142 protein-coding genes and 7 tRNA genes (2 of these 149 running past the window's edge) are annotated in these 230,686 nt (G+C 48.0%); 94 read left to right on the top strand and 55 right to left on the bottom strand.

Translation table 11 applies throughout. The features are described from left to right. The 18 genes from ACOMG9_RS18905 to grxD all read left to right on the top strand — a co-directional run. On the top strand, positions 1-1,603 hold the end of the coding sequence (locus ACOMG9_RS18905; RefSeq protein WP_494529242.1) for a hypothetical protein. The gene continues 3,197 nt to the left of window position 1, outside the view; 1,603 of the gene's 4,800 nt are visible here — the last part of the coding sequence; its start codon lies beyond the left edge, outside the window; it ends in the stop codon at positions 1,601-1,603. Positions 1,604-2,235: 632 nt separating this feature from the next. Beyond that, complete coding sequence (locus ACOMG9_RS18900; RefSeq protein WP_448218031.1) at positions 2,236-6,732, top strand: hypothetical protein; 4,497 nt, start codon at positions 2,236-2,238, stop codon at positions 6,730-6,732. Between the two features lie 382 nt (positions 6,733-7,114). Next, a complete protein-coding gene (locus tag ACOMG9_RS18895) occupies positions 7,115-11,620 on the top strand; it encodes a hypothetical protein (RefSeq protein WP_494529241.1) in 4,506 nt (1,501 codons plus the stop codon). 628 nt (positions 11,621-12,248) lie between these two features. Next, positions 12,249-16,481: a hypothetical protein gene (locus ACOMG9_RS18890; RefSeq protein WP_448218029.1), complete on the top strand. Its 4,233-nt coding sequence runs from the start codon at positions 12,249-12,251 to the stop codon at positions 16,479-16,481. A 632-nt stretch (positions 16,482-17,113) separates the two neighbouring features. Next, positions 17,114-21,229: a hypothetical protein gene (locus tag ACOMG9_RS18885; RefSeq protein WP_448218028.1), complete on the top strand. Its 4,116-nt coding sequence runs from the start codon at positions 17,114-17,116 to the stop codon at positions 21,227-21,229. Between the two features lie 617 nt (positions 21,230-21,846). Further along, positions 21,847-25,965, top strand: a complete 4,119-nt coding sequence (locus tag ACOMG9_RS18880; protein ID WP_448218027.1) for a penta-EF hand family protein — start codon at positions 21,847-21,849, stop codon at positions 25,963-25,965. Positions 25,966-26,345: 380 nt separating this feature from the next. Beyond that, the gene (locus ACOMG9_RS18875) at positions 26,346-31,265 is read left to right on the top strand and encodes a hypothetical protein (RefSeq protein ID WP_448218026.1); all 4,920 of its coding nucleotides are present in this window, start codon (positions 26,346-26,348) and stop codon (positions 31,263-31,265) included. Between the two features lie 647 nt (positions 31,266-31,912). Next, a complete protein-coding gene (locus ACOMG9_RS18870) occupies positions 31,913-36,226 on the top strand; it encodes a hypothetical protein (protein WP_494529240.1) in 4,314 nt (1,437 codons plus the stop codon). Between the two features lie 380 nt (positions 36,227-36,606). Next, on the top strand, positions 36,607-41,094 hold the full coding sequence (locus ACOMG9_RS18865) for a hypothetical protein (protein ID WP_448218024.1): 4,488 nt from the start codon (positions 36,607-36,609) through the stop codon (positions 41,092-41,094). A gap of 380 nt (positions 41,095-41,474) precedes the next feature. Then, positions 41,475-45,923 carry a hypothetical protein gene (locus ACOMG9_RS18860; protein ID WP_448218023.1) on the top strand — a complete coding sequence of 1,483 codons (4,449 nt, stop codon included), beginning with the start codon at positions 41,475-41,477 and terminating at the stop codon, positions 45,921-45,923. A 423-nt stretch (positions 45,924-46,346) separates the two neighbouring features. Further along, complete coding sequence (locus ACOMG9_RS18855; protein WP_448218022.1) at positions 46,347-46,523, top strand: hypothetical protein; 177 nt, start codon at positions 46,347-46,349, stop codon at positions 46,521-46,523. 29 nt (positions 46,524-46,552) lie between these two features. After that, positions 46,553-51,289 (top strand): hypothetical protein, encoded by a 4,737-nt coding sequence (locus tag ACOMG9_RS18850; protein ID WP_494529239.1) that lies wholly within the window; start codon positions 46,553-46,555, stop codon positions 51,287-51,289. A 378-nt stretch (positions 51,290-51,667) separates the two neighbouring features. Beyond that, complete coding sequence (locus ACOMG9_RS18845) at positions 51,668-56,185, top strand: hypothetical protein (protein ID WP_494529238.1); 4,518 nt, start codon at positions 51,668-51,670, stop codon at positions 56,183-56,185. A 557-nt stretch (positions 56,186-56,742) separates the two neighbouring features. Next, entirely contained in the window at positions 56,743-61,458 is a 4,716-nt protein-coding gene (locus ACOMG9_RS18840; RefSeq protein ID WP_494529237.1) for a hypothetical protein, read from the top strand. A gap of 380 nt (positions 61,459-61,838) precedes the next feature. Then, positions 61,839-66,788: a hypothetical protein gene (locus ACOMG9_RS18835; RefSeq protein ID WP_448218017.1), complete on the top strand. Its 4,950-nt coding sequence runs from the start codon at positions 61,839-61,841 to the stop codon at positions 66,786-66,788. 380 nt (positions 66,789-67,168) lie between these two features. Next, positions 67,169-72,175: a hypothetical protein gene (locus tag ACOMG9_RS18830; protein WP_494529236.1), complete on the top strand. Its 5,007-nt coding sequence runs from the start codon at positions 67,169-67,171 to the stop codon at positions 72,173-72,175. A 378-nt stretch (positions 72,176-72,553) separates the two neighbouring features. Continuing rightward, a complete protein-coding gene (locus ACOMG9_RS18825) occupies positions 72,554-77,524 on the top strand; it encodes a hypothetical protein (protein ID WP_448218015.1) in 4,971 nt (1,656 codons plus the stop codon). Positions 77,525-77,820: 296 nt separating this feature from the next. Next, on the top strand, positions 77,821-78,153 hold the full coding sequence (grxD, locus tag ACOMG9_RS18820) for a Grx4 family monothiol glutaredoxin (protein ID WP_422134994.1): 333 nt from the start codon (positions 77,821-77,823) through the stop codon (positions 78,151-78,153). 41 nt (positions 78,154-78,194) lie between these two features. On the opposite strand, the gene bfr is transcribed toward grxD, so the two are convergent. After that, the gene (gene bfr / locus ACOMG9_RS18815; protein WP_448218014.1) at positions 78,195-78,668 is read right to left on the bottom strand and encodes a bacterioferritin; all 474 of its coding nucleotides are present in this window, start codon (positions 78,666-78,668) and stop codon (positions 78,195-78,197) included. 483 nt (positions 78,669-79,151) lie between these two features. On the opposite strand from bfr, the gene ACOMG9_RS18810 reads away from it, so the two are divergent. From ACOMG9_RS18810 to ACOMG9_RS18780, 7 genes are all read left to right on the top strand, one after another. Further along, positions 79,152-79,754: a peroxiredoxin gene (locus ACOMG9_RS18810; RefSeq protein ID WP_422134992.1), complete on the top strand. Its 603-nt coding sequence runs from the start codon at positions 79,152-79,154 to the stop codon at positions 79,752-79,754. 253 nt (positions 79,755-80,007) lie between these two features. Next, positions 80,008-80,083 (top strand) — tRNA-Asn (locus ACOMG9_RS18805). Between the two features lie 67 nt (positions 80,084-80,150). Next, positions 80,151-80,226, top strand: a tRNA-Lys gene (locus tag ACOMG9_RS18800). 6 nt (positions 80,227-80,232) lie between these two features. Next, positions 80,233-80,308 (top strand) — tRNA-Asn (locus ACOMG9_RS18795). 56 nt (positions 80,309-80,364) lie between these two features. Beyond that, positions 80,365-80,440, top strand: a tRNA-Lys gene (locus ACOMG9_RS18790). 7 nt (positions 80,441-80,447) lie between these two features. Further along, positions 80,448-80,523: transfer RNA gene (locus ACOMG9_RS18785), tRNA-Asn, on the top strand. Positions 80,524-80,580: 57 nt separating this feature from the next. Then, a tRNA-Lys gene (locus ACOMG9_RS18780) sits at positions 80,581-80,656 on the top strand. 59 nt (positions 80,657-80,715) lie between these two features. On the opposite strand, the gene ACOMG9_RS18775 is transcribed toward ACOMG9_RS18780, so the two are convergent. Further along, a complete protein-coding gene (locus tag ACOMG9_RS18775; protein ID WP_494529235.1) occupies positions 80,716-82,035 on the bottom strand; it encodes an NAD(P)/FAD-dependent oxidoreductase in 1,320 nt (439 codons plus the stop codon). Positions 82,036-82,163: 128 nt separating this feature from the next. Beyond that, complete coding sequence (locus tag ACOMG9_RS18770; RefSeq protein WP_422134933.1) at positions 82,164-82,349, bottom strand: DUF3094 family protein; 186 nt, start codon at positions 82,347-82,349, stop codon at positions 82,164-82,166. A 197-nt stretch (positions 82,350-82,546) separates the two neighbouring features. Between ACOMG9_RS18770 and ACOMG9_RS18765 the strand changes: the two genes are divergently transcribed. After that, a complete protein-coding gene (locus tag ACOMG9_RS18765) occupies positions 82,547-83,239 on the top strand; it encodes an SAM-dependent methyltransferase (protein WP_422134932.1) in 693 nt (230 codons plus the stop codon). Here ACOMG9_RS18765 and ACOMG9_RS18760 read toward each other — a convergent pair. From ACOMG9_RS18760 to ACOMG9_RS18750, 3 genes are all read right to left on the bottom strand, one after another. Next, a complete protein-coding gene (locus tag ACOMG9_RS18760; protein ID WP_494529234.1) occupies positions 83,205-83,996 on the bottom strand; it encodes a hypothetical protein in 792 nt (263 codons plus the stop codon). The genes ACOMG9_RS18765 and ACOMG9_RS18760 overlap by 35 nt on opposite strands. Before the next feature lie 419 nt (positions 83,997-84,415). Continuing rightward, positions 84,416-85,429, bottom strand: coding sequence for an IS110 family RNA-guided transposase (locus tag ACOMG9_RS18755; RefSeq protein ID WP_448215063.1), 1,014 nt, complete (start codon positions 85,427-85,429; stop codon positions 84,416-84,418). 127 nt (positions 85,430-85,556) lie between these two features. Next, entirely contained in the window at positions 85,557-86,555 is a 999-nt protein-coding gene (locus tag ACOMG9_RS18750) for a nucleoid-associated protein (protein WP_422134930.1), read from the bottom strand. Positions 86,556-86,988: 433 nt separating this feature from the next. Here ACOMG9_RS18750 and ACOMG9_RS18745 point away from each other — a divergent pair, with 433 nt between their 5' ends. Then, a complete protein-coding gene (locus ACOMG9_RS18745; RefSeq protein WP_448218010.1) occupies positions 86,989-90,519 on the top strand; it encodes an AAA family ATPase in 3,531 nt (1,176 codons plus the stop codon). Positions 90,520-90,643: 124 nt separating this feature from the next. Here ACOMG9_RS18745 and ACOMG9_RS18740 read toward each other — a convergent pair whose 3' ends face one another. After that, positions 90,644-91,246: a TetR/AcrR family transcriptional regulator gene (locus tag ACOMG9_RS18740; RefSeq protein ID WP_448218009.1), complete on the bottom strand. Its 603-nt coding sequence runs from the start codon at positions 91,244-91,246 to the stop codon at positions 90,644-90,646. 102 nt (positions 91,247-91,348) lie between these two features. Between ACOMG9_RS18740 and ACOMG9_RS18735 the strand changes: the two genes are divergently transcribed. Then, the gene (locus tag ACOMG9_RS18735) at positions 91,349-91,903 is read left to right on the top strand and encodes a thioredoxin family protein (RefSeq protein ID WP_494529233.1); all 555 of its coding nucleotides are present in this window, start codon (positions 91,349-91,351) and stop codon (positions 91,901-91,903) included. Here ACOMG9_RS18735 and ACOMG9_RS18730 read toward each other — a convergent pair. The 4 genes from ACOMG9_RS18730 to ACOMG9_RS18715 all read right to left on the bottom strand — a co-directional run bounded on the left by ACOMG9_RS18730 (position 91,830) and on the right by ACOMG9_RS18715 (position 95,019). Further along, complete coding sequence (locus tag ACOMG9_RS18730) at positions 91,830-93,287, bottom strand: ArnT family glycosyltransferase (RefSeq protein WP_448218008.1); 1,458 nt, start codon at positions 93,285-93,287, stop codon at positions 91,830-91,832. The genes ACOMG9_RS18735 and ACOMG9_RS18730 overlap by 74 nt on opposite strands. A 224-nt stretch (positions 93,288-93,511) precedes the next feature. After that, positions 93,512-94,123 (bottom strand): tRNA-uridine aminocarboxypropyltransferase, encoded by a 612-nt coding sequence (locus ACOMG9_RS18725; protein WP_422134925.1) that lies wholly within the window; start codon positions 94,121-94,123, stop codon positions 93,512-93,514. Beyond that, positions 94,095-94,715 (bottom strand): alpha-ketoglutarate-dependent dioxygenase AlkB family protein, encoded by a 621-nt coding sequence (locus ACOMG9_RS18720; protein WP_422134924.1) that lies wholly within the window; start codon positions 94,713-94,715, stop codon positions 94,095-94,097. Before ACOMG9_RS18720 ends, ACOMG9_RS18725 begins: the two co-directional genes overlap by 29 nt. A gap of 19 nt (positions 94,716-94,734) precedes the next feature. Beyond that, positions 94,735-95,019 carry a DUF406 family protein gene (locus ACOMG9_RS18715; protein ID WP_494529232.1) on the bottom strand — a complete coding sequence of 95 codons (285 nt, stop codon included), beginning with the start codon at positions 95,017-95,019 and terminating at the stop codon, positions 94,735-94,737. Between the two features lie 412 nt (positions 95,020-95,431). Here ACOMG9_RS18715 and ppc point away from each other — a divergent pair, with 412 nt between their 5' ends. The 13 genes from ppc (at position 95,432) to ACOMG9_RS18650 (ending at position 109,254) form a co-directional block, all read left to right on the top strand. Continuing rightward, positions 95,432-98,065 (top strand): phosphoenolpyruvate carboxylase, encoded by a 2,634-nt coding sequence (gene ppc, locus ACOMG9_RS18710; RefSeq protein WP_448218006.1) that lies wholly within the window; start codon positions 95,432-95,434, stop codon positions 98,063-98,065. Positions 98,066-98,273: 208 nt separating this feature from the next. Beyond that, on the top strand, positions 98,274-99,398 hold the full coding sequence (locus tag ACOMG9_RS18705; RefSeq protein WP_448218005.1) for a beta-ketoacyl-ACP synthase III: 1,125 nt from the start codon (positions 98,274-98,276) through the stop codon (positions 99,396-99,398). 181 nt (positions 99,399-99,579) lie between these two features. Beyond that, the gene (gene ubiE, locus ACOMG9_RS18700) at positions 99,580-100,341 is read left to right on the top strand and encodes a bifunctional demethylmenaquinone methyltransferase/2-methoxy-6-polyprenyl-1,4-benzoquinol methylase UbiE (RefSeq protein WP_317145435.1); all 762 of its coding nucleotides are present in this window, start codon (positions 99,580-99,582) and stop codon (positions 100,339-100,341) included. A gap of 5 nt (positions 100,342-100,346) precedes the next feature. Continuing rightward, positions 100,347-100,934 carry a ubiquinone biosynthesis accessory factor UbiJ gene (locus ACOMG9_RS18695; protein WP_448218004.1) on the top strand — a complete coding sequence of 196 codons (588 nt, stop codon included), beginning with the start codon at positions 100,347-100,349 and terminating at the stop codon, positions 100,932-100,934. Positions 100,935-101,028: 94 nt separating this feature from the next. Next, the gene (gene ubiB / locus ACOMG9_RS18690) at positions 101,029-102,630 is read left to right on the top strand and encodes a ubiquinone biosynthesis regulatory protein kinase UbiB (protein WP_494529231.1); all 1,602 of its coding nucleotides are present in this window, start codon (positions 101,029-101,031) and stop codon (positions 102,628-102,630) included. 17 nt (positions 102,631-102,647) lie between these two features. Beyond that, positions 102,648-103,061: a phosphoribosyl-AMP cyclohydrolase gene (gene hisI / locus ACOMG9_RS18685; protein WP_422134917.1), complete on the top strand. Its 414-nt coding sequence runs from the start codon at positions 102,648-102,650 to the stop codon at positions 103,059-103,061. Then, the gene (locus ACOMG9_RS18680; RefSeq protein ID WP_422134916.1) at positions 103,054-103,386 is read left to right on the top strand and encodes a phosphoribosyl-ATP diphosphatase; all 333 of its coding nucleotides are present in this window, start codon (positions 103,054-103,056) and stop codon (positions 103,384-103,386) included. The genes hisI and ACOMG9_RS18680 overlap by 8 nt, the downstream gene beginning before the upstream one ends. Before the next feature lie 136 nt (positions 103,387-103,522). Further along, positions 103,523-103,741, top strand: coding sequence for a Sec-independent protein translocase subunit TatA (gene tatA / locus ACOMG9_RS18675; RefSeq protein WP_422134915.1), 219 nt, complete (start codon positions 103,523-103,525; stop codon positions 103,739-103,741). A gap of 94 nt (positions 103,742-103,835) precedes the next feature. Further along, on the top strand, positions 103,836-104,210 hold the full coding sequence (tatB, locus tag ACOMG9_RS18670) for a Sec-independent protein translocase protein TatB (protein ID WP_422134914.1): 375 nt from the start codon (positions 103,836-103,838) through the stop codon (positions 104,208-104,210). Then, positions 104,207-104,944: a twin-arginine translocase subunit TatC gene (gene tatC / locus ACOMG9_RS18665; protein WP_448218002.1), complete on the top strand. Its 738-nt coding sequence runs from the start codon at positions 104,207-104,209 to the stop codon at positions 104,942-104,944. Before tatB ends, tatC begins: the two co-directional genes overlap by 4 nt. 109 nt (positions 104,945-105,053) lie before the next feature. After that, complete coding sequence (locus ACOMG9_RS18660; RefSeq protein WP_494529230.1) at positions 105,054-107,582, top strand: hypothetical protein; 2,529 nt, start codon at positions 105,054-105,056, stop codon at positions 107,580-107,582. 96 nt (positions 107,583-107,678) lie between these two features. Then, positions 107,679-108,389, top strand: a complete 711-nt coding sequence (locus ACOMG9_RS18655) for a 16S rRNA (uracil(1498)-N(3))-methyltransferase (RefSeq protein ID WP_422134911.1) — start codon at positions 107,679-107,681, stop codon at positions 108,387-108,389. Between the two features lie 70 nt (positions 108,390-108,459). Continuing rightward, entirely contained in the window at positions 108,460-109,254 is a 795-nt protein-coding gene (locus ACOMG9_RS18650; RefSeq protein WP_448218000.1) for a DUF2059 domain-containing protein, read from the top strand. On the opposite strand, the gene ACOMG9_RS18645 is transcribed toward ACOMG9_RS18650, so the two are convergent. After that, positions 109,251-111,470 carry a primosomal protein N' gene (locus tag ACOMG9_RS18645; protein ID WP_422409778.1) on the bottom strand — a complete coding sequence of 740 codons (2,220 nt, stop codon included), beginning with the start codon at positions 111,468-111,470 and terminating at the stop codon, positions 109,251-109,253. The two genes, ACOMG9_RS18650 and ACOMG9_RS18645, sit on opposite strands and share 4 nt — an antisense overlap. 301 nt (positions 111,471-111,771) lie before the next feature. Here ACOMG9_RS18645 and rpmE point away from each other — a divergent pair, with 301 nt between their 5' ends. The 3 genes from rpmE to ACOMG9_RS18630 all read left to right on the top strand — a co-directional run bounded on the left by rpmE (position 111,772) and on the right by ACOMG9_RS18630 (position 114,435). Then, a complete protein-coding gene (rpmE, locus tag ACOMG9_RS18640) occupies positions 111,772-111,987 on the top strand; it encodes a 50S ribosomal protein L31 (protein ID WP_257279891.1) in 216 nt (71 codons plus the stop codon). A gap of 135 nt (positions 111,988-112,122) precedes the next feature. After that, on the top strand, positions 112,123-112,944 hold the full coding sequence (locus tag ACOMG9_RS18635; RefSeq protein ID WP_422134908.1) for a thermonuclease family protein: 822 nt from the start codon (positions 112,123-112,125) through the stop codon (positions 112,942-112,944). A 240-nt stretch (positions 112,945-113,184) separates the two neighbouring features. Beyond that, positions 113,185-114,435 carry a malic enzyme-like NAD(P)-binding protein gene (locus ACOMG9_RS18630; protein WP_422134907.1) on the top strand — a complete coding sequence of 417 codons (1,251 nt, stop codon included), beginning with the start codon at positions 113,185-113,187 and terminating at the stop codon, positions 114,433-114,435. 89 nt (positions 114,436-114,524) lie between these two features. On the opposite strand, the gene ACOMG9_RS18625 is transcribed toward ACOMG9_RS18630, so the two are convergent. Next, positions 114,525-117,002: a penicillin-binding protein 1A gene (locus tag ACOMG9_RS18625; RefSeq protein WP_422138711.1), complete on the bottom strand. Its 2,478-nt coding sequence runs from the start codon at positions 117,000-117,002 to the stop codon at positions 114,525-114,527. A gap of 532 nt (positions 117,003-117,534) precedes the next feature. Here ACOMG9_RS18625 and ACOMG9_RS18620 point away from each other — a divergent pair. The 11 genes from ACOMG9_RS18620 (at position 117,535) to hemE (ending at position 132,749) form a co-directional block, all read left to right on the top strand. Next, a complete protein-coding gene (locus tag ACOMG9_RS18620) occupies positions 117,535-118,599 on the top strand; it encodes a pilus assembly protein PilM (RefSeq protein WP_422134905.1) in 1,065 nt (354 codons plus the stop codon). Next, on the top strand, positions 118,599-119,165 hold the full coding sequence (locus tag ACOMG9_RS18615) for a PilN domain-containing protein (protein ID WP_422134904.1): 567 nt from the start codon (positions 118,599-118,601) through the stop codon (positions 119,163-119,165). Before ACOMG9_RS18620 ends, ACOMG9_RS18615 begins: the two co-directional genes overlap by 1 nt. Then, complete coding sequence (locus ACOMG9_RS18610) at positions 119,162-119,776, top strand: type IV pilus inner membrane component PilO (RefSeq protein ID WP_494529229.1); 615 nt, start codon at positions 119,162-119,164, stop codon at positions 119,774-119,776. Before ACOMG9_RS18615 ends, ACOMG9_RS18610 begins: the two co-directional genes overlap by 4 nt. Then, on the top strand, positions 119,776-120,303 hold the full coding sequence (locus ACOMG9_RS18605; RefSeq protein ID WP_494529228.1) for a pilus assembly protein PilP: 528 nt from the start codon (positions 119,776-119,778) through the stop codon (positions 120,301-120,303). The genes ACOMG9_RS18610 and ACOMG9_RS18605 overlap by 1 nt, the downstream gene beginning before the upstream one ends. A 265-nt stretch (positions 120,304-120,568) precedes the next feature. Further along, positions 120,569-122,650: a type IV pilus secretin PilQ gene (locus tag ACOMG9_RS18600; RefSeq protein ID WP_422134901.1), complete on the top strand. Its 2,082-nt coding sequence runs from the start codon at positions 120,569-120,571 to the stop codon at positions 122,648-122,650. A gap of 89 nt (positions 122,651-122,739) precedes the next feature. Beyond that, the gene (locus ACOMG9_RS18595; RefSeq protein ID WP_494529227.1) at positions 122,740-123,231 is read left to right on the top strand and encodes a DUF29 domain-containing protein; all 492 of its coding nucleotides are present in this window, start codon (positions 122,740-122,742) and stop codon (positions 123,229-123,231) included. A 124-nt stretch (positions 123,232-123,355) separates the two neighbouring features. Beyond that, entirely contained in the window at positions 123,356-123,874 is a 519-nt protein-coding gene (gene aroK, locus ACOMG9_RS18590) for a shikimate kinase AroK (protein ID WP_422134899.1), read from the top strand. 81 nt (positions 123,875-123,955) lie between these two features. Continuing rightward, the gene (gene aroB, locus ACOMG9_RS18585) at positions 123,956-125,047 is read left to right on the top strand and encodes a 3-dehydroquinate synthase (protein WP_448218658.1); all 1,092 of its coding nucleotides are present in this window, start codon (positions 123,956-123,958) and stop codon (positions 125,045-125,047) included. Positions 125,048-125,464: 417 nt separating this feature from the next. Then, entirely contained in the window at positions 125,465-129,922 is a 4,458-nt protein-coding gene (gene gltB, locus ACOMG9_RS18580; RefSeq protein ID WP_448217993.1) for a glutamate synthase large subunit, read from the top strand. Between the two features lie 145 nt (positions 129,923-130,067). Beyond that, positions 130,068-131,495 (top strand): FAD-dependent oxidoreductase, encoded by a 1,428-nt coding sequence (locus ACOMG9_RS18575; protein ID WP_422134896.1) that lies wholly within the window; start codon positions 130,068-130,070, stop codon positions 131,493-131,495. Between the two features lie 186 nt (positions 131,496-131,681). After that, on the top strand, positions 131,682-132,749 hold the full coding sequence (gene hemE / locus ACOMG9_RS18570) for a uroporphyrinogen decarboxylase (RefSeq protein ID WP_448217992.1): 1,068 nt from the start codon (positions 131,682-131,684) through the stop codon (positions 132,747-132,749). Between the two features lie 212 nt (positions 132,750-132,961). Here hemE and ACOMG9_RS18565 read toward each other — a convergent pair whose 3' ends face one another. The 12 genes from ACOMG9_RS18565 to ppa form a co-directional block, all read right to left on the bottom strand. Continuing rightward, a complete protein-coding gene (locus ACOMG9_RS18565) occupies positions 132,962-135,415 on the bottom strand; it encodes a response regulator (protein WP_448217990.1) in 2,454 nt (817 codons plus the stop codon). A 217-nt stretch (positions 135,416-135,632) separates the two neighbouring features. Then, complete coding sequence (gene purD / locus ACOMG9_RS18560; RefSeq protein WP_448217989.1) at positions 135,633-136,916, bottom strand: phosphoribosylamine--glycine ligase; 1,284 nt, start codon at positions 136,914-136,916, stop codon at positions 135,633-135,635. Between the two features lie 102 nt (positions 136,917-137,018). Next, entirely contained in the window at positions 137,019-138,605 is a 1,587-nt protein-coding gene (gene purH, locus ACOMG9_RS18555) for a bifunctional phosphoribosylaminoimidazolecarboxamide formyltransferase/IMP cyclohydrolase (protein WP_422134892.1), read from the bottom strand. A 261-nt stretch (positions 138,606-138,866) separates the two neighbouring features. Further along, on the bottom strand, positions 138,867-139,169 hold the full coding sequence (gene fis, locus ACOMG9_RS18550; protein WP_422134891.1) for a DNA-binding transcriptional regulator Fis: 303 nt from the start codon (positions 139,167-139,169) through the stop codon (positions 138,867-138,869). Next, a complete protein-coding gene (gene dusB, locus ACOMG9_RS18545) occupies positions 139,166-140,107 on the bottom strand; it encodes a tRNA dihydrouridine synthase DusB (RefSeq protein ID WP_494530397.1) in 942 nt (313 codons plus the stop codon). The genes fis and dusB overlap by 4 nt, the downstream gene beginning before the upstream one ends. Before the next feature lie 528 nt (positions 140,108-140,635). Further along, positions 140,636-141,493, bottom strand: a complete 858-nt coding sequence (locus tag ACOMG9_RS18540) for a DUF3426 domain-containing protein (protein ID WP_448217987.1) — start codon at positions 141,491-141,493, stop codon at positions 140,636-140,638. Positions 141,494-141,639: 146 nt separating this feature from the next. Continuing rightward, entirely contained in the window at positions 141,640-142,524 is an 885-nt protein-coding gene (gene prmA / locus ACOMG9_RS18535; protein WP_448217986.1) for a 50S ribosomal protein L11 methyltransferase, read from the bottom strand. A gap of 154 nt (positions 142,525-142,678) precedes the next feature. Next, positions 142,679-144,022 (bottom strand): acetyl-CoA carboxylase biotin carboxylase subunit, encoded by a 1,344-nt coding sequence (accC, locus tag ACOMG9_RS18530; RefSeq protein WP_448218657.1) that lies wholly within the window; start codon positions 144,020-144,022, stop codon positions 142,679-142,681. Between the two features lie 10 nt (positions 144,023-144,032). Continuing rightward, positions 144,033-144,506, bottom strand: coding sequence for an acetyl-CoA carboxylase biotin carboxyl carrier protein (gene accB, locus ACOMG9_RS18525; RefSeq protein WP_448217985.1), 474 nt, complete (start codon positions 144,504-144,506; stop codon positions 144,033-144,035). Positions 144,507-144,723: 217 nt separating this feature from the next. Continuing rightward, entirely contained in the window at positions 144,724-145,170 is a 447-nt protein-coding gene (aroQ, locus tag ACOMG9_RS18520; protein WP_448217984.1) for a type II 3-dehydroquinate dehydratase, read from the bottom strand. A gap of 138 nt (positions 145,171-145,308) precedes the next feature. Further along, positions 145,309-147,132 carry a protein-disulfide reductase DsbD gene (gene dsbD, locus ACOMG9_RS18515; RefSeq protein WP_448217983.1) on the bottom strand — a complete coding sequence of 608 codons (1,824 nt, stop codon included), beginning with the start codon at positions 147,130-147,132 and terminating at the stop codon, positions 145,309-145,311. Between the two features lie 157 nt (positions 147,133-147,289). After that, a complete protein-coding gene (gene ppa, locus ACOMG9_RS18510) occupies positions 147,290-147,817 on the bottom strand; it encodes an inorganic diphosphatase (RefSeq protein ID WP_422134885.1) in 528 nt (175 codons plus the stop codon). A 202-nt stretch (positions 147,818-148,019) separates the two neighbouring features. Here ppa and ACOMG9_RS18505 point away from each other — a divergent pair, with 202 nt between their 5' ends. The 16 genes from ACOMG9_RS18505 to frdD all read left to right on the top strand — a co-directional run bounded on the left by ACOMG9_RS18505 (position 148,020) and on the right by frdD (position 163,480). Next, the gene (locus ACOMG9_RS18505) at positions 148,020-148,439 is read left to right on the top strand and encodes a CBS domain-containing protein (RefSeq protein WP_317145470.1); all 420 of its coding nucleotides are present in this window, start codon (positions 148,020-148,022) and stop codon (positions 148,437-148,439) included. Positions 148,440-148,695: 256 nt separating this feature from the next. Beyond that, on the top strand, positions 148,696-150,483 hold the full coding sequence (locus tag ACOMG9_RS18500; protein WP_448217982.1) for a hypothetical protein: 1,788 nt from the start codon (positions 148,696-148,698) through the stop codon (positions 150,481-150,483). Between the two features lie 94 nt (positions 150,484-150,577). Continuing rightward, entirely contained in the window at positions 150,578-151,414 is an 837-nt protein-coding gene (locus ACOMG9_RS18495) for a hypothetical protein (protein ID WP_422134883.1), read from the top strand. A 3-nt stretch (positions 151,415-151,417) separates the two neighbouring features. After that, entirely contained in the window at positions 151,418-151,909 is a 492-nt protein-coding gene (locus tag ACOMG9_RS18490; protein WP_448217980.1) for a SycD/LcrH family type III secretion system chaperone, read from the top strand. 16 nt (positions 151,910-151,925) lie between these two features. Then, positions 151,926-153,482 carry a type III secretion system translocon subunit SseC family protein gene (sctE, locus tag ACOMG9_RS18485; RefSeq protein WP_494529226.1) on the top strand — a complete coding sequence of 519 codons (1,557 nt, stop codon included), beginning with the start codon at positions 151,926-151,928 and terminating at the stop codon, positions 153,480-153,482. A gap of 18 nt (positions 153,483-153,500) precedes the next feature. Beyond that, a complete protein-coding gene (locus ACOMG9_RS18480; protein WP_494529225.1) occupies positions 153,501-154,994 on the top strand; it encodes a hypothetical protein in 1,494 nt (497 codons plus the stop codon). 59 nt (positions 154,995-155,053) lie between these two features. After that, complete coding sequence (locus ACOMG9_RS18475; protein WP_494529224.1) at positions 155,054-156,412, top strand: TyeA family type III secretion system gatekeeper subunit; 1,359 nt, start codon at positions 155,054-155,056, stop codon at positions 156,410-156,412. Between the two features lie 78 nt (positions 156,413-156,490). Next, a complete protein-coding gene (locus ACOMG9_RS18470; RefSeq protein ID WP_448217976.1) occupies positions 156,491-156,862 on the top strand; it encodes a type III secretion system chaperone family protein in 372 nt (123 codons plus the stop codon). 62 nt (positions 156,863-156,924) lie between these two features. After that, on the top strand, positions 156,925-157,341 hold the full coding sequence (locus tag ACOMG9_RS18465) for an EscF/YscF/HrpA family type III secretion system needle major subunit (protein ID WP_422134877.1): 417 nt from the start codon (positions 156,925-156,927) through the stop codon (positions 157,339-157,341). 78 nt (positions 157,342-157,419) lie between these two features. Beyond that, a complete protein-coding gene (sctJ, locus tag ACOMG9_RS18460; RefSeq protein WP_448217975.1) occupies positions 157,420-158,211 on the top strand; it encodes a type III secretion system inner membrane ring lipoprotein SctJ in 792 nt (263 codons plus the stop codon). Further along, entirely contained in the window at positions 158,208-158,915 is a 708-nt protein-coding gene (locus ACOMG9_RS18455) for a SctK family type III secretion system sorting platform protein (RefSeq protein WP_448217974.1), read from the top strand. The genes sctJ and ACOMG9_RS18455 overlap by 4 nt, the downstream gene beginning before the upstream one ends. Next, a complete protein-coding gene (locus tag ACOMG9_RS18450; protein ID WP_448217973.1) occupies positions 158,894-159,559 on the top strand; it encodes an HrpE/YscL family type III secretion apparatus protein in 666 nt (221 codons plus the stop codon). Before ACOMG9_RS18455 ends, ACOMG9_RS18450 begins: the two co-directional genes overlap by 22 nt. A gap of 609 nt (positions 159,560-160,168) precedes the next feature. Beyond that, a complete protein-coding gene (gene frdA, locus ACOMG9_RS18445; protein ID WP_448217972.1) occupies positions 160,169-161,971 on the top strand; it encodes a fumarate reductase (quinol) flavoprotein subunit in 1,803 nt (600 codons plus the stop codon). A gap of 14 nt (positions 161,972-161,985) precedes the next feature. Then, positions 161,986-162,732: a succinate dehydrogenase/fumarate reductase iron-sulfur subunit gene (locus ACOMG9_RS18440; protein WP_448217971.1), complete on the top strand. Its 747-nt coding sequence runs from the start codon at positions 161,986-161,988 to the stop codon at positions 162,730-162,732. Continuing rightward, entirely contained in the window at positions 162,732-163,118 is a 387-nt protein-coding gene (locus tag ACOMG9_RS18435; protein WP_448217970.1) for a fumarate reductase subunit C, read from the top strand. The genes ACOMG9_RS18440 and ACOMG9_RS18435 overlap by 1 nt, the downstream gene beginning before the upstream one ends. 11 nt (positions 163,119-163,129) lie before the next feature. Beyond that, positions 163,130-163,480, top strand: coding sequence for a fumarate reductase subunit FrdD (gene frdD / locus ACOMG9_RS18430; protein ID WP_448217969.1), 351 nt, complete (start codon positions 163,130-163,132; stop codon positions 163,478-163,480). Positions 163,481-163,550: 70 nt separating this feature from the next. Here frdD and ACOMG9_RS18425 read toward each other — a convergent pair whose 3' ends face one another. Then, positions 163,551-164,270, bottom strand: coding sequence for a hypothetical protein (locus ACOMG9_RS18425; protein ID WP_448217968.1), 720 nt, complete (start codon positions 164,268-164,270; stop codon positions 163,551-163,553). Positions 164,271-164,470: 200 nt separating this feature from the next. On the opposite strand from ACOMG9_RS18425, the gene ACOMG9_RS18420 reads away from it, so the two are divergent. Next, positions 164,471-165,475 (top strand): adenosine deaminase, encoded by a 1,005-nt coding sequence (locus tag ACOMG9_RS18420; RefSeq protein WP_494529223.1) that lies wholly within the window; start codon positions 164,471-164,473, stop codon positions 165,473-165,475. After that, positions 165,468-166,157: an SDR family oxidoreductase gene (locus ACOMG9_RS18415; protein ID WP_448217966.1), complete on the top strand. Its 690-nt coding sequence runs from the start codon at positions 165,468-165,470 to the stop codon at positions 166,155-166,157. Before ACOMG9_RS18420 ends, ACOMG9_RS18415 begins: the two co-directional genes overlap by 8 nt. A 42-nt stretch (positions 166,158-166,199) precedes the next feature. On the opposite strand, the gene ACOMG9_RS18410 is transcribed toward ACOMG9_RS18415, so the two are convergent. From ACOMG9_RS18410 to ACOMG9_RS18390, 5 genes are all read right to left on the bottom strand, one after another. Next, positions 166,200-166,892, bottom strand: a complete 693-nt coding sequence (locus ACOMG9_RS18410) for an anti-sigma factor (protein WP_422134867.1) — start codon at positions 166,890-166,892, stop codon at positions 166,200-166,202. Further along, positions 166,877-167,449 (bottom strand): sigma-70 family RNA polymerase sigma factor, encoded by a 573-nt coding sequence (locus tag ACOMG9_RS18405; protein WP_422134866.1) that lies wholly within the window; start codon positions 167,447-167,449, stop codon positions 166,877-166,879. Before ACOMG9_RS18405 ends, ACOMG9_RS18410 begins: the two co-directional genes overlap by 16 nt. A gap of 246 nt (positions 167,450-167,695) precedes the next feature. Then, positions 167,696-168,019, bottom strand: a complete 324-nt coding sequence (locus ACOMG9_RS18400; RefSeq protein ID WP_422134865.1) for an Hpt domain-containing protein — start codon at positions 168,017-168,019, stop codon at positions 167,696-167,698. 65 nt (positions 168,020-168,084) lie between these two features. Continuing rightward, positions 168,085-170,415, bottom strand: coding sequence for a DUF1631 family protein (locus tag ACOMG9_RS18395; RefSeq protein WP_494529222.1), 2,331 nt, complete (start codon positions 170,413-170,415; stop codon positions 168,085-168,087). Positions 170,416-170,582: 167 nt separating this feature from the next. After that, complete coding sequence (locus ACOMG9_RS18390; RefSeq protein WP_422134863.1) at positions 170,583-170,861, bottom strand: hypothetical protein; 279 nt, start codon at positions 170,859-170,861, stop codon at positions 170,583-170,585. Between the two features lie 235 nt (positions 170,862-171,096). On the opposite strand from ACOMG9_RS18390, the gene ACOMG9_RS18385 reads away from it, so the two are divergent. Both ACOMG9_RS18385 and ACOMG9_RS18380 read left to right on the top strand, forming a co-directional pair. Beyond that, complete coding sequence (locus ACOMG9_RS18385; RefSeq protein ID WP_448217964.1) at positions 171,097-171,402, top strand: hypothetical protein; 306 nt, start codon at positions 171,097-171,099, stop codon at positions 171,400-171,402. Positions 171,403-171,480: 78 nt separating this feature from the next. Beyond that, entirely contained in the window at positions 171,481-172,008 is a 528-nt protein-coding gene (locus ACOMG9_RS18380; protein ID WP_448217963.1) for a GNAT family N-acetyltransferase, read from the top strand. Between the two features lie 112 nt (positions 172,009-172,120). On the opposite strand, the gene sctV is transcribed toward ACOMG9_RS18380, so the two are convergent. Genes sctV through sctX form a run of 3 tightly spaced genes read right to left on the bottom strand, consistent with a single transcriptional unit; the run spans position 172,121 to position 174,949 of the window. Beyond that, entirely contained in the window at positions 172,121-174,208 is a 2,088-nt protein-coding gene (sctV, locus tag ACOMG9_RS18375; RefSeq protein WP_422134861.1) for a type III secretion system export apparatus subunit SctV, read from the bottom strand. Between the two features lie 51 nt (positions 174,209-174,259). Next, positions 174,260-174,553 (bottom strand): tetratricopeptide repeat protein, encoded by a 294-nt coding sequence (locus ACOMG9_RS18370; protein WP_317145497.1) that lies wholly within the window; start codon positions 174,551-174,553, stop codon positions 174,260-174,262. 24 nt (positions 174,554-174,577) lie between these two features. Next, entirely contained in the window at positions 174,578-174,949 is a 372-nt protein-coding gene (sctX, locus tag ACOMG9_RS18365) for a type III secretion apparatus assembly protein SctX (RefSeq protein ID WP_422134860.1), read from the bottom strand. A gap of 254 nt (positions 174,950-175,203) precedes the next feature. On the opposite strand from sctX, the gene sctC reads away from it, so the two are divergent. The 3 genes from sctC to ACOMG9_RS18350 all read left to right on the top strand — a co-directional run bounded on the left by sctC (position 175,204) and on the right by ACOMG9_RS18350 (position 179,301). Beyond that, positions 175,204-177,366, top strand: a complete 2,163-nt coding sequence (sctC, locus tag ACOMG9_RS18360; RefSeq protein WP_448217962.1) for a type III secretion system outer membrane ring subunit SctC — start codon at positions 175,204-175,206, stop codon at positions 177,364-177,366. Between the two features lie 163 nt (positions 177,367-177,529). Further along, positions 177,530-179,086, top strand: a complete 1,557-nt coding sequence (gene glpD, locus ACOMG9_RS18355) for a glycerol-3-phosphate dehydrogenase (protein WP_448217961.1) — start codon at positions 177,530-177,532, stop codon at positions 179,084-179,086. Between the two features lie 59 nt (positions 179,087-179,145). Further along, positions 179,146-179,301: a hypothetical protein gene (locus ACOMG9_RS18350; RefSeq protein ID WP_448217960.1), complete on the top strand. Its 156-nt coding sequence runs from the start codon at positions 179,146-179,148 to the stop codon at positions 179,299-179,301. A 20-nt stretch (positions 179,302-179,321) separates the two neighbouring features. On the opposite strand, the gene ACOMG9_RS18345 is transcribed toward ACOMG9_RS18350, so the two are convergent. Genes ACOMG9_RS18345 through ACOMG9_RS18335 form a run of 3 tightly spaced genes read right to left on the bottom strand, consistent with a single transcriptional unit; the run spans position 179,322 to position 182,969 of the window. Beyond that, positions 179,322-179,960, bottom strand: a complete 639-nt coding sequence (locus tag ACOMG9_RS18345) for a sugar transferase (RefSeq protein ID WP_448217959.1) — start codon at positions 179,958-179,960, stop codon at positions 179,322-179,324. A 32-nt stretch (positions 179,961-179,992) separates the two neighbouring features. Continuing rightward, on the bottom strand, positions 179,993-180,892 hold the full coding sequence (locus ACOMG9_RS18340) for a hypothetical protein (RefSeq protein ID WP_494529221.1): 900 nt from the start codon (positions 180,890-180,892) through the stop codon (positions 179,993-179,995). Then, positions 180,867-182,969 (bottom strand): putative bifunctional diguanylate cyclase/phosphodiesterase, encoded by a 2,103-nt coding sequence (locus tag ACOMG9_RS18335; protein WP_448217957.1) that lies wholly within the window; start codon positions 182,967-182,969, stop codon positions 180,867-180,869. Before ACOMG9_RS18335 ends, ACOMG9_RS18340 begins: the two co-directional genes overlap by 26 nt. A 455-nt stretch (positions 182,970-183,424) precedes the next feature. On the opposite strand from ACOMG9_RS18335, the gene ACOMG9_RS18330 reads away from it, so the two are divergent. Further along, positions 183,425-183,757, top strand: a complete 333-nt coding sequence (locus tag ACOMG9_RS18330; RefSeq protein WP_422134853.1) for an STAS domain-containing protein — start codon at positions 183,425-183,427, stop codon at positions 183,755-183,757. 24 nt (positions 183,758-183,781) lie between these two features. Here ACOMG9_RS18330 and ACOMG9_RS18325 read toward each other — a convergent pair whose 3' ends face one another. The 6 genes from ACOMG9_RS18325 to ACOMG9_RS18300 form a co-directional block, all read right to left on the bottom strand. Next, a complete protein-coding gene (locus tag ACOMG9_RS18325) occupies positions 183,782-184,552 on the bottom strand; it encodes a substrate-binding periplasmic protein (RefSeq protein WP_448217956.1) in 771 nt (256 codons plus the stop codon). 13 nt (positions 184,553-184,565) lie between these two features. Further along, on the bottom strand, positions 184,566-185,180 hold the full coding sequence (locus tag ACOMG9_RS18320) for a SanA/YdcF family protein (RefSeq protein ID WP_422476179.1): 615 nt from the start codon (positions 185,178-185,180) through the stop codon (positions 184,566-184,568). 112 nt (positions 185,181-185,292) lie between these two features. Continuing rightward, the gene (locus tag ACOMG9_RS18315) at positions 185,293-186,468 is read right to left on the bottom strand and encodes a hypothetical protein (protein ID WP_494529220.1); all 1,176 of its coding nucleotides are present in this window, start codon (positions 186,466-186,468) and stop codon (positions 185,293-185,295) included. Between the two features lie 125 nt (positions 186,469-186,593). Then, positions 186,594-187,679 (bottom strand): tRNA (uridine(54)-C5)-methyltransferase TrmA, encoded by a 1,086-nt coding sequence (gene trmA, locus ACOMG9_RS18310; RefSeq protein WP_422134849.1) that lies wholly within the window; start codon positions 187,677-187,679, stop codon positions 186,594-186,596. Between the two features lie 74 nt (positions 187,680-187,753). Further along, positions 187,754-189,046, bottom strand: a complete 1,293-nt coding sequence (locus ACOMG9_RS18305) for an NCS2 family permease (protein WP_448217954.1) — start codon at positions 189,044-189,046, stop codon at positions 187,754-187,756. Between the two features lie 483 nt (positions 189,047-189,529). Continuing rightward, complete coding sequence (locus tag ACOMG9_RS18300) at positions 189,530-190,540, bottom strand: GIY-YIG nuclease family protein (protein ID WP_448217953.1); 1,011 nt, start codon at positions 190,538-190,540, stop codon at positions 189,530-189,532. 290 nt (positions 190,541-190,830) lie between these two features. On the opposite strand from ACOMG9_RS18300, the gene ACOMG9_RS18295 reads away from it, so the two are divergent. Beyond that, a complete protein-coding gene (locus ACOMG9_RS18295) occupies positions 190,831-192,192 on the top strand; it encodes an RICIN domain-containing protein (protein ID WP_494529219.1) in 1,362 nt (453 codons plus the stop codon). On the opposite strand, the gene rimI is transcribed toward ACOMG9_RS18295, so the two are convergent. The 3 genes from rimI to ACOMG9_RS18280 all read right to left on the bottom strand — a co-directional run bounded on the left by rimI (position 192,182) and on the right by ACOMG9_RS18280 (position 195,105). Further along, the gene (gene rimI, locus ACOMG9_RS18290; RefSeq protein ID WP_448217951.1) at positions 192,182-192,637 is read right to left on the bottom strand and encodes a ribosomal protein S18-alanine N-acetyltransferase; all 456 of its coding nucleotides are present in this window, start codon (positions 192,635-192,637) and stop codon (positions 192,182-192,184) included. The genes ACOMG9_RS18295 and rimI overlap by 11 nt on opposite strands. A gap of 93 nt (positions 192,638-192,730) precedes the next feature. After that, positions 192,731-193,552 carry a uracil-DNA glycosylase family protein gene (locus tag ACOMG9_RS18285; RefSeq protein WP_448217950.1) on the bottom strand — a complete coding sequence of 274 codons (822 nt, stop codon included), beginning with the start codon at positions 193,550-193,552 and terminating at the stop codon, positions 192,731-192,733. 5 nt (positions 193,553-193,557) lie between these two features. Continuing rightward, entirely contained in the window at positions 193,558-195,105 is a 1,548-nt protein-coding gene (locus tag ACOMG9_RS18280; protein WP_448217949.1) for a 2-isopropylmalate synthase, read from the bottom strand. A 569-nt stretch (positions 195,106-195,674) separates the two neighbouring features. Between ACOMG9_RS18280 and ACOMG9_RS18275 the strand changes: the two genes are divergently transcribed. The 3 genes from ACOMG9_RS18275 to ACOMG9_RS18265 all read left to right on the top strand — a co-directional run bounded on the left by ACOMG9_RS18275 (position 195,675) and on the right by ACOMG9_RS18265 (position 198,180). Further along, positions 195,675-196,244 (top strand): YajG family lipoprotein, encoded by a 570-nt coding sequence (locus tag ACOMG9_RS18275; protein ID WP_494529218.1) that lies wholly within the window; start codon positions 195,675-195,677, stop codon positions 196,242-196,244. 271 nt (positions 196,245-196,515) lie between these two features. Further along, complete coding sequence (locus ACOMG9_RS18270; protein WP_448217947.1) at positions 196,516-197,214, top strand: hypothetical protein; 699 nt, start codon at positions 196,516-196,518, stop codon at positions 197,212-197,214. Between the two features lie 18 nt (positions 197,215-197,232). Continuing rightward, positions 197,233-198,180 carry a hypothetical protein gene (locus tag ACOMG9_RS18265; RefSeq protein WP_448217946.1) on the top strand — a complete coding sequence of 316 codons (948 nt, stop codon included), beginning with the start codon at positions 197,233-197,235 and terminating at the stop codon, positions 198,178-198,180. A gap of 40 nt (positions 198,181-198,220) precedes the next feature. Here ACOMG9_RS18265 and hemH read toward each other — a convergent pair whose 3' ends face one another. The 4 genes from hemH to hemA all read right to left on the bottom strand — a co-directional run bounded on the left by hemH (position 198,221) and on the right by hemA (position 202,737). Then, a complete protein-coding gene (gene hemH / locus ACOMG9_RS18260) occupies positions 198,221-199,243 on the bottom strand; it encodes a ferrochelatase (RefSeq protein ID WP_448217945.1) in 1,023 nt (340 codons plus the stop codon). Positions 199,244-199,398: 155 nt separating this feature from the next. Next, positions 199,399-200,268, bottom strand: a complete 870-nt coding sequence (gene prmC / locus ACOMG9_RS18255; RefSeq protein ID WP_448217944.1) for a peptide chain release factor N(5)-glutamine methyltransferase — start codon at positions 200,266-200,268, stop codon at positions 199,399-199,401. Beyond that, positions 200,261-201,352, bottom strand: coding sequence for a peptide chain release factor 1 (gene prfA / locus ACOMG9_RS18250; protein WP_422134836.1), 1,092 nt, complete (start codon positions 201,350-201,352; stop codon positions 200,261-200,263). The genes prmC and prfA overlap by 8 nt, the downstream gene beginning before the upstream one ends. 98 nt (positions 201,353-201,450) lie before the next feature. Beyond that, complete coding sequence (gene hemA, locus ACOMG9_RS18245; RefSeq protein ID WP_448217943.1) at positions 201,451-202,737, bottom strand: glutamyl-tRNA reductase; 1,287 nt, start codon at positions 202,735-202,737, stop codon at positions 201,451-201,453. 748 nt (positions 202,738-203,485) lie between these two features. On the opposite strand from hemA, the gene ACOMG9_RS18240 reads away from it, so the two are divergent. From ACOMG9_RS18240 to ACOMG9_RS18220, 5 genes are all read left to right on the top strand, one after another. After that, complete coding sequence (locus ACOMG9_RS18240; RefSeq protein WP_422452422.1) at positions 203,486-205,258, top strand: tetratricopeptide repeat protein; 1,773 nt, start codon at positions 203,486-203,488, stop codon at positions 205,256-205,258. Positions 205,259-205,326: 68 nt separating this feature from the next. After that, positions 205,327-205,974 carry a lipoprotein insertase outer membrane protein LolB gene (gene lolB / locus ACOMG9_RS18235; RefSeq protein ID WP_422134833.1) on the top strand — a complete coding sequence of 216 codons (648 nt, stop codon included), beginning with the start codon at positions 205,327-205,329 and terminating at the stop codon, positions 205,972-205,974. An 81-nt stretch (positions 205,975-206,055) separates the two neighbouring features. Next, positions 206,056-206,940 (top strand): 4-(cytidine 5'-diphospho)-2-C-methyl-D-erythritol kinase, encoded by an 885-nt coding sequence (gene ispE, locus ACOMG9_RS18230; RefSeq protein ID WP_422138680.1) that lies wholly within the window; start codon positions 206,056-206,058, stop codon positions 206,938-206,940. A 40-nt stretch (positions 206,941-206,980) separates the two neighbouring features. Beyond that, positions 206,981-207,055: transfer RNA gene (locus ACOMG9_RS18225), tRNA-Gln, on the top strand. Between the two features lie 219 nt (positions 207,056-207,274). Further along, positions 207,275-208,216, top strand: a complete 942-nt coding sequence (locus tag ACOMG9_RS18220; RefSeq protein ID WP_317145524.1) for a ribose-phosphate pyrophosphokinase — start codon at positions 207,275-207,277, stop codon at positions 208,214-208,216. Between the two features lie 77 nt (positions 208,217-208,293). Here the strand turns inward: ACOMG9_RS18220 and ACOMG9_RS18215 are convergent, their stop codons facing one another. Then, entirely contained in the window at positions 208,294-209,718 is a 1,425-nt protein-coding gene (locus ACOMG9_RS18215; RefSeq protein WP_448217942.1) for an HlyD family type I secretion periplasmic adaptor subunit, read from the bottom strand. 4 nt (positions 209,719-209,722) lie between these two features. Continuing rightward, positions 209,723-211,870, bottom strand: coding sequence for a type I secretion system permease/ATPase (locus tag ACOMG9_RS18210; protein ID WP_448217941.1), 2,148 nt, complete (start codon positions 211,868-211,870; stop codon positions 209,723-209,725). Positions 211,871-212,243: 373 nt separating this feature from the next. On the opposite strand from ACOMG9_RS18210, the gene ACOMG9_RS18205 reads away from it, so the two are divergent. After that, positions 212,244-213,527, top strand: a complete 1,284-nt coding sequence (locus ACOMG9_RS18205) for a hypothetical protein (protein WP_448217940.1) — start codon at positions 212,244-212,246, stop codon at positions 213,525-213,527. A gap of 405 nt (positions 213,528-213,932) precedes the next feature. On the opposite strand, the gene ACOMG9_RS18200 is transcribed toward ACOMG9_RS18205, so the two are convergent. After that, entirely contained in the window at positions 213,933-214,607 is a 675-nt protein-coding gene (locus ACOMG9_RS18200; protein WP_448217939.1) for a cysteine peptidase family C39 domain-containing protein, read from the bottom strand. A 422-nt stretch (positions 214,608-215,029) separates the two neighbouring features. On the opposite strand from ACOMG9_RS18200, the gene ACOMG9_RS18195 reads away from it, so the two are divergent. Both ACOMG9_RS18195 and ACOMG9_RS18190 read left to right on the top strand, forming a co-directional pair. After that, positions 215,030-216,313 carry a hypothetical protein gene (locus tag ACOMG9_RS18195; RefSeq protein ID WP_448217938.1) on the top strand — a complete coding sequence of 428 codons (1,284 nt, stop codon included), beginning with the start codon at positions 215,030-215,032 and terminating at the stop codon, positions 216,311-216,313. Positions 216,314-216,520: 207 nt separating this feature from the next. Further along, a complete protein-coding gene (locus tag ACOMG9_RS18190; RefSeq protein WP_448217937.1) occupies positions 216,521-217,909 on the top strand; it encodes a hypothetical protein in 1,389 nt (462 codons plus the stop codon). A gap of 261 nt (positions 217,910-218,170) precedes the next feature. On the opposite strand, the gene ACOMG9_RS18185 is transcribed toward ACOMG9_RS18190, so the two are convergent. Next, a complete protein-coding gene (locus ACOMG9_RS18185; protein ID WP_448218656.1) occupies positions 218,171-218,365 on the bottom strand; it encodes a hypothetical protein in 195 nt (64 codons plus the stop codon). Between the two features lie 215 nt (positions 218,366-218,580). Between ACOMG9_RS18185 and ACOMG9_RS18180 the strand changes: the two genes are divergently transcribed. Both ACOMG9_RS18180 and ACOMG9_RS18175 read left to right on the top strand, forming a co-directional pair. Continuing rightward, a complete protein-coding gene (locus ACOMG9_RS18180; RefSeq protein ID WP_494529217.1) occupies positions 218,581-219,588 on the top strand; it encodes a HipA domain-containing protein in 1,008 nt (335 codons plus the stop codon). Next, a complete protein-coding gene (locus tag ACOMG9_RS18175; protein ID WP_448217935.1) occupies positions 219,575-220,291 on the top strand; it encodes an HIRAN domain-containing protein in 717 nt (238 codons plus the stop codon). Before ACOMG9_RS18180 ends, ACOMG9_RS18175 begins: the two co-directional genes overlap by 14 nt. 321 nt (positions 220,292-220,612) lie before the next feature. On the opposite strand, the gene ACOMG9_RS18170 is transcribed toward ACOMG9_RS18175, so the two are convergent. Next, complete coding sequence (locus tag ACOMG9_RS18170; protein WP_494529216.1) at positions 220,613-222,670, bottom strand: hypothetical protein; 2,058 nt, start codon at positions 222,668-222,670, stop codon at positions 220,613-220,615. 282 nt (positions 222,671-222,952) lie between these two features. On the opposite strand from ACOMG9_RS18170, the gene ACOMG9_RS18165 reads away from it, so the two are divergent. Further along, on the top strand, positions 222,953-230,686 hold the beginning of the coding sequence (locus ACOMG9_RS18165) for an anthrax toxin-like adenylyl cyclase domain-containing protein (RefSeq protein WP_494529215.1). 22,077 nt of this gene lie beyond the right edge of the window; 7,734 of the gene's 29,811 nt are visible here — the first part of the coding sequence; the start codon lies at positions 222,953-222,955; its stop codon lies beyond the right edge, outside the window.

Below are 230,686 nucleotides of genomic sequence, written 5' to 3'. Positions count from 1 at the left end.
GAATCACGGCCAAGGCTTGCCCAAACATGAGCCTGTGAAAAAAGTGCTGGACTGGATAGATTGCCGTGGGGCGCCCAATCACAGGCTACTGCAAATCATGTCCAGGCTCTGGGTATCAGCAGGGCTACCTGCTATCAAGCTGCTGCAACACCGGGAAACACAACTGAAACAGTTACTGCTTACAGAACTTACCGGAGAACACAGCAACCGGGATAATGAAGGAGATGATAAATACAATTGCCAGATAAAAACAGTCGCTCTTTATCTTTCCACCCCTAAGCCAGACTGGTCGCTAAAATGGACGGTTTTAAAACAGTTCTGCCAATTGCATAAAGAGACTAAAACGCTTCTGATGCTGGAATCATTGATAGGATTTTTATCTTCTTCCGGAGGGAAAAGCGTCAAACGTTACCTTCAGGCTAATCAACTGGATCGGCATTTTTTGTGGCGTCATTCAATGAAAGCCGTGCCTTTGCGGGTGTTAAATAGAGCAATGTTTCTGTGTTCTTCCGATGAAGACAGGGAGCGTTTTGTCTATTTTGCCAAGCGGCTGAAGTCGTTGCCAGATAAAAGATTATGGGAGCAATACTCAGCCCTGTTACAACCATTATCGGCGGTGCTGAAACTCGACTCTATGCAAAGGCTCTATCTGGAAATCCTGCAACCCTTAACAAAGGATCATCAGCTGCGTTTTCTGGATGCCAGCCATGCCCAGGCTGTATTCGACCTGTTTCCCTCGTTGAGTGCTCTGCAAAAACTCAGCAAAGAGCATTCTTCCCATTGGTTAAACAAGCTGCTTAAAGCCTGCCTGCAACTAAAAACCCATGACATTACCAAAGAAGGTATCCAGATACTGTTCGAAGCGCTGCTCAAAACCCATAGTCTTCTACCCTGGGATAACGAGATCCCCGATCACTTTTTGTCCGGGATGCAAACGACCGACAACAACCATGTTGAGATACCTGTCTCCGGACTTATCCAATCTGGAGAACAGTTGGCCCTGAGCTATATCTCTGTTTTGATGCAGAACCTCAATGAGATGTCTTTTACCGTCAAAGGGCAATGGCTTGAGGTTGAATTACCAAGTGGCAGAGTTCAAAACTACCGCTTTCCAATGCCACAGCTGAAAATACAGGATGAAAAAATGGCCATCAGCAACTGGTCAGAGGAGCAGTTCAGGACTGTATTGAAAATCACCGGGATAGCTGAACACTATTATTTGACTGCAGATCAATGGCAGAAACTGGATAACGTACAATCCAGGCAAGCTGAAGCATGTCAGCCAGAGAATGAATTGGAACCACAAAAACAGGCGTTTGGCAGTTTATGGTTAAAGCTCAACCAGACAGAAATTTTTGGCAGCGAAATACTGAATTTACTGGAGGAGTACGAGAGCGAAATGGAGCTTATGCATACAGTGACTCTCCTTAAAAAAGCCAAAATCGATAGCGCTACCCACATATTGGAAGTGTGGAGGCAACGGGCGTGCAGCAAAATAGAACAGTTAAAAAAGCAAGACCCTTTATTATCAGATGTTGATCCTGATGTTTATAAAGGTTGTCAGGAACTGGAGTTGCTTGATGGGTGTGGGAGTATTTTCTAAAAAGACTTGTGTCGCCTGATAAAGCTTCTAAAAACAAACTGTCTGCCAAATCCGTTTATGGCAAGCTCGCCAGTGAGCTGCTATAAAGTCTGCCGCAAACGTCAATCAATAGGCCTGAGCCGGACGACGCACAAATTTTTCCCAATGGCTAATGGATTCACAGAAGCTGATTTTTTAAGCCAGGATCTATGAAACGCTCACAAAAAAACAAAACGGCCATATCGAGAGTTCGATCACTGCTGGTGACGATAATATTTGGTGGGCCGCTGCATGCAGTGGAATTAGTCGGCTCAAGTCCGCTACCCGCCTATTTTCTGTATTCCCATAAGTTGGCTGAATCTGAACAGCCCCACCCTCTTCGATGGCATCAAAAAAACCTGACTCCCATGCTTTTAGGCCCTGTGGGCCCTAGACGTGGGGACCTGTATGTTATCTCAAGTCGCAGTATCCGGCTTTCAGGGGGGATATGCATTCCCACGCCGGATGACGATAAGCCACCTGACAGAAACAGCAGGAGTCCTTACCCAAAGCCCCAACCTGTCCTTACCCTTGTTCCTGATCCTGTCCAAACTTGTCTGCAGCAAAAAAAGCAACTGCTTGTAATATTACAAATCAAACGACTATGGGCGATTATGACAGGCCAGACCACCCTGTCCCGGATTTTGTCAGACCGGATCATGGTGATTGAAGCCGATCTTCTTGATCTGGAAAGGTCAGACCTTGGCACGATTCAACCGGGGCTGGTTCAGAAATGGATGGCAGAGGATGGCCAGGAACTCACAGTTTACCGTGAGATGGTTTCTGGCAAATACTCTGGCCGACAGGCGGGTAACGGGAAAAAGAATTCATCCTCCCGAACGACCAAAGCATCAACGACCGCAACAACAGTTCAGACCGGCCAGACAAGTGGATCTTCTGCCCGTAACTTGGGAACCGGTTCGACAGGCGCCAATGGTCGTGGAGGCGATGACCCACTGAAACCCTCAGCTGAGCAGAATACCGGAAATTCGGTTGTTACTTGTTCGAAGTGTGACAAGGCATTGAATCCACAGGAATTAGGACGTGTAGCAAATCAGACAGCAGCTTCAGCGTTGTTGTGCAACAAGTGCCTGTCGGGCATTCAAGGTAACAAAAGGGTAAGACAAATCAGGGAAGAAGCAGAACCGGATTCACCAGAACCCGCTCCGAAAAAAAAGAAGGAGTCAGGTAGAAAGAGAAATAATTCAACAGCTGTTACTGAACCACCGGCCAAAAAAAAGAAACCGCCAGACACTCAAATTGCCGATGATCCGCTAGAAAAAATAAAAGCAAATATCAAGTACGAATTAAGTCAGGAAGAGCTGAAAAAAGTGCAAACCCTGATGGCGATATTCAAGAAAAAAAACATCACTGTAAAAAACACTTTTTATAAGCTGCTTGGTTTCGTAGATAGAGATTCTTTTAATGGCTTCTTCGATAATGCCGTCGGCTTTTTTGGGCACCTTTCTGAAAACTTCAAAAATACAGGCATGCTGACCGGCATGCTGAACAATAGCAAAAAACATATCCGTAGCTTTGCAGAGCGTAGCCAGGATGAACTCGAATATTTAGCGAATTTAGATGTAGTGACTTCTTTCTCGTCCATGAATAATGGCAAAGGCGTGCCCACACATGAACAAGTGAAAGGAATACTGGGCTGGCCAGAGTGGAAAGACAGGGATGGTGAGTTTAATACGAAGTTGTTCCGATCCTTCTCGTCAATGAATTGTGGCAAAGGCATGCTGAAACATGAACAAGTAAAAGAGGTGCTGGGCTGGCCGGAGTGGAAAGACAAGGATGGCGAGTTCAGTATGGAACTGTTCCGCTCCTTATCATCCATGAACAGTAGTAAAGGCATGCTCAAACATGAGGAAGTGAAAGAGGTGCTGGCCTGGTCGGAATGGAAAGACAAGGATGGTGAGTTCAGTATGGAACTGTTCCGCGCCTTCTCATCCATGAACAGTGGTAAAGGCATGCTCAAACAAGAGGAAGTGAAAGAGGTGCTGGGCTGGCCGGAATGGAAAGGCGAGGATGGTGAGTTCAGTATGGAATTGTTCCGATCCTTCTCGTCTATGAACCATGGCAAGGGCATCCTGAAACATGAGCAAGTGAAAGAGGTGCTGGGTTGGTCGGAATGGAAAGACAAGGATGGTGAGTTCAGTATGGAGCTGCTCCGCTCCTTCTCATCCATGAACAATGGCAAGGGCATGCTCAAACATGAGCAAGTGAAAGAAGTGCTGAGCTGGCCGGAATGGAAAGACAAGGATGGTGAGTTCAGTATGGAGCTGCTCCGTTCCTTCTCGTCTATGAGTCATGGCAAAGGCATCCTCAGACATGAGGAAGTTAGAGAGGTTCTGGGTTGGCCGGAATGGAAAGACAAGGATGGCGAGTTCAATATGGAGCTGTTCCGCTCCTTCTCATCCATGCATAGTCAGAAAGGCATGTTCAAACACAGGGAAGTGAAAGAGGTGCTGGGCTGGCCGGAATGGAAAGATGAGGATGGCGAGTTCGGTATGGAGTTGTTCCGTTCCTTCTCGTCTACGAACCATGGCAAAGGCATCCTGAAACATGAGCAAGTGAAAGAGGTGCTGGGTTGGTCGGAATGGAAAGGCAAGGATGGCGAGTTCAGTATGGAGCTGTTCCGCACCTTCTCATCTATGAATCATGGCAAAGGCATGCTCAAACATGAGCAAGTGAAAGAGGTGCTGGGCTGGCCGGAATGGAAAGACAAGGATGGCGAGTTCAGTATGGAGCTGTTCCGCGCCTTCTCGTCTATGAATAACGGCAAAGGCATGCCCAAACAAAAGGAAGTGAAAGAGGTGCTGGGCTGGCCGGAATGGAAGGACAAGGATGGCGAATTCAATATGGAGCTGTTCCGCTCCTTCTCATCTATGAATCATGGCAAAGGCATGCTCAAACATGAGCAAGTGAAAGAGGTACTGGGCTGGCCGGAATGGAAAGACAAGGATGGCGAGTTCAGTATGGAGCTGTTCCGCTCCTTCTCATCCATGAATAATGGCAAAGGCGTGCTCAAACATGAGGAAGTGAAAGAGGTGCTGGGCTGGCCGGAATGGAAAGACAAGGATGGCGAGTTCAGTATGGAGCTGTTCCGCGCCTTCTCATCTATGAATTATGGCAAAGGTATGCTCAAACATGAACAAGTGAAAGAGGTGCTGGGTTGGCCAGAATGGAGAGACAAGGATGGCGAGTTCAATATGGAGCTGTTCCGCGCCTTCTCGTCTATGAATCATGGCAAAAGCATGCTCAAACATAAGCAAGTGAAAGAGGTGCTGGGCTGGCCGGAATGGAAAGACAGAGATGGTGTGTTCAATACGAAGTTATTACGCGCTTTCTCGTCGATGAATCATGGTCAGGGTGTGCTCTGGCATCAGCAAGTGAAAGAGGTGCTGGGCTGGCCGGAATGGAAACACAGGGGTGACCAGTTCAATCTGAAGTTGTTCCGGGCTTTTTCGTCCATGAATAATGGCCAGGGCTTGCCCAAACATGAGCCTGTGAAAAAAGTGCTGGGCTGGATAGGTTACCGGCGGGCACCCAATCATAGTCTGCTGCAAATTATGACCAGGCTGTGGGCATCAGCAGGACTACCTGTTACTGAGGTGCTGCAACACCGGGAAACACAACTGAAACAGTGGCTGTTTACAGAATTTACCGGAGAACATAACAACTCGAATAATAAAGGAGATGACCAATACGATAGCGATTCAGAGAATGAAGAGGATGACAAATGCAATCGCCAGATAAAAACAGTCGCTCTTTATCTTTACACCCCTAAGCCAGACTGGTCACTGACATGGACGGTTTTAAAACAGTTCTGCCAATTGCATAAAGAGACTAAAACGGCTCTGATGCTGGCATCATTGATAGGGCTTTTATCTTCTTCTGGAGAGAAAAGTGTCGAGCGCTACCTTCAGGCTAATCAACAGGATCGGCATTTTTTGTGGCGTCATTCAATGAAAGCCGTGCCTTTGTGCGTGTTAAATAGAGCAATGTTCCTTTGTTCTTCTGATGAAGACAGGGAGCGTTTTGTCTTTTTTGCCAAGCGGCTGAAGACATTGCCGGATAAAAGACTATGGGAGCTGTATTCAGCTCTGTTGCAATCATTGTCAGGAGTGCTGAAACTCGAATATATGCAAGGGCTCTATCTGGAAATCCTGCAACCCTTAACAAAGGATGATCAGCTCCGTTTTCTGGATGCCAGCCATGCCCGGGTTGTGTTGGACCTGTTTCCCTCGTTGAGCGCCCTGCAAAAACTCAGCAAAGAGCATTCTTGCCATTGGTTAAAGAAGCTGCTTGAAGCCTGCCTGCAACTAAAAAACCATGACATCACCAAAGAAGGCATCCAGATACTGTTTGAAGCGCTGCTCAAAACCCATAGTCTTCTACCCTGGGATCACAATATCCCCGATCACTTTCTGTCCGGGATGCGAACAACCGACAATAACCATGCTGAGATACCTGTCTCCGGACTTATCCAGTCAGGAGAACAGTTGGCCCTGAGCTATATTGCTGTATTGATGCAGAACCTCAATAAGATGTCTTTCACCGTCAAAGGTCAGTGGCTTGAGGTTGAAGTGCCAGGTGACGGAGTTCAAAACTACCGCTTTCCAATGCCACAGCTGGAAATACAGGATGAAAAAATGGCCATCAGCAACTGGTCAGAAGAGCAGTTCAGGACTGTTTTGAAAATCACCGGGATATCTGAACACTATTATTTAACTGCAGATCAATGGCAGAAACTGGATAACGTTCAATCCACTGTGGCATGTCAGCCAGAAAATGAATTGGAACCACAAAAACAGGCATTTTCCAGTTTATGGTTAAAGCTGAACCAGACAGAAATTTTTGGCAGCGAAATACTGAATTTACTGGAGGAGTACGAGAGCGAAATGGAGCTTATGCATACAGTGACCCTCCTTAAAAAAGCCAAAATTGATAGCGCTACCCACATACTGGAAGAATGGCGGCAACGGGCGTGCAACAAAATAGAACAGTTAAAAAAGCAAGACCCTTTATTATCAGATGTTGATCCTGATGTTTATAAGGGTTGTCAGGAACTGGAGTTGCTTGATGGGTGTGGGAGTATTTTCTAAAAAGACTTGTGTCGTCTGATAAAGCTTCTAAAAAAAACTATCTGCCAAATCCGTTTATGGCTAGCTCGCCAGTGAGCTGCTATAAAGTCTGCCGCAAACGTCAATCAATAGTTCTGAGCCGGACGACGCACAAATTTTTCCCAATAGCGAATGGATTCACAGAAGCTGATTTTTTAAGCCTGGATCTATGAAACGCGCACAAAAAAACAAAACGGCCTTATCGAGGGTTCGATCACTGCTTCTGCTGGTGTCGATAATATTTGCTGGGCTGCTGCATGCACTGGAATTAGTCGGCTCAAGCTCGCTACCAGCCTATTTCCTGTATTCACATAAGTTAGCTGAACCTGAACAGCCCGATCCTCTTCGATGGACCCTGACTCCCATGCTTTTAGACCCTGTGGGTCCCAAACGCGGGAACCCGTATGCTATCTCAAATTGCAGTATCCAGCTTTCAGGGGGGATATGCATTCCCACTCCGGATGACGATAAGCCACCTGACGGAAACAGCGGGAGTCCTGAACCAGAGCGCCAACCTGATCTTACCCTTATTCCTGATCCTGTCCAAACTTGTCTGCAGCAAAAAAAGCAACTACTTGTAATATTACAAATCAAACGACTATGGGCGATTATGGCAGGCCAGACCACCCTGTCCCGGATTTTGTCAGACCGGATCATGGTGATTGAAGCCGATCTTCTTGATCTGGAAAGGTCAGACCTTGGCACGATTCAACCGGGGCTGGTTCAGACATGGCTGGCAGAGGATGGCCAGGAACTCAGAGTTTACCGTGAGATGGTTTCTGGCAAATATTCTGGCCGACAGAAGGGTAACAGGAAAAAGAATTCATCCTCCCGAACGGCCAAAGCATCAACGACTGCGACAACAGGTCAGACCGACCAAACAAGCAGATCTCCTGCCCGTAACAGAAGAACCGGTTCGACAGGCGCCAATGGTCGTGGAGGCGATGACCCACCGAAACCCTCAGCTGAGCAGATTACCGGAAATTCGGCTGTCGTTTGTTCGAAGTGTGACAAGGCATTGAATCCACAGGAACTAGAACGCGTAGCAAATCAGACAGCAGCTTCAGCGTTGTTGTGCGACAAGTGCCTGTCGGGCAATCAAGGTAACAAAAGGGTAAGACGAATCCGGGAAGAAGCAAAACCGGATTCACCAGAACCCGCTCCGAAAAAAAAGAAGGGCCCGGGTAGAAAGAGAAATAGTTCAACAGCTGTTGCTGAACCAGCGGCCAAAAAAAAGAAACCGGCAGATACTCAAATTCCCGATGATCCGTTGGAAAAAATAAAAGCAAATATCAAGTACGAATTAAGTCAGGAAGAGCTGGAAAAAGTGCAAACCCTGGTGGCGGTATTCAAGAAAAAAAACATCACTGTAAAAAACACTTTTTATAAGCGGCTTGGTTTTGTAGATAGAAAGTCTTTTAATGGTTTCTTCGATAATGCTGCCGCCTTTTTTGGACACCTTTCTGAAAACTTCAAAAATACAGGCATGCTGACCGGCATGCTGGGTAATAATAAAAAACATATCCTTAGTTTCGCAGAACGTAGCCTGAGTGAACTCGAATATTTAGCAAGTCTGGATGTATTGAATTCCTTCTCGTCCATGAATAATGGCAATGGCGTGCCCACACATGAACAAGTGAAAGCAATATTGGGCTGGCCAGAATGGAGAGACAGGGATGGCGAGTTTAATACGAAGTTGTTCCGCTCCTTCTCGTCAATGAACAATGGCAAAGGCATGCTCAAACATGAGCAAGTGAAAGAGGTGCTGGGCTGGCCGGAATGGAAGGACAAGGATGGCGAGTTCAGTATGGAGCTGTTCCGCTCCTTCTCATCCATGAACAATGGTAAAGGCGTGCCCACACATGAACAAGTGAAAGAGGTGCTGGGCTGGCCGGAATGGAAGGACGAGGATGGTGAGCTCAACATTGAGCTGTTCCGTGCCTTCTCGTCCATGAATAGCAGCAAGGGCATGATTAAACATGAGGAAGTGAAAGAGGTGCTGGGCTGGCCGGAATGGAAGGACAAGGATGGCGAGTTCAGTATGGAGCTGTTCCGCTCCTTCTCATCCATGAACAATGGTAAAGGCGTGCCCACACATGAACAAGTGAAAGAGGTGCTGGGCTGGCCGGAATGGAAAGACAAGGATGGCGAGTTCAGTATGGAGCTGTTCCGCTCCTTCTCATCCATGAACAATGGTAAAGGCGCGCTCAAAAAAAAGGAAGTGAAAAAGGTGCTGGGCTGGCCGGAATGGAAAGACAGGGATGGCGAGTTTAATACGAAGTTGTTCCGATCCTTTTCGTCAATGAATAGTGGCAAAGGCATGCTCAAACAAGAACAAGTGAAAGAGGTGCTGTCCTGGCCGGAATGGAAGGACAAGGATGGCGAGTTCATTAAAGAGCTGTTCCGCGCCTTCTCGTCTATGAACAATGGCAAAGGCATGCTCAAACATGAGCAAGTGAAAGAGGTGCTGGGTTGGCCGGAATGGAAAGATGAGGATGGCGAGTTCAGCATGGAGCTGTTCCGCTCCTTCTCATCCATGAATAGTGGCAAAGGCATGCTCAAACAAGAGGAAGTGAAAGAGGTGCTGAACTGGCCGGAATGGAAAGACAGGGATGGCGAGTTTAATACGAAGTTGTTCCGATCCTTCTCGTCAATGAACAATGGCAAAGGCATGCTCAAACATGAGCAAGCGAAAGAGGTGCTGGGCTGGCCGGAATGGAATGACAAGTATGGCGAGTTCAGTATGGAGCTGTTCCGCTCCTTCTCCTCCATGAATAGTGGCAAAGGCATGCTCAAACAAAAGGAAGTGAAAGCGATGTTGGGCTGGCCGGAATGGAAAGACAAGGATGGCGAGTTCAATATGGAGCTGTTCTGCGCCTTCTCGTCCATGAATAGTGGCAAAGGCATGCTCAAACATGAGGAAGTAAGAGAGGTACTGGGCTGGCCGGAGTGGAAAGACAAGGATGGTGAGTTCAGTATTGAGCTGTTCCGCGCCTTCTCGTCCATGAATAATGCCAGAGGCATGCTCAAACAAAATGAAGTAAAAGAGATGTTGGGTTGGCCTGAATGGAAAGACAAGGATGTCGAGTTCAGCATGGTGCTGTTCCGTGCCTTTTCATCCATGAAAAATGGCAGAGGCATGCTCAAACATGAGGAAGTAAGAAAGGTACTGGGCTGGCCGGAGTGGAAAGACAAGGATGGTGAGTTCAGTATTGAGCTGTTCCGCGCTTTTTCGTCCATGAATAATGGCCAGTGTTTGCCCAAATATGAGTCTGTGAAAAAAGTGCTGGACTGGATAGGTTACCAGGGGGCACTGAACCATTGGCTACTGCAAATTATGACCAGGCTCTGGGCATCAGCAGGGCTACCTGCTATCAAGATGCTGCAACAACGGGAAACACAACTGAAACAGTTACTGCTTAAAGAGCTTACAGGAGAACACAGCAACCCGGATAATGAAGGAGATGATGAATACAATAGCGACTCAGATGATGAAGAGGATAAATACAAACGCCAGATAAAAACAGTCGCTCTTTATCTTTCCACCCCTAAGCCAGACTGGTCGCTAAAATGGACGGTTTTAAAACAGTTCTGCCAATTGCATAAAGAGGCTAAAACGCTTCTGATGCTGGAATCATTGATAGGATTTTTATCTTCTTCTGGAGGGAAAAGCGTCAAACGCTACCTTCAGGCTAATCAACAGGATCAGCATTTTTTGTGGCGTCATTCAATAAAAGCCGTGCCTTTGCACATGTTAAATAGAGCAATGTTCCTGTGTTCTTCCGATGAAGGCAGGGAGCGTTTTGTCTATTTTGTCAAGCGGCTGAAGTCATTGCCGGATAAAAGACTATGGGAGCAGTACTCTGCCCTATTGCAAGCATTGTCAGGGGTGCTGAAACTCGAATATATGCAAGGGCTCTATCTGGAAATTCTCCAACCCTTAACAAAAGATGATCAGCTGCGTTTTCTGGATGCCAGCCATGCCCGGGCTGTATTCGATTTGTTTCCCTCGTTGAGCGCCCTGCAAAAACTCAGCAAAGAGCATTCTTCCCATTGGTTAAACAAGTTGCTTGAATCCTGCCTTCGACTTAAAACCCATGACATCACCAAAGAAGGCATCCAGATACTGTTCGAAGCGCTGCTCAAAACCCATAGTCTTCTACCTTGGGATCACGATATCCCCGATTACTTTCTATCCGGGATGCGAACAACCGACAATAACCATGTTGAGATACCTGTCTCCGGACTTATCCAGTCAGGAGAACAGTTGGCCCTGAGCTATATCGCTGTGTTGATGCAGAACCTTAATGAGATGTCGTTTACCGTCAAAGGGCAGTGGCTTGAGGTTGAGGTGCCAGGTGACGGAGTTCAAAACTACCGCTTTCCAATGCCACAGCTGGAAATACAGGATGAAAAAATGGTCATCAGCAACTGGTCAGAAGAGCAGTTCAGGACTGTTTTGAAAATCACCGGGATATCTGAACACTATTATTTAACTGCAGATCAATGGCAGAAACTGGATAACGTTCAATCCACTGTGGCATGTCAGCCAGAAAATGAATTGGAACCACAAAAACAGGCATTTTCCAGTTTATGGTTAAAGCTGAACCAGACAGAAATTTTTGGCAGCGAAATACTGAATTTACTGGAGGAGTACGAGAGCGAAATGGAGCTTATGCATACAGTGACCCTCCTTAAAAAAGCCAAAATTGATAGCGCTACCCACATACTGGAAGAATGGCGGCAACGGGCGTGCAACAAAATAGAACAGTTAAAAAAGCAAGACCCTTTATTATCAGATGTTGATCCTGATGTTTATAAGGGTTGTCAGGAACTGGAGTTGCTTGATGGGTGTGGGAGTATTTTCTAAAAAGACTTGTGTCGTCTGATAAAGCTTCTAAAAAAAACTATCTGCCTAATCCGTTTATGGCTAGCTCGCCAGTGAGCTGCTATAAAGTCTGCCGCAAACGTCAATCAATAGTTCTGAGCCGGACGACGCACAAATTTTTCCCAATAGCGAATGGATTCACAGAAGCTGATTTTTTAAGCCTGGATCTATGAAACGCGCACAAAAAAACAAAACGGCCTTATCGAGGGTTCGATCACTGCTTCTGCTGGTGTCGATAATATTTGCTGGGCTGCTGCATGCACTGGAATTAGTCGGCTCAAGCTCGCTACCAGCCTATTTCCTGTATTCACATAAGTTAGCTGAACCTGAACAGCCCGATCCTCTTCGATGGACCCTGACTCCCATGCTTTTAGACCCTGTGGGTCCCAAACGCGGGAACTCGTATGCTATCTCAAATTGCAGTATCCAGCTTTCAGGGGGGATATGCATTCCCACTCCGGATGACGATAAGCCACCTGACGGAAACAGCGGGAGTCCTGAACCAGAGCGCCAACCTGATCTTACCCTTATTCCTGATCCTGTCCAAACTTGTCTGCAGCAAAAAAAGCAACTACTTGTAATATTACAAATCAAACGACTATGGGCGATTATGGCAGGCCAGACCACCCTGTCCCGGATTTTGTCAGACCGGATCATGGTGATTGAAGCCGATCTTCTTGATCTGGAAAGGTCAGACCTTGGCACGATTCAACCGGGGCTGGTTCAGACATGGCTGGCAGAGGATGGCCAGGAACTCAGAGTTTACCGTGAGATGGTTTCTGGCAAATATTCTGGCCGACAGAAGGGTAACAGGAAAAAGAATTCATCCTCCCGAACGGCCAAAGCATCAACGACTGCGACAACAGGTCAGACCGACCAAACAAGCAGATCTCCTGCCCGTAACAGAAGAACCGGTTCGACAGGCGCCAATGGTCGTGGAGGCGATGACCCACCGAAACCCTCAGCTGAGCAGATTACCGGAAATTCGGCTGTCGTTTGTTCGAAGTGTGACAAGGCATTGAATCCACAGGAACTAGAACGCGTAGCAAATCAGACAGCAGCTTCAGCGTTGTTGTGCGACAAGTGCCTGTCGGGCAATCAAGGTAACAAAAGGGTAAGACGAATCCGGGAAGAAGCAAAACCGGATTCACCAGAACCCGCTCCGAAAAAAAAGAAGGGCCCGGGTAGAAAGAGAAATAGTTCAACAGCTGTTGCTGAACCAGCGGCCAAAAAAAAGAAACCGGCAGATACTCAAATTCCCGATGATCCGTTGGAAAAAATAAAAGCAAATATCAAGTACGAATTAAGTCAGGAAGAGCTGGAAAAAGTGCAAACCCTGGTGGCGGTATTCAAGAAAAAAAACATCACTGTAAAAAACACTTTTTATAAGCGGCTTGGTTTTGTAGATAGAAAGTCTTTTAATGGTTTCTTCGATAATGCTGCCGCCTTTTTTGGACACCTTTCTGAAAACTTCAAAAATACAGGCATGCTGACCGGCATGCTGGGTAATAATAAAAAACATATCCTTAGTTTCGCAGAACGTAGCCTGAGTGAACTCGAATATTTAGCAAGTCTGGATGTATTGAATTCCTTCTCGTCCATGAATAATGGCAATGGCGTGCCCACACATGAACAAGTGAAAGCAATATTGGGCTGGCCAGAATGGAGAGACAGGGATGGCGAGTTTAATACGAAGTTGTTCCGATCCTTCTCGTCAATGAACAATGGCAAAGGCATGCTCAAACATGAGCAAGTGAAAGAGGTGCTGGGCTGGCCGGAATGGAAAGACGGGGATGGCGAGTTCAGTATGGAGCTGTTCCGCTCCTTCTCGTCTATGAATAGTTGCAAGGGCATGATTAAACATGAGGAAGTCAAAGAGGTGCTGGGCTGGCCGGAATGGAAGGACAAGGATGGCGAGTTCAGTATGGAGCTGTTCCGCTCCCTCTCGTCTATGAATCATGGCAAAGGCATCCTCAAACATGAGGAAGTTAGAGAGGTGCTGGGCTGGCCAGAATGGAAAGACAAGGATGGCGAGTTCAACATTGAGCTGTTCCGCGCCTTCTCGTCCATGAATAGCAGCAAGGGCATGATTAAACATGAGGAAGTGAAAGAGGTACTGGGCTGGCTGGAATGGAAAGACAAGAATGGCGAGTTCAATATGGAGCTGTTCCGGTCCTTCTCGTCTATGCATCATGGCAAAGGCATTCTCAAGCAAAAGGAGGTAAAAGAGGTGCTGGGCTGGCCGGAATGGAAAGACGAAGATGGCGAGTTCAGTATGGAGCTGTTCCGCACCTTCTCATCCATGAACAGTGGTAAAGGCGTGCTCAAAAAAAAGGAAGTGAAAGAGATGCTGGGCTGGCCGGAATGGAAGGACAAGGATGGCGAGTTCAATATGGAGCTGTTCCGCGCCTTCTCGTCTATGAATAGCAGCAAGGGTATGATTAAACATGAGGAAGTCAAAGAGGTGCTGGGCTGGCCAGAATGGAAGGACAAGAATGGCGAGTTCAGTATCGAGTTGTTCCGTTCCTTCTCATCCATGAACAACGGTAAAGGCATCCTCAAACATCAGCAAGTGAAAGAGGTGCTAAGCTGGCCGGAATGGAAAGACAAGGATGGTGAGTTCAGTATGGAGCTTTTCCGCGCCTTCTCATCTATGAACCATAGCAAAGGCATCCTCAAACAAGAGGAGGTGAAAGAGGTGCTGGGCTGGCCGGAATGGAAAGACAAGGATGGCGAGTTCAGTATGGAGCTGTTCCGAGTCTTCTCGTCCATGAATAGTGGCAAAGGCATGCTCAAACAAAAGGAAGTGAAAGAGATGTTGGGTTGGCCTGAATGGAAAGACAAGAATGGAGAGTTCAGTATGGAGCTGTTCCGTTCTTTCTCATCCATGAATAGTGGCAAGGGTATGCTCAAACATGAGGAAGTGAAAGAGGTGCTGGCCTGGTCGGAATGGAAAGACAGGGATGGCGAGTTCTATATGGAGCTGTTCAGCGCCTTCTCGTCCATGAACAGTGGCAGAGGCATGCTCAAACAAAAGGAAGTGAAAGAGATATTGGGCTGGCCGGAATGGAGCGACAAGGATGGCGAGTTCATTATGGAGCTGTTCCGCGCCTTTTCATCCATGAATAATCGCAGAGGTATGCTCGAACATGAAAAAGTGAAAGAGGTGCTCAGCTGGTCTGAATGGAAACACAAGGGCGGCGAGTTCAATATGAAGCTGTTCCGCGCCTTTTCGTCCATGAATAATAAGAGAGGTATGCTCAAACATGAGCCTGTGAAAAAAGTGCTGGACTGGATAGGTTACTGTGGGGCACGCAATCACAGGCTACTGCAAATCATGTCCAGGCTCTGGGTATCTGCTGGGCTGCCTGCTATCAAAGTACTGGAAAATCAGGAAACACAACTGAAACAGTTACTGCTTACAGAACTTACCGGAGAACACAGCAATCCGGATAATGAAGGAGATGATAAATACAATCGCCAGATAAAAACAGTCGCTCTTTATCTTTCCACCCCTAAGCCAGACTGGTCACTAACATGGATGGTTTTAAAACAGTTCTGCCAATTGCATAAAGAGACTAAAACGGCTCTGATGCTGGAATCATTGATAGGATTTTTATCTTCTTCTGGAGGGAAAAGCGTCAAACGCTACCTTCAGGCTAATCAAAAGGATAGGCATTTTTTGTGGCATCATTCAATGAAAGCCGTGCCTTTGCGCGTGTTAAATAGAGCAATATTTCTGTGTTCTTGCGATGAAGACAGGGAGCGTTTTGTCTATTTTGTCAAGCGGCTGAAGTCATTGCCGGATAAAAGACTATGGGAGCAGTACTCTGCCCTGTTGCAATCCTTGTCGGCGGTGCTGAAACTCGAATATATGCAAGGGCTCTATCTGGAAATCCTGCAACCCTTAACAAAGGATGATCAGTTGCGTTTTCTGGATGCCAGTCATGCCCGGGCTGTGTTCGACCCGTTTCCCTCGTTGAGCGCCCTGCAAAAACTCAGCAAAGAGCATTCTTCTCATTGGTTAAAGAAGCTGCTTGAAGCCTGCCTGCAACTAAAAACCCATGACATCACCAAAGAAGGCATCCAGGTACTGTTCGAAGCGCTGCTCAGAACCCATAGTCTTTTACCCTGGGATAACGATATCCCCGATCACTTTTTGTCCGGGGTGCGAACAACCGACAATAACCATGTTGAGATACCTGTCTCCGGACTTATCCAATCGGGTGAACAGTTGGCCCTAAGCTATATTGCTGTGTTGATGCAGAACCTCAATGAGATGTCTTTTACCGTCAAAGGGCAGTGGCTTGAGGTTGAAGTGCCAGGTGACGGAGTTCAAAACTACCGCTTTCCAATGCCACAGCTGGAAATACAGGATGAAAAAATGGTAATCAACAACTGGTCAGAGGAGCAGTTCAGGACTTTTTTGAAAATCACCGGGATATCTGAACACTATTATTTGACTGCAGATCAATGGCAGAAACTGGATAACGTTCAATTCAGGCAAACTGTAGCATGTCAACCAGAGAATGAATTGGAACCACAAAAACAGGCGTTTGGCAGTTTATGGTTAAAACTGAACCAGACAGAAATTTTTGGCAGCGAAATACTGAATTTACTGGATGAGTATGAGAGCGAAATGGAGCTTATGCATACAGTGACCCTCCTTAAAAAAGCCAAAATCGATAGCGCTACCCACATACTGGAAGCATGGAGGCAACGGGCGTGCAACAAAATAGAACAGTTAAAAAAGCAAGACCCTTTATTATCCGATGTTGATCCTGATGTTTATAAAGGTTGTCAGGAACTGGAGTTGCTTGATGGGTGTGGGAGTATTTTCTAAAAAGACTTGTGTCGCCTGATAAAGCTTCTAAAAACAAACTGTCTGCCAAATCCGTTTATGGCAAGCTCGCCAGTGAGCTGCTATAAAGTCTGCCGCAAACGTCAATCAATAGGCCTGAGCCGGACGACGCACAAATTTTTCCCAATGGCGAATGGATTCACAGAAGCTGATTTTTTAAGCCAGGATCTATGAAACGCTCACAAAAAAACAAAACGGCCATATCGAGAGTTCGATCACTGCTGGTGACGATAATATTTGGTGGGCCGCTGCATGCAGTGGAATTAGTCGGCTCAAGTCCGCTACCCGCCTATTTTCTGTATTCCCATAAGTTGGCTGAATCTGAACAGCCCCACCCTCTTCGATGGCATCAAAAAAACCTGACTCCCATGCTTTTAGGCCCTGTGGGCCCTAGACGTGGGGACCCGTATGTTATCTCAAGTCGCAGTATCCGGCTTTCAGGGGGGATATGCATTCCCACGCCGGATGACGATAAGCCACCTGACAGAAACAGCAGGAGTCCTTACCCAAAGCCCCAACCTGTCCTTACCCTTGTTCCTGATCCTGTCCAAACTTGTCTGCAGCAAAAAAAGCAACTGCTTGTAATATTACAAATCAAACGACTATGGGCGATTATGACAGGCCAGACCACCCTGTCCCGGATTTTGTCAGACCGGATCATGGTGATTGAAGCCGATCTTCTTGATCTGGAAAGGTCAGACCCTGGCACGATTCAACCGGGGCTGGTTCAGAAATGGATGGCAGAGGATGGCCAGGAACTCAGAGTTTACCGTGAGATGGTTTCTGGCAAATACTCTGGCCGACAGGCGGGTAACGGGAAAAAGAATTCATCCTCCCGAACGACCAAAGCATCAACGACCGAAACAACAGGTCAGACTGGCCAGACAAGCGGATCTGCTGCCCGTAACAGAAGAACCGGTTCGACAGGCGCCAATGGTCGTGGAGGCGATGACCCACTGAAACCCTCAGCTGAGCAGAATACCGGAAATTCGGTTGTTACTTGTTCGAAGTGTGACAAGGCATTGAATCCACAGGAATTAGGACGTGTAGCAAATCAGACAGCAGCTTCAGCGTTGTTGTGCAACAAGTGCCTGTCGGGCATTCAAGGTAACAAAAGGGTAAGACAAATCAGGGAAGAAGCAGAACCGGATTCACCAGAACCTGCTCCGAAAAAAAAGAAGGGCCCGGGTAGAAAGAGAAATAATTCAACAGCTGTTGCTGAACCAGCGGCCAAAAAAAAGAAACCGGCAGACACTCAGATCCCCGATGAGCCATTGGAAAAAATAAAAGCAAATATCAGGTACGAATTAAGTCAGGAAGAGCTGAAAAAAGTGCAAACCCTGGTGGCGGTATTCAAGAGAAAAAACATCACTGTAAAAAACACTTTTTATAAGCGGCTTGGTTTTGTAGATAGAAAGTCTTTTAATGGTTTCTTCGATAATGCCGCCGCCTTTTTTGGACACCTTTCTAAAAACGTCAAAAATACAGGCATGCTGACTAGCATGCTGGGTAATAGTAAAAAACATATCCGAAGTTTTGCAGAGCGTAGCCAGGATGAACTCGAATATTTAGCGAGTTTAGATGTAGTGACTTCTTTCTCGTCCACGAATAATGGCAAAGGTGTGCCCACACATGAACAAGTGAAAGCAATACTGGGCTGGCCAGAATGGAAAGACAAAGATGGCGAGTTCAATATCGAACTGTTCCGCTCTTTCTCGTCCATGAATAATGGCCAAGGCGTACCCAAACATGAGGAAATGAGGGAGGTGCTGGGCTGGCCGGAATGGAAAGACAAGGATGGTGAGTTCAATATGGAACTGTTCCGCACCTTCTCATCCATGAACAATGGCAAAGGCATGCTCAAACATGAGCAAGTGAAAGAGGTGCTGGGCTGGCCGGAATGGAAAGACAAGGATGGCAAGTTCAATATGGAGCTGTTCCGCTCCTTCTCATCAATGAACAATGGTAAAGGTGTGCTCACACATGAGCAAGTGAAAGAGGTGTTGAACTGGCCGGAATGGAAGGACAAGAATGACGACTTCAGCATGAAGCTGTTCCGCGCCTTCTCATCCATGAACAATGGCAAAGGCATGCTCAAACATGAGCAAGTGAAAGAGGTGCTGAGCTGGCCGGAATGGAAAGACAAGGATGGTGAGTTCAGTATGGAGCTGCTCCGTTCCTTCTCGTCTATGAGTCATTGCAAAGGCATGCTCAAACATGAGCAAGTGAAAGAGGTGCTGGGTTGGCCGGAATGGAAAGACAAGGATGGCGAGTTCAGTATGGAGCTGTTCCGCTCCTTCTCATCCATGAATAGTCGCAAAGGCATGCCCAAACAAAAGGAAGTGAAAGAGGTGCTGGGCTGGCCCGAATGGAAGGACAAGGATGGCGAGTTCAGTACGAAGTTGTTCCGCGCCTTCTCATCTGTGAATAGAGGCAAAGGCATGCTCAAACGTGAGGAAGTGAGAGAGGCGCTGGGCTGGCCGGAATGGAAGGACAAGGATGGCGAGTTCAGTATGGAGCTGTTCCGCGCCTTCTCATCCATGAATAGTGGCAAAGGCATGCTCAAACATGAGGAAGTGAGAGAGGTGCTGGGCTGGCCGGAATGGAAGGACAAGGATGGCGAGTTCAGTATGGAGCTGTTCCGCTCCTTCTCATCCATGAACAATGGCAAAGGCGTGCTCAAACATGAGCAAGTGAAAGAGGTGCTGAGCTGGCCGGAATGGAGAGACAAGGATGGCGAATTCAGTATGGAGCTGTTCCGCTCCTTCTCATCCATGAACAACCGTAAAGGCATCCTCAAACATGAGCAAGTGAAAGAGGTGCTGGGCTGGCCGGAATGGAAAGACAAAGATGGCGAGTTCAATATGGAGCTGTTCCGCTCCTTCTCATCTATGAGTCATGGCAAGGGTGTACTCAAACATGAGGAAGTGAAAGAGGTGCTGGTCTGGTCGGAATGGAAAGACAGGGATGGCGAGTTCAGTATTGAGCTATTCCGCTCCTTCTCATCCATGAACAGTAGTAAAGGCATGCTCAAACAAGAGGAAGTGAAAGAGGTGCTGGGCTGGCCGGAATGGAAACACAAGGGTGGCGAGCTCAATATAAAGCTGTTCCGCGTTTTCTCGTCCATGAGTCACGGCCAAGGCTTGCCCAAACATGAGCCTGTGAAAAAAGTGCTGGACTGGATAGGTTGCCGGGGGGCGCCCAATCACAGGCTGCTGCATATCATGCCCAGACTCTGGGTATCAGCAGGGCTACCTGCTATCAAGCTGTTGCAACACTGGGAAACACAACTGAAACAGTTACTGCCTGCAGAACTTACCGGAGAACACAGCAACTCGGATAATGAAGGAGAGGATAAATACAATCACCAGATAAAAACAGTCGCCCTTTATCTTTCCACCCCCAAGGCAGACTGGTCGCTAAAATGGACGGTTTTAAAACAGTTCTGCCAATTTCATGAACAGACTAAAACGGTTCTGAGGCTGGGATCATTGATAGGACTTTTATCTTCTTCCGGAGGGAAAAGCGTCAAACGCTCCCTTCAGGCTAATCAACTGGAGCGGCATTTTTTGTGGCGTCATTCAATGAAAACCGTGCCTTTGCGCGTGTTAAATAGAGCAATGTTCCTGTGTTCTTCCGATGAAGACAGGGAGCGTTTTGTCTATTTTGCCAAGCGGCTGAAGTCATTGCCAGATAAAAGATTATGGGAGCAGTATTCAGCTCTGTTGCAACCATTGTCAGGAGTGCTGAAATTCGAATATATGCAAGGGCTCTATCTGGAAATCCTGCAACCCTTAACAAAGGATGATCAGCTGCGTTTTCTGGATGCCAGCCACGCCCGCGTTGTGTTCGACCTGTTTCCCTCGTTAAGCGCCCTGCAAAAACTCAGCAAAGAGCATTCTTCCCATTGGTTAAGCAAGCTGCTTGAAGCCTGCCTGCAACTAAAAACCCATGACATCACCAAAGAAGGCATCCAGATACTGTTTGAAGCGTTGCTCAAAACCCATAGTCTTCTACCCTGGGATCACGATATCCCCGATCACTTTTTGTCCGGGATGCAAACGACCGACAATAACCATGTTGAGATACCTGTCTCCGGACTAATCCAGTCAGGAGAACAGTTGGCCCTGAGCTATATCGTTGTGTTGATGCAGAACCTCAATGAGATGTCTTTTACCGTCAAAGGGCAGTGGCTTGAGGTTGAGGTGCCAGGTGACGGAGTTCAAAACTACCGCTTTCCAATGCCACAGCTGGAAATACAGGATGAAAAAATGGCCATCAGCAACTGGTCAGAAGAGCAGTTCAGGACTGTTTTAAAAATCACCGGGATATCTGAACACTATTATTTGATTGCAGATCAATGGCAGAAACTGGATAACGTTCAATCCAGGCAAGCTGAAGCATGTCAGCCAGAGAATGAATTGGAATCACAAAAACAGATGTTTGGCAGTTTATGGTTAAAGCTGAACCAGACAGAAATTTTTGGCACCGAAATACTGAATTTACTGGAGGAGTACGAGAGCGAAATGGAGCTTATGCATACAGTGACACTCCTTAAAAAAGCCAAAATCGATAGCGCTAGCCACATACTGGAAGCATGGAGGCAACGGGCGTGCAACAAAATAGAACAGTTAAAAAAGCAAGACCCTTTATTATCAGATGTTGATCCTGATGTTTATAAAGGTTGTCAGGAACTGGAGTTGCTTGATGGGTGTGGGAGTATTTTCTAAAAAGACTTGTGTCGTCTGATAAGGCTTCTGAAAACAAACTGTCTGCCAAATCCGTTCATGGCAAGCTTGCCAGTGCGGTGCTATAAAATCTAGCGTAAACGTGAATCATCAGGCTTAAGCCGGATGACGTACGAATTTTTTCCACTGGCGAATGGATTCACAGAAGCTGATTTTATTAGCCTGGATCTATGAGACGCTCACAACAAAAAAAAGCTGCCTGCTCGATGGTCCGATCACTGCTTCTGCTAGTGACGATGTTGTTTGGGGATTCGCTGCATGCATTGGAATTATTCGGGTCAAGCCCGCTACCCGCTCATTTCCTGTATTCCCATAAGTTGGCTGAACCTGAACAGCCCGATCCTCTTCGATGGACCCTGACCCCCACGCTTTTAGGCCGACGTGGGAACCCGTATGTTATCTCAAGTTGCAGTATCCGGCTTTCAGGGGGGGTATGCATTCCCACGTCGGATGACGATAAGCCACCTGACGGAAACAGCGGGAGTCCTGACCCAGAACCCCAACCTGTCCTTACCCTTATTCCTGATCCTGTCCAAACTTGTCTGCAGCAAAAAAAGCAACTACTTGTAATATTACAAATCAAACGACTATGGGCGATTATGGCAGGCCAGACCACCCTGTCCCGGATTTTGTCAGACCGGATTATGGTGATTGAAGCCGATCTTCTTGATCTGGAAAGGTCAGACCTTGGCACGATTCAACCGGGGCTGGTTCAGAAATGGATGGCAGAGGATGGCCAGGAACTCAGAGTTTACCGTGAGATGGTTTCTGGCAAATACTCTGGCCGACAGGCGGGTAACGGGAAAAAGAATTCATCCTCCCGAACGACCAAAGCATCAACGACCGCAACAACAGTTCAGACCGGCCAGACAAGTGGATCTTCTGCCCGTAACTTGGGAACCGGTTCGACAGGCGCCAATGGTTGTGGAGGCGATGACCCACTGAAACCCTCAGCTGAGCAGAATACCGGAAATTCGGTTGTCACTTGTTCGAAGTGTGACAAGGCATTGAATCCACAGGAATTAGGACGTGTAGCAAATCAGACAGCAGCTTCAGCGTTGTTGTGCAACAAGTGCCTGTCGGGCATTCAAGGTAACAAAAGGGTAAGACAAATCAGGGAAGAAGCAGAACCGGATTCACCAGAACCTGCTCCGAAAAAAAAGAAGGGCCCGGGTAGAAAGAGAAATAATTCAACAGCTGTTGCTGAACCAGCGGCCAAAAAAAAGAAACCGGCTGACACTCAAATTCCAGATGATCCGTTAGAAAAAATAAAAGCAAATATCAAGTACGAATTAAGTCAGGAAGAGCTGAAAAAAGTGCAAACCCTGATGGCGATATTCAAGAAAAAAAACATCACTGTAAAAAACACTTTTTATAAGCTGCTTGGTTTCGTAGATAGAGATTCTTTTAATGGCTTCTTCGATAATGCCGCCGCCTTTTTTGGGCACCTTTCTGAAAACTTCAAAAATACAGGCATGCTGACCGGCATGCTGAACAATAGCAAAAAACATATCCGTAGTTTTGCAGAGCGTAGCCAGGATGAACTCGAATATTTAGCGAGTTTAGATGCAGTGACTTCTTTCTCGTCCATGAATAATGGCAAAGGTGTGCCCACAAATAAGGAAGTGAAAGCAACACTGGGCTGGCCGGAATTGAAAGACAAGGATGGCGACTTCAGTATAGAGCTTTTCCGCTCCTTCTCATCCATGAACACTTGTAAAGGCGTGCTCAAACAAGAGGAAGTGAAAGAGGTGCTGAGCTGGCCGGAATGGAAAGACAAGGATGGCGGGTTCAACATGGAGCTGTTCCGCTCCTTCTCATCCATGAATCATGGCAAAGGCATGCTCAAACATGAGCAAGTGAAAGAGGTGCTGGGTTGGTCGGAATGGAAAGACAGCGAGGGCGAGTTCAGTATGGAGCTTTTCCGCTCCTTCTCATCCATGAATAGTTGCAAAGGCATGCTCAAACAAAAGGAAGTGAAAGAGGTGCTGGGCTGGCCGGAATGGAAGAACAAGGATGGCGAGTTCAGTATGGAGCTTTTCCGCTCCTTCTCATCCATGAATCATGGCAAAGGCATGCTCAAACAAAAGGAAGTGAAAGAAGTGCTGAACTGGCCGGAATGGAAGGACAGGGATGGCGAGTTCAATATGGAGCTGTTCCGCTCCTTTTCGTCTATTAATCATAGTAAAGGTATCCTGAAACATGAGCAAGTGAAAGAGGTGCTGGGTTGGTCGGAATGGAAAGACAGGGATGGCGAGTTCAGTATGGAGCTTTTACGCTCCTTCTCATCCATGAATAGTGGCAAAGGCATGCTCAAACAAAAGGAAGTGAAAGAGATGCTGGGTTGGCCTGAATGGAAAGACAAGTATGGAGAGTTCAATATCGAGCTGTTCCGCGCCTTCTCGTCTATGAATCATGGCAAAGGCATCCTCAAACATGAGCAAGTGAAAGAGGTGCTCGCCTGGCCGGAATGGAAAGGCAAGGATGGCGAGTTCAGTATGGAGCTGTTCCGCTCCTTCTCATCCATGAATAGCGGCAAGGGCATGATTAAACATGCGGAAATGAAAGAGGTGCTGGGCTGGCTGGAATGGAAAGACAAGGATGGCGTGTTCAATATGGAGTTGTTCCGATCTTTCTCATCCATGAATAGCAGCAAGGGCATGATTAATCATGAGGAAGTGAAAGAGGTGCTGGGCTGGCTGGAATGGAAAGACAAGGATGGCGAGTTCAACATTGGGCTGTTCCGCTCCTTCTCATCCATGCACAATGGTAAAGGCATGCTCAAACAAGAGGAAGTGGAGGATGTGCTGGGCTGGCCGGAATGGAAAGACAGGGATGGCGAGTTTAATACGAAGTTGTTCCGATCCTTCTCGTCAATGAATAGTGGCAAAGGCATGCTGCTCAAACATGAACAAGTGAAAGAGGTGCTGGGTTGGCCGGAATGGAAGGATAAGGATGGCGAGTTCAACATGGAGCTGTTCAGCTCCTTCTCGTCTATGAATCATGGCAAAGGCATGCTCAAACAAAAGGAAGTGAAAGAGATGTTGGGTTGGCCTGAATGGAAACACAAGGGTGGCGAGTTCAATATGGAGCTGTTCCACGTTTTCTCGTCCATGAATCACAGCCAAGGCTTGCCCAAACATGAGCCTGTGAAAAAAGTGCTGGACTGGATAGATTGCCGGGGGGTACCCAATCACAGGCTACTGCAAATCATGCCCAGGCTCTGGGTATCAGAAGGGCTACCTGCTATCAAGATGCTGCAACACCGGGAAACAAAACTGAAACAGTTACTGCTTAAAGAACTTACCAGAGAACACAGCAACCCGGATAATGAAGGAGATGATAAATATAATCGCCTGATAAAAACAGTCGCTCTTTATCTTTCTACCCCTAAACCAGAGTGGTTGCTAAGATGGACAGTTTTAAAACAGTTCTGCCAATTACATAAAGAGACTGAAACGCTTCTGATACTGGAATCATTGACAGGACTTTTATCTTCTTCTGGAGGGAAAAGTGTCAAACGCTACCTTCAGGCTAATCAACAGGATCGGCATTTTTTGTGGCGTCATTCAATGAAAGCCGTGCCTTTGCGCGTGTTAAATAGAGCAATGTTGCTTTGTTCTTCCGAAGAAGACAGGGAGCGTTTTGTCTTTTTTGCCAAGCGGCTGAAGTTATTACCGGATAAAAGACTATGGGAGCAGTACTCTGCCCTGTTGCAATCATTGTCAGGAGTGCTGAAACTCGAATATATGCAAAGGTTCTATCTGGAAATCCTGCAACCCTTAACAAAAGATGATCAGCTGCGTTTTCTGGATGCCAGTCATGCCCGGGCTGTATTCGATTTTTTTCCCTCGTTGAGCGCCCTGCAAAAACTCAGCAAAGAGCATTCTTCCCATTGGTTAAACAAGCTGCTTGAAGCCTGCCTGCAACTAAAAACCCATGACATCACCAAAGAAGGCATCCAGATACTGTTTGAAGCGCTGCTCAAAACCCATAGTCGTCTACCCTGGGATAACGATATTCCCGATCACTTTCTGTCCGGGATGCAAACGACCGACAACAGCCATGTTGAGATACCTGTCTCCGGACTTATCCCATCAGGAGAACAGTTGGCCTTGAGCTATATCTCTGTGTTGATGCAGAACCTCAATAAGATGTCTTTTACCGTCAAAGGTCAGTGGCTTGAGGTTCAAGTATCGGGTGATGATGTTCAGACCTATCGCTACCCAATGCCACAGCTGAAAATACAGAGTGAAAAAATGGCCATCAGCAACTGGTCAGAGGAGCAGTTCAGGACTTTTTTGAAAATCACCGGGATATCTGAACACTATTATTTGACTGCAGATCAATGTCAGAAACAGGATAACGTTCAATCCAGGCAAGCTGAAGTATGTCAAACAGAGAATGAATTGGAGCCACAAAAACAGGCGTTCGGCAGTTTATGGTTAAAGCTCAACCAGACAGAAATTTTTGGCAGCGAAATAGTGAATTTACTGGAGGAGTATGAGAGTGAAATGGAGCTTATGCATACAGTGACCCTCCTTAAAAAAGCCAGAATTGATACCGATAACTGCATACTGGAAGAATGGCGGCAACGGGCATGCAGTAAGATAGAACAGTTAAAAAAGCAAGACCCTTTATTATCCGATGTTGATCCTGATGTTTATCAGGGTTGTCTGGAACTGGAGTTGCTTGATGGATGCGGGAGTATTATCTAAAAAGACTTGTGTCGTCTTATAAAGCTTCTAAAAATCAACTGTCTGCCAAATCCGTTTATGGCAAGCTTGCCAGTGCGGTGCTATAAAATCTAGCGCAAACGTGAATCATCAGGCCTAAGCCGGATGACGTACGAATTTTTTCCACTAGCGAATGGATTCACAGAAGCTGATTTTATTAGCCTGGATCTATGAGACGCTCACAGCAAAAAAAAGCTGCCTGCTCGATGGTCCGATCACTGCTTGTGCTAGTGACGATGTCGTTTGGGGATTCGCTGCATGCATTGGAATTAGTCGGCTCAAGCCCGCTACCAGCTCATTTCCTGTATTCCCATAAGTTAGCTGTACCTGAACAGCCCGATTCTCTTCGAGGGTGTCACGAGTTGACTCCCGTCATTCCCGGCTTAATTGTCGTCATTCCCGCGAAGGCGGGAATCCACACTGACTCACCACCAGAACCATACTGCCCGGTGCCCCCCTGGCCTTGTCATCCCCGAGAAGGCAGGGATCCACCGTTGGCGCTGGATTCCCGCCTTCGCGGGAATGACGACCTCAGAGCATGGGAACGAGCTGTTGGAGTTTTGCGACAGCCTCCGGAGTGTGGGAACGAGTTGTTGGAGTTTTACGTGCCCCCTGAAGTTTTGGAGAACACTTCTAATGGTCTGATCGCCAGGGGCACTGACGGAGGAAGTGATGACGATAAGCCACCTGACGGAAACAGCGGGAGTCCTGACCCAGACCCCCAACCTGACCTTACCCTTGTTCCTGATCCTGTCCAAACTTGCCTGCAGCAAAAAAAGCAACTGCTTATAATATTACAAATCAAACGACTATGGGCGATTATGGCAGGCCAAACAACGCTGGCCCGGATTTTGTCAGACCGGATCATGGTAATTGAAGCCGATCTTCTTGATCTGGAAGGGTCAGACCCTGCTACGATTCAACCGGGGCTGGTTCAAACATGGCTGGCAGAGAATGGTCAGGAACTCAGAGTTTACCGTGAGATGGTTTCTGGCAAATATTCTGGCCGACAGACGGGTAACGGGAAAAAGAATTCATCCTCCCGAACGACCAAAGCATCAACGACCGCCGCAACAGGTCAGACAGGTCAGACAAGGGGACCTGCTGCCCGTAAAAGGGGAACCGGTTCGACAGGCGCCAATGGTCGTGGAGACGATGACCCACTAAACCCCTCAGCCGAGCAGAATACCGGAAATTCGCTTGTCGCTTGTTCGAAGTGTGACAAGACATTGAATCCACAGGAGTTAGGACGTGTAGCAAATCAGACAGCAGCTTCAGCGTTGTTGTGCGACAAGTGCCTGTCGGGCATTCAAGGCAACAAAAGGGTAAGACGAGTCCGGGAAGAAGCAGAACCGGATTCACCAGAACCCGCTCCGAAAAAAAAGAAGGGCCCGGGTAGAAAGAGAAAAAATTCAACAGCTGTTGCTGAACCAGCGGCCAAAAAAAAGAAACCGGCAGACAATCAGATCCCCGATGACCCATTGGAAAAAATAAAAACAAATATCAAGTACGAATTAAGTCAGGAAGAGCTGAAAAAATTGCAAACCCTGATGGCGGTATTCAAGAAAAAAAACATCACTGTAAAAAATACTTTTTATAAGCTGTCTGGTCTTGTAGATAGAAAGTCTTTTAATGGTTTCTTCGATAATGCCGCCACCTTTTTTGGTCACCTTTCTGAAAACGTCAAAAATACAGGCATGCTGACCAGCATGCTGAATAATAGAAAAAACCATATCCGTAGTTTTGCGCAGCGTAGCCAGGATGAACTCGAATATTTAGCGAGGTTAGATGTAGTGACTTCTTTCTCGTCTATGAATAATTACAGGGGTGTGCCTACAAATAAGGAAGTGAAAGCAATATTGGGCTGGCCAGAATGGAAAGACAGGGATGGCAAGTTTAATACGAAGTTGTTCCGATCCTTCTCGTCAATGAATAGTGGCAAAGGCTTGCTCAAACATGAACAAGTGAAAGAGGTGTTGGGCTGGCCGGAATGGAAAGACAAGGATGGCGAGTTCAGTATGGAGCTGTTCCGCTCCTTCTCATCCATGAATAGCAGCAAGGGCATGATTAAACATGAGGAGGTGAAAGAGGTACTGGGCTGGCCGGAATGGAAGGACAAGGATGGCGAGTTCAGTATGGAGCTGTTCCGCGCCTTCTCGTCTATGAATCATGGCAAAGGTATCCTCAAACATGAGCAAGTGAAAGAGGTGCTGGGTTGGCCGGAATGTAAAGACAAGGATGGCGATTTCAACATGGAGCTGTTCCGCTCCTTCTCGTCTATGAATCATAGCAAAGGCATCCTCAAACATGGGCAAGTGAAAGAGGTGCTGGGTTGGCCGGAATGGAAAGACAAGAATGGCGATTTCAACATTGAGCTGTTCCGCTCCTTCTCGTCTATGAATCATAGCAAAGGCAACCTCAAACATGGGCAAGTGAAAGAGGTGCTGGGCTGGCCGGAATGGAAAGACAAGGATGGCGATTTCAACATGGAGCTGTTCCGCTCCTTCTCATCCATGAACAATGGTAAAGGCATGCTCAAACATGGGCAAGTGAAAGAGGTGCTGGGCTGGCCGGAATGGAAAGACAAGGATGGCGAGTTCAGTATGGAGCTGTTCCGCTCTTTCTTATCCATGAACAGTGGTAAAGGCGTGTTCAAAAAAAAGGAAGTGAAAGAGGTGCTGGGCTGGCCGGAATGGAAGGACAAGTATGGCATGTTCAGTATGAAGCTGTTCCGCTCGTTCTCATCCATGAATCATGGCAAAGGCATGCTCAAACAAAAGGAAGTGGAAGAGGTGCTGAACTGGCCGGAATGGAAAGACAGGGATGGCGAGTTTAATACGAAGTTGTTCCGATCCTTCTCGTCTATGAATCATGGTAAAGGCATGCTCAAACATGAGCAAGTGAAAGAGGTGCTGGGCTGGCCGGAATGGAAAGACGAGGATGGCGAGTTCAGTATGGAGCTGTTCCGTTCCTTCTCATCCATGAATAGCAGCAAGGGCATGATTAAACATGAGGAAGTGAAAGAGGTGCTGGGCTGGGTGGAATGGAAAGACAAGGACGGTCAGTTCAGTATGGAGCTGTTCCACGCCTTCTCGTCCATGAATCATGGCAAATGCATCCTCAAACATGAGAAAGTGAAAGAGGTGCTGGGCTGGCTGGAATGGAAAGACAAGGATGGCGAGTTCAATATGGAGTTGTTCCGCTCTTTCTCATCCATGAATAGCAGCAAGGGCATGATTAAACATGAGGAAGTGAAAGAGGTGCTGGGTTGGTTGGAATGGAAAGACAGGAATGGCGATTTCAATATGGAGCTGTTCCGCTCCTTCTCGTCCATGAATCATGGCAAATGCATCCTCAAACATGAGAAAGTGAAAGAGGTGCTGGGCTGGCTGGAATGGAAAGACAAGGATGGCGAGTTCAATATGGAGTTGTTCCGCTCTTTCTCATCCATGAATAGCAGCAAGGGCATGATTAAACATGAGGAAGTGAAAGAGGTGCTGGGTTGGTTGGAATGGAAAGACAGGAATGGCGATTTCAATATGGAGCTGTTCCGCTCCTTCTCGTCCATGAACAATGGTAAAGGCATGCTCAAACAAAAGGAAGTGAAAGAGGTGCTGGGCTGGCCGGAATGGAAACAGAAGGGTGGCGAGCTCAATATGAAGCTGTTACGCGTTTTCTCGTCCATGAATCACAGCCAGGGCTTGCCCAAACATGAGCCTGTGAAAAAAGTGCTGGACTGGACAAGTTGCCGGGGGGCGCCCAATCACAGGCTACTGCAAATCATGCCCAGGCTCTGGGTATCAGAAGGGCTACCTGCTACCAAGATGCTGCAACATTGGGAAACACAACTGAAACAGTTACTGCTTACAGAACTTACCGGAGAATGCAGCAATCCGGATAATGAAGGAGATGATAAATACAATCGCCAGATAAAAACAGTCGCTCTTTATCTTTCCACCCCTAAGCCAGACTGGTCGCTAAAATGGACGGTTTTAAAACAGTTCTGCCAATTGCATAAAGAGACTAAAACGGCTCTGATGCTGGAATCATTGATAGGATTTTTATCTTCTTCTGGAGGGAAAAGCGTCAAGCGCTACCTTCAGGCTAATCAACTGGATCGGCATTTTTTGTGGCGTCATTCAATGAAAGCCGTGCCTTTGCGCGTGTTAAATAGAGCAATGTTCCTTTGTTCTTCCGATGAAGACAGGGAGCGTTTTGTCTATTTTGCCAAGCGGCTGAAGTCATTGCCGGATAAAAGACTATGGGAGCAGTACTCTACCCTATTGCAAGCATTGTCAGGGGTGCTGAAACTCGACTCTATGCAAAGGCTCTATCTGGAAATCCTGCAACCCTTAACAAAGGATGATCAGCTGCGTTTTCTGGATGCCAGCCATGCTCAGGCTGTATTCGATCTGTTTCCCTCGTTGAGCGCCTTGCAAAAACTCAGCAAAGAGCACTCTTCCCATTGGCTAAACAAGCTGCTTGAAGCCTGCCTGCAACTAAAAACCCATGACATCACCAAAGAAGGTATCCAGATGCTGTTTGAAGCGCTGCTAAAAACCCATAGTCTTCTACCCTGGGATTACGATATCCCCGATCACTTTCTGTCCGGGATGCGAACAACCGACAACAACCATGTTGAGATACCTGTCTCCGGACTTATCCAATCAGGAGAACAGTTGGCCCTGAGCTATATCGCTGTGTTGATGCAGAACCTTAATGAGATGTCTTTTACCGTCAAAGGGCAGTGGCTTGAGGTGCCAGGTGACGGAGTTCAAAACTACCGATTTCCAATGCCACAGCTGGAAATACAGGATGAAAAGATGGCAATCAACAACTGGTCAGAGGAGCAGTTCAGGACTTTTTTGAAAATCACCGGGATATCTGAACACTATTATTTGACTGCAGATCAATGGCAGAAACTGGATAACGTTCAATCCAGGCAAGCTGAAGCCTGTCAGCCAGAGAATGAATTGGAACCACAAAAACAGGCGTTCGGCAGTTTATGGTTAAAGCTCAACCAGACAGAAATTTTTGGCAGCGAAATACTGAATTTACTGGAGGAGTACGAGAGTGAAATGGAGCTTATGCATACAGTGACCCTCCTTAAAAAAGCCAAAATCGATAGCGCTACTCACATATTGGAAGTATGGAGGCAACGGGCGTGCAGTAAAATAGAGCAGTTAAAAAAGCAAGACCCTTTATTATCCGAGGTTGATCCTGATGTTTATCAGGGTTGTCTGGAACTGGAGTTGCTTGATGGATGCGGGAGTATTATCTAAAAAGACTTGTGTCGTCTTATAAAGCTTCTAAAAATCAACTGTCTGCCAAATCCGTTTATGGCAAGCTTGCCAGTGCGGTGCTATAAAATCTAGCGCAAACGTGAATCATCAGGCCTAAGCCGGATGACGTACGAATTTTTTCCACTAGCGAATGGATTCACAGAAGCTGATTTTATTAGCCTGGATCTATGAGACGCTCACAGCAAAAAAAAGCTGCCTGCTCGATGGTCCGATCACTGCTTGTGCTAGTGACGATGTCGTTTGGGGATTCGCTGCATGCATTGGAATTAGTCGGCTCAAGCCCGCTACCAGCTCATTTCCTGTATTCCCATAAGTTAGCTGTACCTGAACAGCCCGATTCTCTTCGATGGACCCTGACCCCCACGCTTTTAGGCCGACGTGGGAACCCGTATGTTATCTCAAGTTGCAGTATCCGGCTTTCAGGGGGGGTATGCATTCCCACGTCGGATGACGATAAGCCACCTGACGGAAACAGCGGGAGTCCTGACCCAGACCCCCAACCTGACCTTACCCTTGTTCCTGATCCTGTCCAAACTTGCCTGCAGCAAAAAAAGCAACTGCTTATAATATTACGAATCAAACGACTATGGGCAATTATAACAGGCCAAACAACGCTGGCCCGGATTTTGTCAGACCGGATCATGGTGATTGCAGCCGATCTTCTTGATCTGGAAAGGTCAGACCCTGGCACGATTCAACCGGGGCTGGTTCAGACATGGCTGGCAGAGAATGGTCAGGAACTCAGAGTTTACCGTGAGATGGTTTCTGACAAATATTCTGGCCGGCAGGTGAGTAACGGGAAAAAGAATTCATCCTCCCGAACGACCAAAGCATCAACGACCGCAGCAACAGGTCAGACTGGCCAGACAAGCGGATCTGCTGCCCGTAACAGAAGAACCGGTTCGACAGGCGCCAATGGTCGTGGAGGCGATGACCCACTGAAACCCTCAGCTGAGCAGAATACCGGACATTCGGTTGTCACTTGTTCGAAGTGTGACAAGGCATTGAATCCTCAGGAATTAGAACGTGTAGCAAATCAGACAGCAGCTTCAGCGTTGTTGTGCAACAAGTGCCTGTCGGGCATTCAAGGTAACAAAAAGGTAAGACGAATCCGGGAAGAAGCAGAACCGGATTCATCAGAGCCCGCTCCGAAAAAAAAGAAGGGCCCGGGTAGAAAGAGAAATAATTCAACCGCTGTTGCTGAACCAGCGGCCAAAAAAAAGAAACCGCCAGACACTCAAATTCCCGATGACCCATGGGAAAAAATAAAAGCAAACATCAAGTACGAATTAAGTCAGGAAGAGCTGAAAAAAGTGCAAACCCTGGTGGCGGTATTCAAGAAAAAAAACATCACTGTAAAGTACACTTTTTATAAGCTGCTTGGTTTCGTAGATAGAGATTCTTTTAATGGCTTCTACGATAATGCCGCCGCCTTTTTTGGGCACCTTTCTGAAAACGTTAAAAATACAGGCATGCTGACCGGCATGCTGAATAATGGCAAAAAACATATCCGTAGTTTTGCAGAGCGTAGCCAGGATGAACTCGAATATTTAGCGAGTTTAGATGTAGTGACTTCTTTTTCGTCCATGAATAATGGCAAAGGTGTGCCCACAAATAAGGAAGTGAAAGCAATACTGGGCTGGCCGGAATGGAAAGACAGGGATGGCGGGTTTAATACGAAGTTGTTCCGATCCTTCTCGTCAATGAATTGTAGCAAAGGCATGCTGAAACATGAACAAGTGAAAGAGGTGCTGGGCTGGCCGGAGTGGAAAGACGGGGATGGCGAGTTCAGTATGGAACTGTTCCGCTCCTTATCATCCATGAACAGTAGTAAAGGCATGCTCAAACATGAGGAAGTGAAAGAGGTGCTGGCCTGGTCGGAATGGAAAGACAAGGATGGCGAGTTCAGTATTGAGCTATTCCGCTCCTTCTCATCCATGAACAGTGGTAAAGGCATGCTCAAACAAGAGGAAGTGAAAGAGGTGCTGAGCTGGCCGGAGTGGAAAGACGAGGATGGCGAGTTCAGTATGGAGTTATTCCGTTCCTTCTCGTCCATGAACCATAGCAAAGGCATCCTGAAACATGAGCAAGTGAAAGAGGTGCTGGGTTGGTCGGAATGGAAAAACAAGGATGGTGAGTTCAGTATGGAGCTGCTCCGCTCCTTCTCATCCATGAACAATGGCAAGGGCATGCTCAAACATGAGCAAGTGAAAGAGGTGCTGAGCTGGCCGGAATGGAAAGACAAGGATGGTGAGTTCAGTATGGAGCTGCTCCGTTCCTTCTCGTCTATGAGGCATGGCAAAGGCATCCTCAGACATGAGGAAGTTAGAGAGATTCTGGGTTGGCCGGAATGGAGAGACAAGTATGGCGAGTTCAATATGGAGCTGTTTCGCTCCTTCTCGTCTATGAACCATGGCAAAGGCATCCTGAAACATGAGCAAGTGAAAGAGGTGCTGGGTTGGTCGGAATGGAAAGACAAGGATGGTGAGTTCAGTATGGAGCTGCTCCGCTCCTTCTCATCCATGAACAATGGCAAGGGCATGCTCAAACATGAGCAAGTGAAAGAGGTGCTGAGCTGGCCGGAATGGAAAGACAAGGATGGTGAGTTCAGTATGGAGCTGCTCCGTTCCTTCTCGTCTATGAGTCATGGCAAAGGCATCTTCAGACATGAGGAAGTTAGAGAGATTCTGGGTTGGCCGGAATGGAAAGACAAGGATAGCGAGTTCAACATTGAGCTGTTCCGCGCCTTCTCGTCGATGAATAGCAGCAAGGGCATGATTAAACATGAGGAAGTGAAAGAGGTGCTGGGCTGGCCGGAATTGAAAGACAAGGATGGCGAGTTCAACATTGAGCTCTTCCGCTCCTTCTCATCTATGAGTCGTTGCAAAGGCGTGCTCAAACATGAGGAAGTGAAAGAGGTGCTCGGCTGGCCTGAATGGAAAGACAAGGATGGCGAGTTCATTATGGAGCTGTTCCGCTCCTTCTCGTCTATGAATCATGGCAAAGGCATGCCCAAACAAGAGGAAGTGAAAGAGGTGCTGGGCTGGCCGGAATGGAAAGACAAGGATGGCGAGTTCATTGTAGAGCTGTTCCGCGCCTTCTCATCCATGAATAGTGGCAAAGGCATGCTCAAACAAGAGGAAGTGAAAGAGGTGCTGGGCTGGCCGGAATGGAAAAACAGGGATGGTGAGTTCAATATAGAGTTGTTCCGCTCCTTCTCGTCTATGAATAGCAGCCAGAGCATGATTAAACATGAGGAAGTCAAAGAGGTGCTGGGCTGGCTGGAATGGAAAGACAAGGATGGCGAGTTCAATATTGAGCTGTTCCGCGCCTTCTCATCTATGAATAGTGGCAAAGGCATGCTCAAACATGAGGAAGTGAAAAAAGTGCTGGACTGGATAGATTGCCGGGGGACGCCCAATCACAGGCTACTGCAAATCATGCCCAGGCTCTGGGTATCAGAAGGGCTACTTGCTATCAAGCTGCTGCAACACTGGGAAACACAACTGAAACAGTTACTGCCTGCAGAACTTACCGGAGAACACAGCAACCCGGATAATGAAGGAGATGATAAATATAATCGCCTGATAAAAACAGTCGCTCTTTATCTTTCTACCCCTAAACCAGAGTGGTTGCTAAGATGGACAGTTTTAAAACAGTTCTGCCAATTACATAAAGAGACTGAAACGCTTCTGATGCTGGAATCATTGACAGGATTTTTATCTTCTTCCGGAGGGAAAAGCGTCAAACGCTACCTTCAGGCTAATCAACAGGATCGGCATTTTTTGTGGCGTCATTCAATGAAAGCCGTGCCTTTGCGTGTGTTAAATAAAGCAATGTTCCTGTGTTCTTGCGATGAAGACAGGGAGCGTTTTGTTTATTTTGCCAAGCGGCTGAAGTCATTGCCGGATAAAAGATTATGGGAGCAGTATTCAGCTCTGTTGCAACCATTGTCAGGAGTGCTGAAACTCGACTCTATGCAAAGGCTCTATCTGGAAATCCTGCAACCCTTAACAAAAGGTGAGCAGCTGCGTTTTCTGGATGCCAGCCATGCCCAGGCTGTATTCGATCTGTTTCCCTCGTTGAGCGCCCTGCAAAAACTCAGCAAAGAGCATTCTTCCCATTGGTTAAACAAGCTGCTTAAAGCCTGCCTGCAACTAAAAACCCATGACATCACCAGAGAAGGCATCCAGATACTGTTTGAAGCGCTGCTAAAAACCCATAGTCTTCTACCCTGGGATAACGATATTCCCGATCACTTTCTGTCCGGGATGCGAACAACCGACAACAACCATGTTGAGATACCTGTCTCCGGACTTATCCAATCAGGAGAACAGTTGGCCCTGAGCTATATCGCTGTGTTGATGCAGAACCTTAATGAGATGTCTTTTACCGTCAAAGGGCAGTGGCTTGAGGTGCCAGGTGACGGAGTTCAAAACTACCGATTTCCAATGCCACAGCTGGAAATACAGGATGAAAAGATGGCAATCAACAACTGGTCAGAAGAGCAGTTCAGGACTTTTTTGAAAATCACCGGGATATCTGAACACTATTATTTGACTGCAGATCAATGGCAGAAACTGGATAACGTTCAATCCAGGCAAGCTGAAGCCTGTCAGCCAGAGAATGAATTGGAACCACAAAAACAGGCATTTTCCAGTTTATGGTTAAAGCTGAACCAGACAGAAATTTTTGGCAGCGAAATACTGAATTTACTGGAGGAGTACGAGAGCGAAATGGAGCTTATGCATACAGTGACCCTCCTTAAAAAAGCCAAAATCGATAGCGCTACTCACATATTGGAAGTATGGAGGCAACGGGCGTGCAGTAAAATAGAGCAGTTAAAAAAGCAAGACCCTTTATTATCCGATGTTGATCCTGATGTTTATCAGGGTTGTCTGGAACTGGAGTTGCTTGATGGATGCGGGAGTATTATCTAAAAAGACTTGTGTCGTCTTATAAAGCTTCTAAAAATCAACTGTCTGCCAAATCCGTTTATGGCAAGCTTGCCAGTGCGGTGCTATAAAATCTAGCGCAAACGTGAATCATCAGGCCTAAGCCGGATGACGTACGAATTTTTTCCACTAGCGAATGGATTCACAGAAGCTGATTTTATTAGCCTGGATCTATGAGACGCTCACAGCAAAAAAAAGCTGCCTGCTCGATGGTCCGATCACTGCTTGTGCTAGTGACGATGTCGTTTGGGGATTCGCTGCATGCATTGGAATTAGTCGGCTCAAGCCCGCTACCAGCTCATTTCCTGTATTCCCATAAGTTAGCTGTACCTGAACAGCCCGATTCTCTTCGAGGGTGTCACGAGTTGACTCCCTTCATTCCCGGCTTCATTCCCGCGAAGGCGGGAATCCACACTGACTCACCACCAGAACCATACTGCCCGGTGCCCCCCTGGCCTTGTCATCCCCGAGAAGGCAGGGATCCACCGTTGGCGCTGGATTCCCGCCTTCGCGGGAATGACGACCTCAGAGCATGGGAACGAGCTGTTGGAGTTTTGCGACAGCCTCCGGAGTGTGGGAACGAGTTGTTGGAGTTTTACGTGCCCCCTGAAGTTTTGGAGAACACTTCTAATGGTCTGATCGCCAGGGGCACTGACGGAGGAAGTGATGACGATAAGCCACCTGACGGAAACAGCGGGAGTCCTGACCCAGACCCCCAACCTGACCTTACCCTTGTTCCTGATCCTGTCCAAACTTGCCTGCAGCAAAAAAAGCAACTGCTTATAATATTACAAATCAAACGACTATGGGCGATTATGGCAGGCCAAACAACGCTGGCCCGGATTTTGTCAGACCGGATCATGGTAATTGAAGCCGATCTTCTTGATCTGGAAGGGTCAGACCCTGCTACGATTCAACCGGGGCTGGTTCAGACATGGCTGGCAGAGAATGGTCAGGAACTCAGAGTTTACCGTGAGATGGTTTCTGGCAAATATTCTGGCCGACAGAAGGGTAACGGGAAAAAGAATACAACCTCCCAAACGACCAAAGCATCAACGACCGCGACAACAGGTCAGGCCCGTGAGACAAGCGGATCTGCTGCCCGTAACAGGGGAACCCGTTCGACAGGCGCCAATGGTCGTGGAGGCGATGATCCACTGAGTCCATCAGTTGAGCAGGATACGGGTAACTCAATTGTCACTTGTTCAAAATGTGACAAAGCACTGAATCAACAGGAATTAAGACGTGTAGCCAATAAGGCAGAAGCTTCAGCGTTTTTATGCAACAAATGCCTGTCAGGCACTTACGGTAAAAAAAGAGCAAAACGAGCCCGGCAGGAAACAGAGCCGGATTCATCAGAACCTGCTCAGAAAAAAAAGAAGGAGCCAGCTAGAAAGAGAAATAATTCAAAAGCAGCAGCTACTGCACCACCGGCCAAAAAAAAGAAACCACCAGACACACAGATCCCCGATGACCCATTGGAAAAAATAAAAGCAAATATCAAGTACGAATTAAGTCAGGAAGAGCTGGAAAAAGTGCAAACCTTAATGGCGGTATTCAAGGAAAAAAACATCACTGTAAAAAACACTTTTTATAAGCTGCTTGGTTTTGTAGATAGAGATTCTTTTAATGGCTTCTTCGATAATGCCATCGTTTTTTTTGGGTATCTTTCTGAAAACGTCAAAAATACAGGCATGCTGACCGGTATGCTGGGTAATAGAAAAATACATATCCGTAGTTTTGCAAAGCGTAGCCAGAATGAACTCGAATATTTAGCGAGTTTAGATCTAGTGACTTCTTTCTCGTCCATGAATAGTCGCAAAGGTGTGCCCACACGTAAGGAAGTGAAAGCAATACTGGGGTGGCCGGAATGGAAAGACAAGGAAGGCGAGTTCAATATCGAACTGTTCCGCGCTTTTTCGTCCATGAACAATGGCCAGGGCTTGCCCAAACATGAAGTAGTGAAAGAGGTCCTGGGCTGGCCGGAATGGAAGGGCAAGGATGGCGAGTTCAGTATGGAGCTGTTCCGCTCCTTCTCATCTATGAATAGTGGCAGAGGCATGCTCAAACGTGAGCAAGTGAAAGAGGTGCTGGGCTGGCCGGAATGGAAAGACAAGGATGGCGATTTCAGTACGGAGCTGTTCCGCGCCTTTACGTCTATGAATCATTGCAAAGGTATGCTCAAACATGAACAAGTGAAAGTGATGCTGGGCTGGCCGGAATGGAAAGGCAAGGATGGCGAGTTCAGTATGGAGCTGTTCCGCTCCTTCTCGTCTATGAATAATGGCAAAGGCATGTTCAAACATGAGCAAGTGAAAGAGGTGCTGGGTTGGCCGGAATGGAAAGATAAGGATGGCAGGTTCAGTATGGAGCTGTTCCGCTCTTTCTCATCCGTGAATAATAGCAAAGGCATGCTTAAACATGGGGAAGTGAAAGCGGTGCTGAGCTGGCCGGAGTGGAAAGACAAAGATGACAATTTCAGTACGGAGCTGTTCCGCTCCTTCTCATCTATGAATCGTGGCAAAGGCATGCTCAAACAAAAGGAAGTGAAAGAGGTTCTGGGCTGGCCGGAATGGAAAGACAAGGATGGCGAGTTCAGTATGGAGCTGTTCCGCTCCTTCTCGTCTATAAATCACGGCAAAGGCATGCTCAAACATGAGCAAGTGAAAGAGGTGCTGGGCTGGCCGGAATGGAAAGACAAGGACGATGAGTTCAGTATGGAGTTGTTCCGCGCCTTCTCATCCATGAATAGTGGCAAAGGCATGCTCAAACAAAAGGAAGTGAAAGAGGTGTTGGGCTGGCCGGAATGGAAAGACAACGATGAAGAGTTTAATACGAAGTTGTTCCGCTCCTTCTCGTCTGTGAATCATTGCAAAGGCATGCTTAAACAAAAGGAAGTGAAAGCGGTGCTGGGCTGGCCAGAATGGAAAGGCCAGGATGGCGAGTTCAATATGGAGCTGTTCAGCTCCTTCTCATCCATGAATTGTAACAAAGGCATGCTCAAACAAAAGGAAGTGAGAGAGCTACTGAGCTGGCCGGAATGGAAAGACAAGGATGGCGAGTTTAATACGAAGTTGTTCCGATCTTTCTCGTCCATGAATAATGGCCAGGGCATGCACAAACATGAGCAAGTGAAAGAGGTGCTGAACTGGCCGGAATGGAAACACAGGGGTGACCAGTTCAATATGCAGTTGTTCAGGGCTTTTTCGTCCATGAATAATGGCAAGAGCTTGCCCAAACATGAGTCTGTGACAAAAGTGCTGGGCTGGATAGGTTACCGGGGGGCACCCAATCATGGTCTGCTGCAAATTATGACCAGGCTCTGGGCATCAGCAGGGCTACCTGCTACTGAAGTGCTGCAACATCAGGAAACACAACTGAAACAGTGGCTGTCTACAGAATTTACCGGAGAACATAACAACTCGAATAATAAAGGAGATGACCAATACGGTAGCGATTCAGAGAATGAAGAGGTTTACAAGTGCAATCGCCTGATAAAAACAGTCGCTCTTTATCTTTCCACCCCTAAGCCAGACTGGTCACTAACATGGACGGTTTTAAAAGAGTTCTGCCAATTTCATGAACAGACTAAAACGCTTCTGATGCTGGAATCATTAACAGGACTTTTATCTTCTTCTGGAGGGAAAAGTGTCAAACGTTACCTTCAGGCTAATCAACAGGATCGGCATTTTTTGTGGCGTCATTCAATGAAAGCCGTGCCTTTGCGCGTGTTAAATAGAGCAATGTTTCTGTGTTCTTGCGATGAAGACAGGGAGCGTTTTGTCTTTTTTGTCAAGCGGCTGAAGTCATTGCCGGATAAAAGACTATGGGAGCAGTACTCTGCCCTGTTGCAACCATTGTCGGCGGTGCTGAAACTCGAATATATGCAAGGGCTCTATCTGGAAATCCTGCAACCCTTAACAAAGGATGATCAGCTGCGTTTTCTGGATGCCAGCCATGCCCGGGTTGTGTTCGACCTGTTTCCCTCGTTGAGCGCTCTGCAAAAACTCAGCAAAGAGCATTCTTGCCATTGGTTAAAGAAGCTGCTTGAAGCCTGCCTGCAACTAAAAAACCATGACATCACCAAAGAAGGCATCCAGATACTGTTCGAAGCGCTGCTCAAAACCCATAGTCTTCTACCCTGGGATAACGAGATCCCCGATCACTTTTTGTCCGGGATGCGAACAAGCGACAATAACCATGTTGAGATACCTGTCTCCGGACTTATCCCATCAGGAGAACAGTTAGCCCTGAGCTATATTGCTGTGTTGATGCAGAACCTCAATGAGATGTCTTTCACCGTCAAAGGTCAGTGGCTTGAGGTTGAGGTGCCAGGTGACGGAGTTCAAAACTACCCCTTTCCAATGCCACAGCTGGAAATACAGGATGAAAAAATGGCCATCAGCAACTGGTCAGAAGAGCTGTTCAGGACTGTTTTGAAAATCACCGGGATATCTGAGCACTATTATTTGACTGCAGATCAATGGCAGAAACTGGATAACGTTCAATTCAGGCAAGCTGAAGCATGTCAGCCAGAGAATGAATTGGAACCACAAAAGCAGGCATTTGCCAGTTTATGGTTAAAGCTCAACCAGACAGAAATTTTTGGCAGCGAAATACTGGATTTACTGGAGGAGTACGAGAGTGAAATGGAGCTTATGCATACAGTGACCCTCCTTAAAAGAGCCAAAATCGATACCGATAACCGCATACTGGAAGAATGGCGGCAACGGGCGTGCTGTAAGATAGAACAGTTAAAAAAGCAAGACCCTTTATTATCCGATGTTGATCCTGATGTTTATCAGAGTTGTCAGGAACTGGAGTTGCTTGATGGGTGTGGGAGTATTTTCTAAAAAGACTTTTGTCGTCTGATAAAGCTTCTAAAAACAAACTGTCTGCCAAATCCGTTTATGGAAAGCTCACCAGTGCGGTGCTATAAAATCTAGCGCAAACGTGAATCATCAGGCCTAAGCCGGATGACGTACGAATTTTTTCCACTAGCGAATGGATTCACAGAAGCTGATTTTATTTGCCTGGATCTATGAGACGCTCACAACAAAACAAAGCTGCCTGCTCGATGGTCCGGTCACTGATTCTGCTAGCGATGGTGTTGTTTAGGGATTCGCTGCAGGCATTGGAATTAGTCGGCTCAAGCCCGCTACCAGCTTATTTCCTGTATTCCAATAAGTTGGCTGAACCTGAACAGCCCGATCCTCTTCGAGGGTGTCACGAGTTGACTCCCGTCATTCCCGGTTTCATTCCCGCGAAGGCGGGAATCCACACTGACTCACCACCAGAACCTTACTGCCCGGTGCCCCAATGGCCTTGTCATCCCCGAGAAGGCAGATATTCACCGTTGGCGCTGGATTCCCGCCTTCGCGGGAATGACGACCTCAGAGCATCCGAACGAGCTGTTGGAGTTTTGCGACACCCTCCGGAGCGTGGGAACGAGTTGTTGGAGTTTTACGTGCCCCCTGAAGTTCTGGAGAACACTTCCAATGCGTTGATCGCCGGGGGCACCGCCGGTGGAGATGATGGCAATAAGCGACCTGACGGAAACAGCGGGAGTCCTGAACCAGAGCGTCAACTTGACCCTACCCTTGTTCCTGATCCTGTCCAAACTTGTCTGCAGCAAAAAAAGCAACTGCTTCTAATATTACGAATCAAACGACTATGGGCGATTATGGCAGGCCAGACCACCCTGGCCCGGATTTTGTCAGACCGGATCATGGTGATTGAAGCCGATCTTCTTGATCTGGAAAGGTCAGACCCTGGCACGATTCAACCGGGGCTGGTTCAGACATGGCTGGCAGAGAATGATCAGGAACTCAGAGTTTACCGTGAGATGGTTTCTGGCAAATATTCTGGCCGACAGACGGGTAACGGGAAAAAGAATACAACCTCCCGAACGACCAAAGCATCAACGACCGAAACAACAGGTCAGACCGGCCAGACAAGCGGATCTGCTGCCCGTAACAGAAGAACCGGTTCGACAGGCGCCAATGGTCGTGGAGGCGATGACCCACTGAAACCCTCAGCTGAGCAGAATACCGGAAATTCGGTTGTTACTTGTTCGAAGTGTGACAAGGCATTGAATCCACAGGAATTAGAACGTGTAGCAAATCAGACAGCAGCTTCAGCGTTGTTGTGCAACAAGTGCCTGTCGGGCATTCAAGGTAACAAAAGGGTAAGACGAATCAGGAAAGAAGCAGAACCGGATTCATCAGAACCTGCTCCGAAAAAAAAGAAGGGCCCGGGTAGAAAGAGAAAAAATTCAACAGCTGTTGCTGAACCAGCGGCCAAAAAAAAGAAACCGGCAGACAATCAGATCCCCGATGACCCACTGGAAAAAATAAAAGCAAATATCAAGTACGAATTAAGTCAGGAAGAGCTGAAAAAAGTGCAAACCCTGATGGCGGTATTCAAGGAAAAAAACATCATTGTAAAAAACACTTTTTATAAGCTGCTTGGTTTCGTAGATAGAGATTCTTTTAATGGCTTCTTCGATAATGCCATCGCTTTTTTTGGGCATCTTTCTGAAAACGTCAAAAATACAGGCATGCTGACCGGCATGCTGGGTAATAAAAAAAAACATATCTGTAGTTTCGCAGAACGTAGCCTGAGTGAACTCGAATATTTAGCAAATTTGGAAGTATTGAATTCCTTCTCGTCCATGAATAATGGCGAAGGCGTGCCCACACATGAGCAAGTGAAAGCAATACTGGGCTGGTCAGAATGGAAAGACAGGGATGGCGAGTTTAATACGAAGTTTTTCCGAGCCTTCTCGTCAATGAATAGTGGCAAAGGCTTGCTCAAACATGAACAAGTGAAAGAGGTGCTGCGCTGGCCGGAGTGGAATGACGAGGATGGCGGGTTCAGTATGGAGCTGTTCCGCTCCTTCTCATCCATGAATAGCAGCAAGGGCATGATTAAACATGAGGAAGTGAAAGAGGTACTGGGCTGGCCGGAATGGAAGGACAAGGATGGCGAGTTCAGTATGGAGCTGTTTCGCTCCTTCTCGTCTATGAAGCATGGCAAAGGCATCCTCAAACATGAGCAAGTGGAAGAGGTGCTGGGCTGGCCGGAATGGAAGGACAAGGATGGCGAGTTCAACATTGAGCTGTTCCGCGCCTTCACGTCCATGAATCACGGCAAAGGCATCCTCAAACATGAGCAAGTGAAAGAGGTGCTGGGCTGGCCGGAATGGAAAGACAAGGATGGTGAGTTCAATATGGAGCTGTTCCGCTCCTTCTCGTCTACGAATCATAGCAAAGGCATCCTCAAACATGGGCAAGTGAAAGAGGTGCTGGGCTGGCCGGAATGGAAAGACAAGGATGGCGATTTCAACATGGAGCTGTTCCGCTCCTTCTCATCCATGAACAATGGTAAAGGGATGCTCAAACATGAGCAAGTGAAAGAGGTGCTGGGCTGGCCGGAATGGAAAGACAAGGATGGCGAGTTCAGTATGGAGTTGTTCCGTTCCTTTACGTCTTTGAACCATGGCAAAGGCATCCTCAAACATGAGCAAGTGAAAGAGGTGCTGGGTTGGTCGGAATGGAAAGACAAGGATGGCGAGTTCAGTATGGAGCTATTCCGCTCCTTCTCATCCATGAACAATGGCAAAGGCATGTTCAAACATGAGCAAGTGAAAGAGGTGTTGAGCTGGCCGGAATGGAAAGACAAAGATGGTGAGTTCACTATGGAGCTGCTCCGTTCCTTCTCGTCTATGAGTCATGGCAAAGGCATCCTCAGACATGAGGAAGTTAGAGAGATTCTGGGCTGGCCGGAATGGAACGACAAGGATGGCGATTTCAGTATGGAGCTGTTCCGCTCTTTCTCATCTATGAATAGTAGCAAAGGCATGCTCAAACATGAGGAAGTGAGAGAGGTGCTGGGCTGGCTGGAATGGAAAGACAAGGATGGCAAGTTCAATATGGAGCTGTTCTGCGCCTTCTCGTCCATGAATAGTTGCAAAGGCATGCTCAAACTTGAGAAAGTGAAAGAGGTGCTCGGCTGGCCTGAATGGAAACACAAGGGGGGCGAGCTCAATATAAAGCTGTTCCGCGTTTTCTCGTCTATGAATCACGGCCAAGGCTTGCCCAAACATGAGCCTGTGAAAAAAGTGCTGGACTGGACAAGTTGCCGGGGGGCGCCCAATCACAGGCTACTGCAAATCATGCCCAGGCTCTGGGTATCAGAAGGGCTACCTGCTACCAAGATGCTGCAACATTGGGAAACACAACTGAAACAGTTACTGCTTACAGAACTTACCGGAGAACACAGCAACACGGATAATGAAGGAGATGATAAATACAATCGCCAGATAAAAACAGTCGCTCTTTATCTTTCCACCCCTAAGCCAGACTGGTCACTGACATGGACGGTTTTAAAACAGTTCTGCCAATTGCATAAAGAGGCTAAAACGCTTCTGATGCTGAAATCATTGATAGGGCTTTTATCTTCTTCCGGAGGGAAAAGTGTCAAACGTTACCTTCAGGCTAATCAACTGGATCGGCATTTTTTGTGGCGTCATTCAATGAAAGCCGTTCCTTTGCGCGTGTTAAACAGAGCAATGTTCCTATGTTCTTCCGATGAAGACAGGGAGCGTTTTGTCTTTTTTGTCAAGCGGCTGAGGTCATTGCCGGATAAAAGACTATGGGAGCAGTATTCAGCCCTGTTGCAACCATTGTCAGGAGTGCTGAAACTCGTATATATGCAAGGGCTCTATCTGGAAATTCTGCAACCCTTAACAAAAGATGATCAGCTGCGTTTTCTGGATGCCAGCCATGCCCGGGCTGTATTCGATCTGTTTCCCTCGTTGAGTGCCCTGCAAAAACTCTGCAAAGAGCATTCTTCCCATTGGTTAAACAAGCTGCTTGAATCCTGCCTTCGACTTAAAACCCATGACATCACCAAAGAAGGCATCCAGATACTGCTTGAAGCGTTGCTCAAAACCCATAGTCTTCTACCCTGGGATCACGATATGCCCGATCACTTTCTGTCCGAGATGCGAACAACCGATAATAACCATATTGAGATACCTGTCTCCGGACTTATCCCATCAGGAGAACAGTTGGCCCTGAGCTATATCGCTGTGTTGATGCAGAACCTCAATAAGATGTCTTTTACCGTCAAAGGGCAGTGGCTTGAGGTTGAGGTGCCAGCTGACAGAGTTCAAAACTACCGCTTTCCAATGCCACAGCTGGAAATACAGGATGAAAAAATCGCCATCAGCAACTGGTCAGAGGAGCAGTTCAGGACTGTATTGAAAATCACCGGGATATCTGAACACTATTATTTGACTGCAGATCAATGGCAGAAACTGGATAACGTACAATTCAGGCAAGCTGAAGCATGTCAGCCAGAAAATGAATTGGAACCACAAAAACAGGCGTTCGGTAGTTTATGGTTAAAGCTCAACCAGACAGAAATTTTTGGCACCGAAATACTGAATTTACTGGAGGAGTATGAGAGCGAAATGGAGCTTATGCATACAGTGACCCTCCTTAAAAAAGCCAAAATTGATAGCGCTACCCACATACTGGAAGAATGGCGGCAACGGGCGTGCAGTAAGATAGAACAGTTAAAAAAGCAAGACCCTTTATTATCCGATGTTGATCCTGTTGTTTATCAGGGTTGTCAGGAACTGGAGCTGCTTGATGGATGTGGGAGTATTTTCTAAAAAGACTTGTGTCGTCTGATAAAGTTTCTAAAAACAAACTGTCTGCCAACCCCGTTCATGGCAAGCTGGCCAGTGCGGTGCTATAAAATCTAGCGCAAACGTGAATCATCAGGCCTAAGCCGGATGACGTACGAATTTTTTCCACTAGCGAATGGATTCACAGAAGCTGATTTTATTAGCCCGGATGTATGAGACGCTCACAACAAAACAAAGCTGCCTGCTCGATGGTCCGATCACTGCTTGTGCTAGTGACGATGTTGTTTGGGGATTCGCTGCATGCATTGGAATTAGTCGGCTCAAGGCCGCTACCAGCTCATTTCCTGTATTCCAATAAGTTAGCTGCACCTGAACAGCCCGATCCTCTTCGATTGACCCTGACTCCCATGCTTTTAGGCCCTGTGGACCCCAGCCGTGGAAACCCGTATGTTATCTCAAGTTGCAGTATCCGGCTTTCAGGGGGGCTATGCATTCCCACGCCGGATGACGATAAGCCACCTGACGGAAACAGCGGGAGTCCTGACCCAGAGCCCCAACCTGACCTTACCCTTGTTCCTGATCCTGTCCAAACTTGCCTGCAGCAAAAAAAGCAACTGCTTCTAATATTACGAATCAAACGACATTGGTCAATTATGACAGGCCAGACAACGCTGGCCCGGATTTTGTCAGACCGGATCATGGTGATTGAAGCCGATCTTCTTGATCTGGAAAGGTCAGACCCTGGCACGATTCAACCGGGGCTGGTTCAAACATGGCTGGCAGAGAATGGTCAGGAACTCAGAGTTTACCGTGAGATGGTTTCTGGCAAATATTCTGGCCGACAGGCGGGTAACAGGAAAAGGAATACAACCTCCCGAAAGACCAAAGCATCAACGACCGCAACAACAGGTCAGACCGGCCAGACAAGCGGACCTTCTGCCTGTAACAGGGGAACCGGTTCGACAGGCGCCAATGGTCGTGGAGGCGATGACCCACTAAAACCCTCAGCTGAGCAGAATACCGGAAATTCAGTTGTCGTTTGTTCGAAGTGTGACAAAGCACTGAATTCACAGGAATTAGGACGTGTAGCAAATCAGACAGCAGCTTCAGCGTTGTTGTGCGACAAGTGCCTGTCGGTCATTCAAGGTAACAAAAGGGTAAGACGAATCCGGGAAGAAACAGAACCGGATTCATCAGAACCCGCTCCGAAAAAAAAGAAGGGTCCGGGTAGAAAGAGAAATAATTCAACCGCTGTTGCTGAACCAGCGGCCAAAAAAAAGAAACCGCCAGACACTCAAATTCCCGATGATCCGTTAGAAAAAATAAAAGCAAATATCAAGTACGAATTAAGTCAGGAAGAGCTGGAAAAAGTGCAAACCCTGGTGGCGGTATTCAAGAAAAAAAACATCACTGTAAAAAACACTTTTTATAAGCTGTCTGGTTTCGTAGATAGAGATTCTTTTAATGGCTTCTTCGATAATGCCGCTGCTTTTTTTGGGCACCTTTCTGAAAACGTCAAAAATACAGGCATGCTGACCAGCATGCTGGGTAATAGCAAAAAACATATCCGTAGTTTTGCCGAAAGTAGCCAGAGTGAACTCGAATATTTAGCAAGTTTGGATCTCTTGACTTCCTTCTCGTCCATGAATAATAACAAAGGCGTGCCCACACACAAGGAAGTGAAAGCAATCCTGGGTTGGCCAGAATGGAAAGATGAGAATGCCGAATTCAATACGGAGCTGTTCCGCGCCTTCTCGTCCATGAATCATGGTCAGGGCCTGCCCAGACATGAGAAAGTCAAAGAGGTGCTGAGCTGGCCGGAATGGAAAAACAGGGATGGTGAGCGCAATATGGAGCTGTTCCGCTCGTTCTCATCCATGAATAGCAGCAAGGGCATGATTAAACATGAGGAAGTGAAAGAGGTACTGGGCTGGCCGGAATGGAAGGACAAGGATGGCGAGTTCAGTATGGAGCTGTTTCGCTCCTTCTCGTCTATGAAGCATGGCAAAGGCATCCTCAAACATGAGCAAGTGGAAGAGGTGCTGGGCTGGCCGGAATGGAAGGACAAGGATGGCGAGTTCAACATTGAGCTGTTCCGCGCCTTCACGTCCATGAATCACGGCAAAGGCATCCTCAAACATGAGCAAGTGAAAGAGGTGCTGAGCTGGCCGGAATGGAAAGACAAGGATGGCGAGTTCAATATGGAGCAGTTCCGCGCCTTCTCATCCATGAACAGTGGTAAAGGCATGCTCAAACAAGAGGAAGTGAAAGAGGTGCTGGGCTGGCCGGAATGGAAAGACGAGGATGGCGAGTTCAGTATGGAACTGCTCCGTACCTTCTCATCTATGAATCATTGCAAAGGCATCCTCAAACATGAGCAAGTGAAAGAGGTGCTGGCTTGGCCGGAATGGAAAGACAAGGATGGCGAATTCAGTATGGAGCTGCTCCGCGCCTTCTCATCCATGAATCATGGCAAAGGCATGCTCAAACAAAAGGAAGTGAAAGATATGTTGGGTTGGCCTGAATGGAAAGACAAGAATGGTGAGTTCAGTATGGAGCTGTTCCGCGCCTTCTCATCCATGAACAGTGGAAAAGGCATGCTCAAACATGAGGAAGTGAGAGAGGTGCTGGCCTGGTCGGAATGGAAGGACAAGCATGGCGAGTTCAACATTGAGCTGTTCCGCTCCTTCTCATCCATGCACAGTGGTAAAGGCATACTCAAACAAGAGGAAGTGAAAGAGGTGCTGGGCTGGCCGGAATGGAAAGACAAGGATGGCGAGTTCAGTATGGAGCTGTTCCGCTCCTTCTCGTCTATGAACAATGGTGAAGGCGTCCTCAAACATGAGGAAGTGAAAGAGGTGCTGGGCTGGCCGGAATGGAAAGACAAGGATGGCGAGTTCAGTATGGAGCTGTTCCGCTCCTTCACATCCATGAACAATGGTAAAGGCATCCTTAAACATGAGCAAGTGAAAGAGGTGCTGGGCTGGCCGGAATGGAAAGACAAGGATGGCGAATTCAGTATGGAGCTGCTCCGCGCCTTCTCATCCATGAATAGCAGCAAGGGTATGATTAAGCATGAGGAAGTGAAAGAGGTGCTGGGCTGGCCGGAATGGAAAGACAAGGATGGCGAGTTCAGTATGGAGCTGTTCCGCCCCTTCACATCCATGAACAGTGGTAAAGGCATCCTTAAACATGAGCAAGTGAAAGAGGTGCTGGGCTGGCCGGAATGGAAAGACAAGGATGGCGAATTCAGTATGGAGCTGCTCCGCGCCTTCTCATCCATGAATAGCAGCAAGGGTATGATTAAGCATGAGGAAGTGAAAGAGGTGCTGGGCTGGCTGGAATGGAAAGACAAGGATGGCAAGTTCAACATTGAGCTGTTCCGCGCATTCTCGTCCATGAATAGCCGCAAGGGCATGATTAAACATGAGGAAGTGAAAGAGGTGCTGGGCTGGCCGGAATGGAAGGACAAGTATGGCGAGTTCAATATGGAGCTGTTCCGCGCCTTCTCATCTATGAGTCATAGCAAGGGCGTGCTTAAACATGAGGAAGTGAAAGAGGTGCTGGGCTGGCCGGAATGGAAGGACAAGTATGGCGAGTTCAATATGGAGCTATTCCGCTCCTTCTCATCCATAAACAATGGTAAAGGCATGCTCAAACAAAAGAAAGTGAAAGAGGTGCTAGGCTGGCCGGAATGGAAACACAGGGATGACCAGTTCAATCTGAAGTTGTTCCGGGCTTTTTCGTCCATGAATAATGGCCAGGGCTTGCCCAAACATGAGCCTGTGAAAAAAGTGCTGGGCTGGATAGGTTACCGGCGGGCACCCAATCATAGTCTGCTGCAAATTATGACCAGGCTGTGGGCATCAGCAGGACTACCTGTTACTGAGGTGCTGCAACACCGGGAAACACAACTGAAACAGTGGCTGTTTACAGAATTTACCGGAGAACATAACAACTCGAATAATAAAGGAGATGACCAATACGATAGCGATTCAGAGAATGAAGAGGATGACAAATGCAATCGCCAGATAAAAACAGTCGCTCTTTATCTTTACACCCCTAAGCCAGACTGGTCACTGACATGGACGGTTTTAAAACAGTTCTGCCAATTGCATAAAGAGACTAAAACGGCTCTGATGCTGGAATCATTGATAGGGCTTTTATCTTCTTCCGGAGGGAAAAGTGTCAAACGTTACCTTCAGGCTAATCAACTGGATCGGCATTTTTTGTGGCGTCATTCAATGAAAGCCGTGCCTTTGCGCGTGTTAAACAGAGCAATGTTCCTGTGTTCTTCCGATGAAGACAGGGAGCGTTTTGTCTTATTTGTCAAGCGGCTGAAGTCATTGCCGGATAAAAGACTATGGGAGCAATACTCTGCCCTGTTGCAACCATTGTCGGCGGTGCTGAAAATCGACTTTATGCAAGGGCTCTATCTGGAAATTCTGCAACCCTTAACAAAAGATGATCAGCTGCGTTTTCTGGATGCCAGCCATGCCCAGGCTGTGTTCGACCTGTTTCCCTCGTTGAGTGCCCTGCAAAAACTCAGCAAAGAGCATTCTTCCCATTGGTTAAACAAGCTGCTTGAAGCCTGCCTGCAACTAAAAGCCCATGACATCACCAAAGAAGGCATCCAGATACTGTTCGAAGCGCTGCTCAAAACCCATAGTCTTCTACCCTGGGATAACGAGATCCCCGATCACTTTTTGTCCGGGATGCAAACGACCGACAACAACCATGTTGAGATACCTGTCTCCGGACTTATCCAATCTGGAGAACAGTTGGCCCTGAGCTATATCTCTGTGTTGATGCAGAACCTCAATGAGATGTCTTTTACCGTCAAAGGGCAATGGCTTGAGGTTGAATTACCAAGTGGCAGAGTTCAAAACTACCGATTTCCAATGCCACAGCTGGAAATACAGGATGAAAAAATGGCCATCAGCAACTGGTCAGAGGAGCAGTTCCGGACTTTTTTGAAAATCACCGGGATATCTGAACACTATTATTTGACTGCAGATCAACGGCAGAAACTGGATAACGTTCAATTCAGGCAAGCTGAAGCATGTCAGGTAGAGAATGAATTGGAACCACAAAAACAGGCGTTTGGCAGTTTATGGTTAAAGCTCAACCAGACGGAAATTTTTGGCACCGAAATACTGAATTTACTGGAGGAGTACGAGAGCGAAATGGAGCTTATGCATACAGTGACCCTCCTTAAAAAAGCCAAAATCGATACCGCTACCCACATACTGGAAGCATGGCGGCAACGGGCGTGCAACAAAATAGAACAGTTAAAAAAGCAAGACCCTTTATTATCCGATGTTGATCCTGATGTTTATCAGGGTTGTCAGGAACTGGAGTTGCTTGATGAATGCGGGAGTTTTTTTTAAAAAGACTTTCGTCGTTTGATAAGGCTTCTAAAAACAAACTGTCTGCCAACTCCGTTCATAGCAAGCTTGCCAGTGCGGTGCTATAAAATCTAGCGCAAACGTGAATCATCAGGCCTAAGCCGGATGACGTACGAATTTTTTCTACTAGCAGGGATTCACAGAAGCTGATTTTATTAGCCGGGATCTATGAGACGCTCACAACAAAAAAAAGCTGCCTGCTCGATGGTCCGATCACTGCTTGTGCTAGTGACGATGTTGTTTGGAAATTCGCTGCAGGCATTGGAATTAGTCGGCTCAAGCCCGCTACCAGCTCATTTCCTGTATTCCAATAAGTTGGCTGAACCTGGACAGCCCGATCCTCTTCGAGGGTGTCACGAGTTGACTCCCTTCATTCCCGGCTTCATTCCCGCGAAGGCGGGAATCCACACTGACTCACCACCAGAACCATACTGCCCGGTGCCCCCCTGGCCTTGTCATCCCCGAGAAGGCAGGGATCCACCGTTAGAGCTGGATTCCCGCCTACGCGGGAATGACGACCTCGGAGCTATTCCTGATCCTGTCCAAACTTGTCTGCAGCAAAAAAAGCAACTGCTTATAATATTACAAATCAAACGACTATGGACGATTATATCAGGCCAGACCACGCTGGCCCGGATTTTGACAGACCGGATCATGGTGATTGAAGCCGATCTTCTTGATCTGGAAAGGTCAGACCCAGGCACGATTCAACCGGTGCTGGTTCAAACATGGCTGGCAGAGAATGGTCAGGAACTCAGAGTTTACCGTGAGATGGTTTCTGGCAAATATTCTGGCCGACAGGCGGGTAACGGGAAAAGGAATACAACCTCCCGAAAGACCAAAGCATCAACGACCGCAACAACAGGTCAGACCGGCCAGACAAGCGGACCTTCTGCCTGTAACAGGGGAACCGGTTCGACAGGCGCCAATGGTCGTGGAGGCGATGACCCACTAAAACCCTCAGCTGAGCAGAATACCGGAAATTCAGTTGTCGTTTGTTCGAAGTGTGACAAAGCACTGAATTCACAGGAATTAGGACGTGTAGCAAATCAGACAGCAGCTTCAGCGTTGTTGTGCGACAAGTGCCTGTCGGTCATTCAAGGTAACAAAAGGGTAAGACGAATCCGGGAAGAAACAGAACCGGATTCATCAGAACCCGCTCCGAAAAAAAAGAAGGGTCCGGGTAGAAAGAGAAATAATTCAACCGCTGTTGCTGAACCAGCGGCCAAAAAAAAGAAACCGCCAGACACTCAAATTCCCGATGATCCGTTAGAAAAAATAAAAGCAAATATCAAGTACGAATTAAGTCAGGAAGAGCTGGAAAAAGTGCAAACCCTGGTGGCGGTATTCAAGAAAAAAAACATCACTGTAAAAAACACTTTTTATAAGCTGTCTGGTTTCGTAGATAGAGATTCTTTTAATGGCTTCTTCGATAATGCCGCTGCTTTTTTTGGGCACCTTTCTGAAAACGTCAAAAATACAGGCATGCTGACCAGCATGCTGGGTAATAGCAAAAAACATATCCGTAGTTTTGCCGAAAGTAGCCAGAGTGAACTCGAATATTTAGCAAGTTTGGATCTCTTGACTTCCTTCTCGTCCATGAATAATAACAAAGGCGTGCCCACACACAAGGAAGTGAAAGCAATCCTGGGTTGGCCAGAATGGAAAGATGAGAATGCCGAATTCAATACGGAGCTGTTCCGCGCCTTCTCGTCCATGAATCATGGTCAGGGCCTGCCCAGACATGAGAAAGTCAAAGAGGTGCTGAGCTGGCCGGAATGGAAAAACAGGGATGGTGAGCGCAATATGGAGCTGTTCCGCTCGTTCTCATCCATGAATAGCAGCAAGGGCACGATTAGACATGAGGAAGTGAAAGAGGTGCTGAGCTGGCCGGAATGGAAAGACAAGGATGGCGAGTTCAATATGGAGCAGTTCCGCGCCTTCTCATCCATGAACAGTGGTAAAGGCATGCTCAAACAAGAGGAAGTGAAAGAGGTGCTGGGCTGGCCGGAATGGAAAGACGAGGATGGCGAGTTCAGTATGGAACTGCTCCGTACCTTCTCATCTATGAATCATTGCAAAGGCATGCTCAAACATGAGCAAGTGAAAGAGGTGCTGGCTTGGCCGGAATGGAAAGACAAGGATGGCGAATTCAGTATGGAGCTGCTCCGCGCCTTCTCATCCATGAATCATGGCAAAGGCATGCTCAAACAAAAGGAAGTGAAAGATATGTTGGGTTGGCCTGAATGGAAAGACAAGAATGGTGAGTTCAGTATGGAGCTGTTCCGCGCCTTCTCATCCATGAACAGTGGAAAAGGCATGCTCAAACATGAGGAAGTGAGAGAGGTGCTGGCCTGGTCGGAATGGAAGGACAAGCATGGCGAGTTCAACATTGAGCTGTTCCGCTCCTTCTCATCCATGCACAGTGGTAAAGGCATACTCAAACAAGAGGAAGTGAAAGAGGTGCTGGGCTGGCCGGAATGGAAAGACAAGGATGGCGAGTTCAGTATGGAGCTGTTCCGCTCCTTCTCGTCTATGAACAATGGTGAAGGCGTCCTCAAACATGAGGAAGTGAAAGAGGTGCTGGGCTGGCCGGAATGGAAAGACAAGGATGGCGAGTTCAGTATGGAGCTGTTCCGCTCCTTCACATCCATGAACAATGGTAAAGGCATCCTTAAACATGAGCAAGTGAAAGAGGTGCTGGGCTGGCCGGAATGGAAAGACAAGGATGGCGAATTCAGTATGGAGCTGCTCCGCGCCTTCTCATCCATGAATAGCAGCAAGGGTATGATTAAGCATGAGGAAGTGAAAGAGGTGCTGGGCTGGCTGGAATGGAAAGACAAGGATGGCAAGTTCAACATTGAGCTGTTCCGAGCCTTCTCGTCCATGAATAGCCGCAAGGGCATGATTAAACATGAGGAAGTGAAAGAGGTGCTGGGCTGGCCGGAATGGAACGACAAGGATGGCGATTTCAGTATGGAGCTGTTCCGCTCTTTCTCATCTATGAATAGTAGCAAAGGCATGCTCAAACATGAGGAAGTGAGAGAGGTGCTGGGCTGGCCGGAATGGAAGGACAAGTATGGCGAGTTCAATATGGAGCTATTCCGCTCCTTCTCATCCATAAACAACGGTAAAGGCATGCTCAAACAAAAGAAAGTGAAAGAGGTGCTAGGCTGGCCGGAATGGAAACACAGGGGTGACCAGTTCAATCTGAAGTTGTTCTGGGCTTTTTCGTCCATGAATAATGGCCAGGGCTTGCCCAAACATGAGCCTGTGAAAAAAGTGCTGGGCTGGATAGGTTACCGGCGGGCACCCAATCATAGTCTGCTGCAAATTATGACCAGGCTGTGGGCATCAGCAGGACTACCTGTTACTGAGGTGCTGCAACACCGGGAAACACAACTGAAACAGTGGCTGTTTACAGAATTTACCGGAGAACATAATAACTCGAATAATAAAGGAGATGACCAATACGATAGCGATTCAAAGAATGAAGAGGATGACAAATGCAATTGCCAGATAAAAACAGTCGCTCTTTATCTTTCCACCCCTAAGCCAGGCTGGTCGCTAAAATGGACAGTTTTAAAACAGTTCTGCCAATTGCATAAAGAGGCTAAAACGCTTCTGATGCTGAAATCATTGATAGGGCTTTTATCTTCTTCCGGAGGGAAAAGCGTCAAACGCTACCTTCAGGCTAATCAACTGGATCGGCATTTTTTGTGGCGTCATTCAATGAAAGCCGTGCCTTTGCGCGTGTTAAACAGAGCAATGTTCCTGTGTTCTTCCGATGAAGACAGGGAGCGTTTTGTCTTATTTGTCAAGCGGCTGAAGTCATTGCCGGATAAAAGACTATGGGAGCAATACTCTGCCCTGTTGCAACCATTGTCGGCGGTGCTGAAACTCGAATATATGCAAGGGCTCTATCTGGAAATTCTGCAACCCTTAACAAAAGATGATCAGCTGCGTTTTCTGGATGCCAGCCATGCCCAGGCTGTATTCGATCTGTTTCCCTCGTTGAGTGCCCTGCAAAAACTCAGCAAAGAGCATTCTTCCCATTGGTTAAACAAGCTGCTTGAAGCCTGCCTGCAACTAAAAGCCCATGACATCACCAAAGAAGGCATCCAGATACTGTTCGAAGCGCTGCTCAAAACCCATAGTCTTCTACCCTGGGATAACGAGATCCCCGATCACTTTTTGTCCGGGATGCAAACGACCGACAACAACCATGTTGAGATACCTGTCTCCGGACTTATCCAATCTGGAGAACAGTTGGCCCTGAGCTATATCTCTGTGTTGATGCAGAACCTCAATGAGATGTCTTTTACCGTCAAAGGGCAATGGCTTGAGGTTGAATTACCAAGTGGCAGAGTTCAAAACTACCGATTTCCAATGCCACAGCTGGAAATACAGGATGAAAAAATGGCCATCAGCAACTGGTCAGAGGAGCAGTTCCGGACTTTTTTGAAAATCACCGGGATATCTGAACACTATTATTTGACTGCAGATCAACGGCAGAAACTGGATAACGTTCAATTCAGGCAAGCTGAAGCATGTCAGGTAGAGAATGAATTGGAACCACAAAAACAGGCGTTTGGCAGTTTATGGTTAAAGCTCAACCAGACGGAAATTTTTGGCACCGAAATGCTGAATTTACTGGAGGAGTACGAGAGCGAAATGGAGCTTATGCATACAGTGACCCTCCTTAAAAAAGCCAAAATCGATACCGCTACCCACATACTGGAAGCATGGCGGCAACGGGCGTGCAACAAAATAGAACAGTTAAAAAAGCAAGACCCTTTATTATCCGATGTTGATCCTGATGTTTATCAGGGTTGTCAGGAACTGGAGTTGCTTGATGGGTGTGGGAGTATTTTCTAAAAAGACTTTTGTCGTCTGATAAAGCTTCTAAAAACAAACTGTTTGCCAACTCCGTTCATGGCAAGCTTGCCAGTGCGGTGCTATAAAATCTAGCGCAAACGTGAATCATCAGGTCTAAGCCGGATGACGTACAAATTTTTTCCACTAGCGAATGGATTCACAGAAGCTGATTTTATTAGCCGGGATCTATGAGACGCTCACAACAAAAAAAAGCTGCCTGCTTGATGGTCCGATCACTGATTCTGCCAGTAATGATGTTGTTTTGGGATTCGCTGCATGCATTGGAATTAGTTGGCTCAAGACCGCTACCAGCTCATTTCCTGTATTCCAATAAGTTGGCTGAACCTGGACAGCCCGATCCTCTTCGAGGGTGTCACAAAACTCTGGTTCCCATGCTTTTAGGCCCTGTGGGCCCCAGGCGTGGGAATCCATACCTATCTCGAGCTGCAGAGTCCGCTTTTCAGGGGAGGTATGCATTCCCACGCAGAGCGTGGGAACGAGTTGTTGGGCTTTTGCGACAGCCTCCGGAGCGTGGGAACGAGTTGCTGGAGTTTTACGTGCCCCCTGAAGTTCTGGAGAACACTTCTAATGGACTGATCGCCAGGGGCGCCGCCGGAGGAGATGATGACGATAAGCCTCCTGACGGAAACAGCACGAGTCCTGACCCAGAGCGCCAACCTGTCCTTACCCTTATTCCTGATCCTGTCCAGACTTGTCTGCGGCAAAAAAAGCAACTCCTTATAATATTACAAATCAAACGACTATGGGCGATTATGACAGGCCAAACCACGCTGGCCCGGATTGTGTCAGACCGGGTTATGGTGATTGAAGCCGACCTTCTTGATCTGGAAAGGTCAGACCCTGGCACGATTGAACCGGGGCTGGTTCAGACATGGCTGGCAGAGAACGGTCAGGGACTCAGAGTTTACCGTGAGATGGTTTCTGGCAAATATTCTGGCCGACAGACGGGTAACGGGAAAAAGAATTCATCCTCCCGAACGACGAAAGCATCAACGACCGCGACAATGGGTCAGACCGGCCAAACAAGCAGATCTGCTGCCCGTAACAGGGGAACCGGTTCGACAGGCGCCAATGGTCGTGAAGGCGATGACCCACTAAAACCCTCAGCTGAGCAGAATACCGGAAATTCAGTTGTCGTTTGTTCGAAGTGTGACAAAGCAATGAATCCACAGGAATTAGGACGTGTAGCAAATCAGACAGCAGCTTCAGCGTTGTTGTGCGACAAGTGCCTGTCGGGCATTCAAGGTAACAAAAGGGTAAGACGAATCCGGGAAGAAACAGAACCGGATTCATCAGAACCCGCTCCGAAAAAAAAGAAGGGTCCGGGTAGAAAGAGAAATAATTCAACCGCTGTTGCTGAACCAGCGGCCAAAAAAAAGAAACCGCCAGACACTCAAATTCCCGATGATCCGTTAGAAAATATAAAAGCAAATATCAAGTACGAATTAAGTCAGGAAGAGCTGGAAAAAGTGCAAACCCTGGTAGCGGTATTCAAGAAAAAAAACATCACTGTAAAAAATACTTTTTATAAGCTGTCTGGTCTTGTAGATAGAAAGTCTTTTAATGGTTTCTTCGATAATGCCATCGTTTTTTTTGGGTATCTTTCTGAAAACGTCAAAAATACAGGCATGCTGACCGGCATGCTGGGTAATAGCAAAAAACATATTCGTAGTTTTGCAGAGCGTAGCCAGGATGAACTCGAATATTTAGCGAGTTTAGATATAGTGACTTCTTTCTCGTCCATGAATAATGGCAAAGGCGTGCCCGCACATGAGCAAGTGAAAGCAATACTGGGCTGGTCTGAATGGAAAGACAAAGATGGCGAGTTCAATATCGAACTGTTCCGCTCTTTCTCGTCCATGAATAATGGCCAAGGCGTACCCAGGCATGAGGAAGTGAGAGAGATGCTGGGCTGGCCGGAATGGAAAGACAAGGATGGTGAGTTCAGTATGGAGCTGTTCCGCGCCTTCTCATCCATGAACAATGGCAAAGGCATGCTCAAACATGAGCCAGTGAAAGAGGTGCTGAGCTGGCCGGAATGGAAAGACAAGGATGGTGAGTTCAGTATGGAGCTGCTCCGCCCCTTCTCGTCTATGAATAATGGCAAAGGCATGCTCAAACATGAGCAAGTGAAAGAGGTGCTGGGCTGGCCCGAATGGAAGGACAAGGATGGCGAGTTCAGTATGGAGTTGTTCCGCGCCTTCTCATCCATGAATAATGGTAAAGGCGTGCTCAAACAAAAGGAAGTGAAAGAGGTACTGGGCTGGCCGGAATGGAAAGGCAAGGATGGCGAGTTCAGTATGGAGCTGTTCCGCGCCTTCTCATCCATGAACAATGGTAAAGGCATGCTCAAACATGAGCAAGTGAAAGAGGTGCTGGGCTGGCCGGAATGGAAAGGCAAGGATGGCGAGTTCAGTATGGAGCTGTTCCGCACCTTCTCATCTATGAATCATTGCAAAGGCATGCTCAAACATGAGCAAGTGAAAACGATGCTGGGCTGGCCGGAATGGAAAGACAAGGATGGCGAGTTCAGTATGGAGCTGTTCCGCGCCTTCTCATCCATGAACAATGGCAAAGGCATGCTCAAACATGGGCAAGTGAAAGAGGTGCTGAGCTGGCCGGAATGGAAAGACAAGGATGGTGAGTTCAGTATGGAGCTGCTCCGCGCCTTCTCGTCTATGAATAACGGCAAAGGCATGCTCAAACAAAAGGAAGTGAAAGAGGTGCTGGGCTGGCCGGAATGGAAGGACAAGGATGGCGAATTCAATATGGAGCTGTTCCGCTCATTCTCATCTATGAATCATGGCAAAGGCATGCTCAAACATGAGCAAGTGAAAGAGGTGCTGGGCTGGCCGGAATGGAAAGACAAGGATGGCGAGTTCAGTATGGAGCTGTTCCAGACCTTCCCGTCTATGAATCATGGCAAAGGCATGCTCAAACATGAGCAAGTGAAAGATGTGCTCGCTTGGCTGGAATGGAAAGACAAGGATGGCGAGTTCAGTATGGAGCTGTTCCGCGGCTTCTCGTTTATGAATAGAGGCAAAGGCATGCTCAAACAAAAGGAAGTGAAAGAGATGTTGGGTTGGCTGGAATGGAAAGACAAGGATGGCGAGTTCAGTATGGAGCTGTTTCGCGCCTTCTCATCTATGAATTATGGCAAAGGTATGCTCAAACATGAACAAGTGAAAGAGGTGCTGGGCTGGCCGGAATGGAGAGACAAGGATGGCGAGTTCAATATGGCGCTGTTCCGCGCCTTCTCGTCTATGAATCATAGCAAAGGCATGCTCAAACATAAGCAAGTGAAAGAGGTGCTGGGCTGGCCGGAATGGAAAGACAGAGATGGTGTGTTCAATACGAAGTTATTACGCGCTTTCTCGTCGATGAATCATGGTCAGGGTGTGCTCGGGCATCAGCAAGTGAAAGAGGTGCTGGGCTGGCCGGAATGGAAAGACAAGGGCGAGTTCAATATGGAGCTGTTCCGCGCCTTCTCGTCCATGAAAAATACCAAAGGCATGCTCAAACATGAAAAAGTGAAAGAGGTGCTGAGCTGGCCGGAATGGAAAGACAAGGGCGAGTTCAATATGAAGTTGTTCCGCGCTTTCTCGTCCATGAATAATGGCCGGAGCTTGCTCAAATATGAGCCTGTGAAAAAAGTGCTGGGCTGGATACGTTACCAGGGGGCACCCAGTCATCTGCTATTGCAAATTATGTCCAGACTCTGGAAATCAGAGGGGCTACCTGCTATTCAAGTGCTTCAACATCGGGAAACACAAATGAAACAGTGGCTGTCTACAGAATTTACTGAAGAACATAACAGCCCGGATAATGAGGAAAATGACGAATACAATAGCGATTCAGAGGATGAAGAAGATGACGAAAAATTCAATCGCCAGATAAAAACAGTCGCTCTTTATCTTTCCACCCCTAAGCCAGACTGGTCACTAACATGGACGGTTTTAAAAGAGTTCTGCCAATTTCATGAACAGACTAAAACGGTTCTGATGTTGGAACCATTGATAGGGCTTTTATCTTCTTCTGGAGGGAAAAGCATCAAACGCTACCTCCAGGCTAATCAACAGGATCGGCATTTTTTGTGGCGTCATTCAATGAAAACCGTGCCTTTGCACGTATTAAATAGAGCAATGTTCCTTTGTTCTTCCGATGAAGACAGGGAGCGTTTTGTCTTTTTTGCCAAGCGGCTGAAGTCATTGCCGGATAAAAGACTATGGGAGCAGTACTCAGCCCGGTTGCAACCCTTGTCGGCGGTGCTGAAACTCGACTCTATGCAAAGGCTCTATCTGGAAATCCTGCAATCCTTAACAAAGGATCAACAGTTGCGTTTTCTGGATGCCAGCCATGCCCGGGTTGTGTTCGACCTGTTTCCATCGTTGAGCGCCCTGCAAAAACTCAGCAAAGAGCATTCTTCTCATTGGTTAAAGAAGCTGCTTGAAGCCTGCCTGCAACTAAAAAACCATGACATCACCAAAGAAGGCATCCAGATACTGTTCGAAGCACTGCTCAAAACCCATAGTCTTCTACCCTGGGATAACGATATTCCCGATCACTTTCTGTCCGGGATGCGAACAACCGACAATAACCATGTTGAGATACCTGTCTCCGGACTTATCCAATCAGGAGAACAGTTGGCCCTGAGCTATATCGCTGTGTTGATGCAGAACCTTAATGAGATGTCTTTTACCGTCAAAGGTCAGTGGCTTGAGGTTGAAGTATCGGGTGATGATGTTCAGACCTATCGCTACCCAATGCCACAGCTGAAAATACAGAGTGAAAAAATGGCCATCAGCAACTGGTCAGAGGAACAATTCAGGACTTTTTTGAAAATCACCGGGATATCTGAACACTATTATTTGACTGCAGATCAATGGCAGAAACTGGATAACGTTCAATCCAGGCAAGCTGAAGCATGTCAGGCAGAGAATGAATTGGAAACACAAAAACAGGCGTTCGGCAGTTTATGGTTAAAGCTCAACCAGACAGAAATATTTGGCAGCGAAATACTGAATTTACTGGAGGAGTATGAGAGCGAAATGGAGCTTATGCATACAGTGACCCTCCTAAAAAAAGCCAAAATCGATACCGCTATCTACATACTGGAAGTATGGAGGCAACGGACGTGCAACAAAATAGAGCAGTTAAAAAAGCAAGACCCTTTATTATCCGATGTTGATCCTGATGTTTATCAGAGTTGTCAGGAACTGGAGTTGCTTGATGGATGCGGGAGTATTTTCTAAAAAGACTTGTGTCGTCTTATAAAGCTTCTAAAAATCAACTGTCTGTCAACTCCGTTCATGGCAACCTTGCCAGTGCGGTGCTATAAAATCTAGCGCAAACGTGAATCATCAGGCCTAAGCCGGATGACGTACGAATTTTTTCCACTAGCGAATGGATTCACAGAAGCTGATTTTATTAGCCGGGATCTATGAGACGCTCACAACAAAAAAAAGCTGCCTGCTCGATAGTCCGATCACTGCTTGTGCTAGTGACGATGTTGTTTGGAAATTCGCTGCAGGCATTGGAATTAGTCGGCTCAAGCCCGCTACCAGCTTATTTCCTGTATTCCAATAAGTTGGCTGAACCTGGACAGCCTGATCCTCTTCGAGGGTGTCACGAGTTGACTCCCTTCATTCCCGGCTTCATTCCCGCGAAGGCGGGAATCCACACTGACTCACCACCAGAACCATACTGCCCGGTGCCCCCCTGGCCTTGTCATCCCCGAGAAGGCAGGGATCTACCGTTGGAGCTGGATTCCCGCCTACGCGGGAATGACGACCTCGGAGCTATTCCTGATCCTGTCCAAACTTGTCTGCAGCAAAAAAAGCAACTGCTTATAATATTACAAATCAAACGACTATGGGCGATTATATCAGGCCAGACCACGCTGGCGCGGATTTTGTCAGACCGGATCATGGTGATTGAAGCTGATCTTCTTGATCTGGAAAGGTCAGACCCTGGCACGATTCAACCGGGGCTGGTTCAGACATGGTTGGCAGAGAATGGTCAGGAACTCAGAGTTTACCGTGAGATGGTTTCTGGCAAATATTCTGGCCGACAGGCGGGTAACGGGAAAAGGAATACAACCTCCCGAAAGACCAAAGCATCAACGACCGCAACAACAGGTCAGACCGGCCAGACAAGTGGACCTTCTGCCTGTAACAGGGGAACCGGTTCGACAGGCGCCAATGGTCGTGGAGGCGATGACCCACTAGAACCCTCAGCTGAGCAGAATACCGGAAATTCAGTTGTCGTTTGTTCGAAGTGTGACAAAGCACTGAATCCACAGGAATTAGGACGTGTCGCAAATCAGACAGCAGCTTCAGCGTTGTTGTGCAACAAGTGCCTGTCGGGCATTCAAGGTAACAAAAGGGTAAGACGAATCCGGGAAGAAACAGAACCGGATTCATCAGAACCCGCTCCGAAAAAAAAGAAGGGTCCGGGTAGAAAGAGAAATAATTCAACCGCTGTTGCTGAACCAGCGGCCAAAAAAAAGAAACCGCCAGACACTCAAATTCCCGATGATCCGTTAGGAAATATAAAAGCAAATATCAAGTACGAATTAAGTCAGGAAGAGCTGGAAAAAGTGCAAACCCTGGTGGCGGTATTCAAGAAAAAAAACATCACTGTAAAAAACACTTTTTATAAGCTGTCTGGTTTCGTAGATAGAGATTCTTTTAATGGCTTCTTCGATAATGCCGCTGCTTTTTTTGGGCACCTTTCTGAAAACGTCAAAAATACAGGCATGCTGACCAGCATGCTGAATAATAGCAAAAAACATATCCGCAGTTTTGCAGAGCGTAACCAGGATGAACTCGAATATTTAGCGAGTTTAGAGGTAGTGACTTCTTTCTCGTCCATGAATAATAGCAAAGGCGTGCCCACACATGAACAAGTGAAAGCAATACTGGGCTGGTCTGAATGGAAAGACAAAGATGGCGAGTTCAATATCGAACTGTTCCGCTCTTTCTCGTCCATGAATAATGGCCAAGGCTTACCCAAACATGAGGAAGTGAAAGAGATGCTGGGCTGGCCGGAGTGGAAAGACAAGGATGGCGAGTTCAGTATGGAGCTGTTCCGCGTCTTCTCGTCTATGAATAGCAGCAAGGGCATGATTAAACATGAGGAAGTGAAAGAGGTACTGGGCTGGCTGGAATGGAAAGACAAGGATGGCAAGTTCAATATGGAGCTGTTCCGTTCCTTCTCATCCATGAATCATAACAAAGGCATCATCAAACATAAGCAAGTGAAAGAGGTGCTGGCCTGGTCGGAATGGAAAGGCAGGGATGGCGAGTTCAGTATTGAGCTATTCCGCTCCTTCTCATCTATGAATCATGGCAAAGGCATGATTAAACATGAGCAAGTTAAAGAGGTGCTGGGCTGGCTGGAATGGAAAGACAAGGATGGCAAGTTCAATATGGAGCTGTTCCGCTCCATCTCATCCATGAACAATAGTAAAGGCGTGCCCACACATGAGCATGTGAAAGAGGTGCTGGGCTGGCCGGAATGGAAAGACAAGGATGGCGAGTTCAATATGGAACTGTTCCGTTCCTTCTCGTCTATGAGCAATCGTAGAGGCATCCTCAAACATGAGCAATTGAAAGAGCTGCTGGGCTGGCCGGAATGGAAGGACAAGAATGGCGAGTTCAACATTGAGTATTTCCGCTCCTTCTCATCCATGAACAATGGTAAAGGCATGCTCAAACATGAGCAAGTGACAAAGATGCTGGGCTGGCCGGAATGGAAAGACAAGGATGGCGAGTTCAATTTAGAGCTGTTCCGCTCCTTCTCATCCATGAGCAGTGGTAAAGGCGTGCCCACACATGAGCAAGTGAAAGAGGTGCTGGGCTGGCCGGAATGGAAAAACAAGGATGGCGAGTTCAATATCGAGCTGTTCCGCTCCTTCTCATCCATGCACAGAGGTAAAGGCATCCTCAAACATGAGCAAGTGAAAGAGGTGCTGGGCTGGCCGGAATGGAAAGACAAGGATGGCGAGTTCAATATGGAGCTGTTCCGCTCCTTCTCATCCATGAACAATGGTAAAGGCATGCTCAAACGAAAGGAAGTGAAAGAGGTGCTGAACTGGCCGGAATGGAAAAACAGGGATGGCGAGTTTAATACGAAGTTGCTCCGATCCTTCTCGTCAATGAATAGTGGCAAAGGCATGCTCAAACATGAGGAAGTGAAAGAGTTACTGGGCTGGCCGGAATGGAAGGACAAAGAAGGCGAGTTCAACATTGAGCTGTTTCGCTCCTTCTCATGCATTAACAATAGTAAAGGCGTGCCCAAAAAAAAGGAAGTGAAAGAGATTTTTGGTTGGCCTGAATGGAAGGACAAGGATGGTGAGTTCAGTATGGAGCTGTTCCGCTCCTTCTCATCCATGAATCATGGCAAAGGCGTGCTCAAACATGAGCAAGTGAAAGAGGTGCTGGGCTGGCCGGAATGGAAAGACAAGGATGGCGAGTTCAGTATTGAGCTATTCCGCTCCTTATCATCCATGAACAATGGTAAAGGCATGCTCAAACATGAGCAAGTGAAAGAGGTGCTGGGCTGGCCGGAATGGAAAGACAGGGATGGCGAGTTCAGTATGGAGCTGTTGCGCTCCTTCTCATCCATGAACAATGGTAAAGGCATCCTCAAGCATGAGCAAGTGAAAGAGGTGCTGAGCTGGCCGGAATGGAGGGACAAGGATGGCGAGTTCAATATGGAGCTGTTCTGCGCCTTCTCGTCCATGAATAGTGGCAAAGACATGCTCAAACAAAAGGAAGTGAAAGAGATGTTGGGCTGGCCGGAATGGAAAGGCAAGAATGGCGAGTTCAATATGGAGTTGTTCCGCGCCTTTTCATCCATGAATAATAACAGAGGTATGCTCAAACATGAAAAAGTGAAAGAGGTGCTCGGCTGGTCTGAGTGGAAACACAAGGGTGGCGAGCTCAATATGAAGCTGTTCCGCGTTTTCTCGTCTATGAATCATGGCCAAGGCTTGCCCAAGCATGATCCTGTGAAAAAAGTGCTGGACTGGATAGGTTGCTGCAGAGCGCCCAATCACAGGCTACTGCAAATCATGTCCAGGCTCTGGGTATCAACAGGGCTACCTGCTATCAAGATGCTGCAACACTGGGAAACACAACTGAAACAGTTACTGCTTACAGAACTTACCGGAGAACACAGCAACCCGGATAATGAAGGAGAGGATAAATACAATCGCCAGATAAAAACAGTTGCTCTTTATCTTTCCACCCCTAAGCCAGACTGGTCGCTAAAATGGAGGGTTTTAAAAGAGTTCTGCCAATTGCATAAAGAGACTAAAACGCTTCTGATGCTGGAATCATTGATAGGATTTTTATCTTCTTCTGGAGGGAAAAGCGTCAAACGCTACCTTCAGGCTAATCAACAGGATCAGCATTTTTTGTGGCGTCATTCAATAAAAGCCGTGCCTTTGCACATGTTAAATAGAGCAATGTTCCTGTGTTCTTCCGATGAAGGCAGGGAGCGTTTTGTCTTTTTTGCCAAGCGGCTGAAGTCATTGCCGGATAAAAGACTATGGGAGCAGTACTCAGCCCGGTTGCAACCCTTGTCGGCGGTGCTGAAACTCGACTCTATGCAAAGGCTCTATCTGGAAATTCTGCAACCCTTAACAAAAGATAATCAGCTGCGTTTTCTTGATGCCAGCCATGCTCAGGCTGTATTTGATCTGTTTCCCTCGTTGAGTGCCCTGCAAAAACTCAGCAAAGAGCATTCTTCCCATTGGTTGAAGAAGCTGCTTGAAGCCTGCCTGCAACTAAAAACCCATGACATCACCAAAGGAGGCATCCAGATACTGTTCGAAGCACTGCTCAAAACCCATAGTCTTCTACCTTGGGATAACGATATTCCCGATCACTTTCTGTCCGGGATGCGAACAACCGACAATAACCATGTTGAGATACCTGTCTCCGGACTTATCCAATCAGGAGAACAGTTGGCCCTGAGCTATATCTCTGTGTTGATGCAGAACCTCAATAAGATGTCTTTTACCGTCAAAGGTCAGTGGCTTGAGGTTGAAGTATCGGGTGATGATGTTCAGACCTATCGCTACCCAATGCCACAGCTGAAAATACAGAGTGAAAAAATGGCCATCAGCAACTGGTCAGAGGAGCAGTTCAGGACTTTTTTGAAAATCACCGGGATATCTGAACACTATTATTTGACTGCAGATCAATGGCAGAAACTGGATAACGTTCAATCCAGGCAAGCTGAAGCCTATCAGCCAGAGAATGAATTGGAACCACAAAAACAGGCGTTTGGCAGTTTATGGTTAAAGCTCAACCAGACAGAAATTTTTGGCACCGAAATACTGAATTTACTGGAGGAGTATGAGAGCGAAATGGAGCTTATGCATACAGCGACCCTCCTTAAAAAAGCCAGAATCGATAGCGCTACCCACATACTGGAAGCATGGAGGCAACGGGCGTACAACAAAATAGAACAGTTAAAAAAGCAAGACCCTTTATTATCCGATGTTGATCCTGATGTTTATCAGAGTTGTCAGGAACTGGAGCTGCTTGATGAATGCGGGAGTATTTTTTAAAAAGACTTTCGTCGTTTGATAAGGCTTCTAAATACAAACTGTCTGCCAACTCTGTTCATAGCAAGCTTGCCAGTGCGGTGCTATAAAATCTAGCGCAAACGTGAATCATCAGGCCTAAGCCGGATGACGTACGAATTTTTTCCACTAGCGAATGGATTCACAGAAGCTGATTTTATTAGCCGGGATCTATGAGACGCTCACAACAAAAAAAAGCTGCCTGCTCGATGGTCCGATCACTGCTTGTGCTAGTGACGATGTCGTTTGGGGATTCGCTGCATGCATTGGAATTAGTCGGCTCAAGCCCGCTACCAGCTCACTACCTGTATTCCAATAAGTTGACTGAACCTGGACAGCCCGATCCTCTTCGAGGGTGTCACGAGTTGACTCCCGTCATTCCCGGCTTCATTCTCGTCATTCCCGCGAAGGCGGGAATCCACACTGACTCACCACCAGAACCATACTGCCCGGTGCCCCCCTGGCCTTGTCATCCCCGAGAAGGCAGGGATCCACCGTTGGCGCTGGATTCCCGCCTTCGCGGGAATGACGACCTCGGAGCTATTCCTGATCCTGTCCAAACTTGTCTGCAGCAAAAAAAGCAACTGCTTATAATATTACAAATCAAACGACTATGGGCCATTATGACAGGCCAAACCACGCTGGCCCGGATTTTGTCAGACCGGATCATGGTGATTGAAGCCGATCTTCTTGATCTGGGAAGGTCAGACCCTGGCACGATTCAACCGGGGCTGGTTCAGACATGGCTGGCAGAGAATGATCAGGAACTCAGAGTTTACCGTGAGATGGTTTCTGGCAAATATTCTGGCCGACAGACGGGTAACGGGAAAAAGAATTCATCCTCCCGAACGACCAAAGCATCACCGACCGCGACAATAGTTCAGACCGGCCAGGCAAGCGGATCTGCCGCCCGTATCAGGGGAACCGGTTCGACAGGCGCCAATGGTCGTGGAGGCGATGACCCACTGAAACCCTCAGCTGGGCAGGATGCCGGACATTCGCATGTAGCTTGTTCGAAGTGTGACAAGGCATTGAATCCGCAGGAGTTAGGACGTGTAGCAAATCAGACAGCAGCTTCAGCGTTGTTGTGCGAGAAGTGCCTGTCGGGCATTCAAGGTAACAAAAGGGTAAGACGAATCCGGGAAGAAGCAGAATCGAATTCACCAGAGCCCGCTCCGAAAAAAAAGAAAGGCCCGGGTAGAAAAAGAAATAATTCAACCGCTGTTGCTGAACCAGCGGCCAAAAAAAAGAAACTGCCAGACACTCAAATTCCCGGTGATCCGTTAGAAAAAATAAAAGCAAATATCAAGTACGAATTAAGTCAGGAAGAGCTGAAAAAAGTGCAAACCCTGATGGTGATATTCAAGAAAAAAAACATCACTGTAAAAAACACTTTTTATAAGCTGCTTGGTTTCGTAGATAGAGATTCTTTTAATGGCTTCTTCGATAATGCCATCGCTTTTTTTGGGCATCTTTCTGAAAACGTCAAAAATACAGGCATGCTGACCGGCATGCTGGGTAATAGAAAAAAACATATCCGTAGTTTCGCAGAACGTAGCCTGAGTGAACTCGAATATTTAGCAAGTTTGGATGTATTGAGTTCCTTCTCGTCCATGAATAATGGCAAAGGCGTGCCCACACATGAACAAGTGAAAGCAATACTGGGCTGGCCAGAATGGAAAGACAGGGATGGCGAGTTTAATACGAAGTTGTTCCGATCCTTCTCGTCAATGAATAGTGGCAAAGGCATACCCAAACATGAACAAGTGAAAGAGGTGCTGGGCTGGCCGGAATGGAAAGACAAGGATGGCGAGTTCAGTATGGAACTGTTCCGCTCCTTCTCATCCATGAACAGTGGCAAAGGCATGCTCAAACATGAGGAAGTGAAAGAGGTGCTGGCCTGGTCGGAATGGAAAGACAAGCATGGCGAGTTCAACATTGAGCTGTTCCGCTCCTTCACATCCATGCACAGTGGTAAAGGCATGCTCAAACAAGAGGAAGTGAATGAGGTGCTGGGCTGGCTGGAATGGAAAGACGAGGATGGCGAGTTCAGTATGGAGCTGTTCCGCTCCTTCTCATCCATGAACAATGGTAAAGGCATGCTCAAAAAAAAGGAAGTGAAAGAGGTGCTGGTCTGGCCGGAATGGAAGGACAAGTTTGGCGAGTTCAGTATGGAGCTGTTCCGCGCCTTCTCATCCATGAACAGTGGTAAAGGCATGCTCAAACAAAAGGAAGTGAAAGCGGTCTTGGGCTGGCCGGAATGGAAGGACAAGTTTGGCGAGTTCAGTATGGAGCTGTTCCGCGCCTTCTCGTCCATGAATAGCAGCAAGGGCATGATTAAACATGAGGAAGTCAAAGAGGTGCTGGGCTGGCTGGAATGGAAAGACAGGGATGGCGAGTTAAACATTGATCTGTTCCACTCTTTCTCATCCATGAACAATGGTAAAGGCGTGCTCACACATGAGCAAGTGAAAGAGGTGCTGGGTTGGCCGGAATGGAAAGATGAGGATGGCGAGTTCAGTATGGAGCTGTTCCGCTCCTTCTCATCCATGAACAGTGGCAAAGGCATGCTCAAACAAGAGGAAGTTAAAGAGGTGCTGAACTGGCCGGAATGGAAAGACAGGGAAGGCGAGTTTAATACGAAGTTGTTCCGATCCTTCTCGTCAATGAACAATGGCAAAGGCATGTTCAAACATGAGCAAGTGAAAGAGGTGCTGGGCTGGCCGGAATGGAAAGACAGGGATGGCGAGTTCAGTATGGAGCTGTTCCGCTCCTTCTCATCCATGAATAGTGGCAAAGGCATGCTCAAACAAAAGGAAGTGAAAGAGATGTTGGGTTGGCCTGAATGGAAGGACAAGCATGGCGAGTTCAGTATGGAGCTGTTCCGCTTTTTCTCATCCATGAATAGTAGGAAAGGTATGCTCAAACATGAGCAAGTGAAAGAGGAGCTGGGCTGGTCGGAGTGGAAAGACAAGGATGGCGAGTTCAGTATGGAGCTGTTCCGCTCCTTCTCATCTATGAATCATGGCAAAGGCACCCTCAAACAAGAGGAAGTGAAAGAGGTGCTGGGTTGGCCGGAATGGAAAGACAAAGATGGCGAGTTCAACATTGAGCTGTTCCGCGCCTTCTCGTCCATGAATAGCAGCAGGGGCATGATTAAACATGAGGAAGTGAAAGAGGTGCTGAGCTGGACGGAATGGAAAGACAAGGATGGCGAGTTCAGTATGGAGCTGTTCCGCGCCTTCTCATCCATGAACAGTGGTAAAGGCATGCTCAAACAAGAGGAAGTGAAAGAGGTGCTGGGCTGGCCGGAATGGAAAGACAAGGATGGCGAGTTCAGTATGGAGCTGTTCCGCGCCTTCTCATCTATGAATCATGGCAAAGGCATCCTCAAACAAGAGGAAGTGAAAGAGGTGCTGGGCTGGCCGGGATGGAAAGACAAGCATGGCGAGTTCAACATTGAGCTGTGCCGCGCATTCTCGTCCATGAATAGTAGGAAAGGGATGCTCAAACATGAGGAAGTGAAAGAGGTGTTGGGTTGGCCAGAATGGAAAGACAAGGATGGCGAGTTCAGTATGGAGCTGTTCCGTGCCTTTTCATCCATGAATAATGGCAGAGGTATGCTCAAACATGAGAAAGTGAAAGAGTTGCTCAGCTGGTCTGAATGGAAACGTAAGGGGGGCGAGCTCAATATGAAGCTGTTCCGTGTTTTCTCGTGCATGAATAACGGCCAAGGCTTGCCCAAACATGAGCCTGTGAAAAAAGTGCTGGACTGGATAGGTTGCCGGGGGGTAGGTTGCCGGGGGGCACCCAATCACAGGCTACTGCAAATCATGTCCAGGCTTTGGGTATCAGCAGGGCTACCTGCTATCAAGATGCTGCAACACTGGGAAAAAGAACTGAAACAGTTACTGCTTACAGAACTTACCGGAGAACATAGCAACCCGGATAATGAAGGAGGTGATAAATACAATCGCAACCTGGATGATGCAGAATACAAATACAATCGCCAGATAAAAACAGTCGCTCTTTATCTTTCCACCCCTAAGCCAGACTGGTCGCTAAAATGGACAGTTTTAAAACAGTTCTGCCGATACCATAAAGAGACTAAAACAGCTCTGATGCTGGAATCATTGATAGGACTTTTATCTTCTTCTGGAGGGAAAAGTGTCGAGCGCTACCTTCAGGCTAATCAACAGGATCAGCATTTTTTGTGGCGTCATTCAATGAAAGCGGTGCCTTTGCGGGTGTTAAATAGAGCAATGTTTCTGTTTTCTTCCGATGAAGACAGGGAGCGTTTTGTCTTTTTTGTCAAGCGGCTGAAGTCATTGCCGGATAAAAGACTATGGGAGCAATACTCAGCCCTGTTGCAACCCTTGTCGGCGGTGCTGAAACTCGAATATATGCAAGGGCTCTATCTGGAAATTCTGCAACCCTTAACAAAAGATGATCAGCTGCGTTTTCTGGATACCAGCCATGCCCGGGCTGTATTCAATCTGTTTCCCTCGTTGAGCGCCTTGCAAAAACTCAGCAAAGAGCATTCTACCCATTGGTTAAGCAAGCTGCTTGAAGCCTGCCTGCAACTAAGAACCCAAGACATTACCAAAGAAGGCATCCAGATACTGTTCGAAGCGCTGCTCAAAACCCATAGTCTGCTACCCTGGGATAACGCTATTCCCGATCACTTTCTGTTCGGGATGCGAACAACCGACAATAACCATGTTGAGATACCTGTCTCCGGACTTATCCAATCAGGAGAACAGTTGGCCCTGAGCTATATCTCTGTGTTGATGCAGAACCTTAATGAGATGTCTTTTACCGTCAAAGGTCAGTGGCTTGAGGTTGAAGTATCGGGTGATGATGTTCAGACCTATCGCTACCCAATGCCACAGCTGGAAATACAGGATGAAAAAATGGCCATCAGCAACTGGTCAGAGGAGCAGTTCAGGACTGTTTTGAAAATCACCAGGATATCTGAACACTATTATTTGACCGCAGATCAATGGCAGAAACTGGATAACGTTCAATCCAGGCAAGCTGAAGCCTATCAGCCAGAGAATGAATTGGAACCACAAAAACAGGTGTTCGGCAGTTTATGGTTAAAGCTCAATCAGACAGAAATCTTTGGCAGCGAAATACTGAATTTACTGGAGGAGTACGAGAGTGAAATGGAGCTTATGCATACAGTGACCCTCCTTAAAAAAGCCAGAATCGATAGCGCTACTCACATACTGGAAGAATGGCGGCAAAGGGCGTGCAGGAAAATAGAACAGTTAAAAAAGCAAGACCCTTTATTATCCGATGTTGATCCTGATGTTTATCAGGGTTGTCAGGAACTGGAGTTGCTTGATGAATGCGGGAGTATTTTCTAAAAAGACTTGTGTCGTCTGATAAGGCTTCTAAAAAAAACTGTCTGCCAACTCCATTTATGGAAAGCTCGCCAGTGCGGTGCTATAAAATCTAGCGCAAACGTGAATCATCAGGCCTAAGCCGGATGACGTGCGAATTTTTCCACTAGCGAATGGATTCACAGAAGCTGATTTTATTAGCCGGGATCTATGAGACGCTCACAACAAAAAAAAGCTGCCTGCTCGATGGTCCAATCACTGCTTGTGCTAGTGACGATGTTGTTTGGGGACTCGCTGCAGGCATTGGAATTAGTCGGCTCAAGCCCGCTACCAGTTCATTTCCTGTATTCCAATAAGTTGGCTGAACCTGAACAGCCCGATCCTCTTCGAGGGTGTCACGAGTTGACTCCCGTCATTCCCGTCATTCCCGGCTTCATTCTCGTCATTCCCGCGAAGGCGGGAATCCACACTGACTCACCACCAGAACCATACTGCCCGGTGCCCCCCTGGCCTTGTCATCCCCGAGAAGGCAGGGATCCACCGTTGGCGCTGGATTCCCGCCTTCGCGGGAATGACGACCTCAGCGCTATTCCTGATCCTGTCCAAGCTTGTCTGCAGCAAAAAAAGCAACTGCTTATAATATTACAAATCAAACGACTATGGGCCATTATGACAGGCCAAACCACGCTGGCCCGGATTTTGTCAGACCGGATCATGGTGATTGAAGCCGATCTTCTTGATCTGGGAAGGTCAGACCCTGGCACGATTCAACCGGGGCTGGTTCAGACATGGCTGGCAGAGAATGATCAGGAACTCAGAGTTTACCGTGAGATGGTTTCTGGCAAATATTCTGGCCGACAGACGGGTAACGGGAAAAAGAATTCATCCTCCCGAACGACCAAAGCATCACCGACCGCGACAATAGTTCAGACCGGCCAGACAAGCGGATCTGCCGCCCGTATCAGGGGAACCGCTTCGACAGGCGCCAATGGTCGTGGAGGCGATGACCCACTGAAACCCTCAGCTGGGCAGGATGCCGGACATTCGCATGTAGCTTGTTCGAAGTGTGACAAGGCATTGAATCCGCAGGAGTTAGGACATGTAGCAAATCAGACAGCAGCTTCAGCGTTGTTGTGCGACAAGTGCCTGTCGGGCATTCAAGGTAACAAAAGGGTAAGACGAATCCGGGAAGAAGCAGAATCGAATTCACCAGAGCCCGCTCCGAAAAAAAAGAAAGGCCCGGGTAGAAAAAGAAATAATTCAACAGCTGTTGCTGAACCAGCGGCCAAAAAAAAGAAACTGCCAGACACTCAAATTCCCGATGATCCGTTAGAAAAAATAAAAGCAAATATCAAGTACGAATTAAGTCAGGAAGAGCTGAAAAAAGTGCAAACCCTGATGGTGATATTCAAGAAAAAAAACATCACTGTAAAAAACACTTTTTATAAGCTGCTTGGTTTCGTAGATAGAGATTCTTTTAATGGTTTCTTCGATAATGCCGCCGCCTTTTTTGGGTACCTTTCTGAAAACTTCAAAAATACAGGCATGTTGACCGGCATGCTGGATAATAGCAAAAAACATATCCGTAGTTTTGCAGAGCGTAGCCAGGATGAACTCGAATATTTAGCGAGTTCAGATGTAGTGACTTCTTTCTCGTCCATGAATAATGGCAAAGGCGTGCCCACACATGAACAAGTGAAAGCAATACTGGGCTGGCCAGAATGGAAAGACAGGGATGGTGAGTTTAATACGAAGTTGTTCCGATCCTTCTCGTCTATGAATCATGCCAAAGGCATCCTCAAACATGAGCAAGTGAAAGAGGTGTTGGGCTGGCCGGAGTGGAAAGACAAGGATGGCGAGTTCAGTATGGAACTGTTCCGCGCCTTCTCATCCATGAACAGCGGTAAAGGCATGATTAAACATGAAGAAGTGAAAGAAGTGCTGGCCTGGTCGGAATGGAAAGACAAGGTTGGCGAGTTCAGTATTGAGCTATTCCGCGCCTTCTCATCCATGAACAGTGGTAAAGGCATGCTCAAACAAGAGGAAGTGAAAGCGATGTTGGGCTGGCCGGAATGGAAAGACAACGATGGCGAGTTCAGTATGGAGCTGTTCCGCGCCTTCTCATCCATGAACAATGGTAAAGGCGTGCTCAAAAAAAAGGAAGTGAAAAAGGTGCTGGGCTGGCCGGAATGGAAGGACAAGTTTGGCGAGTTCAGTATGGAGCTGTTCCGCGCCTTTTCATCCATGAATAGTGGCAAAGGCATGCTCAAACAAAAGGAAGTGAAAGCGGTGTTGGGCTGGTCGGCATGGAAGGACAAGGATGGCGAGTTCAGTATGGAGCTGTTCCGCTCCTTCTCATCTATGAATAGCAGCAAGGGCATGATTAAACATGAGGAAGTCAAGGAGGTGCTGGGCTGGCCAGAATGGAAGGACAAGGATGGCGAGTTCAGTATGGAGCTGTTCCGCGCCTTCTCGTCTATGAATAGCAGCAAGGGCATGATTAAACATGAGGAAGTCAAAGAGGTGCTGGGCTGGCCGGAATGGAAAGACAAGGATGGCGAGTTAAGCATTGAGCTGTTCCGCTCCTTCTCGTCTATGAATCATGGCAAAGGCATGCTCAAACATGAGCAAGTGAAAGAGGTGCTGGGTTGGCCGGAATGGAAAGATGAGGATGGCGAGTTCAGTATGGAGCTGTTCCGCTCCTTCTCATCCATGAACAGTGGCAAAGGCATGCTCAAACAAGAGGAAGTGAAAGAGGTGCTGAACTGGCCGGAATGGAAAGACAGGGATGGCGAGTTTAATACGAAGTTGTTCCGATCCTTCTCGTCAATGAACAATCGCAAAGGCATGCTCAAACATGAGCAAGTGAAAGAGGTGCTGGGCTGGCCTGAATGGAAGGACAAGGATGGCGAGTTCAGTATGGAGCTGTTCCGCGCCTTCTCATCCATGAACAATGGTAAAGGCGTGCTCAAAAAAAAAGAAGTGAAAGAGGTGATGGGCTGGCCGGAATGGAAGGACAAGGATGGCGAGTTCAGTATGGAGCTGTTCCGCGCCTTCTCATCTATGAATCATGGCAAAGGCATCCTAAAACAACAGGAAGTGAAAGAGGTGCTGGGCTGGCCGGAATGGAAAGACAAGTATGGCGAGTTCAACATTGAGCTGTTGCGCGCCTTCTCGTCCATGAATAGCAGCAAGGGATTGATTAAACACGAGGAAGTGAAAGAGGTGCTGGGCTGGCTGGAATGGAAAGACAAGTTTGGCGAGTTCAGTATGGAGCTGTTCCGCGCCTTCTCATCCATGAATAGTGGCAAAGGCATGCTCAAACAAAAGGAAGTGAAAGCGGTGTTGGCCTGGTCTGAATGGAAAGACAAGGATGGCGAGTTCATTATGGATCTGTTCCGTTCCTTCTCATCCATGAACAGTGGTAAAGGCATGCTCAAACATGAGCAAGTGAAAGAGATGTTGGGTTGGCCTGAATGGAAACACAAGGATGGCGAGTTCAATATGGAACTGTTCCGCGCCTTTTCATCCATGAACAATAGAAGAGGTATGCTCAAACATGAGAGCGTGAAGGAGGTGCTCGGCTGGCCTGAATGGAAACACAAGGGTGGCGAACTCAATATGAAGCTGCTCCGCGTTTTCTCCTCTATGAATCACGGCCAAGGCTTGCCCAAACATGAGCCTGTGAAAAAAGTGCTGGACTGGATAGGTTGCCGAGGGGCGCTCAATCACAGGCTACTGCAAATAATGCTCAGGCTCCTGGTATCAGAAGGGTTGCCTGCTATCAAGATGCTGCAACACTGGGAAACACAACTGAAACAGTTACTGCTTACAGAACTTACCGGAGAACACAGCAACCCGGATAATGAAGGAGATGACGAATACAATAGCGACTCAGATGATGAAGAGGACAAATGCAGTCGCCAGATAAAAACAGTCGCTCTTTATCTTTCCACCCCTAAGCCAGACTGGTCGCTAACATGGACAGTTTTAAAACAGTTCTGCCAATACCATAAAGAGACAAAAACGGTTCTGATGCTGGAATCATTGATAGGACTTTTATCTTCTTCTGGAGGGAAAAGCGTCAAACGTTACCTTCAGGCTAATCAACTGGATAAGCATTTTTTGTGGCGTCATTCAATGAAAGCCGTGCCTTTGCGCGTGTTAAACAGAGCAATGTTCCTGTGTTCTTCCGATGAAGACAGGGAGCGTTTTGTCTTTTTTGCCAAGCGGCTGAAGTCATTGCCGGATAAAGGACTATGGGAGCAGTACTCAGCCCGGTTGCAACCATTGTCGGCGGTGCTGAAACTCGAATATATGCAAGGGCTCTATCTGGAAATTCTGCAACCCTTAACAAAAGATGATCAGCTGCGTTTTCTGGATACCAGCCATGCCCGGGCTGTATTCAATCTGTTTCCCTCGTTGAGCGCCTTGCAAAAACTCAGCAAAGAGCATTCTACCCATTGGTTAAGCAAGCTGCTTGAAGCCTGCCTGCAACTAACAACCCATGACATTACCAAAGAAGGCATCCAGATACTGTTCGAAGCGCTGCTCAAAACCCATAGTCTGCTACCCTGGGATAACGATATTCCCGATCACTTTCTGTCCGGGATGCGAACAACCGACAATAACCATGTTGAGATACCTGTCACTGGACTTATCCCATCAGGAGAACAGTTAGCCCTGAGCTATATTGCTGTGTTGATGCAGAACCTCAATGAGATGTTTTTCACCGTCAAAGGGCAATGGCTTGAGGTTGAACTGCCAGGAGACGGAGTTCAAAACTACCGCTTTCCAATGCCACAGCTGGAAATACAGGATGAAAAAATGGTAATCAGCAACTGGTCAGAGGAACAGTTCAGGACTGTTTTGAAAATCACCGAGACGTCTGAACACTATTATGTGACAGCAGACCAATGGCAAAGGCGTTTAAATTCGGATGACCCGGTATACATCCAAAGACGCAAAGCCAGACTGACCGCAAACGGAGAGCCGGGAGCAAACGGTGCTGTTGAAGCAGCCTCCTTTAATCCGCTACCTGTTCATATTCTGGCTATTCTGGACGACAAACGAGAAAAGCAGGCCTTTGCCAGTTTATGGTTAAAGCTGAACCAGACAGAAATTTTTGGCACCGAAATACTGAATTTACTGGAGGAGTACGAGAATGAAATAGAGCTTATGCATACAGTGACCCTCCTTAAAAAAGCCAAAATCGATAGCGCTACCCACATACTGGAAGTATGGAGGCAACGGGCATGCAGCAAAATAGAGCGTTTAAAAAAGCAAGACCCTTTATTATCCGATGTTGATCCTGATGTTTATCAGAGTTGTCAGGAACTGGAGTTGCTTGATGGGTGTGGGAGTATTTTCTAAAAAAGATTTGTGTCGTTCTGGCAAACTGGGCCAGAAAGCTTTCTTGGAAAGAGGTTGCCAGCACTTTCGACACAGAAATGCGCCACAGATTTTGCTGACGAGGCTGAAATTGAGGAGCTCAGGCGAATACTGAAAGGTTGAATCCGTAGGTCATGCAGTGGTTGGGCAGTCATTATCTGACCGGATTTCGGTATAACCAATGGTGTAAGTCAGGTATTTTCTTTAGAATGCAGAGCCCCAGTTCCAACAGCTTATTTGAAAAGCCGTTGATTCCATTTCGGTGATGAGGTGATTTCATGGATATCATGGATCAAATTAAAGAGCAGATTGAAACACATGACATTCTGCTCTATATGAAAGGTTCTCCCAAGCTGCCTCAGTGCGGATTTTCCTCCAAAGCTGTGCAGGTTCTGATGGCTTGTGGCGAGCAGTTCGCATTCGTAGACATTCTGGCTAACCCGGAAATTCGTGCCAACCTGCCAAAATACGCCAACTGGCCAACCTTCCCGCAGCTCTGGATTAAGGGGGAGCTGGTGGGTGGCAGCGACATTTTGATCGAGATGTACAACAGCGGCGACCTTCAGAAGATGATCAAGGCTGCTGTCGGCAAAGAGGAAGGTGCTGAATAATTTCAGCCTTCTTCAAGGTGGGGAGGACAGAATCCTCCCGCCTAGTCTTCCTCACTCTGAGAGAGCAGATAATTTTCCATTCCCATGGTTTTGATACGGTACAGATGGACTTCCAGACTATCCATATGCTCTTCTTCCGCAGCCAGAATTTTTTCCAGTAACTGGCGTGAGCCGTAATCACCCACCTTTTCACAGACATTGATGGCATCCTTCAGAGGTGGAATCGCCTTCAACTCCTGTTGCAGGTCAGCTTCCAGAATGCCTTTAACGTCTGCGGCAATGATCGGCTTTTGCATGTATTTGAAGTCAGGCATGCCTTCCAGAAAAAGAATTCGCTCAATCAACCAGTCGGCATGCCACATCTCGTCAATGGATTCCTTATATATATACTGGCCGAGTTTGTTGACTCCCCAGTTCTTTAGCATTCGTGCGTGTAGAAAGTACTGATTAATGGCAGTCAGTTCATTCATAAGTACTTGATTCAGATGATCCAGAACACCTTTTTCGCCTTGCATAACAGGGGCTCCATACAGTCATGAATTAAAGGGGGCTTTCATTCCATTAACTATTTCCAGGGACTTTTTCCAGGAACTATTTCCAGGAACTATTTCCAGGAACTATTTCCAGGAGCTGTAGAATACTTCTCTCCAAAAAACTACAGGCACAGGAAGTATGGAGCCTCATCGGCTTCTGTCAAAGATAACTGTCTGAAAAACAATGAGAATATTTCTTATTAGCGTTATCGGTTGTGGTCGCTATCAAGTCTCAGAGGGGTATATTTTCCATCGCATGGGATGAGCGGATCACCGAAATAAATGGATTAGTCGACTTTGATAGATTTTATCTATCATTTGAAAGAGAAAATTTATAGATATTTGTGCAGGGGTTTATAGGCTAAGGCCGTTATCAGGTGTATCATGATGTCGCTTCAATGATTGCGATGACTGCAACGATTGCATGATCGCAGTGATACATACTTAACCTTGGAGATTAAATTCATGGGCGTACTGGTTGGCAAGAAAGCTCCTGACTTTACTGTTCCTGCCGTCCTGGGCAATGGCGAGATTGTTGAAGAGTTTACCCTGTCCGAGGCGATTCGTGGCAAGTTCGGTATTCTGTTCTTCTACCCACTGGACTTCACTTTCGTTTGTCCATCCGAGCTGATCGCTCTGGATCACCGCATCGATGCGTTCAAAGAGCGCAACGTTGAAGTTATCGGTGTTTCCATTGACTCTCACTTCACTCACAACGCGTGGCGTAATACGCCTGTCAGTGAAGGTGGCATCGGTCCTGTTAAGTACACTCTGGCCGCTGACATGGCTCACGACATTTGTAAAGCCTACGACGTTGAGTCTGAGGGCGGTGTCGCTTTCCGTGGTGCTTTCCTCATTGATAAGGACGGTGTTGTGCGCTCACAGATCGTTAACGATCTGCCTCTGGGTCGTAACATGGATGAGCTGGTCCGTCTGGTTGACGCTCTGCAATTCCACGAAGAGCACGGTGAAGTTTGCCCGGCTGGCTGGAGCAAAGGTGATAAGGGTATGGACGCGTCCCCTGCGGGTGTTGCCAAGTACCTGTCTGAGAGTGCTGAAGGCCTGTAATTACAGACTTCGTCATTTGATGATTGAAAAGAAAGTCGCCTGCGGGCGGCTTTTTTTTTTTGTTGTGCGTATTAGAGAGCAGGCCCAGAACTTACGGGCGTTCGGTTCCTGTTTTATAGATCAGCAAGTTATTTCCAGTGCTTTTTTTCAGAAACTTTTTGAACAAAGCTGAGGAGAAGGACTTGACTCAGCCGGAAATCTCATTAATATTCGCTGCCGTTAGGTGATGACGCAAAGCATCGTCAACAACGATTCCCCGATAGCTCAGTTGGTAGAGCAAATGACTGTTAATCATTGGGTCGCTGGTTCGAGTCCAGCTCGGGGAGCCAGCTCTTTCTAATCACTTTTGATTGAAGAGTTGAATGTTTATTGAACTGCGTGTTTAATAGACGGCTTGGGTCGTTAGCTCAGTTGGTAGAGCAGTTGGCTTTTAACCAATTGGTCGTAGGTTCGAATCCTACACGACCCACCAATTTCTTCCCCGATAGCTCAGCTGGTAGAGCAAATGACTGTTAATCATTGGGTCGCTGGTTCGAGTCCAGCTCGGGGAGCCATTTTAAACTCCTTAGCAAGGGTTAGCTTTCTGGATTGCGTATTCAGAAAGTTCAGTGGGTCGTTAGCTCAGTTGGTAGAGCAGTTGGCTTTTAACCAATTGGTCGTAGGTTCGAATCCTACACGACCCACCACTTTTATTCCCCGATAGCTCAGTTGGTAGAGCAAATGACTGTTAATCATTGGGTCGCTGGTTCGAGTCCAGCTCGGGGAGCCATATTCTCACTCTCAAGCAAGAGTTTGTTTCCTGAACTGCGTGTTCATTAAGCATCAAGGGTCGTTAGCTCAGTTGGTAGAGCAGTTGGCTTTTAACCAATTGGTCGTAGGTTCGAATCCTACACGACCCACCAAATCAACAAAAAGCCGGTTCAAAGAACCGGCTTTTTGTTTTTTGCATGCTAAAAATAAATCAATGCAGCTTTAGATGGGGGCGTGTCGTTTTCCCGATAAAGTCTTTGATAATCAGGGCTCCAGTCCTCAATCGTCCAAACAGCGCTACCTGATGCATTCGGTAGAGGCTGATATAAAACATCTTGGCCATCCTGCCTTCCACCATCATATCGCCGCCTGTGATGGCTCCCATCAAATTACCTACGGCACTGAAACGACTCAGAGAGATCAGAGAACCGTAGTCTTTGTAGGTAAAGGTTAAAGGTGCCTGACCCTCCAGAACTTTTCCTGTCAGGCTCTTGGTCAGCAACTCAGCCTGCTGGTGAGCAGCCTGGGCTCTTGGAGGTATAGTGAACGGTTCGCCGTTACTGTTTGTCAGTGTGCAGCTGGCGCAGTCACCCAGTGCGTAAATGTGATCATCCAATGTAGATTGCAGGGTGGGTCTGACCACTAGCTGGTTAATTCGATTGGTTTCAAGGCCGGCGATGTCTTTCAAGAATGCTGGCGCTTTGATGCCTGCGGCCCAGATACTGAGATCGGAGTTGATAAAGTCACCGCTTTTTGTATTCAGGCCTTTGTCAGTAATTTCACTGACCAGCTGATGGGTTTGTATAACAATCCCCATTTTCTGCAGCTGTTTGTGAACACTGCTGCTGATACGAACGGGCAGGGCAGGCAGTATTCGTTCGCTGCCTTCTATGACAGTGATGTTTACTTTGTTTGGCTGAATCGCGTCCAGGCCATATCGGGCGAGTTCTATGGCTGCGTAGTGAAGTTCTGCTGCCAGTTCCACACCTGTCGCTCCGGCACCAATGATGGCGATGTTTAACTCAGGTGATTTCTCATGGGAAGCCTGGGCATGAAGGTAATGATTCAGAAGCGTTGTATGTACTCTTTCTGCTTGTTCCCGGTTGTCCAGAAACAGGCAGTGATCCACTGCACCTGGTGTATTAAAGTCGTTGGCGGTGCTGCCCAAACAGATGACCAGGTCATCGTACTCCAAGCTGCGCTCGGGAACGACCTCTTGTCCGGCTTCGTCGTTAATAGGAGCGAGGGTAATGGTTTTATTATCCCGGTCCAGACCGCACATTCTTCCGGGTAGAAAGTGGAAATGATTCCATTTGGCCTGAGCCAAATAGCTCAGCTCATCTTCAAAAGCATTCAGGGAGCCTGCGGCCACTTCATGCAAAAGGGGTTTCCAGAAATGCGTTTTTCGAACATCCACCAGGGTAATTCGGGCTTTCTTCTTCTTGCCCAGTTTTTTTCCCAGTTTGGTGGCTAATCCGAGCCCTCCGGCACCTCCTCCAACAATTACTATTTTATGCAGCTGGTCAGTCACTTCATTCTCTCTATTTTTATAAAGGAGTGTTTTGAATCAGTCTGAAATCCCCAGCTCTCTTCTTGGCTTTATGGTTAGAAAGAGCGGAAAACTGATTGAGAACACACCCTACAGCTATTCAGGCTGACTCAGCCCAGGATAAAAACGCCTATCAGACGGCTGAGAACACCAAGTATGACAATCAAAAAGCTCAGCCAGAACATCAGCTTTAAGGGTCTGAAGCGGCTGCGCTCTGTCGCATTGGTCCCAGTGCTGATAAAACGGTCAACTTTGGCCTGATCTTCAGGGTATAGACGGGTCTGGATTTTTTCCATTTGCCACTCCGTATCCTCGGTCAGCACATTAGAGTATGCTATTTAAGCAGTCAATCTGCCAATAGATAACCTGAATTTGACTGAGAAAAGCCTAAAATAATTTGAACTTGTGTACTAATTAACCAATCAATCACGGTTGACTGGGCTCAAGCTCTCGATCAATCTAGTTTAAACGGTATGAAAACTGGGCGCAGCGGGTGAAACTGTTTTTATTGGCGTTAAAAGTTCAATATTTCGAGTGGGTCGAACTATACAGGGTATTTCGTCGTTTCTCATCCCATCGCACATTCCTCAAAGCCTATCTTGGGTTGAAGCTTCGATACCTGCTGGACAGCCCTTTTCAGGTCAGTAAGCGTTTCCTGATTAAGAAAAAGTCAGATGATTTATATCTTTACGGTGAAACACCTTTAACAGTGCTTGATGATATCTGTGAAAAGTCTGGATTAACGTCCCGCGACCACGTTTTTGAATTGGGTGCAGGCAGCGGTTTTACCTCTCTCTGGATGGCTGCTTTTGCAGGTGTTCGAGTGACATCGATTGAGCAGATTCCCACGTTTTGTCTGAGACTCCGGCGTCTCAGTGGTAGAATGAAGCTGGATAAACTAACCGTTATTGAGGGGGATTATCTGGAGGCGGATCTTTCGGGGGCGACGGTCGTTTATCTTTATGCATCCAATCTGGATGATCTCACTATTCGATGCCTGACGCTGAGAATGCTGGCCCTTAAACCCGGGAGTAAAGTGATTTCTGTCAGCTATCCGCTCCAGGATTATTGCCCCATACCGGGTATTTTTGAACAGAGTGAACGCTTTTCTGCTCGCTTCCCATGGGGGGAAGCGGATATATTTTTGCAGGTCAGAACATCTTGTGTGCAGAAGTCATGCGTTTGACGACGCTGCTGCCATAGCGAGCGATCATTTCAGGAATCGGTTTATCCGGAAATTGCTCTAATCCCACCTTGATGAAATTCCATGTCGCCTGAGCTTGTTTGATCGGTTTGGCCGCATGGGCGTGGTCGCCGTATTCTTGACCCAGCCTGGACAACTTCTGTTCGAAATGTCGAGCCAGTGTTTGCAGCTGAAGCCGACCGGAAGCGCTCTTGTCTTCATTTAACTCGGAAAGAGTCAGGCTGAGATAGTGACGGGACAGGCGTTGCATGAGTAGTGCCTGCTCAAGAAAATCGAGCTTTTCATTTTTGTGTGGTTTGCTGGTCAGGATTTCTTGTCTGAGAAGCAATAACTTTCTATCCAGTCTGGCCAAGGCCAGAAGCAGTGTAGTGGCCTCAGGGGGACGGGAGTGAGCGGGCAAATCAGCCATCCAGGCGGCGTGTCGGCTAATGATAGGCCATAGACTCAGGGTCGATGATAGCAACTTCGAAGTTTCCTGATCGTTGGACTTCTCCGGCAAGGCCGGGATGCTCTGGTTCAGCAGAGCCAGATTGTCCTGCATTTTCATTCTGGCGTCCTTGTTGAGAAAATCGATCTGGAGCAAGTGAATATTTTCGATCAGCTGATTCAGCAATAACTCCTGCTTCAAAAGGTGCTCTGGGGTCAGGTTGTTGTTTTTGGCAGCCGACTCTGAGGACATAGCCTGGTTCATAAAAGTCAGAAGGAAAAGCAGTGTGGTCAGTAATTGAGCTTTAGACATTGCGGGGTCCGGAAACAGTTAAATCATCCCTTATGTATCGGATATCCCGGCTGTCACTTAACCTGACAATCCAGAAGCAGCTTATCGACATTTGCAGCCCTCAAAGACAGTGAACAGCCATACTAGGAGCCTTATATGGTCCGCCCCGTTTTGCAAGAGCCTGTTTTGTTAATTAGCAAACAAAGATAACTGCAATCATATATACGGCCTATTCATGAGGTCTAACCCTCTGGCCCTGATGGGTATCCGCGCAACCTGGCCTTATCAGTCCGACGGCCTCAAGGGTCAAGGCTCCTATCAGGTTTCAGGTTGCCGGTTTTTACCTGTTTGCCATCAACTGTACATGCTCATCGCAATCTGCGGGGGGGTCCCCTTTGATTAAGCTTATGCTTTACTTTGCCGCTGCCGCCTTTACTTCATTATGCAGCCTTGTAAACTTCATTTCGGGTCATGATGACCCAGACAATCCGAGCCATTTTATTAGCCAGACCAACGGCGGCAACGTTGTGATTGCTGCGCTCATTAAGTTGGCTAACCCATTTTTTACAGCGGTCATCCTTATTTTTGAGGCAGTGGAGTACCGAACGTGCGCCGTGTATCAATAATGTGCGCAGGTATTTATCACCCCGTTTACTGATGCCCAGCAGGACTGACTTACCGCCTGTGGAATGCTGTCTTGGAACTAATCCCATCCATGCGGCAAGGTGTCGACCAGATTTAAAATACGTCGCATCACCAATGGCTGCCTTCAATGCTGTGGCAGTGATGGCTCCGATACCCGGCATAGTCATCATTCGACGACATTCGTCGTCGTTTTTTGCTAGCTCCTGAATTTTCTGGTCATACTGTTGAATACGCTTGTCAAGACTGGCCAACTCTTCTGATAAACCATGTAGCAGCTCACGAGTCAGCGAATGGAGTCCATTTTCAGCATCTTCCAGAATTCGTGGAAGCTGTGCACGAACTTTACCAATACCCTGGGCAACTACAATACCTTCTTCCAATAGTGACCCCCGGATCTGGTTAACCAGGGCAGTTCTCTGATCAACCGCTTGTTGACGATAGCGGTGCAGAAGTTGCCAGGCCTGCTGCTCTGACGTTTTAACAGGTACAAAACGCATGCTGGGCCGTGAAGCTGCTTCTGCAATCGCTTCAGCATCGTTGTAGTCATTTTTGTTGGTCTTGACATAAGGCTTGACAAATTGAGGTGAAATCAGCTTGACAGTATGCTCATAGTTCTTGAATAACCGAGCCAAATAGTGAGCACCACCACAAGCTTCCATAGCGATAATGCATGGCTCCAGATTTGCCACGTACTCTAGAAGGTTCTTCCTGGACGACTTCTTTCTGATGACTTTGCTACCCTGCTCATCAACACCAAACAGGTGAAAGTTGTTCTTGCCAATATCGATACCAAGTACTGAAATAGTCATGGGTGGTTCGCTCCGGTTAATCCTGTTTAAATGGTTAACTCCATTTTGGCTCATTTGAAGCCGTTTAGGAGGGGCGGACCATCCCATTAGTCAATGCTTATGAGAGCATGCAAATACGACTGTGATGTCAGTTATTGCCTTCCAGCTGTTCCTTGAGCTTGGCAGGAACTTCCTTGATCACGAGCTGATTCAGATCTTTGTTGTACACCACCTGGGTACCGAGCAGCTCGGCATCAAAGGCAATGTTAAGACCTTTGCTGCGACCGGTATACTTAACCAGTTTGGTTAGAGTGCGTTTTTCCGGAGCCATAGGTTGACTCATGTCGTAGTCGCGGGTGTTGACGAAGCGGGCAAAATCATCGGAGCCCGCTTCACTCAGATAGCCGGTAAGTTCATCCAGAGTCAGGGCATCGCCATCATCCATTTTGGTTTGGCAGAAGTCGTAGACCTGTCGGCTGACTTCCTTGTGATTTTCCAGAGAAGGCGCTTCCCTGGCGTACTCCTTTACAGCACTGACCAGTGTGTCAGCTTCTTCCTTGCTGTTACTGGTTTCATTGCAGCCCAGAGCTTCCTGAAATACATCGCTCAGACGGCGGCCACCGCGGGGACGCAGGAATGAGAGATAACGACCACTGTTCTCGTTACCCTGCCATTCGGTGATATTAATGCGGCAGGCCAGTGGCATTCTGGCTGTATCCAGATAGGCTACATCCTGAATAGCAAGATCATCTGTCACAGTTATGCTGACATTACTGGTTAGCATGCAGAGCATGAAGTATCGGGTCAGGCCCTGCTGATAATCAGCAAACAGCAGGTAGCCCCCACCCAGTGCTCCGGCCTGATCGAGCTTTTCCAGAAGCTGGTTCAGGGTATTGCGGGTCAGGGCTGTAAAGTCCATCTTTTCTGCCAGGTAATCACCCAGTTCAGTTGGGAAAGGGCTTTCGGCATCGGGGTTGAACTGGCCATACTGTTTGTCCTGTTTCTTGTTGTAAGTTTGCATCAGGTCGTCCAGCATGGCTTCCAGGGCCGGAGTGGGGGGCAGGCTGTGATTTGCCGGAACAGCAGTCAGGGAGTCACTGTCGGGGACCTGTTTCAGCTGGTGGACAATGATTTGTTGTATGGCCATAAGTTAATAGTCTTGAACGCAGTGAGGATCGTCTAACCCAAAAATTTCTTAGAGCAGGTTCGAACAAAAGTAAGCTTCGGAAGAAGCAAACCGGAGCCTGCTATGGCAAAACATACACAAGAAACCCTTCGTTTTCACCCTGTTAATGGTAAAACTGTCAGAGCTGATTTTAAGGAGATGAGTTGTCCCTCGATTTTGGCGTGCTGCAGTTTCGTAAAATAGCTATCCGAAGTGAGCTAATTCCTTGGCTCGTCGGGGTAATTCATAGCAAGCGACATCAGTCTTGTATTGACTATTTCATACAAATATTGATTACCGCCATCTCTGTTCATGGCACGCCAGCCAGTGCGGTGCTATATATAGAGCCTTGTACAAACGGCAAAGGCCAGTCAGTGGGCCTGAGCCCTACACAGGATGATATAAGTAATAGGTTATGTTCTATTTTATTCTGTCCGTGTTCACTATCTCCCGGCGATCAGACAACCTTCATCTGAGCGGCATCGATATCAAATTGCCGCTAATATTTCTTGGCATTTCGTTTCTGGTGACACCTGTCAAAACCTTTTCCGGGCAGAGCGGGACACTCGTGTCGACGGGGTATGCCATTACCGCTCCGGGCATTTATAATCCATCCGGTATTTCACTGCCTATCCTCTTACTCCCTCTTGCATACCATACCTACTTCAATCGTTTTTCTCATTCTGGCACCCATCAGAAAGCCGGGACTGAACCATCCTTTTGCATCGAGCCTGAAGACCCCCTCCTTGCTTACAAGTCGGGCTGCCTGCCGCTGCCAGGGGAGCTGGATATGACATTGGCCCCCGACCGGAGAGACCCGGATCAATGGACCTGGCTTTTACCCGGCAAAAGCAGACCAGAACCCTACCCTGAACAGACACAGGTGAAGGTCGGTGATGAAGGTGTGCCAGTCCACATATCAGTCCCTGACACGAGTTTACAATGGAAGCCGGGTCAACCTGTTCCCGGTCAAAATGGCGATTTCCTGCCCGGGCCTCCTGGATCAATAGGTGACATAACACGGGATACTAAAACGACAATCAATCTTATTCCCGGGAATTGCGATGATGAACCCTGTCTGAGCTGGGGCCTGGATGATGGAAGTGGATGGATTCTGGACCTGTCAGAAACTATTGCCCCATTATTCGAAGATACACCCCCCTGGAGTGACCAGAATCCAGCACTGATTCCGGCCAGTGGACAGGTAGCGGCCACCAGAGCGGTTGATCATAATGGTAACGTCTTTTACAGGCTGGATGAGAACAAGCAGGTTCATTACATCAGTAAGGAAGAATACCAGCGGCTACTGTCAATGCACTTCCAGAGCTGGCTTGAATACCTTTATCCAGAGTACTTTGGCCCCAGACTGGCTGCCGGAGGTGGCTGGCATCAGTGGCACTGGCGAGTTCGTAAGGTGCCACGGGGTCCAGGAGCTTCTCCTCCCTACGAACCTCTCGAAAATTTACCTGACGAGCCAGCAGAAAGATCTCCGGGGCCCGTCAGCCAGTCCCCTCATGGCGGCGGAGACCCTGGCGAGGGAAGCATGTCGGAACAGCAGTTTCCTGCCCCGCCCGCTCCTGCCTCGGCTCCAGCACGTAAGGCAATTTTCAGACGGCTTTTGGTTGATGAGAGTCCCAGTGATGAGTACTCCGTAGTTACAATGTCAGAAGATGAAATGGCTGGGTTACAAATTTATCGTGGAGACTGTGTCCTGCTAACCGGCAAAGTAAGAAAAACCACTATAGCTGTTGCTATATCGGATGCAAATCAGCCATCTGGCTGTATCAGGATGCACAGGGCAGTCCGTAACAACCTTAAGGTGAGGTTAGGCGATATCGTCAAAGTCTCCCACCTCCCTATGCTGCCCTATGGTAAACGAGTGGGTATATTGCCAATAAAAGATAGCCTTGAAGGTATAACCGGCAACTTGTTTGATGTGTTTTTGAAGCCATTTTTTCTTGAAGCGTTTCGACCTGTCAGTAAAAACGACGTTATTCCTATAAGTGCTGGCTTGCGAACCGTTCATTTCCGGGTGATGGAAACAGACCCGGAAGGTGGGTGCATAGTTGTTCAGGACACAACTGTTCACTGTGAAGGCGAACCCGTCGAGCGGCAGGATGCGTCTTCAATTGCGGATGTTGGTTATGATGATATTGGTGGGCTCAGACCACAGATTCAAACAATACGCGAAATTATTGAGCTGCCAATGCGATACCCACAACTTTTCAATACCCTGAATGTCAGTCCTCCAAAAGGAATACTACTGAGTGGACCACCGGGGAATGGAAAAACACTGATTGCCCGGGCTGTTGCCAACGAGAGTGGCGCCTTCCTCTTTCTGATTAACGGCCCGGAGATAATGGGCAAAATGGCCGGTGAGTCAGAATCCAATCTGAGAAGGGCTTTTGAAGAAGCTGAAAAAAACAGCCCTGCCATTATTTTTATTGATGAAATTGATTCGATAGCCCCAAAGCGTGACAAAACCCCGGGTGAAGTAGAGCGGCGCGTTGTCGGTCAATTGCTTACCCTTATGGACGGTTTGCAGTCCAGGCGGCAGATTATGATTCTGGCCGCCACAAACAGAGTCAATTCGATTGATCAGGCACTGCGTCGTTTTGGCCGCTTTGATAAAGAGATTCATATCGGCGTTCCTGACGAAACCGGTCGTCTGGAAATCCTTCAGGTTCATACCAGAGACAAAAAACTGTCCGACGACGTGGATTTGGAAAAGATTGCAAAAGTCTGCCATGGGTTCACCGGCGCTGACATCACGCAGCTTATCACCAATGCCGCAATGCTCTGTATAAGGGAAAAAATAGACATTAGCACCCTCGATGATGAACAGAACGTTGATGCCGAGTTGTTAGATAGTCTGGAAATCACCCAGGCTCATTTTGATCAGGCTCTCAAATCCTCCAACCCGTCAGCTCTCAGAGAAACCTTTGTCGAGATACCCTCTGTGACCTGGGAAGACATCGGCGGCATGATGGATGTCAAAAAGGAATTGCTGGAAATGGTTCGCTACCCCCTTGAATGGCCCGAGCTGTTGAAGCATTTTGGTCAGAAACTGGCACGTGGTGTACTTCTTTATGGTCCCCCTGGTTGTGGCAAAACACAGTTAGCCAAAGCTTTGGCCAACGATTGCCAGGCTAACTTTATTGCCATAAGAGGGCCAGAGTTGTTGACTATGTGGTTTGGCGAATCAGAGCATAATGTACGTGACCTTTTTGACAAAGCCAGGCAGGCAGCACCCTGCATCCTGTTTTTTGATGAAATTGATTCTCTGGCGTCCTCCAGGGGATCTTCATTAGGTGACGCCAATGGCGCAAGCGATCGCGTCCTGAACCAACTGTTAATCGAGATTGATGGTATAGCTGAACGGAATAACATTTACATCATCGCCGCCACCAACAGACCCGATATTCTTGACAAAGCTCTTATGCGACCAGGCCGTTTTGACAAGCATATCTACATTCCACTGCCAGATTATGAAAGCCGGTTGCATATTTTCGAAGCTGTCCTGCGTAACACCCCAATACAGGATGATGTTGATTTAAAGCAGCTGGCTGGCATAACCAAGGGTTTCTCCGGAGCTGATATTAACGAAATCTGCCAGACAGCAATACAACAGGCTATCAGGGAGTACATTCGCAGTCGTAGCCCAGTGGAAGCTCAAAGTGAAGCAATGGACGTTGAAGAGTCCCTTGAGAGTTACATGTTAACGCGCAGTCATTTTGAGCAAGCCATGCGCACAGCGAGGCGCAGTGTCGGGGATGGAGAAATTCGCCGTTATGAAGATTTTCACAAGCGGTCAAGTCAGGCCGGAACTGAATTCCGTTTTCGGGATACACCCCCCTCTGCATCAGTGTCATCTGGAGCAGCAGGAGTGCCACAAGGAGCAGCAAACTTATATGAAGACTATGATGATGACGACTTGTATAAATAATAAATAAGCGTTCATAGTGAAAAAACCTGAAGCTGGGTGCTTCAGGTTTTTTCTGGTTGAACCTTTTGCTTTTCTCCTTGTGCCACTCTGGTTATTCGTTGCCATAGTGGTGCCTTCTTCCCAATCATGTTTTGGGATTCAGAATATGCTCAAGACTGTGCTTTACCAGCAAATCTAACTGATGCTGATTGGGGCTGATTCTGGCCATTAACTGAAGGCCCAGAAAGAAGCTGGTGAGCTCTCTGGCTGCTTCCGCGCTGCTCAGGCAGGGGGCAATCAGGTTTTTTTCAGTCCCCCTGAGTATCTGGGCCATTAATGCCTGCTGGATCGAGTTCACAGCCTGTCTGACCAGCTCAGCAGCTTGATCTGGCAATAGGTGCAGCTCTGTACTGGTACAGGCCAGAAAGCAGCAGTTCTGGTATTGCACGTTGCGGGGATGACGATAGCCCGCTGTCAAAAATCGGCGTAAACCTTCAAGGGGAGGCCCTGAACCGAGATACTTTTGGATTCTTAACTGCAGGTAGTGTTCAATGTAATACTTTAAGACGTGCAGGTATAAGCCTTCTTTGTTTTTAAAATGATGATACAGGCTCCCAGGGTGCAGATCGGTAGCTTCTTCCAGCTGTCTGAGCGAAGAAGCCGAGAATCCCCGAGACCAGAAGAGAGCAAGTGCGTTATCCAGCGCCTTGTCTTTATTAAAAGAGGTATGCCTGCCCATAAGTGACATAATTTGATTTTCGAACTTCCAATGTAGCAGCAGTTTTCTGTTCCCGACAACTCCCACAATGGATTAGCACCTATTGTGGGATATAAGCTGGAGAATACCGGAATGGCACTGACCCCGTCGAATATGGTTGAACTGGGCTCGTCTGCCCCTGATTTTAAATTGCCTGATCCTTCATCAGGACAGTCCGTCTCCCTGCAGGAAGTAAGAAAGGAGAAGGGCGTTCTGGTGATGTTTATCTGTAATCACTGCCCTTATGTGATTCACATTGAAGATGCGCTGGTAGAGTTGGGTAAGGATTATGCTGATCGAGATCTTGGCATAGTGGCTATCAGTGCTAATGATGCCAGGACCTATCCCGAGGATGCTCCTGACAAGATGGCATTAAAATCTTATCCGTTTCCCTATCTGTATGATGAAAGTCAGTCGGTGGCGAAAGCCTACGATGCGGCCTGTACACCTGATTTTTTTCTCTTTGATGCCGAACTGAGGTGTGTCTATCGTGGTCAGTTTGATCACTCTCGTCCTGGTAATGACAAGCCTGTGACCGGGGCTGATTTAAAGTCTGCCATGGACTCAGTGCTGGCTATTTTTTCTCAACCCAGAGGGTCCAGTTTCTGTATTTGGATACTTTTTCGAAGCGATCTTTCAGCGGGGTAGACAGCTTATTGATGTTGCCGTCGCGAGTGGCCAGAAAGTCCCTGCGATCCCTGTGTAATTGATCGAAGATCTCCTCTTCACTGGAGGCCAGCAGGGCCTGACCTTGGGAATAAAAGCGAGCCGAGAACGGACGCTTCATAAAGTAAATAAGGCGACCAGGCTGTTCATTAGGGTGTGTCATCATGTTGGCGATTAGGTACTTTTGTGATTTTTTACCACCGTCGTTCATCATGACCATGATAGTAGCAATCATCAACAGAGGTGTCAGGGTTGCCAGAGTGATAAGCTTACCAGAGTGGTTGGACCAGCTCTCCCCGAACAGTCGTGCAATAATCATTGCCAGGGCAGGCATCACAGGGAGCGTGTAAGTCCAGATCAGATTGGTAGTGAAAGTGAAAAACAGGGGCAGAAACAACAGCCAGCAGAGCAGGAAATAATCCCATTCAGTTAACTTGAGAGTGGGCTTCTTTTGCCAGAATTTCCAGACTTGTCTGATGGCAACTCCGAGTAACACGAATGTCCAGGGAAAGCCTCCAGCCAGCAGGTAGCCCCAGATGGCTCCCAGAGCGTGGACATGGGCATTGCCGTATTCATCACCCTGCCAGCCGGAATCCAGATAGCGGGAAAAATGTTCGCCAATAAACATGTATTCCAGAAGACCGGGGTTGCGTATCTCGGCGCTGATATACCAGGGAAGGGCAATGGCTGCTGACAGAATAGTGCCTTTGATCCAGGGAAATTTATGCCACAGCGTTATCAATCTGCCTTTAGGAAGGCACCATAAGAAAATCGGACCACCCGCCAGAACCACTGCAGCGAGCCCTTTTGCCAGCAGTGCCAAGCCGCAACCGGCAAAAAACAAATATTGCCACCGAAGTGCTTCAGATTCGTTGTGACTCTGCCAGCCCATCCAGAAACTGCCGAGTATCAGAGTGGTCGTCAGGGTCATGACCGGGTCGGCCAGCAGGGCACCGGAAAGAACGAGAAACATGGCGGAGGTGACCAGGAACAGTACCGAAATTTTTGCCTTTTGTACCCCCATTTGAAAATGGGCCAGCTTCCAGACCAATGCCAGGGTGCCCAGACTACAAACCAGAGAAGGTAAGCGGGCGGCAAATTCATTGATTCCGAATAACTTGAAGCTTATGGCTGAAAGCCAGATAAACAGGGGTGGTTTACCGAGGAACGGGACACCATAATCAAAATATGGAATGATCCAGTCATTGGTCTCGACCATCAGTCTGACGATCTCACCGTATCGGGCTTCTGAAGTATCCATCAGAGGATATAGGCCAAGGGAGAGGAGCCGGATCAGAATGGCGAACAGAATCAGAAGGTACACCCAGAGCCAGCGGGAAGAGGTTTTCAGGGAGGCGTCAGTCATTATTATTTTGCACTCTGTCTCTGGTTGCTGTGGAAATGCACAAGGTTATGAATGTTGCTATTCCATTACTTCGTATTGCTTCGGCCGATTCATTGATAGCAAACATAAAGCAAAAAAGCCTCGGACCCATGTTATTCGCATACTGAAAAAAAGCCCAGTCCCTAATTAATATCACTGGGACGCTAATCGGGACCCAAATCAGCGTAGCGCCTGATCAAAGTAGTTCATTTCGATCGGTTTCTATAATTTTTTTCGTAGACATCTCGCCCCATGGCCAGGATCTGTCGGTCGATCATGGTCTGGAAGCTGTCCAGGCAGTTTTGGTGAACCATTGGGTCTCCTGAAAACTCTCGCATAAGACATACCGTAGCCTCAATAGTAGAAAGGGCTGATTGATGAGGGGATTTGCGAATTCGGTAGCGGGACTCCAGATTTTCTGGCAGGGATATCCGTGGCAGAGACCGAAGTTGAGGGTTGAGATGAAGTATCTTTCTGGCTTTTCTCCAGGTACCGTCCAGCAGAATACAAACATCAGGCAGGCCATGGATTTTCTGATATTCAGAAGGTTGGAAAGCCTCTTCGCCCGGAAAAAGTAAGCAGCTTTTTTTGTTCTCCAGAAGGATCTTGAGGTGTGGGTTTTCGGAGAAGTCCTCTCCTGCGAGAACCTTGCAGTTCTCAATGCCCAGTCTGGCGATCCGGGCGGTATTCAGCGGATGTTTGACCTCATCGGGGTGCTGCAGGATCAGTAGTTCACAGCAGGCCTGCTCGGGTTGTAAATGCTGGCAAATGCAGAATCGAAGAGGACGCTCACAGCGCGGGCATTTGGCTCGGGCCATAAATGACATTCCTGAAAGTGAGATTGATGCGGGGTAAAACGGTTCTGGATGTTTTGGGAAGACAATGCTGCCAGCAGCGCTGGGTTGAGCCTGACATCACCAGCAGTGAGCCAGAAGGTAAATCCAGTGACAAGGGTTGGATACCCCTTGAACTGGCCTCTTTGTGTTTCAGTCGAAAACGTCTTTCCTGGCCCAGACTCAGTGAGGCAATAACAGGCTGTTCTCCAAGTTCTGCCTCATCGTCAGAATGCCAGCCGTTACTGTCATTGCCATCACGATACAGGTTGAGCAGAACCGAGTTGAATGAAGAGTGACAGGTGTGTTCGACCACTTTTTTTATCGCCAGCAACACCGGTGTCCATGGCTCTGGAGTGAGTGTCAGGCCAGAGTAGCTGTAAGTCATTCCCTCATCAGCATACCAGGCTTGTAATCGAGGTAAATCCAATGTTTTTCCGAAAATTGTGATTGTATCCTGACGCCACCGGGTGCCAGACAGAAGTTGCTGGTAATAGGATTCACAATCTTGTTGTGTGATCAGATCTGGCCAGAAAGACAGCTCGGCATCGGGAGCATGAATGTTGATTGAACGCAAATCCGTAGACTGGGAGCTGTTATCGCAGAGACATTTCAAAGATCAGCTTTTCTGCAGTACAGTCAAAGTCGAGCATCGCCTTGATCACCGTGATACCGTTTTCCTGAATGGTTTCTGACTGAATCTTGCAGTTGCCTGATCCGACTGAAAGAGCTCGCTGCTCTATCTTGTTGAGCTTTTCCTGGGCAGAAACTGCCTTGTCACCACGAATTTCCACAGTAACCCAGGTATCATCGTCGCGGATCAGGGTACCGACCTCTACCGTATTGCAGGTGTTGCACTCAAAGGGGGCTTTTTCTTTCATGCTGATACCTCTTGAAAGCAAGTAAATCTACCTCATTCATCATGAGATAAACATATTACAAGATCTATGGGGATACGCCAGAAATAATAGCTGTTTCTGCGATAGTTTTTCCGTGGCCGGGCAGTTTTTTTTCTTCGAAATCCTTCTGAAATCGAGCATGTCCATGTTTTGTGTGTCCTGTACTTGTTTGTGCGTCTTGGTGCGTGTTTGTGAAGGCTTTTTTATTCGGATTTTATGGTATAGGCTCAGTAATTCTCGAAGTTGTACGTCATCAAAATGAGGGATGAAAACGGTACTTTGGTTCAAAAGTTTCCGGTATTCCTGCATCAGAACAAGGTGATCGTGCTTTTAGCCATGAACAAAGTGCCAGAGTGAAAGCAATTTCACGGTAGAAACCCGGGAAGTTAAATCTATGACAGACAGTAAGGCGAATTTGCGTCGCAACGTGAACCTGCTGGGAACACTGTTGGGTCAGACTATAAAGGAACATCATGGCGAGGTTTTTTTCAATCGTATTGAAAGCATTCGTCAGCTTTCCAAGGCTGCAAGAGCAGGCAGTGAGGATGATCGGGAAGTTTTACTGGATCAACTGAAAAACCTTTCTGATGACGACCTGGTGCCCGTTACACGGGCGTTCAGTCATTTTCTTAATCTGGCTAACCTGGCCGAACAATATGACAGTATTGCTGTTAGCCATGGCGAAACGTTCTGTGTTCCGGATCACTTTGATGAGCTGATGGCGAGGCTCAGAAATCAGGGGTTCAGCCAGGAGCAAATCGCAGACAGTGTTGCCAGCCTTGATATGGAGCTGGTACTGACCGCTCACCCCACCGAAGTTTCCCGCAGAACCCTGATCCAGAAACATGAATCGATTTTTGAGTGTCTCAGCAAGCTGGAAAGCAGCCGTCTGAGCTTCAGGGAGCGAGCCCGTCTTGAAGACCGGCTTCGTCAATTGATAGCTCAGGCCTGGCACACTTATGAATTCAGGATGAAGCGACCATCACCTGTTGATGAAGCCAAGGGTGGATTTGCCACCATTGAGCACTCTCTATGGAATGCGGTGCCTGATTTTGTTCGTGCTATAGATGAGCGGCTCAGGGAACATACCGATATTGGTCTGCCGCTGGATGCTGTACCGGTGCGCTTTTCTTCCTGGATGGGAGGAGACCGGGATGGAAATCCATTCGTCACCGCTGAGGTGACCCGGGAAGTGCTTTTATTGAGTCGCTGGATGGCTGCGGATTTGTACCTCAGGGATCTGAACCCCCTGATTGGAGAGCTCTCCATGACGGAATGCAGTGAAGAAATGAAGCAGAAACTGGGGGATTGTCGAGAGCCCTATCGGGTCGTTCTCAGACAGCTCAGAGAGCGTCTCAGAGAGGCCCGAACCTGGTGCGAATATGCACTGGTCGACAAATCCCGTTCTTCTGAAGTGCTTCTGGAGCATAAAGATCTTGTTGAGCCTCTGGAGCTTTGCTACCACTCCTTGCATGAAGTGGGTCTGGGCGTCATTGCCGATGGTCCGCTATTGGACATGATCCGTCGTGCTCACAGCTTTGGTCTCACCCTGATACGTTTGGATATTCGTCAGGAAGCGAGCCGACATACTCAGGCGATCAGTGAGTTAACCAGAGCTCTGGGGATTGGTGATTACCAGAGCTGGGATGAACAGGAAAAGCAGACCTTTTTACTGAAAGAGCTGCAGAATCCCAGGCCCATGATTCCGGTAGAATGGCAGCCTTCCAAAGATGTCGCTGAAGTCCTTGCCACCTGTCGTGCTATTGCCAGAGAAGGTCAGCAGGCATTAGGCGCATATGTCATTTCCATGGCCTACAAACCATCCGATGTCTTGTCTGTAGCGCTGTTGCTGAAGGAGTGTGGCGTTGGCTTTGCAATGCCTATTGCTCCTCTGTTTGAAACACTTGACGCGCTGGATGGTGCCAGTGAGTGTATCAGCTCTCTATTGTCATTGCCCTGGTATCGTGGTTATTGCCATGGCGGTCAGATGGTGATGATCGGTTATTCCGACTCTGCCAAGGATGCTGGCTGGATGGCAGCAGCCTGGGCTCAGTATCGGGCCATGGAAGAGGTGACGGAGGTCTGTCGTAAAAATAATGTCGGGCTGACACTGTTCCACGGTCGTGGTGGTACCATCGGTCGTGGTGGTGGCCCTGCCCATGCGGCGATTCTCTCCCAGCCACCGGGCTCGGTGAACAATAATCTGCGAGTCACTGAACAGGGAGAAATGATCCGTTTCAAGTTTGGTTTCCCTGATGTGGCCATTAACAGTCTGATGCTCTATGCAAGCGCCACGCTGGAAGCAACCCTGCTGCCCCCGCCTGTGCCAGAGCAAAGCTGGCGGGATATGATGGATCAGCTGGCCAGAGATTCCCTGCAAATATACCGGGGTATGGTCCGGGATGAGCCTGATTTTGTTCCCTATTTTCGTGCGGTGACGCCAGAACAGGAATTGGCCAAGTTACCCCTGGGTTCAAGACCTGCAAAGCGCAAGCCCAATGGTGGCGTGGAAAGTCTGCGGGCGATTCCATGGATATTCGCCTGGACCCAGATTCGTCTCATGCTGCCCACCTGGCTTGGGTGTGGTGCCGCCTTAAGAAATGCTTTGGAAAACGGCCAGAAAGAAACTCTGGAAGAGATGATCAGTCAATGGCCCTTCTTCAAGGCGCGGCTGGAAATGCTGGAGATGGTCTTTATGAAGACCGATTCGAATCTGGCTGAATACTATGAAGAGCGGTTGGTACCGACCGAGCTACAGCATCTGGGAGAAAGTCTGCGAGAGCAGTTGAAAACTGCAGTTCAGGCACTGCTGGAGCTTAAAAGCGGGGAAGAGTTGATGTCTAACCATCCTCAGAATAAGCAGGCTATCGCTTTGCGTAATCCATATACTGACCCTCTGAATGTGCTTCAGGCAGAGTTACTCTACCGCGTTCGACATTCAGAAGAAGGGAAGGTTTGTGAAAATCTGGAACAGGCCTTGATGATTACTGTTGTTGGTATTGCTGCAGGTATGCGTAATACCGGCTAACTGGCTTATTGTCAGAGTCAATGTGTTTGTCTCCTGTAACTCGTTCCAATGCTCCAGCAAAGGCAGGAGTCGCAGGAGAGTCTCCACCCGGTCAGTCTTCAATGTGGCTGACGTACAATGATATCCGGGGTGAAATTTTAAGGTTTTATTACCATGGTGCATGATATAGGATCACGGAGCACGTCAAGATAAGGTGATCGGAACAAGCATGGCTGTCGCTGCAATTATCACAGGAACGGGGCTATACACCCCGACCAGTTCTATCAGCAATGATGAGCTGGTCACGAGCTACAATACCTGGGCTCAGAAAGAGAATGACAAACACCAGCAGGCAATCGCTGCCGGTGAAAAAGACCCCCTGCCATTGAGTAACAGTGCCTTTATAGAAAAAGCTTCGGGCATTAAAAGTCGTTATGTCATGGATCGTGAAGGTGTTCTTGATCCTGATCGTATGGTACCCCAGCTACCCGAGAGGGATGACGAAGAAATCTCTGTTCAGTGTGAAATGGCATTACATGCTGCCAGAGATGCGCTTTCCCAGGCACGAGTGAGGCCGGAAGAGATAGATCTGGTCATTGTGGCTTGCTCCAACCTGCAAAGGGCTTATCCTGCCATTGCCGTTGAGGTGCAGTACTACTTGGGAGCATCTGGCTACGCCTACGATATGAATGTGGCCTGTTCTTCTGCGACTTTTGGTATCAAAGCGGCAACGGATGCCATTCTGTCCGGTAATGCGCAGAGGGTTCTGGTGATCAGTCCCGAGATCACTTCTGCTCATTTGAATTTCCGTGATCGGGACAGCCACTTTATTTTCGGAGATGCTTCGACAGCTGTTGTAGTTGAAGCGGAAAGTGTTGCCAGTAATGAGAAAGGCTTTGAAATTCTGGGTACCAGAGCCTGGACTCAGTTTTCCAATAATATCCGTAATAATTTTGGGTTCCTGAATCGTGCTGATGAGTCCGGTATTGGACAACCCGATAAGCTGTTTGTGCAAAACGGTCGCAAGGTTTTCAAGGAGGTCTGTCCTAAAGTGGCAGAGATCATTTCAAGTCACCTGGATGAGTTGAGACTGACGTCTGAGAAACTCTCTCGTCTTTGGCTACACCAGGCGAACCTGAGCATGAATCAGCTGATTTCACGCAGGGTATTAGGCCGTGAAGCGACTCCGGCAGAAGCGCCGGTTATTTTGGATGAGTACGCTAACACCAGTTCTGCAGGATCAATCATTGCTTTCCATAAGTATTCAGCAGATCTGGAAGCGGGTAGTTGTGGTGTTATCTGTTCTTTCGGAGCGGGTTACTCTATTGGCAGTATTGTCGTCAGAAAACGCTGAGAGCCTTTCGTTGAATAGGCGGCTGGTCGACTCCACTGCGAAATAGTGCGATGAGTGGGCAAATTTACCTATTTGTCATTACCCATTACAATAGCCTGCAATTTTTCCCGAATGCTTGCCAGTAACCGGAAATCGAAAGACGGGGTTCGGATTGTTTTCTGTTGCTGGGGCGGAGATCTGAATGACTGAGAAGGTAAGAGATCAGGACAAGACTCACTTTGGTTACAAAGATGTCAATCCTGATGATAAAGAGAAACTGGTGGCGGGTGTTTTTCACTCAGTGGCTGATAGCTATGATGTGATGAACGACCTCATGTCGATGGGCGTACACCGGCTCTGGAAGCGTTTTACCATAGAGCTTTCTGCGGTTCGCAAAGGTCATCAGGTTCTGGATATTGCCGGTGGCACCGGCGACCTCACAAAACAGTTTTCCCGTCTGGTGGGCGACACGGGTCGGGTCGTGCTGGCTGACATCAATGAGTCGATGCTCAGGGTTGGCCGTGATCGTCTGATTGATCAGGGCATTGTCGGGAATGTTGAGTATGTTCAGGCCAACGCCGAGTGCCTGCCATTCCCGGAAAACACGTTCGACTGCATAACCATTGCCTTTGGCCTGAGAAATGTGACCGATAAGGCCGAAGCACTGCGCTCTATGTGCCGGGTTCTGAAGCCTGGTGGCCGACTGCTGGTGTTGGAGTTCTCAAAGACTAACAATCCTTTGTTAACCAAAGTCTATGATGCTTATTCCTTCTCCCTGTTGCCGGCGATGGGTAAGCTGGTGGCAGGTGACTCAGAGAGTTATCGCTACCTGGCCGAGAGTATTCGCAAGCACCCGGATCAGGAAACCCTGAAAGCCATGATGAAAGAAGCCGGTTTTGTGAATACCACCTACCACAACATGACCGGCGGCATTGTTGCCCTGCATAAAGGCATCAAACCCTGATTATCATGAAGACGGCATTTCTGGCGTTTGTGGAGAACCGGATCAATCAGCTGTTGAAGCTCGATCCCGTTACAGCCGGGGCTTTAAAGTCTCTGGACGGCAGCGTTATTCATCTCATTGGTCTTCAGCCTGATTTTAACTGCTATGTTTTTCTGGACGCCTCAGGAGTTCGCTGTGCTGGCTGGCATGAGGGCTCTGTTGATGTCACTCTGCAGGGGCCATTAAGTAGTTTTATAACGCTTGCCGCTGATCGAGACGCTTCCTGGGATGCCATCAGAGGGCTAAATGTCTCGGGTGATCAGAAAGTTCTGGAAGCGCTGCAATCTACCCATCGAGGGATGCAGCTCGACTGGGAAACCCTGATCTGTGAGCAAGTGGGTCCAGTAGCAGGGCATTCACTGGCTGAAGGGCTGCGCTTCATAACCTCAACGCTGACAGGCTTTGGAGAAACGCTTCCTGGCCAAGGGGCCGCTTATCTTCAGTACGAATTGGAGCTGGTGCCCTCAGAGTCTGAAATCGGTGCTTTCAGTCGTGAGGTTACCGCTCTGAGTGAAGCTGTGGAAAGCTTGAGCAGACGTTTGAACAAAACTTGATGGGAAAGCTGACAAGGCAGCCTCGAGCGCAGAACAGCCCCTTTGTGAGTTAAGCAAGCGAGTTGAGCAAACAAGAGTATCGCGGGAGAAAAGGGTGCTGCAGTTAACCCGTTTAATAAAAATTGTTGGGGCTATTGCCCGCTACAGGCTGGACGATCTGGTCGAGATCGACTGCCTGCCTTTTCCTGCCAGAGTTCTGATGCGACTCCTTCCCTGGCGATACTTTATCAAGAACAGCGACCCCAGAGCCGTCCGACTCAGAAAAGGGCTGGAATCCCTGGGACCTATCTTTATCAAGTTCGGCCAGATTCTGTCTACCCGTCGCGACCTGTTGCCTGAAGATATCAGTGATGAATTGGCCCGACTGCAAGATCAGGTGGCGCCTTTCCCTGCGACAGAGGCCGTAGCCATCATTGAACGAAGCCTGCAAGCCCCGGTTTCAGAACGGTTTGACCGCTTTGATCACGAACCTATGGCTTCTGCGTCCATAGCCCAGGTGCACACTGCTCGACTGCATAGTGGAGAAGAAGTGGTGGTTAAGGTGATACGGCCTGGCATAGAGAAGGTGATCCGCAAGGATATTCGGCTGATGTACGGCTTCAGTCGTTTGCTGGTCGCGCTTGTAAGAGAAGCCAGAAGGCTCAGGCCAATAGAAGTGGTCAGGGATTACGAGAAAACGATTCTTGATGAGCTGGATCTGTTGCGGGAAGCTGCCAACGCCTCTATGTTACGCAGGAACTTTATCGACTCACAGTTGCTGTTTGTTCCCCGAGTCTATTGGGATTACTGCAAACCTTCAGTGATGGTGATGGAGCGAATTTATGGTGTGCCTGTTGCTGATACAGATACCCTGAAGGCGAAGGGTACCGATATGAAAAAACTAGCGGAAAGAGGTGTTGAGATCTTTTTCACCCAGGTTTTCCGCGACCGGTTTTTCCATGCCGATATGCATCCGGGGAATATTTTTGTCGATATCTCTGACCCTTCTGAGCCAAAATATATAGGCATTGACTGTGGTATCGTCGGTACTCTGGAACCTGAAGATCAGTATTATCTGGCCTGTAATCTGCTGGCCTTTTTCAAACGGGATTATCGCAAGGTCGCCCAACTGCATGTGGATTCAGGCTGGGTTCCTTCCCATACCGTAGTAGGTGAGCTTGAAGCCGCTATTCGGACAGTCTGTGAGCCCATATTTGAACGGCCATTGAAAGATATATCGTTCGGGCATCTGTTGGTCAGATTGTTTCAGGTTGCACGAAGGTTTGAAATGGAAGTTCAGCCCCAGCTGGTTCTTTTGGAGAAAACGTTACTGAATGTCGAAGGTCTGGGCCGACAGCTTTACCCGGAACTGGATTTGTGGAATACAGCACAGCCTTATCTTGAGAAATGGATGAAGGATCAGGTCAGCCCCTGCGGAATCGGCCGCACAGTACATGATAATATTCCCGACTGGCTGCTGAGTGCGCCTAATATGGCCAGAAATGCTCTGCACAGCGTTAAACAGTTTTCGGAGCATCAGCGAAAGCTGATGGCCATACATAATCGGGCAGACCGGCGAACCGACAAAAGCAAGTGGTTGGGTGGGGTATTGGTTGTACTGGCCGCTACTGTTCTGGTCTTCCCTGAATGGTCTGCACAGCTTCCCTGGCAGGGAGTGTTAACGGGAGGAGCCGGGGTCTGGCTCCTGATTCGATAGGATTGGAGATAAGTAGCATGAGTTGGTTGGATGACGTTCGCTGGAACAGTGATGGTTTGGTGGCCGCGACAGCCCAGGATCATCAAACCGGCAGGGTGCTGATGCAGGCCTGGATGAACCGGGAAGCCTTGGCCCTGACCGCTGAAGAACAGCAAGCAATATACTGGTCACGTTCCCGGGGCAAGCTCTGGCGTAAAGGTGAGTCATCCGGTCATGTGCAGAGACTGCATGAGCTGCGGCTGGACTGTGATGGCGATTCTGTTCTGCTGGTGGTAGAACAACTTGGTGGAATAGCCTGTCACACAGGGCGGGAATCCTGCTTCTATCGTAAGTTGACCGAGGACGGTCAATGGTTAACTACGGATGAAGTTCTGAAAAGTCCCGATGCCATCTACGGTGAAGACAAGAGCGGAAGCAGCGATAATGAATAACATCCTGGATAAGTTGGAAGCTGTGCTGGAAGAACGCCGTCAGGCCAGTCCGGGCAGCTCCTATGTTGCCAGTCTGCATGACGCGGGTATGGACAAGATCCTGAAAAAAGTCGGTGAAGAGTCGGCAGAAACGCTGATCGCAGCCAAAGCAGCAGAATTTGGCGGCAGTCTTGATGATGTGGTTTACGAAACGGCGGACCTCTGGTTTCACTCTCTGATCATGCTGTCCCACCTGGGGCTGAGCTACAGAGAAGTTCTTAAAGAGCTGGAGCGACGCTTTGGTCTGTCTGGCATAGAAGAAAAGGCCTCTAGGCAACCCTCCTGAGTGAGGAAAAACCGGATATCCGGTAGAATAGTATTGATCATACGGCTGCACTTGCAAGAGGGCAGTTGTTAATGTTTCCAGGGGATGTTGGCATAGTGGCTGGCATTTCCCGGCCAGTCTGAAAGGAAGGTGCATTATGGGGTTTGGTGGAATCAGTATCTGGCAGTTGCTCATTATCCTGCTGATTGTGGTGATGTTGTTTGGTACCAAGAAATTGAAAGGCCTGGGAAGTGACCTGGGGGGGGCCGTAAAGGGATTCAAAAAAGCGATCTCTTCTGACGAAGAACAGAAGCCCGGGCAGTCTGAGAACAGTCATCAGAAAAAAGAGACTGAAGATACTCAACGTAAATCCTGAGTCAGGTTGCAGGCCAGTTTGCCTCATCCCTGTATCAGGACAGGATAAACTGCTTTTACGTTCAACACGTTTTTGAGATACCTTTGGAGATAAAGTGTTCGATATCGGTTTCACAGAGCTGCTTCTTATTGCTGTGATCGCTCTGGTCGTTCTGGGGCCAGAGAGGCTGCCGGGTGCGATTCGAACCACGGCCTACTGGATCGGCAAAATTAAACGCAGTTTTCAGTCTGCCAGGGAAGAGCTGGAAAAAGAACTGGATGTCGATGGCATCAAAAGACAGATTCATAACGAACAGGTTATGAAAGAGTTGGAAAAGACCCGCTCTCAGGTGGCTGAGTCGATCAAGGAGCCATTGGAGACATTAAACAAGTCCATTGAACCTGGTACAGATCGCGATGAAAAGGACTCTGGTGGCATTAAAAACAGAGCTCAAAACGAAACTGAAGAGAAAAAAGACAAGAGCGCATGAGCGAAGATGGAGCCAACAAAGAACAGCCTCTGGTTCAGCATCTTGTTGAGCTAAGGAGTCGTTTGCTGCGCAGTTTTGCAGCTGTGCTGGTGGTATTTTTGGGGCTCTTCTATTTTTCCAACGATATTTATCGATTCGTTTCAGAGCCCCTGACGGTGCATTTACCCGAGGGTAGCACCATGATTGCCACCGAGGTAGCTTCGCCCTTTCTGGCCCCCTTCAAGCTAACCCTGTTTGTGGCTTTTTTTCTGGCGGTTCCGTATATTTTGCATCAGTTATGGGGGTTTATTGCGCCGGGTCTTTATAAGAATGAGAAACGGTTGGCTATTCCCGTACTGGTAGCCAGTGTTCTGCTTTTTTATCTGGGGATGGCCTTTGCCTATTATGTTGTCTTCCCGATTATCTTCTCTTTCTTTACTACCGTCGGACCCGAATCGGTAACGGTGATGACTGATATCAATCGATACCTCGAATTTATACTGAAATTGTTTTTTGCCTTCGGCATGGCTTTTGAAATTCCTGTAGCGACATTAATGCTCGTGTGGAGTGGTATTTCAACGGTAGAAAGCCTTTCGAAAAAACGCCCCTATGTCGTCGTTGGCTGTTTTGTTATAGGTATGTTGCTGACTCCCCCTGACGTTGTTTCCCAATCCCTTCTGGCCATTCCGATGTGGTTGTTGTTTGAAGCCGGTCTGTTTTTCTCCAGACTTCTCATCCGAAGAACGTCAGATTAAAGTCGGGATTTCTCTCGCTGTTGGGCTATTGTGTGAATTCCTGCCACTGAAATGACTCGCCCTGCTTTGACTAAGTTGAATGGAGGATGACATAACTTTCAGGACGCATATGGATAATCTTCAGAAGACACCGCAGGACGACAGTATTCTGCACCATCTCAGGATGGCTGCGATCAGTATTAGCAAAGCAACTTCTCTGGCACTTGGCAAAGCCCGGGCTTTCTGTCGGAGTGTCGTTGCAGTGCTGATTCCTTACCGTCTGAAAAAAAACCTGGATTCTTTTAAACCACCTGCGTCACCTATGAAACAGCGCTCCATAACGGCTATGGGATCCCAAAAGCTGTCAGCATTACTAAAAGGCTATTCATTTCCGGAGGTGGATGCATTCAAGGACGATTTCAAACTCCGGGTTAGAGATGTTATGGATGATATCGTTGCTATTGGAGGCGATAAAGAACAGAAGCTATACGAGACAGTAAAGAGCAGCCTTCTTCAAAGAATTGATGATTGCGGATCTCTGGATGAGATACTGGTGTGGTTGAATGATGTGGTACCAGAGCCCTATCTGAAGAGGCTGTGTATGAGCTTCCTGCAGATTGGGCGGAAAACCGGGGCCGATTTGGGGCTGTCAGAACAGGGCCATTTATGGCTGGAATCCATGATTCAAAATGAATCGTTTGAAGGGCTAAAGGAAAATCTGTTTCAGCAATTGAAATCCGAGCTGGGTCAATCCACTGAGTGGCTGGCGGAAGGTTTTAAACAATATACAGCGAAAGAGCGCAGTCTTTTACATTCGATTCAGACGGTCGGAGATGTGCCAGAAATGGTTTCACATCTCGATAACCACTTTGAGCATTGTGAACAATATGGTTACCTTCTGAAACTGAAAAAACTGGTCGAGAAGGCTGGATTTAAGCGGGGAGCATTTAGGGTGCGGGCCCCGCTACTGGCTGCTGGTTATGAACTGGGTACATTTAAAGAGAAATTTTTCCTTCTTCTGGAATTGATTCATAAGAATCAAAGTGAAGAAATAGACAGTCGATCCGGCCTGATAACAAAACAAATCAGTGCCCTGGCCCTGAATGTCATGAAGGCCAGCAATATCAATGACGTATTTGATTTGATCAAACAGGAGGCACCTTCAAAATACGCGAAAGACCTGCTGACTGCCTTCAAGGAAATCTGTGAGGAAACCGGCGATAACTTGCAGCTGGATACATCCATAAGACAGTTTCTGGAGGATCGCGAAAACTGCGCTGAAGACACCTCTTTAGACTTAAACTGGAGTCATGTGTCTCAAGACTTTGAGATGGTAGCCAAGCTGAAGGCAGGCCTGATCGGTGATATTGACACTATCATCAAGGGAATAGCAGACGAATGTTATGCGAAGGCTGTTCAGGAAAAGCTAGATAAAGAGGGCGAGTCTGCCTCGTCAGAAAAAAAATACGTCTTCGTTTCATATGCCGAGGTTAATCCCGAAGATCTGCCCGATGTTAAAGCGCTGAGAGCACTGAAGACAGAGGTCGAACGCTGTGATTCTTATGAAGACATGGTTACAGAGTTGATCAAGCATGCGCCTGAAGAATACACCAGACCTTTGTTGCATGGACTGGAAGAAATCTATGAAAAGCTGAAAGAGTCTAATGAGGAACTCTCTGATCCAGAGGAAGTCTCACAAGCTCCCGATTTTGTGTCTGATAGCATACATGAAATATCTCCCCCGGTTGAGGTTGACGAATTAAAAGACTTTGAGGTGTCTTTAGATGATGCGCAAATACTCAATAAGGCTCGTGATTCCGAAAAAAAATATAATTTGAAAAACGTATCTATTGGGGATCAGTTAAAAATAACAATGTTAAAGGCGCCCAATAATTCTCAAGGGGAAGAAGTGTTAGATGATAAGCAAGATGTTTTGTGTGATTTTTTATTTCAACGAGACATAAAAAAAGTTTTTAAAATAAAGATAAAAGGTAAAGAGTTTGCTATTTCCGTGCCGACGAAAAGTTATGAAGCGAGGCATTGGCCTACTGTGTTAAAGGAAACACAGTCAACAGAACGACTCAGGCAGCTAGGTTTTAACACGCTCTCTTTTCATAAAACCGTTCTTGTCGAGATAGACGGTGTGACTGTTCCCGCCACAGTTATGCCTTTATTTGACGATCTTGATGGCCAGATTGCAGATCATAAAAACGCCTATATTCTCGATTCGTTTATAGACGACATTGCTGTTATAGATCAAAGTACTGGAGAAAAGTTCAAGGCTGAAGAAATTCCTGACGAAGTGGCGTTTTGTGGTGTACTTCAACATGCTATTGAAGACGCAGGCATATTGGTGAAGAATAAAATATGTCTGGACTCTGGCTCAATTAACTATCAGATACTCGAGTCTGGTGATGTTAAGTTGTTTTTGCCCGATTTTCCAAGAGGTATAATCGAAACAAATTACACACATATGGATTTATGCAAAGCTTATGCTTCTCACTTGGTAGATGGTTTTGTTCGGTGTCTTAGAAAGCAGGATTGCATGAAATTTGAGACAGTCCATAAAAACCCAAGATTCAAGCAAAAATTAATTGAGTTGATCGATCTGGCTTCCAAGGGGGAGAGAACCCCTGGACCTCCCAGGGAGTCAAGTTGACTCCCTGCAACGGATCTTCGATAAAATTAGCCTTTCGTTAAGGGCGCTTTATCTGGAAAATGCAGGTTTCTTTTCTGACTATTGATGCTTCCCGATATGAACCTGCTGTTATTGACTCCCACCGATTTTATTTCTGAAAGCCGCGTCAGGCTGACGGGAAGATCTCTTCAGCATGTCCTGAACGTTCATCGCTCTCAAGCGGGTGACAGCATCAGAGTAGGGATGCTGGATGGAGAAATGGGTCAAGGCGTTATTGTTTCTCTGACGGATCAGGCAATGGAGTTGGATGTCTGTCTGGATCAAAAGCCTCCTGAACCTCTGCCTCTGACGATTCTGCTGGCTCTCCCGCGTCCGAAAATGCTGAAAAGAAGTCTGCAACACTTGTCGTCTCTTGGGGTTAAGAAAATCATTCTTATGAACAGTTACCGGGTCGAGAAAAGCTTTTGGCAGTCGCCCTGGCTGACAGGAGAAAAAGTCCGCGAACAGCTTATTCTGGGGCTGGAGCAGGCAAGGGATACGCAGCTCCCGGAAGTTATTCTTGAGAAGCGCTTTAAGCCTTTTGTTGAGGATCGATTACCCGCCATTATGGACGGCAAGCGTTGTCTTGTCGCCCATCCTTCAGGCGGAGTCCCATGCCCTCATCAGGTCGATGATCAAGTGGTTCTGGCGATTGGGCCTGAAGGTGGATTTATTCCTTACGAAGTGGAAAAGCTGGAAGAGGCAGGGTTTGACCGGATTCATCTGGGCTCAAGAATTCTCCGGGTTGAAACCGCTGTCACAGCGATTACCAGTAAATTGTACGACTGAATGGTATTTTACACTGACCTGCGGTTTAGGTATGTTGTAAGAAAAGCCTTCCCGTTCGCAGAGTGAGTGTATGGATACACAAAGCGACTTTTCATTTCCAGTATTGAGCCATTGTTCAAAATCTCTGGCTTTCTTGCTTTTGTTTTTCCTCAGCGGAAAACTGACAGCCGCTGATAAAGGTGCTTTACTGGATGAGCTCTATGATGACGCTCAGCTGGAACAGCAGCTTGGTTGGGTGCTTTCCAGCATGACCATTAACCAGAAGGAATATTCACTGCCTCCGGAAGTGGTGAGTACGGTTAATCAGGTCGTCAAGGTCCGCTACAGTCCCGATCTTTTCAAATCTTCCATGGAAGCGACTCTCGATGAAGCGTTAAGTATCGGTGAATTACTGAAACTTTTGGACTGGTATAACTCGGCACTGGGTCAAAAAATTCTGCGCTTGGAAATGGAAGCCAATGATCCTCGCAATGCAGAGCGTATGCAGGCTTACATTCAAGAAAAATTATCCACTGAGTTACCTAGAACCAGTCGTGTTCGTCTGATTGAAGAATTGATGGAAACTCTGGATGCGGTTGAACTGGGTACTGAGCTGGCTGCCAGTGCGTCGGTGGGAGCCAAGCGCATACTCCATGAAGTCATGCCGATCAATGACGGACGTCCTTTAAGACCGCCTGAGGTGCTCAAGGCAAGGGAAAAGCCGATCATTCGTAAGGGGATGAACGATCATATGAGGTACGTCTATCTCTATACCTATCGAAGCTTGCCAGATAGTGAGATTCGCGACTATCTGAATTTTGCCCGAAGCTCTGCCATGCAGAATTTTCAGCGTGGTCAGATCCTGGCTATAGCCCGAATTCTTTAAGTCATCTCCTGAGGGTCCACGTCCAATGTCCAGCGAAGGTCTTTCGGTAATTTCATGGAATCCAGGTGTTTGACGGCAATATCCAGTAAGCGATGCAGAGAAACACGCTGGTAACTCTGCAATAACAGCTGATAACGATAACGCCCCTGTCTTTTTTCCATAGGCGCCGGGATTGGGCCCAATACTCTGACAGAGCCTTGCTGGTGGTGGTTTAATAAAATATGCCTGAGACTTTTTAATAAATTTTCCCCCGCTGCCGCCATAGATGACTCTGTTCTGAACAGGGCCAGATAACCTTCAGGTGGTAGCTTGAGTTGTTTTCGTTCGATCATCAAGCTGTCTGCAAAGCGACTGTACGGCTGGCTGACCAGCATCTGCAAAGCGGGATGCTGAGGGTTATGAGTTTGGATAATGACATGCCCCGGTTTCTTTTCCCGGCCTGCTCTGCCAGCGACCTGAAGGATCAACTGTCCGGTTTTTTCCAGCCCTCGGAAATCGGAACTGAACAGCCCGGAATCGGCATTGATGATTGCGACCAGAGTAACATCGGGAAAATGATGGCCTTTGGCCAGCATTTGAGTTCCTAGAAGTATGCAGGGTTCGCCAGTTTGGACCCTATCCAGAATCTCTGAAAGCGCATTTTTTCGACGAGTCGAATCTCTGTCCACCCGAATCAGAGGAATAGTCGGGAATATTTGCTCCAGAATTTGTTCGCACCGTTCGGTACCCTGACCTGCAGGCTGAAGGTTTTTACTGTGGCATTTTGGGCATGACCAGGGAATAGCAGTTTGGTAATCACAGTGATGACAATGCATATGAGGTGGCGTGCGATGCAGTGTCAGATGGGCATCGCAGTGCGGGCAATCCATGACTTCACCACAATCATGGCAGATCAGGGAGGGGGCGTAGCCTCGGCGATTCAGAAAGACCATGACCTGTTCGCCCTTATCCAGAGTTGACTGCATCCTTGTTATCAGGCCCTGGGCAAAACCTTCATGGAGTATTTGCTGACGGATATCGAGTAGTTCCAGAGTCGGTGGGCGGGAATGTCCTGCCCGGCTGCTGATCTCAAGATGGCTGTAACGACCTTTCCTGGCGTTCACGAGGGTTTCCAGAGAAGGGGTGGCGGATCCCAGGACAACCGGGCAGTCTGCTATTTTTGCCCGGTATATGGCCAGATCCCGCGCGTTGTATCTGAGGGTGTCCTGCTGTTTGTATGAGTTGTCGTGCTCTTCATCAACAATAATTAATCCCAGTTTGGGTAGAGGCGTAAAAATTCCTGAGCGGGTAGCAATCAATACCCCGGCTATGGTTCGGCTGGCAGCAAGCCAGCCCTGCAAACGTTCGCCATCACTCAATCCGGAATGAAGGCAGGCCACGGGGACAGAGAACCGGCTGCGAAATCGTCTGACGGTTTGAGGCGTCAGACCGATTTCAGGAATCAGAACAAGCACCTGTTTACCGGCTTTAAGAGTAGCTTCTATGGCCTGGAGGTAGACTTCCGTTTTACCACTCCCGGTGACACCATCCAGTAAAACAGGGTGAAAAGTGAGGCATGCCAGAATGCCTTTCAAGGCGAAAGCCTGTTCAGTATTCAGGTTCAGCGGTTCCTGTCTTAGCGGGTTTGCATACTCAGTGAAATGTTGGTCAACCCGCTCAACTTCGTGTACGACAACTCGTTGTTTCTTTTGCAACTGGGTGAGAATGGTTTTACTGATACCGACTTCCCGAAGTTCTGGCTCTGACAGACCTTCGGGGTATTTTTCCAGCCATTGTAATGCCTTGAGTTGTTTGTGAGCTCTTTTCAGAGACTGGGTGATGGCTTTATCAAGCGGGGCGGTGGGGCGCCAGAGTGCTATTTTTTCCCGGGTTGCAGGTTTTCCCTGTCGGAGGGCTTTGGGCAATGCCTGAAGCAGGGTTTCTCCCAGGCTGTAGTGATAATAACTGGATGCCCATCGGCAAAGTTGCATGATGTCTCTGGGGATTAGAGGGCTCTGGTCTGGAACAGCAGAGACTTTTTTGAGCTTTTCTCTGGGATAATCGGATTCAGGTTTAATGGCTTCGATTATGCCAACCAGCTTTCTGGGTCCAAATGGAACCTGAACTCTCATACCCGGTTGCAGGTTTGCCTCACTATCCGGAGGAAGATAGTCGAACATCTGCCTCAATGGGGTGGGTATGGCGATGCTGAGATAATTATCGTCACATGAGGTCATGAGGCTACTTTTAATGGCTAATGGCGTCAGGAGCCTTCCGACAGGCTCCCGCTCAGTTTAACCTGAGTTGCGGTTCGGTTGAAATGAACGGTCAGTGAAATACCAGTATTTGCCTGACGGGGATACTTTGGTATGATTCTGCCACAATTTTCCAGGGTCACTGAATGGCAGTCTCTGGGCAGTGCATTCTATTGACTGCCCCGGTAATGACAGTTTGTGACCGTTTCGCGTGCGGTGCCCAGGCCGAGTTGCTATTAGCCAGAGACCGGGTGGCGGCACGCATTGTTTTGAGGTAGATCCCATGAAGCCGGAAATCCATCCGAATTACGAAGAAATCGAAGTTACCTGTTCCTGCGGTAACAAGATCAAGACTCGCTCTACTCTGTGCAAAGATCTGCACATTGAAGTTTGTTCGAAGTGCCACCCATTCTACACCGGCACTCAGAAAGTGATGGACACTGGCGGTCGTATCGAGCGCTTCACCAAGCGTTTTGGCAAGGTAGGTGCTCGCAAGTAAGCATTTACATGCTTGCTTTTTAGCCGGACAGCCACGAATCAGAAACAGTCGTAAGCTATAGAACAGTCATGAACTTGGAATAGTGTGAGTTGAAAATACCGCTATGCTTGTTCGGAGAATGATTCTAAAGGTAGTATGATGAGCTTTTCTGACTTTGCTGGCTGTGCAAAAAAGGCGATTCGCATTTTTGCGGGCGCCTTTTTTTGTGTTTGGCAGTTTTGCCTGATCTCCCCCGCATTTGCCATTGAGACCTGCACTCAGAGTGGCCCTTCAGAAACTGTAAAGTGGGATTATATTGTTGACGGCGATTCATTGTGGTTGAAGGATGGTCGTAAAATTCGTTTCCCCTCCATCAATACACCTGAAATAGCCTATGAAAAAAAGCCGTCAGAACCCTTCGGAGATGAAGCCTCTCTGGCCCTCAAAAAGTTGCTGTCAGGAACGCAAAAAATCAGGATTCAGGTCGTTGGAAAAGACCATTATGGTCGAGTACTTGCCCATCCCTTTTTAATGGATGGTCGATCCATTGAGTCACTGCTCATTGAAAAAGGCCTGGGTTACCAACTCTTTTCTGAGGAGCTTGATACTTATCGGCAATGTCTGAAGCGGCAGGAAGCCGAAGCAAGAAAAGAGAAAGCAGGTGTTTGGTCAAAAAATCCTGTTCTGGATATCAAGGACAACGGGTTGAAACCGGGTTTCAGAGTACTCAGGGGCAAAGTCGTTGAGGTTGCGAGTTCCAAAAAAAGTGATTTCTTATGGGTGGAAATGGATGGCCCGGTGGTTATTCGTGTGCCCAAGTTTTCTGTAGATGCAGGGTGGCTAAAAGGTCTGGCAGGTCAGCGTATTGAATTCAGAGGCTGGCTGGTGGATCGCGAGGAAAAAAATAAAGGAGGACGTCGTTACAAGCGTTGGATGGTAGGTATTTACAGTCGAGATGGCGTCCAAAAACTGGAATAGTGTTCTGATGAGCATCACTTGATAGTCTGTGCTCTTTCTGTGAAAGGTATTCTGTTCATAGTTAAGGGTGGCACAAAATGTTTTGCCTGCGCTACAGACATTTCGTTACTGAGCATTAATTTGGGTATCCGGTCTGTAGATATACTTTTCTGGTCTACCGAATCCTTGTTCGACAAAGAGTGATCCTATATTCTCCACACTTAAGACCTCATATTTTCATTAGGATTAAAGTACAAGGATATGAAGCAAGCCGCCCTGGATTACCATGCTCAGCCTAAACCCGGAAAGATCTCGATTGAACTGACCAAGCCGGCGGAGACTGCCAAGGATCTGTCTCTGGCCTATAGCCCGGGCGTCGCAGAGCCAGTGCGTGAAATCGCTGCTGACTCTGAAAATGCCTACAAATACACCATGAAAGGTAATCTGGTCGCAGTGATCAGTAACGGTACTGCGATTCTTGGTCTGGGTAATCTTGGCGCGCTGGCCAGTAAGCCTGTGATGGAAGGCAAGGCTCTGCTGTTCAAACGTTTCGCCGGAATAGATTCCATTGATCTGGAAGTGGACTGCCAAAGTCCTCAGGATTTCATTGATACAGTCAGGCGGGTTGCCTGCAGTTTTGGTGGTATTAACCTTGAGGATATCAAGGCACCAGAGTGTTTTGAAATCGAGCGTCGTCTGATTGAAGAGTGCGATATTCCTATCTTCCATGATGATCAGCATGGTACTGCAATCGTTACTGCGGCAGGTATGTTGAATGCTCTTGAGATTGCCGGCAAGAAGATCGAAGAAGCCCGTCTGGTCTGTCTCGGAGCTGGTTCTGCAGCCATCTCTTGCGTCAAGTTGTTGATCAGCTGTGGCATGAATCCAGCCAATATTTTTATGCTGGACAGTAAAGGCGTTATCCACACAGGGCGTGATGACCTTAACCAGTATAAGGCTTTGTTCGCGGTTGAGACCGATTGCCGTAATCTGGACGATGCAATTAGTGGGGCTGATGCTTTTCTGGGTCTGTCTGGGCCAAACCTTTTGTCTAAGGAACAGCTGGCAAAAATGGCTGAGAATCCTATTGTGTTTGCCTGTGCCAATCCTGATCCTGAAATTCGTCCAGAGCTGGCCAAAGAAGTGCGCTCTGATGTCATTATGGCAACAGGCAGGTCTGACTATCCGAACCAGGTTAATAACGTTCTCGGCTTCCCATTCATCTTTCGTGGTGCTCTGGATGTTCGAGCCAGTCGCATCAATGAAGAGATGAAAGTAGCCGCTGTTCAGGCAATTCGTGAATTGGCCAAGGAGGCAGTTGTCCAGGAGGTTGTCGATGCCTACGAGGGGGCTGAGCTAATCTTTGGTCCGGAATATATTATTCCCAAACCGACTGATCCTCGTTTGCTGGGCTCTGTATCTGCCGCAGTGGCAAAAGCTGCTGTGGATTCTGGTGTAGCTCGTCAGCCTTATCCTGCTCATTATCCTTTGAGGTCTCTGGAGGATATTTAGACCAGAGATTCAGTCGTCATAAAAAAAGCCCTCCCTGATTTCAGGCGAGGGCTTTTTTTGCTAAGTAAGCTTCTGCACCTGACTGAGTGCTAGAACAAATCCTCTGGTTTGAGTGAGCCGCTTTCTTCCAGTAAGGGAAGGCTTCCCTCGCTAAAACTCTTGGGAGTATTTTCTTTCCTGAACAGTTCGAAAATAGCTTCAGGATCGCCTTGTTTTGCCAGTTGCCCTGTTTTCGAATTAATTCGAACCGTTTCTATGCCTCCTGGCTGGGGCAGGCGTCTTACCGGTTGGTCTGCCAGAGCAGTTTTCATGTAACTGATCCAGATGGGTAGAGCGGCATTAGCTCCAAACTCCCACCGGCCCAGAGTGGAGAAGTTATCCTTGCCGACCCAGACACTGGTAAGCACATCGGGGTTAAATCCGACAAACCAGGCATCCTTGCTTTCATTTGTGGTGCCTGTTTTACCGCCAATATCGTGACGTTCAAGGACTCTTGCTCTTTTACCGGTGCCTTTCCAGATGACATCGCGCATGATGTCATTGAGGATATAGTTGACTCGGCTGTCCATAACAGACTCAGCTTCATTGACAATGTTCAGGGAGGCCGTAGGTTCGTCTCCCGTCAAGGGTGTTGAGGTTTCAGTTACTTGCTCTGAAACAAATCCCTCCTCAGGCGTCCCTACCTTACGACAGTCCCGACAGACAATAACCGGGTTGGCCTCGAATACTGTGTCATCCAGAACATCGACTTTCTGAATCAGGTAGGGCGTGACTTTGTAACCGCCATTGGCAATCGTAGCGTAGCCTGTGGTCAATTCCAGCGGTGTCATGGAAACGTTACCCAATGCCAGAGAGAGGTTTCGGGTCAGGGTCTCTTCAGGCAATCCCAGCTTCATCAGGAAGTTCACAGTTCGCTTAACACCAATTTGCCTGAGGATCCGAATCGAGACCAGGTTCCGTGAGCGATAGAGGCCTTCTCTGAGCCGCGTTGGGCCATTGAACTTCATATTGTCATTATTCGGGCGCCAGACGCCTTCAAGTCCCTGATCAGCAAAAACAACGGGAGCATCATTGATGATGGTAGCGGCGGTCAGTCCCTTATTAAGAGCGGCCATGTAGATAAAAGGTTTGAAAGCCGACCCCGCTTGACGGATGGCTTGAGTGGCACGGTTATACATACTGTCGTAGAAATTGAAGCCGCCGACCAGAGCGAGAATAGCCCCATTTTCCGGATTCATGGAAATCAGAGAAGATTGAGCCTGGGGTTCCTGGCTCAGACGGAAGCGGCCGTCAGGCATCTTTCTTACCCAGATCAGATCACCTGCCTTCAGAATGTCAGACGCCTGTTTGGGATTATAGCCATAGGCATTAACATTGATATAAGGCTTTGCCCATTTCAGATTGTCCCAGTCAATCTGATTGGTCTTATCCTCTTTCATCAGGATTGTCACCGATTGATCTGCTACGGCGGTGACCACGGCTGGTATAAGGACACCGGCAGAATGGGTTTCTTTCAGGGTCTTTTTCCAGAAAGCCGTTGTATCTTTTTCCTGTTGAACAATGGGCTTACCATTGTCGACCTCATTCAGGTTGCTAACAGGTCCCCGGTATCCATGTCTCTCTGTATACGCAAAAAGACCATTGGCAACGGCTTCGTTAGCTGACCTTTGTAAGATACTGTCAACAGTGGTGTAAACCTTGAAACCTTCCGTGTAGGTTTCCGGGCCAAACTTCTCAATCATTTCCTGACGAACCATCTCGGCGATGTAGGGAGCTTGCAGTTCGATCTTGGGACCGTGGTAACTAGCCGTCACTGGAGCCTTAAAAGCCTCTTCATAATCAGCCTGGTTGATATAACCCAGATCATACATCCTGCCTAGAATCCAGTTTCTGCGAATCCGTGAACGTTCGGGATCATTGATCGGGTTATAACGGGAAGGAGCCTTGGGCAGGCCCGCGATCATGGCCCACTGAGCCAGATTGAGTTCATCGATCGATTTACCGTAATAAACCTGTGCCGCAGCCTCTACTCCGTAAGCGCGGTTACCCAGATAAATTTTATTAAGATAGAGTTCAAAAATTTCGTCTTTGGTCAGTTGCTGTTCAATCTGGATAGCCAGCAGAATCTCGTTGAACTTTCTGGAGAAGACCCGTTCGTGACTCAGGAAAAAGTTTTTGGCCACCTGCATGGTGATCGTGCTGCCTCCTGACTGGATTCGACCGGTTGAAGCCAGCTGCACAGCAGCTCGCATTAGACCCATGATATCGACGCCGGGGTGGTGGTAGAAACGGTCATCTTCAGCTGCCATGAAGGCTTTAATCAGGGGTTCAGGGGCGTCCGCGAAGTGTATAGGTGTGCGACGCATTTCGCCAAACTCTGCGATCAGTTTTTCGTCCTTTGAAAACACACGCAGAGGCGTCTGCAGGTGAGTATCACGCAGGGTGTCAACTGAGGGCAGCGAAGGGCTCAGATAGAGATAGGCGCTGGCTGCTATCAGGGTGATGCCGCTGACGGCTGCCAGGCCGCTCCAGAGCAGAAATTTTAAAATTTTTACCGATCGATTCATGCTTGGCTGATGTCCAGTTCTAGCTTGGGGAGGCTGACCGGGAATAGACAGTCTCCTGGCAGTTACAGGAGGGTCATTATAAAGGGAAATGTTCAATTTCCCTAGAATCCGGATCGTTAGTTAATGTAATGTTCGGTTTTATATTCGTTTATCGCGAGAATGATTCTCTGTCCAGAGAGGGTTGAAGGGCGTTTTTAGCTCATGACTGTTTCAGCTCAGGGCTGTGCCGGTTGGACGATGTGTTCTGTCATCGATATCGGATAGTTATCGATACGGTTTGGGCAAAGTGGGTAAATCGACAGGCTTTGTCTTGGGTATATTGATTAAAAAGCAGCCACGGGAAGGTGCATAGCGTGATCTGTTTGAAATAAAGTGGATTCGAAAGGTTCCTTTCGTTGCGCATTTGAACGGACTGTTATTAAATAAAAATATAGGGAATTTTTATAACTAAAGCCGCCATGAGAGACAAACGTCAGGGTGTTGATGTCGATCAAACTGACGTTTCGTGGTGAAAAAAGCAGGAATCGTGTCTGTGTTTGGGCTGTTTAATAATAAAACAAGTGCTGTCCTTGGAGTGGACATCAGTTCGACCTCAGTGAAGGTGCTGGAACTGAGTCGTGGCAGTAAGGGCTACCGAATAGAAGCCTACGGTGAAGAACCTTTGCCACCCGGAACTGTGGTTGAAAATGTCATTCAGGAGCCTGAGGCCGTCGGTGATGCTATCAGGAGAGCTGTTTCCCGCAGTCGCAGTAGTGTGAAAAATGCTGCAGTGGCTGTTTCCGGTTCAGCTGTTATCACCAAGACCATCGAAATGGATTCCTCTCTCAGTGATGAAGAGATGGAAACACAAATCACCGTAGAAGCCGATCAGTATATTCCGTACGCATTAGACGAAGTAGCTATTGATTTTGAAGTCCTTGGGTTGAAGGAAAATAACCCTGAGCGGGCTGAGGTGCTTCTCGCTGCCTGTCGTCGTGATAATGTTGAAATGCGTGAAGAGGCTCTTGGACTTGGTGGTCTCAAAGCCAAAGTGGTGGATGTCGAGGCATTTGCCATGGAAAGAGTCTACGAACTGGTCAGTGATATGCTGGAGCTTCCAGAGGAAGATCCGGTGGTTGCTATTGTTGACATTGGTGCCAGCAGTACTTCGATCAGTGTGTTGAGTAATGGTCAGACTATATACACCCGCGAACAATTGTTTGGTGGTCGACAGCTTACTGATGAGATTCAGCGACGCTATGGCCTAAGCCCTGAAGAAGCAGAAAAGTCCAAACGTGAAGGGGGGCTTTCAGACGATTTTGAACCTGAAGTTCTGGAGCCTTTCAAAGAGGCGGTTGTGCAGCAGGTTTCACGATCCTTGCAGTTTTTCTATTCCTCCAGTCAATACAATGATGTGGATGCCATTCTTATGGCCGGAGGGACATCTTCTATTCCAGGACTGGCTGCTCTGGTTCAGGACAAACTTGGAACACAGGCATTGCTGGCCAATCCGTTTGCCAGAATGGCGCTCTCTCCAAAAGTGGATGCCAGTAAATTAACCGGCAGCGCTCCGGCTTTGATAATCGCCTGTGGATTAGCCATGAGGAGTTTTGACTAATGGCAAGGATTAACCTTCTCCCCTGGCGTGAACAACTTCGGGAAGAGCGCAAAAAACGCTTTATCGCCGCTTGGCTGATGACCATATTGGCCGGTGGCGCGATGATTTTCATGGCAGATATTTACACCGGAAATGCCATCAGTCACCAGCAAAACAGGAATCAGTACCTTCAGAATAAAATTGTTGAACTCGACAAGAGTATTGCTGAAATCAAAGGCCTCAGGGAGAAGCGAACCCAGCTTCTGGAGCGCATGGAGGTCATACAGAATTTACAGGGTAACCGCCCTATCATTGTTCGGGTGTTTGATCAGCTGGCTCGACTGATTCCTGACGGGGTGCACTTTAAGAGCCTCCAGTTTCAGGGAGACACTCTCAAGCTGGTGGGTGTCGCTGAGTCGAATAATCGTATTTCCAGCTTGATGCGTAATTTTGATTCCTCTGAGTGGTTTTCCGATCCCAATCTGACCGCTGTACGTAAGGTGACCCTTGGCGGAGAACGGATGAATGAATTTGATCTGACTGTGATTCGAACATCGCCTGAGAAAGAAGCCGGAGACGAATCATGAGTTTCGCAGATTCTTTAAAAAAACTGAATGAGCTGGATCTGGCAGAACTGGATCTGGAAAATGTCGGTGGCTGGCCATTGCCGGTCAGGGTTGTTGCCTGCGTACTGACCCTCGGGCTGGTGCTTTTTTTGGGTTATCAATTGCACTTAAGTAATCTTCAGAAAACTTACGACACTGTCATTTCAAAAGAGAAAGAGTTAAAAGATCAATTCAGAATCAAGGCTTTCCAGGCTGCGAATCTCGATGCTTACCGGCTTCAGATGGAACAGATGGAGGCTTCTTTTGGTGCTCTGGTTAAACAGTTACCGAGCGACACTGAAGTGCCCGGATTATTGGAAGATATCACTTTCACCGGACGTGGTGCTGGTCTGACGTTTGAGACCATCAAGTTGCAGCCTGAAAAAGCCACAGAGTTTTATATTGAGCTTCCAATCAGTATCTCAGTCGGTGGTAACTACCATGATATTGGCAATTTTGTCAGTGGAGTGGCCAGTCTGTCACGAATTGTGACGCTTCATGACTTTTCTATCACGCCGGAAAAAAATGGGCAGATGCTGAAAATGGAGATTCTGGCCAGAACTTATCGCTACAACGACAGGGAGTCTCAGTAATGAAGTATATACAAAGACTTCTGATTGTCTGTGCCGGAGGTGCGTTGTTGGGTTGTTCCGGAAACAGTGGTTTCAGTGATCTTGACCAGTATATGGCTGAGATGAAATCCAAGCCTTCCGGAAGAATTGAACCGCTGCCGACCTTTACTCCCTACGAGGCATTTACTTACAGTGCTTCTGGTTTAAGAAGTCCCTTTGAGCCGCCGGTCAAGTTGCAAGCCTCTGACCGGGCACTCAGCAGTAATGTCAAACCTGACAATGGTCGTGCCAGACAGTACCTGGAGCAGTTCGATATCGAAACCTTTGCTCTGGTGGGGTCTATCAGCAACGACGATGGGCTTTGGGGTTTGATCCGTGGTGACGACGGCATCCACCGTGTCAGGGTGGGTGATTATCTGGGTAAAAACCACGGTCGAATCACTTACATCGACGACAGTGAACTGCGAATTATCGAAATAGTGCCTGCGGGCTCTGACGTCTGGATTGAAAGACCCAGAAGTATGAGGCTGGATCTTGGCCAACCCTGATCGTTAAACATATGTTTGCAAGGACAGTCCGATCAGTTTCGAAATGGATTTCCCGCTTTGCCGTGCATACCTCACAGATCACGTCTTTTTTTGACGTGGAGACACAAGGTGTGGCTCTCGTTACAGTGCCTGTTGAAATACTTGCTGTAATGAGAGTTCCCATGGCTGATATGACAAGGTAGGCGACATCGCTGCAGGAAACTGGATTTTTCTGATGTCATGCCGATTAGAACAACAATTCTAAAATGCTAAGTGGGTTCACTAGATGAATAATAAGCCCGTGTTGAAAGCCAGCGCAGTACGAATGCTGCTGTATATAGTGTTGGCGTGGTTGCCGCTTTCTGTCTGGGGTGTAACACTCAAGAAAATGGATGCTGGCACCTTGCCGGGTGATATCGTAGAGCTGCGGCTGATGTTCGACGGCCCTGCACCTGAGGCAAAGGGTTACACGATAGAGCAGCCTCCCAGGATTTCTTTGGATCTACCGTTCACCCGCAGCGATCTGCCCAAATATAATGAAGTTGGCTTTCAGAACACAGAGAGTGTCACCGTGCTTGAGGCTGGAGGCAGAACCCGGCTCGTTGTTAATTTGAAAACAGCTGCCGGTTTTACCACTAAAGCGGACGGTAATGTTCTCTACGTTTATGTGGGCGCAGAAGGTTCTGATACCCGTTCAGTTCTTCCAACAGTAGCCAGTTCTGGTGCGCCTCTGGCTGATCCTGCCAGCCAGGGTATTACCCATATTGATTTCCAGAGGGGGGAGGAAGGAGAGGGTAATGTTGTTATTTCGCTCGCAGATCCTAACATTCCAATGGATATGAATGAGTTGGGTGGTCGCATTCGTCTGGAGTTTCAGGGGAATGTTCTGCCAGGCAGGTTACGCAACCGTCTGGACGTCATTGATTTCGCTACTCCCGTAAAATTCATTGATGCCAAGGTCGAAGACGGGAATGCAGTGGTTGTTATCGAGCCCAAGGGTGATTATAGCTACCTTGCTTATCAGGCAGATAACACACTGACAGTCAGTGTTAAGCCGGTATCCGATAAAGATTATGGTCGTGACCGGAAAGGTCTGGCCTATAAGGGAGACAAACTGTCCCTCAATTTTCAGGATATCGAAGTGCGCGCTGTTCTTCAGTTGATTGCTGACTTTACTGATCTGAATCTGGTGGCCTCAGATACGGTCAGCGGTAATGTGACACTGCGTCTGCAGAATGTGCCCTGGGATCAGGCTCTGGATATTGTTCTCAAATCAAAAGGTCTGGACAAGCGACTTGAAGGTAATGTCCTGACTGTGGCTCCAGCCGAAGAGATTGCAGCCAGGGAACGTCAGCAATTGGAGAATGACAAGCAGATTCGTGAGCTGGCGCCTGTTTACACCGATCTGATTCAGATCAATTACGCTGATGCACAAGAGATTGCGACGGTTCTTGCCGGTGAAGGGGAAGAGACCACTCTGCTGACTGAGCGTGGTTCGGTTCAGGTTGTGGCTCGTACTAACAGTCTTCTGGTTAAGGATACTCAGGAGAAGCTGGATGAGCTGCGAGCTCTGATTCAACGTCTGGATATCCCTGTCAGACAGGTGATGATTGAGGCGAGGATTGTCAATATGGACTCCGACTATGTGCGTGATCTGGGGGTAAAGTGGGGAGGCGCGACAGACTTTGATCGTTCAGCCAATCGGGATGTAGCTATCGGTGGTCAGGGGACTCAGGCGACTATCGTCGATGGTGTGCCAACTGTCCAGTTGCCAGACAACGCTCCCTTTGTTGATTTTGGCGTGACTGGAGCAAACGCCGCAACGTTGGCGATTGGTTTTGCAACCAACAGTACTCTGCTGAACCTTGAGCTTTCAGCCATTCTGTCAGATGGTGGTGGTGAAACGGTTTCTCAGCCAAAAGTGATAACCGCTGACAAGACCAAAGCAGTGATCAAGTCAGGTAAGGAAATTCCTTACGAAGAGAAAACATCCAGTGGTGCGACCTCTGTAGCTTTCAAGGATGCCGTGCTGTCTCTCGAAGTGACTCCGCAGATCACGCCTGAGGGCAGTATTATTATGGATGTGACGGTTACCAATGACTCTCAGGGTGCTGATGCGCCTAATGGTGTTCCTACCATTAATAAGAATGAAGTGAATACCCAGGTGCTGGTCAGAGATGGTGAAACAATTGTTCTGGGTGGAGTATTTACCAGGGAGAAAAAGAAAGGGACAGTTAAGGTGCCAATGTTGGGCGATATTCCTTATGTTGGAAGATTGTTTAGAAAAGATACCTATTCAGATGATAAGGCCGAATTGATGATCTTCATTACACCTCGAGTGGTCAGCGATAATATTACCCTGCGTTAATTCCCGCATCCCGGTAGGTTCAGACCTTCCGGGATCTCTTCCAAAAAAATGCCCTATAATGGAATCCGCACTGATAGAGGAATCTTGTTATGGATGGCCGCTCCAATCACCTTTACGAATCTGACTATTACCAGTGGGTGCAGCAGCAGAAAAAACTGCTGGAAAACCGTCAGTTTGATCGGCTTGACCTGGATAATCTCATTGAGGAAGTTGAGGGTATGGGTAAGAGTGAGCCAAGGTCGCTGGAGTCTCATCTGGTGGTTTTGCTGCAGCACCTACTGAAGTATCAGTATCAAACTTATATCCTGAATCCTCAGATGCCTGAGCCTAAAGTGTTTAGGTCATGGTTTGGGAGTATCCGCAATGCCAGGGATGATGCTGGCAAAGTATTACTTGCCAACCCTTCGCTGTGGCCAAGGCTGGATGGATTGTTTCTCTCGGCTTACAAAGAAGGCAGGAAGCGGGCCATACGAGAGATGAATGACTATCTTCCGAAACAAAAGTGGCTGACTGAGGATAGTTATCCGGAGTGTTGCCCCTGGTCGTTTGAAGAGGTCATGACAGAAGATTGGCTGCCTTGAGTTGATCTCTGTATTCATCTAACAAAAAACGGGAGTGAAAGCTCCCGTTTTTTGTTGTCAGCATGACTCAGGATGCGCTAGGCTCAGCCTCACATGCAGGCAGGAAGTCAGGCTAACAAAGACAATGCCATTGAGAAATATTTATCTGGTAGGCCCTATGGGGGCCGGTAAAAGTACGATCGGGCGGATGTTGGCCAAAGAACTGGGGCTGCCATTTTTCGATTCAGATCATGAGGTTGAGGCACGCAGTGGTGCTGAGATTCCCTGGATTTTTGATGTTGAGGGCGAAGAGGGCTTTCGGCAGCGTGAAATACAGGTAATACGGGATCTCTGTTCCAGACAGGGTATTGTTCTTGCCACAGGTGGTGGGGCTGTGACCAGACTGGAAAATCGCCAGCAGCTGGGTACCAGCGGGGTGGTTGTCTTTCTCAAGGCATCAGTAGCAGCGCAATTGATCAGAACCGAGAAAGACAAGAAAAGGCCTCTGTTGCAAAGGCCTGATCGAGAGCAAGTGCTGACTCAACTGTTGAGTGACAGAGCGCCGCTCTATTCCAGTATTGCCGATATCGAGCTGGATACAGAGTTGCTATCACCCAAAGCACTGATCAGTGAAATCATCCGAACCGTTGGCAAGTTGCCATAAGCCAGGAAGAAGCCTTCGGATCATTTAATTGATGGAAGGTTTTTTAGAAAAAGAGAGAGACGTTTGATGGAAGAGTCGAACATCCTTGAACTGAATGTGGATCTGGGTGAGAGAAGTTATCCCATTTTTATCGGTTCAGGCCTATATGCGGGTGCTGCCAGACCTGAGTTGCTCCAGCCCTATATCAAAGGACAGCAAGTAGCTGTTGTCACTAACGAAACCATTGCTCCCCTCTATCTGGATAGGGTGCGCAATCTGCTAGATGGCTTTGACCTGACAGAAGTCATTCTTCCTGATGGAGAAGCGTTCAAGAACCTTGCTACCCTTGAGAGAGTGTTTGATGGCTTGATTGAAGCTCGTCATACCCGCAAAACCACATTGATCGCTCTGGGTGGCGGTGTGGTGGGTGATATCACAGGTTTTGCTGCCGCCGCCTACCAGCGCGGTGTTGATTTTATTCAGATTCCAACCACTCTGCTGTCCCAGGTAGATTCTTCTGTTGGCGGGAAAACCGGTGTCAATCATTCTTTGGGCAAAAATATGATTGGCGCTTTCCATCAACCCAATGTTGTCCTGATTGATACTGACTCTTTGAATACACTTCCAGAGCGTGAGTTTTCTGCTGGCGTTGCCGAAGTGATCAAGTACGGTCTGATCTGTGATGACTCCTTCTATCAGTGGCTGCAGGCAAATATTGAACGAATCATGGCAAGGGATCGGGAGGCGCTGACTTACGCGATCCACCGTTCGTGTTCTGACAAAGCACAGGTAGTGGCAGAGGATGAAAAAGAGTCCGGGCTCAGAGCTATTTTAAATCTGGGTCATACCTTTGGTCATGCCATTGAAACACATACTGGCTATGGCGAATGGTTGCATGGGGAGGCCGTTGCTGTCGGTATGGTGATGGCTGCTGAGCTCTCTTGCCGACTGGGTCGGATTGCCAGAGCAGAAGTACAGGAGGTTGTGGCTATTCTCAAGGCAGCAAATCTGCCTGTAGAGCCTCCTGAGGGTATGTCACCCGATCGCTTTGTTGAACTGATGTCCGTCGATAAGAAAGTGCTGGATGGAAAATTGAGGCTGGTGCTTTTAGAGCAGATTGGTAAAGCCATTGTGACAGAACAGTTTGACCGGGGTGTGCTTGATAAGATGCTGAGTGAGGTGTGCAGGATATAGAGCTTATTGCTTATTGTTCTTTTTATGTATTTGTGATTCAGGGGTTGGCTGTGTAAAATGGTTGGCCCCTTGTCTTTTGTGGCGAGGTTAAACGTCTGCAACTTCGACCTATTTTTCATGAAGTAGTAGTTAAGGGTATACTCTTTTTTGAATTAAAATCCATAAAAATGAATTAATATTCTTTGTGTGTGGTTACCCCCCCCCCGCAGCAAAGCCGTTCTGGCTCGAGCCAGGAATGCAGCCAGCATCACAGTATGAAGACCGCAGGGGGTGGGAGAGCTGCATTTTTATAGAATAAAGCGCCTTGGCAAAACGAGAACAATGATCGTCTGGAAGCCTGGTCGGTAACAGAACATTCCGGCTTCCAGAGTGACAGAAGTTTCAAGGTATATAATAACTTACGATGAGAGAGTGCTTATGAAAGCAGGTCTGTATAATCCCGGGGAGTTCAGGGATAACTGTGGTTTCGGGCTTATAGCACACATGGAAGGAGAGAAAAGTCATAATCTCCTGACAACCGCGATAGAAGCGCTTACCTGCATGACGCACCGGGGTGGTATTGCCGCAGATGGAAAAACAGGCGATGGTTGTGGTTTATTAATTCAGACGCCTGACACCTTTTTCCGCACTGTTGTTAAAGAGCAACTGGGTAAAGATCTTCCAGCCAGCTACGCTGTGGGGATGCTATTCCTGAGCCAGGATGAAGCGGTAGCTGATCATGCCAGAAAAACACTTGAAGCCGAGCTGGAAAAGAAAAAACTGGTAGTGATTGGATGGCGAAAAGTACCCGTCAATAGTGACTGTCTCGGCCCTATTGCCTTAGATCAGCTACCCGTTATTGAACAGGTGTTTGTAGGGTATCAGGGTGAGTTGGAAGAAGAAGAGTTTTCAGCCCGCCTTTATATGGCACGGCGCTTCACCAACATGGCACTTGAGCAGGATCAAGACTTTTATATCTGCTCCCTGTCGACTCAGGTAGTGACCTACAAAGGTCTGATGATGCCCGTAGATCTGGCTAACTTTTATCAGGATCTGGGTGATCCCAGGTTCGAAACTGCGATCTGCGTATTCCATCAGCGCTTCTCTACGAATACCATGCCTCGCTGGAAGCTGGCCCAGCCTTTCCGTCTACTGGCTCATAATGGTGAAATTAACACCATCACCGGTAACAGAAACTGGTCACAGGCTCGTCGAAACAAATTCAAATCAGAGTTGCTGCCTGACCTGGATCAGATCTATCCCCTGGTCAACCGAACCGGATCCGATTCGTCAAGCCTCGACAACATGCTTGAAATTCTGGTAACCGGCGGCGTTGACCTTTATCGGGCTATCCGAATGCTGGTTCCACCTGCCTGGCAGAATGTTGATACCATGGATCCTGGCCTCAGGGCTTTTTATGAATACAACTCCATGCACATGGAACCCTGGGATGGTCCTGCAGGTCTGGTTATTACCGACGGCCGTCGTGCGGTTTGTGCACTGGATCGTAATGGTTTGCGTCCTTCTCGCTGGGTCATTACGAAAAACGGGTTTCTGACCGTTGCTTCTGAAGTGGGGGTTTACGATTACCAGCCTGAAGATGTTGTGGCAAAAGGTCGTGTTGGTCCGGGTGAAGTTTTGGCCATTGATGTTGAGTCAGGTGAATTGCATCAGGCCCACGATATCGATGAGCAGCTGAAGACTCGACAGCCCTACAAAAAGTGGTTGAAGCAAAACTCTTATCGTATCCGTTCCCGTTTCAGGGATGAAGATCACAAGATCGAGCACCTGGATTCAGAGCTGCTGAAGGTTCATCAGAAGATGTTCTCGGTCAGCTTTGAAGAGCGTGATCAGGTGATTCGTCCCCTGGCTGAGAGTGGGCAGGAAGCTGTAGGCTCAATGGGTGACGATACACCAATGGCGGTTTTGTCAGGTCGTGTGCGTTCTGTGTATGACTTTTTCAGGCAGCAGTTTGCCCAGGTTACCAACCCACCTATCGATCCTTTGCGTGAAGCAATAGTGATGTCCCTGGAAACCTGCCTGGGACGTGAGAAAAATATATTCGAAGAGACGCCAGAGCATGCGAGCCGTGTGGTACTCAAATCGCCAGTGCTGTCGACAACCAAATTCCTGAATCTGATCAATGCTCATCATCAGCATGATGATCTTGATGTGCTTTACATCGACATCAATTACAAGCCTGAAGAAGGCTTAAGGTCCGCCATTGAGCGTATTTGTGATGAGGCAGAGCAGGCTGTGAGAGACGGCAAGGCTCTGATTCATCTGAGTGATCGTAATATCAGTGATAACAAGCTGCCGGTGCATGCAGCCATGGCTACCGGTGCTGTTCATCACAGACTGATTGATACGGGCCTGCGTTCCGATGCCAATATTCTGGTAGAAACGGCAACAGCCAGAGATTCTCATCAGTTTGCGGTACTGCTGGGCTTTGGTGCTACGGCGATTTATCCCTATTTGTCCTATGAAATTATTCATGACCAGATTCGCACCGGGGAGATTCTCGCAGACCCACTGGATGCCTACAAAGCTTACCGCAAGGGTATCGATAAAGGTCTTTTGAAGATTCTTTCCAAGATGGGAATCTCCACCATTGCTTCCTATCGTGCTGCGCAGCTGTTCGAAGCCATTGGTCTGTCTTCTGAAGTGGTTGACCTCTGTTTCAAAGGGGTTCAGAGCCGTATTGAAGGCGCCGGCTTTGAAGCTATTCAGCAAGATCAACAGTTGCTCTCAGGGACTGCCTGGAAGAAGAGAAAGCCCATTCAGCAAGGTGGTCTGCTTAAATACGTGCATGACAGTGAGTATCACGCATTCAATCCTGATGTCGTTCAGCAACTTCAAAAAGCCGTCTCTACGGGTGATTATGAAGAGTTTCGTCGTTACTCCAAACTGGTCAACGAAAGACCGGTTGCCACCCTGCGTGATCTGATGGGCCTCAAAACTGCCGATCAGGCTCTGGCTATCGATGAAGTTGAACCAGCTGCAGACATTCTCAAGCGATTCGACTCCGCTGCTATGAGTCTTGGTGCTCTGTCTCCGGAAGCCCATGAAGCCCTGGCTGAAGCGATGAACCGTCTGGGTGGTCGTTCCAACTCGGGAGAAGGGGGTGAGGATGAAGCGCGCTTTGGCACTAACCGGGTTTCCAAAATAAAGCAGATTGCTTCTGGTCGTTTTGGTGTAACGCCCCATTATCTGGTTAATGCGGATGTCTTGCAGATTAAAGTGGCGCAGGGAGCCAAGCCGGGTGAAGGGGGGCAGCTGCCGGGTGGCAAGGTGAACAAACTGATTGCCAGACTGCGTTATTCAGTACCCGGTGTGACACTGATTTCACCTCCACCGCACCATGATATTTATTCGATTGAAGATCTGGCTCAGCTGATCTTTGACTTGAAGCAGGTGAACCCGGATGCGCTGGTCTCCGTAAAACTTGTATCAGAGCCAGGTGTTGGTACCATCGCTGCCGGTGTTGCCAAGGCTTATGCTGACCTGATTACCATCTCGGGCTACGACGGTGGTACTGCTGCTAGTCCGCTGACGTCTATCAGGTATGCCGGTTCTCCCTGGGAACTGGGTCTGACAGAGGCTCATCAGGCACTTAGAGCAAACGATTTGCGTGGAAAGGTCCGTCTTCAGACAGATGGTGGTATCAAAACAGGTCTGGATGTGGTTAAAGCGGCCATTCTGGGTGCTGAAAGTTATGGTTTTGGTACAACGCCCATGGTTGCAATGGGTTGTAAGTACCTGAGAATCTGCCATCTGAATAACTGTGCAACCGGTGTTGCAACCCAGGACCAGCATCTCAGGGAAAATCACTTCATCGGTACAGTTGAGATGATCATGAACTTCTTCACTTTTGTGGCTGAAGAAGTGCGTGAATGGCTGTCAGTGCTGGGTGCTAAAAGCCTTGAAGATGTTATTGGTCGTACAGAGTTGCTGGAGCTGCTTCCCGGTGACACTGACAAGCAAAAAGGCCTCGATCTGACGCCGATTGTCCGCAACGATCTGATTCCTGAAGATAAGCCCCATACCTGTCAGGTTGAACGTAACCCTTCTTTCGACAAGGGTGAGCTGGCAGAGGTTATGGTTGAAGCCTGTCTGCCAGCCATCGAAAGTGGTGAAGGAGGTGAGTTTGAGTTCACGGTGAGCAACTGTGACCGCTCAATTGGTGCAAGATTGTCGGGTGAGATTGCCAAACGTCATGGTAATCAGGGTATGGCAGACAGTCCGGTCAAGCTGAATCTGATAGGTACCGCTGGACAGAGCTTTGGAGTCTGGAATGCCGGTGGCCTGGATATGCGTCTGGAAGGAGATGCCAACGACTATGTGGGTAAAGGGATGACAGGCGGTAACCTGATTATCCGTCCGCCCCGGGGAAGTGCTTTCAATTCTAATGAAACCTCTATCATTGGTAACACTTCTCTTTATGGTGCCACCGGTGGTCGCCTGCTGGCCGCCGGCCGTGCCGGTGAACGTCTTGCTGTGCGGAACTCTGGTGCTACCGCTATTGTCGAAGGTGCCGGGGATCACTGTTGTGAGTACATGACAGGTGGTCTGGTCGTTGTATTGGGCGAAACAGGTCATAACTTTGGCGCCGGTATGACTGGTGGCTTTGCCTACGTATTGGATCTGAAGCGCAACTTTGTTGATCGCTACAATCACGAACTGGTGGATATTCACCGAATTGATACCGAATCCATGGAAGATTATCAGTCTCATCTGATGGGTCTTCTGGATGAATATGTAAAAGAGACAGGCAGTGAATGGGGGCGTGAACTTCAGGAGGAGTTTTACGACTATCGGGGTCGTTTCTGGCTGGTGAAGCCAAAGGCGGCCAGTTTGGACTCATTGCTGGCGAGTACACGCGGGCGTCCTGAGTAGGGCACCTGCAACCGCTTGCAAGGAAAGTCTTTAGAACAGCCGTGTGCGTTGCAGCCCTAAGCCAGCAGCCCTGAGCTAATAATAGGCTGCAGCAGTGGCAGCGCCACGAGCGTTATAAAAACAATCAGCGAATGAGGTCAAATCCATGTCACAATTTAACAATCGACTTAACAATCATTTTCAATTTGTCGAAGTAGGCAGAGAAGATCCGGAAAAAAAGGCTCTTCAGGTTCGCAAGAATGACTTTGTAGAGATCTATGAGTCCTACAGTGAAAAACAGGCCAAGCAGCAATCTCACCGCTGCCTTTCCTGTGGTAACCCTTATTGTGAATGGAAGTGCCCTGTACACAACTATATTCCGGATTGGCTGAAGCTGGTTTCAGAAGGTAACTTGTTTGAAGCCGCTGAGCTTTCCCATCAGACCAACAGTTTGCCGGAAGTCTGTGGTCGTGTATGTCCCCAGGATCGACTCTGTGAGGGCGCCTGTACCCTGAATGACGGATTCGGTGCTGTAACTATTGGCGCAACTGAAAAATATATTACCGATACAGCGCTGGCTCTGGGCTGGCGCCCGGATATGTCCAAAGTGGTGTGGACCGATAAAAAAGTGGCCGTGATCGGTGCCGGTCCTGCGGGTCTGGGTTGTGCAGACGTGCTGGTCAGAAATGGTGTAAAACCTGTTGTATTTGATAAGAACCCGGAAATTGGTGGCTTGCTGACGTTTGGTATTCCTGAATTCAAGCTTGAGAAATCAGTGATGTCACGTCGTCGTGAAGTGTTTACCGAAATGGGCGTCGAATTCAGACTGAATACTGAAATCGGTAAAGATGTCCTGATGGACGATCTGATGGCAGAGTACGATGCCGTATTTATGGGTATGGGTACCTACACTTACATGAAGGGTGGGTTTCCGGGCGAAGATCTTCCCGGTGTTCATGATGCTCTGCCTTTCCTCATTTCCAGCGTGAATCGTAATCTGGGCTTTGAAAAGAAAGCATCTGATTTCATAGGCATGAAAGGAAAACGTGTTGTGGTTCTCGGTGGTGGTGACACTGCGATGGACTGTAACCGTAGTTCCATCCGTCAGGGCGCTGAGTCAGTCACATGTGCTTACCGTCGTGACGAGGAGAATATGCCCGGCTCCCGTCGTGAAGTGGCCAATGCCAGGCAGGAAGGTGTCAAGTTCCTGTTTAATCGTCAGCCCGTTGAAATTGTCGGCAATGGAAAGGTAGAAGGTGTCAAGGTCATCACCACCAAACTGGGTGAGCCTGACGAGCAGGGACGTCGTCGGCCTGAGCCGGTTCCGGGCAGTGAGGAAATACTGGCAGCCGATGCGGTACTGATTGCTTTTGGATTCCGTCCAAGTCCTGCTGACTGGTTTGAGTCCCACTCTATCAAGTTGAACGAGTGGGGAGGTGTTGTAGCGCCAGAGCAGTCCAGCTACAAGTTCCAGACTTCCAATCCTAAAATTTTTGCAGGTGGAGATATGGTCCGCGGCTCTGACCTGGTGGTTACCGCGATCTGGGAAGGCCGTCAGGCGGCTGAAGGGATCATGGACTATCTCGATGTCTGAGCTTGAAGAAAGCTTATCGGGATAGATGCTCCTGAGCGGCGGAAGATTGTCAATAAGGGGGGGAATGAGTATTCTCCCCCTTTTATTTTGTAACATCGCAGTTTCTTTTGGCCGGGCGAGGTTTTTAAATGTCTGTCCCGGCCTTCTTTAAAATTTACTGCACTGTCCCTGAATTCTGGAAACCCCATGACCGAGCTGAAAAATGACCGCTTTCTAAGGGCTCTGCTGAGAGAGCCTGTTGATGTCACCCCTGTATGGATGATGCGTCAGGCTGGACGTTATTTGCCCGAATATCGGGAGCTTAGAAGCAGGGCGGGTGATTTTATGTCGCTTTGTATGAATCCTGAAATGGCTTGCGAGGTGACCCTTCAGCCATTGGAGCGTTTTGACCTGGATGCAGCTATCCTGTTTTCGGATATCCTCACCATCCCGGATGCAATGGGTCTGGGATTGTATTTTGAGAAGGGCGAAGGCCCAAGATTTAAAAAAACCGTCCGTAAAGCGGCTGATGTTGAAGCTCTGTCTGTTACTGATCCTGAAAAGGATCTGGGTTATGTCATGGATGCAGTACGAACCATCCGCTCGGAGCTGAATGGACGTGTACCTCTGATTGGTTTTTCCGGCAGCCCATGGACACTGGCTACCTACATGGTTGAAGGGGGAACCAGTAAAGACTTTCGTCGTATCAAAGCGATGATGTTTGATCAGCCTCAGGTATTGTCTCAATTGTTAGATGTTCTGGCTGATTCTGTGACAAGCTATCTGAACGCTCAGATTAAGGCGGGAGCTCAGGCTGTTCAAATCTTTGATACCTGGGGAGGAGCACTCTCACCAGAGTGCTACAAGGTATTTTCTCTAAAGTACATGGAAAAGATTGTTTCAGGTTTGATCAGAGAACATGAGGGTAGGAAGGTGCCCGTCATTCTGTTTACCAAAAATGGTGGTCAGTGGCTTGAATCTATGGCTGCAACGGGCACTGATGCTCTGGGTCTGGATTGGACGACAGATATTTCTGGTGCACGTCGTCGTGTAGGGGATAAAGTCGCGCTACAGGGCAATATGGATCCATCGGTTCTCTATGCATCACCAGAGCGTATAAGAGAAGAGGTGGCTAAAATTCTTGGAGATTTCGGTCCGGGTGAAGGTCATGTATTCAATCTGGGTCACGGCATTCATCAGTTTGTCGAGCCTGATAGAGCCAAAGTCTTTGTCGATGCGGTTCATGAATTATCAGCTCGATACCACCTACAATAACTGGTTGCATTCTAGGAGCCTGACCGAGAATAGACTGCCCTACTGCGGCGGCAGCAAATTGGTCTGAAAATCCGCTTTTGTTCGTCAAATAGCTCGCTATTCTCCTCACAAAACCGAATTTTCATCCTCAATTTTCTGCCGTCCTCGCTACGGGCGCTATTCTCGGTCAGGCTCCTAGGTCTGATGTTATCTGACATCAGGCTGTTTTATTCTCATCTTGACGGAGTTCTTTCTCCCAATACTTGTGATAGTGTCTTCTGGAGTGTTTTGTATTCAGCCGGTTTGGTCAGGAATCTACTGATTCCCAGTCGCTCTGCACGCTGTTTTCCGGGTGGGTTTGTGGCGCCCGTGAGCATGATGATTCCCGGGATTTCTATCTGACTTTCTTCCTGAAGCCTCTCTAACATCTGGATGCCATTCATACCAGGCATATGGTGGTCAAGGATGATCACGTCGAAGTCTCTTCCCAAATAGGCTTCGTTGCGTATCATTGCCAGTGCTTCCCGACCGTCTTCAGCATCCAGAGTATTGATACCCATCAGGGCACATTGTTGGGCCAGAACCTGTCTACAGGTTTTATTGTCATCAACAATGAGTGCTTTGACATTTTTGTCATAGAAAAGTGGTTGTTCATCCCGATGAATGACATCTGTTGTTTGTTCCTTATGTGGAATGGCAAACCAGATGTGCGTGCTGCCTTGGTTCATGATGCCGAAGTGTCCCGACAAGGCCTCAATTAATTGGATGGTAATGTAAAGTTGCATGCTAATGTCGGCCTGTCGTTTCGCTTCAGAGTAGCTCAGTTCATTGGTGTTCTCTGGCAGGTTCAGGACTTGTTGTCCCTGACTGTACCTGATCTGATAAAGAATGTAGCCGTCTTTACTCTGTTGTTGGCTTTTCGGCTCTGAGCCAGGTAGCTGAGAGGTCTGATTGACAGAAATCATGACTTCACTGTTTTTAATATGGCGGAAGATATGAATCAGGGTACTTTCCAAAATGAGTGATAACTGACGTGTATCTGTTTCACTGATATCCGGGACATCAGGGTGTACAAAGCTGATCAGCTCAGTATTTAGTTGTTCTGCCCGTAAACGGAATTTAAAGAGGCAGTCGTTCAGAAATTCATTGATATCGTAGGGTTTAATATCAGGGCTGGCTTCGTTTTGCTCAAGTTTCCATGCTTCAGAAAGCAGGTTAATCAGGTTGCTGAGCTCATTGCCTGCATATCTCAGGGTTTCAACATAGTTTTCCTGTTTGGGGGTCAGCTGTGTACTCTGGAGTAGTTCAGACATTCCCAGTACGCCATTCAGAGGTGTTCTCAGTTCATGACCCATTGCGTTGAAAAGATCATTATCTTTTGCCATCTGGGATTTGGGTGCCGGGCTGAGTGATGGATTCTTTGAAAGTCCTGATTCAGTTCGCAAATGCCTCTGGCTGGCAAAATAAAAGCTGAAGGCAAGAATGTTTATCGAGGTCGCTTGAAGCAGTATCCAGGTGGCAGCTATGGGGTTGTGATTGGTAACGCCCAGGATAGCTAGAGAGGTCACCAGGTGGATAATCGCATAAGGGGTGGAAAGCCAGGCAGGAATCTTCAGTGCACCGGGTACTCTGATGAACAGACTGCAATACCAGAAGACCTGAGTCGTCAGCAGGTTGATCATCAGGCTGTGTTCCAGAGATGCAAAGGTACCCGTTAAAGCAAGAATCAGTAATGATGCCGAGATGATAGAAAGTATGTTAAAGCAGTAGATAAGGTTGACATTGTTTCCCGTCAAGCTGATGCGAGCTATCTGACTGATCAGAATGGTTCCAACGATCAGTGAGGCGTTCATCATCAGGTTCTGCAGCCAACCTGCTCCGAACTCGCTGATATTGAACAATCCCTGCCAGCTTATCAAAAACATTGAGCCCATCAAGCCGAAGCCAGCCAAGAAGATATAGGCCTTCTTGTGATAATTAAACCAGTTAATGGCATTCATAATCATTGTGGCGATAAATAGGGCTAGCAGCCAGCCAGTTTGCCAGTGTACAAATGCCTGATCACTGAGAAATGCTCTGGGAGACTTTAGATAGGCAAGTAAGCTGCCTGCGGCGGCTGCGGGTATTTCAATAAACACATCCAGTTTCTTATCTGCATAGGGCGTCAGATTATAGAGATAAATATTACTGTTTGGCTGTCGTTTATTTGGAAGTTGCTTGTAATACTTTGGGCCTGAAATATAGACATTAAGTGATACGCCGGGTGGCGGCCGAAGCCAGAGAATGGGCACAGGCTTAACGTTGACGTCCTCAGGCAGTGATATCTTGATCCAGGCCGTGCCTTTTTGGCTGGTGAAGTAGAGACTTTCTTTCTGCCAGGGAGCAAAACGAAACAGGTAATTCAGATCATTGATTTGATTCAGCTCAAGGGAGCTTTCCGGATCAATGAAAATGCTTGAGAATGGCTCGAGATTGATAGAAACCTTACCAGGCAGCTGATCAGTGACCTTTTCAGCACTGAATACTTGTGCACCAAAGGCAGCCAGAAACAGCAGTAAGACTACATTAATCCAGAATCCAACCCTGATGGAGAGTCGTGACACTGACTCTTCACCTGAGGGTGGATGGGGGGCAATGGATAACAGGCGGTTGAATACAACTCTCATAATATTTATTGAAAATTCCATTTTTCCATTGTTGCTGAGTATACCCTAAGCTGCCCTGCGAAAAAGTGAAATTGTTGCAATTTTATATAACTTTACTTTGAAAGTTATTTTGCTTTCGGGATAACTGCTTTATGAATTTTTATTCTATTAGTCGGTGGACGTTTATTTGAGTGGGTTAAGCTGAGATCAGCTGAGGGAGCGGTCATCCTGTCCGCTCCATCTGAAAAGTATCAAGTGCTCAATGCTCTCTGGCTATGGCGCGATAGCCAATGTCAGTCCTGAAATAAGCATTATTCCACTGAATCTTTGAGCAAGCCTGGTAGGCTTTGTTCTGTGCCTCTTTAACGCTGCTGCCCAGGGCGGTGACACACAGTACGCGACCGCCATGGGTCACTATTTGTTCTCCACTGAGCTGTGTGCCGGCATGAAACACTTTGCAGTCTGTTGAGTTGGCTTCGTCAATGCCAGTGATGATGTCGCCTTTGTGGTATTTCTCAGGGTAGCCACCTGCGGCCATAACAACCCCCAGTGCTGTTCGTTCATCCCAGCGGGCTTCCACCTGATCCAGTTTAGCTGTTGCACCGGCGAGGCAAAGTTCAGTGAGACTGGATTGAAGGCGCATCATAATGGGTTGTGTTTCAGGGTCACCAAAACGACAGTTGAATTCCAGCACTTTGGGCGTGCCTTTGTCGTCAATCATCAGGCCTGCGTACAAAAAACCCTTGTAGGTGTTGCCTTCGGCGGCCATGCCTTCCACGGTAGGAATGATCACTTCCTGCATGGCGCGTTCGTGAATAAGCTGAGTCACTACCGGCGCAGGAGAGTAAGCACCCATACCACCCGTGTTAGGGCCTTTGTCACCGTCATTTCTGGCCTTATGATCCTGGCTGGTAACCAGTGGCAAAATGTTTTTACCATCAACCATAACAATAAAGCTGGCTTCTTCGCCTTGAAGGAATTCTTCAATAACCACCCGGTGCCCCGCTTCACCAAAGGCGTTGCCAGCCAGCATGTCATCAATGGCAGCAAATGCCTGCTCTTCTGTGTCAGCAAGAATGACGCCTTTGCCAGCGGCCAGTCCGTCCGCCTTTACGACAATGGGGGCACCTTTCTCGCGGACGTAGGCTTTGGCTTGATCAATGTCAGTGAAGTTTTGATAGTCAGCAGTAGGAATTTTGTGACGAGCCAGGAAGTCTTTGCTGAAAGCCTTTGAACCTTCGAGCTGAGCGGCGCCTTGTGAGGGGCCGAAGATGATGAGATTGGCTTCTTCAAAGCGGTCAACGACACCGGCCACTAAAGGGGCTTCGGGGCCAACAATGGTCAGGTCGATGTTTTCTTTAACGGTGAATTCAACCAGTTTATCGAGTTCAAGTACATCAATGCTGATGTTGGTGATTCCTGGCTCAAGAGCCGTCCCTGCGTTTCCAGGCGCTACAAAAACCTGCTCTACGTTGTTGTCCTGAGCTACTTTCCAGGCGAGCGCATGTTCGCGTCCGCCGCTGCCGATGATGAGTACTTTCATAGGTTGCCTGTCCCCGGGAAGTCTGGTGGTGAATAACCAGTGTTTGTCATTGGTCGTAAAGCGAGTGAAAAAAGAGACACATTAAATGCCTCTTACCAGCGATCAGTGGCGGAAATGCCTGACGCCAGTGAATACCATGGCAATGCCAGCCTCGTTGGCAGCATCAATCACTTCCTGATCTCTCATGGAGCCGCCTGGCTGGATGACAGCGGTAACTCCGGCACTGGCGGCCGCATCAATGCCATCTCTGAATGGGAAGAAGGCGTCTGATGCCATCACAGACCCACGGACTTCCAGGTTTTCATCAGCGGCTTTGATGCCAGCAATGCGGGCACTGTATACCCGGCTCATCTGACCTGCACCAATACCAATGGTTTGATGATCTCTGGCGTAAACAATCGCGTTTGACTTAACAAATTTACCCACTTTCCAGGCGAACTGCAGATCGCTCAGTTCTGCTTCAGTGGGAGCTCTCTCTGTCACTGATTTCAGTTCCTGAACGCTGGTTACCCTGATGTCACCGTCTTGAATCAGCAGTCCGCCATTGACTCGTTTGAAATCCAGAAAATGCCCGGCAGTTTCTGGCAGGGTGCCGCAGCACAGCAGGCGGATATTCTTTTTGTTCTGAAGAATGGTTTCTGCTTCGCCGTCGATTTCCGGCGCTATGATGACTTCTACAAACTGACGATCAATGATGGCTTTGGCAGTGACTGCATCGAGCTTTCTGTTAAAGGCTATGATGCCACCAAAGGCGGATGTAGGGTCGGTTGTGTAGGCTCTGTTATAGGCCTCCAGGATGTCGGTACCGATGGCTACGCCACATGGATTGGCGTGTTTGACGATGACGCAGGCTGGAGCTTCAAAGGCCTTGACACACTCCAGAGCCGCATCGGTGTCAGCAATGTTATTGAAAGAGAGTGCCTTGCCCTGAATCTTTCGAGCACTGGAAACGGTACCTGCAGGAGCAGGTTCTTCTACATAGAAGGCGGCTTTCTGATGAGGGTTTTCGCCATAACGCATGTCCTGGACTTTCTTGTACTGACGGTTAAAGGTGCGAGGAAAGGCTTCTGGTTCGTCCTTGTTGCCTGTTAATGTTCCGAGGTAGTTGGCAATTGCGCCATCGTAATGAGCAGTATGTTCAAAGGCCTTTACAGCAAGGTCAAAGCGAGTCGCTGCAGAGACAGAACCATTGTTTTCATCCAGCTCAGAGAGTACCTGGGTGTAGTCTTCTGCGTTGACAACAATAGTGGTGTCCCTGTGGTTCTTGGCAGCAGCACGAACCATGGTAGGACCACCAATATCAATGTTCTCAATAGCCATCTCCAGGGTGCAATCTTCGCGGCTCACTGTCTGTTCGAAAGGGTAGAGGTTGACAACAACCAGATCGATTGGGTCGATACCGTGTTCGCTCATGACGGCTTCATCCTGACCGGAGCGACCGAGAATGCCTCCGTGAACTTTGGGGTGCAGGGTTTTGACTCTGCCGTCCATCATTTCCGGAAAGCCTGTGTAACTGGAGATTTCCACAGCGGGAATATCGTGCTCAACCAGCAGTTTGTAGGTGCCGCCCGTGGATAGGATTTCTACTGAGCGCTGGTGCAGTGCCCGGGCAAATTCAACTATGCCGGTTTTGTTTGAGACACTGATCAGGGCTCTTCGAAGAGGTGGCTGTTCGAAATCGTTTGCCATCGTTCCTTTACTCACTGAAAAATCGTTGCCTGAAAAGCTGACTGATTCTAGCTGGATTTGTCCTGCTTCGCAGCATCCGATTCTCGGGAATAGAGGGAAATACAGAAATAATGCTACCACCCCAGGCTGATATGAGGGTTATTACTGACCTGTTATTCTTCGAAAAGATACGGGATTTGTCTTTGCGCAGGTTGTAAAGGCAAGGGGGGCGCATAAAGTCGTATTCACGTCAGATGGCATAATACGACTTTAAGGCGGGGATTAGAGCAGGTCGTATTGCTTGAGTTTCTTTCTCAGTGTGCCACGGTTCAGCCCAAGCAGGACAGAGGCCCTGGTCTGGTTACCCTTGACGTAAGCCATAACCGTTTCCAGAAGGGGGGCTTCTACTTCAGAAAGGACCATCTGGTAAACATCAGTCACTTCCTGACCATCCAGATGGCTAAAGTAGTTGTTCATTGCTTTTTCAACGCTGTCGCGGAGTGTCTGTGTTTCACTCTCGATAGGGCTGGTCAATGCCTGTCCATTAACAGAGGGTTCGTCAGTAATAATATGGGATGCCGTCATGCTGCAATATCCTTGTGATGACTTAAGGTTTGAAAATACTCCAGTATGCAGTTTTCTTGTTCTTCTGCAGACTCCAGTCTGTTGAATCGTTTGCGAAGACTGGCGCCTGATGGACTGGCCTGCAAATACCAGCCAACGTGTTTTCTGGCGATGCGCACACCCTGGACTTCACCGTAAAACTCGTGAAGCGCAGCAAGGTGACCTGTTAAAATGGACTGAATCTCTTTGTTTTCGGGCGCTGGCAGGTGTTCACCCTGTTCAAGAAAGTGGTTAATCTCTCTGAATATCCAGGGTTTCCCCTGGGCTGCACGGCCCACCATAATCGCGTCTGCGCCTGTGACATCCAGTACCGTTTTTGCTTTCTCGGGAGAGGTAATATCGCCATTGGCAATCACTGGAATTTCCAGGGATTCACAAATCCGGGCAATGGTCTCGTATTCGGCCTCACCTTTGTACATACACTGACGGGTTCTGCCATGAATGGCCAGAGCGGTTATACCGCAGTCCTGTGCCATTAAGGCAATGTCGAGGCCGTTTCTGTTTTCGGGGCACCAGCCGGTACGTGTCTTGAGGGTGACCGGGATATCAACCGCCTGAACCACCGACTTCAGTATTTGCTCTACCAGTTCAGGTTCTCTCATCAGAGCAGAGCCAGCCGCTTTGTTACAGACTTTTTTGGCAGGGCAGCCCATGTTGATATCAATGATCTGGGCGCCTCGTTCCTGGTTCAGGCGAGCCGCGATGGCCATTTGCTCCGGGTCACTGCCTGCAATTTGAACAGAACGAGGTTCGAATTCTTCAGCGTGATGGTCCATTCTCAGTCGAGACTTCCGGGTGTTCCAGAGTTTTGGGTTGCTGGTCACCATTTCTGAGACGGCCATACCCGCCCCCATTCTCAAGCACAGCTGCCTGAATGGGCGGTCTGTTACTCCGGCCATAGGGGCCAGGATAACCGGGCTTTGAATAGCGTATGGACCAATCTTCAACAAGGTGATTTGCCTCAATCCAGCGTTAGTAGTGCCCAGAGTGCGATAAAACCGTCTCAAGTGATTTAAATCGCTGCTCGGAATTATGAAAAAAGCAAGAGGCTGATCTTGCGGAGTTTTCAACTATTTATTTGTACGACTTTCAGCGTCTCTGTTCAGGAGATCAGGCAGGCGTAGCCGGGTATAATACTCTGTACAATTTTTAGACGAAAGAGGGTTCTGTTGTTGGCTCTCACTGGAATAGCACTTATCTTCAGGAGCAGTTATTACCACGTAGCAGTGTCCTGTTGCGAAATATAACCTTGCCAAGGGCGTTGTATAGTGACTTTTTCGGGAAAAACCGCAAGTAATAACTTAAGTGATCTGATTGCTTTTTTGATCTGGGTCAAGCACTTATTGCAATTTCTTGAGTTGGTTTTCGAGATGCCTTCGTCGGTAAAACACCAGATAAGCAAGGTTTACAGGTTTTTTTAACTTTAATCAGCGCTTTTTGACAGGTAAAAAGCGCAATTGATAGTTGGTGGCTCCATTGCCGGGGTCAACGATTTCCATGCTGAGCCTTACGGGTTGTCCGCTGGGTATCTCTCTGGAACCGGCCAGGGCTCCGCCCAGATATTCTTTGGGGCGAAAACGTCTGCTGGCTACGGGCTGTCCGTTAATGTCACTAAATGTTAATTCAAGGCGAGGCCAGGGTTGTGGGAATGTGGCTTCATTGATAATCACTGAGTCTACAACCAGTCCTTCGCTTTGCAGAGGGTGGCTGCGGATATGCAGTTGCAGGCTCTTAATGGCGTTGATGTTTACCAATGCAGGAAGAGAGCACTTCAGGTATCGGCAACTAAAAGTATATGCTGGTCTCAATCGCGGGTCGAGTGAAAGCTGATCTCTGTTGAACCAGGCGTATTGCCCTGCAAGAGTGATAGAGAAAATCAGGATTAGAGTGAGCCAGCCAGCAATTTTCAGGGAACTTCGTCCCGGTTCTTCATCAACTTCAACGTGCTCATTGTCCAGAGTGTCGAGAAAAGAGTGGAAGGGGGCCTCTTCTTCAGAAGGTGGTTCGATAGCTTTTATTGAACTGGCTTCAGGCTTGCTGTTTTGGGCAGCGTTTTGTTTTGCTGTTTTGTCGGGCTGGCTCGATTGTTTTTTATAAGGTTTGATCTGCGGCTTCATCTGGAGTGGCTTTTCTGGAGCAGCGTCTGCGGACATGTTTGATTGGGCATCAAACACCTCGAGACAGGAACCGCAACGAACGGAGCCACCGGCAGCTCGTAATTGTGCCTGGGTCACTTTAAAGGAGGTCTGGCATTTTGGGCAGCGGGTGATTCGAGAGCTGGTCATGAAGCCTGCATGGGTTACTGTCTTGATTGAGTGGGGATTATTAGATCAAAGAGCTGCAAAGGATGTCTACTGTCCAAAAGATAAAATCTCCCGGACAGCAGCCTGAAATGAGCCTGGTATCGAAAAATGCCGCGTTTTTTTAGTTGTTACTTTCGGGTTCCGGTCACCAGAATCCAGTCTTCATGGTGCATAGCAGGCTCCAGTTCGAACCATTGAGAGTAGGTGCTGACGATAATGTCTTGCTGTTTAGAAAGGATACCCGACAGAGCGATCTTCCCGCCGTTGTCGAGATAGCTCGCCAGTGTCGGTGCCAATTCTACCAGTGGGCCAGCGAGTATGTTGGCGATGACAACGTCTGCTGAATCCTTTGGAGCCTGATCCGGCAAATAAACTTTCAGTTTTTCCGGGGCGATCTTGTTCCTTTCGGCGTTATCTATAGTTGCTTCCAGTGCCTGAGGGTCAAGATCGACCCCGGTTACGGTTTTAGCACCCAGTAATAATGCTGCAATCGCCAGTATTCCAGATCCACACCCGTAATCGATAACCGACTGATTTTCTAAGCTTTCCTGTTTTTCCAGCCACTCCAGACACAGAGCTGTGGTTGGATGAGTGCCTGTTCCAAAAGCAAGACCCGGGTCAAGCATCAGGTTAATGGCATCAGGTTCCGGAATCTCTTTCCAGCTGGGGCAGACCCAGAGTTTTGTACCAAATTGCATGGGCACAAAGTGGGTCATCCATTCTCTTTCCCAATCCTTGTCTTCGACAATTTCAACCTTGTGGTCAGGAAATGGGCTTTGCTGGTATTGAGTCTGTATGTGCTCTACTACGGCGTCCATATCTTTATGGGCATCGAAGAGTCCAATGACCATGGTATGTTGCCACAGCGGGGTGCTGCCTGGCTCGGGCTCGAACAGGGGCTGATCTTTACCGTCCTGAAGGGTTACGGCACTGGCTCCGGCTTCCAGAAGCAGGTCTTCCAGTTCTTCAGCATGATCGGAAGAGGTGTCTAGTTTGATTTGTATCCAGGGCATGGGTATGGGCTTACAGATTGGGGTGAATGGCAGAATAAGTTTCCTGTCGGGTCCGTCTCATTCTAGCTGATTGAGGAAGTGGGACAAGAGTTAATAAAGTAGAAGAGGGAGGAAGCTCTCTGAAAGCAGTTTTCAGAGAGCTTTGGAAGCAAGATCAGGCATCTTCAAGCTTCTTCTCCAGATAATGGATGCTAACGCCTCCTTTCTGGAAGTTTTTGTCCTTCACCAGCTCCTGGTGCAGTGGGATATTTGTACGAATGCCATCTACAACCGCTTCATCCAATGCATTTCTCATTCTTAACAGAGCGGTTTCACGATCTGGACCATAGGTGATGATCTTGGCTATCAGTGAATCATAGTAGGGAGGAATGCTGTAGCCACTGTAAAGATGAGAATCTACCCGAACACCATTACCGCCAGGAGAGTGGAACTGGTTGACCAGACCCGGAGAAGGCATAAAGGTTTTTGGGTCTTCGGCATTGATACGACATTCAAAAGCATGGCCCTGAAGTTCAACTTCTTCCTGGGAGATGCTCAAAGGCAGACCACTGGCAATGCGAATCTGTTCTCTGACAATATCCACGCCGGAAATCATTTCTGTTACAGGGTGTTCAACCTGCACACGAGTGTTCATCTCGATGAAGTAGAACTGGCCATCTTCATACAGAAATTCGAAAGTACCTGCACCGGTATAACCAATTTCTATACAGGCCTTGGTACAGGCTGCTGCTACCGTGGCTCTGGCATCCTGATCAATGTCAGGTGCAGGCGCTTCTTCAATGACTTTCTGGTGGCGTCGCTGCAAAGAGCAGTCACGATCCCCCAGATGAATAGCATTGCCGTGGCTGTCTGACAGTACCTGGAATTCAACGTGACGAGGATTTCCCAGGAATTTCTCCAGATAGACCACGTCGTTATTGAAGGCTGCTTTGGCTTCAGACTGGGTTAAGCTGATGGCATTGAGAAGATCGGATTCGCTGTGAACGACTCGCATCCCTCGACCACCGCCACCACCTGATGCTTTGATAATGACCGGGTAACCAATGCGGTGAGCAATATCCAGTGTGTGTTCATCATCTTCTGTGATGGGGCCGTCAGAGCCTGGAACGGTTGGAACACCGGCTTTTTTCATGGCGGCAATGGCTGATACCTTATCACCCATCAGGCGAATAACGTCTGGTTTTGGACCAATAAAGGTGAACCCGCTGCGTTCTACCTGTTCGGCAAAATCGGCATTTTCTGAGAGAAAGCCGTAGCCAGGGTGGATACCATTGGCGTCAGTCACTTCTGCAGCACTGATAATAGCCGGGATATTCAGGTAGCTTTCAGTAGGGCTGTTGGGACCAATGCAGACAGACTCGTCAGCCAGACGCACGTGCATGAGGCTTTCATCAGCCTTGGAGTGCACGGCTACGGTTTTGATGCCGAGTTCTTTACAGGCCCGCAATACCCTAAGGGCTATTTCGCCCCGGTTGGCGATTACGATTTTATCCAGCATGGCATCTGTCTCAGGCAATAATGAACAGGGGCTGGTCGTATTCAACGGGTTGACCGTTTTCAACCAGAATGGCTTCGATGGTGCCTGACTTGTCGGCCTTGATCTGGTTCATCATCTTCATGGCTTCGACAATGCAGAGAACATCGCCTTCTTTAACTTGCTGACCCAGCTCAACAAAAACCGGTGAGCTGGGTGAAGATGCTGTGTAGAAAGTGCCGACCATTGGAGATTTTACATGATGACCTGACAGCTGAGGTCTGGTTTCGGCCGCCGGGGCTGCTGTCGGAGCTTCAGGTACAGCTGCCACAGGAGCTGAAGCTGGAACTGCAGCAGGAATAACCTGAGGAGCAGCGAGTGAGGCTACCGGAGCATTCCGGGAATAACGGCTGATACGAACAGATTCTTCACCTTCGTGAATTTCCAGCTCGTCAATTCCAGACTCTTCCAGCAGCTCAATGAGCTTTTTTACTTTTCGGATGTCCATCGTCAATCTCAAATGCTGTTGGACAGGGAGAAACTGCCCCGTGGTTAATAGGATGTTCTTGGGAGCACTCAATCATGCAGCCCTGATTGTTTTAATGTGAAAATCATTTTATTCCCGAAAAGAGAAGAAGTGATTTTCTGCGCCTGGCTTCTTAGCTTTATGAGAAGTTGGCTTTTCAGAAGAACATTCTGAATATGCAGTCAGTCACGAGTAGCCTCTATGACTTCTGACTGAGCAGGTCAATGGCATAGGCCAGACCAAACTCATAGCCTTTGGGTCCGAGTCCAGCGATTACGCCTTCTGCGACATCACTAAAATAGGAATGATGTCGGAAAGCCTCCCGTCGATGGATATTGGACAAGTGAACTTCAACAAAGGGAATGGCAACACCCAGCAGGGCATCTCTGATAGCAACACTGGTATGAGTGTAAGCCGCAGGATTAATAATGATGAAATTAACCCGTTCTTCAGAGGCTTTATGAATCCGTTCTATGAGTTCATGCTCAGCGTTGCTTTGGAAGCAACTGAGCTGGTAACCAGCCACTTGAGCCTGTTGAGTCAGAATATGATCAATTTGTTCCAGTGTGGTGGCACCATAAACGCCGGGCTCTCTGGTTCCCAGCAGGTTCAGATTGGGGCCATTAAGAACAAGTATTGTTGCCATCTGTATCCTCTCATGTTGGCTTTTATTGTGCCGCAATGAAATCAAAGGGTCTAGTTCGTGCGTGTTACTGAACGTTAAAGACAGTTACCAAGCATTTCAAAGCCATATAAGCCCAGAACGATGATGTTAGATCCAGATTTATGGAGAAAGCGCCTGATTCAGTTTTTTCTGGAGTTCAGAGGAGGTAATCTCTCCCAGAGAGCGAAGTTCGCTCCGCTCCTGACCATAGGTGTCGAAAAATAGCAAGGAAGGTGGGCCAAACAATTGATAATTGTTCAGCCAGATGAGTTGTTCGGGGGTGTTGGCGGTTATATCAAATTTGATGAAATGCCAGTTGTCTGGGCTGACTTTGGCAATAGCTTCAGGAAAAACGTTTCTTTCCATAACCTTGCAGGAAATGCACCAGTCCGCATAAACATCAATCATCGCGGCTTTGCCATTCTTCCTGGCCATTTCCAGCTGGGCCAAAAGCGCTTTAACCGTTGTCACTGTTTGAAAAGAATACCCTGCTGAAAGGTTTTCAGCGGGCTGGCTGTTTCTGCCAAGGGGTTGTAATGGGTCGTTCTGACCTTGAGCTGCTCCGATGATCAGCAGAGTGCCATAGATCAGGAGAACCAGGCCGAGCGCCTGAAAAAATAAAGCGGCTCCGGCTTTCTTGCTGAAGTCCATAGCGCCAAGACAGACAGCACCACCAAGTGCCAGTGTTCCCCAGAGAAAGAGCGTGAGTGGTGCTGAAATAACCCTCTCCAGCATCCAGATGGCAACGCCAAGCAGCAGGAAGCCAAAGCAGCGTTTGACATTTTCCATCCAACCGCCTGCTTTTGGTAGCAGGCTCTTGCCACCCAGACCAATCAATAGCAGTGGCAGCCCCATTCCCAGGCCAAGAGCCAGCAGGGAGAGTCCGCCAATGAGTGCGTCACCTGTTGAGCTGATGTAAATCAGTGCGCCTGCCAAGGGTGCTGAGACACACGGTGATACCACCAGGGCTGATAAAACCCCCATGACGGCTGCACCTGAAAGACTTCCTGACTTCTGAGGTTGTTTGTTCAGACGATCCCTGAGCTTTTCCGGAAGCTGGAGCTCATAAAGACCAAACATGCTCAGAGCCAGAATAACGAAGAGAATGGCAAAGGGGATCAATAGCCAGGGTGATTGAAGTTTTGCCTGCAGGTTCAGGCTTGCCCCGAAAAGCCCCATCAAAGTGCCAGCCAGAGCGAAGGTGATTGACATACTGAGCACATAAATGATGGACAGAGTGAGTGTTCTTTTTCGACTGGCTCCCTTTGCTGCAGCGCCTACCAGCAGACTGGAGAGAATAGGAATCATCGGGAGTACACAGGGGGTGAAGGCCAGCCCCAGCCCCGCCAGTAAAAACAGCAGAAGTGTAACAGGAAGGTTCTTGTCGACAAAGGATTCCGGGATGCTCTGATCTTTGCCGTCATCCGGCGTCTTTTCAGAAGACCTGACCCGATCATTACTGGAGACATGGGGGTTTGGCAGAGTAATAGTAAGAGTCTGTGGTGGATAGCAAAGGCCCGCATCAGCACAGCCCTGAAATCTTATCTGGAATTGGGGCTCGGATTCAGAACTCTTGACAGGAATTTTGACAGTGACATTTTTTGGAAAGACCTCCATGTCCTGTTCAAAGTTAATGTCGTACTTCTGTTTGCCTTTGGGAAATATTGGCTCACCAAGCAGGGTAGTGCTTTCATTACCGGAAAAGCTGAATCGATCCTTGTAAAGATAATGCTCAGGTGTTACCAGAAAGTGCAGGAGCAGTGTGTTGTTTTCGATCTCTGCTTCCAGCTGAAACGCTTCTTCAACGGGCAAAAATTGCTGTGTTCCGGATCCCAATAGTGCGTTTAAATTAGCAGGAGCACCACTGGAAAAAGCCCAGGTAAAAAGAATGATGAAAAAGGTACTGAGGTAAGATTTTTGATTGCTTATGAATAGCTGAACCATGTAAAACCAACTGTTCTTGTTTCTGGTTCTTTAATTGTGAAGTGAAATGGCCGGGATGCAAGCTCCCGAGTCCGCTAATGGTGCTGGAGATGACATCTTCAGCACCATCATAGGATTAATAAACCGCTTATAAAAATAGTTTACTGCGTTAATCCCTTCAGCCTTTGTAGTTTGCTGCAGACTTTTTGATGACTTCAAAGGCAGCTTCTTTGCCTTCCCAGCCCTCAATCTTGACCCACTTTCCGGGTTCCAGATCTTTGTAGTTCTCGAAGAAATGCTCGATTTGCTTCAGCAAGAGTTCTGGCAGATCAGAGTATTCCTGCACATCGTTGTAAAGCGCAGACAGCTTCTCGTGAGGAACTGCAATCAGTTTCTCGTCCTGACCACTCTCGTCTGACATGTTCAGCATGCCGACCGCACGGCAGCGGATGACAGAACCCGGAACAACAGGGTAAGGCGTCACTACCAGAACGTCCAGAGGGTCACCATCGTCCGCCAGAGTCTGGGGAATGTAACCATAGTTGGCAGGGTAGAACATGGGGGTAGCCATGAAACGGTCTACCATCAGAGCATCGACATCCTTATCAATTTCATACTTGATGGGTGACGCATTGGCCGGAATTTCGATGGCAACATAGATATCTTCAGGCAGACTCTTACCTGCCGGGATATTTGCATAGCTCATGTGTATACCTTTGCCTTATTTCGATTACAGAGGTAAATGGATGGAAAGCTGGCCATTATAGAGTTCCTGAAGGGAGTTGTCTCCGTTGTGAACAAGACTTTATGAAGTATGTTCCTTTGGCAACTGGACATTGTTCGAAAAAGAGTAGAATACTGTAAGGGTCATATTGCTCCTGACTGCTCAGAATAACCGGAGAGGTTTTATGAGATCAATCAAAGTTAAAGACTGCATGACACCTCAGGTGATCACCATTCCACCAACTATGGAAGTGGTTGAGGCCATACGAATACTGCTCCACAACGATATTACGGCCGTACCGGTTGTCGATGAGAGTGGGGGCGTGGTCGGTATCCTCTCAGAAACCGACTGTCTCCAGGGAACTTTGATGGGAGGGTATTTTTCCCAGGAAGGCAGTCTTGTGGGAGAAAGTATGACCCGGGAAGTCCTCACCGTATCGCCCTTCGACAATATCATTACTGCTTACGAACACTTTATGAAAGCCCACGCTTTCAGGGTCCCCGTTGTTGATGACGGTGCTCTGGTCGGGATGCTCAGTCCTAAAGATGTCATGTCAGCGGTGTTGGAATTTTATGAAACACCAGCCAAACAAAAAGCTGTGTAGGTCGTTCTGCTCTCTCACCTGAAGCCTTATGCCCGGAACGGGCTGTATCTCGAAAATGCTGGAGTAGTGTTCTGGGTTATGAACATGGTCAGGTGCAGTTCAGTTGAAGTCACTGGGTGACGGTTGGGTTGAAGTGCCAAAAAATTGGCTGGATAGTGAAGGCTTACTTATTCTCTTTGAGTATTAAATCTCCTGCCAAAGCGATAGTTCATCTAAGCTTTATTGAAGTACATGACGAACTTTTGGAAGAAGGTTTATGGAAGGGAGAACGACGGGAGTCGAAACTCAAACTACATCACCTGTTGATTTGGTGCCACCAGAGCATAAGGCTGATGAATCGGGCCGGTTGGGTCCCAGAAATGTAACCGGAACGCCGGGAAAGAGTCTCATTGGGGGGCGTGGTTCTGAAGTTTCGAGCCCAGCGCCAGAGAGTATACACTCACGTACTGCCAGTGCCCGTAAAGATTTGCCAGCGCTGACGAATTCAAAGCTGAAAGATTCCATGAAAGATGATGAAGCTTCTAAAATATTGGATTCGCTGCAAGCCTCCAGAAAGTCTTCCAGAACCAGCCCTCCCGAACTTTCCGGACTTTATGAATCATCTACAGCATCTGATCCGCACAGTGATGAAAGTGCACAGCTTCACGAAGAACCTGAGCAAACATCTCCGGGTGAGCATGGGGACAGTCCTGCCCCTGACTCGAATGATGAATCCATTTCACCAACAGCGATTTCACCTTCTGCGCGACCCCACGTGTCTGTCAGCTCATCCGATGATCCTGATGTGCAAAGCAGAAAAGAAGCATTCAAGAATCAGCTTCAGCCCAAGCTTGGTTTTTTCGATAAACACAAAAAAGAGTCAACGGTCACCGCAGTGGGTGGTGTTCTGGTGGGCATAGGGGCACTCGCAAGCATTGCTTTTCCCCCAGCAGGACTTTGTATATACGCTTGTGGAATAATGATGTTGAGTATGGGCCTCACCGAGATCGTGGCTGCCCCAGGTGATGTTCCGGTTAACCCGCCTGAACCTAAACCTGATAAGCCTGAGCCAAAACCTGATGAGTCTAAATCCAAGCCGGTTGAAAACAATGTCGATGATGGCAAGTTCATGGCTGTTCGCAAACCCATTCTGGAAGCCCTCACTCAGGGCGATGGCCCGATTCCTGTCAGGGAAGATGGTTCTCTGGATGAAGACGAAGCCAAAAAAAGGCTAAGGAAGTTTGCTCAGCAAAGCGGGATTAATGGAGACCCCGAGGCACTTTTAGAGCAAGTTTCTTCAGGGATGCAGGCAGGCTTGCCTCTCTCAGAAGTGATTTCAGAGGCTATTGCCGATGTATTGAGTAGAGATAAGAATTTTGATCCCCGCGATAATGAATTCAAATCGGTCACAAACGCTATTTTGAGTGCGGCAGAAGCTATGATGAATGCCACATCAGCCACTGAGAGAGAGCAGGCTCTGGCTGATTTTCTGTCGAAAATGAAAGAGATGCTGCCCAGAATGAGCGATGCTTCCCTGGGTCAGCTGATGGTCATGACCCAGGGAGCGCTGGCCAGTCCCGGCACAGAACAAGCCAGAGAAATATTGACTCATGTCCTGAAGTTGCTCGAAGCAGAAAAAGCCGAGCGTTTGTTAAAACAGCAGAGCCTGGCTGCATTTGGGGCTTCTGCAGGGGTCTCTGATGCGGTGCCAGAACCTCCTCTACCTCCTCCACCTCCTCCTGTAGCTCTTAAGTCTGGAAAACCGGCAACACCTCTACATTCCTCTGCCTCTGGAACAGGCGCTTCAGAGGCGTTTGATCCGACTATTTCACAAAATCAAGTCCACCTTCGAGTGCTTTCTTTTGAACTGGACACTTTGAACAGGGCCGATCGTCTTGGTGTCAGTGACAGAAATGACTTTCTGAACGCCGCGAAGGAGGTGCTCGAAAAACCCAGAGGAAAAAGGATCACGGGAGCAGAGTTTCTGGATGAGCTTGAAAGACATATCGAAGACAGGTTTAGTAATGTGATCGACAAAATGAGAGATAAAAATCATTTCAAATAGTTCTTAATTTATGTTGTTGATGAAATTTTCGCATTGAAGTCATGTACTAAATTAATACTAATGTGATTTGCTCAGGGCGGCAGGGAGCCAATTTATGACTGATTCCACACCGGCAGTGGATAATAAGGGGGGAGTAACACTCACTGGCACGCGGGGGTCTGTTCATCTTACTGATGCCAAAAGAGACTCACTCAGAGCTGCGGGTTTCAGTGATGCACAGATTGATGCTTTATTATCACTGGCCGACCCTGATGATCAGGGGAATTCCCTGACACCCACTCACTTTTATACCGTTGATAAGTCGACACTCAACTCTCTTCAGTACTCAGGCAAACTCACGGATGCTGCGAGGCAGCTGGTCTATGTCCAGACACCCGTCTCGCTTCTGAATCAGGTCAGTAATCCGAGCAATTGGCAGGGAGATAATTATATTGGCCCGGGTGCAGCTTCTGTAAATGCCTATTTGAATGGAGAGCCTGTCGATTTTTCCAAGCCCAGTCTGGATGCCTTGGTGATGTCAGTTCTAACGGCCAGGGCGGAAATCATAGAGGTTCAACTCAGAGATCAGATTCAATCGATTCAGGACAAGAACGCCCAGTTGGAAGTAGCAAACGACTGGTTAGCCAAAGCCAAAGCTAAAAAAGCTGACGCCGGTACATCGGGCACAACAACCTTTAGTCAGGAGTACAAGGACTTTTGGGACAGCCTTGGCGCGAAGTACCAGAGTGGTACTAATCACAATTCAGCTGACTGGGAAGTTAATATCGAAGGTTTGAAGACCAAAATTGAAGCTTTGACCAGTCAATCCCAGCTGGAAACAACCAAGCTACAGCAGACTATAAATAAATATAACCAAAGCTTTGAAATGCTTTCTAACTTTGTCAACAAATACTATCAGTCACTCAGTACGATTATTCAGAACCTACGGTGAATCATGGAGGATCCCGCTGTGAATGAAGAAGCCAAGATGAATGAAGGTGAAGAACTTGATGATATGCTTCTCGAGTTCTTTGGTAAAGGCGGAACCTTCAAAGACCTCAAAAATATGAGCGATGATGCCATGGAAGCCATATACAGCGTCGCTTATAACCTTTATCAGGGGGGGAAGTACGACGAGGCGCAAAAGGTCTTTCAGTTTCTCTGTTTCTATGATCACTTCAATCGAAAATACTTTCTGGGTCTCGGTGCCTGCCAGCAAATGATGAAGCAGTATGAAAATGCTATTGAGATCTTCACTTTTGCCACTGTACTGGATGCCGACGACCCCAGGCCCATGCTCTACATCGGAGACTGTCATCTGGCAATGGGTGACAATGAAAAAGCAAAAATGTCATACGAAACAGCCATTGAATGGGCTGGAAATGCGGCTGCTTTTGAGGAAGAAAAACAGAGAGCCGAAAGCATGCTGGAAAACCTGAGCAGTTAAGGGAAGAGGTGAAAGGATGTCTTCAATCGGTCAGGGGCCTGCCCCTACAGAGCAAACCGGAAATATTCATCAGGCTTCTTATGATGCTGTTGATAATGAAGAAAATCCGGTTCAGCGAGGTTTTAGTAACCAGAACAGTTACTCTAGAACGGAAGGTGGAGAAGCCCCTAAAGCACAGATCAATGCTCCCGTTCTGGATGCGCCTTCGGCAAATGCTGAGTCTGAAAAGGCTACCGCAGAAGTGTTGAAACATCAGGAAGGGCAGGCAACAGACAAGTCGGCAAAAGGTCCGAGGACGCCTGGTGAGGTGGTTCAGGAACACAGTAACCTTCCCATCAGAAAGCAGACAAACCATCTTCAGAGTAAGAGCAATGAACTTGAAAGTATGGGATTCAGCAAATCCCAAATCAATGGGGTGCTGGCTGTGGCTGATCCCAAAGATCCTGAAAACGCTCTTGCTCCCATGCACTCTGCCACTGCCAGATTGAAAGATATGGAGGCCCGGGGTGGCGATCCCAAGCTGAATACACTGTTTAATACTTTCGAAGATGTCATGGTTCGTTTCTCTGCCATCAAAGAAATTCCGGATGATTTGAAAGCTGAGCTGAAGAAGGATCTTGATACATTTACCAAAGCAGCTCTCAACGCTGAAAGGCCCCTTGATATAGACTCCGCTACCACGATGCTGGTTCAGATCCAGTCAAAGTTGCAGAACGAGCGACTCCGCTTTGACCAGGAAAGTATCAAGATAGGTCAGGTCGCTGCAGAGCAACGCAGTAGCAATATCATCAGCAAAATTCGTGAATCCATTGCAAAAGTCGAAGAATCGAAAAAATCCCAAATGGTAGGGTCGATTTTCAATTATATCGCACTGGCATTCATGGCAGTTGCCTCCGTCGCTTTGGCTGTTGCGGGAGTTCTTACCGGTGGTGCATTGAGTGTTGTTGCCGCTGGTCTGATGGTTGCAGCGACAGGTCTTATGATCACCATGACGGTTTCATCAGAAACCAGCAACTTTATGATGAAAATTTTTGACGGCCTTGCCAGTGACGAAGACGCTGAGCAAGATACCAAAATTGGTGCCACGGTCTTTTGGTCTGTCATTATGATCGCACTTTCTGCTGGTGCAGCTTTCGCAGGTGGCGTTGCCGGTGCAGGTGGAGCCGCTGCCAGTACAGCTTCATCGAGTACCGCAGCAGGGTCTTCAACCGCTGCAACGGTGACGGCGACAGGCGCTAACACGGCTGCAACCACATCAGCTGCTGTTGCAAAAAATATTGCGATCGTGACCAAGTTAGGGCAGATAGCCCAGTGGATAGGGGGCGCCGGTCAGATTGCTTCGGGTGGTGCTGATATCGGAACTTCTGTTTATAAATACCAGGCAGACGAATTCAGGGCAGAGGCGCTTGAAGAAAAAGCCGAAATGGTCAGGATCCAGAAGGCCATAGATGATGCTATGGAAGGTTTGGAAAAGGCTATCCAGGAACTCCAGAATGGCTACTCCACAGCCGCCAGCATCATTAAAGCGAATCATGAAACCAAGACAACACTTGCGCGCAACCTGCGTGCCTGAGTCTCAAGGAGGTAGATTATGTCACAGGTAGGACAGACAGGCGCGTCACAGAATACGCCAGTGGACTATAGTTCCCAGACATCAGGGTCAGGTGGCGCAGCGCCGCTGGATGAAGTCGGACGGGGAGATCTTGACGGCGAAAACCTTCGATATTCCCGTGAAAGCAAAAGTACCGAAGTTTTGAAAGGTCAACAGAAGAGGGCACCAGAGCTTGATAAACCCGGTGATGTTAAGCCCACCCATCTTGAAACAGCCAGTTCTGATGTCAACGATATCAGTAAGCAGACTCAGTCATCTCTAGAAAATACTCAGAAGCTGGCGGAAGGTTTGCGCAGCGGCAACCTCAGCCCGGAACAGCTACAGCAGCTGAAAAAAAACGCTGATCTTTTGAAAGGCAGCGCCGGTCTTTTAAGTAACCTTCATGGTCATAATCTCGGAACTGCTGAGGGTAAGAGAAGTGTTCTCGCCGGAATGGGCTTTAGCCAGAGTCAGCTCGATGCCCTGATGTCACTGGCTGATCCGGATGATGCGGGTAACTCTCTGGCGTCCCTGCATGGTGGTGAATCAGCTTTACAGGGTAAAAAAGACGCTCTGAAGGCCATGGGTTTCAGTGAAAGTCAGGTGGATGCCTTGCTGTCACTGGCTGATCCGGATGATGAAGGCAATTCGCTGATGTCAACTCATCAGGCCGGGTCCGGGAAAAATAAATCGGCCCTTGCCTCTCAAGGATTCAGCAATGCTCAGGCAGAACGTTTGACGGCTCTGTTGAACGGCCAGACATTTGGTACTGAACAACAGAAAGAACTACTGAAACAGATGGGCTTCAGTGATGCAGAAGCCGATGTGTTGTTGGCCACGGCCGATCCTAAATCGTTGAAAATTCAAGGTAAGCTTGCTCAATCAATGGATATTAATCAGCTTGCTCATTTGCAAGAGATGGCAAAGGCCGCCAACGTACTATCAACAGGCAGCCCGATCGGTGACAGAGTGCTGCAACAGCTGGTGGACATTTTTACTGTGTTTGAACTCCTTCACGAGATGGGGGTTCAGGGTCGAAGAACCGCCAGAGAAACCAGGGCTGCTGAGTATGATGCAGCCAAGCAGGAAGTTTTGCACCAGGCAGGAGAAGTAAGAAATGCCGCCATCTTCTCTCTGGTAGCAGGTGTGGTCAGCGGTACCATGAAAATAGGTGCAGGTAAGATTGCAATGAATGGTGCACAGGGTGGTGGTTCCGCTGCTGAGAAGCAGGTCAGGATGCAGTTGGCTACCCAGAAGGCTCAGATGGCGACGGGTTTTGGTGACATTATTTCTGCGGGCTTTAACTATCGGTCTTCAGAACACCAGGCAAGACAGAAAGAGCATGAAGCCTACCAGAAAACCCACGAAAACTCGGCTCAGAGTTCATCTGAGTGGATGCAGTTGCAACAGGACATGGTGAAGACTGTGCAAAGTAAGATGGATGAAATTATACGAACCTGGTTCGAAACGCTGAAAACCACCACACGAGGCTGAGCAGAGACGTTCCGTTCAGACTCTGAGGGGTTCCGTCCACAGCATGCAGGAGGCATGACATGACTATTCCACTCGACAGGGCCGGTGGTGCATCAGCGCCATCGTTTCTGGAGAGTAACCAGAACGTTGCAGGCAATCAGGGAGCCAAAGGCAAGGTTGCCGGACAAACGGTTCAGGTTCGGTCTGATGCCACTTCTGCGCTGCTTGACAGTGCAGAAGAGCTTTCCATGGTCGCTGACCGCTTCAAGCAAACCAAACTCAAAGACAGAAAACTCTCCAATGGTTCAGAACTCTCTGACAAGCTGCTTGAGCGCATCAAGAAAATACAGGCTATTCAGGAAACCCAGGCGTTCAAAGATCTGGTTAATAATTTCAGTAATCAAACCAATCTCAACCCCAATCAGGTTCTGAAACAGGCCCAGGAATTTTCGGACGACGTGCTTGAGCAATTTGCGGCACTGGATTTTGCCGCAGAATATTTTGAAGAGCAGGGAGACCAGGAAAAAGCCAATCAAATTCGTACGGCTCAGCAAAGCATCAGGGAAAAGAACCCGACACTGATTCAGGCTGGCCTCAATATCTCTGAGTCAGCAGCCGAGATGATCGAAGAGATGGGCTTTGATGTTGATGTTCGTACGGTCCGTGAAAGCTATGCCAACCTCATTGACTCAGCGAAGATGGATCATGTGCGTGATGACGGTTCACTCAAGACAACTTATCGCTATCTGGTAGAAACCTACGGAGCAGATAATCTGGAAGGAGCCATTCAGGGACAACTTGATCTCCTTGCGACGGATTTGAACTGCACCACTCACTCCACTTCACCGGTCAGATTGAAAGTCATTATTGATGATATGAAAGGGCTGAAGATTCAGTCGGGTGTTCATGATGCCTGTTGCGAAGCTGAAGAGAGGCTGGAAAGAACATTCCCTGAAGAAAAAGTCCTTCGACTTGTGCTCATGGAGGAGATGCTCGATCTCGTCGATCAACAGTGGGTGACAGAGTCTGATTTTGAAAAATTGCCGTTAAAAATGAATCTGGAAAAACTGGAAGCTCATATTTTTGCGTTGACTTCTATCGTTGATATCGTCAGGTCCATTCCCGAAGAAGTGTTTACCAATGATGAGACCAAACTGAATATGCTGTCTGCGGCAACAGACAGTCTGGATAACAAAATTGAAGAGGAAGAGTCAGAAGCCATTGAAGAGGCTCTGGATGCCGGGCTGGATGATAGTTTTCTGGGTGAGGTAACCGCCTCTCTGAATTTTGAAGAGGAAGAGTCAGAAGCCATTGAAGAGGCTCTGGATGCCGGGCTGGATGATAGTTTTCTGGGTGAGGTAACCGCCTCTCTGAATTTGCCATCAAGTGAGAAAGTTGAAACGCCTTTTTTTGCTGCTGGGAAGGAACAAAAATCTTAGTAGCCACCACTAAAGACTCTACAGCTGATAAAAGGCAGGGGGTCCTGTGAAAGCTTTTTAGCACGAGGAAAGCAAGTTATGGATTGGCGCGATGAGGTGGTTTCGGATATCGGCCGGGGAATGGGTATTGAGGGGCTCAGTTTCGGTGTATCCGGAGTGATCAGCATGGAATTTGAATCAGAAAGGACCCTGTATCTGGAGACACAAGAGGAGGGCGTTCTTGTCTACATGGTTCAGGGATTGTCCCGATTCGATGCCTCCAAAAGTCTGGTTTACGCGCTAAAAAAGTGTCATTACACCCAGTCACTTGTGCTGCCATTGCAGGCAGGACTGAAAGGAGAAGAGGAACTGGTCTGGTTGATTTATCTCAATAATGAACAGTTCTCTCGCCCAACCGTCGAAAGTGCTATCGAAGCAATAATAAGGCAATCTGAGCAGCTTGCTGCTTAGGGCTCCGTAGGGTGGCAGGCTCGGCCTGCTGAAAACTGTGACCAACTCAAGAGGTCTGTTATATGGCCGAAAATATTATCAACTCAAAAGGCCTGACAGAGAAAGCACTTGAATCTGCCGAAACCTTTGCCGTTCCGGAGAAAGTGGATGCAGGTGCGGCAGATAAATTTGGCAACTTGCTGTCAGGTGATGCCGATGGACAGCAGGCAATACAAGCTGCATCAGCTGTTGGTCAGCCAGAAGGGGGAGCCCTGACTCTGGGAGATAAGATTCTCAGAGGTATGCAGGGGTTAAGAGAGCATGTTGAAGCAGGTAAAGAGAATGTCGTCTCCAACCTGCAGCCTGGTGAAACCATGACCATGCAGGACATGTTTAAAACCCAGATGGCCATGACCAACCTGATGGTCACCGAGGACTACATAGGGAAGATTGTCAGTAAGAGTACCCAGACGTTTGATACTCTGCTGCGCAATCAGTAATTCCTGACGGAGTCCTGAAGCAGGTGCACAGCTGTCTGGTTATTTTGGATCCAGAAATACAGCCGGAGTCACCCGTTCATGAGCAATGGAACTGTGCACCGTACTCTGAAATACCTGGGAGTCATCTGTCTCAGCTTTCTGCTGGCCGGGTGTAAGGTTGAGCTCTACTCTGGTCTTTCTGAAAAGGAAGGCAATGATATGCTGGCTATCCTGCTGGATGGGAGCATACCTGCAGAGAAGCTCATTAATAAAGAAAAGATGGTGACCCTGATGGTGCCATCTGATGAAGTTTCACGATCCATCAAGTTGCTGCGTGGTTATGGATATCCCAAGGAGAAGTACTCTTCCATTGGTGATATTTTTCCGAAAGATGGTCTGATCTCTTCACCCACTGAAGAGAGAGCTCGTTATACCTATTCCATGTCACAGGAGCTTTCATCAACATTATCCATGATTGATGGTGTCATCACCGCTCGTGTCCATGTGGTGTTGCCTCAGGAGCAGGATTCTCTGAGTGACGTCAATTACCCTTCATCGGCCTCTGTGTTTATCAAGTACACACCAGAGCTGGAGCTGGCGGGTTTCATTCCAAAGGTCAAAACACTGGTGTCTAACAGTATTGAAGGACTGTCCCTGGATAAAATCACGGTTTCTCTGTTTCCTGCTACCCGTATTAATCAGGGGAGCAGTGCTGCACCCAAAATGGAATCGGTATTTTTCGTTAAGGTAAATCCTTCTTCTGCCGGGGCTTTGAGAGGGGTTATCTATGGGCTCCTGTTTCTTTTGATCATGACCCTTGCCGGTTGTGGAGCACTGTATTGGATGATGTTTATGAAGAAAGGCAAGAAAAAAGTCAGGAAGACTGAATGAACACAGAGCAACCAAACCTTCAGATGGACCCTGAATTAGAACTGTTTCAGTCCATTGCTGAATTTAACCTGTACCTGGTGCGCTTTATCCATCACAGCTGGTTGCAAACCATCAAGTTATCACCATTGGTCAAACAGCTCAGAAAGGCCGGTAATGCAGATTTTCATCTGTCTCATTTTTTATTAAAAGAGTTTGATCTTAGCAACGACTTTGATTACGACTTTGATGAAAAGCACAAAAGAGTAGCGCTGGCTGACGAAGAAGCCATTACAAAACTGGCTTTTTATTTGGGTATTATTCTCAACGAAAGTGTTATTCGAAATACTCTTCGTAAGCGGGAAAGGCTGTTGCTAAAGAAAACGTTGGGTGAGGATGGGTTTCGTTTCGCTGTTAAAAAGGCGCAGTTTTTCAGTCGCATCGGAACTGATCGGGGGCCAAGCTTTTTGATTGACTGGGATCATCTCGATAGTTTTAAACGATATCTTACGCAATCCGGTTTTCAAGTGCTTGGAAGGGCTTTCTCAGACAGTTCTCCTGCCTTTATTAAAAGGCTGGAATTAAAACTGCCTGTTTCATTTCGCGATACTATCTGCAGTCCAGACCGGAGTTCAGAGAAGTTGGACCTGGATATCAATCAGTGCAAGACACTGGTCGTTAAAGCTCATAAAGAGGTGAATAGAGAATGGCGTCACCTGTTCGTTTGACTTCAGGACAGTTGACGATTGACCCGTCAGCGAAAGTCTTGAAATCAGAAGATTATGCAGACTATCTTGAGTCTGAAAAAATCGTCAGCAAAGCTCGGGAGCATGCCAGAGAAATACTGGAGCAGTCTCGTCAGGCCTATGAGAAGGAAAAGCAGAGAGGTTTTGAAGAGGGTTTAGCAGAAGGTAAGGTGGATCAGGCTGAGCAGATGCTTAAAGTTGTCAGTCGAACCATAAACTATCTCTCAGAAGTGGAGAAAGCCCTGGCTGATATTTTAATGTCGGGGATTAAAAAAATAATTGGTGAATATGATCAGGAAGAACTTGCCGTAAGTCTGGTTAAAAATGCACTACAGCACGTCAGAAATGAGAAGCAAGTCACCATACGTATCCCTCCCAGTCAATTCAAGATGGTTAAAACAAGACTCAATGAAATACTGGGGGAATACAAAGGTGTAGGCTTTATAGATCTTGTTTCGGATGAGCGTCTGTCTACCGGTGACTGTATCATGGAGAGTGATATCGGGGTTGTTGATGCCAGTGTGGATCTGCAAATCAAGGCGCTACAAAAACGCTTTGAAAGAATTAACTCTGAAGCTGTCACCAGTATTACCAACGATCATTCCATGTTTGATGAGCCACAATGACTGTGGTTTATATCTAAAGGTATAAACTTCCCTGATCGTTTTTTCTCAGTCTCTGAGTCATATTCAGAGACTGGCTTGCCTGTATTTTTTGATGTGAATAATAATGGTTCAGACATTCTACTATCCCCCGTCAGTGAGAGTCAGGATGTTATAAATACTCATATCTATGAGATTTGAACTGATTGTTTAAGATGTTCCTGGTGAGTATATTCAACTTATTAACTTGTTAATGGGTTTGGTTGGCCACTGTCATTGCATCAGCCATAAAGAGCATTGAACAGAGCTATACTGGTTTTCAGTGTGAGCATTGAAAATCCAACCATCGGGCAGTAAGTACCTTGCCAGTTGGTTTCGCATATTCTGGCGAGTGGATTTGTTCATCCTTCAAGGCGCAACGACGGGCGCGTAGCCATAGCTGCGCAACCAGAGTTGGAACGCAGAAGGATGGAAAAAGCCGCCGTCCAGAATATGCGAAACCAACTGGTTAGGTACTTATCCAGACATTACCCAAAAGGTTTCCTTTCTGACGATTTCACTCACTCCTGTCCGGCTTTGATGAAGGCTGCTGCCTGACTGAAAGGCCGGACCTTCAGAAGAGGTTGGCATAAAATGCAGGTCATTAAGACCGATGTTGCAATTGTAGGTGCTGGCGCTACTGGCCTTCGTGCAGCTATAGCGGTTGCAGAAAAAGACCCAAACCTGAATATCGCACTGCTTTCAAAAGTCTACCCGATGCGCAGTCACACTGTGGCAGCAGAAGGGGGCTCAGCTGGCGTTATTCAGGATCATGACTCTTTCGAGAATCACTTCAAGGATACCGTTTCGGGTGGTGACTGGCTCTGTGATCAGGATGCTGTGGATTACTTTGTTCAGACTGCCACAGAAGAAATGATTCGGCTGGAACACTGGGGATGTCCCTGGAGCCGGAAGCCGGATGGTAATGTTAATGTACGTCCATTTGGCGGTATGAAGATTGAGAGAACCTGGTTTGCTGCTGATAAATCCGGTTTCCACATGTTGCACACGCTTTACCAGACATCTGTCAAATATTCTGCTATTGAACGCTTTGACGAGTACTTCGCTACCGACCTCATTGTTGAGGAGGGCCGTGTCCAGGGTGTGGTGGCTATTGAAGTTAAAACCGGTGAGCCGAAGGTTTTCCTGGCTAAAACCGTGATTCTGGCAACCGGTGGTTCTGGCCGTGTATTCCGCTTCAACACTAATGGTGCCATTGTGACTGGTGATGGTCATGGCATGGCTATGAGAGCGGGTGCGCCTCTGAGAGATATGGAGTTTGTTCAATATCATCCAACCGGTCTGCCCGGCTCAGGTATTCTAATGACGGAAGGTTGTCGTGGTGAAGGCGGTATTCTCCTCAATAAGCATGGCTATCGCTATTTGCAGGATTACGGCCTGGGTCCGGAGACACCGGTGGGTCAGCCAAAGAACAAACACATGGAACTGGGCCCACGTGACAAGCTCTCTCAGGCTTTCTGGAATGAGCAGCGCAAGGGCAATACCATTGAAACCCCTCTGGGTGATGCCGTACTGCTGGATCTTCGTCATCTGGGTGAAAAGACGCTGATGGAGCGCCTGCCGCTGATCTGCTCACTGGCTAAAAACTATGTAGGTGTTGATCCTGTTCATCAGCCTGTCCCGGTTCGTCCTGCGGTTCATTACACCATGGGGGGGATCCGTACTGATATCAACTGTGCCGCCGATATCCCCGGCCTCTTCGCTGCAGGTGAGTGCGCCAGCGTGGGTATGCATGGTGCCAACCGTCTGGGCTCAAATTCTCTGGCAGAAACGGTGGTATTCGGTGCCCTGGCGGGTGATAAAGCAGTCGAGTTTGCTCAACAGGCTGTAATGTCCGATGAGAAAAAACTAATGGATCAGGCGAAAATGCACCTGGTCAGCATCGAAAACCTGCGCAATGCAAAGGGTACTGAAAAAGCCTCTCACATTCGTCATGAGATGGCGAAAACTATGGAGCGATGTTTTGGTATCTATCGAATCGGCGAAGAGATGCAGGAAGGGGTCGACAAGATTGCAGAGCTTCGTGAGCGCTTTCGTAACGTTCGGGTTGAAGACCGCAGCAAGGCTTTCAACACTGAGCTCTTGCAGGCTTTTGAGTTGCAAAGCTCTCTCGCTGTCGCTGAAACTATGGCTGTAGGCGCCCTGAATCGCAAGGAGTCTCGTGGTGCTCACCAGCGGATTGATGGCTTCGAACACCGTGACGACGAGAAGTTCCTGAAACACACTCTGGCCCACTACAACGGTGACTCAGCTCCCCGTTTGGACTACCAGAACGTCAATATTACTCGTTATCAGCCAGAAGAGCGTGTTTACGGTGCAGCGGCTGAGAAGGGCGCTGTGGTTGAAAAGAGTGCTGCGGCGTCTGATACAAAGTGACGGGAGAGCTGAAAATGAGTCACAAGACAATCAACATCGAGATTCTGAGGTACAACCCGGAAAGCGATGAGAAGCCCGGTTATGGCAAGTTTGAGGTGCCTTTCCTCGAAGAGTGGTCCATGTTGGATGCCCTTGAATACATTAAGGACGAACTGGACTCTTCCCTGGCCTATCGCTGGTCTTGCCGTATGGCTGTCTGTGGTAGCTGCGGCATGGTCATTAATGGAACACCAAAACTGGGTTGTGAGACCTTCCTGAGGGATTACAAGGGCACTATCAGGGTAGAACCTCTGGCTAACTTCCCGATTGAGCGTGATCTGGTGGTGGATGCAGAAGACTTTATCAAAAAGCTGGAGTCCGTTAAGCCCTACATCATCAACGCAATGGAAAAACCGGTTGCAGAAGGTGTGAACAGACAGACACCCAAAGAGTTGAGCCTTTACAAGCAGTTCTCCAGCTGCATTAATTGCATGCTTTGCTACTCAGCCTGCCCGCAAATGGGAATTAATCCGCTGTTTACGGGGCCAGCCGTTATTGCACTGGGACACCGTTATAATCTGGATACGCGGGATCATGGTTATGATGAGCGTACCGAAGTCATTCAGGGCAAGAATGGCGTTTGGTCCTGTACCTTCGTGGGCTATTGCTCAGAGGTCTGCCCGAAGAATGTCGATCCGGCTGCTGCTATCAACCAGAACAAGTTACAGGGTGCCCAGGACTGGGCTTTGTCTTTCCTGATGCCACGTAAAGGAGGCAAGTGATGAGTCGTCGTCCTTATGTGCGTCCTATGAAGCGCACCTGGTATAAGGATTATCCTTTTTACCGCACCTACATGGTCAGGGAAGCAACCTGTCTGTTCGATGCGCTATACAGTATCAACCTGTTCTTCGGTATCCTTCAGCTAACCCGGGGAAAAGATGCCTGGGAGGCCTGGCTGTCCTTTCAGGCTAATCCTCTGATGATTTTGTTCACTGTTGTGACACTGGGGATGACTCTGTTTCATGCGGTCACCTTTTTTGATATGACACCACGGGTATTACCTCAGCAGATTCGCAAGATGGTGGCTGATAATGTGGTCAATAAACTGATGTATGCCGGTCTGGCAGCTGTTTCTGTCATTATTTTTGCAGCTCTAGTGCGGTTTTGAGGGAGAGAGTCATGAGTCAGAAAAGACATATTGAGCCGTTGCTGTGGAGCCTGTTTGGCGCTGGTGGCACGACAATCGCCTTCTTCTTCCCGGCTGTGATTCTGGTGATCCTGGCGGTGTCTCTGGGCGTGATTCCTGCAGAAGCATTGTCTTATGAGAGAATGTCAGATTTCTTCCTGAATAACCTGATTGGACAGCTGGTTCTTCTGGTCGCCCTGGTGCCTTCCTACTGGGCCTGTATCCATCGGATTTATCACGGACTGCATGATTTGGGTTTTCATCCGGGGGCAGGGCTGAAAGCACTGCTTTATGGAGCCACTCTGGTTTTGAGTGTGGTGACTGTGATGTTGGTACTGGTCTGAATTAAAGAGATTTCAGATCAAGAAAAGCCGTCAGACAGTGTTTGACGGCTTTTCTTCTTTCTAAGCCCGGCTACAAAGCGGACATTTCGATGCGAATCTGACGAAGTTGCTGCTCCAGGGTCTTCTGCTGATCAGGCGATAGCTCTCCTTCCTGCAACTTCACTCCCAGTTTGTTGACTATCTGACTTAATGAAGAGAGGCATTCCTTTTCCGTACGCTTAACCATCTCCTGGAGAAGATCCTGCCCAAGCCCGCTGTTACCGAGGTACTCATCGGCCTTGATTGTGGCGATGATTCTGACCGGACTTTCTGAAGTGCCCAGCCGAGTCATATACTCACCGATTTGTTCAAATTGCTCTGTCAGTGAAACGTCTGAAACCACCAGTTTACTGACAATATCTTTAGCAGTGAGCTGGCCAGCGAAGCCGACTAACAGTTTCATGGCTCCGTCTGACTGATTTTTAGGTAAGGTTGAGATCAGTTTATTCAGTTGGTCCAGGTCCTTGATGAAACGGTCCATAGACACCTGAGCACCGACTAAATCACCCTCTTTAAAAAACTCCAACATCATGCCCAGTTCTGCAGGCGCCAATTTGCCCTCCGAGGGCGTTGTTTTGATACCTCTGGAGAGAATCGACTTGTTTCCTGGTCCTGACTCTGGCTTCTCTGATGAGAGATATTTCTTCGCTTGGGCGGGATCAGCAGACGCATTGCCTTCATCGACAAGGGGGTTTTTGGGGTCAAATTGTGTCTGGGGGAGCGGTTGTCCTGAGCCATCAATTTTCGACATAGTACCATTCCGTGGTTTTTAGCAAGAAAGGACGCCTGAAAGCGAAAGCATTCTTGCTGATATCGCTGCCTGATTTGCAGGCAGAGCAGTATTGTGAGTATCTTCTGAAAGAATAGCTCTTTTTAGCGTGGAAATGCAGTATTCATTCAAGAATGAACTCCCGACTTTCCTCAATGGCAGATGAAAAGGCAGACTCTTCCATGATTGACACGTTACCCAAAGCAGAGCTTCATCTGCATATTGAAGGTACTCTGGAACCCGAACTGATGTTTTCTCTGGCTGAAAGAAATAAAATCAGCCTCCCCTACCAAAATATCGACGACGTCCGGGATGCCTACCAGTTTTCCAATCTGCAATCCTTTCTGGATATTTACTATGCCGGCGCCCGGGTTCTTCAGACCGGGCAGGATTTCTATGATTTGACCTGGGCGTATCTTAAGCGCTGTCAAAAGGACAATGTGGTCCATACCGAGATTTTCTTTGACCCACAGACCCACACCGATAGAGGTATTCCATTTGGCACTGTGTTTGAGGGCATTGATGCCGCACTTCAGGATGGCAGGAAACAGCTGGGTATCAGCAGCCACATCATTATGTGTTTTCTCCGACACTTGGGTGCCGGGGCAGCGCTGAACACGTTTGAAATGTCGAAACCCTGGCATCAGAGAATGATTGCTGTCGGTCTCGACTCTACTGAGTTGGGGAACCCTCCGGAGATGTTTGCCGAGGTCTTTGACAAAGCCAGACACGCTGGGTTGAAGGCCGTTGCTCATGCAGGAGAAGAAGGTCCGGCAGAGTATATTTGGGGGGCTTTGAAGGCACTGAAAGTATTGCGGGTTGATCATGGTGTTCGATGCCTGGATGACGAAAGTCTGGTTCAATATCTGGTTGAGAACAAAATTCCTTTGACAGTGTGTCCCCTTTCGAACGTCAAGTTGTGTGTATTTGACAGACTGTCAGACCATAATCTTAAGCAGATGCTGGACAAAGGACTCTGTGTCACTGTCAATTCTGATGATCCCTCCTATTTTGGTGGTTATATCAACGACAATTTCTATGCTACGCAGCAAGCGTTAGGGTTGGACGATCAGGCTGTTTATCAATTGATTCGAAACAGCTTCAGTGCCAGTTTTCTTGAGCGTTCAGAAAGGTCTGAGTATATGGCTCGTCTGGACAGTCTTTATGAGGAGCTAAGTGATGACTAAAACGGTAGTGGTGACCGGAGCAAACCGGGGTCTCGGTCTGGAGTATTGCAAGCAGTTTTTGGAAAAAGGCGACAAAGTCTATGCCTGTTGTCGGGCACCGGAGTCGGCGGAAGATCTGCTGAAGTTGAAGCAGCAATACTGTGAAAAGCTGGAAACGGTGCCGCTGGATGTCACCCACCCTGCACAGAGAACGAATCTGAAGAACACGTTGCAGGGAGAGCAGATCGATGTACTGATCAATAATGCGGGTATCTACGGTCAGCGGGTAAAATTTGGCGAAGTTGAGTCTGAAGAATGGCACAAGGTCATGGAGGTCAACACCATTGCACCTGTTTTGCTGGTGCAGGAGCTGGTTGAATTGATGCCTCAGGGTTCAAAGATTGTATTGATGACCAGCAAAATGGGCAGTATCGCTGATAACACAAGCGGTGGAAGCTATATTTATCGTTCCACAAAAGCGGCATTAAATGCTGTTGGCAAGAGTATGGCGCACGATCTGTCGGATAAGGGTATCAGTGTTGCTATCTGTCACCCGGGTTGGGTTTTGACTGATATGGGTGGACCCAATGCTCTGATTGATACCCGAATCTCCATAAAAGGACTGATTGCAGTGATTGAGCGGCTTGGGCTGGAGAACAGTGGTCAGTTTTTTAACTATGATGGTGCCCTGATCCCCTGGTAATCATAAGGTTAGACACTGCTTTTACAGGCAGTGTCTATGAGTTTAATAAGTCCGTGTACTCCAGTTTCCTTTGTTCAGAACAGGCCCCATATCCCAGCCGTTGGGTGCGCCCTTCTGGTCCTCCAGTGTGACTACAATCTTCGCTTTGGAAAGCTTTTCTGCCCACCCCCTGGGTATCGTCATCTCTTTAGTGCCTGATTCAGGCAGCATTCCCAGAGAAATGGGCTCAACACCATCCATCATCAACCATAGTTCACAGGCTTTCCCTTCGGGGACGGAATCAGGCTGAACGGTCTCCATGACCAGCTTTTTACTGCCCAGAGATGCGTTGAGAATCCACCCGGGGCTTTTTTCCTGATTATTGACGACATAAACGTACTCCATACCTGTCGGGTTGACCGATTGGAAGTTCGCCAGAGCCATCAAAAGAGCCAGGGCAACAGAGGCAAAAGCGGTACCTTGCCAGAACTTCAGGCTGCTCCAGAATGATTCTTTGTTGCTGGTGGCTTTCTGAATATTTTTCCAGATATATTTTGGCGGCTTCACAGGAAGTAAAGCCTCGTTCAGAACATCCAGATGCTCTCGCCATTCATCAACTTCACGCTGAGCATCGTGGCTCACGGCCATCAATACTTCAAATTGAGCTTTTTCATCGGGCGTCAGCAAACCGAGCACATAGTCTGCTGCAGCCTGATTTCTTTCATCAGGATTGCTCAGGTCTAAGCGGTCATGCATTCCTTCAACCTCATCAGTCCACGTCGAATCCATGTTTTCACGGTGCCAATAGGAACCTCCAGCTGGTTAGAAAGATTCTGATGAGTCATTCCATCAAAATAACTGAGTTCCAGACAGCGTCTCTGGTTATCATTCAGAGTTTTCAGACAGCGGTGAACCTCTTGACTGTTCTGCCTGTCCGTCACCATTTGTTCCTGGCTGGAACTCTGGTCGACCTGCAAGTCAAGGGTTTCCGTTTCCATCTGGGGCTCTCGTTTCAGCTTTCGCAAATGGTCCAGTGCCTGATTTCTGGCAATGGTGTTCATCCAGGTCATAGGAGCAGCCTTGCTGCTGTTATAGCTGGATGATGCCTGCCAGATTTTGATATAAACCTGCTGAAGGCAGTCTTCAGCAAGCTCCCTGTCTTTCAATATACGCAGGATCACGGCAAAGAGTTTCGCCGAAGTCTGCTGGTAAAGATTTTTTAAGGCTTTTTGTTCCCCCCGGGCACACCTGGCCAAGTCTTTAGCAAGGCTCTGTGGAGAGGGTGTTGATAGTGGGGTGGAGGTCAGACTCATTCCGCACGTTCTGTTTATGGGTTAAGAGGCGTTACTCTACCGGATAAATCGCTCCCATCAAACCTCCATAAAAGACTCGTATCCTGTCTGACTGTCTTAAAACAGACAAAGAGTGCATGCAACAGTGGTTCTGTAGCCTTGATCCGGGTCATCGGAATGCTTCCGGTAACATTGGCTGCTGAGATTATCCGGCAGGATCTTTCCGGTTTGAGTACAGCTCCCGTCAGACAACTGTAGTCGTGGTCTTTACAGCTTTCTGATAGCTTCAGAAACACCGCTGTAACACTCTTTGATAGCAGAAAGTAATGATTCGAACTTCTCATTTTCAGCGCGTTTGCCGACTTCTTCGAGCTCATTGGTCAGCTGTATCAGCTGGCTGGCTCCCACAATCATAGAAGAGCCTTTGATTCGGTGTGCCAGGCTGGCGATCTCTTGATGCATCTTTTTTTCAACCGCTTGATCCAGAGACCTGAGATCTTCTTCTGTGGTGTTCAGGAATTCATCCAGAAGCGTCTGCATGAGAGGAGCATCTTCCTCGGTGAGCTGTCGCAGATTCCCAAGGTCGATCAATGGATACCTCCTTTTTATCTTGATCAGTTCTGGAGAGCATTCAGAATATGTGTCGTCGATAGATGCTAAAACTTCAGGAATTTGTTCATCACGGCATGCAGAGCCTTATCGAAGAACTGAGTGTCTTCAATAATACAGATGCGCTCATTTTCTATGCCGGACTTGAGTGCATAGCCGGACATTTCGGCAACTTTCATCCCAGAGCTGTTAACAAAGGTATAGCGATGGGTGACTGCATTGATAGAGGAGAGTTTGCAACGGAAATGCTGATCCTTCTTGCCTATGAATTCAACCCATTGGCCTACAATTAGTTGCACTCCGGTATGTTCATCAAGAGTATTCTTTTCGCTGACTTCGTCATCTTCTGAAACATTATCATCGACTTCAGGGGTAAGAGCACCTAATTCAAGGTCAGAATCATCTAACCTCTGACTCTGGAGTACGATCTCTTCGGTATCAGGTTCTGGATGCACTTCTTCTGCTGTTGAATCTTCGGGGGATACAGTAATGACTTCTTCTCTGGGGAATTCACTGGGTATTGATATCAGTGCGTCCAAATCATTCATCCACTCAACTACGATAAAGGGGTCATGACTGGTTTTGTTGAGGTAGTCGAGTAACATAGTTTTCAACAGAAGCCAGTCCTGAGTTGAGACTGAGTCACGGTGATCAGTTTGTAGATTCCATAACAAAATATCCAGTGTATTGATGGCATCGAACCATGAAACGTCTGTTGATTCTGAGTGACTAAGGACACTCTCCAGAATATCAGACCAAACGTCATTAACCAGCTTTTCCATGGACTCTGGTACTGTATATTGGTGTGTAGAAATAAGATTGGAGATGATGAGCTGGAACTCGCTGGTTACCTCGCCTGTTTCAGCTTCAGGAGCAATAGCCTCGGTAACGACAACCTCTTCATGTACGACAGATTTAGTCTGATTGGGCTCTGTCGTGGTTTGATTCTGTTCTATAGACCCCCTGATTTTAAGTAATTTTTCGTTAAAGGTTTTATGACAACTGGAAAATATATCAGGGTTTTCTGTGAAGTTTTTGATAATGTACTTGATGGTGCCTTCAATCAACTCGATGACTGGCTTCTCGGTTTCTGGCTCCAGTGTCGTACGCATGCCAGCCGAAGTCATGTCATTGAGCAATTCTCTTGCCGCATGGTGGCGATCGGTTAAAAAATTTTCTTCCAGCAAAGTCAGTTTTAAAACGGGAATCTGAAGTAAGCCAATCAGTTTTTTAACTTCATCCGGTAACTCATGATCGTCCAGAATAAACTCGAACAGCATGCCGACCACGTTGATAAGGTCACGGTGCCTTGGTGATAGTTTTTGTTTTAAGCCTTTGTCTTTCAAAGCGCTTTTTATAGACTCTGCCAGGCTGAAGATAGAGGCATTTTGACTTGAGAGCTCTTCTTGTATAGATGTCAGGGTGCTGGCTAGCTCGACGCTGGCAAACAGACTGGCATCGCAACTCACCGTAGCATCAGGAGCCTTTGACGGAGCATTCAGGAGTCCTTCTACTCTGGAAAGCAGCCTGTTTGCCAGCTCATTTATGAATGCTTCATTCCAGATGTGGGATGAGTCTTCCGTTTTTTGACTCGTATCAGGTGCAGGCGCTTCTTGCTTATTTTGGGGAACAGCATCTCTGCTGTTCCCCGCTGATAATACTTGAATGTGTTTCGATTTTGAAAAGGGTTCATCTTCAGGTATTTCTGCAATTTTTGTAGCCGGTTTACTGATTTCAAGGCCGATAGAGTCAAGGTAATCGTCTACTTCATGCCAGAGCTCCATCACTGCAGGCTTTATCTTGACAGCAAATTGTAAAAGCAGCTCCTGGGTCAGTTCCGGTTCCAGCTGAGCGGGAAATAGTGCCTGCGCAAAACTCTCACAGATCTTCTGAGCGCCCAGTGGATTATTCTCCGGCTCATAATGGATTAATCCGGACAGCCTGTTTTGAATATTGTTGAAGTATTGAAGATGGTCATTCATGCTGAGCTGTCTGGCGGCAGACTGCCACGCCAGTTTTTTCTCAAGATCGCCATTGTCAATTAATGACAACTCACCCTGGGATATGGAGGTGTTTGTATTGTCCTCTTCTTCAAAATCATGAAAATGTTTTAATACTTCCATCCGGAAGTATTCTATGATTTCACTTTCTGATCTTATCAGGTTCTGCCTGGCTTCCATGAACTGCATAATTTGAACATTGTTTTCGCCAGCCTCAGAAAGCTCCACCAGATGTTGAATCAGGTCAGTAAGAATAGGATCGACAGGGGGGAATATCCTCTTTTGGAAAGCATTAATGAGAACGGTGTTTATTTCACCGACCTGAGAGAGTTTTGCCGAACTCGGTAGCGTTACAACATTGCTCAACGTTCCTGTCATAAATCTTACTACTCCTTGTATGACAATCAGATCTGAGTTTGGCTCTGGTCCTTTTATTGAGTGGCCTGTCTAACTGGCCTGAAACAGACTCGGGTTATGCCTCAAGCCAATGCATGTAGTTATTTGTCCTATTGAAATCTATCAAAAAAAGTAAAAGAGCTAGAGGGTTAGCCCTCTTTTAACTCTTTAGATATTTCCCGAGCTTTCTCCATAGCCTTGTTAAAGCCATTTTTGAAAAGGTTCTCCCTGATCTGCCTTTGAAGCTCTTCCGGGCTGATCATGCCGTCTTCGACTTCACTAGCCTCACCTTCTTTCATCTCTGCCTGCTTCTTGAGATTAGCAAAGCGCTCAGCCTCAGCCGCATCAATTGGCTGTACCGGCTTGGTCGGTTCAACTTGACCACGGTTGGAAGGCTGGATGGGTTCAGCGTCATGGTTTGTGATCATGGTTCTCTCCCTGGGTTGAATATTCTGATGAGCGGTTATGTCTATCCTTGCTTATATCGCCCACAAACATTCTTCATTGTAGCTAAGTGGGCTGAAAGTTTACCTGAGAGCGAAATGGAGGTTGTTCTATGGATCAAGGATTTTTATTTCCAATCTGTGTAAGAACAGGGGGGGCATACCTTAAAGCCTGCCATAGCTTCGCCGACAACTGGATTAGTTATGTTTGGAGAATGTTATGAGTGGCCAACATTTCACATTGACCATCAGTCAGAGCACATCAGACGCAGGCGATTTTGCCATCCATATGAAAGAAGAAGGCAAATCGGAGCAGCTTTTAGTACACCTTCGGTTTATGGACTTGCCCATGCTGGATGAGAAGTACCTTGATGATATCGTTGGCGTTCTGGCTCGAAAACTTGCCAAGCGAGTCATTGAATGGCGTGTAGCTCCCGACCTTAACCCTGACACTATGCCCGATGCGCAGGATGAAGCAAGAGCCGTTGTTAATGCTATGTTGGATAAAATGAAAAAAAGGCAGTAACAGCTCTTATCTTCTCTTCAGTCACACAGTATTTTGCCGATTGAATACCTGATGAATTGATCATGTCAGGCAATGGATATGCGCTTTGATCTGGGTAACGGATATTGTGTTAGAAGCTTTCTGTATGGTGATGCACCATCACTTTCTCGTCATGGCAACAACTGGAATGTGGCCAAAAATCTCAGGGACAGTTTTCCTCACCCCTATACGATAGAGCATGCCAGAGCATGGATTCAGCATGTTAAGGAAAATGAAGCTGATACCCGTTTTGTGATTGACCATCAAGGGGAGGCCATTGGTGAGATCGGCTTTGTAACCCAACTGGATGTTCATCGCTTCACGGCTGAAATTGGCTATTGGCTATCCGAGTCTCACTGGGGAAAAGGGGTAATGACTCAAGCTCTCAGCCGGGTTACCCAGTATGCTATGGACGAACTGGGTCTGGTTCGCATTTATGCCGATGTTGTTGATTACAATAAGGGGTCTGGAAAAGTACTCGAAAAGTGCGGCTTCCAACTCGAAGGTGTCCTCAGAAAACATATTTTCAAAGGTGAAGATTACTTTGATCAATACGTTTATGGTCTGGTTCGCTCTGATCTTCAATAATCCTCCATTTAACAGCCTCTAAAAAAAGATTTGTCTTCATTCCCTGTGTTTCTTTTCTGACCAGACAGCCTTTCTACTAAAGAGAATAGGCTGTCTGAGTTATCAGCATTGATCAAAGTGATATACGACCCAAAGGTTGTACTGTGATCTCTTCAGTAAGCTCCTGGTGGGACAATACGGCCAGATCATAAACTTCCAGTTCCAGAAGTTTCCTGACGTATCTGCGAATATCCATGGATGTGATCAGGACAGGCTTATGTTCAAGGTGTCCAATTTTACCCACTGTGTTTTTTACATTCTCGACAAAGCGAGCAGACTGGGATGGATCAAGGGCCAGGTAACTGCCTGCCGACGTCTGTCGGATGCCACCACGAATGGTATCTTCTACATCTTGATCAAGAAGATATACGGGCAGCATGTTTTTACCATTCGAATACTTGTAACTGATGTATCGTTTCAATGATGAGCGGACGTATTCAGTTAGCTGAACCACTTCTTTTTCTTTATGGCCCCAGACGACCAGTGCCTGGAGTATGGACCTCAGGTTTCTGATCGAGATGTCTTCTGAGACCAGTCGCTGGAATATTTCAGTGATTTTATTGACTGGTAGAAGACGCTGGACTTCCTTTATCAGCTCGCCAAATGAAGATTCCATTTTTTCCAGCAGATATCGGGTTTCCTGAATGCCAATAAACTCTTCTGCGTATTTTTTCAATACATGTGCCAGATGAAATGTCAGGATTTTAGGGGCATCCATGTAATTAACATTATTTTTTTCCAACTTCTCTTTCTGGCTTTCTTCTGCCCACAGCGTATCGAGGCTGGGTAGGAAATCTTCTTCCTGCTCATAAGGTATTTTCAGCATTTCCAGATGGTCGATGGTTTCGCGCACGAAGACATAACCCGGTCTGAAATGGCCGTTTGCCACAGGAACTTCCTGAAGCATGATGGAATAGGTGTTGTCCATCATCGAGTCATTAAAGCGAAGATGGATACCAGGGAAGGGAACCCCGAGATCCATGTATAGAGCTTTTCGAACTTTCAGAAGCTCATCGTTAAGCATCTGGGTGTTCAATGTTTCCTGAATGGAAGTCGGTACATCAATAATCAGTGGCAGGGTTTGTGTAAACTCTTCCTGTTGATCCAGTCTGGACTTGGCATCTCCGGCTGTTTCAGTCGCAGCGGCCATGGCTGGAATTCCGCCTTCGGCTTCCTGAGCCATCTCGCGGGAGGCCTTCCTCAACAGGTAATAGCCACCACCACCAATTATCAGAGCCAGCATTAGAAATATGAATGTGGGAAAACCGGGAATCAGGGCAAAGCCAAGAAGCAGAACGCCCCCAACCAGAAGCGCTTTGGGTTTATCGAGCAGCTGTCCACCAATTTCATTACCCAGATCTTTGGAGTCTTCGTTGGAGACCCTGGTGACGATAATACCGGAGGTGATGGAGATCAGCAGAGCTGGTATCTGTGAAATCAGACCATCGCCCACAGTCAGTATGGCATAAAGCTGCAATGCCTCACCTGCCGTCATATCGTTCATCATGGTACCAATGGCAACACCGGCTGTGATGTTCACAAAGATAATGATCAGGCCCGCGATGGCATCACCTTTAACGAACTTCATGGCACCATCCATGGAGCCATACATCTGACTTTCTTTCTGCACCAGTTCCCGACGTTTTTGTGCTTCTTCCATCTCGATGGAGCCGGCACGAAGGTCGGCGTCGATACTCATCTGTTTACCGGGCATACCGTCCAGTGAGAAACGGGCACTGACTTCTGCAACCCTCTCAGAGCCCTTGGTGATGACAAGGAACTGCACAATCGTGATGATCAGGAAGATTACAATACCGACAATCAAATTGCCGCCGACCACAAAATTACCGAAGGTATAGACGATTTCACCGGCATCAGCCTGGAGAAGTATCAGTCGGGTAGTGGTGATGGATAACGCCAGCCTGAACAGGGTCGTTACCAGAAGTACTGCTGGAAACGAAGAGAATTCCAACGGAGATAACAGATAGATAGACGTCATCATCAGGATGAAAGAGAGCCCCATGTTAAGGGCAATAAGAAAGTCCACCAGAACGGTGGGCATGGGCAAAATGATGAGACTGACGATGGCTACCAGCATGACTGCCAGCATCAGGTCATTTCTTTGGCCCAGTTTATTAAGCCCTGCGACGACAGGATTCATGCTTTATGACCAGTCTGTTTGCAGGAGAGAGCAGTCTGGTCAAGCAAGAGATTATTTTACAGCAGCTTTCTTTCTCTTTTTGAGCAGTGCTCGCCCCTTGATCCATTTAATAGCCCGGGTATCCATTCCAGGCTTCGCGTACTGCAGAAAAGTATCGGCGGCCTTGATGGAATCTTCAGGTCGATCCGTTTGCAGGTAGGCGTAGCTGAGCATTCGATAAACATCGGGATTTTTGGGCTCAAATCGTCTAACGGCTTCCAACAAAGCGATCGACTTTCGTGGCTGTAGATACTCCATATAATAAGAGGCCTGAGCCAGTAACCACTGTCTTAATGGCCTATTCATGGTTTCTCCTCCCTATTGTTGCTATTAGCCTGCGACCAGAACGTTTCGTGTCATGGTCAGGTATTCCTGCAATTCTTTTGACTCTTTTAATACGGCCAGAGCTGCTTTTGCTTCGGGCCATTCTTCAGCGTGTTTACTTAGAAGGCTCATGGCCATATCCGTCATCATGTGATGTTCATCAGGGGAGAGTGAAGGAGTCTTTTCAGTCAGGCCGAGCGCGTATTTTTTTTCACGATTCTGGTAGTTACGACCCAGTTCAAGGGCTTTCCAGAGCTCGGCTGAAATACCCTTGCCGGAGGGTTTAAAAGAAGACTTGTTTTTCGGAAAATCTTTATCAATGAAATCATTATTGATGAATGAAATCCCCGAAAGACCGTTTTTAAAAGACACGTCCATAATGCACAGCCTCTATTTAGATGAATTGATTATCTTCGTTTTAGCATCGGCTGGATGACAGTAAACCGTAGCACTGGCTCTAAAACTGTGTAAATGATTAGAATTGATGGGTAATCTTGGATACACTGGTCTTATTCTGTTGTGTATTCAAAATAGTTATAAAAAAATAAAATATTAATTGTAAAAAGTTTATTTAGCCGTTAATACCTTTATTACTGGGTTGTTTAGAGGATGGGCATGGAGGCACTCTTCAAATGGGCTCAAAAAATCTAAAGCTCTGGCTGATTTTGTTGCCTGCTCTGGCTTTGTTAAGCCAAATACTTTTTGCTGGCTTGTTGTCGTCCAATTCTCAGGCGGCGGTCTGGTCTTCCGTTTCCCAATCTGACACTACTCGAAGGCATATTGTGCGCCCTGGTGAATCGCTCTTCATCATTGCTCAGAATTATGGTTTTGAGCTCCATGAGCTGGCTGAGTTGAACAATATTAGCAACCCTTCAAATCTGATGGTGGGACAAACCATATACCTTCCAGATAATTCTACCGAATATGTTGAGCCCGGGTTTCTGACAACCCGGCCAGCAGAGCCTCCGGTTCAGGCTCTGGATGCAACTGCGTTTCCTCCGTCAAGATCCAGACCTGATGAAGAGGAATATTTCAGGTTGCAGCAGTGGATGGGTGGTCAGAAACAAACGACAGGTATCGAAAATATCGACTACAACTATGTGCGAAAGGCTCCACAGCCCGAAGTCAGGGTTGGCTTTGATATTCCTCTGGAAGTTGAAGCATCATCCAGGGAACAAGATAGTTCTGAGTCTGCGGCCAAACAGATGAAAAGTATTGAGGCGGCCAGCAAGGCATTATTGGAAGAATTGGAGGAGGACGTAAAAGATTCAGACTCTCCAGCCCTGGCTGTCTTTGGAGACCGTCCTTATTCCTTCTATGGCAGTGGTGAAGATCTGCTTGAGGCATTACAGAACTTTGCTGCCAGTTACTATGTTCCAATCGTTATCTCTGAAGATGTTATAGGAGAAGTGAACGGCAAGATTGGTCCACTGACGCCCGTCGATTTTTTGGATCACATGGCTAATATTTACGGGTTTATCTGGTATTTTGATGGCCACTCACTCTACATTTACAGTGGCAGTTCAGCTGAGCAAAAGATCATCAGCCTAGAATACATGAGTACCCGGGACTTCAAGAAAACACTTAAAAAAGTGGGTGTCTGGGATGGTCGCTTTTTCTGGAAAGAACAGCCAAAAGATGGCCTGATCTATGTATCCGGACCACCAAGATACATTGAAATAGTGGGGCAAACGGCTGAGTTACTCGATGATAAAGAGGGGGAACGGCAGAAGAGTAAACTGACAGTGCGTATGTTCAGACTCAAGTACGCTTGGGCTACCGATAAAAGTTTCAATTTCAGAGGTCAGCAGATTGTTGTTCCCGGAGTAGCTAGCCTGTTAAGAAACATCGTCAGTGGAGGAGGGGTTTCCAGCGTTGAACGTAAGCCTGTTGAACCACTTGCAATGCAGCCCGCAAAGGGTGTTGTTCGCAATGGTGCACAGAATAAACAGCAGTCCCTGCAGCCCGAAGAAGCATTGAATGCCGGTGCCTATATAGAAGGGGCTTACATTAGTGCAGATCCGAGGCTGAATGCCATTATTGTCCATGATCTGGAGTCCAAGATGGTTATGTATGAAGGCCTTATTGAATCTCTGGACAAACCTTCTTCCCAGGTCGAGGTCAGCGTCTCCATTATTGATGTTAATACAGCCGACATAGAAGCGCTGGGTGTTGACTGGAACAATACCCGTGGAACGAATTCTGAAATTACTTTTGATCCGGGTTCTTCTGCCTATGCTGATGACTTCTCTTCATTTACGACTGTTCTGGGTATGAACATTGGCAGTTTTAATGCTCGACTCAGTCTATTGGAGGATGAAGGTCGAGCCAAAGTTGTTTCCAAACCTTCCATTCTTACACTGGACAATCTGGAGGCAGTCTTCGATAACAGCAGTACCTTTTATGTTCAGGTGGCCAGCCAGGAAGATGCAGAACTGTTCCCCGTTACTTCGGGAACCGTTGTTCAGGTTACCCCCAGAATTGTCAAAGAGGAGATGGGTCGTCGGATCCATATGAGTGTGAATATTCAGGATGGAGGAGATTCCAACGACCAGAACCTTTCCCTGCCCAGGGTCAGTAACAGCTCGATTAGTACACAAGCAATCGTAAACGAAAATGAAAGTTTGCTGATTGGTGGCTTCTATAAAGAAAGTCAGGATCAGAAGACGACTAAAGTTCCGGTACTTGGCGATATACCTGTTCTTGGTCGCTTGTTCCGTGCCGATAAGAAGCAAAACATCAGCCAAATGCGCCTGTTCCTGATAACCCCTCGCATTCTTGGTGCAGGAGCCTGATCTAAGGTCTTCCTGCACCCTTCCTATTTGTGTTGTTGCCCCGTTATGAGCCACCTGTATATTCGTATTTGTCCGAATTGGTAAATGTATTGGTTTTTTTTGTACTATTAAGTTCACTATAGTTTATAAGTATTCGTAAATATTCGTTTTGGGTGTGAGTGAAATGAAACAGGTGCAGACAGGGGATCTCTTTGACATCTACGTGATTGGTGGTGGTATCAATGGTGTAGGCATTGCCGTAGATGCAGCAGGCAGGGGCCTGAAAGTAGGTCTGTGCGAGAAGTCCGATCTGGCCGGTGCCACCTCATCAGCCAGCAGCAAGCTGATTCATGGTGGTCTCAGATATCTGGAGCATTATGAGTTCCGACTGGTCAGAGAAGCGCTGGCAGAGAGAGAAGTTCTGCTTAAAACGGCTCCTCACATTGCTTCTCCCATGCGCTTTTGTCTGCCTCACAGACCGCATCTGAGACCCGCCTGGATGATTCGTGCCGGGCTCTTTCTCTATGACAACCTCAGTGCCCGGTTTTCTCTGAAGGGATCAAAGTCTCTCAGGTTTGGCAAGGATTCTGCACTCAGGGAAGACTTCAGAAAAGGCTTCGAATATTCTGATGCCTGGGTAGATGATGCCCGTCTGGTCGTTCTGAATGCTATGGAGCTTCAGAGAAAAGGTGGGGAAGTTCGAACTCGCACTCAGGCATTGCATGCGGAACGAAAAGATGGCGTCTGGCATATTACTCTTCGTGACGAGATCACTCGAGAAGAGTCTATTGTTCGAAGTCGTGTCCTGCTGAATGCGGCCGGCCCCTGGGTTCAATCTTTCTTTGATGAGGGGCTGAAGCAAAGATCCCCGCGTAAAATTCGTTTGATCAAAGGCAGTCATATCATTGTTCCTCGTATTCACGAAGAGCCACGTGCTTATATTTTGCAGAACGAAGATAACCGGATTGTTTTCGTCATTCCTTATCTGGACCAATATTCATTGGTGGGTACCACCGACGTTGAGTATAAGGGTGATCCTGCTGATGTATGCTGCTCTGAAGATGAAAAACGTTATCTTTGTGATATCGTGAACAAACACTTTAAACAACAGATCTCACTGAATGACGTTGTTTGGGATTACTCTGGAGTGCGGCCACTCTGTGAAGATGAATCAGACTCTCCCCAGGCGATTACCCGTGACTACACCATGGAGCTGGAAGATCAGGACGGCAAGGCACCGTTGCTTTCTATCTTTGGCGGTAAACTCACGACCTATCGTAAGCTGGCTGAAGCGGCTATTGGCAAACTTAAGCCTTATTTCCCTGTTATGGGTGAAAGCTGGACCAAAGCCTGTCAGCTGCCGGGCAGTGAAGGGTTCAAGAGTGTTCAGGACTGTACCGAAGAGCTTTGCAATGCTTACCCCTGGCTGCCTCCAGAGATCGCTTCCCGCTTCAGTAGAACTTATGGAAGCCTGAGTCGTCGTTTGATGGGAGAGAGTCGTTCATTGGACGATTTGGGAGAGTATTTCGGTGCCGGTCTCTATGCCGCTGAGGTTGATTATCTGATTGAGCATGAGTGGGCTTACCAGGTTGAAGATATCATCTGGCGTCGAAGCAAGCTGGGCATTGAGCTGGATAAAACCGGCAAGACCAAACTGGAAGCCTATCTTACAAAAAGGTTACCTGAACTGATTCCGGATCGATTTATCGATAACGGCTCATTACTGAAGAAAGTGGTATAAAGTCGTGTAAAGTTGGAGACATCAGCCACCTTTCTTACACAAAAGGGGTCTATCCTCATGTGCTCTTGTGGCCAAAGGAGCGTGAAGCACTGGAAGGGATAGGGTGTTCACTGCTTCAGAAGCCTCTGGCCGACCCTTTCCAAACTGAGGTTCATGGCCGGGAAGGAATGCGCAGAGCACTGGACATAGTGGTAGCGAACCATCTGAATTATTGAGGTCATTAGTTTGATGGTGGTTACCGCCTGCCCGTTGCCATAACCCAAAGAGTTTTGAGCAGGATGCTAACGTCCATCTTTAGCCAGTCAGCAGGGTTGCTCAAAGACAGCGCATAGGCATGGTCATAAGCGACTCTGTTTCTCAGATCATAGAGGGTTTCGTCGCAACTCAGGTTTACCTGAGCCAGTCCGGTCATTCCGGGGATAACATCATAGGTTCTTTCGGTATAAAAGGGGATGTTGTCTTCCAGCTTATGGCAGATTCCAAGGCGCTCAGGTCTGGGACCGACGATGGACATATCGCCCATGAGAACATTCCAGAGTTGAGGTAATTTATCCAGACGGGTCCTGCGAAGAAAAAGACCTGCTTTGGTGACTCGGAGTTCATTCTTCGTCGTCCGGACAGGATCACTTTGGGCTTCTTTATCGATGCTCATGGTTCTGAACCGGTTCATCAGAAAGAGACAGACATAGTTTTTGCTCTGATAGCCAATACGCATCTGACGATAAAAAACCGGACCAGGACTGTCCAGTTTGATCATTAAAGCAATGAAGGGGTAAAGAGGCAGTGTAAAAATAATGCCGATCACTGCTAAGGCCAAATCCATTGCTCTTTTACCGAGAGTGGTAAGCGGGTGAACATAGGTGACTCCTTTCACGGTTCGACTCCCTTTTAGCTTCGGCTTTCATTTCATACATCGTAAATCGAGGGGTCCGGATAAACGTGCACAATCACAGAAAAGGTCTTTTCTCTTCGGGCATCAAGTAGTGCATCAAGATTGACTGCTTTGACGGGCTTGTCACAGTAAGTCACGGTCAGGCCAGCAATTTTAAGTCCCAGGTCCTGCGCGACTCTTACAGTGCTCTTGCCATTATGGGTGGTTTCCAGAAAGTCTTTGCGAAAGCTTTCGGTGCTGTAATCCTGATGATGATGGCGCAAAACATCGAGAGTCACATTATTGACAATTTTGCAGCGTTCAATGGCTGTTGGCAGTTCCAGAGGCCAGCATTTGTCCAGAAAAGTCCATTCAAGCTGGTACGTAATCACGTTACTCATGAAAAAATCTCTGGCGACATTAGTTCCACGTTTGAAATTGCTCATGAATTTCCAATGCGTCCGGGTAAACTCATTGCTGAAGTGATAATCCCAATCGGCTTTACCATAGATTGACCCGTAACCACCGGTTTCGGTCTCTCCCTTTCGGCCCACTTTCGTTTCGGTCCGTTCGTGCATAATGGCAAATTGGGTGGCATAATCAGCCTTCAAAGTCTCTAACCTATTTCGGATTTGCCGGTCCCGACGAATCTTCTTCTTATATTCACCCAGGGTCTGAACGTCAGTTTTTAGCGCGTTCTCAATCATCCGTTCCCTTATCGACTGATCTAACTCCGGGGGTATTAGCGTTCCGAGCTGTTGTTCAAGGATCTGATGCAGTTCCAGCCGCTGAAACTCACCATGCTCGGCCAACCGGACAATCCGCCCGTCTGCCGTCATGCCAAGTGCACTCAGTGACTCATCGCCGGGGTTGTCGGTCAGGTAGCGCTCAATGGCACGAGTGGTTTCTTCAGTGGTTGTCGACGTCGGGTTCATTGGGGAATATCCTTTTCCTGGAGCTTGTAGATTTGTTTTTCCAGTTTCTCAAAAATTCAGCAAATTCCTGATCCGGAAGGGGTTTGCTGTAAAAGTACCCCTGGCCTTCTGTGCATCCTGACTTGATAAGGTGTGTTTCCTGCTCTTTGTTTTCAACACCTTCGGCGATGACTTTAATGCCAAAGCTGCGACCCAGTTGAATAATGGCTTCAACGATAACGGTGTTTTCCTTATTTCCTGGTAGCCCTTCGATAAAGGATTTATCTATTTTCAATTTATCGAATGGAAACTGTTTCAGGTAACTTAATGAGGAGTAGCCTGTGCCGAAATCATCCATTGCAAGGGTGATGCCCGTTGCCTTGATGTTATTGAGCTGTTCAGAGGAAAGTTCAATATCTTCCATTATGGAGGTCTCAGTCACTTCAATTTCCAGCAACCGGGGAGGAATCTGGTATTTTTTTAACAGGTATTTGATGCGATCAACGAGATTTTTGTCTCTTAGCTGAATGGCAGAAAGGTTTACGGCGATTCTCAAATCATGGAACTCTGTTTCATGCCATTCATGGAGCTGTTGGCATGCCGATTCAAGCACCCAGTCACCTATAGGAATAATTTCCAGATTATCTTCTGCCATAGGGATAAACATTTCCGGTGAAATAAGTCCCTTCTCAGGATGTTTCCAACGAAGTAAAACCTCTGCACCCACCATCCGGGAAGTTTTGAAATCAATCTGTGGTTGATACACCAGACTGAGTTCATGTTGCTTCAGAGCTTCATGAAGATCCCTTTCAAGTTTCTTGCGCTGCCGGATCTCGGTATCAACGGAGGCAATATAAAATTGGTAGCGGTTCTGATTTCTGGACTTGGCCATAATCATGGCGAATTCAGCCTGCTGCAAGAGATTATCCACTTGCTGACCATCGTCAGGAAATAACGTGATACCAACAGTTCCGTTAATGGTTATCTTCTCATCATTTACTTTAATGGGGGTTGCCAGCTGTTTCAGAAGCGCCTGAGCCATTTCAGCCGCTGCATAAGGTTGGGTGACTTTAGAAAGGATAATTGCAAACTGATCCTCTCCAAGCTTGCCGATGAAGCCTCTATTACCAATATGGTTTCTCAGACGATCTGCAATTTTGACCAGTGCATGCTCTGCCGCATTGAAATTGAAATGGGCATTTAGTGATTTGAAATCATCAAGGCCGAGACAGAGAATGGCAATATTGTTATCAGAGCTCCCGGGTTTATTGATCATGCTCTGCAAGTGCTTCTGCAAGGTTCTTCTGTTTGGCAGGCGGGTTAAATAGTCATACTGAGACAGTCTCATGATCTGAGCCTCAGCTTTCTGTCTCAGGTTCAGGTTTCGTTCTATTGATTCCAGTAGCTGATTGGCTGTTCTAACCCAAAGACCCAGCTCATTGTTCTGATGGCCATTTGGGATGCGCAGTTTATGAGAGCCGGGAGCGTCCGGGTTAATCTGAGACAGGTTTCTGATCAAACGGTTCAGAGGTTTAGTAAGAATCAATGAATAGATCAGGTAGAGCAAGAATGCCATTGCAATAGCTCTGAAAATACCGCTGACCATTACTATCACTGAGCGCTGAATGAACTCCTGGCCATGGTGAGCCGTATCAATGGCCAAAAAGAGCTCGCCGTAATGTTCATGAACGGGTTCTTTTTTGTACAGAGGAATACGATAAATTCGAACAGGTTCAAATAGATAGTCTGAAAAATAGCGATACCCTGATTTGGAAAGGTCACGCTTTATAACAGCAAGTTCAGGTTCATTAGGTATTTTGATCGCCGCGATGTGAACTGCCTGATGCTCCATTAACCCGAAAAGAATCTCTTCGCCCATTGTGGGTTCCATTCTGTGGGCGGCCTGAATGGAGGGTTCCCTGATCATAGACAGCATTTGCCAGGCTTCCGAGTCAATGCTTTTGCTGGACTGGCGGGCATCAAAGAAAATCTGAACACAGCTGATCGAAATACCCAGCACACAGGCTGCCATTAGAACAGCTTTTAGCAATTTGGCAGATAAGCGTTGCTTAGCATCAATGCTTGTGCTGGTTTCCATATTCTTTGACTTTTTTGACGCCATCCATAGAACGTTTTCAACGACAGACTTCAACGAGGTTGGCTATGTATTAAAAAAAGAGGAAAGCAACTAGTGAGCAAACAAATGTTGGCTTAAGAGTTTTTTATTTCCTTGTGAAATTAACTATAGGAAGTTGAGAGCAGTTTACTAATACAAAATTGTAATCCTTAAACACAATTTTAATTAGCTTTTTATCAGGTAAAATAATTGTCGGAAGGTTTTTTATTTGTTTTTTCTTTAAAAAAACGATGGCAAGTTGGCAAAAGAGTATTTTGATTGGGAAGTGTTATTTTGAGCTTGTTTTGTTATTGCCAAAGGATATAGATGTGTTCATGTTTTAGGCTACGGCTTGTCTATTATGAGAATAGAACTTGTAAAAAATGTCTGGTTCTTCGCTGTTGAAAGTCAGGAGTAAAGTTAAGGAGTAGGAAGTAATGGATTACTCAATCTCGCACGCTCAGTCATATGATGTCATCTCACTGAAAGGTCAATTTAATGCTGAAACCGTTAATGGTTTAAGATCTCAACTCGATCACCTGATCAAAGATTGCTCAGGTGATTTGATTATAGACATGAGTTCTGTTGAAAAGTTTGATTCTTCTGGTATTGGTGTATTGGTCTTTCTTTATAAGCGTTTAAAAATTGAAAAAAGAAAGCTTACCTTGGTAGGTGTAAATGCTAAGACGGATGAGCTTCTGAGCATGTTACAAATTAATAAAACGATCAGGCAATTTAGTGATTTAGACGATTACTTGTCCAATCTCTAAGGAATTTTAGGACGTCGTTATCCTTTATCGATACATTTTTATTATCTGATCTATGACACCTTCTGACTTTAACTTTTGAAGAATCCTGTTGATCTTTATTCCGTGCTTTTCAGCAGACTTACTGAACATGAATGTCACAGGAACACAGTCGAATGTTTTCCCTGTCACAAACAAACCCGCGAACCGGGTTTTAATGAGGTGGCGTGCTACCATTTCGTCCATCAGTGCTGCATCATTTCGGCCTTTCTCCAGAAGCTTCAGAGCGTGCACTTCATCCCTGGAGTTGTGGCGAATCACTTCTCCGGATTGGAAGTAAGGTTCAAAAGTCTTAAAGGTATAGTTCTGCACCACCCCAAGTCGCTTTCCCTGAAGGTCGCCAGGTTGGTTTACTTCCAGTTTACTGCCTTGTAACTGCACAATGATTTCACAGTGCTCTGCAAAAGGTTCGGTAAAGTAAACTTTCCCGGAAACGCCTTCTCGCCACTGGGGGGAGCTCCAGGCTTGCAGATCCATGCTGCCATTGCCTACCTTGTAAATGATACGGTTGAAAGGGTAGTACTCTTCCGTGAAGTCAAAGTCGCTCCGCTCGCTGATGGCTTCAAGGGTTTTCTGCACAATGCCTTTTCTTCCATCTTTCCATGAAAGAGGAGGGTAATCTGTCGGATACATCCCTGTTGAAATAGTGATCCTGTTTTGATCGGGCAGAGCGAGAGTGCTGGGTAGAAGCAGGCAGAAAGCCAAAAAATGTATGCCTGTCTTTTTTTTGTTGTTTTTTTTGTTGATAATCAGTCGCATTTCAGGTCTGGTTCTATGTCGGAGGTGTATTACCAATATCGATCGTTGGGCCCAGGTACTTGGGGCCAGTGTTTAACCAGTGAACTTCCAGGACGGCCAGAACTCTTGCAAGGATCTCTCTGGCCTTATTGCTCAGGTCACTATCGGCCCCGTCACCAGCGTTAAAAGCAATAGCATTAATTTCTTTATTCTGGGCGATATAGAGTGCCCGTTTATTGTGATAGGTCTGGGAAATTATGGTGAACGTATCAAGCCCGAAGACAAACTTTGCCCTGATAATGGAGTCCAGGGTTCGAAAACCTGCATAATCCCTGTAGATCCTTTCGGCAGGAATGCCCATTTTCAAAAGGTCCTTTCGGATGGTGCTCGGCTCATCATAATAAGGTGTTCCATTGTCGCCGCTGATCAAAATATAATCGATCTTGTCCCGGGTGTAGAGAAGATAGGCAGTCTTGAGCCTGAGAGCATAATGGTTGTTAAACCCGCCTTCACGAGAGTACTTACTGGTGCCGAGCAGAACACCGACTTTATTGTATGGAATGCTTTCTACATTGTTATAAAGCCGCGAGCTGGTTTTGGTATTGACCAGCCAGTTGGCGATAGCGATCAGGGAAATGAGTCCTATCACAGCTCCAGCAAACAAGCCAGTAACAACCTTTAGGCGGGTCGGCCTGCCCTGCATTCGGAAGTCTCCGTAAAATAAGGAATTCAGAGACAGTTAACCATAATCATCCTGCTGGTTAAAGTGTATCGGACTCTGATCGTCTCATATCCTCCAAAATAGTCTCGATTTCGATGGCAATAGACAATGAAGGCTGATCGGGTATACCCAGCGACTCCAGTGAGGGAACCTGGTTATCGCTGGCAATGGCAGACTGAAACTTTTTGACCACTTCTTCCGGAGTAGAAGCCAGAAAGGCTGCCTTTTCGCGGATCAGAAAGTTGTCTGTTCCTGGTTCAGCAATGTAAATAACAGGTTTTCCCTTATAGCGTGCCATCGTTCCAATAGAGGATTTATGGACCATAACAGCAACAGACATTTTTGTGAGAGCAGCGGTAGAATGGCGATTATTTTCCACTAATCGAAGATTCCCGGTACCTCTTTCCTTAATCCAGCGTCGCTCGACCTCACCACTGGTCTTAGGGTGATGGGTGACCAGAAAGGTCACGGACGGCAGCTTTCGGGTGGCTTCAATAAAGATTCTGAAATACTCTTCATAGGTGTCGTCATAACCACCGGCGAATACCGCAACAGGCTCATTGGGACCAATGTTTAGTTCAAGGCGGACAGATCGGTTATCCGTTTGTCGGTAAATATCATCCCAAGCCTCAAGCGCCGGTTGCCCAATTACTACATAGAGGGGATTGGGGCAAAATACAAGATCTTTGAAGCTTACTGCGGTTGCAGAAGTGGGAATATGGAATTCATCAAGCGTTCGAATTGCTTCCAGAAATGCCTGCACATATTCCTTGTTGGTAATGGGATCAAAATTATCATAGAAAGCCAGAGTGAAGCTGCCACCTTGCTTCATATGATTGAGAATCTGGGCCTGTACAGCACTGGCCATTCCGGAATAGACGATCTTAGGCCTAATACGTTTCGATAACTCAATGAGAGCGCTTTTGGGCCAGACTGTTTCCCGATTGTTCCTGAGCTGCTCTGGATCAGGTACAGAAATGGTAAGGTTGAGCGGGTGATTCCGGAAGATTTCTGCGGCCCTGCCAATCGATAAAATGCGGTAGTTAATACCTCGCTTCTTCAGGGCTTTTTCAAGCTGTTTAAAAGCATTACTTTCCCCTTGATCATAAGCGACCAAAAGAAGATCAATGTTTTCTGTTGCCAGTGCATTGGAGCTGAAAATGTTTATAAAGAAACAAACAAACAGCGCACAAAGAGAGTCTGCATAGTTTTTCATTCTGTCTCCGTTAGAATCCCCGTTACTGGTTTTATCTGCTTTTGAAACAGGGAGGCTAACAGTCTGGTACAGAATTCCGTTTAAGGAAAGGTCAGCAGCTGGTTGCTTTTTGGCCTTTCAGGGAATTATTTTCGCATCAGGAATACACCCATTTCGCGATGATGGGTATAAGGGAACTGATCAAAAAGGGCTATACGTTGCACACTATGAGTTAGGGTGATCTTTTCCAGATTCTTCTTCAGTGTGTCAGGGTTACAAGAAATGTAGACAATATTGTCGAACTTTTGAACCAGGGCTTCAGTGCCTTCATCAAGGCCAGCCCTGGGAGGATCTACCAGGATGGTGGATACGTCATAGCTGTCCAGATCAATGTCTTGCAAGCGTCTGAACAATCTCTCACGATTCATTGCCTGAGTGAACTCTTCGCTGGATAAACGGGCTATCTGAACATTCTCGATGGCATTAAGCTCAAAGTTGTCATGAGCAGAGTTCACTGATGTTTTGGATATCTCTGTTGCCAAAACTTTGTCAAAGTGATTGGCCAGGACACAAGTGAAATTGCCGTTTCCGCAATAAAGCTCGAGCAGATCCCCTTTCAGACCACTACAGACATCACTGGCCCAGCCAAGCATATGCTCATTAACTCCGGCGTTGGGTTGAGTGAAACTATTCTCGACCTGAGTGTATTGGTAGTTTTTACCCAACACATTAAGGGTTTCGACAACGTAATCCCGATCCAGGACTATTTTCTGCTTTCTGGCACGACCGATGATGCGAATATTGTGAGAAAACTGTAATTTCTCCGCCGAAGCCCTCCACTCATCATTCAGCGGTTTGTGGTAAAGCATACTGATCAGAGCCTCACCGGTCTGGGTTGTCAGAAATTCCAGCTGGAAAAGCCTTTTTCGCAGGACCTCCTGCTGCTCGATGTCTCTCATCAGCGGCATCATTAATTCATTGATACGCTTTGTGCCTGCAGGAAACTGGTCGACGTTGAAAGGCTGTCTGGTCTCAGGGTCAAACATTCGGTAGTAGCTGCGTTCTTGCTCATGCCAGATGCGAAACTCTGCCCGCATTCTGTAATGCTGAGGCCGGGATCTGAAAACTTCCAGTTCAGGAACATCAAAAGTCTTAAATTCTTCTCGGGTAAGGCTTACCTTCTCGCTCAGCTGGGCTTCGTACTTTTCAGGCTCTACTACGGCTAATGACATGATGCTCTTCGATAAATAAAAACGGCCCATATTATGGGCCGCTTTCGAAGAGATGAAAACTGGTTTTCAGTTCATTAATTGAATATCACCAGCTTAACGGTGAACAGCAGAGATAGAACAATCAGTGCACTATTAAGGTCTTTTGCACGACCACTCAGGAGTTTGATGGCGGTATAGGAGATAAAACCAAAGGCAATACCGGTTGTGATCGAGTAACTCAGAGGCATGGAAACAGCTGCAATAACTACTGGAGCAGCTTCTGTCAGATCGTCCCAGTCAATCTGGAACATACTGTGAGTCATCAAAACGGCTATGAAGATCAGAGCAGGGGCGGTTGCGTAGGCAGGCACTACGGCTGCCAGAGGGGAAAGGAACAGGCATCCCAGGAACAGTATGCCAACAACAACAGCGGTCAGGCCTGTCCGGCCACCCACTGAAATCCCGGCAGTACTTTCAACATAGCTGGTAGTGGTTGAAGTACCCAGTCCGGCCCCTGCCATACTGGCCATGGAATCTGCCATCAGAGCTCTGCCCAGACGAGGGAATTTACCGTCTTTGTCCAGCAGGTCGCCTTTTTGCGCTACGGCAACCAATGTGCCTGAGGTATCAAAGAGGTCAACAAACAGGAAAGAAAAAATAATGCTGATCATGCCAACTTCCAATGCTCCGGCAATATCCAGTTGCAGAAGCGTGGGGGCTACGCTGGGAGGCATGGAAAACACACCATTCATCTCTACTTTGCCGGCTATAAGGCTGATGACGGTGATGGCCAGAATGCCAATCATGACTGAGCCGGTGATATTGCGGTAGTAGAGAGCCACAATCAGGGCGAAGCCTATGGATGCCATAATGGCGCTCCAGGAAGTCATATCTCCCAGTGTTACCAGCGTGGCCGGGTCGCCAACGATAATGCCGGCATTCTGCAGAGCAATAAAGCCCAGGAAGAGCCCAATACCCGCAGCAATACCACCCCGCAAAGAGAGAGGAATGCTGTTAATAATCCACTCACGAATCTTGAAGACACTCAATACGAAAAAGCAGACACCTGAAAGAAAAACCGCCCCCAGTGCTACCTGCCAGCTATAACCCATTTGACCTACAACGGTGAAGGCGAAGAAGGCATTGAGGCCCATACCAGGAGCAAGAGCAATAGGGTAATTAGCATAAAAGCCCATGATCATACAGCCGATAGCAGCAGCCAGACAGGTAGCAACAAAAACGGCCCCCTGATCCATACCGGTGGTGGCCAGCATGCTTGGGTTTACAAAAATAATGTAAGCCATGGTCAGGAATGTAGTAATGCCTGCCAGCACTTCTGTCTTAACATCGGTGTGATGTTCTTTCAGTTTGAATAGCCGTTCTAACATGCTGAGGTTTCACTCGGGAGTAAAAACCCCCGATGATAACGATTTTTACGGTCGGTTAGAATATGGGAGTGGTATCGTTATTTTTTCGATAAATCACGGTTTATGGTGGAGATTTCTTAGGTTGATCTTTGTGGGTAAAGTGCTGTCTTGTGCTCGTTTTCTTTTATACCCCCATATCTGGTAGTCTGGATTTTTTGTGAGCAAATAATGCCCACTTTGCTGGAAGGCCCGTGACTGAGGGGGTTAGTTCAGGATGATATGAGCAATTAACAGGGTTATCCACAGAAGTTGTGGTTAAATTGATAGTGCCTGCCCTGAATATCGGATATTCGATATGGCGCAAATTTGACCAGTCTTGTCACTATATTTTGAAGTGTTTCAGGTATTTTTACGGGCGAGTTTGCAGAAACCGTATTGAATTCGCTGCTGCCGTTTCAAAAATGACAACCGAGTCGACCCCAATAGAGTCGACTCTGGTAGCGATCAGGCTACTGCTGCCAGCTTCCCTGTTTGCATTTCCTGAATTCTGGCATTGAGTTTTGCCAGGGTTTCGGCCATTTTTCTTCTTTCGTTCTCCTGACTTTCAGCACTGCGTTGTGCGCGTTGTTTTCTGTGGCGTTCAATAGCCTCACGTATGCGAAGCTCTTTCGGGCAGATGGGGTCAGCAGCAACGACCTCTGTTTCAACAATGGCTGCTGGCTCTGGCTCAGTGGTTTCTGGCGGTAGAGAGCTTTCTTCAACTGCAGGTTCAGACTGAACATCCAGTTGACTCAGGGCGTCGCTGTCACCGGCCAGGCAGGCGTCGGCAGCGGCAGTAATCGCAGCCAGCTGGGCTGTGATGTCATCGCTCATTTCAATGCTGCTCAACTGAACCATCGCATTGGCCCTGGAGCCCGCAGACTGGGTTGGTTCAGGCTTTGGCTTTTCTTTTTCGGACTGGACAACCTTGATCCCGGTTGAGTCTGGAGTCGGGCTGGGTACAGCTGGCGCAGACACAGGCTCAGCAGCTGAGTGTTGAGCGGCCTGAGCAGGCGCAGTCGAACCGGCTTCTGACTGTTGAGCAGAGTCATCATTCGCTTTATTGCCAGCATTGCCGGATTTCATGGCAAGGCTTGGAGGTGTATTGGAATCACCTTCATTGATTTCTGCAAAAATGGAGGCCAGCTCTTTTTCAATGTTGGACTTGCGCTGGCGCCGCTTCTTTTTGGGCAGGATTTTTACCGTGCTGGTCTTATAGCCTCTGAGGCTATGGGCACCAAAGAAATCGATCGCGTCCTGCTCGAGCTCAGCCAGTTCCTCACGGGACTCGGCCCTATCCCACTCCTCCACGGTAAATGCGTCTTCGCCGTGGATGCGGATTTCTCTGTAAAGCGGGTAGTCCATATCCTGGTGTGCAGCTGCCACCATTTTTTCCCACTGGCTTTCAAGGTCATTGCGAGTGGAGCCTACAAAAATTTGTTTTGTTACTTTATTAGTGACGGTGAAGATAATCAACGCTGGATGACCTTTCTACTGACGGTGACAGGCGCGCAATTATACCTGCCGATTTCCTTCTGTGTAGTGGGGATTGTGCGCTATTCAAAAACTGTTTTAAGGGATACCGGGCAGAGGTGGCATTGTAATGGTAAGAAAAGTAGGAAAATCCCGAAGCTCAGAGGGTTACTACACTTTTTTATCGGGCTGCAAAAGCGACTGTTTTGTGGCTCTGACCGGCAGTTAGCATTTTGACAAAGAAGGGTAATCAGCTAATGTCAAAATAATTAATAAATGGAGTGGCGACAGAGATGGCAGGTAAGTGGAACTACAAAAATGGACTGGTAGTTGTTCCTGTTTCATTATGGGGATTTTTGTTCTTCGGAGCTTTTAATCTTTTATCTGTTTTCTTCGTTTTTTTTCCGCTCCTGTCCGGGGCAGGTGTCTCAGACGATCATCGGCCGGTTGCACATTTTGCCAATCAATTCTTCCTCCAGAAAGAGGGCGCTTCCTATTGCCTAGGGCTGGATGTTGAAGGGGATGAGTCTACTACCTGTGTGCATCAGAACCCTGAGCAGAAAAGGCTCTGTTATCCCGGAAACCGGGCAGTGATCAAACCCTGCGACGACAATAGCCCATTCCAGAAATGGTATTATGATTTCCAGAGAAAAACGATCCATTATCAGGGCTTTGCTGCCAGTATGTGTCTATCCAGAATGATAGACACTCTGGCAATGTTGCCCTGTATAGAATCGACCAGCGCCCAGATCTGGCTATTTGATGAGCAAGGCAGATTGTCGAACGCAACTGATCGACAACAGGAGAACGGATATATCGCGCTGCTTGATAAGAGTGAGGATCCTGCACCTTTGCTTTATCGGTATCTTGAGGCGGATATGGGAGAGCGGCGCTGCTATAAGAATCTGCATACGGGACAAACCGTCTGTGAGTTTGAGCGGGAACCTGTAAATGACCAGGGGCGCGAACCTGGTGAAGAGAAAGAGGCGTCTGAGCAAGAAATCAAACCTGAAAAGCCCCTTCCTCCTGAAGAGACAGTGCCACCGGAAGAAGCGCAACCTGAGGAAGAAAAAGTCCCACCGGTTTTGAGCTGGGAAGAGCGGCCTGAGAGAGCTTTCTGGGTCTCTGAGCGTTTGACAGAAGATATCCTGCTGGTGAATCAGAACCTGAGGCTTTGCCTTGGTGTTAGCGCCGCAGAAAGGTGTTTGTCCGAATCTCCTGACATGAGTAGCTGCTATTCATCGACATCCATTGAACTGGGTACTTGCGATAGCCAGAACAGCCAGGTTTGGCGCCATGACTTGTTAACCAAGCGAATCTTTAATCGTGCTGCAGGTTACCGATATTGCCTGACCTGGCTGCCGGGAAGCTTTTCACTATTACCCTGCTTTCCCGGAGGAAGTCCGTCTCAAAAGTGGTATTTTGCCCGTGGCAAGACTCCTGCATCCCCGGAAAGAGGGCGCCTGAGAACTATGTTGAACGGGGGCCTTGATCCTTATTCATACACTGAGGCATTGACGTTGCCCATCACAGTGAACGAACAGAAGAAAAAGAAACCAAAAGAGCTAAAAGTCTACTTCGAGTGGCTACTTGGCAGATGTGGCAGACATCCTGTCACTGGCGTTTGGCTGGATGACTGTCCGGTCACTCCCTGACGCTGAGATCCAGAGCCATAACAATAGCATCCTCGGCCTTATGGTCTTTGTTTGCCGGGTAGTAGTTTTTACGGCGGCCAATTTCACTGAAACCAGATTTAAGATAGAGGTTGAAGGCTTTTTTGTTGGATTCGCGCACTTCAAGAAACAGGGTTTCTGCCAATTTGGCTGAAGCATCGATGAGTTGATTCAGCATGGCAGTGCCATAGCCTCTGCCCTGCTCACTGCGAGAGACGGTCAGAATCAGCAGGCTGGCTTCTCTTGCAGCCAGCATGACGACTCCCTGGGCAACAATTCTACCCTGGTGTTCGGCTACCATGCAGAGGTAACCCGAGTCGACACTGTTCATGTAGTGCTTTTGATTCCATGGATGAGGTCCGGCTTCCTGCTCGATAGCCGCCAGTTCCGGAAGATCCTGGTGAGTCATTGTTCTGAATGACAGCATATAAGTTTTCTTTATCGTGATAACTGAGGAATATCGGGCGTCTGGCATCAGCACAGGCTGCTAAGCGTAATCGATTTTCTGCTCATGAGGCGGTTATGAAGGGGTCAGCTCCCTGATTATCGGTGAAATATCCTGCCAGACTTCTGACTTCAGGGCTGGAAGTTTCATCAACTCATTAAGACCGTGAGTGACAATGAAGTATTGATTGGAGTGAAGGCCCGTCTGCAAACCTCTCAGGTCGTTGAACTGTCGGCTTGGATCTATCACAAAACGGGCTGCTGCCTGACCGAAGAGCAGAACTACTTTTCGTCTGGCCAGGCCAAACTGGTTACTGAGGTAGGCGCAAACTGCGTCGGCAGCAGCGGAGTCGTCCTGGCTCAGGTGCTCCATCAGGCCAGCATTGCCCAGTGGCCAGACGAACTCACTGAAAGGCAGAGTTTCAGACCCTGCAGGCAGTTGAATAGCACGAAGAATATCGCTGAGTAATCGAAGGTGAAAGCGTGAAAATTGATTCAGTCCGGAGTGAGGCATTTCGGCGACTACCAGACAGTGTTCGTTGGCAGCCAGAGTGACCAGCCTGAACTTGCTGATTTCTATTGGCCGGGGTTCAGTAATAATGTTCTGTTTTACAGAGGGTGCTGGCTCCGGATCCTGTTTCGTTTCAACACGACTGGAGATGCCCAGCAAATCTTTTGCTGAAGAAGCACCTGTGGCACCTTCAGAAAGTGGAGCTGAAGATGGGTGGGAAGAAACAGTTAATTGTCCGGGCTTATACGCTTCTACCGGCTCTTCCTCTGGAAAGTCAAACGCCCTGGGGGGCAATGCATTAGGCAGGATTTGGCTGGGAAACCAGGTCTGGATACCCATGGCATCGAGGTAGTGCTGCCGAGTTTGCTCGCTGATCCTGCCTTGCATGACTGTTAGAGGTTCCCTGTCTGTGGGTTGGTTTTTGGATGGTCAGCATTCAGCAGGTTCAAAGCATTGATGTAGGCTTTGGCAGAAGCGACCACAATATCGGTGTCTGCTCCGGAGCCATTGACAATGCGACCCTGCTTTTCCAGACGTACGCTGACATCGCCCTGAGAATCAGTACCGCTGGTAATTGCGCTAACGTTATACAGTGCCAGACGGGCACCGGAATTAGCAATACTTTCTATGGCTTTGAAGACCGCATCAACGGGACCGTCTCCTGCACTGCGTACTTCAATCTCATCAGAGTCTACTGCAATAACCAGACGTGCTTCTGGTGTTTTACCGGTACTGGAGCCCGCTTCCAGCTCAAGCAGACGGTATTTCTCTTCTTCATTAGCGGAGCGAACATCACTGACCAGTGCCTGCAAGTCGTCATCGAAAATTTCAGATTTCTTGTCAGCCAGCACCTTGAAGCGGTTAAAGGCTTCGGTCAGTTCGTTACGATCAGCAAAAGTAATACCCAGCTCTTCCATCCGGGACTGAAAGGCGCTGCGGCCGGATAATTTACCGAGGGTCAGACGGTTAGTGTTCCAGCCAACGTCTTCAGCCTTCATGATTTCGTAGGTTTCGCGGTTTTTCAGAATGCCATCCTGGTGAATACCGGATTCGTGAGCAAAAGCATTAGCACCGACAATGGCCTTGTTGGGCTGAACCGGGAAGCCGGTGATACCGGAGACCAGACGGGACGTAGGAACGATATGCTGAGTGTTGATGCCCGTTTCGACCTTGAGTTCGTCCTGGCGGGTACGTATAGCCATAACGATTTCTTCAAGAGAGGCATTACCCGCCCTCTCTCCAAGGCCGTTGATGGTGCATTCAATCTGACGAGCACCGTTAACCACGGCTGACAGGGAGTTGGCTACTGCGAGCCCAAGGTCGTTGTGGCAATGAACCGAGAAGATGGCTTTGTCTGAATTGGGAACACGCTCAATCAGCTGGGCAATCACGTTGCCGAATTGGTGAGGCAGGGCGTAGCCAACCGTGTCCGGAATGTTAATGGTGCGGGCACCGGCATCGATAACGGCTTCAATGACACGGCACATAAAGTCGATGTCAGATCGTCCAGCGTCTTCCAGAGAGAACTCAACATCGTCAATGAGGTTGCGGGCCAGCTTAACCGAAGCCACTGCCTGTTCCAGCACCTGCTCAGGCGTCATACAAAGTTTGTGTTTCATGTGCAGCGCAGAGGTTGCAATAAAGGTATGAATACGACCTTGAGCAGCTGGTTGCACAGCTTGTGCTGCTGCTTCAATATCTTTGGGCAATGCCCTGGAAAGACTGCAGACAGTGCTGTCTTTAATGGTTTCAGCGATGCTTTTGACCGCTTCAAAATCGCCCGGGCTGGCAATGGCGAAGCCTGCCTCAATGACGTCCACCTTGAGTATTTCCAGAGATTTGGCAATCCGGACCTTCTCATCCCCGGTCATAGCAGCGCCGGGACTCTGTTCACCGTCTCTCAGGGTGGTGTCGAAAATAATAACCTGATCGTTGCTCATGGTTGCTGCTCCCGCTGTTCTTTTATCAGTTCAATGTTTTTTGACGCGCTTTTTGTGCAAAAGGTTCTATTTGTGCAAAAGGATTTTTGAAAGTGCCGACATAGAAGATGCTGCTTGCAACAGGCAGCATTTTCTGCACTTGTCAGTCGGAATTCGTACAAATGTAATCATTTTTCTGACTTTGGGGTCAGAGGGCCAGACGGCCGGGGTCGAAGGTGAAATTAAATAGTCTGCTCAAGGCAGTAGGAGTAGCAGGCGGGAAGGACGAAAGATGGACTTGGGAGTGAACACCACAGGCTCACGGGCAGCTGTTACCTGCGCATTGGTGTCGTTATCAGAGTCCCGGAAGATTTCGGGCTGTTGCTTATCGTTCGCTATAGGCATTGTAATCACGCTCAGCGTTCTGAAATCAGCGTAAGATTGTTTAATGGATTATGTGGAATGCACTATATCCTCTATAAGTCGCTTTGCCAAGCCGGTTGATCCAGTTTTCGAGACTGGATAGGATTTGTGTCGACCCTATTTTCTTTCGCCAAGGGCGCCCCGCCCATCACAGGATAGCCGGACTCATGAAAAAAACGTCACTTATTTTATTGGCCGCTCTCGCCCTGGCCGGCTGTGCCCTGAGCCCTCAGGAAGTGGATGTAACCCCCAGAATTGCTGTGGAAAAGCCAATTAAACCATTGCAGGGAACGGTCAGTGTGACCGTCTATGATGAGCGCTTGTCCCGCTCTCTTGGTCATCGTGGAGGGGTTTATTCAAATACCAACGCCATTACGACCAATGACCGCCTGACTCTGGCTATTCGCTCGGCAGTGGAGCTGGGTCTGAGAGAGATGGGGCTGACAGTTACTGAATCTGAAGATGTATCCCAGTTCCAGGTTTATCTTGATGATCTGGAGTACAAGGTACCAGAGGGCAGTTACATCACCCAGGTGGACCTGAAGGCAAAAGTCCGGGTCAGGGTTGTAAAAGGCGATCAGCGTTTCGAGGGGGTCTACTCCAGCGAAATCAGTGAGCGTGTACCCAAGGCACCCTCTGATGAAAAAAACGAAGAGCTGATCGATAAAGTGCTCAGTGATGTGCTGAGCAGAGCGTTGGCCGACCTAAGGTTGACAGGTTTTCTGAAACAGGCCTGAGTCTTTATCTTGTTCAGCTGTCACCCATGGATTATCGGTTAATCCTGTCGATCAAACACCAGGCAAACTGAAATCTGAGGTTCTCAGAGGTAAAAAAATGCTTCGTGTAGCTGTCCCTTAAGGAATTTTTCACTGTAATCATTGTCTAGCTCAAAAGAGGGTTTTCCAATCGGGCGCTATTGCAGCCTGAATGGTAACATTTTTGCAAATAATAATGATCTTCGTAGAGTCCATGGGCTTTACGATAATCTGTTTAAATGGAGAACAGGTTATGTATACATTTGGTTCTGATAACGGCGCTGGTCAAGCAGCGCCCCCGCTCCGTCAAGTAACTGCTGCCACTGACCAGCCGCCTAGCTATGAGAGCACGGTGCAAGCCATCAATGCTGAACAGGCACAGTTTCATTCTCGCATGGTAGCCCTTCAAGAGCAGACTGTCAGGCTGATCACAACTCAGTCGGAGGAGCACCAGTGTCGGCCAGAGCTATTTGCCAGACAACTGGCGAACTTTTTGATAGAGCGTTTTGGTTTGACAGATACGCGACTTTCACCAGCTGCCAGTGTTACCAGTAGCGCTGATAGCACCCTTCAAAACACTACCGAACCGGATCTATGGAACTGGGATGCCTGGCAAGCAGAGCTGTATGGCTTCCCTTACTACAATCGCAATGACGAGGAAATATATTTAGTTAAAAAGGAAGAAATTCTGGGGGATGTTGAAATCAAACTCGATGTTTATTTACGTAAACCGGAGCTGTTAAATCACTTTAAACTTCTACCTTCAGTCAAAAGGAGCGTTGGCGCCTGGAATCTTTCAGTTATGAAAAGTTTTTTGCAAATGAAGGATGTGATCCGTGATAAAGGCTTACCACTGACACCCATCATTAAGGATTGCATCAGTAGTGGCCTGTTTACGAGAGCGTTCATTGAGGAATTGCATAAAATGGTAATCCCGGGCAGCGCCAGTTAGCAAAGCAGAAAAACTCTTATGCATCTGTCGGCAGGCGCCAAACTGGTTACCCAAGGCTGTTTTCTGGATTTTTTTGGTACACAGGCTACTCTGATCAGTCCAAATGAAATGATCACTTGTTGTGGGGCTGACTTAGTGCACAATTTATTTTTTGTCATAGCGATGTTGTTTTTATCAAGTGAAGTAAAAACGAAAGAAATAAATAAAGCAGAGGGTTGCTATAGTGTTTTTGCTGTTCAATTGATAAGCGCACTGGCTGAAGCTCCACTGTCTTTAGTTTTTTATACCAATCCATCAGAATACGTGCACAAAATAAAGCTTACCGCAGCTAAAGGTGTCGTCTATGAACAAGATATTGGAATTAATGATTTAGAATCAATCAGGAAGTATATTACCCGAGATAGACATGGTGCGATTGTATATGCGGCCAATGCACCTGAAAAATTTATGGGTTGTTTACGGCCAGAGCCTGTTGAATTAAAGAGCATAATTGACGAATTCGATATGAGTGAAGGCCTTTATCTTTTTCGCGGCGGTCTCCTTAGTTGTATTTCGCTGGCTGCATCATTAAGTGAACGTGTGTCGGTCTATAACGAGTTTGGAGCTGATCATCTAAAATCAAATGAAAATGAGTTTATTATCATCTCTCTGGCTGCAATGTTACTTTATCAGGGAACAAAAAACAGACTGTTTTATATTTTTTCAGACAGTAATGCTCTGGCATCTTTCCTATCCGTTACTGTTAGATATTATGGGAATCAGAGTAAACAATTAGACATAAGCGATATCTCAAAAATGGTGATATTGGCTATGCCTGTTATTGTTGGAAGCTCATATGCAGGAATCAAGCATAATAACTATGTTCTAAAAACAATAATTCTTCTAACGCCGGTAATCATTGATCGCATTCTCAGTTGGCCAGTTCTATTGTATAACATATGGCAAAAACCAGATGCCGCGCAGTAGGCGCAGGCACCTGAGAAAGCGTGTCGGGCTCATCCCGTGATCAATTATGGAGCGGTTTCTCTAGCCATTGACTGACCAGCTTCGTCCAGGCAGGGTGGCTGTTCAGGCAGGGAATGAGTTCCAGGGATACACCGCCAGCTGCAATAAAGTCCTCTTTCGCTTCCATGCCAATCTCTTCAAGGGTTTCCAGACAGTCAGCCACGAATGCCGGGCAGATGACCAGAACCTTTTTGATGCCCTGTTCTGCCAGTGATTTAATGGTATTGCTGGTGGCCGGTTCCAACCATTTGTCCCGCCCCAGTTTTGATTGGAAGGCGACGGAGTATTTGTCCACCGGGATGTCGGCTTTCTCGACAAAGCAGGCGGTGGTTCTGTAAACCTGATGTCGATAGCAGGTAAGGTGAGCAGGTGATGCTTTCTGACAACAGTCCTCGGATTTCAGGCAGTGGGAACCTGTGCAGTCATCCTTACGGATGTGTCTTTCCGGAACACCGTGATAACTGAACACAATGTGATCATAATCTTTTTCCAGATACTCTTTTGCACTTTCTACCAGTGCCTCAATGTAGGCATCGTGATTATAAAACACGGGGTGAACTTTCAATGTCACCGGCAGTTTGTAGTCTTTGATGATTTCTTCAGCTTTCTCTACCACTGTCTTGACGGTTGACATGGCGTAGTGAGGGTAGAGAGGGAACAGCAGAACTTCCTTGATCTCCGGCTTGCTGGCCAGTCTGACCAGAGCGCTCTCCATGTCTGGCCTGCCATAACGCATGGCTAACTCTACTGGCATGGAAGTCAGCTTCTGGACTTCTTCATGAAGGTCTTTACTGTTGCTGATTAGAGGTGAGCCCTTCTCAGTCCAGACAGAGGCGTAGGCTCTGGCGGATTGAGCCGGTCTTTTGGGCAGGACAAACAGACTGACAATCATTCGTCTTACGAGCCAGGGCATATCGATGACATTAGCATCCATCAGAAATTCATTCAGATAGTGTCGTACATCTTGTTCATGCGGACTATCGGGCGAACCCAGATTAACCAGCAATGCTCCGGTATTTTCCATCCCTACTTCCTGCCTACCTTGTGAAATCTTTGATTGTCAGATGCGAAAAATATCCTCTATCGCACACGACTGTTTAAGGGTTTACTGCTTCAGCTAAGAGCAGAGGAGTATAACCAAACGTAAGCATAGGGGAAATGCAGCTATCAGGCTCCGGTTCAGGCGGTTTTTTGCGCCAGGGTGACACGGTCCTGACCAGACAGGTCTTGTTGTGTGCTAATGGCGGTAAAGCCATTGGACTCCAGAATGATCCGGATATCACTGCCCTGATCATAACCGTGCTCAAACAACAACCAGCCTCTCGGTTTCAGCTTCCCGAAGGCTTGTCGGCTGATGGTGCGTATATCATCAAGGCCGTCTTTGCCTGCAGTCAATGCTGATCGGGGTTCAAACTGTACATCCCCCTGAACAAGGTGCTTATCGTCTTCACGAATGTACGGCGGGTTGCTGACAATCATGTCGAGCGGGTCGGATACGGGTGAGCACCAGTCACCTTCTACAAAGGTTACATTGCCTATCTGGTTCAGGGCGGCATTTTCTTTAGCGATGGCGACTGGCCCGGACAGTCTGTCAACGCCAATCACTTGCCAGTGTGGCCTCTCGATAGCCATTGCCAGAGCAATGGCACCGCTGCCTGTGCCAAGGTCGGCAACGGTTGCCTGGTCCGAAACGGGCATAGACAAGGCGAGCTCAACCAGCCTTTCAGTGTCGGGTCTGGGAATCAGTACGGAGGGGGAAACGTTAAGCTTCAGACTCCAGAACTCTTTCTCACCCGTTATATAAGCGACAGGGGTTCCCAGTATCCGTTGTGCCAGCATGGACTCAAACTGTTCAGCCTGTTCGGGCGTCAGCTCCCTTTCGGGCCAGGTGAAAAAGTAGCTGTATGGTTTGCCCAATACATGGCAGAGCAGAACTTCGGCATCAAGACGGGCCGTGTCGCTTTGTTCTTTTCTGGCTGTATGACTATCAGTGAGGCGTTGAGTGGCCTCACTGAGGGTCTGATCAATCCTGCTCATTAGTCTACTCATCGGACAATCCTGTCAACAGGTCCGCCTGATGTTGCTGAAGGAGGGGGTTAATCACAGGGTCGAGGTCGCCTTCGATAATCTCTGGCAATTTATAAAGCGTCAGGTTGATGCGATGATCAGTGACCCGCCCCTGAGGGTAGTTATAGGTTCTGATACGCTCGGAGCGATCGCCACTGCCCACCAGACTTTTACGGGTTTCGCTGATCTCTTTGGCGGCAGCCATCTCTTGAGCATCCTGCAGTTTTGCAGAAAGCAGAGCCATGGCCTTGGCCCGGTTCTTGTGTTGTGAACGTTCGTCCTGACATTCAACCACAATGCCGGTAGGCAGGTGGGTCAGTCGAATGGCCGAGTCGGTGGTGTTTACATGCTGACCACCGGCACCCGATGAACGGTAGGTGTCGACTCTAAGATCTTCCTTTTTGATCTCGATGGCTTCCTGCTCATCAGGTTCTGCCATGATGGCGACAGTACAGGCTGATGTGTGTATACGCCCCTGGGATTCTGTTTCAGGCACACGCTGGACCCGATGGGCACCGGATTCAAACTTCAGATGACCAAAAACATTATTGCCGACCACGCGGGAAATAATCTCCTTATAGCCACCGTGTTCACCGTCATTGGCACTGATGACTTCGATTTTCCAGCCACGTTTTTCAGCGAAGCGGGAATACATCCGGAACAGGTCTCCCGCGAAAATAGCAGCCTCGTCACCACCAGTACCGGCACGAATTTCCAGGAAAGTATTGTTGTTGTCCCTGGGGTCTTTGGGTAAGAGCAGTAGTTGCAGCTCCTGAGCCAGGGCTGGCAGCTTTTCTTCGCAGCTCTGAATCTCTTCCTCAGCCAGATCAGCCATTTCCGGGTCGTCTTTCATGGCCCGGGCGTCTTCCAGATCTCTCTGAATCTGGTCGTAATCCCGGTAGGCATTGACGACGGGTTCAAGTTCAGCGTATTCCTTGGAGAGTCTGCGGAACTGGTCCTGGTTACCGATGACTTGCGGGTCACTCAGTAAAGCACCGAGTTCCTCAAAGCGTTCCAGCAGGTTTTCAAGTTTGGCGCTCAGACTGTCCAGATTGGGATCTTTCATTTGGATTTAATCAATGCTTGTTTCAGGTGTGAACCTGATGGGTTATACAGGTATCCGGTGGCTTCTGGCTGAATTTCAGCCGGTAATGGCTGGCACAGCTAGGAGTGGCTCGGCTCTTTAGCGCGGTCTTCATAACGGCGATGAATGCCCAGCAGTTCTTCAGCCCATTTCAGTCGGTTGTTCTGACCTTCTGCAGCGGCTTTTTTCAATTGCACGCTGGGGGTATGCATGAGCTTGTTGGTCAGTGAACGTGCAAATTGAGTCAGAACCTGTTCCGCCGGAACACCATTGGCCAGAGAAAGCATGGCTTTTTCAAGCTCAAAATCTCTGAGTTCCTCGGTATTTTTTCGATAGCTCCTCAGCACATTCACTGCATCCAGTGAGCGCAGTTGGCTCATGAACTCAAAAGCACCGGTTTCGATCAGCAGCTCAGCTTCTTTTGCAGCATCCTGTCGCTGTTGCATATTGTCCTGAATAACGTCATGCAGGTCGTCGACGGTATATAGGAAGATGTCTGGTAGCTCAGTGACCTCGGGTTCGATATCCCGGGGAACAGCGATATCCGCCATAAATATGGGGCGGTGTTTGCGTTTTTTAATCGCTCTTTCAACACTGCCTTTACCCAGAACGGGAACCGGGCTGGCCGTTGAGGAGACGACAATATCAGCGGCTGGCAACAAGTGAGGAATATCTGAAAGCAGGGCCGGCTTTCCGTCAAATTTGTCGGCCAGCAGTTTCGCCCGGCTCATGGTCCGGTTAGCGACAAAGATGTCTTTAAGGCCTTGTTGATGAAGGTGTCTGGCCACCAGTTCAATGGTTTCACCGGCACCAATCAGTAAAGCGGTGTTTTCAGAAAGGTCGGCAAAGATCTGCCTGGCCAGTGTCGTGGCTGCATAAGCGATGGAAACAGGCTGTCTACCAATAGCGGTATTGGTTCGAACTTGTTTGGCGGTAGTAAAGCAGTACTGGAACAGTCTGGAAAGCAGCGAGCCAATAGTACCGGCTTCCTGGGCCTGGGCGTAGGCTGACTTCAGCTGACCGAGAATCTGGGGTTCACCGAGAACCATGGAGTCAAGGCCGCATGCCACTCTCATTATATGGCGAACAGCGGCTTTATCGTGATGAATATAACTGTGCTCGCTAAGCAGCTTCTGATCCAGGTTGTGATACCCTGTCAACCATTCAAGCGCTCTGTGATAATCGGCGTTGCTGGCACAGTAAAGTTCTGTCCGGTTACAGGTGGACAGAATGGCCACTTCATTGGTGTGCATGAAATGACGGGCATCCTGGAGCGCCTCGGGCAGTTGCTCAGGTGAAAAAGCAACCTGCTCCCTGAGTGCGATGGGTGCAGTTCTGTGATTGATACCGGCGGTAAGATACCCCATAAAGTCCTGTTGCCTTTTCTTACGCTCTAGCCAGCCACAAGTAACCCACTGGCGAGGTACTCAGGGCTGTCTTTTTACTCTGGAGGTTCATTTATCTAATCCAGTCTCCGTGCCTTTTGACGAAAGATTGGGCTGTCTATTTGAGAGCCACTGCTATTATTGACCGTACAGTATTCTACAACACTGGACTGCAGACTGATGCCTGTGCCCTTAATTATGTTGCCCGAAGCAGATCGAAACTTCTGTTCCAGACATTCGGGTAACTGGTTTGACTTTTTGTCTGTCCATGGTTGTCTCAATACAAGTTGTTTCAATGGAAGCTGAGGGAATCCCTGTTATGCCAGGCAGATTTTTAACACCTGATAATTCGCAGTTTGTTGTCAGATCTTCGTTCAGTGCGAGGCCCCGGTGCTGTTTAAGTACTACAGTCAGCAAACAGTGATACGCTCAGGTCAGCGAAGAATCTTGATCTTCACTCTGTTTTAACAGCACCTTCTTTCGTTATGGACATTCTGGCCGATCAATTCTCCTATGGAACGGCAACAACTGCAAACCCGGATGTATCCAGTCATACCCATAGAAAAAGAGAAATATTTTGTCCGGCCTTTCTTTGCAGGCTCTGTAGTAAAATGTTTTTCACAATAATTTGCGTATGTCATGATAAAGAAGGCACAGTTCAGAGCTGATCCATCCGGGACTGCAGAGTTCAGTGCAGAAATTATTTCCAACGGGTAAAGGCATACCATTCATGAAGAAACTTAATAGTTTCTCTATAGTGCTGACAGCCATGCTGGTATCAGGTTGTTCTTCAGTTCAATATTCATGGCAGCCCGGGGCGGCTGAATCGGTTCCTGCCCAGGTCAGTCACGAGCCGCAAGAGCCGGTAGCTTCTTTTGAACCTGATACCCTTTACGATCTGCTCGTGGCCGAATTGGGCGGGCAGCGTAAGCGTTATGATCTGGCGCTGGGGTATTATCTCAAACAGGCTCATAAGACTCAGGACAAGGGAGTTGCCAAACGGGCCTATCAAATCAGTCAGGTCGTCGGGGCTCGCCAGGCATCTCTGGATGCGGCGTTACTCTGGGCCAAGCTGGATGATAAAAATGCTGCCGCATTGCAAGCTGGTGCTATTGAACTGATCAGGGCGGGTCAACTGGATCGAGCCGTTGAGCAGATGAGAGACGTTCTGGCTTTGGAAGGTGAGGCTAATTTTGATTTCCTCGCAGCCAGTGCCCTGGAGCTTCCTGAAGATGAAAGGGTGCAATTGCTGAGCACCTTTGACAGCATTCTTAAGGATTATCCCGGTCATCGGTCGCTGAAGCTGGGTAAGGCCATTTTGTTGCTTCAGGATAATCAGTTGCAAGCAGCGATCAAGATCTGTGATCAGCTTCTTGCTAAGGAGCCGGACTACGTCAAGGCTATCATACTCAAGGGTCGCATCCTCAATAAGATGGACAAAGGTGATGAGGCTGAGAAAATGCTGGCTGATGCCGTCAAAAAGTATCCGGATATTCCTCGTCTGCGTCTGATTTATGCCAGTGTACTGGTGCATCTGGATAAGCTTGGCGAGGCTCGCGAACAGTTTCAGGTGCTCCTGAATCAGTCACCCTTCGATGTTGAGATGCTGTTGTCTCTGGCTCTGATTTCACTTGAGAGCGGGATGGTGGCAGAGTCTGAAAGCTATTTTAAACAGCTATTGGCTCTGGGACAGAGAAAAAGTACCGCTCATTATTATCTGGGATGGATATCAGAACAGAAAGGGCATTATGAACAGGCCCGGAAGTCTTTTCTGAACGTGATGCCAGGTAAGGAGTTCATGATGTCACGGGTCGCGCTTATCCAGATGCTGCTCAAGCAGGGTAAAATGGCAGAGGCCCGACAGCAATTGGAAGAAGACCGCAACCGATTCCCGGTACATGCTGTTCAGCTTTATTTGCTCGAGACAGAAATTCTGGTGAATGCCGGAGAACTTGACGATGCTCTGAAGCTGTTTTCAGACGCCGTATTGCGCTACCCCGAGAATGTTAACCTGCTCTATGGTCGGGCCATGGTGTTTGAGAAAATGGGAAGAATCAAGGATCTTGAGTCAGATCTGCGTGCCATTATCAAGTTTCAGCCCGAAAATGCGGCCGCTCTGAATGCGCTTGGCTACACCCTGGCGGATCGTACTGATCGCTTTGAAGAGGCAAGAGAGTTGATCGAGAAGGCCTATGTCCTGGATGAAGATGATCCTGCCATTATGGACAGCATGGGTTGGGTACAATATCGTCTGGGTAACTATCAGGCTGCTCTTGTTTATCTCAAAAACGCCTATGATAAGTATCCCGATCATGAGGTAGCGGCTCATCTGGGCGAGGTGCTTTGGGCCCTTGGGCGGAAAGAAGATGCACGAGCTTTGTGGGACGAGGCTTTGCAGATGACTCCGGACAGTGACGTTCTGAAAGAGACCCGAGAGCGATTGGAAAAGCAGCATAAAGAGGCCGATGCTTTAGCGGACCCCAAGGTTTCCATCGTCAAGTAAGCCTGCTGGATTATCTATCATAACGGGCCTGGCGGCCCGTTCACTCAACGCAAAAACTGGCAAGTTGTATGCAGATACCGTTTTCAACTTCATACCTGACTGACTCTTCATTAACAACAAAACTGTCTATTCTTGTGATTTTTGCCCTGCTTCTCTCTGGTTGCGCCACGGCTCCCAAACCGGAAAAAGGGCTTTCAGAAGCTCAGCGTCAGTCATTGTGGAAAGCTCATCAACAGCAGCTCTCAGAACTGGATTATTGGCACTTGACAGGGCGACTGGGGTTGAGAGTCCCTGGAGACTCCGGAACCTTATCTCTGGAATGGCAACAGAGTAAAGAGAACTATCTTATCTATCTGGATGGTCCCCTGGGACAGACAGTGGCAAAAATTAATGGTCAACCGGGCTCAGTAGAACTGGAAGCCTCAGGTAAGCGTTATCCAGGCCAGAGTCCTGAGAAATTGCTGTTTGAGCTGACCGGTTGGGATTTACCTGTCAGTCTGCTGCGATATTGGGTCATGGGGCTGCCCAGTCCTGATACCAGAGCCACTATCCGGTTAAATAATCAGGGTTATCCTGTGCTGATTACACAGCAGGGGTGGCAGGTTGAATATTTGCAGTACGAGGACTTCTCCGGAATAACCTTGCCTGTCAGGATAAAAGTCCGACAGGGTGAGGTGCAGGCAACTCTGTTTGCCAGAAGATGGCAGCTAAAATAGGCTTTCATCTTTAATTTCTCTTCTGCTATCGGGCAGAAGTTGCTTGATAGTTCATGATCGCAATTTCAGGATGGTTCGTTGATGTCGTCTTCAACTCTGGTTTTGCCTGCTCCGGCCAAGCTAAATCTTTTCTTGCACATAATCGGACGTCGAGAAGATGGTTATCATCAGCTCCAGACCGTTTTCCAGTTTTTGGATTTTGCCGATGAGCTGACCTTCGAAAATCATGACGAGTTATTACTGGATTGTAACCTTCCAGAGCTGGTCGCTGATGACAATCTCGTTCTCAAGGCTGCCCGTCTTTTACAAACTCATACAGGCTGTGAAAAAGGCGTCAGAATTACGCTCCTTAAACGTCTGCCCATGGGCGGTGGAATTGGGGGCGGCAGCTCCGATGCGGCCACAACACTCCATGGTCTGAATCTATTGTGGGGGTTGGGACTGGACGAAGACACACTGGCAGAGCTGGGACTGAAATTGGGAGCTGATGTTCCGGTATTTGTTCGGGGTCATGCTGCTTTTGCTGAGGGGGTTGGCGAGAAGCTTACTCCTGTCAGTCCTGAAGAAAATTGGTACCTGGTTCTCAAACCTGACTGCCATGTCAACACTACCGAAATGTTCCGTCATCAGGAATTGACAAGAGATACTCGTCCCATTAAAGTTTCCGCCGCATTGAACCGGCTGCATGGAAATGAGCTGACCAATGACTTTCAGCCATTGGTTCGAAGGCTTTATCCGGAAGTTGATAAATGTTTAGTGCTGTTGGATAATTCCGGAAATTCGAGCGTGGGGCAGGCCATGATGAGCGGTTCGGGTGCCTGTGTGTTTATGCCGTTTGCCAGTCGTAAAGAGGCGGAAGCGACTCTGGCAGAAATCGACTCTGACGTTGATGGTTTCGTTGCCAGTGGTGTCAATACATCTCCGCTTCACAACTCGATCAGTCAACTGCGATCATGTGTGAATTAAACTCCATTATCCAGCTTACAGTGACTGTAAATTATGTTACTGGGGTGTCGCCAAGCGGTAAGGCAGCAGGTTTTGATCCTGCCATGCGGGGGTTCGAATCCCTCCACCCCAGCCACTGTTTAGAATCCTATCTTACAGATAGCTCTCTCCACTGTTTTATGAGACGTAACGCTCAGGACAAAACATTCACCTTCGAAACATTCGATGGTAATGGTTCCAATCCAGGCAGACAAAAACAGGATGTGACGCTCATTGCTGTCGGCGATGGGCGGTCAGCTCCTTTGGTGAAGAGCTACATCCACCCACGACTACGACCAGAGCAAGGTATTTATCCGTGTCCAAAATGATGGTGTTTGCCGGCAACTCAAATCCGGAGCTGGTGCACAAGGTTGTCAATCACCTGCATATTCCCCTGGGCAAGGCCTATGTTGGCCGTTTCAGTGACGGCGAAATTGCAGTAGAAATTCAGGAAAACGTCCGTGGTCGTGATGTTTTTATCATCCAGTCCACCTGCGCCCCTACCAACGACAACCTGATGGAGTTGTTGGTTATGGCAGACGCCATGCGTCGCTCCTCTGCGGTTCGCATCACAGCGGTGCTGCCTTACTTTGGTTACGCTCGTCAGGATCGTCGTCCGCGCTCTTCCCGTGTACCAATCAGTGCCAAAGTCGTCGCTGACATGATTGCCGGAGTGGGTGTGGATCGTGTCCTGACAGTCGACCTGCACGCTGACCAGATTCAGGGCTTCTTCGACATTCCTGTGGACAACGTTTACGGTTCTCCTATTCTGCTGGATGATATGGAGCGTCAGGGTTACGAGAACCTGATGGTGGTATCACCCGATCACGGTGGTGTAGTTCGTGCCCGTGCTGTGGCTAAGCGCCTGAATACCGATCTGGCGATCATCGACAAGCGTCGCCCTGAAGCCAATAAATCTGAAGTAATGAACATTATCGGTGATGTTAGCGGCCGTACCTCTGTGCTGGTCGATGATATGGTCGACACGGCCGGTACCCTGTGCGCTGCTGCAGCTGCGCTGAAGTCCAAAGGCGCTACCAAGGTGATTGCCTACTGTACTCATCCTGTTCTGTCTGGCCGTGCTCTGGAAAATGTGGCTAACTCCGAGCTGGACGAACTGGTAGTGACCAACACGATTCCTCTGAGCCCCGCTGCCCAGGCTTTGGGTCGGATTCGCCAACTGGATATGTCGCCTCTGCTGGCTGAGTCTGTTCGCAGAATCAGTAACGCTGAATCCATCAGTGCGATGTTCCAGTAATTTCAGGGAATTGGCAAAAGCGCAGTAAGCCCTCGCCCAGGTGAGGGTATCGCAAGGCTCCTAGCGTGGGAGCCAGTTCAACGGACATTCAGTGCTTCATCACGGTAGCGCAAGAATGGTTCCAGAAAAAATGCCAGCAGTCGGCGTCTACCGGTTTTCACCTCGGCAGAGACCATCATATCTACATGCAAAGGTTCATTCTGACCGTTAACATTGACAAATTGCTGGTTCAATCGGATGTATACCGGATACATCAATCCCTGCTCGCCCTGGTTCCGGGCATCTTTGGAAACCAGCTCAACTACGCCGTGTAAATAGCCAAAAAATGTATAGGGAAACGTTTCTATTTTGATATCGGCCGCCATCTGCGCCTTCACAAAACCGATGTCCTTGTTTTCCACCATAACTTCGGCCTGCAGCTCCGCTTTGTCCGGAACCAACGACATCAAAGTCACAGCCGGCTGGATCACCGAGCCGTAACCCAGCGCCGAAAATTGTTGTATCGTACCGTCTTCCGGTGCCCGGATATAACAATTCTGGTTGTGTTCCCTGGCTTTGATAATGTTGTTTTGTAGTTCAGTGATCTTATCACTGAACTCATTAAGTTTTTCCATGCGTTCATGACGAAATGCTTTTTGTCTACTTTCTTTTTCACTGACAAGCGCTGCCAGCTCTGCCTTTGCTTCATTCTGGCGACTCTGTTGGACCTGCAGCTGCTGGCTGGTATCCAGCTGTTTTTCCCTGGTGGCCAGCCACTCCAGTCGTGACACAAGACCTTTGTCTAATAATTGCCGGGTCGCTTTTTCATTTTCCAGATGCAGGGGGTTAAGTATCTGCAGTCGGTCAATTTCGGCCTGAATCGCCATAACCTTTGCCCGACGCTGATCGATTTGCTGCACTACGGATTGATTGCTGCTCTGATAATGCTGGTAGTCATAATCCAGTAACTGTTGCTGGCGAAACCACTGGTCAGGGCTTGGCTTTCCCGAGAGCGGCAGCTTAGCCTGGCTAATCCATTGCTGCAGGTTGGGAGGTGGCGCCAGAGGCGTTTCCGTTGCCGATTCAAGCAACAATTGCAATCGCCTGACATTGAGTTGGTTTTGCAGCAACATGGCTTCAATCTGGCGAATATCAGCTTCTGGCTCGGTGGGGTTCAGTTTGATCAGTAATTGGTTTTTATAAACATGCTCACCTTCTGTGACATAGATGGTATCCACTCGGCCAGCAATCAGTGATTGTACTTCCTTGACCTTGCCCACTGGTATTATTCTGCCGTTGGCGGTGACTTCGGTGTCAATAAAGCTGAACCAGCTCCAGAGCAAAACAAAGGTCAGCAGGGCACAAATCAGCAACATCAGGACATGAGCGAACGGTGACGGTGGTGATTCGAGAATTTCAACAGCGGCCGGCAGAAACTCCAGCTCATCTTTTTTGCGCCTGACCCGAGGATGTTTTTTCTCATGGTGCAGGCTGTCTCTGATCAGCGTGAGAATGCGTCCCAATTGTTTAAACTCTTTGTGTTACATCAATTTGTGAAGACCACAGCTGGGCATAGCGTCCCTGCTGTTGAACCAGCTCATCATGGCTGCCATCTTCTTCAATAACCCCTTTTTCGATCACTATAATCCGATCACAACGACGGATAGTTGAGAGTCGATGGGCGATGATGATGACGGTGCGGCCTTTGCTGATAGCCCGCATGTTGTCCTGAATAATTTTTTCTGACTCATAATCCAGAGCCGATGTCGCTTCATCAAAAATCAGGATATTGGGCTGGGTGGCCAGTGCTCTTGCTATGGCCAGGCGTTGAAGCTGACCGCCGGACAGCCCTGCGCCGCGCTCACCCAGCTCAGAATTGTAGCCATGGGGCATTTCGATAATGAAATCATGAGCTCCGGCCAGTTGGGCTGAAGCGATGACCGACTCCATATCCAGGGTTGGATTCCCAAGAGCAATATTGTCTCGAATGGTGCCATTAAAGAGCACGCTGTCCTGAAGGACGACACCAATCTGGCGTCGGATCCAGGCTGGGTTTAATAGTGAAAGGTTGGCACCATCAATATAAACCTTGCCACTTTCTGGTATGAAGAGCCGCTGGATCAGCTTGGTCAGCGTTGACTTACCAGAGCCTGAACGGCCAGCAATGCCGATCACCTGTCCTGCAGGAATGTCCAGGTCAATGCGGTTCAGTACTGCGGGGTTCGCAGGGCTGTAGCGAAAAACAACATTCTCAAGCCTGATGGCTCCTTTCATTACCGGAGGTGAGGATTGACTTAAATGACTCTGGGGTTCGGTAGGAGCATTGATGATGTCACCGAGGCGGTCGATGGCAATGCGAAATTGCTGAAAGTCCTGCCAGAGCTGAGCTAGCCTCAGGATGGGGGCAGAAATCTGTCCTGAAATCATATTGAAGGCGATCAGTTCGCCTACCGTCATATGCCCGTGAATGACCTCCAGAGATCCTTGCCACATCAACAGAGCGGTGACCAGCTTGCTCACCAGCTGCACCGACTGACTGCCGTACATGCCAGTCACCACCGAGCGAAAAGAAGCCTGAGCAAAACCGGCCAGCTGATTTTCCCAGCGCTGGCGCATCTGGGGTTCGATGGCCATGGATTTAAGGGTCTCTACACCGGTCAGGGTTTCGGTCAAAAATGCCTGGTTGATGGCACTGCGGTGAAACAATTCCTCGGTTCTCTGGCGCAGGCGGGGAGTAATCAAAATAGAAATGATAATATAGATCGGAATTGAGCCAATCACGATCCAGGCCAGCCGACTGGAATAGAAGAACATGACAACAATAAACAACAAACTGAAAAACAGGTCTATGACCAGGGTGAGAGCGCTGCTGGTGAGGAAATTACGCACATTTTCCAGCTCACGCACACGAGCCACAACCTGACCCACTGGTCGACTCTGAAAGAAAGCAACAGGAAGTTTCAGCAGGTGCCGGAATAACCGGGTACCCAGTTCAACATCAACCCGGTTGGTGGTATGTGAAAAAACATAGGTTCTCAAGCCATCCAGCATAACCTCAAACAGGGAAATAGCCAGCAGCGCTACAACCAGTACATTCAGCGTCATTTCTGCCCGGTGAACCAGCACTTTGTCCATCACCACCTGAAAAACAAGTGGCGTCAGCAGGGCAAATAGCTGCATGAAAAAAGAAGCAACCAATATGTCCCTGAACAGTTTTCGAAACTTGACAATAGCCGGTATAAACCAGCTGATATCAAAGTGCTGATTGTTGTCTGGCAGAACACTTCGATCAGTCATTAAAATGGCCTGGCCACCCCAACGACTCCAGAGCTCATCTAAAGAAATGGACTCTGGTCTCATTCCTTCCCGTTGAATTAATGCTTTACCATCACTGACGGCAGCAATAATGAAAAACTGCTCGTTTTTGTCTATGGCAATAAACGGACAGTGTATTTTAGTTAATCGCTGTCGCCTGATTCTGACTTGTCTGGCTCTTAGTTTGAGTTGTTTGAGAGCCCTGAGCATCGTCAGTGGGGTCAGGTCTTCTCCCTCGGGGCAGAACTCATGTTTGATGACGCTGATGTCGATGGTTTTCTTCAGGTATTGCATCATCAACAAAAAGCAAAACAAGCCACTTCCGGCAGATGGCTCGGTATCAGCATCTGTAGTGCTCATTGGAAAAATCCTTAGTCCTGATTTGTGTTGCCAAACGACGCTTTAACCTGAAGGTGCAATCCCGTAATACGTTACAGCTGTTCAGTTGAGTCTCACAGTGTAGACATCTCCGCTGGTTACGTTACAAATTTTTTGCGTATCACAAAATTGGTACGTCCCTTCAATGAGTTTGATGTGAACAATCCACGTTCATCCTGAGCGGAGTCGAAGGGCGCTCAGGGTGAACGGAGTTTGGGCACCATTGATAATCTGGTGCGTGGTAACGAGGAGTGTACGGATATCAGAGCTTGGCTGCACTAGCCCGGATATTTCCATCCATAACTCCATTTAGGATCTATATTCCCTGTTCAGTCACTGTATCTGGGAAATCATCATGAAAAAAACATTCAACCTGTTTCCGTTACTTTTGTGTTTGTTTTATTCGACGGCACAGGCCAGCCCCCCCTCACAAAATGATTTTGATTTTCTTAAGCCCTTTAATGACAGCGCATTGGTGGAAAACGGGCTTGAGTTAACGGAAAGTATTGCCGGGCTCTCTTTGTCTACCCTGATCAATCTGGGTATCTGGTGGGGTGTGTGCAAAACGCCGGGAATAGTCTCCGGGCTTTCAGGCAAATATGACCCGGCGGCATCGGATACAAAGGAGCTGGAGGCGCTGAAAACGGATTTCTGTTTGCAACTGGCTCCCGTGGCGACTGCCGCTGAAGTGGCGCTGGCCGGGCATGTGTCTCCCTGGCCCATGGAGTTCTGGTGGAAACCTCTGTATTTTGCCGGTGCAGGAATGGCAGCTGCCGTCGTTTCCCAAACAAGGGAGTTCGTACCTGTCGCGGTCTTTACCTACTTTGCGTCAGAAGCGGTATCAAGAACTTTAGCCAGCACTACGTGGGTGTTAATGCTAAGAAAAATGAGCGTAAGGGATATTAGAACTGAATGGTATGGGGCTTGGGAAGACGCAATATTATCTGCGCTTAGTGTGGTTATTGCAGGCGGTGTCGCCTACAAAGCTATGATTCATAATGGCTTCAGTTCAACAAAAGGGATTATTCTTGCTTCTGTTGTCAGCGCAGCGATTGCAGGGGCCCTCTCGGGAATTATTCCAGGGTCAATAATGGATGTGGACGGACAGACAATGACTGGGATTGGAGCAGCCGACGCCACACACATAGCCGCAGTCCGGGCCCGAGGCGTACCCGGACGCATGTACGCAGACGCAACCTCAGTCTTGGTCTTAGCCGGAGGCCTGGCCGTAAAGATAATCGAAATAATCGAAACTGGAACCTTAGCTCAATCCATAGATCCATCTCTATCCGGGGTTTTTGCTTTAGGCGGAGCTTTAGTCGGATCCGTAGCCGGAATGGGAGCTGCAGCTGAAGCCAAAGTCGAACCCGAAAAAGGAGTGATGGTCGGAGCCTTTGTCATAACCCTGAGCGGATTCGGAGTTTTGCTTATGCTGGACCGTTCGAAGATAACCTCAGACAACCCCTTTATCACAGCCAGTGTTACTTTGGTGCCTGCGTTGACTTTCGCTGTTATCAATAGTCTTTCAAACTACGCTGTTTATGGCTATCCACTGGAACAAAGCCTTTCAGAGACCGGCTGGACTCAGTGGAAAAAGTTCTATGCGCCCCTGGATTATCTCTCGACTCTGTTTAACTGACAGATTCAATAAAACTGCTGACTCATGGGCTGACTTATTACCGCACTTTGTATTTAGTGCCTGCCCGAAAACCCACAAGTAATCCGATGCAGCAGGCAGCAGCCTCATTGAAATGGCGTACTAAACGTTCTTTTGCAGGCAGACTCTCAATTAAGCGTGCTACTTTATCGAATGGGCGTAAATTCCGTAGTTTGAAAGGGTGTCAACTTGAATACTGATATTGTACGTAAAGTTTCTGCCTGCTTTGCGGCTCTCGTGGGCCGCGCCTGCTGTACCGTAATTTTTCTTGTTCTTGGGATGCCTTCTCTCGGGTTTGGACTGACATTGATTGATAATGTGTTGTTGCGTGAAACCTACCAGTTTGCAAATGAGACTCAATGGTTTGGTGCGCCTGCGGGCATTGCATTATTTGCCAAAAAAAACAATGTGATAGTAGGTTCTCAAGCCATCCAGCGTAACCTCGAACAGGGAAATGGCCAGCAGGGCGATAACCAGTACATTCAGCGTCATTTCTGCCCGGTGAACCAGCACTTTGTCCATCACCACCTGAAAAACAAGTGGCGTCAGCAGGGCAAATAGCTGCATGAAAAAAGAAGCAACCAATATGTCCCTGAACAGTTTTCGAAACTTGACAATAGCCGGTATAAACCAGCTGATATCGAAGTGTTGATTTTTGCCTGGCAGAATACTTCGATCAGTAATTAAAATGGCCTGGCCATGCCAATGACTCCAGAGTTTATCCAAAGAAACTGACTCAGGTCTCATTCCCTCCCGTTGAATCAATGCTTTGCCATCGCTGATGGCGGCAATAATGAAAAACTGCTCGTTTTTGTCTATGGCAATAAACGGGCAGTGTATTTTAGTTAATCGCTGCCGCCTGATTCTGACTTGTCTGGCTCTTAGTTTGAGTTGCTTGAGAGCCCTGAGCATCGTCAGTGGGGTCAGGTCATCTCCCTCGGGGCAGAACTCATGTTTAATGACATTAATGTCAATGGTTTTCTTCAGGTATTGCATCATCAACAAAAAGCAAAACAAGCCACTCCCGGCAGATGGCTCGGTATCAGCATCTGTAGTGCCCATTGGCAATATCCTTAGTCCTGATTTGTGTTGCTAAACGACGCTTTAACCTTAAGATGCAATCCTGTCATACGTTGCAGCTGTTCAGTTGAGTCTCACAGTGTAGACATCTCCGCTGGTTCCGTTACAAATTTTTTGCGTATCACAAAAACTAGTGCAGCTAAGCCTTGATATCCATACAGCCCCCCCCTCGTTCATCCTGAGCGGAGTCGAAGGATGCGGACTCTGAACTAACAAAGACCGTGCCAACCACCCTTCGACTCCGCTCAGGGTGAACGGAGTTTGGGCGCCATTGATAATCTGGTGCGTGGTAACGAGGAGTGTACGGATATCAGAGCTTGGCTGCACTAGTTAAAGATATTTCCATCCATAACTCCATTTAGGATCTATATTCCCTGTTCAGTCACTGTATCTGGGAAATCATCATGAAAAAAACATTCAACCTGTTTCCGTTACTTTTGTGTTTGTTTTATTCGACGGCACAGGCCAGCCCCCCCTCACAAAATGATTTTGATTTTCTTAAGCCCTTTAATGACAGCGCATTGGTGGAAAACGGGCTTGAGTTAACGGAAAGTATTGCCGGGCTCTCTTTGTCTACCCTGCTCAATCTGGGTATCTGGTGGGGTGTGTGTAAAACGCCGGGAATAGTCTCCGGGCTTTCAGGCAAATATGACCCGGCGGCATCGGATACAAAGGAGCTGGAGGCGCTGAAAACGGATGTCTGTTTGCAACTGGCTCCCGTGGCGACTGCCGCTGAAGTGGCGCTGGCCGGGCATGTGTCTCCCTGGCCCATGGGGTTCTGGTGGAAACCTCTGTATTTTGCTGGTGCAGGAATGGCAGCTGCCGTCGTTTCCCAAACAAGGGAGTTCGTACCTGTCGCGGTCTTTACCTACTTTGCGTCAGAAGCGGTATCAAGAACTTTAGCCAGCACTACGTGGGTGTTAATGCTAAGAAAAATGAGCGTAAGGGATATTAGAACTGAATGGTATGGGGCTTGGGAAGACGCAATATTATCTGCGCTTAGTGTGGTTATTGCAGGCGGTGTCGCCTACAAAGCTATGATTCATAATGGCTTCAGTTCAACAAAAGGGATTATTCTTGCTTCTGTTGTCAGCGCAGCGATTGCAGGTGCCCTCTCGGGAATTATTCCAGGGTCAATAATGGATGTGGACGGACAGACAAAGACTGGGATTGGAGCAGCCGACGCCACACACATAGCCGCAGTCCGGGCCCGAGGCGTACCCGGACGCATGTACGCAGCCGCAACCTCAGCCGTGGTCTTAGCCGGAGGCCTGGCCGTAAAGATAATCGAAATAATCGAAACTGGAACCTTAGCTCAATCCATAGATCCATCTCTATCCGGGGTCTTCGCTTTAGACGGAGCTTTAGTCGGATCCGTAGCCGGAATGGGAGCTGCAGCTGAAGCCAAAGTCGAACCCGAAAAAGGAGTGATGGTCGCAGCCTCTGTCATAACCCTGAGCGGATTCGGAGTTTTGCTTATGCTGGACCGTTCGAAGATAACCTCAGACAACCCCTTTATCACAGCCGGTGTTACTTTGGTGCCTGCGTTGACTTTCGCTGTTATCAATAGTCTTTCAAACTACGCTGTTTATGGCTATCCACTGGAACAAAGCCTTTCAGAGACCGGCTGGACTCAGTGGAAAAAGTTCTATGCGCCCCTGGATTATCTCTCGACTCTGTTTAACTGACAGATTCAATAAAACTGCTGACTCATGGGCTGACTTATTACCGCACTTTGTATTTAGTGCCTGCCCGAAAACCCACAAGTAATCCGATGCAGCAGGCAGCAGCCTCATTGAAATGGCGTACTAAACGTTCTTTTGCAGGCAGACTCTCAATTAAGCGTGCTACTTTATCGAATGGGCGTAAATTCCGTAGTTTGAAAGGGTGTCAACTTGAATACTGATATTGTACGTAAAGTTTCTGCCTGCTTTGCGGCTCTCGTGGGCCGCGCCTGCTGTACCGTAATTTTTCTTGTTCTTGGGATGCCTTCTCTCGGGTTTGGACTGACATTGATTGATAATGTGTTGTTGCGTGAAACCTACCAGTTTGCAAATGAGACTCAATGGTTTGGTGCGCCTGCGGGCATTGCATTATTTGCCAAAAAAAACAATGTGATAGTGGTTGTTATTAATGACAGGGGGCTTTGTCTTGCGTTCCAATGTTCAGAGGATTCTGACCAGTGTGTTGTGCAAACGACGACCCAGATATCATCCAACTCAAGACAACATCGAAGTCTGGTTAAAAATAAAAACTGTTTCTATGTATCCAGCGACTCGGGTCAAGAGGGAGGAAGTATTGGCAGCTTCAGTTGGGAACAGGGACAGCTGACCACGGGCCCTTTAGTGGCGTTTGCTGGTGTTTCATCTCTAGGGGTGAGTCCAGATGGCAAATGGCTTGCCGCTTGCTCCCTGCTCATGGGTGAGTTGCGGGTTTATCAGCAGGAAAAAAACTGTCAAACGGGATCATTCCAACGCTTTGGTGGACAAAGTCACTATCTTTTTCGCCAGGGCTGCTCCTCTGCCAGTTTCAATAAGGACAGCACGCAATTGTGTGTCAGTTGGGCGTTTGACAACCAGCTAGCCTGCTTTGAGCAATCGGCTGAAGACTGGCGGCCTGTCACCATACTGACACCGGCTATTGATGAGGTTGTTATTGACCAACCTGTAGGGGTCATCTTCGCAGATGCACACTTGTTGGTTATCCATAGGGGTGGAGAGATAGTTTTATGCCCTCCTGAGGTTGTTAATCAATTCACTGGCACTGGTCCTGCTCACTATTCCTATCAGGCCCTTGGTTGTCGACTGTATTCCCATCAATGCCAAACCGCTACCGGCAAGCAGGCAACGACCCAACAGGTTTGCTCGTTAAGTGCGTGTGAGAATGCCATTTTTTCATCGGACGGGGAAGGCGTCGAGAATACCATCGAGTCAAGCTGGCCAGACTTGGGAAAACTGGATGAAATCCGGCAATACGACAATAATACTTTTTTGATTGCTGGCGAGCGGGGCTTGCACGTTGTTCGGTTTGACAATGGTAGCCTCTGTTATCAAACAACTCTGACCAGTCGCCAGGGAAGTGACGGTTGGCCAGGAAACCGAATTACCTTTGACTTCAGCAGTGGCCTGCTGGTGTTCGGCAATCGCTTTGATCGTTCCGTCCATCTCCTGAGGATTCATCAGGCGGGTCTGCCCCTTGAATCGTCTTCACCATTGCTGGTCGCTTCGATGGTGCCGCTTCTTACCACGTTGTTTAACGCTGTTGCTATTTTGCGATGCTGGTGATTCACTTTTTGTTGGCTTTAGAATACTCGCCCGATTTTTAAATTGCGTATTGACTTGGCCCTTAGGTCGGCTAAGATCACCAATAACGCGGCCCCTTTCGGTAAAACTGCTCGCAGGGAAATCGCTAAGGGGTTTTTTATTGCCCTGAATATCGTGTTTTCCCCAGTGTTCCCAGCCATCAATGGTTCCTATGCCTTTCAGATTCAGGCCAATGGCTTGTAGGTCTGGAAAGTCGTTCAGTAGATGTTCACTAAGTCTTGATCACCAGGTTGACGTCGGGTTAATAGTTGTCAGCAAATGTTGAATAACGCAAAACAGAAAGAAAGGGCGAGCCAGAGCTTGCTCTTTGCCTCTGAACTGGTCAAGTACCGCAACCTCTCCAATGGGTGTTAGTTTTGCCTGGTCAATAATATTCCGGTTCCAGAGTCGGCTGTGGTGAGCACAGACATTTCTCAGATAATTGAGGCTTCGTAGCCAGGAGGCAAAGTACGACCATTCCTAACCCCGTATTTTGCCGATAGGGTGCCTGATCCGCTTCTTGCATACCATCAAACAGCCTGGACAATGCTCCACAATGTCATTAAATGACATTTCGTTTGAACTGAGAGGGATTTTTTCAATCACTACAAGTACACTCACGATTAGCAGACATTTTTCAATGGTATTTTCAGTTGATTGATCGTGAAAACATTCACCAGTCCAATGACCAGATTGTTGATATTGCTCAGTGGCCAGTGCATGAAGACTATGAAGTATTTCCTGTTGGAGCCAGAGATAAGAGTTTGAGAGTATGCCCGCCAGCAGCCCCATATGATTTTTGTTTACCGAATCACAGATACCTGTTTAAAGAAGCTATAAAAAGCGCCAAAGACTCCAGGAAGCCAAGGCATCCAGATCAGTACTGGGCGGAAATTATTGCCTTTAAAGTTGGGCGATTAATGAAGCTAACTGTTCCTCCCACTTTTGTTGCTGTGAACTCAGAAACGGGTGAACCGGGTTCTATTATTGAATGGTTTTTGGGTTATAACTCTGACACTGAGGAACGGTTTACCCCCGGTGGCGACCATATGCAGTCGATGATTGATGGCTTTGACCGGGAAAAGGCGCGGCTACATAATCTGGATTCAGTTATTAAGTTTTCAAGAGCACTCTCGCAGCACAAAATTCTTTGCCATAGCTGGCAGGAGTATTGGGGCTTATGCTTCTGTTACGATGCCTTGATCGGGAATACAGATCGTCATCAGGAAAACTGGGGGGTGATCTGGAACGACAAGATGGGTACGGCAAGACTCACTCCGTTTTTCGACAATGGTACCAGTCTTGGGCACGAACTATTTGAGAAAAAAATCCGTCAGTTTTCAACCGACGAAAACGGACTACGCGCTTACATCCGAAAAGGCAGGCACCATATGAAATGGAGCCTTTCAGAAGATGGCCGACTACCACTTATAGAAGGTGTTTATCGCATCTGTGTAAAATATCCAGCCATTATACCGCTGTTAGTTGACAGCCTTAGCTGGGAAGAAGAAGCTCTGGAAAAGACCCTTAGCGAATTAACGTCCTTTGACATAAAATCGCCGCTGTCTATTGAAAGAGCAGATTTTGTATACCAGTTAACTATTCTAAGAAAACGTATTCTGCTCGAACATCTGGAGAAAATTGGAAATGAGGTACATTGAGCACCTGATAGAGCCTGATCGCTTATTGCTGTCCTGGCAGGCACAGGAAAGTAAGGATCGTTCACGTTATGTTGTAGGCGAACTGGTGCGCAAGGAAGACAAGGTCGTTCTGAATTACTTCAAGGACACAGAAGATTTTGAGCGAGCCCGTCAGCATGGCTTTTCAGGACACCCTGCCTTTCGCCTGAAAGAAGGGGGAAAAGAGTTTGATGACAAAGTGCTGGAGGCTTTTGTCAGAAGGCTTCCTCCCCGCAGCCGCAGTGATTTTTATCGGTATATGGAGCTGAGAGGGTTGAACCCTGATGCTGAAATCAGTGATTTTGCCTTGCTGGGTTATGCAGGGGCACGACTTCCTGATGACGGTTTTGAACTGGTTCATCCGTTTGATAATGCTGTACAGCCCTTTGAGTTTATCACTGAAGTGGCTGGCTTTAGGCATGAGGCTGAGGTAACCCCGGACGACATCGCTATTGATGCACCGGTGCAGTTCGTAGCTGAGCCTGACAATGGTTATGACAACCAGGCTATTCGTATTGAAATGGATGGCCGTAAGCTGGGCTATGTTGATCGTGGACGCCTGAGTTTGTTCCACCGGTTGCTGAATGCCGGTCATAATATTACTGGCAGTATTATGCGGAAAAACGGAACAGCTGACCGGCCTCTGATCTATATCTTCACTTCTGTTGGTGTCATAACGCACTGATCCTGTTTGCTCTGGCGGGACTCCCTGCCAGATTCTACTTTCCCCAATGGCTCTCTTGCCTGTCAGCCAATAGTTTCTTCGACCATGGCCGTTGCCAGTTGCTGTTGGGTGGTTTGGGCCAGTTCATGTTCAGGTGCAATAGCCACCAGTATGTTTTTCATAATGGTCCCATTTACATTTGCCTGACCACACCGGTGCTTAAAATTCTGTGTAAAGCTAACTTTGGCTGAGCCATCTGTTTAACTCTCTCTTCGAATTGCGTTTGCACATAGCCAGAAGAAAGTACCTGCTTTAAAGGCTAAAGTCGGGCACCACACGAGATCAGTGCTCTTTTGTTTTGTTATTTTTGATATCAACACCAAAGTATTTAAAATAAATTTGCAGTCCTCGTTGGTTAGGGTATGTGTTTCCAGGACCCTTCGGTATTCTGAGAGCATGATGTGGAATAGTTGGCTCCCCATATCCATATGCGCGATCTACACAGGCATCTGCAGTGGTCGTATTTGTAGCTTCAGGGGCATCTGCAGTGGTCGTATTTGTAGCTTCAGAGGCATCTGCAGTGGTTGTATTCATAACTTCAAGAGGATCTGCAGAAGTCGTATTCATAACATCAGGGGCATCTGCAGTAGTCGTATCTATAACTTCAGGAGCATCTGCAGTGGTCATATCTATAACTTCAGGGGCAGGCCAAGACAGGGATAAGCTTAAACTGGAGCCTGTATCACCTGGTGCCGGGTGCACCAGCGTTTGGGTTAATCCATTTGATTCAGGATCAAAGTGAACCATTAAACCGGCTGGCGGAGCTGGTTGATCATTGCTTTCAGGGCGATCAGAGGTATTTTCTGTGTTATCGTCGGATGGATCTTCTTGATTGAGTTCATAGGTTCTCATCCTTGATCTGTAACATTTAATCAGGCCGTATCCACCCAGGCCTGCTACGCCCAGCGATGGCAACAGACCAGCGAACACCCGTTTCAGTAATCGGGAGGTGTAATCGGCTGGTTTTACGCTGACCACTGTTCGTATTTGACTGAACTGCTTGTGTGGGTTAGTTGCTGTTACCGTCAGGGGCCATCTTTCTGAGAGTGCCCAACCACCGCTCTTTTTACTCAAAGGGGTATCACTCTCTGGGTTGACCACTAAACTTTTGTTTTGCCAAATGAATGGGCAATTGCCTTCATGGCCTTCACAGTCAACCCTGACGATTAATTGAGAATAATCCTCGTTGTCTGACTGATTAGGGTCCGTCACATTCATAAGCCCTACTACGAACTGGTTATTTTCCATATTGGATTCATCGTAGTCATATTCGGGAGGATCCTGCCATTCTGCGAATAAAGGGGGAGAGATGAGTTTCAGGGTATGGAGGCTACCTCGTCTGCCAATCACGGCTATTTTTCTGCCATCCGGGCTGGTGGCTATGCTGGTGAGTGCCTGAGGCACGTTTCGAAGGCCAATAAGTTGAGCCTCCTGAGTTTCCCACTGATCTTCCTTGTTTAAAACCACCAGATGGACGAACCGGTCGGTAGAGGCAATAAAGGCGGTGATGGAGTCACGGGGTAGTCTGGCAATGGTTACATCGTGCACTCCAAACCAGCTGTCAACTTTCTCAAGATCTTCCGGGTTGGAGACTGATTGCATCAGATGCAATTGTCCCTGGTCGTATCGAAAAATCAGCAGGGTTTGGGTTTCGGCAGCGACTACTGCAAGGAACTGTCCATCCGGTGACAGTGTCATACTAACAATGTCTTTCAGAGCCGGAATGTCTGAAGATGAAGCGAGAGTGCGATTCCGCCATTGATTCTCCTGCCAGTCTTTGTCCACTTTAATCAGCGAGCTCATCATGGCTATACCATTGTTGCCTTCCTGTATGTCATTCAGAGCCGCAATATATGTCAGGTTTGACTGTGGCACAGGAACCACAGAGCCTGCTTTTTGCCCCAGGTATTCGGCTAACGGCTCGCTGAAGAGAGAGTCTTGCTCGGGAGGTGAAGTGGCAAGAACATCTGACCATTTTTGAACAACGTTAAGGTTATTGAAATCAACTAAAAAGCGAGATCTGGAATCAGTAGCATTATTAACAGTCAGCAGAATATGGGAAGTGTTATAGAACGAAACAGAACCCTCATAGATATTCAAGGTTTCCTCCCTGGCAGCCAGCCCGCTGGAATTCATTAATAGCAGGCGATGTTGCCGGGTTTCTTCTGCAGCAGCGGAGTTGGCAATCCATGCAATAGCAGTGAACATAAGAGCAAAGATGGGGAAAGACGTCTTTGTTCTTATATTTTCAGATCTCATAATTAAAAACACTAGAGGGTCAGCGCAGACTTGATTCGTATCGCGGTCTTTTCGATAGATACGACGAGTTCGGTAGTTCATAGGCAACATCCCCCTGAATCATGTCATCAGCCAGAAAATAAAACACATCGGCTGGCAAATTAAACCCTGTTGTACTGTAATCAATCACCAATAAGGTTGTTGTAATACTAGGATTACATAGCGTCAGGCAAAGGTCCCTGACCCTCGGGAATGATAGCAGAGATTCATATCAACCCGGGTAACTCATAAAAATAAGCCTATTGCCGTATATATTTTGTCTTTTTCAGCATGGCAATCCTTATCACGAAAACGCAAAAAGGCTGTCACAAAGGGTTTTCAAAAATGTCTGGTAAGAATGCTAAACGTCCTCAAGTATCAGAGCCTGATTTCAGCCAGTTTCTGGAAATGGCCGACAACGGGCTTTCCCTGGAAGATCGCAAAACGTTTCATTACCGCAAGTTAATGGAGAGTTATAGCGTTTTCGATGCCATCCAGGAGAAAAATTCCGCTAAAGGCTGGCTGGCTGCCAGCCAGATAGAAACCAGGGCGAAGGAGTACCTGCAGCAGGAACCCTTTAAGAAAGACTGGGTAGCCTCAGTGTTATCTCCCGTTCAGGCTTTTCTCAACCGCACCCTTGAAGAACCCCCCAAAACCATTCACCTGTTATTGCTCCAGCCACTGGACAGGGTTGGCCTGGATTATTTGAAAGCCTGGATCAGGGCTAACCCCGATTATCAAATCCATCTCTGGCAGGACTACAGGGTTTCTCTGGCTTCTCTGATGCGAAAATACATCATAGAGTGGGCGCACGCCGATGTTGCCAATGCCCGGGACCTTGAGCCATTTGCCGGACAACTGATCCGTCGAATAATCGATACCCAGCGCCGTGCCGTCAGTCATGTTCTCAATAGTTACGATAAGGGGGCTTCCATTGACCGGGCTGTGCAGGGTTTTCTGGTTTCCTATACCAATGCTTCTGCCAAAGAACTGGCCGTTGAGAAGGCGCGTTTTAATCAGCAGATTCTCTATGCCAGGGAAGAGTTGAGCCGGTTAAGTGACCATGGGAACCGGATTAACGTTCGGGATATTGCGTCACTGTGGCCAGAAGGGAACATTCTGACCAGTGATTACTTCAATGAGCTGCTGCGAGGAAATATTAACGGAGCGGAAAATCTGGCCCGTTTTCAGATCCTGTTCAGTGCGGGTGGCTTTATTGTCAGGCCAGATAGCCTGCCCGGCATCAATCGGGATTGGTTAACGGGGATTGAACTGGATGGCCTGCCAGAGGAAATGCTGGAAGCCGCTATTGTCCAGGCGATTCTGGAGAGCCATCCGGACGACTTCCCTCACCGCCTGGACAAACTCCGGCAACCGCTTCGCAGTGGCTACATTGACAGCCTCAAGCTGCTGGATGATCTCAGGCCGGGGGTTCGTCAGCAACTGCTGGCGGCAGCCAGAGAGACCCGGCAACCCTTTCGGTCAATTAACCAGACGGGTTTGATTCCCGGTACTGTTCAGGCCGGACAATCCCGTGGGCGTCTGTCCGCCAGCATGATGGCCGCCGGTAAGGAGTCGCCTGTCGCACAACGGGTGTTGGCTTTGATGGTAAAAAGGTACCGGTTTTTAGACAATGCCCTGGGGGGAGCTGAACCCTACAACTGGCAGGAGACCCGACGGTTTTATTTCAGCCAGCTGGATGCGGCGAAGGATCAGGGTTTTCCCCTGCATCTGGCCCGCATTGGTACTTACCGGTTGGGACTGCTGCGCGGGGATGAAAGCCTTAACCTGTTTCTCAATGGCGATGAGTTGCTCAGGGAGGCGATGACCGACTATATTCAATCGCTGGGCGAACAGCCCGTGCCCCCGGAGCAGCACCCGGTAGGGAAACAGCTGGCCAGCTGGGGGACTTTGTCCACCGAAGAACACCTGGCTCTGGCGGTAGATCCACAGCAAAACAGCCTGTCATTTCATCTTGAAAAGAACAACAGCAAGCTGAAGCAATATGTTCTTCCTCTGGGTCAGGATGACGACATTCAGGCCATCGCCGGATTCCTCCATCGCAGTTACCCTCAGGCGACACAGCGGCTGTCAGCGCTTTCCCCGGATGCTGATCATGCCCTGGATTTTTTTACTGAGCCGCCATCATCTGGGCTGTTGGTTTTGGTTGGCCGATTGACAGCAGATGGTCGTTTATCAGGCTTTTCCGGGTCAGACCTGGCGGCCGGTCTTGCCAGCCAATGGCTGCGTCAGTCCAGCCACCGAATAAAGATCTACTGTCTTGCCGATCCCGCATTGGGTAATGAGCGCATTGTCGGATTTTTCCGGGAGGTGCTGGCCGCCCTGCCAGAAGGGCAGGCGAGATTGAATACTCTGGAAGTGGCCCGGGAGCTGACCCAGATTGATGATCTTGGCCAGCCCTGGGTCGCTGCTGTTGATGATCGTGGAAAGTTGCTATGGCAGCAGGGGAATGGACAGCACTGGGCCTGTTACAGAACCCCCGGGGGGCACTGGAAAATCCAGTCCTCAGATTTTGCCCCGGGAGAAACGGAAGTTCTTCCACGCAATGATATTTCCCGAGCCATTGACCTCACCAGAGAGCATTATCATAAGGTTTTGCGTGAGCTTGGATATGATAATGAAAGCGGTTATGTATTCAGTAAGTTGATAAACAAAGGCAAACTGACTATTCAGTTGCTGCTGGATACCGTGACGGCAGATCGCAGCAGCCAGTCTGAGTACTTTTTATCATCCAGGGACATTCGCCAGATCGAAAGGGACGTCAATCTGGCATTTACCCAATGGCTTGGTTATTCCGGCTTACCGGATGACATGACTGACCGTTTTACGGTGCTGGTGTCTCTGAGTCCCTGGGTAAAAAATGGACTCTATTTTACCAACGAGGGGGTCAAGCTGGTTCTGGGTGGCAGCTTCCTGGACTCTGATCTTTCCCCGTTTCAGTCCACCGCTCTGGCAGAACTGGCTCCAACCAGCGACCGGGGTAGCTTGATTCTCCTTCATTATTTGTCCATGGTCATTTATGAGCGACTGCAACCGGAGGCGTTCTGGAAGGATTTCAGCATCTTTCACCGCGATGCAACAGGTTGTCAGCCGATTGGGGAGTTGACGCCTGCTCCCGACGCTATTATGGATGACACTCAGGCTGTGTCGCCGCTGGCACGTCAATCCAGACTCCATTTTGTTACTAAGGATGACACTAAGGCTGTGTCGCCGTTGGCACGCCAATCCAGACTCCATTTTGTTGCGGAGTCACTGGCGGCTCTTATACAAAACCAGATTTTACCTCAGGCTTCATTCTCAGCTCTGAATACGCTGCTTTACCGACAACTCCCCGGCAATGACTTAGCAGGCGATCGTCGTCTTTTTCTGTACCAGGGTTGGAGCTATCGCTTTCAAGTGATTGCCACGGCCATCAAACAGCAACAGGAAATCGCCGATTTACAAATCAGTCAGGCGAAGGCTGAAGGTTGGGATCACAGCGGCGAGCGCGAAGTTCTGGTGAATGCTTCAGGCCAATGGTTTCAGTTGACCCGCACCCGATATTTTACCCTGCTCCAGGATTACCCGACGGGTGCCATCCTTGAATTCTCACGCCATGACCCGATAGCCGAGAGTCTCCGGCAAAGTGACAGACAGCGTCGCGCGCCCCAGGAGCCGGAACCGTCGGAAGTACGTCCGGTCTCCCTGGAGCAGTGGGCGGGAAAGCTGATCCAGGGTGACCAGGCTTTTGCAGCTTCTGGTGTACCGCAAGCCCTTTGGGAAGGATTCAGGGAAATTGCCCGGAAAAACCAGGCACTGATTGCCATCAGGCCCATTAATCCAGATGCCTCCGACCTGCTCAATCATGGTCTGGGTGACGGTATCAAAATTGCCACAAAAGGTTTAAGTGTCAAGGGCAAAAGTGCGGACTGGGGAATACAGGCGGGATTGATTCCCTTCGATTCCGCTTTGTCCAAGGTCTTTGGCAAAGGCGGTCTGGAACATCGGTCGCAGATCGAAAAGGGGGACTACCAGAATGTCCATTCAACCCACTTGCCGGGCATGGCCGCCGTTCAGCTGCAACTGGACTGGAGCGCCATTGAGCGTCGGCTGGAACAGGGCAAGCTGGGTTCGCTGACGAAACTGGAGGATGGCAGTTATCTGGCAACGGTAACTCGTTCCATTGAATCCAGTGATGGCAGAGCCGGTGAGCGCCCGGTGGTGTTTCAGTATCGTTTGACCGAGCAGTCCAATGACCTCTGGAAAGTCGAGTATAAAAGTGAAGACTATGGCATTGGGCATCCGGAATATAATGCTTTCCGTCCCCTGATGGTCATGGCTGAAGTCAATGACGATGGCTCCCGTCGATTGTTTACGGCAGACATTGACCTGTTTGCCCTGTTCAAGCGGTTGGACACATCTTCAAGCGACCTTATGACTGGCGTCAGGGAAGAGGCGGATCGAATTGGGCGGTTATCATCAGCGAACAAGGGCGCGGGTCAGTTTTCCAGTGAACTGGCCAGGGCTCGCTGGCTGTCTGCCTATCGTCGTGTTACCGAAGCATTGGGTACGCGTGAGCGACGCAGGTTTGATCCCGATAAGGGAACCTTGACTCATTTTCAGGAAAACATCATTGACCAGATCAATGAAGCGGCGGCGAAAAAGGGGTTGCCTAAAGTCTGTCACCATGGCACAGAACAGGACAACATCAAATACCCCGAGCGGGATGACAAAATTTTATTTATTGATCCCGAAGGCCGGGTTTATCAAACGGATACCTTTGAACAGGTGTCAAGTATCGAGAAGTACTACGATGTTGTGGATGGCTTCCTGACCTATCGAAATCGTTCATACAAGCGTATTGATGAAACACCAACGGAGATCAGTAACAGGCTGGGAGCCGGCAGCCGGATTAGTTTTCGTGAACGGTTTAGTCTGGCCCCGCTGTTGCAAATCCTTGAGTCGGGACAGCTCAATGAACCTGAGCGCCCAGCTATTCCAGACAAGGCTCCGGTGTTAATCATAGGAGAGGAAGAACTTTCGTATCAGAAGTTTGGTGCAGGTTATCTGACAGAAAAAATTCCGGGAGGACTGGGTATCCTTTTGTATCCGGAAGAGAGATTTGACCTTCCCGCCCGATATATCGCCGTGGAGTTTGATATTGCCGAGTATGACAGGGGGGTTCGTAATAACGATTTTCCCGCTTCACGGCTTCAGGATGATATCAGCAAAGTAACCGACTTGTTTTTGAAAGGGCGGTTAAATGACCAGCTCAGGGAATTGGGCAAAACCGCAAAAAGCATCCGCTATACCAGTGAGGAACGGGTTCGTGTCCTGGTTCATCCGGATAAACCTCTGTTTGAGAGTCATGTCGTTATCCCCGACGGCGGCAAACCGGTTATTGAAATAGGTACAAAGGGTATTGAGAGCATACCCGATTCAACGCTTCGGGAAGCCGTTTCCGGTTTGTTTGGTTCGGCGCTATTAAGGTCTATCCAGTTAGCAGGCAAAGATGATCTGGGGCCGGCAGGGAATATCTGGAAATACAGCAATAGCCAGTTAATGAGCCTGGGTCTCTACTATGGGTTGGATGAGAGCTTCAGGCTGGCCCCTCTGTATAATCTTCCCGATGCATCGCTTTATAGTGATTTAGTCGCCAGGGGACCAGACACTATCAGAATCCGGTCCGAACCTCATTCCGATCTGTTTCGGGCGGTAAGAGCCGTTTATCAGTCTGGAAGAAGCCTGCATGAAAGGATTGAACACATTCATAAAAATCAGGCTCGGTATTCACCGCTTGAGTTGTCTGATTTTGCCGGAGCGATTTCTGATTACTATGACACCATCAAATCACCGGATGCCCAAAAGAAATTCAGGCTGGCTCTGGGTGTCTATCGTGTCAGATGGCTGGAATCCCTGGATAAAACCAGAGCTAAATTCAAACGCCTTGGCGTTGATGCTAAGCAGGATATTGACCTCATCAAAAATCGGGCGGTCAGTAAACTGGAAGACGTGGCCGGGAAGTTGCAGCGTGATGTGCGTCACTCTCTGGTCATTGACCCGGCCCTTCTTGCTGGTCTTCCGGTGTCGTCAATGGAAGAGTACCAGGACGTCATTTTGCGGCAGGCAAAGAGAGAGGTTGATTTAGGTAAAGTCCTTCACAAAAAATCGAGCAGGGTAGAGGAGGCCCTGAACAAGATCTATCAAGCGCTTGAGAAAGAGGATGCCATTCATATAGCTCGGGAAAGAATGACCCGGCTGTTATCTGAATACATATTAAAAGACGATAATATTATACCCAGCCTGATGAAAGTAGGTCTTCAGACAAATACGGCTGGTCTACAAAAACTATTCAACACCCTGGTGCGTAAATACAGAAAAATCTTCAGCGACACTCTGGGCTTTTCGATGCCGCCATTAACCCTTGAAATAGATCTTTCAGGTAATGAGGGTAAAGCAAAACCCGTTTATGATGACGGGAAGATAACCTGGTTTAGCCGTAACAAAGCCAGTAGTCAAAAAGAACAGCGGGACGCTAACAAGGAATTTTTGAATGCTATTGCTGATGGTCTCTCGCAACATGCACAACACACCCTGTCAACTCAATGGCATGACCAGATCCCGGAAAAGTTAAATATTCAGGGCGGGGTAAGAGTATTCAAGGCTGGAAATCAACTTTATGCGGTGGCTTCGACGGATAAGAGTCCTCTGCAACCGTCGGGTGACGAGTCGGTTGACTTGACCGGCAAAGGCAGTCAACCACCGCTGGCATTGTCTATCAGAAACCCCGAGTCCGGGCACTCTTTTTTAATACGACAGTTGCCGGAAAGTTTTTTGAAAGCGATCCCCCCGAAGAAAACGGTACCGGATATCACCGCTCCACGCCCCTTAACCTTTGGTATCACTGATGTCCAGTCTAAGCTAATCAGTACGAATCTGAAGGGAATTTTTCGGTCTCTGGATCATCGTTCCAACCAGAGTGGGTTGCTGGTTCGGGATTACAGGAATCTCCATGAGGTTGCCAGAACTGCTCGAATACCCGGCCAGCCGGATGAGAACGACTATACCGGCCTTTATCCTTTCAGAAGGTTGAGCCTCGATGGTCAGGTTCTCGTCTGGGTTTCACCCGAATACCAGAAAGCTGTCGTTGATTCCGGCAGCAATGTCAGGGACGAACTGGAGAAGCTGAATACCCTGGCCAGCCACTTTACGGATTGTCCGGAGCCTTTTCGGCAATACTCCCGGCTGCTGTCTGCTGCTACCGATCCCAGCAAACCAGACACTCTGGCTGAGCTGGTCCGGTCGGGATTTATGGCAGGCGACTCGCACCGTGAAGCGAAGATAGCACTGCCTAAGGAAGCAAGGCAGCTGATTGTCCTGCAGCACTCAAGCCAGAGTAGTGAAAAAACACTCAATCAGGCAGTGCCCTTTAACCAGCAAGCTTCTGATGATGGTCAGGGGTCACTCAGTGTTATTCACGTTGACCCCGGTGATGCCAGTGAGAGGGGCATGACCGACAACTGGTTGTCACAACATACCCGGCTGTTCTCTGATTTGACGGCCTCAGCTTTTCAGGTCGCAGGCAAATCATCGGCTTTTCCAGAGCAACGGCGTACAGAACAGCAGGCGCTGATCAGAAAAACGCTGGGTTTCCAGGCATTGAACCGCAAACCTTTGTCATCAGACCTGTTGCCTGTGCCCAAAACAAGTGCCCGGGGTGTCCAGTGGTTTGAGGATGTTATTCAGGGAATTTCCCTGACCAGCGAACCGGGGGAGGGTTACCAGCGGCTGCTCACGGCTGCGGTCGATACTGGTGAAACAACAAACATCCGCTTCGGATTAAAAGCTGAACCGGGTGAAAACGGAGGGAAAATTATTCTGGTCGTTCCGGCCAGGCAAGTGGCTGATAAGGGCTACCAGCAGGCCAGACAGCTGCTACTCAGCAGTTTTAGCACTATAAGACTGGAGCAGCAGCAATCCCTGAACAGGGTGATTTCCGATTATAACCAGAAGCTGAAAGAGGCAACGGGGAATGATCAGTCACCCTACCGGCTGGGTAATATCATAGGCTCCGACATC

The sequence above is a fragment of the Endozoicomonas sp. PH6C genome (assembly GCF_059322965.1).
The sequence above is the reverse complement of the archived record's forward strand: the minus strand, read 5'-3'. Positions and strand labels throughout refer to the sequence as shown.

What these genes read in the sequence shown, in the direction of transcription:
- ACOMG9_RS18900 (WP_448218031.1), top strand. Translation starts at nt 2,236, where the DNA reads ATGACAGGCCAGACCACCCTGTCCCGGATTTTGTCAGACCGGATCATG.
- ACOMG9_RS18895 (WP_494529241.1), top strand. Translation starts at nt 7,115, where the DNA reads ATGCTTTTAGACCCTGTGGGTCCCAAACGCGGGAACCCGTATGCTATC.
- ACOMG9_RS18890 (WP_448218029.1), top strand. Translation starts at nt 12,249, where the DNA reads ATGGCAGGCCAGACCACCCTGTCCCGGATTTTGTCAGACCGGATCATG.
- ACOMG9_RS18885 (WP_448218028.1), top strand. Translation starts at nt 17,114, where the DNA reads ATGACAGGCCAGACCACCCTGTCCCGGATTTTGTCAGACCGGATCATG.
- ACOMG9_RS18880 (WP_448218027.1), top strand. Translation starts at nt 21,847, where the DNA reads ATGGCAGGCCAGACCACCCTGTCCCGGATTTTGTCAGACCGGATTATG.
- ACOMG9_RS18855 (WP_448218022.1), top strand. Translation starts at nt 46,347, where the DNA reads ATGTTATCTCAAGTTGCAGTATCCGGCTTTCAGGGGGGCTATGCATTC.
- ACOMG9_RS18850 (WP_494529239.1), top strand. Translation starts at nt 46,553, where the DNA reads ATGACAGGCCAGACAACGCTGGCCCGGATTTTGTCAGACCGGATCATG.
- grxD (WP_422134994.1), top strand. Translation starts at nt 77,821, where the DNA reads ATGGATATCATGGATCAAATTAAAGAGCAGATTGAAACACATGACATT.
- bfr (WP_448218014.1), bottom strand. Translation starts at nt 78,668, where the DNA reads ATGCAAGGCGAAAAAGGTGTTCTGGATCATCTGAATCAAGTACTTATG.
- ACOMG9_RS18810 (WP_422134992.1), top strand. Translation starts at nt 79,152, where the DNA reads ATGGGCGTACTGGTTGGCAAGAAAGCTCCTGACTTTACTGTTCCTGCC.
- ACOMG9_RS18770 (WP_422134933.1), bottom strand. Translation starts at nt 82,349, where the DNA reads ATGGAAAAAATCCAGACCCGTCTATACCCTGAAGATCAGGCCAAAGTT.
- ACOMG9_RS18760 (WP_494529234.1), bottom strand. Translation starts at nt 83,996, where the DNA reads ATGTCTAAAGCTCAATTACTGACCACACTGCTTTTCCTTCTGACTTTT.
- ACOMG9_RS18755 (WP_448215063.1), bottom strand. Translation starts at nt 85,429, where the DNA reads ATGACTATTTCAGTACTTGGTATCGATATTGGCAAGAACAACTTTCAC.
- ACOMG9_RS18750 (WP_422134930.1), bottom strand. Translation starts at nt 86,555, where the DNA reads ATGGCCATACAACAAATCATTGTCCACCAGCTGAAACAGGTCCCCGAC.
- ACOMG9_RS18745 (WP_448218010.1), top strand. Translation starts at nt 86,989, where the DNA reads ATGTTCTATTTTATTCTGTCCGTGTTCACTATCTCCCGGCGATCAGAC.
- ACOMG9_RS18740 (WP_448218009.1), bottom strand. Translation starts at nt 91,246, where the DNA reads ATGTCACTTATGGGCAGGCATACCTCTTTTAATAAAGACAAGGCGCTG.
- ACOMG9_RS18735 (WP_494529233.1), top strand. Translation starts at nt 91,349, where the DNA reads ATGGCACTGACCCCGTCGAATATGGTTGAACTGGGCTCGTCTGCCCCT.
- ACOMG9_RS18730 (WP_448218008.1), bottom strand. Translation starts at nt 93,287, where the DNA reads ATGACTGACGCCTCCCTGAAAACCTCTTCCCGCTGGCTCTGGGTGTAC.
- ACOMG9_RS18725 (WP_422134925.1), bottom strand. Translation starts at nt 94,123, where the DNA reads ATGGCCCGAGCCAAATGCCCGCGCTGTGAGCGTCCTCTTCGATTCTGC.
- ACOMG9_RS18715 (WP_494529232.1), bottom strand. Translation starts at nt 95,019, where the DNA reads ATGAAAGAAAAAGCCCCCTTTGAGTGCAACACCTGCAATACGGTAGAG.
- ppc (WP_448218006.1), top strand. Translation starts at nt 95,432, where the DNA reads ATGACAGACAGTAAGGCGAATTTGCGTCGCAACGTGAACCTGCTGGGA.
- ACOMG9_RS18705 (WP_448218005.1), top strand. Translation starts at nt 98,274, where the DNA reads ATGGCTGTCGCTGCAATTATCACAGGAACGGGGCTATACACCCCGACC.
- ubiE (WP_317145435.1), top strand. Translation starts at nt 99,580, where the DNA reads ATGACTGAGAAGGTAAGAGATCAGGACAAGACTCACTTTGGTTACAAA.
- ACOMG9_RS18695 (WP_448218004.1), top strand. Translation starts at nt 100,347, where the DNA reads ATGAAGACGGCATTTCTGGCGTTTGTGGAGAACCGGATCAATCAGCTG.
- hisI (WP_422134917.1), top strand. Translation starts at nt 102,648, where the DNA reads ATGAGTTGGTTGGATGACGTTCGCTGGAACAGTGATGGTTTGGTGGCC.
- ACOMG9_RS18680 (WP_422134916.1), top strand. Translation starts at nt 103,054, where the DNA reads ATGAATAACATCCTGGATAAGTTGGAAGCTGTGCTGGAAGAACGCCGT.
- tatA (WP_422134915.1), top strand. Translation starts at nt 103,523, where the DNA reads ATGGGGTTTGGTGGAATCAGTATCTGGCAGTTGCTCATTATCCTGCTG.
- tatC (WP_448218002.1), top strand. Translation starts at nt 104,207, where the DNA reads ATGAGCGAAGATGGAGCCAACAAAGAACAGCCTCTGGTTCAGCATCTT.
- ACOMG9_RS18660 (WP_494529230.1), top strand. Translation starts at nt 105,054, where the DNA reads ATGGATAATCTTCAGAAGACACCGCAGGACGACAGTATTCTGCACCAT.
- ACOMG9_RS18655 (WP_422134911.1), top strand. Translation starts at nt 107,679, where the DNA reads ATGAACCTGCTGTTATTGACTCCCACCGATTTTATTTCTGAAAGCCGC.
- ACOMG9_RS18650 (WP_448218000.1), top strand. Translation starts at nt 108,460, where the DNA reads ATGGATACACAAAGCGACTTTTCATTTCCAGTATTGAGCCATTGTTCA.
- ACOMG9_RS18645 (WP_422409778.1), bottom strand. Translation starts at nt 111,470, where the DNA reads ATGACCTCATGTGACGATAATTATCTCAGCATCGCCATACCCACCCCA.
- rpmE (WP_257279891.1), top strand. Translation starts at nt 111,772, where the DNA reads ATGAAGCCGGAAATCCATCCGAATTACGAAGAAATCGAAGTTACCTGT.
- ACOMG9_RS18635 (WP_422134908.1), top strand. Translation starts at nt 112,123, where the DNA reads ATGATGAGCTTTTCTGACTTTGCTGGCTGTGCAAAAAAGGCGATTCGC.
- ACOMG9_RS18630 (WP_422134907.1), top strand. Translation starts at nt 113,185, where the DNA reads ATGAAGCAAGCCGCCCTGGATTACCATGCTCAGCCTAAACCCGGAAAG.
- ACOMG9_RS18625 (WP_422138711.1), bottom strand. Translation starts at nt 117,002, where the DNA reads ATGAATCGATCGGTAAAAATTTTAAAATTTCTGCTCTGGAGCGGCCTG.
- ACOMG9_RS18615 (WP_422134904.1), top strand. Translation starts at nt 118,599, where the DNA reads ATGGCAAGGATTAACCTTCTCCCCTGGCGTGAACAACTTCGGGAAGAG.
- ACOMG9_RS18610 (WP_494529229.1), top strand. Translation starts at nt 119,162, where the DNA reads ATGAGTTTCGCAGATTCTTTAAAAAAACTGAATGAGCTGGATCTGGCA.
- ACOMG9_RS18605 (WP_494529228.1), top strand. Translation starts at nt 119,776, where the DNA reads ATGAAGTATATACAAAGACTTCTGATTGTCTGTGCCGGAGGTGCGTTG.
- ACOMG9_RS18600 (WP_422134901.1), top strand. Translation starts at nt 120,569, where the DNA reads ATGAATAATAAGCCCGTGTTGAAAGCCAGCGCAGTACGAATGCTGCTG.
- ACOMG9_RS18595 (WP_494529227.1), top strand. Translation starts at nt 122,740, where the DNA reads ATGGATGGCCGCTCCAATCACCTTTACGAATCTGACTATTACCAGTGG.
- aroK (WP_422134899.1), top strand. Translation starts at nt 123,356, where the DNA reads ATGCCATTGAGAAATATTTATCTGGTAGGCCCTATGGGGGCCGGTAAA.
- gltB (WP_448217993.1), top strand. Translation starts at nt 125,465, where the DNA reads ATGAAAGCAGGTCTGTATAATCCCGGGGAGTTCAGGGATAACTGTGGT.
- ACOMG9_RS18575 (WP_422134896.1), top strand. Translation starts at nt 130,068, where the DNA reads ATGTCACAATTTAACAATCGACTTAACAATCATTTTCAATTTGTCGAA.
- hemE (WP_448217992.1), top strand. Translation starts at nt 131,682, where the DNA reads ATGACCGAGCTGAAAAATGACCGCTTTCTAAGGGCTCTGCTGAGAGAG.
- ACOMG9_RS18565 (WP_448217990.1), bottom strand. Translation starts at nt 135,415, where the DNA reads ATGGAATTTTCAATAAATATTATGAGAGTTGTATTCAACCGCCTGTTA.
- purD (WP_448217989.1), bottom strand. Translation starts at nt 136,916, where the DNA reads ATGAAAGTACTCATCATCGGCAGCGGCGGACGCGAACATGCGCTCGCC.
- purH (WP_422134892.1), bottom strand. Translation starts at nt 138,605, where the DNA reads ATGGCAAACGATTTCGAACAGCCACCTCTTCGAAGAGCCCTGATCAGT.
- fis (WP_422134891.1), bottom strand. Translation starts at nt 139,169, where the DNA reads ATGACGGCATCCCATATTATTACTGACGAACCCTCTGTTAATGGACAG.
- dusB (WP_494530397.1), bottom strand. Translation starts at nt 140,107, where the DNA reads ATGGCCGGAGTAACAGACCGCCCATTCAGGCAGCTGTGCTTGAGAATG.
- ACOMG9_RS18540 (WP_448217987.1), bottom strand. Translation starts at nt 141,493, where the DNA reads ATGACCAGCTCTCGAATCACCCGCTGCCCAAAATGCCAGACCTCCTTT.
- prmA (WP_448217986.1), bottom strand. Translation starts at nt 142,524, where the DNA reads ATGCCCTGGATACAAATCAAACTAGACACCTCTTCCGATCATGCTGAA.
- accC (WP_448218657.1), bottom strand. Translation starts at nt 144,022, where the DNA reads ATGCTGGATAAAATCGTAATCGCCAACCGGGGCGAAATAGCCCTTAGG.
- accB (WP_448217985.1), bottom strand. Translation starts at nt 144,506, where the DNA reads ATGGACATCCGAAAAGTAAAAAAGCTCATTGAGCTGCTGGAAGAGTCT.
- aroQ (WP_448217984.1), bottom strand. Translation starts at nt 145,170, where the DNA reads ATGGCAACAATACTTGTTCTTAATGGCCCCAATCTGAACCTGCTGGGA.
- dsbD (WP_448217983.1), bottom strand. Translation starts at nt 147,132, where the DNA reads ATGGTTCAGCTATTCATAAGCAATCAAAAATCTTACCTCAGTACCTTT.
- ppa (WP_422134885.1), bottom strand. Translation starts at nt 147,817, where the DNA reads ATGAGCTATGCAAATATCCCGGCAGGTAAGAGTCTGCCTGAAGATATC.
- ACOMG9_RS18505 (WP_317145470.1), top strand. Translation starts at nt 148,020, where the DNA reads ATGAGATCAATCAAAGTTAAAGACTGCATGACACCTCAGGTGATCACC.
- ACOMG9_RS18500 (WP_448217982.1), top strand. Translation starts at nt 148,696, where the DNA reads ATGGAAGGGAGAACGACGGGAGTCGAAACTCAAACTACATCACCTGTT.
- ACOMG9_RS18495 (WP_422134883.1), top strand. Translation starts at nt 150,578, where the DNA reads ATGACTGATTCCACACCGGCAGTGGATAATAAGGGGGGAGTAACACTC.
- ACOMG9_RS18490 (WP_448217980.1), top strand. Translation starts at nt 151,418, where the DNA reads ATGGAGGATCCCGCTGTGAATGAAGAAGCCAAGATGAATGAAGGTGAA.
- sctE (WP_494529226.1), top strand. Translation starts at nt 151,926, where the DNA reads ATGTCTTCAATCGGTCAGGGGCCTGCCCCTACAGAGCAAACCGGAAAT.
- ACOMG9_RS18480 (WP_494529225.1), top strand. Translation starts at nt 153,501, where the DNA reads ATGTCACAGGTAGGACAGACAGGCGCGTCACAGAATACGCCAGTGGAC.
- ACOMG9_RS18475 (WP_494529224.1), top strand. Translation starts at nt 155,054, where the DNA reads ATGACTATTCCACTCGACAGGGCCGGTGGTGCATCAGCGCCATCGTTT.
- ACOMG9_RS18470 (WP_448217976.1), top strand. Translation starts at nt 156,491, where the DNA reads ATGGATTGGCGCGATGAGGTGGTTTCGGATATCGGCCGGGGAATGGGT.
- ACOMG9_RS18465 (WP_422134877.1), top strand. Translation starts at nt 156,925, where the DNA reads ATGGCCGAAAATATTATCAACTCAAAAGGCCTGACAGAGAAAGCACTT.
- sctJ (WP_448217975.1), top strand. Translation starts at nt 157,420, where the DNA reads ATGAGCAATGGAACTGTGCACCGTACTCTGAAATACCTGGGAGTCATC.
- ACOMG9_RS18455 (WP_448217974.1), top strand. Translation starts at nt 158,208, where the DNA reads ATGAACACAGAGCAACCAAACCTTCAGATGGACCCTGAATTAGAACTG.
- ACOMG9_RS18450 (WP_448217973.1), top strand. Translation starts at nt 158,894, where the DNA reads ATGGCGTCACCTGTTCGTTTGACTTCAGGACAGTTGACGATTGACCCG.
- frdA (WP_448217972.1), top strand. Translation starts at nt 160,169, where the DNA reads ATGCAGGTCATTAAGACCGATGTTGCAATTGTAGGTGCTGGCGCTACT.
- ACOMG9_RS18440 (WP_448217971.1), top strand. Translation starts at nt 161,986, where the DNA reads ATGAGTCACAAGACAATCAACATCGAGATTCTGAGGTACAACCCGGAA.
- ACOMG9_RS18435 (WP_448217970.1), top strand. Translation starts at nt 162,732, where the DNA reads ATGAGTCGTCGTCCTTATGTGCGTCCTATGAAGCGCACCTGGTATAAG.
- frdD (WP_448217969.1), top strand. Translation starts at nt 163,130, where the DNA reads ATGAGTCAGAAAAGACATATTGAGCCGTTGCTGTGGAGCCTGTTTGGC.
- ACOMG9_RS18425 (WP_448217968.1), bottom strand. Translation starts at nt 164,270, where the DNA reads ATGTCGAAAATTGATGGCTCAGGACAACCGCTCCCCCAGACACAATTT.
- ACOMG9_RS18420 (WP_494529223.1), top strand. Translation starts at nt 164,471, where the DNA reads ATGATTGACACGTTACCCAAAGCAGAGCTTCATCTGCATATTGAAGGT.
- ACOMG9_RS18415 (WP_448217966.1), top strand. Translation starts at nt 165,468, where the DNA reads ATGACTAAAACGGTAGTGGTGACCGGAGCAAACCGGGGTCTCGGTCTG.
- ACOMG9_RS18410 (WP_422134867.1), bottom strand. Translation starts at nt 166,892, where the DNA reads ATGCATGACCGCTTAGACCTGAGCAATCCTGATGAAAGAAATCAGGCT.
- ACOMG9_RS18405 (WP_422134866.1), bottom strand. Translation starts at nt 167,449, where the DNA reads ATGAGTCTGACCTCCACCCCACTATCAACACCCTCTCCACAGAGCCTT.
- ACOMG9_RS18395 (WP_494529222.1), bottom strand. Translation starts at nt 170,415, where the DNA reads ATGACAGGAACGTTGAGCAATGTTGTAACGCTACCGAGTTCGGCAAAA.
- ACOMG9_RS18390 (WP_422134863.1), bottom strand. Translation starts at nt 170,861, where the DNA reads ATGATCACAAACCATGACGCTGAACCCATCCAGCCTTCCAACCGTGGT.
- ACOMG9_RS18385 (WP_448217964.1), top strand. Translation starts at nt 171,097, where the DNA reads ATGAGTGGCCAACATTTCACATTGACCATCAGTCAGAGCACATCAGAC.
- ACOMG9_RS18380 (WP_448217963.1), top strand. Translation starts at nt 171,481, where the DNA reads ATGCGCTTTGATCTGGGTAACGGATATTGTGTTAGAAGCTTTCTGTAT.
- sctV (WP_422134861.1), bottom strand. Translation starts at nt 174,208, where the DNA reads ATGAATCCTGTCGTCGCAGGGCTTAATAAACTGGGCCAAAGAAATGAC.
- ACOMG9_RS18370 (WP_317145497.1), bottom strand. Translation starts at nt 174,553, where the DNA reads ATGAATAGGCCATTAAGACAGTGGTTACTGGCTCAGGCCTCTTATTAT.
- sctX (WP_422134860.1), bottom strand. Translation starts at nt 174,949, where the DNA reads ATGGACGTGTCTTTTAAAAACGGTCTTTCGGGGATTTCATTCATCAAT.
- sctC (WP_448217962.1), top strand. Translation starts at nt 175,204, where the DNA reads ATGGGCTCAAAAAATCTAAAGCTCTGGCTGATTTTGTTGCCTGCTCTG.
- glpD (WP_448217961.1), top strand. Translation starts at nt 177,530, where the DNA reads ATGAAACAGGTGCAGACAGGGGATCTCTTTGACATCTACGTGATTGGT.
- ACOMG9_RS18340 (WP_494529221.1), bottom strand. Translation starts at nt 180,892, where the DNA reads ATGAACCCGACGTCGACAACCACTGAAGAAACCACTCGTGCCATTGAG.
- ACOMG9_RS18335 (WP_448217957.1), bottom strand. Translation starts at nt 182,969, where the DNA reads ATGGAAACCAGCACAAGCATTGATGCTAAGCAACGCTTATCTGCCAAA.
- ACOMG9_RS18330 (WP_422134853.1), top strand. Translation starts at nt 183,425, where the DNA reads ATGGATTACTCAATCTCGCACGCTCAGTCATATGATGTCATCTCACTG.
- ACOMG9_RS18325 (WP_448217956.1), bottom strand. Translation starts at nt 184,552, where the DNA reads ATGCGACTGATTATCAACAAAAAAAACAACAAAAAAAAGACAGGCATA.
- ACOMG9_RS18315 (WP_494529220.1), bottom strand. Translation starts at nt 186,468, where the DNA reads ATGAAAAACTATGCAGACTCTCTTTGTGCGCTGTTTGTTTGTTTCTTT.
- trmA (WP_422134849.1), bottom strand. Translation starts at nt 187,679, where the DNA reads ATGTCATTAGCCGTAGTAGAGCCTGAAAAGTACGAAGCCCAGCTGAGC.
- ACOMG9_RS18305 (WP_448217954.1), bottom strand. Translation starts at nt 189,046, where the DNA reads ATGTTAGAACGGCTATTCAAACTGAAAGAACATCACACCGATGTTAAG.
- ACOMG9_RS18295 (WP_494529219.1), top strand. Translation starts at nt 190,831, where the DNA reads ATGGCAGGTAAGTGGAACTACAAAAATGGACTGGTAGTTGTTCCTGTT.
- rimI (WP_448217951.1), bottom strand. Translation starts at nt 192,637, where the DNA reads ATGCTGTCATTCAGAACAATGACTCACCAGGATCTTCCGGAACTGGCG.
- ACOMG9_RS18285 (WP_448217950.1), bottom strand. Translation starts at nt 193,552, where the DNA reads ATGCAAGGCAGGATCAGCGAGCAAACTCGGCAGCACTACCTCGATGCC.
- ACOMG9_RS18280 (WP_448217949.1), bottom strand. Translation starts at nt 195,105, where the DNA reads ATGAGCAACGATCAGGTTATTATTTTCGACACCACCCTGAGAGACGGT.
- ACOMG9_RS18275 (WP_494529218.1), top strand. Translation starts at nt 195,675, where the DNA reads ATGAAAAAAACGTCACTTATTTTATTGGCCGCTCTCGCCCTGGCCGGC.
- ACOMG9_RS18270 (WP_448217947.1), top strand. Translation starts at nt 196,516, where the DNA reads ATGTATACATTTGGTTCTGATAACGGCGCTGGTCAAGCAGCGCCCCCG.
- ACOMG9_RS18265 (WP_448217946.1), top strand. Translation starts at nt 197,233, where the DNA reads ATGCATCTGTCGGCAGGCGCCAAACTGGTTACCCAAGGCTGTTTTCTG.
- hemH (WP_448217945.1), bottom strand. Translation starts at nt 199,243, where the DNA reads ATGGAAAATACCGGAGCATTGCTGGTTAATCTGGGTTCGCCCGATAGT.
- prmC (WP_448217944.1), bottom strand. Translation starts at nt 200,268, where the DNA reads ATGAGTAGACTAATGAGCAGGATTGATCAGACCCTCAGTGAGGCCACT.
- prfA (WP_422134836.1), bottom strand. Translation starts at nt 201,352, where the DNA reads ATGAAAGATCCCAATCTGGACAGTCTGAGCGCCAAACTTGAAAACCTG.
- hemA (WP_448217943.1), bottom strand. Translation starts at nt 202,737, where the DNA reads ATGGGGTATCTTACCGCCGGTATCAATCACAGAACTGCACCCATCGCA.
- ACOMG9_RS18240 (WP_422452422.1), top strand. Translation starts at nt 203,486, where the DNA reads ATGAAGAAACTTAATAGTTTCTCTATAGTGCTGACAGCCATGCTGGTA.
- lolB (WP_422134833.1), top strand. Translation starts at nt 205,327, where the DNA reads ATGCAGATACCGTTTTCAACTTCATACCTGACTGACTCTTCATTAACA.
- ispE (WP_422138680.1), top strand. Translation starts at nt 206,056, where the DNA reads ATGTCGTCTTCAACTCTGGTTTTGCCTGCTCCGGCCAAGCTAAATCTT.
- ACOMG9_RS18210 (WP_448217941.1), bottom strand. Translation starts at nt 211,870, where the DNA reads ATGAGCACTACAGATGCTGATACCGAGCCATCTGCCGGAAGTGGCTTG.
- ACOMG9_RS18205 (WP_448217940.1), top strand. Translation starts at nt 212,244, where the DNA reads ATGAAAAAAACATTCAACCTGTTTCCGTTACTTTTGTGTTTGTTTTAT.
- ACOMG9_RS18200 (WP_448217939.1), bottom strand. Translation starts at nt 214,607, where the DNA reads ATGGGCACTACAGATGCTGATACCGAGCCATCTGCCGGGAGTGGCTTG.
- ACOMG9_RS18195 (WP_448217938.1), top strand. Translation starts at nt 215,030, where the DNA reads ATGAAAAAAACATTCAACCTGTTTCCGTTACTTTTGTGTTTGTTTTAT.
- ACOMG9_RS18175 (WP_448217935.1), top strand. Translation starts at nt 219,575, where the DNA reads ATGAGGTACATTGAGCACCTGATAGAGCCTGATCGCTTATTGCTGTCC.
- ACOMG9_RS18170 (WP_494529216.1), bottom strand. Translation starts at nt 222,670, where the DNA reads ATGAACTACCGAACTCGTCGTATCTATCGAAAAGACCGCGATACGAAT.